The organism is Terriglobus sp. RCC_193, assembly GCF_041355105.1.
In the GTDB taxonomy this organism is placed as follows: domain Bacteria; phylum Acidobacteriota; class Terriglobia; order Terriglobales; family Acidobacteriaceae; genus Terriglobus.
Genome location: NZ_JBFUPK010000002.1, coordinates 228,896 through 459,581, shown reverse-complemented (window position 1 = coordinate 459,581; position 230,686 = coordinate 228,896). Strand labels below are relative to the sequence as shown.

At 58.1% G+C, this 230,686-nt stretch carries 214 protein-coding genes (2 of these 214 cut by a window edge); 116 read left to right on the top strand and 98 right to left on the bottom strand.

What is annotated here, in order from left to right; translation table 11 throughout:
• From AB6729_RS10740 to AB6729_RS10730, 3 genes are all read left to right on the top strand, one after another.
• Nucleotides 1–1,418, top strand: the 3' end of a protein-coding gene (locus tag AB6729_RS10740; protein ID WP_371081612.1) for a TonB-dependent receptor domain-containing protein. Its footprint begins 2,086 nt before the window's first position; 1,418 of the gene's 3,504 nt are visible here — the last part of the coding sequence; its start codon lies beyond the left edge, outside the window; the stop codon is at nt 1,416–1,418.
• Nucleotides 1,419–1,708: 290 nt separating this feature from the next.
• Nucleotides 1,709–2,575, top strand: coding sequence for a DUF1080 domain-containing protein (locus tag AB6729_RS10735; protein ID WP_371081611.1), 867 nt, complete (start codon nt 1,709–1,711; stop codon nt 2,573–2,575).
• 54 nt (nt 2,576–2,629) lie between these two features.
• Entirely contained in the window at nt 2,630–3,082 is a 453-nt protein-coding gene (locus AB6729_RS10730) for a cupin domain-containing protein (protein WP_371081610.1), read from the top strand.
• Between the two features lie 30 nt (nt 3,083–3,112).
• On the opposite strand, the gene AB6729_RS10725 is transcribed toward AB6729_RS10730, so the two are convergent.
• Both AB6729_RS10725 and AB6729_RS10720 read right to left on the bottom strand, forming a co-directional pair.
• Nucleotides 3,113–3,748, bottom strand: coding sequence for a DUF2306 domain-containing protein (locus tag AB6729_RS10725; RefSeq protein WP_371081609.1), 636 nt, complete (start codon nt 3,746–3,748; stop codon nt 3,113–3,115).
• Between the two features lie 98 nt (nt 3,749–3,846).
• Nucleotides 3,847–4,923 carry a YeiH family protein gene (locus tag AB6729_RS10720; protein WP_371081608.1) on the bottom strand — a complete coding sequence of 359 codons (1,077 nt, stop codon included), beginning with the start codon at nt 4,921–4,923 and terminating at the stop codon, nt 3,847–3,849.
• Nucleotides 4,924–5,179: 256 nt separating this feature from the next.
• On the opposite strand from AB6729_RS10720, the gene AB6729_RS10715 reads away from it, so the two are divergent.
• Nucleotides 5,180–6,898 (top strand): beta-xylosidase, encoded by a 1,719-nt coding sequence (locus AB6729_RS10715; protein WP_371081607.1) that lies wholly within the window; start codon nt 5,180–5,182, stop codon nt 6,896–6,898.
• Here the strand turns inward: AB6729_RS10715 and AB6729_RS10710 are convergent, their stop codons facing one another.
• From AB6729_RS10710 to AB6729_RS10695, 4 genes are read right to left on the bottom strand one after another with little or no spacing between them, the layout of a single operon-like run.
• Entirely contained in the window at nt 6,899–7,726 is an 828-nt protein-coding gene (locus tag AB6729_RS10710) for a TIGR03435 family protein (RefSeq protein ID WP_371081606.1), read from the bottom strand.
• 10 nt (nt 7,727–7,736) lie between these two features.
• The gene (locus AB6729_RS10705) at nt 7,737–8,393 is read right to left on the bottom strand and encodes a lactate utilization protein C (protein ID WP_371081605.1); all 657 of its coding nucleotides are present in this window, start codon (nt 8,391–8,393) and stop codon (nt 7,737–7,739) included.
• Nucleotides 8,386–9,873 carry a LutB/LldF family L-lactate oxidation iron-sulfur protein gene (locus tag AB6729_RS10700; protein ID WP_371081604.1) on the bottom strand — a complete coding sequence of 496 codons (1,488 nt, stop codon included), beginning with the start codon at nt 9,871–9,873 and terminating at the stop codon, nt 8,386–8,388. Before AB6729_RS10700 ends, AB6729_RS10705 begins: the two co-directional genes overlap by 8 nt.
• Nucleotides 9,870–10,655: a (Fe-S)-binding protein gene (locus tag AB6729_RS10695; RefSeq protein WP_371081603.1), complete on the bottom strand. Its 786-nt coding sequence runs from the start codon at nt 10,653–10,655 to the stop codon at nt 9,870–9,872. Before AB6729_RS10695 ends, AB6729_RS10700 begins: the two co-directional genes overlap by 4 nt.
• 187 nt (nt 10,656–10,842) lie before the next feature.
• Here AB6729_RS10695 and AB6729_RS10690 point away from each other — a divergent pair, with 187 nt between their 5' ends.
• The 4 genes from AB6729_RS10690 (at nt 10,843) to AB6729_RS10675 (ending at nt 17,368) form a co-directional block, all read left to right on the top strand.
• A complete protein-coding gene (locus tag AB6729_RS10690) occupies nt 10,843–12,336 on the top strand; it encodes a glycosyl hydrolase family 39 (RefSeq protein WP_371081602.1) in 1,494 nt (497 codons plus the stop codon).
• 29 nt (nt 12,337–12,365) lie between these two features.
• Entirely contained in the window at nt 12,366–13,139 is a 774-nt protein-coding gene (locus tag AB6729_RS10685) for an SDR family NAD(P)-dependent oxidoreductase (protein WP_371081601.1), read from the top strand.
• Nucleotides 13,140–13,144: 5 nt separating this feature from the next.
• Complete coding sequence (locus AB6729_RS10680; protein WP_371081600.1) at nt 13,145–13,585, top strand: VanZ family protein; 441 nt, start codon at nt 13,145–13,147, stop codon at nt 13,583–13,585.
• 321 nt (nt 13,586–13,906) lie between these two features.
• Nucleotides 13,907–17,368 carry a beta strand repeat-containing protein gene (locus AB6729_RS10675; RefSeq protein ID WP_371081599.1) on the top strand — a complete coding sequence of 1,154 codons (3,462 nt, stop codon included), beginning with the start codon at nt 13,907–13,909 and terminating at the stop codon, nt 17,366–17,368.
• A 66-nt stretch (nt 17,369–17,434) separates the two neighbouring features.
• On the opposite strand, the gene AB6729_RS10670 is transcribed toward AB6729_RS10675, so the two are convergent.
• A complete protein-coding gene (locus tag AB6729_RS10670; protein WP_371081598.1) occupies nt 17,435–18,283 on the bottom strand; it encodes a fumarylacetoacetate hydrolase family protein in 849 nt (282 codons plus the stop codon).
• 269 nt (nt 18,284–18,552) lie between these two features.
• Here AB6729_RS10670 and AB6729_RS10665 point away from each other — a divergent pair, with 269 nt between their 5' ends.
• The 4 genes from AB6729_RS10665 to AB6729_RS10650 all read left to right on the top strand — a co-directional run bounded on the left by AB6729_RS10665 (nt 18,553) and on the right by AB6729_RS10650 (nt 24,414).
• On the top strand, nt 18,553–20,766 hold the full coding sequence (locus AB6729_RS10665; protein ID WP_371081597.1) for a bifunctional rhamnulose-1-phosphate aldolase/short-chain dehydrogenase: 2,214 nt from the start codon (nt 18,553–18,555) through the stop codon (nt 20,764–20,766).
• A 208-nt stretch (nt 20,767–20,974) separates the two neighbouring features.
• Nucleotides 20,975–22,408 (top strand): rhamnulokinase family protein, encoded by a 1,434-nt coding sequence (locus AB6729_RS10660; protein ID WP_371081596.1) that lies wholly within the window; start codon nt 20,975–20,977, stop codon nt 22,406–22,408.
• Nucleotides 22,409–22,641: 233 nt separating this feature from the next.
• A complete protein-coding gene (locus AB6729_RS10655; RefSeq protein WP_371081595.1) occupies nt 22,642–23,706 on the top strand; it encodes a LacI family DNA-binding transcriptional regulator in 1,065 nt (354 codons plus the stop codon).
• A gap of 174 nt (nt 23,707–23,880) precedes the next feature.
• A complete protein-coding gene (locus AB6729_RS10650; protein ID WP_371081594.1) occupies nt 23,881–24,414 on the top strand; it encodes a helix-hairpin-helix domain-containing protein in 534 nt (177 codons plus the stop codon).
• A 284-nt stretch (nt 24,415–24,698) separates the two neighbouring features.
• Here the strand turns inward: AB6729_RS10650 and AB6729_RS10645 are convergent, their stop codons facing one another.
• A complete protein-coding gene (locus AB6729_RS10645; RefSeq protein WP_371081593.1) occupies nt 24,699–25,775 on the bottom strand; it encodes a SurA N-terminal domain-containing protein in 1,077 nt (358 codons plus the stop codon).
• A gap of 71 nt (nt 25,776–25,846) precedes the next feature.
• Nucleotides 25,847–26,854, bottom strand: coding sequence for a DsbA family protein (locus AB6729_RS10640; protein ID WP_371081592.1), 1,008 nt, complete (start codon nt 26,852–26,854; stop codon nt 25,847–25,849).
• 533 nt (nt 26,855–27,387) lie between these two features.
• On the opposite strand from AB6729_RS10640, the gene AB6729_RS10635 reads away from it, so the two are divergent.
• Both AB6729_RS10635 and AB6729_RS10630 read left to right on the top strand, forming a co-directional pair.
• Nucleotides 27,388–28,428 (top strand): UbiA prenyltransferase family protein, encoded by a 1,041-nt coding sequence (locus tag AB6729_RS10635; protein ID WP_371081591.1) that lies wholly within the window; start codon nt 27,388–27,390, stop codon nt 28,426–28,428.
• Nucleotides 28,425–29,954, top strand: a complete 1,530-nt coding sequence (locus tag AB6729_RS10630; protein ID WP_371081590.1) for a glycosyltransferase family 39 protein — start codon at nt 28,425–28,427, stop codon at nt 29,952–29,954. The genes AB6729_RS10635 and AB6729_RS10630 overlap by 4 nt, the downstream gene beginning before the upstream one ends.
• A gap of 80 nt (nt 29,955–30,034) precedes the next feature.
• Here AB6729_RS10630 and clpB read toward each other — a convergent pair whose 3' ends face one another.
• Complete coding sequence (gene clpB, locus AB6729_RS10625) at nt 30,035–32,668, bottom strand: ATP-dependent chaperone ClpB (protein ID WP_371081589.1); 2,634 nt, start codon at nt 32,666–32,668, stop codon at nt 30,035–30,037.
• Between clpB and AB6729_RS10620 the strand changes: the two genes are divergently transcribed.
• Nucleotides 32,619–33,506, top strand: coding sequence for a YoaK family protein (locus AB6729_RS10620; protein WP_371081588.1), 888 nt, complete (start codon nt 32,619–32,621; stop codon nt 33,504–33,506). The two genes, clpB and AB6729_RS10620, sit on opposite strands and share 50 nt — an antisense overlap.
• Before the next feature lie 62 nt (nt 33,507–33,568).
• On the opposite strand, the gene AB6729_RS10615 is transcribed toward AB6729_RS10620, so the two are convergent.
• The 8 genes from AB6729_RS10615 to AB6729_RS10580 all read right to left on the bottom strand — a co-directional run bounded on the left by AB6729_RS10615 (nt 33,569) and on the right by AB6729_RS10580 (nt 41,473).
• On the bottom strand, nt 33,569–34,075 hold the full coding sequence (locus tag AB6729_RS10615; RefSeq protein ID WP_371081587.1) for an Hsp20/alpha crystallin family protein: 507 nt from the start codon (nt 34,073–34,075) through the stop codon (nt 33,569–33,571).
• A gap of 194 nt (nt 34,076–34,269) precedes the next feature.
• Nucleotides 34,270–34,476: a hypothetical protein gene (locus tag AB6729_RS10610; RefSeq protein WP_371081586.1), complete on the bottom strand. Its 207-nt coding sequence runs from the start codon at nt 34,474–34,476 to the stop codon at nt 34,270–34,272.
• A 210-nt stretch (nt 34,477–34,686) separates the two neighbouring features.
• Entirely contained in the window at nt 34,687–36,255 is a 1,569-nt protein-coding gene (locus tag AB6729_RS10605) for a sialidase family protein (protein WP_371081585.1), read from the bottom strand.
• 170 nt (nt 36,256–36,425) lie between these two features.
• Nucleotides 36,426–38,015: an ATP-dependent protease ATPase subunit HslU gene (hslU, locus tag AB6729_RS10600; RefSeq protein WP_371081584.1), complete on the bottom strand. Its 1,590-nt coding sequence runs from the start codon at nt 38,013–38,015 to the stop codon at nt 36,426–36,428.
• The gene (gene hslV, locus AB6729_RS10595) at nt 38,016–38,585 is read right to left on the bottom strand and encodes an ATP-dependent protease subunit HslV (RefSeq protein WP_371082613.1); all 570 of its coding nucleotides are present in this window, start codon (nt 38,583–38,585) and stop codon (nt 38,016–38,018) included.
• A 707-nt stretch (nt 38,586–39,292) separates the two neighbouring features.
• A complete protein-coding gene (locus AB6729_RS10590) occupies nt 39,293–40,333 on the bottom strand; it encodes an aldo/keto reductase (protein WP_371081583.1) in 1,041 nt (346 codons plus the stop codon).
• Nucleotides 40,334–40,433: 100 nt separating this feature from the next.
• Nucleotides 40,434–41,354 carry a tRNA (adenosine(37)-N6)-dimethylallyltransferase MiaA gene (gene miaA / locus AB6729_RS10585; RefSeq protein WP_371081582.1) on the bottom strand — a complete coding sequence of 307 codons (921 nt, stop codon included), beginning with the start codon at nt 41,352–41,354 and terminating at the stop codon, nt 40,434–40,436.
• Nucleotides 41,351–41,473, bottom strand: coding sequence for a hypothetical protein (locus AB6729_RS10580; RefSeq protein WP_371081581.1), 123 nt, complete (start codon nt 41,471–41,473; stop codon nt 41,351–41,353). Before AB6729_RS10580 ends, miaA begins: the two co-directional genes overlap by 4 nt.
• Nucleotides 41,474–41,800: 327 nt before the next feature.
• Between AB6729_RS10580 and AB6729_RS10575 the strand changes: the two genes are divergently transcribed.
• On the top strand, nt 41,801–42,187 hold the full coding sequence (locus AB6729_RS10575; RefSeq protein ID WP_371081580.1) for a nucleotidyltransferase domain-containing protein: 387 nt from the start codon (nt 41,801–41,803) through the stop codon (nt 42,185–42,187).
• 52 nt (nt 42,188–42,239) lie between these two features.
• Nucleotides 42,240–42,614 carry a hypothetical protein gene (locus AB6729_RS10570; RefSeq protein WP_371081579.1) on the top strand — a complete coding sequence of 125 codons (375 nt, stop codon included), beginning with the start codon at nt 42,240–42,242 and terminating at the stop codon, nt 42,612–42,614.
• 13 nt (nt 42,615–42,627) lie between these two features.
• Here AB6729_RS10570 and AB6729_RS10565 read toward each other — a convergent pair whose 3' ends face one another.
• Nucleotides 42,628–44,331: a glycoside hydrolase family 28 protein gene (locus AB6729_RS10565; protein ID WP_371081578.1), complete on the bottom strand. Its 1,704-nt coding sequence runs from the start codon at nt 44,329–44,331 to the stop codon at nt 42,628–42,630.
• A gap of 286 nt (nt 44,332–44,617) precedes the next feature.
• Here AB6729_RS10565 and sthA point away from each other — a divergent pair, with 286 nt between their 5' ends.
• Nucleotides 44,618–46,030: a Si-specific NAD(P)(+) transhydrogenase gene (sthA, locus tag AB6729_RS10560; protein ID WP_371081577.1), complete on the top strand. Its 1,413-nt coding sequence runs from the start codon at nt 44,618–44,620 to the stop codon at nt 46,028–46,030.
• Nucleotides 46,031–46,099: 69 nt separating this feature from the next.
• Here sthA and AB6729_RS10555 read toward each other — a convergent pair whose 3' ends face one another.
• The 3 genes from AB6729_RS10555 to AB6729_RS10545 all read right to left on the bottom strand — a co-directional run bounded on the left by AB6729_RS10555 (nt 46,100) and on the right by AB6729_RS10545 (nt 51,635).
• Nucleotides 46,100–47,581: a hypothetical protein gene (locus AB6729_RS10555; protein ID WP_371081576.1), complete on the bottom strand. Its 1,482-nt coding sequence runs from the start codon at nt 47,579–47,581 to the stop codon at nt 46,100–46,102.
• On the bottom strand, nt 47,582–48,790 hold the full coding sequence (locus AB6729_RS10550; RefSeq protein ID WP_371081575.1) for a hypothetical protein: 1,209 nt from the start codon (nt 48,788–48,790) through the stop codon (nt 47,582–47,584).
• Between the two features lie 121 nt (nt 48,791–48,911).
• Nucleotides 48,912–51,635 (bottom strand): M16 family metallopeptidase, encoded by a 2,724-nt coding sequence (locus AB6729_RS10545; RefSeq protein WP_371081574.1) that lies wholly within the window; start codon nt 51,633–51,635, stop codon nt 48,912–48,914.
• A 77-nt stretch (nt 51,636–51,712) separates the two neighbouring features.
• Between AB6729_RS10545 and rlmN the strand changes: the two genes are divergently transcribed.
• On the top strand, nt 51,713–52,882 hold the full coding sequence (gene rlmN, locus AB6729_RS10540) for a 23S rRNA (adenine(2503)-C(2))-methyltransferase RlmN (RefSeq protein WP_371081573.1): 1,170 nt from the start codon (nt 51,713–51,715) through the stop codon (nt 52,880–52,882).
• A gap of 11 nt (nt 52,883–52,893) precedes the next feature.
• Here the strand turns inward: rlmN and AB6729_RS10535 are convergent, their stop codons facing one another.
• Nucleotides 52,894–55,845 carry an FAD-binding and (Fe-S)-binding domain-containing protein gene (locus AB6729_RS10535; RefSeq protein ID WP_371081572.1) on the bottom strand — a complete coding sequence of 984 codons (2,952 nt, stop codon included), beginning with the start codon at nt 55,843–55,845 and terminating at the stop codon, nt 52,894–52,896.
• A 90-nt stretch (nt 55,846–55,935) separates the two neighbouring features.
• Here AB6729_RS10535 and AB6729_RS10530 point away from each other — a divergent pair, with 90 nt between their 5' ends.
• From AB6729_RS10530 to garD, 5 genes are read left to right on the top strand one after another with little or no spacing between them, the layout of a single operon-like run.
• Entirely contained in the window at nt 55,936–57,270 is a 1,335-nt protein-coding gene (locus AB6729_RS10530; RefSeq protein ID WP_371081571.1) for an MFS transporter, read from the top strand.
• On the top strand, nt 57,267–58,604 hold the full coding sequence (locus AB6729_RS10525) for an enolase C-terminal domain-like protein (protein WP_371081570.1): 1,338 nt from the start codon (nt 57,267–57,269) through the stop codon (nt 58,602–58,604). The genes AB6729_RS10530 and AB6729_RS10525 overlap by 4 nt, the downstream gene beginning before the upstream one ends.
• A gap of 27 nt (nt 58,605–58,631) precedes the next feature.
• The gene (gene kdgD, locus AB6729_RS10520) at nt 58,632–59,543 is read left to right on the top strand and encodes a 5-dehydro-4-deoxyglucarate dehydratase (RefSeq protein WP_371081569.1); all 912 of its coding nucleotides are present in this window, start codon (nt 58,632–58,634) and stop codon (nt 59,541–59,543) included.
• 23 nt (nt 59,544–59,566) lie between these two features.
• Nucleotides 59,567–61,147 carry an aldehyde dehydrogenase (NADP(+)) gene (locus AB6729_RS10515; protein WP_371081568.1) on the top strand — a complete coding sequence of 527 codons (1,581 nt, stop codon included), beginning with the start codon at nt 59,567–59,569 and terminating at the stop codon, nt 61,145–61,147.
• Nucleotides 61,144–62,679: a galactarate dehydratase gene (gene garD / locus AB6729_RS10510; protein WP_371081567.1), complete on the top strand. Its 1,536-nt coding sequence runs from the start codon at nt 61,144–61,146 to the stop codon at nt 62,677–62,679. Before AB6729_RS10515 ends, garD begins: the two co-directional genes overlap by 4 nt.
• Nucleotides 62,680–62,754: 75 nt before the next feature.
• Here the strand turns inward: garD and AB6729_RS10505 are convergent, their stop codons facing one another.
• Nucleotides 62,755–63,447, bottom strand: a complete 693-nt coding sequence (locus AB6729_RS10505) for a hypothetical protein (RefSeq protein WP_371081566.1) — start codon at nt 63,445–63,447, stop codon at nt 62,755–62,757.
• A gap of 129 nt (nt 63,448–63,576) precedes the next feature.
• Here AB6729_RS10505 and AB6729_RS10500 point away from each other — a divergent pair, with 129 nt between their 5' ends.
• The 3 genes from AB6729_RS10500 to mnmG all read left to right on the top strand — a co-directional run bounded on the left by AB6729_RS10500 (nt 63,577) and on the right by mnmG (nt 69,560).
• Nucleotides 63,577–65,745 carry a prolyl oligopeptidase family serine peptidase gene (locus tag AB6729_RS10500; protein ID WP_371081565.1) on the top strand — a complete coding sequence of 723 codons (2,169 nt, stop codon included), beginning with the start codon at nt 63,577–63,579 and terminating at the stop codon, nt 65,743–65,745.
• A gap of 362 nt (nt 65,746–66,107) precedes the next feature.
• Nucleotides 66,108–67,352: a hypothetical protein gene (locus AB6729_RS10495; protein ID WP_371081564.1), complete on the top strand. Its 1,245-nt coding sequence runs from the start codon at nt 66,108–66,110 to the stop codon at nt 67,350–67,352.
• A 27-nt stretch (nt 67,353–67,379) separates the two neighbouring features.
• Nucleotides 67,380–69,560: a tRNA uridine-5-carboxymethylaminomethyl(34) synthesis enzyme MnmG gene (mnmG, locus tag AB6729_RS10490; protein ID WP_371081563.1), complete on the top strand. Its 2,181-nt coding sequence runs from the start codon at nt 67,380–67,382 to the stop codon at nt 69,558–69,560.
• Nucleotides 69,561–70,025: 465 nt separating this feature from the next.
• Here the strand turns inward: mnmG and AB6729_RS10485 are convergent, their stop codons facing one another.
• The 27 genes from AB6729_RS10485 to AB6729_RS10355 form a co-directional block, all read right to left on the bottom strand.
• On the bottom strand, nt 70,026–73,385 hold the full coding sequence (locus AB6729_RS10485) for a hypothetical protein (protein ID WP_371081562.1): 3,360 nt from the start codon (nt 73,383–73,385) through the stop codon (nt 70,026–70,028).
• Nucleotides 73,385–74,056, bottom strand: coding sequence for a hypothetical protein (locus AB6729_RS10480; protein WP_371081561.1), 672 nt, complete (start codon nt 74,054–74,056; stop codon nt 73,385–73,387). The genes AB6729_RS10485 and AB6729_RS10480 overlap by 1 nt, the downstream gene beginning before the upstream one ends.
• The gene (locus AB6729_RS10475) at nt 74,053–74,895 is read right to left on the bottom strand and encodes a hypothetical protein (protein WP_371081560.1); all 843 of its coding nucleotides are present in this window, start codon (nt 74,893–74,895) and stop codon (nt 74,053–74,055) included. Before AB6729_RS10475 ends, AB6729_RS10480 begins: the two co-directional genes overlap by 4 nt.
• Nucleotides 74,895–78,644 carry a hypothetical protein gene (locus tag AB6729_RS10470; protein WP_371081559.1) on the bottom strand — a complete coding sequence of 1,250 codons (3,750 nt, stop codon included), beginning with the start codon at nt 78,642–78,644 and terminating at the stop codon, nt 74,895–74,897. The genes AB6729_RS10475 and AB6729_RS10470 overlap by 1 nt, the downstream gene beginning before the upstream one ends.
• A 2-nt stretch (nt 78,645–78,646) precedes the next feature.
• Nucleotides 78,647–79,024 (bottom strand): hypothetical protein, encoded by a 378-nt coding sequence (locus AB6729_RS10465; RefSeq protein WP_371081558.1) that lies wholly within the window; start codon nt 79,022–79,024, stop codon nt 78,647–78,649.
• The gene (locus AB6729_RS10460) at nt 79,021–79,734 is read right to left on the bottom strand and encodes a hypothetical protein (protein WP_371081557.1); all 714 of its coding nucleotides are present in this window, start codon (nt 79,732–79,734) and stop codon (nt 79,021–79,023) included. The genes AB6729_RS10465 and AB6729_RS10460 overlap by 4 nt, the downstream gene beginning before the upstream one ends.
• Nucleotides 79,735–79,791: 57 nt before the next feature.
• Complete coding sequence (locus AB6729_RS10455) at nt 79,792–80,817, bottom strand: phage tail tube protein (RefSeq protein WP_371081556.1); 1,026 nt, start codon at nt 80,815–80,817, stop codon at nt 79,792–79,794.
• Between the two features lie 4 nt (nt 80,818–80,821).
• Entirely contained in the window at nt 80,822–81,271 is a 450-nt protein-coding gene (locus AB6729_RS10450) for a hypothetical protein (protein WP_371081555.1), read from the bottom strand.
• Nucleotides 81,268–81,804: a hypothetical protein gene (locus AB6729_RS10445; protein WP_371081554.1), complete on the bottom strand. Its 537-nt coding sequence runs from the start codon at nt 81,802–81,804 to the stop codon at nt 81,268–81,270. The genes AB6729_RS10450 and AB6729_RS10445 overlap by 4 nt, the downstream gene beginning before the upstream one ends.
• A complete protein-coding gene (locus AB6729_RS10440; protein ID WP_371081553.1) occupies nt 81,804–82,490 on the bottom strand; it encodes a hypothetical protein in 687 nt (228 codons plus the stop codon). The genes AB6729_RS10445 and AB6729_RS10440 overlap by 1 nt, the downstream gene beginning before the upstream one ends.
• Nucleotides 82,491–82,493: 3 nt before the next feature.
• Nucleotides 82,494–82,874, bottom strand: coding sequence for a hypothetical protein (locus AB6729_RS10435; RefSeq protein ID WP_371081552.1), 381 nt, complete (start codon nt 82,872–82,874; stop codon nt 82,494–82,496).
• 69 nt (nt 82,875–82,943) lie between these two features.
• On the bottom strand, nt 82,944–85,340 hold the full coding sequence (locus AB6729_RS10430) for a hypothetical protein (protein WP_371081551.1): 2,397 nt from the start codon (nt 85,338–85,340) through the stop codon (nt 82,944–82,946).
• Between the two features lies 1 nt (nt 85,341).
• Entirely contained in the window at nt 85,342–85,665 is a 324-nt protein-coding gene (locus AB6729_RS10425) for a hypothetical protein (protein ID WP_371081550.1), read from the bottom strand.
• A 5-nt stretch (nt 85,666–85,670) separates the two neighbouring features.
• On the bottom strand, nt 85,671–86,573 hold the full coding sequence (locus AB6729_RS10420; protein WP_371081549.1) for a hypothetical protein: 903 nt from the start codon (nt 86,571–86,573) through the stop codon (nt 85,671–85,673).
• A gap of 2 nt (nt 86,574–86,575) precedes the next feature.
• Complete coding sequence (locus tag AB6729_RS10415) at nt 86,576–88,117, bottom strand: hypothetical protein (RefSeq protein WP_371081548.1); 1,542 nt, start codon at nt 88,115–88,117, stop codon at nt 86,576–86,578.
• The gene (locus AB6729_RS10410) at nt 88,105–89,769 is read right to left on the bottom strand and encodes a hypothetical protein (RefSeq protein ID WP_371081547.1); all 1,665 of its coding nucleotides are present in this window, start codon (nt 89,767–89,769) and stop codon (nt 88,105–88,107) included. The genes AB6729_RS10415 and AB6729_RS10410 overlap by 13 nt, the downstream gene beginning before the upstream one ends.
• Nucleotides 89,723–90,451 (bottom strand): phage protein Gp27 family protein, encoded by a 729-nt coding sequence (locus tag AB6729_RS10405; RefSeq protein ID WP_371081546.1) that lies wholly within the window; start codon nt 90,449–90,451, stop codon nt 89,723–89,725. Before AB6729_RS10405 ends, AB6729_RS10410 begins: the two co-directional genes overlap by 47 nt.
• The gene (locus AB6729_RS10400; RefSeq protein ID WP_371081545.1) at nt 90,441–90,761 is read right to left on the bottom strand and encodes a hypothetical protein; all 321 of its coding nucleotides are present in this window, start codon (nt 90,759–90,761) and stop codon (nt 90,441–90,443) included. The genes AB6729_RS10405 and AB6729_RS10400 overlap by 11 nt, the downstream gene beginning before the upstream one ends.
• Nucleotides 90,762–90,764: 3 nt before the next feature.
• Nucleotides 90,765–91,283 carry a hypothetical protein gene (locus tag AB6729_RS10395; protein ID WP_371081544.1) on the bottom strand — a complete coding sequence of 173 codons (519 nt, stop codon included), beginning with the start codon at nt 91,281–91,283 and terminating at the stop codon, nt 90,765–90,767.
• A complete protein-coding gene (locus AB6729_RS10390; RefSeq protein ID WP_371081543.1) occupies nt 91,276–91,596 on the bottom strand; it encodes a hypothetical protein in 321 nt (106 codons plus the stop codon). The genes AB6729_RS10395 and AB6729_RS10390 overlap by 8 nt, the downstream gene beginning before the upstream one ends.
• Nucleotides 91,597–91,656: 60 nt before the next feature.
• Nucleotides 91,657–91,950 (bottom strand): hypothetical protein, encoded by a 294-nt coding sequence (locus AB6729_RS10385; RefSeq protein ID WP_371081542.1) that lies wholly within the window; start codon nt 91,948–91,950, stop codon nt 91,657–91,659.
• A 12-nt stretch (nt 91,951–91,962) separates the two neighbouring features.
• On the bottom strand, nt 91,963–92,094 hold the full coding sequence (locus AB6729_RS10380) for a hypothetical protein (RefSeq protein ID WP_371081541.1): 132 nt from the start codon (nt 92,092–92,094) through the stop codon (nt 91,963–91,965).
• A gap of 145 nt (nt 92,095–92,239) precedes the next feature.
• Nucleotides 92,240–92,965, bottom strand: a complete 726-nt coding sequence (locus tag AB6729_RS10375; RefSeq protein ID WP_371081540.1) for a hypothetical protein — start codon at nt 92,963–92,965, stop codon at nt 92,240–92,242.
• Nucleotides 92,966–92,976: 11 nt separating this feature from the next.
• A complete protein-coding gene (locus AB6729_RS10370; protein ID WP_371081539.1) occupies nt 92,977–93,504 on the bottom strand; it encodes a TIGR02594 family protein in 528 nt (175 codons plus the stop codon).
• Between the two features lie 276 nt (nt 93,505–93,780).
• Complete coding sequence (locus AB6729_RS10365) at nt 93,781–94,560, bottom strand: DNA adenine methylase (RefSeq protein WP_371081538.1); 780 nt, start codon at nt 94,558–94,560, stop codon at nt 93,781–93,783.
• 43 nt (nt 94,561–94,603) lie between these two features.
• Entirely contained in the window at nt 94,604–95,188 is a 585-nt protein-coding gene (locus AB6729_RS10360) for a hypothetical protein (RefSeq protein ID WP_371081537.1), read from the bottom strand.
• A 13-nt stretch (nt 95,189–95,201) separates the two neighbouring features.
• Nucleotides 95,202–96,170 carry a S24 family peptidase gene (locus AB6729_RS10355; protein WP_371081536.1) on the bottom strand — a complete coding sequence of 323 codons (969 nt, stop codon included), beginning with the start codon at nt 96,168–96,170 and terminating at the stop codon, nt 95,202–95,204.
• Between AB6729_RS10355 and AB6729_RS10350 the strand changes: the two genes are divergently transcribed.
• The 23 genes from AB6729_RS10350 to AB6729_RS10240 all read left to right on the top strand — a co-directional run bounded on the left by AB6729_RS10350 (nt 96,158) and on the right by AB6729_RS10240 (nt 111,374).
• Nucleotides 96,158–96,655, top strand: coding sequence for a hypothetical protein (locus tag AB6729_RS10350; RefSeq protein ID WP_371081535.1), 498 nt, complete (start codon nt 96,158–96,160; stop codon nt 96,653–96,655). The genes AB6729_RS10355 and AB6729_RS10350 overlap by 13 nt on opposite strands.
• A gap of 106 nt (nt 96,656–96,761) precedes the next feature.
• Complete coding sequence (locus tag AB6729_RS10345) at nt 96,762–98,771, top strand: hypothetical protein (RefSeq protein ID WP_371081534.1); 2,010 nt, start codon at nt 96,762–96,764, stop codon at nt 98,769–98,771.
• A complete protein-coding gene (locus tag AB6729_RS10340; protein WP_371081533.1) occupies nt 98,772–99,749 on the top strand; it encodes an AAA family ATPase in 978 nt (325 codons plus the stop codon).
• A complete protein-coding gene (locus AB6729_RS10335) occupies nt 99,746–99,922 on the top strand; it encodes a hypothetical protein (protein WP_371081532.1) in 177 nt (58 codons plus the stop codon). Before AB6729_RS10340 ends, AB6729_RS10335 begins: the two co-directional genes overlap by 4 nt.
• Entirely contained in the window at nt 99,919–100,491 is a 573-nt protein-coding gene (locus tag AB6729_RS10330) for a hypothetical protein (protein ID WP_371081531.1), read from the top strand. Before AB6729_RS10335 ends, AB6729_RS10330 begins: the two co-directional genes overlap by 4 nt.
• The gene (locus tag AB6729_RS10325; RefSeq protein ID WP_371081530.1) at nt 100,488–100,703 is read left to right on the top strand and encodes a hypothetical protein; all 216 of its coding nucleotides are present in this window, start codon (nt 100,488–100,490) and stop codon (nt 100,701–100,703) included. The genes AB6729_RS10330 and AB6729_RS10325 overlap by 4 nt, the downstream gene beginning before the upstream one ends.
• Nucleotides 100,700–100,933: a hypothetical protein gene (locus AB6729_RS10320; protein WP_371081529.1), complete on the top strand. Its 234-nt coding sequence runs from the start codon at nt 100,700–100,702 to the stop codon at nt 100,931–100,933. The genes AB6729_RS10325 and AB6729_RS10320 overlap by 4 nt, the downstream gene beginning before the upstream one ends.
• Entirely contained in the window at nt 100,930–101,136 is a 207-nt protein-coding gene (locus tag AB6729_RS10315) for a hypothetical protein (protein ID WP_371081528.1), read from the top strand. Before AB6729_RS10320 ends, AB6729_RS10315 begins: the two co-directional genes overlap by 4 nt.
• Nucleotides 101,133–101,525 (top strand): hypothetical protein, encoded by a 393-nt coding sequence (locus AB6729_RS10310; protein ID WP_371081527.1) that lies wholly within the window; start codon nt 101,133–101,135, stop codon nt 101,523–101,525. Before AB6729_RS10315 ends, AB6729_RS10310 begins: the two co-directional genes overlap by 4 nt.
• A complete protein-coding gene (locus AB6729_RS10305) occupies nt 101,526–101,735 on the top strand; it encodes a hypothetical protein (protein ID WP_371081526.1) in 210 nt (69 codons plus the stop codon). It abuts the gene before it with no gap.
• 125 nt (nt 101,736–101,860) lie between these two features.
• Nucleotides 101,861–102,109 (top strand): hypothetical protein, encoded by a 249-nt coding sequence (locus tag AB6729_RS10300; RefSeq protein WP_371081525.1) that lies wholly within the window; start codon nt 101,861–101,863, stop codon nt 102,107–102,109.
• Between the two features lie 29 nt (nt 102,110–102,138).
• Nucleotides 102,139–102,573: a hypothetical protein gene (locus AB6729_RS10295; protein ID WP_371081524.1), complete on the top strand. Its 435-nt coding sequence runs from the start codon at nt 102,139–102,141 to the stop codon at nt 102,571–102,573.
• A complete protein-coding gene (locus tag AB6729_RS10290) occupies nt 102,570–102,986 on the top strand; it encodes a hypothetical protein (RefSeq protein WP_371081523.1) in 417 nt (138 codons plus the stop codon). The genes AB6729_RS10295 and AB6729_RS10290 overlap by 4 nt, the downstream gene beginning before the upstream one ends.
• A gap of 145 nt (nt 102,987–103,131) precedes the next feature.
• Nucleotides 103,132–103,818, top strand: coding sequence for a DNA cytosine methyltransferase (locus AB6729_RS10285; RefSeq protein WP_371081522.1), 687 nt, complete (start codon nt 103,132–103,134; stop codon nt 103,816–103,818).
• Nucleotides 103,815–104,210: a hypothetical protein gene (locus AB6729_RS10280; protein ID WP_371081521.1), complete on the top strand. Its 396-nt coding sequence runs from the start codon at nt 103,815–103,817 to the stop codon at nt 104,208–104,210. Before AB6729_RS10285 ends, AB6729_RS10280 begins: the two co-directional genes overlap by 4 nt.
• On the top strand, nt 104,207–104,539 hold the full coding sequence (locus AB6729_RS10275) for a hypothetical protein (RefSeq protein ID WP_371081520.1): 333 nt from the start codon (nt 104,207–104,209) through the stop codon (nt 104,537–104,539). The genes AB6729_RS10280 and AB6729_RS10275 overlap by 4 nt, the downstream gene beginning before the upstream one ends.
• Nucleotides 104,536–104,892, top strand: coding sequence for a hypothetical protein (locus AB6729_RS10270; RefSeq protein ID WP_371082636.1), 357 nt, complete (start codon nt 104,536–104,538; stop codon nt 104,890–104,892). Before AB6729_RS10275 ends, AB6729_RS10270 begins: the two co-directional genes overlap by 4 nt.
• The gene (locus tag AB6729_RS10265; protein ID WP_371081519.1) at nt 104,889–105,116 is read left to right on the top strand and encodes a hypothetical protein; all 228 of its coding nucleotides are present in this window, start codon (nt 104,889–104,891) and stop codon (nt 105,114–105,116) included. The genes AB6729_RS10270 and AB6729_RS10265 overlap by 4 nt, the downstream gene beginning before the upstream one ends.
• Entirely contained in the window at nt 105,103–105,723 is a 621-nt protein-coding gene (locus AB6729_RS10260) for a hypothetical protein (protein WP_371081518.1), read from the top strand. The genes AB6729_RS10265 and AB6729_RS10260 overlap by 14 nt, the downstream gene beginning before the upstream one ends.
• A 39-nt stretch (nt 105,724–105,762) precedes the next feature.
• Nucleotides 105,763–106,287 carry a hypothetical protein gene (locus AB6729_RS10255; protein ID WP_371081517.1) on the top strand — a complete coding sequence of 175 codons (525 nt, stop codon included), beginning with the start codon at nt 105,763–105,765 and terminating at the stop codon, nt 106,285–106,287.
• The gene (locus tag AB6729_RS10250) at nt 106,284–106,871 is read left to right on the top strand and encodes a hypothetical protein (RefSeq protein WP_371081516.1); all 588 of its coding nucleotides are present in this window, start codon (nt 106,284–106,286) and stop codon (nt 106,869–106,871) included. Before AB6729_RS10255 ends, AB6729_RS10250 begins: the two co-directional genes overlap by 4 nt.
• Nucleotides 106,872–106,881: 10 nt before the next feature.
• Nucleotides 106,882–110,811, top strand: coding sequence for a hypothetical protein (locus AB6729_RS10245; RefSeq protein WP_371081515.1), 3,930 nt, complete (start codon nt 106,882–106,884; stop codon nt 110,809–110,811).
• Entirely contained in the window at nt 110,808–111,374 is a 567-nt protein-coding gene (locus AB6729_RS10240; RefSeq protein ID WP_371081514.1) for a hypothetical protein, read from the top strand. The genes AB6729_RS10245 and AB6729_RS10240 overlap by 4 nt, the downstream gene beginning before the upstream one ends.
• Nucleotides 111,375–111,960: 586 nt before the next feature.
• Here AB6729_RS10240 and mltG read toward each other — a convergent pair.
• Nucleotides 111,961–112,956, bottom strand: a complete 996-nt coding sequence (mltG, locus tag AB6729_RS10235; protein ID WP_371081513.1) for an endolytic transglycosylase MltG — start codon at nt 112,954–112,956, stop codon at nt 111,961–111,963.
• A 775-nt stretch (nt 112,957–113,731) separates the two neighbouring features.
• On the opposite strand from mltG, the gene AB6729_RS10230 reads away from it, so the two are divergent.
• From AB6729_RS10230 to AB6729_RS10125, 22 genes are all read left to right on the top strand, one after another.
• Nucleotides 113,732–114,370: a sigma factor-like helix-turn-helix DNA-binding protein gene (locus AB6729_RS10230; protein ID WP_371081512.1), complete on the top strand. Its 639-nt coding sequence runs from the start codon at nt 113,732–113,734 to the stop codon at nt 114,368–114,370.
• A gap of 350 nt (nt 114,371–114,720) precedes the next feature.
• The gene (locus AB6729_RS10225) at nt 114,721–114,906 is read left to right on the top strand and encodes a hypothetical protein (protein ID WP_371081511.1); all 186 of its coding nucleotides are present in this window, start codon (nt 114,721–114,723) and stop codon (nt 114,904–114,906) included.
• Between the two features lie 17 nt (nt 114,907–114,923).
• Nucleotides 114,924–118,190, top strand: a complete 3,267-nt coding sequence (locus tag AB6729_RS10220) for a hypothetical protein (protein ID WP_371081510.1) — start codon at nt 114,924–114,926, stop codon at nt 118,188–118,190.
• Nucleotides 118,183–119,280 carry a hypothetical protein gene (locus AB6729_RS10215; protein WP_371081509.1) on the top strand — a complete coding sequence of 366 codons (1,098 nt, stop codon included), beginning with the start codon at nt 118,183–118,185 and terminating at the stop codon, nt 119,278–119,280. Before AB6729_RS10220 ends, AB6729_RS10215 begins: the two co-directional genes overlap by 8 nt.
• A 22-nt stretch (nt 119,281–119,302) precedes the next feature.
• Nucleotides 119,303–120,739 (top strand): terminase, encoded by a 1,437-nt coding sequence (locus AB6729_RS10210; protein ID WP_371081508.1) that lies wholly within the window; start codon nt 119,303–119,305, stop codon nt 120,737–120,739.
• 42 nt (nt 120,740–120,781) lie between these two features.
• Nucleotides 120,782–121,639, top strand: coding sequence for a HipA family kinase (locus AB6729_RS10205; RefSeq protein WP_371082612.1), 858 nt, complete (start codon nt 120,782–120,784; stop codon nt 121,637–121,639).
• A 94-nt stretch (nt 121,640–121,733) separates the two neighbouring features.
• On the top strand, nt 121,734–122,561 hold the full coding sequence (locus AB6729_RS10200; protein WP_371081507.1) for a DUF3037 domain-containing protein: 828 nt from the start codon (nt 121,734–121,736) through the stop codon (nt 122,559–122,561).
• 110 nt (nt 122,562–122,671) lie between these two features.
• Nucleotides 122,672–123,883: a phage portal protein gene (locus tag AB6729_RS10195; protein ID WP_371081506.1), complete on the top strand. Its 1,212-nt coding sequence runs from the start codon at nt 122,672–122,674 to the stop codon at nt 123,881–123,883.
• Nucleotides 123,884–124,213: 330 nt separating this feature from the next.
• Nucleotides 124,214–124,825, top strand: a complete 612-nt coding sequence (locus tag AB6729_RS10190; protein ID WP_371081505.1) for a hypothetical protein — start codon at nt 124,214–124,216, stop codon at nt 124,823–124,825.
• A gap of 11 nt (nt 124,826–124,836) precedes the next feature.
• On the top strand, nt 124,837–125,136 hold the full coding sequence (locus AB6729_RS10185; RefSeq protein ID WP_371081504.1) for a hypothetical protein: 300 nt from the start codon (nt 124,837–124,839) through the stop codon (nt 125,134–125,136).
• Nucleotides 125,137–125,312: 176 nt separating this feature from the next.
• Entirely contained in the window at nt 125,313–126,284 is a 972-nt protein-coding gene (locus AB6729_RS10180) for a hypothetical protein (RefSeq protein ID WP_371081503.1), read from the top strand.
• Between the two features lie 123 nt (nt 126,285–126,407).
• Entirely contained in the window at nt 126,408–127,013 is a 606-nt protein-coding gene (locus AB6729_RS10175) for a hypothetical protein (protein WP_371081502.1), read from the top strand.
• Nucleotides 127,014–127,033: 20 nt separating this feature from the next.
• Entirely contained in the window at nt 127,034–127,417 is a 384-nt protein-coding gene (locus AB6729_RS10170) for a hypothetical protein (protein WP_371081501.1), read from the top strand.
• 2 nt (nt 127,418–127,419) lie between these two features.
• The gene (locus AB6729_RS10165) at nt 127,420–127,908 is read left to right on the top strand and encodes a hypothetical protein (RefSeq protein ID WP_371081500.1); all 489 of its coding nucleotides are present in this window, start codon (nt 127,420–127,422) and stop codon (nt 127,906–127,908) included.
• Complete coding sequence (locus AB6729_RS10160; RefSeq protein ID WP_371081499.1) at nt 127,905–128,873, top strand: hypothetical protein; 969 nt, start codon at nt 127,905–127,907, stop codon at nt 128,871–128,873. The genes AB6729_RS10165 and AB6729_RS10160 overlap by 4 nt, the downstream gene beginning before the upstream one ends.
• Nucleotides 128,874–128,881: 8 nt before the next feature.
• Nucleotides 128,882–130,984, top strand: coding sequence for a hypothetical protein (locus tag AB6729_RS10155; protein WP_371081498.1), 2,103 nt, complete (start codon nt 128,882–128,884; stop codon nt 130,982–130,984).
• Between the two features lie 41 nt (nt 130,985–131,025).
• Nucleotides 131,026–131,241 (top strand): hypothetical protein, encoded by a 216-nt coding sequence (locus AB6729_RS10150; protein ID WP_371081497.1) that lies wholly within the window; start codon nt 131,026–131,028, stop codon nt 131,239–131,241.
• A 74-nt stretch (nt 131,242–131,315) separates the two neighbouring features.
• Entirely contained in the window at nt 131,316–131,570 is a 255-nt protein-coding gene (locus tag AB6729_RS10145; RefSeq protein WP_371081496.1) for a hypothetical protein, read from the top strand.
• A 245-nt stretch (nt 131,571–131,815) separates the two neighbouring features.
• Nucleotides 131,816–132,319 (top strand): 5-(carboxyamino)imidazole ribonucleotide mutase, encoded by a 504-nt coding sequence (gene purE, locus AB6729_RS10140; RefSeq protein WP_371081495.1) that lies wholly within the window; start codon nt 131,816–131,818, stop codon nt 132,317–132,319.
• Nucleotides 132,316–133,512, top strand: a complete 1,197-nt coding sequence (purK, locus tag AB6729_RS10135) for a 5-(carboxyamino)imidazole ribonucleotide synthase (protein ID WP_371081494.1) — start codon at nt 132,316–132,318, stop codon at nt 133,510–133,512. The genes purE and purK overlap by 4 nt, the downstream gene beginning before the upstream one ends.
• A 6-nt stretch (nt 133,513–133,518) precedes the next feature.
• Nucleotides 133,519–134,808 carry an Hsp70 family protein gene (locus AB6729_RS10130; protein WP_371081493.1) on the top strand — a complete coding sequence of 430 codons (1,290 nt, stop codon included), beginning with the start codon at nt 133,519–133,521 and terminating at the stop codon, nt 134,806–134,808.
• 69 nt (nt 134,809–134,877) lie between these two features.
• Nucleotides 134,878–135,627: a hypothetical protein gene (locus AB6729_RS10125; RefSeq protein ID WP_371081492.1), complete on the top strand. Its 750-nt coding sequence runs from the start codon at nt 134,878–134,880 to the stop codon at nt 135,625–135,627.
• Nucleotides 135,628–135,715: 88 nt separating this feature from the next.
• Here AB6729_RS10125 and AB6729_RS10120 read toward each other — a convergent pair whose 3' ends face one another.
• Both AB6729_RS10120 and lipB read right to left on the bottom strand, forming a co-directional pair.
• Nucleotides 135,716–137,611, bottom strand: coding sequence for a 2-oxo acid dehydrogenase subunit E2 (locus tag AB6729_RS10120; RefSeq protein WP_371081491.1), 1,896 nt, complete (start codon nt 137,609–137,611; stop codon nt 135,716–135,718).
• A gap of 102 nt (nt 137,612–137,713) precedes the next feature.
• On the bottom strand, nt 137,714–138,463 hold the full coding sequence (gene lipB, locus AB6729_RS10115) for a lipoyl(octanoyl) transferase LipB (protein ID WP_371081490.1): 750 nt from the start codon (nt 138,461–138,463) through the stop codon (nt 137,714–137,716).
• A 46-nt stretch (nt 138,464–138,509) separates the two neighbouring features.
• Here lipB and AB6729_RS10110 point away from each other — a divergent pair, with 46 nt between their 5' ends.
• Nucleotides 138,510–139,445, top strand: coding sequence for a DUF1684 domain-containing protein (locus AB6729_RS10110; RefSeq protein ID WP_371081489.1), 936 nt, complete (start codon nt 138,510–138,512; stop codon nt 139,443–139,445).
• Between the two features lie 30 nt (nt 139,446–139,475).
• On the opposite strand, the gene AB6729_RS10105 is transcribed toward AB6729_RS10110, so the two are convergent.
• Genes AB6729_RS10105 through lpdA form a run of 3 tightly spaced genes read right to left on the bottom strand, consistent with a single transcriptional unit; the run spans nt 139,476 to nt 141,605 of the window.
• A complete protein-coding gene (locus AB6729_RS10105) occupies nt 139,476–139,910 on the bottom strand; it encodes a TA system VapC family ribonuclease toxin (RefSeq protein ID WP_371081488.1) in 435 nt (144 codons plus the stop codon).
• The gene (locus AB6729_RS10100) at nt 139,901–140,149 is read right to left on the bottom strand and encodes a hypothetical protein (RefSeq protein WP_371081487.1); all 249 of its coding nucleotides are present in this window, start codon (nt 140,147–140,149) and stop codon (nt 139,901–139,903) included. Before AB6729_RS10100 ends, AB6729_RS10105 begins: the two co-directional genes overlap by 10 nt.
• Before the next feature lie 37 nt (nt 140,150–140,186).
• The gene (gene lpdA / locus AB6729_RS10095) at nt 140,187–141,605 is read right to left on the bottom strand and encodes a dihydrolipoyl dehydrogenase (protein ID WP_371081486.1); all 1,419 of its coding nucleotides are present in this window, start codon (nt 141,603–141,605) and stop codon (nt 140,187–140,189) included.
• 396 nt (nt 141,606–142,001) lie between these two features.
• Here lpdA and AB6729_RS10090 point away from each other — a divergent pair, with 396 nt between their 5' ends.
• Nucleotides 142,002–143,063, top strand: coding sequence for a carboxypeptidase-like regulatory domain-containing protein (locus AB6729_RS10090; RefSeq protein ID WP_371081485.1), 1,062 nt, complete (start codon nt 142,002–142,004; stop codon nt 143,061–143,063).
• A gap of 27 nt (nt 143,064–143,090) precedes the next feature.
• On the opposite strand, the gene AB6729_RS10085 is transcribed toward AB6729_RS10090, so the two are convergent.
• The 3 genes from AB6729_RS10085 to AB6729_RS10075 all read right to left on the bottom strand — a co-directional run bounded on the left by AB6729_RS10085 (nt 143,091) and on the right by AB6729_RS10075 (nt 147,572).
• Nucleotides 143,091–144,875 carry a transglycosylase SLT domain-containing protein gene (locus AB6729_RS10085; protein ID WP_371081484.1) on the bottom strand — a complete coding sequence of 595 codons (1,785 nt, stop codon included), beginning with the start codon at nt 144,873–144,875 and terminating at the stop codon, nt 143,091–143,093.
• 274 nt (nt 144,876–145,149) lie between these two features.
• A complete protein-coding gene (locus AB6729_RS10080; protein WP_371081483.1) occupies nt 145,150–145,560 on the bottom strand; it encodes a hypothetical protein in 411 nt (136 codons plus the stop codon).
• Nucleotides 145,561–145,601: 41 nt separating this feature from the next.
• Nucleotides 145,602–147,572, bottom strand: coding sequence for a glycoside hydrolase family 97 protein (locus AB6729_RS10075; RefSeq protein ID WP_371081482.1), 1,971 nt, complete (start codon nt 147,570–147,572; stop codon nt 145,602–145,604).
• A gap of 93 nt (nt 147,573–147,665) precedes the next feature.
• Here AB6729_RS10075 and AB6729_RS10070 point away from each other — a divergent pair, with 93 nt between their 5' ends.
• Together AB6729_RS10070 and AB6729_RS10065 are read left to right on the top strand one after the other, a co-directional pair.
• A complete protein-coding gene (locus tag AB6729_RS10070; RefSeq protein ID WP_371081481.1) occupies nt 147,666–149,015 on the top strand; it encodes a DNA polymerase domain-containing protein in 1,350 nt (449 codons plus the stop codon).
• Complete coding sequence (locus AB6729_RS10065) at nt 149,012–149,179, top strand: hypothetical protein (RefSeq protein ID WP_371081480.1); 168 nt, start codon at nt 149,012–149,014, stop codon at nt 149,177–149,179. Before AB6729_RS10070 ends, AB6729_RS10065 begins: the two co-directional genes overlap by 4 nt.
• Here the strand turns inward: AB6729_RS10065 and AB6729_RS10060 are convergent, their stop codons facing one another.
• The 11 genes from AB6729_RS10060 to AB6729_RS10010 form a co-directional block, all read right to left on the bottom strand.
• Nucleotides 149,180–150,262 (bottom strand): ATP-dependent DNA ligase, encoded by a 1,083-nt coding sequence (locus tag AB6729_RS10060; protein ID WP_371081479.1) that lies wholly within the window; start codon nt 150,260–150,262, stop codon nt 149,180–149,182.
• A complete protein-coding gene (locus tag AB6729_RS10055; protein ID WP_371081478.1) occupies nt 150,259–150,873 on the bottom strand; it encodes an HD domain-containing protein in 615 nt (204 codons plus the stop codon). Before AB6729_RS10055 ends, AB6729_RS10060 begins: the two co-directional genes overlap by 4 nt.
• A 27-nt stretch (nt 150,874–150,900) precedes the next feature.
• Complete coding sequence (locus AB6729_RS10050; RefSeq protein WP_371081477.1) at nt 150,901–151,527, bottom strand: NTP transferase domain-containing protein; 627 nt, start codon at nt 151,525–151,527, stop codon at nt 150,901–150,903.
• Complete coding sequence (locus AB6729_RS10045) at nt 151,524–152,114, bottom strand: XdhC family protein (protein ID WP_371081476.1); 591 nt, start codon at nt 152,112–152,114, stop codon at nt 151,524–151,526. Before AB6729_RS10045 ends, AB6729_RS10050 begins: the two co-directional genes overlap by 4 nt.
• A 50-nt stretch (nt 152,115–152,164) precedes the next feature.
• The gene (locus tag AB6729_RS10040) at nt 152,165–153,616 is read right to left on the bottom strand and encodes a glycoside hydrolase family 125 protein (protein WP_371081475.1); all 1,452 of its coding nucleotides are present in this window, start codon (nt 153,614–153,616) and stop codon (nt 152,165–152,167) included.
• Between the two features lie 35 nt (nt 153,617–153,651).
• The gene (locus tag AB6729_RS10035; protein ID WP_371081474.1) at nt 153,652–155,196 is read right to left on the bottom strand and encodes a hypothetical protein; all 1,545 of its coding nucleotides are present in this window, start codon (nt 155,194–155,196) and stop codon (nt 153,652–153,654) included.
• 47 nt (nt 155,197–155,243) lie between these two features.
• Entirely contained in the window at nt 155,244–155,621 is a 378-nt protein-coding gene (locus tag AB6729_RS10030; protein WP_371081473.1) for a hypothetical protein, read from the bottom strand.
• Between the two features lie 114 nt (nt 155,622–155,735).
• On the bottom strand, nt 155,736–156,857 hold the full coding sequence (locus tag AB6729_RS10025; RefSeq protein ID WP_371081472.1) for a tetratricopeptide repeat protein: 1,122 nt from the start codon (nt 156,855–156,857) through the stop codon (nt 155,736–155,738).
• A gap of 89 nt (nt 156,858–156,946) precedes the next feature.
• Complete coding sequence (gene queC, locus AB6729_RS10020) at nt 156,947–157,651, bottom strand: 7-cyano-7-deazaguanine synthase QueC (protein WP_371081471.1); 705 nt, start codon at nt 157,649–157,651, stop codon at nt 156,947–156,949.
• Between the two features lie 650 nt (nt 157,652–158,301).
• The gene (locus AB6729_RS10015) at nt 158,302–158,589 is read right to left on the bottom strand and encodes a putative signal transducing protein (RefSeq protein ID WP_371081470.1); all 288 of its coding nucleotides are present in this window, start codon (nt 158,587–158,589) and stop codon (nt 158,302–158,304) included.
• Nucleotides 158,590–159,454: 865 nt separating this feature from the next.
• On the bottom strand, nt 159,455–161,053 hold the full coding sequence (locus AB6729_RS10010; RefSeq protein WP_371081469.1) for a carboxylesterase/lipase family protein: 1,599 nt from the start codon (nt 161,051–161,053) through the stop codon (nt 159,455–159,457).
• A gap of 4 nt (nt 161,054–161,057) precedes the next feature.
• Here AB6729_RS10010 and AB6729_RS10005 point away from each other — a divergent pair, with 4 nt between their 5' ends.
• On the top strand, nt 161,058–161,768 hold the full coding sequence (locus AB6729_RS10005; protein ID WP_371081468.1) for an epimerase: 711 nt from the start codon (nt 161,058–161,060) through the stop codon (nt 161,766–161,768).
• Between the two features lie 437 nt (nt 161,769–162,205).
• Here AB6729_RS10005 and AB6729_RS10000 read toward each other — a convergent pair whose 3' ends face one another.
• The 6 genes from AB6729_RS10000 to AB6729_RS09975 all read right to left on the bottom strand — a co-directional run bounded on the left by AB6729_RS10000 (nt 162,206) and on the right by AB6729_RS09975 (nt 166,387).
• A complete protein-coding gene (locus tag AB6729_RS10000) occupies nt 162,206–163,237 on the bottom strand; it encodes a purine nucleoside permease (protein ID WP_371081467.1) in 1,032 nt (343 codons plus the stop codon).
• 19 nt (nt 163,238–163,256) lie between these two features.
• Nucleotides 163,257–163,958 carry a 7-carboxy-7-deazaguanine synthase QueE gene (locus AB6729_RS09995; RefSeq protein ID WP_371081466.1) on the bottom strand — a complete coding sequence of 234 codons (702 nt, stop codon included), beginning with the start codon at nt 163,956–163,958 and terminating at the stop codon, nt 163,257–163,259.
• 6 nt (nt 163,959–163,964) lie between these two features.
• The gene (gene queD, locus AB6729_RS09990; protein WP_371081465.1) at nt 163,965–164,342 is read right to left on the bottom strand and encodes a 6-carboxytetrahydropterin synthase QueD; all 378 of its coding nucleotides are present in this window, start codon (nt 164,340–164,342) and stop codon (nt 163,965–163,967) included.
• Nucleotides 164,343–164,411: 69 nt separating this feature from the next.
• Nucleotides 164,412–164,708 carry a hypothetical protein gene (locus tag AB6729_RS09985; RefSeq protein ID WP_371081464.1) on the bottom strand — a complete coding sequence of 99 codons (297 nt, stop codon included), beginning with the start codon at nt 164,706–164,708 and terminating at the stop codon, nt 164,412–164,414.
• A gap of 15 nt (nt 164,709–164,723) precedes the next feature.
• Nucleotides 164,724–165,275, bottom strand: a complete 552-nt coding sequence (locus AB6729_RS09980) for a DUF6580 family putative transport protein (RefSeq protein WP_371081463.1) — start codon at nt 165,273–165,275, stop codon at nt 164,724–164,726.
• A 32-nt stretch (nt 165,276–165,307) separates the two neighbouring features.
• Complete coding sequence (locus AB6729_RS09975; protein ID WP_371081462.1) at nt 165,308–166,387, bottom strand: metal-dependent hydrolase; 1,080 nt, start codon at nt 166,385–166,387, stop codon at nt 165,308–165,310.
• 41 nt (nt 166,388–166,428) lie between these two features.
• Between AB6729_RS09975 and AB6729_RS09970 the strand changes: the two genes are divergently transcribed.
• From AB6729_RS09970 to AB6729_RS09960, 3 genes are all read left to right on the top strand, one after another.
• The gene (locus AB6729_RS09970) at nt 166,429–166,893 is read left to right on the top strand and encodes a hypothetical protein (RefSeq protein ID WP_371081461.1); all 465 of its coding nucleotides are present in this window, start codon (nt 166,429–166,431) and stop codon (nt 166,891–166,893) included.
• A 21-nt stretch (nt 166,894–166,914) separates the two neighbouring features.
• Nucleotides 166,915–169,032: an NAD-dependent DNA ligase LigA gene (gene ligA / locus AB6729_RS09965; RefSeq protein ID WP_371081460.1), complete on the top strand. Its 2,118-nt coding sequence runs from the start codon at nt 166,915–166,917 to the stop codon at nt 169,030–169,032.
• Nucleotides 169,033–169,148: 116 nt separating this feature from the next.
• Nucleotides 169,149–169,307, top strand: a complete 159-nt coding sequence (locus tag AB6729_RS09960; protein ID WP_371081459.1) for a hypothetical protein — start codon at nt 169,149–169,151, stop codon at nt 169,305–169,307.
• 73 nt (nt 169,308–169,380) lie between these two features.
• Here AB6729_RS09960 and AB6729_RS09955 read toward each other — a convergent pair whose 3' ends face one another.
• Nucleotides 169,381–170,001: a TetR/AcrR family transcriptional regulator gene (locus tag AB6729_RS09955; protein ID WP_371081458.1), complete on the bottom strand. Its 621-nt coding sequence runs from the start codon at nt 169,999–170,001 to the stop codon at nt 169,381–169,383.
• Between the two features lie 414 nt (nt 170,002–170,415).
• Here AB6729_RS09955 and AB6729_RS09950 point away from each other — a divergent pair, with 414 nt between their 5' ends.
• Both AB6729_RS09950 and AB6729_RS09945 read left to right on the top strand, forming a co-directional pair.
• Complete coding sequence (locus tag AB6729_RS09950) at nt 170,416–172,143, top strand: DHA2 family efflux MFS transporter permease subunit (protein WP_371081457.1); 1,728 nt, start codon at nt 170,416–170,418, stop codon at nt 172,141–172,143.
• A 70-nt stretch (nt 172,144–172,213) separates the two neighbouring features.
• Complete coding sequence (locus AB6729_RS09945) at nt 172,214–172,648, top strand: VOC family protein (RefSeq protein WP_371081456.1); 435 nt, start codon at nt 172,214–172,216, stop codon at nt 172,646–172,648.
• Between the two features lie 567 nt (nt 172,649–173,215).
• Here the strand turns inward: AB6729_RS09945 and AB6729_RS09940 are convergent.
• Nucleotides 173,216–174,520, bottom strand: a complete 1,305-nt coding sequence (locus AB6729_RS09940) for an acetamidase/formamidase family protein (RefSeq protein ID WP_371081455.1) — start codon at nt 174,518–174,520, stop codon at nt 173,216–173,218.
• Here AB6729_RS09940 and AB6729_RS09935 point away from each other — a divergent pair.
• Nucleotides 174,519–175,616 carry an aldo/keto reductase gene (locus AB6729_RS09935; protein ID WP_371081454.1) on the top strand — a complete coding sequence of 366 codons (1,098 nt, stop codon included), beginning with the start codon at nt 174,519–174,521 and terminating at the stop codon, nt 175,614–175,616. The two genes, AB6729_RS09940 and AB6729_RS09935, sit on opposite strands and share 2 nt — an antisense overlap.
• A 797-nt stretch (nt 175,617–176,413) precedes the next feature.
• Here AB6729_RS09935 and AB6729_RS09930 read toward each other — a convergent pair.
• A complete protein-coding gene (locus tag AB6729_RS09930; protein ID WP_371081453.1) occupies nt 176,414–178,090 on the bottom strand; it encodes a M28 family peptidase in 1,677 nt (558 codons plus the stop codon).
• 257 nt (nt 178,091–178,347) lie between these two features.
• Here AB6729_RS09930 and AB6729_RS09925 point away from each other — a divergent pair, with 257 nt between their 5' ends.
• From AB6729_RS09925 to AB6729_RS09900, 6 genes are all read left to right on the top strand, one after another.
• The gene (locus tag AB6729_RS09925) at nt 178,348–178,704 is read left to right on the top strand and encodes a TfoX/Sxy family protein (RefSeq protein WP_371081452.1); all 357 of its coding nucleotides are present in this window, start codon (nt 178,348–178,350) and stop codon (nt 178,702–178,704) included.
• A 679-nt stretch (nt 178,705–179,383) separates the two neighbouring features.
• Complete coding sequence (xth, locus tag AB6729_RS09920; protein WP_371081451.1) at nt 179,384–180,163, top strand: exodeoxyribonuclease III; 780 nt, start codon at nt 179,384–179,386, stop codon at nt 180,161–180,163.
• Nucleotides 180,164–180,843: 680 nt separating this feature from the next.
• On the top strand, nt 180,844–182,205 hold the full coding sequence (locus AB6729_RS09915) for a Gfo/Idh/MocA family protein (protein WP_371081450.1): 1,362 nt from the start codon (nt 180,844–180,846) through the stop codon (nt 182,203–182,205).
• On the top strand, nt 182,198–183,232 hold the full coding sequence (locus tag AB6729_RS09910; RefSeq protein ID WP_371081449.1) for a PmoA family protein: 1,035 nt from the start codon (nt 182,198–182,200) through the stop codon (nt 183,230–183,232). Before AB6729_RS09915 ends, AB6729_RS09910 begins: the two co-directional genes overlap by 8 nt.
• Nucleotides 183,233–183,612: 380 nt before the next feature.
• The gene (locus AB6729_RS09905; protein ID WP_371081448.1) at nt 183,613–184,413 is read left to right on the top strand and encodes an SGNH/GDSL hydrolase family protein; all 801 of its coding nucleotides are present in this window, start codon (nt 183,613–183,615) and stop codon (nt 184,411–184,413) included.
• Nucleotides 184,414–184,485: 72 nt separating this feature from the next.
• Nucleotides 184,486–185,331, top strand: coding sequence for a sugar phosphate isomerase/epimerase family protein (locus tag AB6729_RS09900; RefSeq protein ID WP_371081447.1), 846 nt, complete (start codon nt 184,486–184,488; stop codon nt 185,329–185,331).
• Nucleotides 185,332–185,573: 242 nt separating this feature from the next.
• Here AB6729_RS09900 and AB6729_RS09895 read toward each other — a convergent pair whose 3' ends face one another.
• A complete protein-coding gene (locus AB6729_RS09895) occupies nt 185,574–186,428 on the bottom strand; it encodes an SDR family oxidoreductase (protein ID WP_371081446.1) in 855 nt (284 codons plus the stop codon).
• A 96-nt stretch (nt 186,429–186,524) separates the two neighbouring features.
• On the opposite strand from AB6729_RS09895, the gene AB6729_RS09890 reads away from it, so the two are divergent.
• From AB6729_RS09890 to AB6729_RS09865, 6 genes are all read left to right on the top strand, one after another.
• Nucleotides 186,525–186,923 carry a winged helix-turn-helix transcriptional regulator gene (locus tag AB6729_RS09890; protein WP_371081445.1) on the top strand — a complete coding sequence of 133 codons (399 nt, stop codon included), beginning with the start codon at nt 186,525–186,527 and terminating at the stop codon, nt 186,921–186,923.
• Between the two features lie 88 nt (nt 186,924–187,011).
• Nucleotides 187,012–188,361, top strand: coding sequence for an asparagine--tRNA ligase (asnS, locus tag AB6729_RS09885; protein WP_371081444.1), 1,350 nt, complete (start codon nt 187,012–187,014; stop codon nt 188,359–188,361).
• Between the two features lie 133 nt (nt 188,362–188,494).
• Nucleotides 188,495–189,121 (top strand): hypothetical protein, encoded by a 627-nt coding sequence (locus tag AB6729_RS09880; RefSeq protein ID WP_371081443.1) that lies wholly within the window; start codon nt 188,495–188,497, stop codon nt 189,119–189,121.
• A 115-nt stretch (nt 189,122–189,236) separates the two neighbouring features.
• Entirely contained in the window at nt 189,237–190,031 is a 795-nt protein-coding gene (locus AB6729_RS09875; protein ID WP_371081442.1) for a hypothetical protein, read from the top strand.
• Nucleotides 190,032–190,118: 87 nt separating this feature from the next.
• Nucleotides 190,119–191,270 carry a D-alanine--D-alanine ligase family protein gene (locus AB6729_RS09870; protein ID WP_371081441.1) on the top strand — a complete coding sequence of 384 codons (1,152 nt, stop codon included), beginning with the start codon at nt 190,119–190,121 and terminating at the stop codon, nt 191,268–191,270.
• Between the two features lie 5 nt (nt 191,271–191,275).
• Nucleotides 191,276–191,602 carry a cupin domain-containing protein gene (locus AB6729_RS09865; RefSeq protein WP_371081440.1) on the top strand — a complete coding sequence of 109 codons (327 nt, stop codon included), beginning with the start codon at nt 191,276–191,278 and terminating at the stop codon, nt 191,600–191,602.
• A gap of 715 nt (nt 191,603–192,317) precedes the next feature.
• On the opposite strand, the gene trmFO is transcribed toward AB6729_RS09865, so the two are convergent.
• Nucleotides 192,318–193,655 carry a methylenetetrahydrofolate--tRNA-(uracil(54)-C(5))-methyltransferase (FADH(2)-oxidizing) TrmFO gene (gene trmFO, locus AB6729_RS09860; protein ID WP_371081439.1) on the bottom strand — a complete coding sequence of 446 codons (1,338 nt, stop codon included), beginning with the start codon at nt 193,653–193,655 and terminating at the stop codon, nt 192,318–192,320.
• Nucleotides 193,656–193,752: 97 nt separating this feature from the next.
• Between trmFO and AB6729_RS09855 the strand changes: the two genes are divergently transcribed.
• Complete coding sequence (locus AB6729_RS09855; protein WP_371081438.1) at nt 193,753–193,953, top strand: hypothetical protein; 201 nt, start codon at nt 193,753–193,755, stop codon at nt 193,951–193,953.
• On the opposite strand, the gene AB6729_RS09850 is transcribed toward AB6729_RS09855, so the two are convergent.
• Nucleotides 193,947–194,441, bottom strand: a complete 495-nt coding sequence (locus tag AB6729_RS09850) for an N-acetyltransferase family protein (RefSeq protein ID WP_371081437.1) — start codon at nt 194,439–194,441, stop codon at nt 193,947–193,949. The genes AB6729_RS09855 and AB6729_RS09850 overlap by 7 nt on opposite strands.
• A 277-nt stretch (nt 194,442–194,718) precedes the next feature.
• Nucleotides 194,719–195,531, bottom strand: a complete 813-nt coding sequence (locus AB6729_RS09845; protein ID WP_371081436.1) for a hypothetical protein — start codon at nt 195,529–195,531, stop codon at nt 194,719–194,721.
• 238 nt (nt 195,532–195,769) lie between these two features.
• On the opposite strand from AB6729_RS09845, the gene AB6729_RS09840 reads away from it, so the two are divergent.
• From AB6729_RS09840 to AB6729_RS09820, 5 genes are all read left to right on the top strand, one after another.
• Nucleotides 195,770–197,044: a 3-deoxy-D-manno-octulosonic acid transferase gene (locus tag AB6729_RS09840; RefSeq protein WP_371081435.1), complete on the top strand. Its 1,275-nt coding sequence runs from the start codon at nt 195,770–195,772 to the stop codon at nt 197,042–197,044.
• 11 nt (nt 197,045–197,055) lie between these two features.
• Complete coding sequence (lpxK, locus tag AB6729_RS09835; RefSeq protein ID WP_371081434.1) at nt 197,056–198,072, top strand: tetraacyldisaccharide 4'-kinase; 1,017 nt, start codon at nt 197,056–197,058, stop codon at nt 198,070–198,072.
• Nucleotides 198,073–198,135: 63 nt separating this feature from the next.
• Nucleotides 198,136–199,200 (top strand): glycosyltransferase family 9 protein, encoded by a 1,065-nt coding sequence (locus tag AB6729_RS09830; protein WP_371081433.1) that lies wholly within the window; start codon nt 198,136–198,138, stop codon nt 199,198–199,200.
• A gap of 25 nt (nt 199,201–199,225) precedes the next feature.
• On the top strand, nt 199,226–199,807 hold the full coding sequence (locus tag AB6729_RS09825) for an isoprenylcysteine carboxylmethyltransferase family protein (protein WP_371081432.1): 582 nt from the start codon (nt 199,226–199,228) through the stop codon (nt 199,805–199,807).
• 61 nt (nt 199,808–199,868) lie between these two features.
• Nucleotides 199,869–200,696 carry a DUF3108 domain-containing protein gene (locus AB6729_RS09820; protein WP_371081431.1) on the top strand — a complete coding sequence of 276 codons (828 nt, stop codon included), beginning with the start codon at nt 199,869–199,871 and terminating at the stop codon, nt 200,694–200,696.
• Nucleotides 200,697–200,859: 163 nt separating this feature from the next.
• Here AB6729_RS09820 and AB6729_RS09815 read toward each other — a convergent pair whose 3' ends face one another.
• Both AB6729_RS09815 and AB6729_RS09810 read right to left on the bottom strand, forming a co-directional pair.
• A complete protein-coding gene (locus AB6729_RS09815) occupies nt 200,860–201,177 on the bottom strand; it encodes a GIY-YIG nuclease family protein (RefSeq protein WP_371081430.1) in 318 nt (105 codons plus the stop codon).
• Nucleotides 201,178–201,313: 136 nt separating this feature from the next.
• A complete protein-coding gene (locus tag AB6729_RS09810) occupies nt 201,314–201,658 on the bottom strand; it encodes a histidine triad nucleotide-binding protein (protein WP_371081429.1) in 345 nt (114 codons plus the stop codon).
• Nucleotides 201,659–201,746: 88 nt separating this feature from the next.
• Here AB6729_RS09810 and AB6729_RS09805 point away from each other — a divergent pair, with 88 nt between their 5' ends.
• Both AB6729_RS09805 and AB6729_RS09800 read left to right on the top strand, forming a co-directional pair.
• Entirely contained in the window at nt 201,747–204,125 is a 2,379-nt protein-coding gene (locus AB6729_RS09805) for an OPT family oligopeptide transporter (protein ID WP_371081428.1), read from the top strand.
• Nucleotides 204,126–204,133: 8 nt separating this feature from the next.
• Nucleotides 204,134–204,652, top strand: coding sequence for a DUF2059 domain-containing protein (locus AB6729_RS09800; RefSeq protein WP_371081427.1), 519 nt, complete (start codon nt 204,134–204,136; stop codon nt 204,650–204,652).
• A gap of 141 nt (nt 204,653–204,793) precedes the next feature.
• Here the strand turns inward: AB6729_RS09800 and AB6729_RS09795 are convergent, their stop codons facing one another.
• The gene (locus AB6729_RS09795) at nt 204,794–204,961 is read right to left on the bottom strand and encodes a hypothetical protein (protein ID WP_371081426.1); all 168 of its coding nucleotides are present in this window, start codon (nt 204,959–204,961) and stop codon (nt 204,794–204,796) included.
• A gap of 64 nt (nt 204,962–205,025) precedes the next feature.
• The gene (locus tag AB6729_RS09790) at nt 205,026–205,742 is read right to left on the bottom strand and encodes a DNA-3-methyladenine glycosylase (RefSeq protein WP_371081425.1); all 717 of its coding nucleotides are present in this window, start codon (nt 205,740–205,742) and stop codon (nt 205,026–205,028) included.
• An 87-nt stretch (nt 205,743–205,829) separates the two neighbouring features.
• Here AB6729_RS09790 and AB6729_RS09785 point away from each other — a divergent pair, with 87 nt between their 5' ends.
• Together AB6729_RS09785 and AB6729_RS09780 are read left to right on the top strand one after the other, a co-directional pair.
• Complete coding sequence (locus AB6729_RS09785; RefSeq protein ID WP_371081424.1) at nt 205,830–206,072, top strand: hypothetical protein; 243 nt, start codon at nt 205,830–205,832, stop codon at nt 206,070–206,072.
• Nucleotides 206,069–206,461, top strand: a complete 393-nt coding sequence (locus AB6729_RS09780; RefSeq protein WP_371081423.1) for a type II toxin-antitoxin system death-on-curing family toxin — start codon at nt 206,069–206,071, stop codon at nt 206,459–206,461. Before AB6729_RS09785 ends, AB6729_RS09780 begins: the two co-directional genes overlap by 4 nt.
• Before the next feature lie 95 nt (nt 206,462–206,556).
• Here AB6729_RS09780 and AB6729_RS09775 read toward each other — a convergent pair whose 3' ends face one another.
• The 4 genes from AB6729_RS09775 to AB6729_RS09760 all read right to left on the bottom strand — a co-directional run bounded on the left by AB6729_RS09775 (nt 206,557) and on the right by AB6729_RS09760 (nt 209,047).
• Nucleotides 206,557–206,802 (bottom strand): hypothetical protein, encoded by a 246-nt coding sequence (locus tag AB6729_RS09775; protein ID WP_371081422.1) that lies wholly within the window; start codon nt 206,800–206,802, stop codon nt 206,557–206,559.
• 159 nt (nt 206,803–206,961) lie between these two features.
• Nucleotides 206,962–207,417 (bottom strand): TSUP family transporter, encoded by a 456-nt coding sequence (locus AB6729_RS09770; protein ID WP_371081421.1) that lies wholly within the window; start codon nt 207,415–207,417, stop codon nt 206,962–206,964.
• Nucleotides 207,335–207,625 carry a hypothetical protein gene (locus tag AB6729_RS09765; protein ID WP_371082611.1) on the bottom strand — a complete coding sequence of 97 codons (291 nt, stop codon included), beginning with the start codon at nt 207,623–207,625 and terminating at the stop codon, nt 207,335–207,337. Before AB6729_RS09765 ends, AB6729_RS09770 begins: the two co-directional genes overlap by 83 nt.
• A 168-nt stretch (nt 207,626–207,793) precedes the next feature.
• Nucleotides 207,794–209,047: a glycoside hydrolase family 28 protein gene (locus AB6729_RS09760; protein WP_371081420.1), complete on the bottom strand. Its 1,254-nt coding sequence runs from the start codon at nt 209,045–209,047 to the stop codon at nt 207,794–207,796.
• A 409-nt stretch (nt 209,048–209,456) separates the two neighbouring features.
• On the opposite strand from AB6729_RS09760, the gene AB6729_RS09755 reads away from it, so the two are divergent.
• Nucleotides 209,457–211,175: a DUF885 family protein gene (locus tag AB6729_RS09755; protein ID WP_371081419.1), complete on the top strand. Its 1,719-nt coding sequence runs from the start codon at nt 209,457–209,459 to the stop codon at nt 211,173–211,175.
• A gap of 301 nt (nt 211,176–211,476) precedes the next feature.
• Here AB6729_RS09755 and AB6729_RS09750 read toward each other — a convergent pair whose 3' ends face one another.
• Nucleotides 211,477–212,247 (bottom strand): TIGR03435 family protein, encoded by a 771-nt coding sequence (locus AB6729_RS09750; RefSeq protein ID WP_371081418.1) that lies wholly within the window; start codon nt 212,245–212,247, stop codon nt 211,477–211,479.
• A gap of 159 nt (nt 212,248–212,406) precedes the next feature.
• Nucleotides 212,407–212,856 carry a DUF2251 domain-containing protein gene (locus tag AB6729_RS09745; RefSeq protein WP_371081417.1) on the bottom strand — a complete coding sequence of 150 codons (450 nt, stop codon included), beginning with the start codon at nt 212,854–212,856 and terminating at the stop codon, nt 212,407–212,409.
• Between the two features lie 256 nt (nt 212,857–213,112).
• Between AB6729_RS09745 and AB6729_RS09740 the strand changes: the two genes are divergently transcribed.
• Both AB6729_RS09740 and AB6729_RS09735 read left to right on the top strand, forming a co-directional pair.
• On the top strand, nt 213,113–214,312 hold the full coding sequence (locus tag AB6729_RS09740) for a hypothetical protein (protein ID WP_371081416.1): 1,200 nt from the start codon (nt 213,113–213,115) through the stop codon (nt 214,310–214,312).
• Between the two features lie 353 nt (nt 214,313–214,665).
• Nucleotides 214,666–215,760 (top strand): hypothetical protein, encoded by a 1,095-nt coding sequence (locus tag AB6729_RS09735; RefSeq protein WP_371081415.1) that lies wholly within the window; start codon nt 214,666–214,668, stop codon nt 215,758–215,760.
• 177 nt (nt 215,761–215,937) lie between these two features.
• Here AB6729_RS09735 and fabF read toward each other — a convergent pair whose 3' ends face one another.
• Both fabF and AB6729_RS09725 read right to left on the bottom strand, forming a co-directional pair.
• A complete protein-coding gene (fabF, locus tag AB6729_RS09730; RefSeq protein ID WP_371081414.1) occupies nt 215,938–217,203 on the bottom strand; it encodes a beta-ketoacyl-ACP synthase II in 1,266 nt (421 codons plus the stop codon).
• 2 nt (nt 217,204–217,205) lie between these two features.
• A complete protein-coding gene (locus AB6729_RS09725) occupies nt 217,206–217,448 on the bottom strand; it encodes an acyl carrier protein (RefSeq protein WP_047490765.1) in 243 nt (80 codons plus the stop codon).
• 322 nt (nt 217,449–217,770) lie between these two features.
• Here AB6729_RS09725 and AB6729_RS09720 point away from each other — a divergent pair, with 322 nt between their 5' ends.
• The gene (locus AB6729_RS09720) at nt 217,771–219,072 is read left to right on the top strand and encodes a diguanylate cyclase domain-containing protein (protein ID WP_371081413.1); all 1,302 of its coding nucleotides are present in this window, start codon (nt 217,771–217,773) and stop codon (nt 219,070–219,072) included.
• On the opposite strand, the gene rmuC is transcribed toward AB6729_RS09720, so the two are convergent.
• Both rmuC and AB6729_RS09710 read right to left on the bottom strand, forming a co-directional pair.
• Nucleotides 219,069–220,667, bottom strand: coding sequence for a DNA recombination protein RmuC (gene rmuC / locus AB6729_RS09715; RefSeq protein WP_371081412.1), 1,599 nt, complete (start codon nt 220,665–220,667; stop codon nt 219,069–219,071). The genes AB6729_RS09720 and rmuC overlap by 4 nt on opposite strands.
• A 190-nt stretch (nt 220,668–220,857) precedes the next feature.
• Nucleotides 220,858–222,276, bottom strand: coding sequence for a multicopper oxidase family protein (locus AB6729_RS09710; RefSeq protein ID WP_371081411.1), 1,419 nt, complete (start codon nt 222,274–222,276; stop codon nt 220,858–220,860).
• A gap of 204 nt (nt 222,277–222,480) precedes the next feature.
• Here AB6729_RS09710 and AB6729_RS09705 point away from each other — a divergent pair, with 204 nt between their 5' ends.
• The 7 genes in view from AB6729_RS09705 to AB6729_RS09675 are tightly spaced (at most 38 nt apart) and all read left to right on the top strand, a layout consistent with a single transcriptional unit that may run on beyond the window.
• Nucleotides 222,481–223,284, top strand: coding sequence for a DUF4159 domain-containing protein (locus AB6729_RS09705; RefSeq protein ID WP_371081410.1), 804 nt, complete (start codon nt 222,481–222,483; stop codon nt 223,282–223,284).
• Between the two features lie 15 nt (nt 223,285–223,299).
• Nucleotides 223,300–225,594 carry a glutamine amidotransferase gene (locus AB6729_RS09700; RefSeq protein WP_371081409.1) on the top strand — a complete coding sequence of 765 codons (2,295 nt, stop codon included), beginning with the start codon at nt 223,300–223,302 and terminating at the stop codon, nt 225,592–225,594.
• The gene (locus AB6729_RS09695; RefSeq protein ID WP_371081408.1) at nt 225,591–226,514 is read left to right on the top strand and encodes a hypothetical protein; all 924 of its coding nucleotides are present in this window, start codon (nt 225,591–225,593) and stop codon (nt 226,512–226,514) included. Before AB6729_RS09700 ends, AB6729_RS09695 begins: the two co-directional genes overlap by 4 nt.
• Nucleotides 226,511–228,685, top strand: a complete 2,175-nt coding sequence (locus tag AB6729_RS09690) for a peptidase MA family metallohydrolase (RefSeq protein ID WP_371081407.1) — start codon at nt 226,511–226,513, stop codon at nt 228,683–228,685. The genes AB6729_RS09695 and AB6729_RS09690 overlap by 4 nt, the downstream gene beginning before the upstream one ends.
• 17 nt (nt 228,686–228,702) lie before the next feature.
• On the top strand, nt 228,703–229,725 hold the full coding sequence (locus tag AB6729_RS09685; protein ID WP_371081406.1) for an AAA family ATPase: 1,023 nt from the start codon (nt 228,703–228,705) through the stop codon (nt 229,723–229,725).
• A gap of 3 nt (nt 229,726–229,728) precedes the next feature.
• Nucleotides 229,729–230,619 carry a DUF58 domain-containing protein gene (locus AB6729_RS09680; RefSeq protein ID WP_371081405.1) on the top strand — a complete coding sequence of 297 codons (891 nt, stop codon included), beginning with the start codon at nt 229,729–229,731 and terminating at the stop codon, nt 230,617–230,619.
• Between the two features lie 38 nt (nt 230,620–230,657).
• On the top strand, nt 230,658–230,686 hold the start of the coding sequence (locus tag AB6729_RS09675; RefSeq protein WP_371081404.1) for a VWA domain-containing protein. The gene runs 2,005 nt beyond the window's last position; only the first 29 of its 2,034 coding nucleotides appear in the window; the start codon lies at nt 230,658–230,660; its stop codon lies beyond the right edge, outside the window.

Genomic DNA, 230,686 nt, shown 5'->3' with positions numbered 1-230,686 from the left:
ACCTGGGTCTCCGCTGGGAATACAACCAGCCCTTCCATGAGCAGAACCAGTTGGAAGGTTCACTGGATCCCGGAACTGGCAAGATCACCTTCACCAAGATCCCGTCGGTGATCCCGGCAGCGTATCTGCCGTACATTGACACCACCCGTACCTACCAGCCGGGCATCATTAACCCATTCAAGAAGGGCTTCATGCCTCGCGTCGGTCTGGCATATGAAGCACGCCCCGGAACTGTGGTGCGCGCTGGCTACGGTATTTACTTCGACAACCTGAACACGAACGAACTGCAGTTCACTCGGTATGCCGCTCCGCTGTATTACCAGCAGTCCTTCAACAACGTCTTCACCAATCAGCTTTATCCGGATCCCACAACGTCGACCGTTCTTCCGGCGCCGTTCTCCATCTTCCCGACCAACAAGCAGCCGCTCACACAGGAGTGGAATGTCAGCCTGCAGCAGGATCTGGGCCACGGCGTAATGCTGGAAATGGCATACACCGGCAGCAACTCCCACCACATGTGGAAGCGCTACGACCAGAACATGTACATCCAGTATCCGTACGCGATTCCCACCAACCTCACGGTACGTCCGTTCCCGCAGTTTGGCGCCGGTATCCTTACCAGCTCCACTCTTGGTTCGGCCAACTTCAACGGCGGCTCCATCAAGATTGAGCAGCGCACCAAGCACGGTCTCTATTACCTGGGCAGCTACCAGTGGTCGAAGAACCTGGATAACATCTCCGGTGAAGCGGGTGCAAACGATTCGTCGTACGCAACCACCACCTCCTTCGATCACTCCTACTCGAACTTTGACACGCGTAACCGCGCGGTCATCTCGGGTGGATATGAACTGCCCTTCGGCAAGGGCAAGGCCTTCCTGCAGGGTAAGGTCGGCAATGCCATCCTGGGTGGATGGAGTCTCCAGCCTGCGGTGCAGCTCCGCACGGGCTATCCTTTCAACGTCTCCGGTTCAGGTTGCTCGTTTGCCAACTACATTGGCTGCCGCGTCTTCCTGGCACCGGGCCGTTCGGTGGCAAGCTCCTACAAGGGAAGCGATCGTGGCATCAGCAATTGGTTTGATCCCACGGCGTTCTCGCAATCGCCCACAGCGGCAACGTTCACTGGTACGCCCGGCAACTACGTATCTCTTGCTCGCCCCATCCCGAACCTTCAGGGCTGGGTAACCCGTAACGTGGGCCGCGGTCCAGGAACTGCCGCGTTCGACTTTTCTGGCATCAAGAACTTCGCCATTACTCAGCGATTCAGGATGCAGATTCGCGCCGAAGCCTACAACATCCTGAACCACCCCATCTTCTCCAACCCGTCAGGTGCCCTCGGCAGCCCAACGGCAGTGGGCAAGATCACGGGCACCTCTGCTGACCAGCGCAGCCTGCAGTTCGCGGCCAAGCTGTTGTTCTAAACATCCACGTCATAAACACTCCCCGGGGCTTGGCAGAAAATCTGTCAAGCCCCTTTTCTTATAACTCTTTCCAAATCAATAGAATGCGGGTGGCATGTTTCCTGTTCCGGATGCTTACAATGAAGGAGTAGCCCCTTTGCGAACGCATGAACCGGCCCACTTTTACATGTAAATCCAATGGAATGACGATTTTGCCCGTAACCCCAATGGGAAGACGATTTTACGCCCACCCTCCGGTGTAAGCCGTTTCGAATGACGATTTTAGAAAACAAGGGGGGAGGGGGTTATCCATGCGCAAGTACGTCGCACTTCTGTTTCTCGCAACCGCCGTTTCCGTCTCCGCACAGTCCGTGCCAAGGGAGTTGGAATCACAACCAGTCCGTCCACCGGTCACCGGCCCAAACGGCGAAACCCTCATCGGCATGCCGAAGTTCCATGAGCCGCTGCCCTACGACATCGACGCGCACACCGGTTACACGCAGATATTCGATGGCGCCTCACTCAAAGGATGGGACGGCGATCCCACCATCTGGCGGGTGGAAGACGGCCTCATGGTCGGCGAAACCCTGCAGGACAAGCCACGCGGCAACAGCTACATCGTCTACACGGACAAGAAGACCCGCGACTTCGACCTGAAGCTCCAGATGAAGATCGAGAAGGGTGGCGGTGGCGGCATCCAGTACCGCTCCCACGCCGGAACACCCTGGACGCGGCCGCAGCCCGCTGGCGCAGGCCCCAACGGCACACCGGCGAAGTGGCTGCTCACCGGCCCACAGGCAGACTTCTGGTTCCCCGTGAACAAGGCCGCGCAGCAACATACCGGCCAGTGGTACTCCGAGAACACCATGCAGGGCATCTTGGCCTACCGGGGGCAGGTAACCCAGGCCCTCCCCGGCGACGGCAACCGCCTCGTAGCCAACATCGGCGACCGCCAGGGCCTGGGTGGGTACGTCCGCACCAACGAGTGGAACGATTACGAAATCATTGCGCGCGGCGGTGTGATGATGCACATCATGAACGGCCAGTTGATGGCCATCTTCGTCGACGACAACCCGAACGACGCTAACAACCAGAGCGGCAATATCGGCTTCGAGATCGAGTCACAGCCGTGCAGGATCAGCGTGCGCAATATCTGGCTGCGCACCTTTGATCAATAGGCATCGTATGCTGGTGCTCTCAGTGCCGAACGCAATCAGTCGTCAGGAGAGGGAATGAACAGGAGAGACTTTCTCGGAGCGGCGGGCGTGTTGCCCTCTGCGCTCGTCCAGCATTCACAGGGGACTACGCATGTGGACACCGTGCGCAACGGGCCACCGCTCAAGAGCTCCGTGGTGAAGTCCTCCAGCCTCCAAGCCACCGGCGACAGCCCCGGAGCGAAGGCGAAGACCCACTTCAACGGCCCCACACGGCAACTCGCGGCGCTGGCATCGGGATTGGTGACGCTGGAGCCCGGCGCGCGCCCCCACCCACCGCACCGTCACCCGGAAGAGGAACTCGTCATCATCGCGGAAGGCACCGGCGAGATTGTGGTGGATGGCATCACCACCCACGTGGGCCCCGGCGACATGATGTACGCAGAGGCCAACGTGCTGCACGGCATCATCAACACCGGCACAACACAGATGACGTTCTACTTCACCAAGATGCTGGCAAAGAGCGCCTGAACGATCTCAAGTTAGAACTGTCGTTGCTCATTACGCCGCGGCTTTGCGGCTGGTCGTAAGTTCACGCCAGTTGAAGTAGATGTCCGGGAAGAACAGGTAAGCCGCGAAGAGGCCCATGAGGATCAGGAAGAATCGCTCATCGCTGAGGTGGACCCACGCAGGCACCGGATTGGCAACACGCGTAAAGATAAAGTTCAGTGTGAACAGGTAAGAGCGCACCATCCATTGCCGGTGCGCCTGTATCTGGCGATTGCGAGCGGTCTGGTAAGCAGCAAACGTGCATGCGGCCCACAACAGTCCGCCGACGCCATTCGCGATGTTCGGCTCCAGAAGATATGCCGTGGGAGCAGCGACTGCAATGCAGATCACATACACGCGGCCCATCACGCGATGCCGCAACAGGTGGCGCTGCCGAAAGCGCGTGGAGAACAGGAATGGCCCCAGGACCATCGCAGTTACGCCACAGACAGCATGCGGTATCAGGATTACCAGTTCTCGCAGAAAGCGCGCTCGTGCATGGAGCGGGTCGGAGCCGAGAAAGGTTGGATAGTCTGTGTAGGCCAGAACACTAAGTCCCATGATGCCCAGCACTATCCAGAGATAGTGACGTGGACGCAGACGGTGTGCCGGTGTTCCGGGTGCAGCGGATGCAGGAAGCGTTGCCATAGGAGGCAACCTCGGTTTGAGATGGCGGGGGCTGCGCGAAGTGTAGCGCAGGATGGCTTGGTTCTTACCTGTTTATTTCTGATGACTGCGATGGCCAATCAGAGATGAAAGGCGCGATCTACACCCCACACCAGCGCAAGTGTCATCACCGCAATGACCACTTCGCCAATGACACCCACCATCAGCGGACGCACACCCTGCCGGCTCAGGTCGCGGAAGCTGGTGCGCAGGCCAACACCGGCGAACGTCAGCAGAAACGCCCATCGCGAAAGATTTCCCAGCGCCAGCAGGTTTGTCCTGGAGAAGAAGCCCACGCTGGCCAGCGTAGAAATCAGCAGAAAACCCAGGACGAACTTCGGAAACTTCTTCCACAAAAACGCTGCCTTGTTTTCCACGCCTGCAGCTTGTCCTTTTGACGCCCAGTAGATGGCGTAGCCCAGCACAACAAAGCCGATCATGGCATTGCGGCATGTCTTCACCAGAACGGCGACCTTACCCGCCGCATCGGAATACAGCGCGCCTGCCGCGGCTGTCTCCGCAGTGTTGTCTACGGCCAATCCCGTCCATACACCGTAAGCCTGATCGCTGAGGTGCAGTGCATGACCAATCAGCGGAAACAGAAACAGCGACACCGCACCCAAAGCAAGGATGGCCGCAATCGCGTAGGACGAATCTTCTTCATCCGCATCAATCGCGCCCTGCGTGGCAATGATGGCGGAGACACCACACACCGAAGCGCCAACAGACAGCAGCGAAACCAGCTTTGGAGCCAGCCGGAAACGCTTGCCCAGCCAGGTCATAAAAGCAAGCGCAAGGATGATCTCAACAAACACCAGAGCCAGCGCCAGGCCGCCCAGCTTCAGAATGTCGCCCATCAGGAATCGAGCGCCCAATAGCACGATGCCGAGTTTCAGCCAGAACTCATACGTGGCCACGCCGCTGCGGAAGACCTTCGGCACGCCAACGGTATTGGAGATGAGTAACCCAATAAGAATGGCCCACAGCACATACTCGATGTTCGGCAACACAAGATGATGTGTCTTGCCGTAACGAGCGATGAACTGCTCAAGAAACTTGCCTGCATAACCAACAACAAATAACAACAAAACGCCCGGCAGTGTGCGCAGCAGATTCAGGGCAGCATTAGATGAAGTGTCAGGACGAGTATCTATCATCAGTGGTCTCCCGAACCTTTACCAGGGCACAACGTTGAACACGCCAAAGCGCACCAGTAAAGCCAGCGCCAGTGCAAGCAGCACGGCCCAGGTATCAGCAGAAACACGTCGTGAAGGTATTGTCATGGGTTCTATGAAGATAAGGCTGTCAGCTACTGTTATGCAAACCTGTCTTTCAGTGGAAGCACGTTCAGCCGTGGACCGATTCAGGCAGTAGTAGGCTTGCAGTCTGAGCCTTAGTTCGGGGAGTGCTGCTGTGAACCGAAAATGTGTGAAGTGGACGTCATGCGTACTATCCGGATTATTTGCGATTGCAAGTTCTGCCGTTGCGCAGCACACGCCATCTGGAGAAACAGCCCATCCGGTAACCATCAAGGTTGATCTCGATCAACGTATAGGCGCGTACAAACCAATTTACGCATGGTTCGGTTACGACGAAGCGAACTTCACCACGATGCGCGACGGTCGCACGTTGATGAAGGAACTGCATGATCTCAGCCCTGTACCCATTACCATTCGTGCTCATCACATGCTGACCAGCGGCAACGGTGTACCGGAACTGAAGTGGAGTTCCACCGGCGTCTACAGCGAAGATGAGCATGGGAAGCCCATGTACAACTTCACGCTGCTTGACGGTATCTTTGATGCGTATCGCGATGCCGGTGTGCGACCGATGGTGGAGCTTGGCTTTATGCCGAAAGACCTGGCAGCAGATGTACCAGGACGCCCCGAACCGTACCAGGTGCACTATCCGGCAAGCACCGTCAGCGGTCGCAGCAACAATCCTCCAAAGGATTATGCGAAGTGGGGTGAACTGTGCCGCATGGTTACGCAGCATCTTGTGCAGCGTTATGGCCACGATGCCGTGCGGCGATGGTATTTCGAAGTATGGAATGAGCCGGACATCGACTACTGGCACGGCTCACCGCAGGATTACTTCAAGCTGTACGACTACGCCGTAGCTGGAGTACGTGCTGCTCTTCCCAATGCGATTGTTGGTGGTCCCGCGACAACCAGTCCGCGCTCTGACAAGGCATATGCATTTCTTAAGGCCTTTCTCGATCACGTACGCGATGATCGTAGCGCAGCCGATGGCAACGCCATTCCTCTCAACTTCATCAGCTTTCACGCGAAGGGCCAGCCGATTATCCAGAATGGCGAAGTCGCCATGGGTATCCGCAGCGAACTGCGCGATGTAGATCGGGGCTTTTCGCTTATCGCAAGTTATCCGCAGTTCAAGCCACTGCCCATCATTCTCTCCGAGGCTGATCCGGAGGGTTGTGCAGCTTGTTCCAGCAAGGTCAATCCTGCGAACAACTACCGTAACGGCACGCTGTATCCGGCCTACACAGCAGCGGCATATAAGCGGCTCTTCGAACTTGCGGATAAGCATGGTGTCAACCTCATCAGCATGTTGAGCTGGTCGTTTGAGTTTGAGGATCGCGACTCATTTGAAGGCTTTCGCGATCTTTCTACCAATGGTGTCGACAAGCCGATTCTGAACTTCTTCCGCATGGCAGCAAAGATGAGCGGCACACGTGTGTCAGTAACCAGCAGCGCCGAAGTTCCGCTCGACAAGGCGCTCGCCGAGGGGATTCGTGGCGAGCCCGACGTTGCAGGCATGGCTACCCGCGATTCTCACAGCGTCGCTTCCATGTTGTGGAATTACAACGACGCCGCGGCATCCACAACAGCGGCGTCAGTCCAACTCACGATGACGCAACTTCCCAACACCGTACATACCGTACGCGTGACGGAATACCGCATTGACAGCACACACAGCAATGCCTACACGGTGTGGCAGCAACTCGGCTCTCCTGCTCATCCCACGCCGGATCAACTCCGTAGACTGAAGTCCGTCGATGGTCTGCAGTCGACAGGCCCAGCACATCGTGTCGCAGTGAAGAACGCAAACGTGACCATCTCGGTTGCTCTACCCGCGCAAAGTGTGGCGTTGTTTCTCTTCGATTGGTAGCTAGTTATCGGTGGGCTTTTCGATGTGGTCAATGACTACTACCGGCACCTGTGCCTTGCCGCGTGTCAGTTTCAACCCAAGCTGTTCCTGGATAGCGATGAAGAAATCCGGATCGTTGCTTGACCCGGCTTCGGACGGGCTCATATCCTCCGGAGCGTAGTGCAATTCAAAATCGTATTGCCCGTCTGCGCCTGATCTATCCACCACGATGCCGCCCGCAGGCATGCCCAGGATGCTGCCAATGAAGGAAACGGGAACTCCCCTGCCCGACAACTTCCCGCGCGAGAAATTTAGAGAGCCGTGCGCCGGGTCCGCGGCCGGCTTCATCTTCAGGCCACCCTTGGCAAGGGTGAGTAGGAACACATTGCGTTCGCGCATCTCGGTGTGAACCTTCAGGTGAAAACGTTCCACTAGCAGCGCTTGAGCCATTAGCATCTCGCCGGTGTACTGCTGCGCGGAAAAAGCCTTTACTGTATCTGGAATGGAAAGACTCGTCAGTTTCTTATAGGCAGCCACATCTTCCGGCGCCACGCGCGCTTCCACGTCATAGTGGGTTTCTTTAGTCCAATCCGGCAAACCTTCAAGCAGGTCATTCGACGGAAAGATGGTGAAGGTATAAGCCGCCGCAATGAAGAAATTTATGGTCATGGCATGTTGAGACAGTCCATTCGCCACGTTGTGTTCGAAGCCATTGTCAGCACGTGCTGGATCTGTGACATGAATCGAGATGGTATCCCACGGCACCGGCGCGCCGCCCGGCGGTGTTGCCGGTTGTTGCGCAGGAAGCGCGACGGCGAACAGCAGCGGCAGCAGGCGGAGGAATCTCATGGCATCTGTTTTACAGGATGATGGCAGTCAGCCGCCTTGGCCCATGTACGCCGCGAATGCGAGTCATCTCAATGTCGCTGGTGGCGGATGGCCCTGCGATGGTGGTGATGGGAGAAGTGCGATGCGTGATGCGTTGCAGCGCTTCTGCAATCGTCTCCACCACCTGGTTGCGCCAGAGCACGCAGATGTGGTGGTCGGGTAGCAAGGTTGCTGCACGGCGGCCCTGATCGTCGCTATGTTCCAGGATGATGGTGCCGCTCATCGCAATGGCCACGGTGCACGGCGTAAGCACCACGCGAGGTTCTTCCAGCGTTTGCAAGGGCAGATCAAAATCGCGGCGTACTTGCACGTCGTTCCGTGGCAGCCACTCCTGTGGAATCCCGGCGGGAACAAGTAGAAGCGTTTCGTTTGCTTCACGCATGGCATGGGCAACAGCCTCTGCAACACCCGCTTCATCCGTGAAGATAAGTTCGGAATCGTAATCGCGCAGCCGGTCGTAGAAGAGTTCCAAAGTCTCTTCACGGTTCAGATTTGCGGTGCGCTGATAAGCGCGCGGGATGCGGGCATACGCGGCTTCGGGCGATTCGCCAATCAGCATCTCCACGTCAGGATCTGCTTCCAGCTGGCGACGGATGGTGTCCAGTACGGTGAAACGCGCGTCAGTCATTGCCTACTCCGGTGCTGCCGTCGCCGCGGTTTGCATGGCTGCGCTTCCACCACTCGCGGAAGCTCTGTTTTGGAAGCACACGCAGATCGCGGAACTGCGTCCATCCCGCGGCCATGCCAGGCAGGTTCACCAGTTGGCCATCCTTCTCAAACAGGCCTTGTCCGGTGCGTGCCAGGCGCTGCGCGGCTTCGTATTGCTTCGGATGTTCGAAGAGATGCGCTGCCATCTTCATGCCCATGCTCTCCTGCGAGAGTTTTCCGGCAAGCGTGTTCTGGTCCTGCGCAACAATCTTGCCGCGGAGATGAATCAGCGTCTCCGGGATATTGATCTTCACAGGGCACACTTCATAGCACGCGCCACACAGCGATGAAGCATATGGCAACGAGCGAGAATGCTTCATGTCATTCAACTGCGGCGAAAGAATCGCGCCGATGGGGCCAGAGTAAATCGATCCATAGGCATGACCGCCTGTTTCGCGATACACAGGGCACTGATTCAAACATGCGCCGCAACGGATGCAGTTCAACGTCTCGCGCTCGCGGACATTGGCCATCATGCGTGTGCGGCCGTTGTCCAGCAGGATCACGTGAAACTCCTGCGGTCCATCGCCCGGCGTGACGCCTGTCCAGATGCTGTTGTACGGGTTCATGCGTTCGCCCGTTGCGGAGCGCGGCAACAGTTGCAGGAACACTTCCAGATCATCGAACTTCGGAATGACTTTCTCAATACCGATGAGTGTGATCAGCGTCTTCGGCATGGTGACGCACATGCGTCCGTTGCCTTCGCTTTCGACAACACAAACGCTGCCTGTTTCTGCAATGGCAAAATTCGCGCCGCTGATGCCGATGCCCACTTCGAGAAATTTCTTGCGCAGATAATGTCGAGCGGCCCCGGTTAAATCTTCGGCTTCGGTGCCAAGTTCCGTAAGCCCCATGTTCTGCAGGAATAGTTCACGCACCTGGTGGCGATTCTTATGCAGCGCGGGAACGACGATGTGCGATGGCTCGTCCTTCGCCATCTGCACGATCATGTCAGCCAGATCGGTCTCCCACGGAGTAATGCCCTGCTGCTCCAGCGCGCGGTTCATACCGATCTCGTCCGAGGTCATGGTCTTCACCTTGATGACCTCAGGATGTTCCACCGCCTGTCGTTCTGCTGCTTTGCGAATCAGGCGAATCGCGATGGTGTTGGCTTCATCCGCATCTTGCGCCCAATGCACCTGTCCGCCAGCGCGGATGCAGTTGCGCTCAAACTCTTCCAGATAATGCGGCAGATGCAGCAGCGTATGCGTCTTGATGGCGTGCGCCGTGGTGCGCAGGTCCTGCCAATCCGGCATCTCTTCCACGCGCAACGCACGCTTATTGCGAATGACATCGGTGGCATGGCGCACATTGCGCCGTGTCTGGTCGTCCTGCAACAACTCATGCGCAAGAATCGGGAATGCAGGCTTCTCCGCGGTGTGGCCCACGCGAACGCTCATGCGGTGGCTCCTTCCCATGCCAGCGCTTCCGCGGTCAGCGGATTTTCGCGGGTGCTGTTCAATATCTCTGCCAGATGTACTGTCCGAATGCGATCCCGTGAACCCAATTCGCGATGCAGTCCACCATCAATCTGCATGAGGCAGGAGTTATCCAGTGCTGCTACAAACTCTGCATTCGATTTCTTCACGCAGCCGATCTTGTCCGCCAGCATGGCAGACGACACCTCTGCATTCTTCACGGCAAACGTGCCGCCGAATCCGCAGCACTGGTCACTGCCTTCCATCGGCGTGTACTCCAGGCCTTCCACACCCTGCAACAAACGGATGGGCCGATCGCCCACGTGCAACAGCCGCAGCGAATGGCAGCTTGGGTGATACGTCACACGATGCGGAAAATACGCGCCCACGTCAGTCAGCCCCAGCTTGTCAGTGAGGAGCTCGCTGAACTCGAACACACGCGGCAGAAAACTCTTCACGTCGCCCATCATGTGCAGGTCGTTCGCGTTGTGCGCCATCAGTTCGTAATGGTCGCGCATCATGGCCACGCAGCTTGCGCTGGGGACAACGATGGTCTCCGCATCCAGAAACTCATGCAGCAACTTCTGCACAATGGGCAACGCTTCCGCGTGATAGCCGGTGTTGTAATGCATCTGGCCGCAGCAGGTCTGGCTGGTGGGAAAAACCACCTCGTGCCCCAGGCGCTCCAGCAGGTTGACCACGGCCATGCCCGTGCGTGGGAACAGCGTGTCGTTGTAGCAGGCGATGAACAGATGAATGCGCAAGGCAGTTTTTCCCTGATATGAAACGATTCAGTCCAAACAGAATCTTTCACCAGCCATGCTACTACCGGAGTGCATCGGGAGGCTATGGCCTTCCCATTAGCAACTTGCGCACACCCCATAGGCGCGTTAGGCTCATGGCGTTTCACTGGCAGGCCATTTGCGTGCAGCGAAGGAGAAACGGATGCGTATGCCTCACTGGATTTCTGTTCTTGCAGTCGGACTTGCGGGTATCCCTCTGCTTGCAACCGCGCAACTGCCTCCTGCTCCAGCCGTGCGTGTGGACTGGACAAAGACCGTTACCGTGTCGCGCACCACACCGACGCTGCAGGTGGTTGTGAACCCGCAACTGCTTCGCGGCGCAAAACTGCACGATGGTTCCTTTGCTGCATTGAAGCTGCTCGGCGCGGATTATGTGCGTTATGTGCCTTGGCTCCCCTACCCCAGGCAGGCGGTGGCCGAGCTGGAGCCGCCCACAAAAGAACGGACAAGCTGGGATTTCCAATACATTGATCCCACCCTGGATGACTTCATGCAGGCCACCGCGGGCCACAGCGTGATGCTGAACTTCAGCACCATACCCGCATGGATGTGGAAGACGGACAAGCCTGTGACCTACCCGTCTGATCCCAACCAGGTTTTCTGGGGGTACACGCAGGGAACGGAGATCGTCGATCCCACCTACAAACAGGCCGCTGATTATTACGCGCGTCTGCTGAGCTGGTACACCAAGGGCGGCCTTACCGATGAAAACGGCAAATGGCACGCCAGCGGTCACCACTACAAGATTGCGTATTGGGAAGTGTTGAACGAAATCGACTTTGAGCACCACTGGACACCCGAGGGCTATACGAAATTTTTCGACACCGTGGTGGAAGCCATGCGCAAGGTGCAGCCCGATCTGAAATTTGTGGCGATTGCCGCGGCAGCTCCGCGCGACGACGGCGCCATGTGGGAATACTTCCTGAACCCGAAGAACCATAAGCCCGGCGTGGATGTGGACTGCATTAGTTACCACTTTTATGCGACTCCGCCTCGTGGCGAACCCATTGCGGCCATGCAGTACACCTTCTTCGATCAGGCGGACGGCTTTCTTACCGGCACCAAGTTCATTGAGCAGATCAAGCAGCGCATGATGCCCGCAACGAAGACTGACCTGAACGAACTCGGCGTCATTCTCCCCACGGACAGCGACAGCAACAATGGCAAAGGCACTGTAGCGGAACCCGAAGGTTACTGGAACCTTGCATCCGCGCTGTACGCGTATCTCTACGTGAAGTCTGCGCAGATGGGGATTGACGTGGTGGGTGAATCGCAGCTCGTCGGCTATCCCACGCAGTATCCATCCGTCAGCATGATGGACTACAACACGGCCCAGCCCAATGCGCGTTTCTGGACGCTGAAGCTGCTGCATGACAATTTGGGTCCCGGCGACAAACTCGTTGCCACCACCAGCGCGGGTAGCGATATAACTGTGCAGGCTTTCGCTACGGCGCGTGGCAAGAAGATCCTTGTGCTGAATAAGCGTGCTGTACCGCAGACACTGAAGCTTGGTGCCGACACGGCGAAATCTATCACATACGTTGCACCCAGCACAGGCGACAATCCTCCAGCGAAGAAAGCTATCAGCGGTAGCGAAGTTGCGCTGGAACCATTTGAAGTTGCTGTTATTGATGTGCCGTAGCAACATCCGCTTCCATACAATGGACGGCAATGGAAACCTTTACCTTTGCCGTTTACCCAAGCCTTCGCAATCGCTCCGTCATTGTGTCTGGCGGTGCCAGCGGTATCGGTGAAGCGATTGTGGAGGCCTTCGCCGCACAAGGCGCACGTGTGGCGTTCCTGGATATTCAGGATGAAGCAGCGCAGGCACTCATCGAACGCGTTGCTTCTGCGGGTCATACAGAGCCCGCGTACTATCACTGCGATCTAACAAACATTGCAGCACTACGCAGCGTTGCCGCGCAGATTGAACAGGTGCACGGCACAGTGGATGCGCTGGTGAATAACGCAGGAAACGACACGCGACATCGTATCGAAGACGTCACACCGGAGATGTGGGACGCGGCCATGCAGGTAAATCTGCGGCACCAGTTCTTCCTGTCACAAGCAGTATTGCCGGCCATGCAGCGTCAGCAACGCGGGTCCATCATCAACCTCAGCTCCATCTCGTGGATCATCCCGTCCACCGGCCTTCCCGCTTACGTCACAGCAAAAGCCGCCATCGTTGGCCTCACACGAACGCTGGCGCACGAAGTGGGCAAGGACAATATCCGTGTGAATGCAGTGCTTCCCGGGGCCATCCTCACGGAGCGGCAGAAACGTCTGTGGATGACAGCGGAATATACCGCAGAAGTTATGTCGCGGCAGGCAATCAAACGCCATCTTTATGCGGACGACGTGGCACGCACCGTGCTGTTCCTGGCAGCGGATGATAGCTCAGCCATCACCAATCAAAGCTTCATCGTTGATGGCGGCTGGGTGTAGACGTTATGAAGAAGCGTCTATTCCCGTCAGTGGCACTGGTTCTGTGGAGCGCGCTGCTCATCCGCTTCATCGTCTTCAAGGCAATCCCAACCATCCAAATCGGCCGCATGCGCTACCGCTTCGGCGGCCGTACGCAGACCGGCCCCGCGAATCTTGTCCCATTCAAAACGATCCTGCCGCAGCTTCGCGGTCACGGCCACGGACTCATAGCCAAGGTGAACCTCCTCGGCAACATCCTTCCGTTTATCCCGGTAGGTTTTCTCGTCCCGCTGATCTATCGGAAGATGACGTGGCCAAAGACAGTCGCACTCGCTGTAGGAACTGGCCTGTTGATGGAAGTTCTGGAAGTAATCTTCCGCGTCGGCATCTTCGATGTAGACGACATCCTGCTGAACGCTCTAGGTGTGTGTATCGGCTTCGGATGTTTCAGGATTTTCCGCAAGTAGAAAACCATCCCCTCATCCGAATGTGAAAGAGTACGCCTGCACGCGGATCAAGAAACTCAATTGCAAATGTGTGATCGGACGGCGATCCGCTTTGACGAATCAATTGATACAAGCGGTGTTCCGTCACCATGCCGCTTTTCCTTGAGCATCCGTATCCACGCCATTCTTTCAAAGATATTGTCTTGAAGCATTCGAGGGGGTATATTCGGCGAATCCTACAGATACAACTTACGGGACTCTTGAATGCCTTTGCGTCGCCTTCTGCCTCTATATTCCTTCTCATCCTTGGTTCGGTTCACTGGGCTCCTGTTGATGGGAACAATGTGTGTTGCCGCCTCTTCAGCCCAAGCCATTTTTACCGTCACCACGTTAACCGACCCCACTTCAGGCATCGCGGCAAACTGTACTAACCAAACATCAGGTGTTTCGCTTGATGCAAGCTGCAGTCTGCGCGATGCTCTTGCCGCCGCTGCTGCGTTCAACGGGTCGTCGGGCACAGTCCCGGTTACTGTTAATTTCGCTTCCTCGCTTGCAGCCGTCGGGAACCCAGGGACCATCCAGCTTGGTGCGACCGCACTTTCATTACCTAGCTACACCACAGTACAGGGGCTAACCGCAGGCAGTGGTCCCATGCTGACGAATCTCATCAGCATTCACGGTGGCGGACATACTGCATTCACGGTCGCCGGGACGGTCACAAATTCAGGGTTGAATAACCTCACCGTTACGCATGGCGCACCAGCCGTAGACGCTGCTGGTGTTATTGCGGTTTCGCAATGCACCTTCTCAAGCAATTCCACTATCAGTGGTGGCGCTATCCGTAATTCCGGCACTCTAGTCGTTCAAAATTCAACATTTAATGGAAACTCTGCTTCGTCATACGGCGGTGCCATTTATAGCACTGGACCCAATTCGACAGGGCCTGTCGTTACCGCTAGAAATCTCACAGTCTCTGGTTCGACCTTCCAGGGCAACATCTCATCGACAGATGGTGGTGCCATCTACATTGGAATAGCCAGTGTGGGGTCGATTGACAACAGCACATTTACCGGCAACAGCGCTTCGCGTTCGGGAGCCGCAGTTTACATCAACAACGGCAGCGGCCTCTCCCGCGTGACAAACAGCATCCTCAGCGGCGATACCGGCGGTAATGAGTGTGATGGTGTTGGTTGCAGCAATACCGGACAAGCTTTCGTTTTTGCTGGCAGTGAGCCTAACGGGGCCAATGAGAGTGGCACGATCACAATGATCGTCACACTCTCCAATGGCCAGGTTATAACGGTCAACGGCGGATATGGACAATATTCAACCGCCGACAGTCTGGCTTCTTATTTTGGTGGGTATATCTCGAATAATTATTACTCTGCACTCTCCGCGCAGGGTTTCGGATCCACCTTGGTAATCGCACCACAAAGCGGCTCGATCACTTCAGTTCAATTCCAAAATCCATCCTCATACTTCACTGTTACTCCAGTGCCTAACTCGGTGATCTCAGGTACTGGCAACACTGTCGCAGTTGGCACGACGGCTGCCAATCTCTCCTTGCTGGCTAACTATGGTGGTCCTACGCAGACAATTCTGCCGCTGCCCGGGAGCGTGGCACTATGCACTATTACTCCAACGAACGCTACCGGGAAGGATCAGCGTGGCTTGCCACGCGCCACAACTTATGGGACGGATCTCTGCCAGGATTCCGGTTCCGTGCAAACGAACTACGGATTGAATTTTTCCCAGCAGCCTGTCTCAGCAGTTGCCAATGTAGCTATCGCACCCGCCCCATCGGTACGCATTCAGGAGAGCGGTCAGAATCTCGCACAAGCTAACAGTCTGGTGACTGCCACTGTCCAGACTGGCGCTTTAGGCGGACAAACCTCTGCAAGGACAGACTCCACTGGTGTTGCGGCATTCTCAAATCTTTATGTCACGAGCGTTCAGACAGCAGATAAGCTCACTGCTTCGCTTACCGTGGGGCCTTATAAGGTATCAACCACCAGCAATCCCTTTGATGTATCGCAACAACCCACAGCCAGTCTCACGGGCAATGCTACATTTCCGCTAACGGCGGTCCAATCCACGGCTTCGCAGACCTTCGTCTTTACCAATACAAGTTCAATCTCGTTGAACATTACCTCGCTCGCGGTATATACCGCGCCGGAGTTCATGCAGACAAATACATGCGGTCTCACGCTCGCCGCAGGTGATAGCTGCAACATCACAATAACCTTCCGCCCGCTCACCATAGGAACGCGCTTAGGCACCTTCACCCTGGCGTCCACCGCATCGGGATATACGCAGACCATTACACTTGTGGGGACCTCTGCTCCAACTGTCGCAAGGCTCGTTGGTACAGGTGCGTTTCCGAGCACAGACGTAAACGTTACTTCAACACCGCAGAACATCATGTTGACGAACGTGAGCGGTAGCGTTGTTGGAATTAGCAGCATCGCTACGACGGGCGACTTTAGTCAGACAAATCAATGTGACACGTCGCTTGCAGTTGGTGCACAATGCGCCATCGCAGTTACGTTTAAACCCACCGCAGGCGGTGTACGGACTGGCACTCTCTCAGTCTCAACTACCAGCCTAACTGGCGCAGTACCGTCCTTGCTTCTTAGTGGGAAAGGTATTTCGTATACAGGAACGCTTGTGGGAAGAGGTGATTTTCCATCCACATCAGTGGGTAGCCCTTCTGCAGTCCAATCGTTCACCTTTACAAACACAGGCACTGGCACTCTCTCTATTTCAGGCATTGCCACAACCGGGGATTTCAGCCAGACAAATCAATGCGGCGCATCGTTGGCCCCAGGCGAAACCTGCAACATCTCCGTAACATTCAACCCCACGGCTATGGGCTCACGTGCTGGTACCCTCACGGTCACAACCAACGCCACTACAACTATTCCGCCCGTCTCGCTCAGCGGCACGGGCACGCTCGTACAGGCTTCACTTACCAGCGGAACTGACTTCGGATTGGTTGCCCTTACCACATCCTCTCAACCGCAAACATTTGTACTCACCAACACCGGGAATGACACGCTCGTCATTAGCGGCATTACGACGACAGGCGATTTCAGCAAGACCACCACATGCGGAACATCGCTTGCCGGAGGCGCAGCGTGCGATATCGTCGTCGTCTTTACACCCACACTCGTGGGCTCCCGTACCGGAACTCTTGTTGTCACGTCGAACGCTAAGGTTGCAATCCCGGCGGCAATACTAAGTGGTACAGGTATCCCCGCTCCTAGCTTTACTCTTGGCGATAACACGTCTGGTAGTACGTCAACAACACTTCTGGTAACTGCAGGCAGCACAGCGACAGGCACATTGAAGTTCACTTCGACAAACGGCTTTGCGGGTAGCATTGCGCTCACTTGTACAACACAGGGCGCTCCCCCAACGGAGGCGGCTTGCACCGTTACGTCTCCTGTGACGCTCACTGCGGGCGGCACAGCGACAGCGACCGTTACCATCACCACTACATCGCGAACGCAGACGGCGGGCGTGGCTGCATTGCCTCACCATGGCAGACTGGCGTACATGGTGCTACTGGGAATGCTGTCGGTAGCCCTTTTCGCAGTGCGACGCGCAGGCAGCGCAGTGCGTGCCGCTAGCCTGCTAACCCTGCTGCTCTTTGTGAGCCTCGGTTTGACCGGCTGTGCTGGTGGAGGTTCCGGCACAACGTCGAATCCCAATGGGACGGCCGCAGGCACCTACACCTACATCGTCTCCGCCACGAGCGGCAGTGTCACTGCTACTCAATCCATTACCGTTACTGTCCAATAATTTCCGCCCGAAAAGAATGGGGGCAGGCTATGCGGCCTGCCCCCATTTGTCGGCTCATAGTTTCAACTACGCGCTGTACGCTGTCACGTTCTGCGTCTGCGTTCCAAGTCCTTCAATGCCTAGCTTCACCACTTGTCCCGGCTTCAGGTACACCGGCGGCTTCTGTCCCAGGCCCACGCCCGGCGGCGTGCCCGTGGAGATGATGTCGCCCGGTTGCAGGCTCATAAACTTGCTCAAGTAGCTGACGAGATGCGCCACGCCGTACACCATCGTCTTTGTTGATCCGTCCTGGTAGCGGTGGCCGTCTACTTCCAGCCACATCTTCAGGTTCTGCGGATCGGGCACTTCGTCCTTCGTTACCAGCCACGGGCCGATGGGCCCAAAGGTGTCGGCACTCTTGCCCTTCACCCACTGGCCTGTGCCTTCGAGTTGAAACGCACGCTCGGAGAGATCGTTGATCACGCAGTATCCAGCGACGTAATCCAGCGCGTCCGCTTTGGAGACGTAGCGGGCTTCGCGGCCAATGACTATGCCCAGTTCTACTTCCCAGTCCGTCTTCTCGGAGTCCTTCGGAATCACAATGCCGTCATTGGGGCCGCAGATGGATGAGGTGGCCTTCATAAATACAACAGGTTCCTTCGGCACTTCCATGCCGGATTCCGCGGCGTGGTCGGCGTAGTTCAGGCCGATGCACAGGAACTTGCCCACGTGGCCCACGCAGGCGCCGATACGCGTTCCCGCCGCGACAGTGGGCAGGCGATTCAGATCCAGCGCGGCCAGTTCTGCTAGCGCCTCGGGGCGCAGGGCGTCGCCGGCAATATCCGGCACAATACCGGTCAGATCACGCACGGTTCCATCCGGAGCCACAATGCCGGGATGCTCGTGTCCCGGACGGCCATAACGAACAAGTTTCATGGTCGGTTAGGTTTCCTCTGCCAACCACTGTACTTTGCGGCGGCATGGTCCTGCTCGCCCGGGCGATGAAAGGGCGGGGAATTTGTCCAGCCACACGGACGCGAGTAAAAATTTGCGCGTAGAATTGAGACGATTCAAAATTCTCTCAGCGAGCGTGGCCAACTCCACTTTCGCTGTGCGATGATGCGGGCGTCCGCGGACTTTAGGGCAAAGACGGCTTGGCCTTCTTCGCCCGTCTGGCGGCGCTTGGAATGTTCAGAAGGGACCTCATGGAAAGCACTGCAAAGCTGAAGTTTCTGGAAGACCGCTGGGACGACGCCATCGCGTCAAAGCTTGATCCTGCGGAACTGCTCCGTTATCGCTCGAACCTGCTGGGATCAGACCTGCGCCTGACCAACTTTGGTGGCGGCAACACCTCGTCGAAGCTCGATGAGATCGATCCGCTGACCGGCGAGACCGTAAAGGTCCTCTGGGTGAAGGGCTCCGGCGGCGACCTGGGTTCCATCAAGCGTTCGGGCTTTGCCACGCTCTATCTCGACAAGCTGCTGGCGCTGGTCAAACGCTACCGCGGTGTGGACCTTGAGGACGAGATGGTGGCCATGTACCCCCTCTGCACCTTCAACAACAACCCCACGCCCGCATCCATTGATACGCCGCTGCACGGCTATCTTCCCTTCCCGCACGTCGATCACCTGCATCCTGACTGGGGTATTGCGCTGGCTGCATCGGCCAACGGCAAAGAGAAGATGGAGCAGTTCAACGCGGAGTTTGGCCACAAGATCGTCTGGGTTCCCTGGCAACGTCCGGGCTTTGAACTGGGCATGATGCTGACGAAGGCAGTTGCGGACAATCCCGGCTGCGATGGCATCGTTCTGGGCGGACACGGCCTGTTCACATGGGGCGAAACGCAGCGGGAAAGCTATCTGAACACGGTGACGATCATTGACCAGATCGGCCAGTTCATTGAAGCGCACAATCTGAAGAAGGGCGCGCCTGCCTTTGGTGGGGCTAAGCACGCGAACCACGCCGAGCGCGAAGTTCTTGCAGCGCAGTTGATGCCGATTATCCGCGGCGGCGTCTCGCAAAGGCAGCGCCTCATCGGCACCTTCAGCGACAAGGAAGATGTGCTGGAGTTTGTGAACTCTGCGTTCGCAAAGAAGCTGGCGCACCTGGGCACCTCCTGCCCGGACCACTTCATCCGCACCAAGATTCGCCCCATGTACGTGGAGTGGAACGTGAAGGGTGGCGATGTCGAATCGCTGAAGAAGGCCATCGCCTCCACGCTGGAAACGTATCGCAAGGAGTATGCGCAGTACTATTCCAACCACGCGTTGCCCGAATCGCCGAAGATGCGCGATCCCAATCCGACGGTCGTTCTGATCCCGGGTGTGGGCATGTTCAGCTTCGGCAAGAACAAGGCCGAAAGCCGCATCACCGGCGAGTTCTACACCAACGCCATCCACGTGATGGGCGGCGCTGGTCAGCTTGGCGAAGGCAAATGCCCGCCGGTGCTGCCACAGTCCGGCCCTGCGGCGGATACGTCGGCCTTCGCTACGGAAGAGAACTACGTTGCACTGCCGCCCAGCGAGGCTTTTCGCATTGAATACTGGGCGCTGGAAGAGGCCAAGATTCAGCGTCAGCCACCTGAGAAGGAGCTAAGCCGCCGCATCGTCATGGTCGTCGGTGGAGCCTCCGGCATCGGCCGGGAGACGGTATTGCTCGCAGCGCAGCGTGGCGCACACATTGTCGTTGCCGACCTGACGCAGGAAGGTGCGGATAGGGTTGCGGCAGAGGCGCAGGCCATTGCGGGCAAGGAAGCGGCTATCGGTGTCACCATCGACATCCGCAATCGTGAGAAGATCCGCGAAGCACTCAACAAAGCTGTCGCGGCCTTCGGCGGTCTCGACATTCTGGTCAACACCGCGGCTATCTTCCCATCGTCGCCCTCGGGCGTCATCAGCGACGCGCAGTGGGCCACCACGCTGGAGATCAACGTGACCGCCAACTGGCTGCTGGGCGATGAAGCGAACAAGGTCTTCAAGGCGCAGGGTCTGAAGGGTTCGTCGATCGTGCTCACCAGCTCGGCCAACGCTGTGGTGCCGAAGAAGGGAAGCGAAGTCTACGACATCTCCAAGGCGGCGCTTAGCCACCTGGTGCGTGAACTCGCCATCACCTTCTCGCCCGATGTACGTGTGAATGGCATCAGTCCGGCCACTGTCGTAAAGGGATCGACCATGTTCCCGCGCGATCGCGTGAAGGCTTCGCTTGCGAAGTACAACATCGCGTTCGAAGAGAACGACAGCGATGATGACCTGCGCGACAAGCTGGCGGAGTTCTACGCACGCCGCACGCTCACGCATGTTCCCATTGATCCGAAGGACAACGCAGAGGCAATCCTCTTTATCGGTGGCCCCAAGGCTCCGGTGACCAGCGGCCACCTCATTCCCGTGGATGGTGGTCTGCCGGAAGCCTTCCTCCGTTAAGAACGCAGATGACCGGAAGCACCTCTGCTTCCGGTCATCCGTTGCAGAACAAAGAGCTGTCATTCTGAGCAACGCGAAGAATCCCTGGGCATCTTTAATCACTGATATAGCTTCGAGCTTTCTCACAAGAAACTCTCAAGTGCATTGCCACTGCCAGCACCGTGGGGATTCTTCGCTTCGCTCAGTAATGACAGCCAGAAACGATCCTATGGAGAAGCACACAGTGACACCCGCCGACACACGTGCACTCATCGCCATCGACCTTGGAGCGGAAAGCTGCCGCGTCTCATTGCTGCGCTGGACCGCAAATGGTCCGCAGAGCACGCTGGTGCATCGTTTTCCGAATAACGCGGTGGAAACACCCGAAGGACTCCGCTGGAACCTGGCAAAGATTGAAGCGGGCCTTAACGAAGGCCTGAAAAAGTCCGCGGAGATTGCCACGGAAGGCATCCGTTCCATCGCGGTGGATGGATGGGCCGTGGACTATGCGCGCCTCGACGAAAATGGCGCGGCCATTGGCGATCCTTATTGCTATCGCGATGTGCGCAACATTGCCAGCGAAGAGGCTGTGCATCAGATTCTTCCCGCGTCGCAGATGCGCGTGCTTACTGCCATCGGCATCATGCGCATCAACACGCTTTATCAGCTCTACGCGGACAAGATGGCGGGCATGCCGCAGACGCGATGGCTGCATCTGCCGGAGTACATCCTCCATCGGCTGGGCGGCCAGGCAGTCAGCGAGTACACCAACGCCACGCATACGCAACTTATCGATCTGCATCGCGGCGAATGGGCCACCGGCATCTTTGAGAAGCTGGATCTGGATCCCGAGATGGCTTCTCCCATCGTGCCGCCGGGAACTATCGTGGGCAAACTCAGCGGGCCGCTCGCATCGTTGCCTGCATTCCGCGATACGCAATTGATTGCGCCCTGCTGCCACGACACGGCATCGGCCATCGCTGGCATTCCTGATGCTGCAGAGGATTGGGCGTACATCTCCAGCGGCACGTGGTCTCTGGTGGGAACGCTGCTGAAAGAACCGAACAACTCGCAGCCCGCACGTGACGAGAACCTGACTAATTTTGGCGCTGCAGGCGGACGCATCCTCTTCCACAAGAATGTGAATGGCATGTGGCTTCTGCGCAACTGCCTGGACACCTGGCGCGCAGCGGGGCGTGACTGGACATACGAAGAACTGCTACCGCTGGCCGAAGCATTGGGGAAGCCGCAATACCTCATCGACGTGGACGCTCCCGATCTGCTGTTGCCCGGCGATATGCCCGCCCGCATCAATCGGCAGCTTGCGGAGAACGGTCATCCCACACTCTCGCCTTATCCCGAAGATGCACCGGGAATCACCGCGCTCATCCTGCATAGCCTCGCCTTCCGTTATGCAGAAGTGCTTGATGCGATCGCATCCATCACCGGCAAGAAGCTGAAGAAGGTCTACATCGTAGGCGGAGGCAGTCGCAACGAAGTGCTGAACCGCCTCACAGCACTGGCAACGGGGTTAGAAGTGGTCCGTGGTGCGATGGAATCCTCCACGCTGGGCAACTTCGCGGTGCAGATGGCAGCGCTGGAAAACTCTGCAGATGCACAAAGCATTGCGGAATGGGCTGCAACACTACGAACTGCATTCTGAGAGGGGTCTCATTCGTTTTCTGAATCGGCCCACGGTAGCATCCGCAGGCTTTGCAGCAGATCAGATCATGGGTGCTGGATTCCACAACAGCCTGCACCAGCGTGGTTTCTGTTTTGGACGCGGTCGGATGCAGGAACATACTCCATGACTACCACGGCTGGGGTACGAAATGTGTTGTTGCATTGCACTGGAATGCTCGCTACAGCCTTATTTCCCGCTACAATTCCAGTGCAATGGCACCCACGCAAAAAGAGCTGGCCAAGCTGGCAGGCGTCTCGGCCGGAACGGTTTCGAATGTTGTCAATGGCGTCGCCGGCGTCAGTGAAGCGGCGCGTCAGCGTGTGCTGGCGGCCATCCGTGAACTGAACTACCAGCCGAATCTGATCGCCCGCAGCCTGCGCACCAATCGCACGCATACGCTGGGCATTGTGGTGCCGGACATCACGGTACCGTTCTATCCACACATCATTCGCGGTGCGGAGTCTGCCGCGCGCGAAGCGGGCTACTTCCTGATGGTGCTCGACAGCGAAAACGATCACGATCGTGAAAGCGCCATGCTGGAACTGCTGCGGTCGCAGCGCAGTGAAGGCACGCTGCTGGTTGCCGCCGGTGGTCACGGATGGACGAAAGAACAGGCGACATCTGTTACCGCGCAAGCACCGCTGGTCTGCCTCGATCGTCTGCCCGAAGGGCTTGCCGTTGATTCCGTCTGCGTGGACGATGCACGAGCCGCCGCGATGGCCGTCTCGCATCTGGTGGAGCGCGGTCATCGCGAAATCGCCGTCATCACCGGGCCGCCCACGCTGCGCAATGAGCAGGCGCGCCTTCGTGGCTATCGCACGGCGATGCAACACCACGGTCTGCAAGTACGTGAACGACTTGTTTGGCAGGCCGGTTTCCAGCAGGGAGAGATTGCTCGCGTCTGCCAGGAGGGGCTGCTCGGAGCACGGGAACGCCCTTCAGCCATCTTCGCCACCAATGGCGTCACCGGGCTGGGAATGTTGAAGGCGCTCTACGCGCTCGGCCTGGAAACGCCGCGTGATGTGGCAGTGGTTTGTTTTGATGAGCTCAACGGCGAGGACTTCTTCCGTCCCGGCATCACCACCATTGTTCAGCCGGCGGCAGATATCGGCGCGCGGGCCGTACAGGTCCTTTTACGCCGCATCCGCAGTAGCGGCGAAACCCCGCTGCCATTGGAGACCGTTCGCCTGCCGGCAACGCTTGTGGTGCGAGAATCCAGCAGTGAACCGCACGGCGCGCGCGGAACGGCGCGTCCCCGCAGCAAAAAACGCGGATGAAACGCGATACACTGGACGCGTCGGAATAACCGCTGCAATCCTACTGCAAAGTTCGCCGCCTGCCGTCAGGCGGGTGCAAAGGTGTATTGCATCGCTTGGCCCGCTGACCGCAACGCACGTCCGCGCCCCGGGTCTTCATTGTTTGTAATTCTTTTTATGGGTGACAGAGAACACATGAAGCATGCAAAACCGGTCCTTCTTAGCTTAACGTTTGGCCTTCCGCTGCTGGTCTGGGGTGTTTCCCTGGGCAGCGCTGTCTCCGCCCAGTCCGCTGCGGACCAGATGCCCGCAGGCCCCGGCAAGGACATTACCGTGGCCACCTGCACCAAGTGCCACTCCATCACCAACATCACCGGCCAGCACAAGGACCGCGATGGATGGACAGCGACCATCACCAAGATGGTGGGCTATGGCGCCACGGGATCTGATGAGGACTTTCAGGCCATCCTGGACTACGTGACGAAGAACTACGGTCTGGACAGCGCAGGTGCGACCGCTCCCGCTCCCGCCGCGGCACACAAGATTGCCGTCAATACGGAATCTGCCACCGAACTCGCCACAGATTTGGGCCTTACGGACGACGAATCGAAGGCACTCGTGGCCTACCGCGATAAGAACGGCACCTTCAAGACCATTGACGACCTGAAGAAAGTGCCGGGCATTGACGCCGCGAAATTCGATTCGCACGCAGCGGATCTGCAGTTCTAAATCAGAGTAAGTCAGCCATAGAAAAGAGCGGCCTTCAAGGCCGCTCTTTGACTTTCTGTTAGTGCACAAAGGCCGTCATTCTGAGCGCAGCGAAGAATCCGATAGGTTTGGCAGTGGCACAGCGGTTAAAGGTTCCTGGCGAGAAAGACAGAGGCCGCATCGCACAGGAAGCATCGCGGGGATTCTTCGTCGCTACGCTCCTCAGAATGATAGGCGGGATTACACATGCCAACAGAAAGGCCCGGCAATCGCCAGGCCTCTCTCATTCGTAAGTTGCGAATCCGTTACGCGCCTGAGCCAGCCTTGAAGATGTTTTCCGCGTAGTAGTTCTCTACCTTTGCCTGGTCACGCAGCATTTCGATGTACGCGCTGCGCAGTAGCTGGCTGCGGGTGTTGCGAATCTGATCGCGAATGCTCTGCTGCACCGCAGGATTGGTCAGATCGCGTTGTCCTGCGGCTTCGCGGCTCACCAGATGGATGATCGAATAACCAACGGGCTGCTTCGATCCCGGAGGCGTAATCGTGATGATGGCCGTGTTTTCGCCTGCCTTCAGCTTGCTTACCGCATCCCACACCTGCGCATCCTGCCGCAGTTGCGATTCCGAGATGAAGCCCATATCGCCGCCGTTGGACGCAGTTTGTGGGTCTTCGGAATAATTTGCAGCCAGTGCGCTGAAGTCCGCGCCACTGTCCAACTGTGCTTTCAGCGTGGCAATCTTCTTGCGCGCATCGGCATCGTTGCCAGCCTTGCTGCCCTGTAGATTCGTGCCGCCCGCCTGTTGCGATGGCTGATTCGTCACCACAATCTGGGCAAGGTGAATCTTGTTTTCAATCAGGTTGAAATCGGCCTTGTGCGCGTTGTAGAAGTTTGAGACTTCGCCATCGGTCACATTGATTTTGCTGTTGATCTCTTTATTAAACAGCTTTTCCAGTGTCAGTTGCTTGCGCAAGTCACGACGAACCTCATCCAGCGAACGGCCACTTTCCTTGAGCATCTGGTTGAACTGCTCTTCGGTGTAGTGGCTCTTCATCTCCGTCAGCTTGGCGTCCACCTCTTCATTGGTGGCTGTCAGGTTCATCTTGGCGGCGCGCTGTTCAGTAATCTCCGTGTCAATCAGTGTGCGGAGAAGCGTCAGCTTGTCGCTTTTGGCCTGTTCTTCCGTGATCGGCTGCTGGTCCTGCTTGCCGCGTTCCTGATCGTTGTAGGTGCGGTCCAGCTCAGAGCGCATGATGGCATGGCCATTCACGCTGGCTACCACGTCCGCTCCGTGTTCCTTCTTGCATCCCACGGTGGCGGCAACGGTGAAAAGACTAACGGCGGAAAGTAGCCAGGTGGCGCGATGTGCGGTCTTTAGAAGCATCCGGTGCAATGGTAACGCCTTCGTGCCCTGAGCGCACGGTTGCGACAGAAGCTGTGCAGATTTACCCATCATTATTTTGCCGCCGGAGCCGGGGTGGAAGCCTCAGGAGCGTCCAGCGAGGGCAGTGGAACCGCCGGTGGGGAGGTGACTCCCTGTGCCAGCAGGGCGTCATCCACGGCGCGATAGACATATTCGATCGGCACTGCGCCGGTAATCATTTCGCCGTTGATGAACAGAGCCGGAACGCCGCCGACACTCAGGCCCTCGCCCTCCTTCATATAGGCCTTGACGGCTGTTTCATCCTGCTTGTCCACGCAGGCGTTCAGGCGCTTCATGTCCAGCTTCTGTTTCGTACCTTCGTCCAGCGCAGCGCGGTCCAGTTGTTTCAGCGCTACAGGCAGGGTCTTTTCCTTGTCCTTCGCATCCGGGTCGATGCCCACGGTATCAAGGTGGCTGTGCATGTAATCCACAAAGTTCCAGTAGGCCGGGGCGCTCTGGTCTGCCAGGCAGTCGGCGTTCACCGCAGCGTGCATGCCCCACGGATGAATCTGCGTCAGCGGAAAGTCCTTGTACACGATACGAACCTTGTCACCGTACCGATTCGTGAGCGCGGGGAACATCTGCGCATGCATCCGGGCGCAGAAGGGGCATTCCAGGTCGTCATAGACCACGATCTTAACGGGCGCCTTCTCGTTGCCGCCGCGTGAAGGACGGCCTGCATCGCTGGTCAGGGTCAGAGGGTCTTTCGACAGATCGAAGGAGTTCATCTGTGCCAGCGACTGGTTGTCTTTGCTGATGAGGAAGGCCATCGGCTTTAGCGCCTTGCCATATTCGCCAATGGAGACGGTGATCTGGTCATAACCCGAAACAGGGCTGGGGCGGCGGTCGTTCACTTTGACTTCATAGTTAAAAGGTAACTGCGCCTTGGTGCGGATCAGCAGCGCCACGCGCCGCGTCAGTTCCGGCGACATCTTCATGGCTTCCGCGCCCGCCTGGGCACGGCAACCGCTGCTAAGGATGGTGCTGGCAGCCAGCAGAAGAAGTGCAGAAAGGCGCGTGAGGCGAGGGAACATCGACATCCTTTGATTATCTCAGGCCTGTTGGACGCACCCGATTCGAAATGGTTTGTGAGCAGGAAAGCCGCCGGCAGTTTGGAACAAATATTTTCCTTACGGTGTCTACCGCACAGATGACATATCTGCCACTCTGGCCACGTCACACGGCGGTCTGCTTTGAGGGTTCTCGCCAACCCAACAGAAACGAATCGTATCCTTGCCGATCAGGAGCGCCTGCGTAAAAATCCGGAGGCCCTCAAAGGTTCTGCGGAGGAACGCGCTCTTGCACGCCGTTACACGGCCGAACTCAACTCGCAGGAAGATTCATCTTGTCGTGTTGCATCAGGAGGCGATGCGCCTTGCAACCGAACATGAAGCAGCACGCATCGAAACTTCTGCAAAAGTTGAAGCATTTGAAATCACCGCAAACTTATAAATAAATTCTGCGCCGATACGTGGCCTGAACATGGATGGAAGCCCTTCGTGTGGATCGTATTCACCTCGCGCCAACCGCAGGATGGTAGCCTAAGGCGAAAGATCGGAGTCCTTACGCCATCATGAATGACGCCTTGAAACCGACCGTTTCCCTGGGAGAGCGCGTGCGCGCTCACATCGCCATTGCGCGGTTGGATCACTCCATCAAAAACCTTTTCGTCCTTCCGGGCGTTATCGTTCCACTCAGTGCATACCCCGCGCTGCTGGATCGCGATCTTGTTGTTCGGCTGGTGCTGGCTTTTTTTTCCATCACCCTGGTGGCATGCAGCAACTACGTGATCAATGAGGTGCTGGACGCGCCTTTCGATCGCCTGCACCCCATTAAGAAGAATCGTCCGGCGGCGCGCGGCGTAGTCAACATTCCTGCTGCCTATATTCAGTGGCTCTGCATGATGCTGGCGGGCGTGGCCATTGGCTGGTTCTTTATCGGTAAGATGTTTACGCTGGTGGCGCTGATTCTGTGGATCATGGGTTGCCTGTACAACTTCCCGCCAGTCCGTACCAAGGACAAGCCATATGTAGACGTACTGACCGAGTCAGTCAATAATCCGCTGCGTATGTTGTTGGGCTGGTATGCGGTGACGGCAGTGCTGGTGCCGCCGGTTTCGCTGCTCATCGCGTACTGGATGATCGGCTGCTACTTCATGGCACTGAAGCGCTTCAGCGAACTCAACGAGATTGGTGATCGCACCGTTGCCGGCTCTTATCGCAAAAGCTTCCGGCACTACACACCGGAACGGCTGCTGGTGTCGGTTCTGTTCTACGCTTCCACGGCTATGCTCTTTCTGGGCGCGTTCATTATTCGTTATCGCATGGAGTTGATCCTCGGCTTCCCGCTGGTGGCCTTCACTATGGCCATCTATCTGCAGATTGCGTTCAAGCCGCAGTCCGCTGTGCAGAACCCGGAAAAGCTTTACCGTGAGCCTCTGCTGATGGCTTCGTTCGTCGCAACGTCATTGGTGATGGCAATCCTCCTTTTCATCCGTATGCCACGGCTGGAGGAATTCTTCAACCCCACGCTTCCCTCCTCGCCCGCGGTGACCGCACCCGTGTCACAGGCGCAGTTGCGGAACAGCGCACACCTTACCGGTGAGGTGGCATGACAGCAGCGTCTGAGACCAGATTCAGCCGCACTCTGCTTGTTCTTCTTCTCATCCTTACGGCGGCCAGCGCGCTTGCCTGGGGCCACTATCGTCTGCTTGATCAGGACGAATGGTTCGTCTTCCAAACGGACACGGTGTCTTCCATCAGCAAGCTGATCGAGGTCCAGCTGCATTACCCCATCTCGCTGGACCCGCTCTTTTATCACTTGCTGGGCCACGCCTCTACATCGCTTTTCGGTGCAACGGCGTTTGCTATCCGTCTGCCATCGTTGCTGGGCTTTCTGCTGATGCAGGTCTGCCTGTATAACGTGGCGAAACGCATTGCGGGCAATTTTGCGGGCTTTGTTGCTGCCGCAGTTCCTGCTCTTACCGCAACCCTCTTTTACGCACAGCAAGCGCGGCCTTACGGTGTTCTTCTTGGGCTTGGGGCCCTGTTATTGCTTGCTTATCAGCACGGCACGCGTGATACGCAACGCACTGGTTGGCTGATCTCGCTTGCCGTTACGTTGGCGCTTGCGTTGAATACGCACTACTTCGCAATCCTTCTACTGCTACCGTTGTATACGGCTGAGCTGGTACGTATCGTGCAGCGTCGTCGCATTGACTGGCCCATGATCTTTGCCATCGCGCTTGGCTCCGCAGGAGCGCTTCTCACGTTGCCTTTCCAGAAGGGCGCAGGCGAATTCCGCAAGCATTACTACAACGTGGGTCGGGTGGGGCTTCATGCCATCACGCAGTCGTACCGCGCTCTCTTCCTCAATTACACGCAGTATTCCTTACGAACACAGCAGATCCTCATCGTGCTTCTCGTGCTGGCCGCGCTGATTTTCGCCGGTGCGCTCTTTGCTCGTTTTCGTAAAAACGATCCAGACGTGCCGCTGGCGGAGAAGGTTTTCCTTTTGGTGCTTGCGATACTTCCCTTCTTCGGCTTTTTGCTGGCGCGCTTCGTCACCCATTCCATCGAGGTGCGTTATATCCTGCCGGCAATTCTGGGATTGTCTGTTCTCATCGCAGTTGCAGTCGCACCGCTTGAACGCAGCCCGTTCCGTGCACGTGCTCTGGTTGGAGTTGTGTTGGTACTGCTTGTCGGTCTGGGTTTTTCACGCGCGGCGAACGCCAACCTGCAAAGGCCATCGCCCCGGATGTTGACGGTATCGCATGTCCCTGCGCTACCCGATCCCATCTACATCCAGAACATGGGCAACTTCAATGAGCTTGGAAATGTTGTGTCAGATCCTGCCGTTCGCAGCCGCATTGCGCTCGTCTATTCTGCGCCGCTGGAGATTGCGTTGGCTCATCACGACACGCAATCGCTCACCGCAGAACACATGCGGCATTTCACGGGTTATCGCATTGATCGATACGAAGATCTGCGCAACCAGCCCGGGCCGCACCTGATGATCCTGTATCGCGTTGACGGATGGAACTGGCTGCAGAATGCGCTGCAGCAGGATCACGCCACGATCGCGCCGCTGGGCCCCGCGCTTGGGGGGAAACTTGTTTCTGTCACCTTCTCAGGAGAATAAGCAACCATAGCAAAGTAAAAAGTGAAACGCAGCGAGAATGAAGATTCGCTGCGTTTCACCTTTTACTTCAGTGCTAATCGTTATGCTTCTACTGGTTCCGCTTCGTGCCCAGTTACGTGGAAGGCAAGATGTTCTCCCTGCGCTTCCACACGTACATGATCGCCGTGGCGAACCTCTCCGTTCAGGATCTTGATGGCCAGCGGGTCCTGCACCAGTCGCTGAATCGCACGCTTCAACGGCCGCGCACCATAGGCTCGGTCGTATCCCGTTGCGAAGACCAGATGCCTTGCTTCCGGTGTCAGTTCCAGCGTGATCTTGCGATCCTTCAGCAGATTTTCCAGTTCATGCAGACGCAGATCCACAATGTGCGTCAACTGGTCCTCGCCCAGCGCATGGAACACAACGATATCGTCCACACGGTTCAGGAACTCCGGACGGAAGTGCTTCTTCAGCTCATCCAGAACACGGGCCTTCGCATCGTCAAAGCCCTGCGGACCCTCTGCCCATGCGGTTGTCAGGGCACTCGCGCCGATGTTCGACGTCAGAATCAACACAGTATTTTTGAAGTCAACGGTGCGTCCTTTGCTATCCGTTAAGCGACCATCATCCAGCACCTGCAGCAACACATTGAACACATCCGGATGCGCCTTTTCGATCTCATCGAAGAGCACAACAGAGTAAGGCCGGCGACGCACTGCTTCTGTGAGTTGACCGCCCTCATCGAAACCAACATATCCCGGAGGCGCGCCAATCAGGCGTGCCACGGCGTGCTTCTCCATGTACTCGCTCATGTCGATGCGGACCATCGCCTGTTCGTCATCAAACAGGAACTCTGCCAGAGCACGCGCCGTCTCCGTCTTACCCACGCCCGTAGGCCCGAGGAAGATGAACGAACCAATCGGTCGCTTCGGATCGCTCAGGCCCGCACGCGAACGCCGAATCGCATTCGCAACCACGACCAGTGCCTCGTCCTGGCCAATGACGCGCTCCTGCAGACGCTTCTCCATCTGCACCAGCTTCTGCACTTCGCCTTCAAGCATCTTCGAGACAGGGATGCCGGTCCATCGCGAAACAATCTCCGCAATGTCCTCTTCATCCACTTCCTCTTTCAACATGCGATTATTGCTGCCGTTCTTGATCGCGTCCTGCTCGCCTTCCAGCGACTTCAGTTCCGCCTCGGCCTTCGGCAGATCGCCATACTGAATCGCAGCGGCACGCTCATAGTTGCCACGGCGCGTCTGATCTTCTGCTTCAAAGCGCAGATTCTCCACCAGCTTTTTCAGTTCGGTGATACGGCCAATGGCCTCGCGTTCATGCTGCCACTTCGCACGCAGGCCGCTTGCCTTCTCGTTTAGTTCAGCGAGCTCGCGTTCCACGTCTTCCAGGCGATCCTTGCTGTTCTCATCTGTCTCGCGTGAGAGTGCGGTCTTCTCGATCTGAAGACTCATCACACGACGATCAATCGCATCAATCTCTTCCGGCACACTGCCGATCTGTATCGCCAGTGAAGCCGCGGCTTCGTCGACAAGATCAATCGCCTTGTCCGGCAGGAAACGATCACTGATGTAACGATGCGACAGCTCTGCCGCCGCAATGATGGCGCTGTCCTTGATACGCACGTTGTGATGCGCTTCATACTTTTCTTTCAGTCCGCGCAGGATAGCGATGGTATCCTCAACGTTCGGCTCACCCACATACACCTGCTGGAAGCGGCGTTCCAGAGCCGCATCCTTTTCGATGTATTTACGGAATTCGTTCAGTGTGGTCGCGCCAATCGCACGCAGCTCACCACGCGCCAATGCAGGCTTCAGCATGTTGCTGGCATCGACAGCGCCTTCGGAAGCACCCGCGCCAACGAGAGTATGCAACTCGTCAATGAACAGAATGATCTGTCCATGCGAATCCTCAATCTCCTTTAGCATCGCCTTCAGGCGCTCTTCAAATTCGCCGCGATACTTTGCACCCGCAAGCATGGAGGCAAGATCGAGCGATACCACGCGCTTGTCCTTCAACGATTCAGGAACATCACCGCTCACAATGCGGCGGGCAAGCCCTTCCACAATCGCGGTCTTACCCACGCCCGGTTCACCAATAAGGACGGGGTTGTTCTTCGTGCGGCGGGAAAGAACCTGTACCACGCGCCGAATCTCTTCATCGCGGCCGATCACTGGATCGAGACGGCCTTCGCGCGCCTGCTTCGTCACATCCTTGCCGTACTTTTCCAGCGCCTGGAACTTCCCCTCAGGGTTCTGATCCGTCACACGCTGCGTTCCACGCACGCTGGTCAGCGCCTTCAGAATCGCATCATGTGTCGCGCCCAGTGCCGTCAGTGCGTCACGCGTTGGTTCGTTCTTCTGCTGCGCCAACGCCAGCAGAAGATGTTCCGTTGAAACAAACTCGTCCTTAAAGTTGTCGGCTTCCTTAAACGCCTGCTCCAACACCTTCGTCAGCGCCGCACCGGCACTCGGGTTCTGCTGCGCGCCCTGAATTTTCGGCAACCGCTGAATCGCGGCATTTACGCTCGTCAGCAACTGCTGCGCTGGCACGCCAATCTTCTCCAACACCGGCAGCACGATACCTTCACGGTCCTCCAGCAGAGCCGCCAACAGGTGCAGCGGCATCACTTCCGGATTGCCATATTCAGCGGCCATCTGACCGGCGGCATTGATCGCCTCCTGGCTCTTGACCGTCATCTTGTCCCACTTGATTGCCATAATTTCGTTCCACTCCCTCAGAAGCTTTGCGTTACTTCACTGTTCCGGCGTCGCCACACCTGTTCCTGCCGATCGTTACAATCATCCTGTCACGGCCTGTTATCTGCTGTATCGCAAATCACACGCCAGATCTTTCAAAAGGAAACGCCGCACCTTGCCTGATCCGCTTCCCCGCAAGCCAGGCATCATCCTGGCCGTTATGCTCCTCGCCATGTCATCCGGCCTGGTGGATGCCGTGGTCTACATGCGCCATGGTCATGTCTTTGCCTATGCCATGACTGGAAATCTTGTTCTGCTCGGCGTTGCCTTTGCCTCTTACAACCTGCATTCCATCCTGAGTCACCTTGCGCCTGTTCTCGGTTTTGCCTGCGGTGTGTTTGTTGGCAAATTTCTCCTCCGAAAATTTCGTCCCTTTGCGCTGCATCTCACGCTGCTGCTTCAAATTGTGGTTCTGACACTTGCAGGTACTTTTGCCTCGCATATCCCGGCAGATCTGCTCGTCATTTGTCTCGCCGTTTCCGGTGCCATAATCATCACGGTGATTCGTCGTGCCGGGGAAGCCGCCTTCAACGTCACCTTTATGACCGGCAACCTCCGGGCTGTCTTTGAAGGTGCCTTTGACGCACTCTGGCCTTCCCATCCCGCCGCTCATCGCACACCAGGCGAGCAGCAGTTCCTCATCGTTGGGCTTACCGTCATCGGCTTTCTCGGCGGCGCTGCCATTGGTTCACTTTCGCTACAACGCCTCAGTGACCATACCTTTTGGATTGCTGACCTGCTCCTCATCGTTGCCGGATGGCTTATCCGTCGGGTCCAGGCGTCTGAAGAAACCGAGTAAGCCTGATCTGAGCCAGGGGCTGCCGAAATTCCGGCAGCCCCTGGCTCATCTGAGAATCCGCCTTAAGCAGCCTTCTGTTCGGTGGCGGGAACCTGGTTTTCCTTCGCCTCAATCTGCGGTGCGGCTGCCGTCACTTTGATCTGTTTCGGTTGTGCAGCCGCCTTCTTCGGCAGCTCAATTACCAATACGCCGTTGTCGCTCTGCGCTGTCACCTGCTCCGTGTCCACCGACTGGGGCAGGGTAAAGCTGCGGACGAACGATCCATACCGGCGCTCGATACGGCGGAAGTTTTCTTCCTTCTGCTCACCAGCCCAGGTGCGTTCGCCCTTCACGGTCAGCACGTTGTTTTCCACGCGCACATCCACACCCTCGGGCTTGATGCCGGGGATCTCAAAGGTCAGCGCCAGCTTCTGCGCGTCCTCATAGATGTCGACCGCCGGAACGAACGATCCGGCCTGCAGGCTCTCGCCCTCTGTAGTCTGGGGGCGGGAGAAGTCATGAAAGATGGAGTTCAGCCGGTTCTGCAGCACGGCTACATCAGAAAACGGTGTGAAACGGGTGATCGTCATCGTGTATCTCCTTGAATCTCCATAGCTTGTATGGCCGAACTCCTCTTGGAGGCGTTCCGGCCCCTGTACTGTCTGATGCAGATAGTAGCATATGGTTGCAGATTACATGAGTGTATTGCGCTCATATTTTAGCGAAATAAAACGGCTGGCAGTCCTGAATAAACTGCCAGCCGCCACATCCCCGGGGAAGGCTTTTACAGCTTGAAGATGGAGTTGGAAAACGGGGTTTGGGGTGGGGGAGCGTCCTTGTCGTACTGAATCGGCGCAAACGGTCGCGGCTGATCGGCATTTGCATGTTCTTCGTGCTTGGCGCCGGTCACTGTATGCAGCGCGTTGTGTTTCTTGCCAATCTTGCGCGACAAATGGCTGTGGTTGGATGAGTTGTGCGAGAGAAAACTCATGGGGATACCTCCTAACGTCCTCGATCTACGTCAGAGGTGCTCGTCTGGAGCGGGTCCAAGAGGGTGCGGTCGAGAGCGGCAAGAGCAACCGGGGTCGGCCAGGCCCAGAGGGGCGGGCTGAAGGCGAATGACACCTCCCTGCCGCGCAGCATACGCCTGCCGGGCGATAATCGGCAAGTCGCTACCGCTATTTCCGACTTTTCAAAGGAGCTACTTATCGTTATTTCTGGCTGGGAGAAGGGGCCTTTTCACCTTCACCACGAAATATGTGAAAGAACCGCCCTCGGGCACGATCAACTGGTGGGCAATCTCTGGATCAATGTGGGCTACCGCGCCTGCCTTCAGAACCCTGGAAACCCCGCCAGCCACGCCACTGCCCTTTTGTTCGCCGGGGCTAGTCATTCTTGCGTTTTCCAGGTGACCGCCGCTCACCAGCGTTGCCTCACCCGCAACCGCGTAGAAGATATCTACCCAGTCCCGGTGCTGTTCCGATTCGCCTGTCTTCACGCGTGTCGTGATTCCCATGCTGTGGTTTCCGTATCCACCTAGAGGTTGCGGATACACACCCGATTCCGCTTTGGCAGCGTCTGTTGTCGTGGCTTTGGTCCAGTTCTGCATCTGCTGGTCGGTGAATACCTCCGCAGACGAGAAGGCTTCGCCCATCAGCTTTACCGTGCCCTTCTTGCGGAAGCTCACCACGCGATGAAACGTGAGGTAATTCGCATCGTGAAAGTTGTGTGCTGTCCCCTGCTCATCGTCGAAAGCGGTGCGCGAGGCGACAATGATGTCGTTTCCATCGAACTGCCAATCGACATACTGGAAGCCATGCACACGTGATTCCGGATGGTGCAGCACAATCTCGCGCGGCGTCCAGTGCGTCAGGTCGGGCGAACTCATCAGCACCAGCGTATTTCGCACGCTCGCGGGCGAACTCACGGCCATGGCTTCGCCCGGCAGCGCGGGATTTGACAGCGTCCAGTACAGCTTCGACGCAGGATCAAAGCGGATGGAAAACTTCGTCGCGCCTCCGGGAAAGTTCACAAAGCGATCCAGCTTCATGCTGTGGTCCGCCAGCTTCAGCACAGCGGCACGCGATGCGTTGTTCACGCGCAGAATGTCCAGCATCGATCCATCGCGGCCAACAACGGCATTACCTTCCAGCCACGTATCACCCATGTCGCCTACCGGAAACGACAGCCGTTCCGCCATCGTCCAGTTCGCTGGCTTGGTAAGGTCGCTGTCGATAGACGCCCACATCAGGAACGCCTGGAATGAGCCCCACGGTCCTTTGGGGTGGAATTCAAATGCGCGGTAAATCTTGCCATCGTGAATCACCATCGGTACCGGCGCCGTATGGTATCCCGTGTCTTCTGTAAGAAAGTGGGCATCACTCCACGTTTTGCCGTTGTCGTCCGACCCGCGGATCACAATGCGACCGTATTCGTAGCTGGTGCCCATCAGGTAGATGTGGTTCTTCAGCACAAACAGGTTCGACCAGAACTGGTCGTTCACCTCGGCGACCTTTGTCCAACTCACGCCTCGATCATGCGACAGGAAGATTTTCGACACGGCAGACACGGTGCTGGTGGACCCGGGGCCAAACAGATCGTGGGAAGCGATGTAATCACCATTCGGCGCAATCACAATCGAAGGCGAGCCAATGTATGCGCGGCTTGCAGGCGGTTGGTGGTCAATCACCACGCCCGGCACCTTCTGGCCTGTCGCATTTCCACTCAGGCCAAGTGCAAGTGCCAGCAAACACACACTGAATCGCATCACGATCTCCTCCGGAAACTCAAAGGAAACCATTCTCCGGGATTTTCCTGGTTTATGTGCGCCCAGCTCAAACTGCGCAGATATGACAGCTTTTTGCCGCCTGCTGCTTTGGAGCAGAAGGCACAAAACGGCCCAAAGTTGAGCCGTCTGTGCATTTCATTCGATCTGTTTGGTTAGAGGATGTAGCGGCTCAGGTCCTGGTTCTTCACGATGCCCGCCACCTGCTGCCGAACGTATTCGCGGTCGATCAGGACCACGCGTTCCACGCCGCCTTCCACCTGCCGTTCCAGCACTGGCAGAGGATGCGCGTTTTCCGGCTGGGCCGCACCACGCGGCTGCTGCACGGTGCTCGGTTCCACCTGTGCAATGACGCCGTTGACGGCGGGTTGCGCATTCTTGATCAGGTCCGGTGCCTGGAAGCTGATCTCGTCCAGCACGCGCTCCATAATGGTGTGCAGACGACGGGCGCCGATGTTTTCGGTGGTCTCGTTCACGTTGAAGGCAAACGAAGCCATTTCTTCCAAAGCATCGGGCTGGAACTCCAGCTTCAGGCCTTCGGTCTCCAGCAGCGCAATGGATTGCTTCACCAGCGACGACTTTGGCTCCGTCAGAATGCGGATGAAGTCTTCCACGGTGAGCGATTGCAACTCCACACGAATGGGAAAGCGGCCCTGCAATTCCGGGATCAGGTCGCTGGGTTTGGAAACGTGGAATGCACCGGCGGCGATGAACAGGATGTGGTCTGTTGAAACGAAACCGTATTTCGTGTTCACGGTGGTGCCTTCCACAATGGGCAGAATGTCGCGCTGCACACCTTCGCGGCTAATGTCCGGGCCATGACCGCCCTCGCGCCCGGCGATCTTGTCGATCTCATCCAGGAAGACGATGCCTGAATCTTCCACGCGTTCAATGGCAGTGCGAGTCACCAGATCCATGTCGATCAGGCGGCCTTCTTCCTCGCTGATGAGGTATTCGAAGGCTTCACTCACCTTCATCTTCTTCTTACTCTTGCGCGGTCCAAAGAGTCCGGGAAGGATGTCCTTCAGGTTCACATCGGCATCTTCTGCACCGCCCACACCTACAATCTCAAACTGTGGCTGATTGCGGTCACGCGCATCCAGTTCCACGGTGCGGTCGTCCAGCTTGCCTTCACGAAACTGCTGACGAAGTTTTTCACGCGTGCGTTCCTGTGTATGGGGCTCTTCCGGCTTCGCTTCGGCTGAAGCATCGAAATCAATCGCAACAGCAGGCGTTCCCGCAACGTCAATGGGCTTTTCCTGTGCGGCTTTCAAAGTCTCAGGAGTCGGCGGCAGAAGCAGGTCCAGCAAGCGCTCTTCGGCGTTGCGTTCTGCCTTGTCTTCCACCTCTTCCAGCTTCTCTTCGCGCACCATCTCAATGGCGGTTTCCACCAGGTCGCGCACGATGGATTCCACATCGCGGCCCACGTAACCAACTTCAGTAAACTTGCTGGCTTCCACTTTCAGGAACGGCGAATTGGTTAACTTGGCTAACCGTCGGGCAATCTCTGTTTTGCCCACGCCCGTCGCGCCGATCATGATGATGTTCTTCGGCATGATCTCGTCGGCAAGCTCGGGCGGCAGCTTCTGCCGACGCTGGCGATTGCGCAGCGCAATGGCCACAGCACGCTTCGCTGCGTACTGGCCAACAACGTACTTATCCAGCTCCGCAACAATCTCGCGCGGCGTCATCTCTTCCAGCGCAACGGCCTGGTCTTCTGCAACTCCGGGAAGGTAAATGGCCATTTAGAGCTCCTCCACGGCGATGTTGCTGTTCGTGTAGATGCAAATCTCTGCGGCTATCTTCATGCTCTTTTCGACGATCTCGCGGGCGGAAAGGTCTGTATTCTCAAGCAACGCCTGCGCTGCGGCCTGCGCGAACGATCCGCCGCTGCCGATGGTCATGATGGCGCCATCGCCGGTCATGTCCGGCTCAATCACATCGCCGTTACCGCCCAGCAGGTACATGTGTTCCTTGTCGGCGATCAGCAGCAGGGCCTCAAGCTGACGCAGCATCTTGTCCGTGCGCCAATCCTTGGCCAGTTCCACGGCGGCGCGCGGCATATTTCCGGCAAACTGCTCCAGCTTGCCTTCAAAGCGTGAGAACAGCGAGAACGCATCTGCCGTCGATCCGGCGAATCCTGCCAGCACCTTGTCCTGGTAAAGCCGACGCAGCTTCTTCGCGCCGGACTTCATCACGGCCGAACCAAGCGTCACCTGTCCATCGGCAGCCATGACGACCTTGCCGTTGCGACGCACGCAAAGCACGGTCGTGGAACGTATGCGCCGGCCATCCGCCGTGTCATACGGGTGCATCGCGGGCTTTGCGGAATGCGTGGAGTCGGCCATGGAATCGCTGCGAAAAGACAGCTCAGAACGAGTGCCAGAGGAAGTGTGCATCACGCACCAGTATACGCCCGCAGCCACACTAAATCACTGGCTCGCCTCGCTCAGGCAGGACTCTCTGCACTACCAGAAGCAGCGCATGGAAACACCGGTAGCTTTGGATGGAATTCGGCGATGCGGTACGGCGTTACGGACGACCAGGAGGCTGTACAGCACGGACGTCGGCTTTGCCGCGTCCGTGCTGCAGGGTTTTGGGGGAGGGGAAAGAAAGGGGAGGGTTAACTACGAGAATCGATGATATGGCGATCAGGACCGCGATCAGACAACCTCACGCGTGCTTTGCAGAACTTGCAGCGCCACGGATAGAGTCCCACTAGCGGGAGGAAGTACTTCTCCCATAAACCGCGCCGTTCGCTGCGCCGCAGCATGCCGTGCAGGCATACCGTGCACTCGTGTTCTTTCATGCGTCCACCTGGAACAGGAACTTCTCCGGGCATGGAACAGGCAGAAAGCGAACAAGATACTGCAAGGTGGTCTGACAGGGATGATTCTAATGACCTTTGATGCGACCCAAACATGAGAAGGAGGTACGGAAGGATGAGGACTTTTTACCCGGTGATGAATCAAAGCCCCCGGTTTGTATCTCCGGGGGCTTGTGTCGGCGTTTGGATGTTGGCTTATGCGCGATAAGCGGGCGGCTGCGGGTTGCGATGGTAGAACTGCACCTGGTGCCAGTAGGGATAAGGCTTCGGTAGTTCGCTGGCCTTATCCAGCTTTGCCACTTGCTCTTCTGTCAGTACGAAGCTGGCTGCTTCCAGATTGCCTTTGAGCTGTTCTGCGTTGCGCGCACCGATGATCAGGCTGCTTACGGTTGGTTTGCGCAGAAGCCAGTTCAGAGCTACCTGCGGCACAGTCTTGCCGGTTTCCGCGGCGACTGCATCCAGGGCATCCACCACTTTGTAGAGGTACTCGTCACCCACCACCGGACCACCCGTGGCGCCTTCCCTGGCGCGCGTGCCAGCGGCAGGCGGCTGTCCACGGCGAATCTTACCGGTCAGGCGTCCCCATCCCAGCGGGCTCCACACCAGCGCGCCCACACTTTCCTTGTCGCCCACCTGCATCAACTCATGCTCATAGTCGCGGCCAATCAGCGAGTAATACACCTGGTGCGCGGCATACTTTGCCCAGCCATATTTTTCGCTGATGTCCACAGACTTCTGCAGCGCCCAGCCGGAGAAGTTGGAGCAGGCAATGTAGCGGATCTTGCCCTCGCGCACAAACTTATCCAGCGTGTTCAGGGTCTCTTCAATGGGCGTCAGGCCATCGAATGCATGCATGTGGTAGACGTCAATGTAGTCCGTCTGCAGGCGCTTCAGGCTGCCGTGCAACTGCTTCGTGATGTTGTAGCGTGACGAGCCGCAATTGTTTGGCCCCGGCTCAAAGCTGAAGGTGGACTTCGTGCTGATCAGCACGCTCTCACGCGGCAGATGCTTGATGGCTGCACCCAGAATCTCTTCCGATCGGCCTTCGGAATACACATCGGCTGTGTCGAAGAAGTTCACACCGGCATCCATACACTGGTCGATCAGTTGCCGCGCTTCTTCGACGTCGGTCGAACCCCACGCTTTGAAGAACTCGTTCGAACCACCAAAGGTTCCAGTGCCATAGCAAAGCACTGGAACCATCAGACCGCTGTTGCCAAGCTGTCGAAATTCCATATTTCCCTCAGATGCCTCACCGATCTCGAAGTCGCAGAAGACGCCTCTCAATGTATCGCCATGCCGCGCCAGTGTTGATAAAAACTGCCCAGAAGGAAGTTTAGATCGCGAGCAAATGCAATGCCTCGTCCACCACATCGCCGCCAAAGCCGTACAGCCACTGCACGCGTATATCGCGACGGAACCATGTACCTTGCCGCTTACTGTAGTTGCGATGCCCGGTCTGCGCCTTTGCGATGGCTTCGGCCTCGGTTATTTCACCGCGTAACACTGCCTGCGCTTCTGCGTATCCCAGCGAACCTAACGCGCGACAGTCGGCTCCGTATTTCGCTACAAGTCCGCGCGTTTCTTCCACCAGGCCATCGTTAAACATGGCTGCACAGCGCGCGTTGATGCGTTCGTATAACGCAGCGCGTTCCGGCGCCAGACCCATTTGCACAACGCGAAACCCTTCCAGCGGCGAAGGGGATCGAGCTTGCCATGCATCGCTCATCGGCCTGCCTTCCAGTACGGAAACCTCAATGGCGCGAATCAGCTTGGGGTAATCATTCTCATGAATTCGAGAGGCCGCAGCAGCGTCCAGTCTTCGCAGCACACGCATCAGCACTGAGGGGCCGCGACGTTCCATCGCCGCACGCAGCTTGTCGCGCAGAGCTTCATCTCGTTGCGGCACAGGGCTAAAACCATCCAGCAGTGCTCGCAGATACAGGCCGGTTCCACCGGCCACGATGGGGACTTTGCCACGACTGGCAATGTCCTGCACGGCCGCGCGCGCGGCTCGGCCATATTCGCCTGCAGTGTATTCCACGTTGGGCGATACCACGTCGATCATGTGGTGCCGCACCTGCGCGCGTTCTTCCCGCGATGGCTTCGCTGTTCCCAGCTCCATCTCCTGGTACACCGCCACGGAATCGCAGGAGACAATCTCGCCACCAAGCTGTTCCGCGAGTGCGAGGGAGAGCGCTGTCTTGCCGCTGGCCGTTGGCCCAACGATGACAGGCAGCAGGGGAAGTGCGCTCACGGCAGCATCCCCCCACGCCATGCGCGCAACACAATGACGATCAGCATGACCGCACCCACCGCGATGGCTGCTGCCAGTTGCAGTCGTTGCAGCCGGGAGAATTCGTCGTTCGTTCTCATCCTTACCACCATAAGCGGAACCGATGCCGAATCCCATATCGTGCGAGTCATCCGATCGAATGTGAAAACAATTGCTGCCTGTACTCTTTTTGAGTACGATTGTTCTCATTATGAGAACGGGTTTGGACGCGGTCGGCGATTTGCTTTTTGGTCGAACAAGGGGGCGCATTCTTGCCACGCTCTATGACAAACCCGAGTCCTCGTTCTTTGTGCGGCAACTTGCCCGGCAGATGAATGGAAGCGCCGGAACCATTCAACGTGAGTTAACGACATTGACCGCGACGGGACTCATTCTTCGTGAAGAGCGTGAAAAGCAAGTGTTCTATCGTGCGAATCGCGCCCACCCGGTTTTCCCAGGAACTCCGTTCGCTGCTGGCCAAGACAGCCGGGGTCTTTTCTCTCCTCGGCAAGGCGCTCGCCGTGGTTGCAGAGAATGTTGAATTTGCTTTTGTCTATGGTTCTTTTGCCAAAGGAGAAGAAAGGCCTGAAAGTGATATCGATCTCATGGTCATCGGAGAGATCACGCTCGATCAGCTATTGGAGCACCTCGTGCCTGTCGAGCGTGAATTGAAGAGACCTATCAACCCAACTGTCTATGCTCGAGCAGAGGTCCGAAAGAAGCTTCGTTCCAACAATCATTTCCTGAAGGCAATTCAGAACGCGCCACTCCATTTCCTGATTGGGGACGAGAATGAGTTTAGAGAAATACGCTGAAAACGCGTGGCTGCGTCGTGAGCCCACCAGCGCTTAGGAAATCGCGGATCAGTTGGGAATCATTGACCGTTCGATGAAGGATGCAGCCGTTGAAGCCATATCGGACGATCTACGCTTCTACACCACGTTTAACGCAATACTTGCGTTAGCCAATACGGAATTACGTGCAAGCGGCTATCGAACCACCCATCAACAGGGGCACCATACCCGAACACTTGAAACATTGGAGTACACGCTCAGCGCCAATCCGAAGTTGATCCGCAAGCTGCTGGCCTTTCAAAGAAACGCAACACTGCCAGTTATGACTCTGCGGGCTTTTATCTCCAGGCAGGAATTAGAAGACATTCTTGAGACTGCATCAGAGCTGCGCTATAGCGTTGAAAGCTGGCTTCGTGAGCGACATCCAAATTTGATCGCAAGGAATTAGGGATTCCTCCGGGTTACACGGTCTGGTCTGTCACGTGGTCCACTTTCTTGTCGTTATAGAACTGGCAGCCGAACAGCCGGAAATCCTGCACGTTATGCAGGCGGAACTGCTTTTCCTGCAGACGCCGCGGCAGACGTAGCCGGAACAGGTCTACACCCTCCGCATCAGCCAGCAGCATGGCCGGTCGCGTGTCGCTGGTGGATGCGTTGGCAAACTCCACGTTCGTCAGCTCCAGGTTGCGGATGTGGCGCGCATATAGGCCGCTTGCCGGGACATCACCGAACATATTCGGTTCGGGGTAGCCGGTGGGTAGCTCCTGCGGAATGCCATCCGGCCCCAGCGGCGCGGGGCCAGCCTGCCCGTAGCCGGATGATGCATGACCCTTATCGACGGCGCTCATCTGCACGTTCGAGGCTGGGGAGACGCTCTCGACAGGGGCGTGATGGAAGTAGCTGTCGGAGAGCTTCACGTCTTCAATTGCATGATCGGGAATACCCGCGAAGATGCTCGGCATGGGATCGGCGTCGTGACTGGTGATGTTGCTCATCAACACGCGCTTCAGCGTGCCGATGGGAATCTCCTTCGGACCGCGCATACGCGACTGCAGCCGCAGGAACAGCGGCGCGCCACGCACACCGCGCATAGTGATGCCGGTGAAGGTAATGTCTTCCAGGTTCGCGCCATCGGCTGTTTCCAGCGCAAAGCCGCGACAGGTATCGAAGGTGCAGTCGGAGATGGTGATGTTGCGGAAGCCGCCGTTGGATTCCGTACCGCACTTGATGCGGCCATGTCCAAAGAAGCGCACGGGGTTCACGTGCGGCTTCCATGTACCGTCCAGCACCGTGCCCACCTGGTAGCCGCCGGTGACGTAGCAGCCGGTGATGGTCACGTTGATGGTGTCGCGACGGTAACCCAGCGCGTAGCTGCTCTTGGGGCAGATGCCGTCATCCTGCGGCGAGTTCACGGTGCAGTTGCTGATGCGCACATTGCGGCAGCAATCCACGTCAATGCCGTCGCGGGCGGTGTCGATCTTCAGGTTGTCGATGGTCAGGTTGTCCACGCCGGTGGCCAGAATGGCGAACCATCCGCCGCGCAGTACGGAGAAGTCGCTCAGGATGACGTTGCGGCAGTTCTTCAGGGCGATGGCTTTATTCCCCACACCGGGCGACGTGCTGGCGGGCAGATCGACTTCTGCCCTTTCGCCGCGCGCCAGCCCTTTGCCCCAGATCAATCCGGGCCCAAAGATGCCGACGTCATGCAGGTCCTCGCCCCAGATCAGCGAGTTGTGCCAGTGGTTATGCCCATAGTCCTGAAACTTCTCAATGGCCGGGTTCTGTGGTTCCGCAGCATCGTAGCCGCCGGTTTTCAGGCCATCCATCGGCACGGTGGCGGCAAGAATGGTCGCGCCCTGCGACAGGTAGAGCGCGACGTTGCTCTTCAGACGGATGGAATAGCTGGCGTAGACGCCTGCAGGGAACACCACCGTCCCACCGCCCGCGTTGGCCGCCGCTTCAATGGCCCGGTTGATGGCGGGCGAGTCGATGGTCTGGCCGTCGCCTGTGGCGCCATAACGGCGCACGTCGTAATAGACCTCGCGAGTGGCCGTGGCGGCGCCTCCCCGACGGGGCTGTGCCTCCATCGATCCTGCCAGTGTGACCGCGCCGCCGGCGATGCCCAGGCCGGCCATCTTCAAAAATTCGCGACGAAACTCCTGCACGTTTTCATCCCCATAACTCGTCTGTGTGGAAAGCAGCACCAGTTTAGGCGAGAGCGATGAACTGGATGTGATGGAAACTCTGAAATCGTAAACGGTAACCTTTCGGCTGCTGCTGGCCGATAGTCGAGATGGAAGGACGGACGCTGCGCCCGTGCTGTGGTAGCCTGAAACCGAAAACAGGGGTGAGCGGAGTCGCACAACGGCGGCACATTTCCGCCCGCTACAAAGCGTTAACGAACCGCCAGAGCGCGCAGCGTCCTGCCAACCAGAGGAAAGCGCCATCGCAATGAGCAGTGCATCGTCGGCCAGTGTGTATGACCTGATCGTGATCGGCTCCGGCCCCGCCGGACAACGCGCTGCCATTTATGGCGCAAAGCTCGGCAAGAGGGTCGCCCTCGTCGAGATGCGCGAAGTGGTGGGCGGAGCCTGTATCAATACCGGAACCATCCCCAGCAAAACCATGCGCGAGGCGGTGCTGCACCTCTCGGGCTATAACTACCGCTCTATCTACGGTATGAACTACCGGGTGAAAGAGCGCATCACGATGGCCGACCTTGCCTTCCGTGTGCAGCACGTCATCAAAACCGAAATCGACGTTACCGAGGCGCAGCTCTCCCGCAACAACATCGAGATGTTTACCGGTGTCGCTTCCTTTGAAGATCCGACCCATCTCCGCGTGACCAATAGCCGCGGATCGAACGTCTACGAGGCGAAGAACATCATCATCGCCACGGGCACGAAGCCGGCAAGCAGCGCCAAGGTGCCCATCAACGGCAACACCATCATCAACAGTGACCTGGTGCTGGACCTGAAGCAGTTGCCCAAGACCATGATCGTGGTGGGTGGTGGCGTTATCGGCGTGGAATACACCTGCATGTTCGCCGCATTGGGTGTGCGCGTCACGCTGATTGAGCGTCGTCCGCGCCTGCTTGAGTTTGCCGATCAGGAGATCGTTGAAGCGCTCAGCTACCACCTGCGTGACAGCCGCGTGACCATGCGCCTGAACGAAGAGGTGGAGTCCGTCGAAGAGAACGAAGACGGCACCGTTACGGCGAACCTGGAATCGCGCAAGAAGGTACAGGGCGATGCGCTGCTGTACGCTGTGGGCCGCCAGGGCAACGTGGATGAACTGGAGCTGAAGAACATTGGTGTGGAGTCCGATGAACGCGGACGTATCCCCGTCGACAAGGATTACCGGACGAAGTGTCCCACCGTATTCGCCGTGGGTGACGTCATTGGGTTCCCGTCTTTGGCATCAGTATCCATGGAGCAGGGCCGCATTGCAGGTGCTCGTGCCTTTGGCGACGAGACGATCCTCTCCAACCCCAGCTTCTACCCGTACGGCATCTGGACCATTCCGGAGATCAGCTTCCTGGGCAAGACCGAGGAGCAGTTGACGGAAGAGGATGTGCCCTACGAAGTGGGTGTGGCGTACTACCGGGAGATTGCGCGCGGCCAGATTCGCGGCGATACGACCGGTCGTCTGAAACTCATCTTCCATCGCGAAAACAAGTCGATCCTCGGTGTGCACATCATTGGCGAAGGCGCCAGCGAACTGTTGCACATCGGACAGGCTGTGATGGCGCTGGGCGGCAACGTGGATTATTTTGTGGATACGGTCTTCAACTATCCCACGCTGGCTGAGTGCTACAAGGTGGCGGCTTTCAATGGCCTGAACCGCCTGCGTCGCAACGACTAGTTTCGCTTCGTAAGAGACTGAGAAGGGCATGGCTTGCGCCATGCCCTTTCTGCTTGCTGGATTCTCTAGTTACTGAACGTCTGCGTCGAAAACACCGGTTTCCACCGTGTTGCCGTGCTTCATCTGCACGAAGATGCGATAGCGTCCCGGCTTCGGGAAGCCGTAGGGAAATTCGACGGTCGAGGCAAGGTGCGCTTCCGGCATATTCATGCCTGGCATGCCGGACATGGAATCCATGTTTTGCATGGCCATGTCACTTTCCCCGTTGGCAATCTCCATGGACTGCATCGGCGCGGAACCTTCAGGGTGCGTATGCGCGAAAGTGGAGAAGTCGTCGCGAACGAAGGCTGCGTGACCAGCCATGCCGAGATAAGGAACCACATCGGTGGCAGGTTTGCCGTTGGCGTCCTGCAGATGGAAACGGAAAGTAGCGGCCTCGCCCGACTTCAGCGATACAGGTTTGTCCCAGACCATGATGTAGCCGTCGGGCAGGTGAAACCGCGGTCCTAGTCCGCCTGCGGAAAGAGGAGCGGGTGCGGCAGAGGCGTCTTCCGTGGCGAGTGCGCCTCCGTGGAAGTCAGCAGGAATATCCAGTGTGGAGGTCAGCGTTTCCGGCAGTCCACTGCGATGGACAATGTCCGCAAACAGGCGATAGTGGCCCGCAGGCATGGCCGGAAGAGCCATCTTCAACTCGCCGTTTCCGGCAGGGGTGGGATGCAGATGGTAGACGGCATCCATGCCGGGTTCGCGGATGGCGTACAGATGCATCAGGTGGCCGTGGTCGGGCAGCAGATCGGTGTTCCTGCGCCGCCAGTGCGGATTGTCCGCGGCATCCTCGCCAATGGCCAGGTCAAGATGGTTGCCCTGAAGCGTTGGCGTCAGCGAGAGGGGATGGTAAACACCCTCGGCATAGCCCGCGGCCTCCACGTTCCACCACTTCGCCCCCAGCCAGACGGCGAGGATTGCAATCGCAAGCGTTGCGCCGCCTGCGATCCAGGCACGGCGATTGTTGTTAGCAGACGGCTCTTGTCCAGGCGCAAGCCGTGATTCACGAGCAGCCGCTGCGACGATCGCGGCCACGCCCCCCACCAGCAGAAAGCCCAGAACGCCGAGCAGAATCCCAATGGAGCGATTCATGCGCAGCATCTGCAGGGCCACGGCGGGAACCGGAACACTGGCGTTGCCGGAACCGGCATGGCCATCGGCTTGAAGCGACACCTTCCACGAACCGGGAGCCATCAGCCATACAGAGCCGCTGAAGAACTTTGCGTCAGCGCTGGAGACCTGCAACGTATCGGGTGTCGGCGGATGTTTGCTGGCGTCGCCGGTCATGGGAATGGGCGTCACGCGGAGTGTGTCGGGTACGGCATCGCCGGAGATGCGCACTTCCACGACGGCCACGCCGGGGATGACGTCGGGTGGGCGCACCGTTACGTACAGCTTGTATGGTCCGGCCTGCACCTGCTCAAAAACATCCTTGGAACCAACGTGCGCGTGGGCAGGCAGAACGAAGCCCAGGCAAAGGAAAAGAAGCAGAATGATACGACGCATTTAACGGCGCACTCCACGCATCCACTTGCCGAAAGCAAGACCACACCATGCTGAAAGCGACGCATAGACCGAGGCGTTGAACAGCCCCATCCAGAGCGTGACGCCGCTGTCAGGCGAGAAGAACTGGCGCCGAACGTCAAAGCTGTTAGGGCTCTGGAAGAAGCTGAAATAGATGGTGCCGAAGAAGCGGTTGGCAGCGGCGGGCGTCATCAGGAAGCGCGTGAAAGGCCACTCCACCGCGACCAGCACGGCGGTGAAGAGGAAGCCGGAAGCGAGTGCCACCTGCCACCGTTTCCACGACTGTGTTCGTTGCCATAGCAGATCCAGTGCAATCGCTGGAATCAGGATCAGTACAGGAAACTTTGTGGGAACCAGGTGCGTGACGGGGAAGTAGACGGGGCCCAGTTTGGGTTCGGCCTTCACCAGCGGGAAGATCAGAATTTCCGCAATCAGCAGTACGGTGTAGATGCTCGCGGCGGTCGTTGCAGCCCACTTGAAGCGCGATGCCTGTGAAACCGTGGCCAGCGCAACTGGCACGGCAATGGCCAGAGCAACGTATGCCACCACGCGATGCATCGCCACTTCCGTTGTGTATTCCTGCAGGAAGAACATCTGCCCGCAGACCGTGAGTCCACCCATGTAGAGCAGGAGTCGCTGCAATGGCGCGAAGTTTTCCGAGCCCTCGTCCGCGGCGCGATTCATGGTGGCCAGGATCAGGAAGAAGACTCCCAGCGATACGGCACGCATGCCCAGGATCAGCAGTGTGTGCGGCGGCGAAATGATCTTCACATCCAGGCCGTAGGCGTCGTGCCACCAGTTATCGAAGGGCGCAGAGGTGATCATGGCCACGCCGCCCCAAGCTGCCACAAAGATGCCCAGCGGCGCGCGCAGTCCAAAGACGCTGACGGAAGACGCCGCAAGTTCCGATTCGCGGCGGAAGGTGCACTGATAGACCAGATATAGTCCCACCACCGCAGCAATCACACCGCAGAGTTGAATCAGCAGGTGGGCGGGTGTCCAGAAGGTGTCGCGGCCAATGGAGCGGTGCCACGAGACATCCCACTGGCCGCCGATGACGGCGGAGGTCACTCCGGCAACGCATGTCCAGATGTACCAGGGGACAGTGGCGGATTCCACTGCGCGCACCGTGGTATGAATCTCCGTTTCCGGCAGACCGATGAGAGAAGAGGAATGTGCGGCTGAGGACATAGTCGATTGCCTTCGGAGGAAGTTGATTCAGCCTATAGCGGAACAATCGAACATGGGAAGCTGAAAAGCAAAGAAGGAAGCGGCAATTGCACGGGGTACGGTGCAATTGCCGCCTTTCGTCTTATTGCGGTGCTGGTCCGCGGACTACCTGCACCATGTCTTCCACGCGCAGGTTTCTGGCGAAGGAGGCCTGCACCTGTTCGGCGGTCAGGCCCAGGTAGGTCTTTGCGGCGTTATCGCTTTCATTCAGCGGCAGACCCATCTGTGCACGTGCCAGCAGAGCACTTGCCACCGCGGCTTGACTGGATTCGCCAAGCTGAAGCTGGCGCAGGATCAGGCTCTTTGCCAGCGTCAGTTCGCCGGAGGTCACGGGTGTGGTCTTCATCGACTGCAGATCGCGTTCCACCAGCGCACGCGCCTTGGAGACGTTCGCCGGTTCGCTGCCATAGTCCACCGTGTACGTGGCGCGCGTTCTGGTGGCACGGAGGTTCACGTCCACCGTGTAGACATACCCCGCCACCTGCCGGAGATCGTGATACAGGCGGCTGGCGTAGAAGCCTCCACCCAGCACGTAGGTACCAAGCTGCATGGGATAGTAATCCGGGCTGAAGCGGTTCATCTGCAGTGTGTGCGACAGCGTGACGGAATCCTGCACAGCCTCTGGATCACCTACGACGGCGGCGGTTGGTTTGTTCGGTGGTACGGGCGGCAGGTCTACCTGCGGCTTGGGGCCGGTTGCCGTCCATGTGCCAAAGGCCTTCTCCACCTGGGCACGAGCTTCCGCAGGAGTGATGTCTCCTACGATGACGATGGTCGTCAGATCGGGACGCATGGTGGATTTCATGTAACTCTTCACATCGTCCAGCTTCAGTGCCGTGATGGTTTGCGGCGTCTGTTCGCGTAGAGACGGATCGTTCTTCGGTAGCAATGCTTCACTCAGTGCCCGGTGTGTGCGATAGCCGGGCGATGTGAGATTGCCCGCAGTCAGATCTGCTGTCTGCTTTTGCACCACAGGGAAGGCTTCCGCGGGCAATGCGGGATGTAGCTGGTTGTCCGCCAGCAGCTCTACACCGCGCGCGAAGTTTTCCTTCAACACCTTCAGCCCAAAGCTGAATCCCGCATCTTCCGTGGCGCCAATGTCGTCGAGCTCTTTCTGGAAGGCAATGCGGTCCAGCGATGTGCTGCCGTAGCCGTAGAGTTCTTCCAGAACGTCGGCGACGCCCTCTTTACCCTTTGGCGTGTCCAGATCTTCGTTGTGTCGCACGGAGCCGGTCAGCGTTACGGTGGGGCTGGTGAGATCCGTGCGGACGATCAGGCGCAGCCCGTTCGGCAACGTCTCATCGCTGGGCAACGTCATGGGATGCGGCAGGCGAAGTTCTGCCAACGGTTTTGCGGCCCAGTCGGGCAGTGCGACTTCTTTCGTTGGAGTGGAAGTCAGCTTCTCTCCACCGCCAAAGCCTTTACCTGCTGTGGGGGCGCCGCTTGCCACGGGTTTCAGCGTTGCCGTCATGGTGTTCACATGCAGCAGATACTGCCGTGCCACGCGGTTCACGTCAGCCACGGTCACACGCTTGATGGCTTCCGTCGCTTCTGCGGGAGAGTTCTTGCGATCCGCGCCCAAAGCCTGTGACCACTGCTGCGCCAGCCCCGGAATGGAGTTTGCGCCAAAGGCGTCTTCTGTAATTTCGCTGCGCTTCGCAGCTTCCACCAGATCAGCGGGTACGCCGTTCTGTGCGTACCGGTTCAGGATCGTGCGCATCTCGTCCAGAGCGGGCTTGGCGTCGGCTTCGCTGGCTACCGCCACCATGCCAAAGCCAAGGCTGGCCTTGGGGTAGCTGCCTGCCATGCCGAACTGTGTTCCCAGGGCTTTGCCCGCGGGCACCATAGCGTACAGATCACCGCGCTGGCTGCTGAGAACATCGGCCAATACCTGCGCAGCGGCGTAATCTTTGCTGTCCGTACCAGGAAGGCGATAGCCAATTACGGCCAATGTGTACGGCAGGTTGCTGTCCAGCGTGAACGTTTCGTTCTTTATCGGGCTCAGCGTGAAGGCAGCTTCCTTCGGTACCTCGCGACGTTTCACCGGACCGAAGAATTCGCGCACCTGCGTCAATGTCTGCGCAGGATCGACATCGCCCACAATGACCAGCACTGCATTGGACGGCGAATACCACTTGTCATAAAACGCGCGGAGGTCGGCGCCGGTGGTCTTTTCAAAACTTTCCTTGGTTCCAAGGGCATCGTGCGCGTAGGGCGTTCCGGCGAACATGCCTTCATTCAGCCGCGAGATGAGCTTGTATGTGGGCGAGGAAAGATCGCGCTGCACCTCCTGCGTAATGGCGCCGCGCTCCTGCTCCCACTCTTTGTCCGCATTGTCGATACCCACCATGCAGGCGGCTTCCGCACGCAACGCCACTTCCACATCTGTGGATGGAACGGTGGCGTAGAACTGCGTCACGTTGCCCTGCGTGTCGGCGTTATTGTCGCCACCCAGACGCGCGTAGATGGCGGCGGTCTGGTCTGCTGTCATGCCGGTGCATCCACGAAATGCCATGTGTTCCAGCGCATGCGCCGTACCGGGGAAGCCCGTCGGCGTCTGGTTGCCACCGGCAAGGATGTTCAGTTCCACGGTGGCCACGGGGGCCAGCCGATTCTTCACAATCACCACGCGCAGGCCGTTAGGCAGCGTTTCACGCGTCACATTGGGGCCGTCCGCCAATGCTTTGACGGTGGCGTGCTTGGCGGCGACGGGCTTCTTCTGCGCGCTGGTAAACAGCGGAGAAGAAATGGCAACGGACAGAACGGCGGCTAAAACGAGTGGCGTGCGTGCTTTCAAAACGAACATGTACCTCGCTGCTTTAGACTCTACCGCTCCGGGCGGGTCAACCGCTGATGCACTGTGAGGATTTATCCTAGAAGACGATGTCTGCGCTGTTTGGTAAATCGCTTCCGGAACTGACTGAACTGGCCGCCACGCTGGGCCAGAAGCCCTACCGTGCGCGGCAGATATTCGACGCTCTCTACAAACAGCGCGTGACGGACTTTGACGCCATCACGCCGCTTTCGCAGGAGTTGCGCGCTGCGCTGGCTGCTGGGCACACAATTGGCATGCCTGAAATTGTGCAAACCGCGATTTCCGTGGACGGCACCGAGCGCTACCTGATGCGCATGGAAGACGGCGAGACGGTGGAAACCGTCTGGATGCCCGATGGCGACGGTGTGGAGAATACCGACGATGCCGAAGAAGCGGCCGACGCCCGTGCCGACGCAAAATTCGTAGACAGGCGGAATTGGGGCGCACTGGCACCGCTGGGCTATCGGCGTGCGACCATCTGCATTTCTTCGCAGGTGGGCTGCGCGGTGAACTGCCAGTTCTGCCTGACGGCGAAACTCGGGATCAAGCGCGATCTGACCGCGGGCGAAATCGCCGGGCAGGTGGCTGCTGTGCTCAATCGCCACAAGGTGCAGATGGGCAAGGACCGCATCAACCTTGTCTTCATGGGCATGGGCGAACCGTTTCTGAACTACGACAACTTCATGAAGTCGGTGCTGCTGCTGGTGGAAGGCATCGGTATTCCCGCATCGCGCATGACGGTGAGCACCAGCGGCATTGAACCTGCGATTCGCCGCTTTGCCACCGAGACTGTTCGGCCCAACCTGGCACTGTCGTTAAACGGATCGAACGACACGGTGCGCGAACAGGTAATGCCCATCACCCGCAAATGGAACATTGCAGCACTGCTGGATGCGGTGAATACCATCCCGCTGAACAAGCGCGACTGGGTCACGTTTGAGTACGTCATGCTGGGCGGCATCAACGACCAGCTTGAGAACGCGCATGAGGTACTTGCGCTGCTGAAGGGAATGCATGCGAAGGTCAACCTGATCGTGTGGAACCCGGGTCCGGATATGCCTTACACGCAACCCACGTCAGAAGACGTGGATGTATTCCAGCAGACGCTGATCCAGAATGGCTTGCCCTGCTACATCCGCCGCCCGCGCGGCCGCGACATCTATGCAGCCTGCGGCCAGTTGAAGCGCACCGTGGAACCGGAAAAGCCTGCGGATACGCTGGTGCAGCTAAGCGCTTAGTTCTGCGTTCCTCAGTAGCGGCCAGCAAGAACTTCTGAAAGATGTACGGCGCGGCGTGGGCCGTTTTGTGCAACCTGTTCGCGGCAACTGAAGCCATTGCTGACGATAATGTCGTTTGCGCCCGCCTTGCGCACGGCAGGCATCAGGACGCGCTCGGCGAGTGTCTGCGAGACTTCATACTTGTCCTTTTCAAAGCCGAATGGACCGGCCATGCCGCAGCAGCCGGAGTCGAGGAGTTCTACCTGTGCTCCCGTTGCCTGGAGTAAGGCCATGTCGTCCTTCATGGTGAGCTGTGTCTTCTGATGGCAGTGGCCGTGCACCACAATGCGGCGATCCGGCATCTGGGGTGGCTGCCATTGTTTGCGTGCAAGCGCCTCGCTCAACATGATGGTTTGTTTTGCTAACTTCTTCGCGCGTTCGTCATTGGGGTAAAAATTCAGTAGCTCATCGCGGAAGACGGTGGCGCAGCTTGGTTCCAGCATGATGACAGGGATTCCCGCATCAATCTCATGGGCGAAGGTGTCCAGCACACCGCGGAGGTATTTCTTCGCTTCATCCAGGAAGCCGAAGTCATAGAGCGGGCGTCCGCAGCAGATGTGCCGCTTCTGCGTGGCGATGGTGTAACCGGCATCTTGCAGCAGATCGGCAGCGGCGTGCAGTGCTGACGGATGGAAGTAGTTGTTCCACGTATCGGCCCACAGGATGGCGTCGGTCTGCTGCGGCTTCCATGCATGTGTGCGATTGAAGGCGTCGCGAAAGTTGCTTTTTGCAAACTGCGGCAATTCGCGTTGCGGTGCAATGTGCAGCACTCGTTTTGCAAGCGAGGCCAGTGGTGCAATCTTCATCGGCAGATTGGCCAGCGTGGGCGTAATGGATGCGAGCGATGCCCATTTATCCATATAGCCGAAGCCATAGTGCGACAGCGGATGGTGTTTGCCTTCGTAGTAATGCGCCAGGAACTCTGATTTCCACGTGGCCATATCCACATTCACTGGGCACTCTGTTTTGCAGGCTTTGCAGGACAGGCAGAGGTCCAGTGCATCGTGAATCTCTTCGTTCTTCCAACCTTCGCTGATGGTGTTGCCGTGCAGCATCTCCCACAGCAGGTGTGCGCGTCCTCGTGTGGAATGCTTCTCTTCGTGTGTGGCCATGTAGCTGGGGCACATGGTGCCGTGATCGTGGCGTCGGCATGCGCCAACGCCAACGCAGCGTTCCGTTGCTCCGGCGAAGCCTTCATCATTGGGATAGTTGAACCATGTCTTTGTTGCAGCCGCTTTGTAGCCGGGGCCAATGCGCAGATTGTCGATGGCGTCATACACCGCAACGGGATCGATAAGTTTGCCCGGATTCATGTGATTGGTGGGGTCCCATAGCCGCTTGAATTCGCGGAAGGCTCCCATCAATTCATCGCCAAACATCTTCGGCAGCAGGCATGCGCGCGATTGCCCATCACCATGTTCGCCGGAGAAGGAACCGCCATACTTCAACACGATGTCTGCGGCGCGATCAATGAAGGAACGATACTTCTCCGCGCCCTCGTGCGTGCGCAGATCGAAAGAGATGCGCAGGTGCACGCATCCCTGTCCGAAGTGGCCATACATGGGCGTGCGGTAATCGTATTCGTGTAGCAGATGGAAGAGATCGCGCAGGTAGTTGCCAAGGTGTTCGGGCGGAACCGCGGAGTCTTCCCAACCTTCCCAGCCGCTCTTTTCGCCGGGAACAAACACGCTGGCGCCAAGCCCTGATTCGCGCACCTTCCACACGCGCGCGGCTTCGGTTTCGGTGTAGCGGCCAACAGTCGGCTTTACAGGAAACGTCAGTACATCTTGAAGGAAGCGCTCCACAATGGCATCGACTTCTGCGTCGTCGTTCGTGCCGAATTCACAGAGCAGGAAGCCGCGTCCTTCCGGCAACAACTTCACATCATCCACTGCGAGATTCTTACGCAGCATGAAGTCAACCAGCAGACCATCAAAGCCTTCCAGGCCGATGGGATTGTGCTTCAACACATTTGGTACGTGGTCGGCTGCAATGTATGGATCAGGGAATCCAAGCGCGACGAGACGGCGCTTCTGTGGACTTTGTTTTAATTCGCATTTCGCTTCCAGAATCGTGACGCAGGTCCCTTCCGTGCCGACGAGAGCACGCGCCACATTGAAACCATTTTCCGGAAGAAGCTGATCCAGGTTGTAACCGGAGACACGACGCGGGATGTCTGGGAAACGTTCGCGCACCAGTGTGCTGTAGGTGTCGCGAAGGCGCTTCAATCCTGCGTAAATCTCACCTTTGCGGCCACCTGTTGCAATGATCTGTTCCAGTTCTTCTCCGCTGGTGCGGCCCACGGTCATACGCGTGCCGTCGTAAAGCAGAATGTCCAATTCTTCGATGTTGTCGACGGTCTTACCGCCCATCAGCGCATGCACACCGCAGGAATTGTTGCCGATCATGCCACCCAGCGTGCAGCGCGAATGCGTCGCAGGATCGGGCGCGAAGGTCAGTTCATGCTTCTCGGCTTCGTCACGCAGTGCATCCAGCACAATGCCCGGTTGCACATGTGCCATGCGGCCATCTGGATCGAGCGAGACGATGTGATTCAGATATTTGGAAAAATCCATCACCACGGCCACATTGCAGCACTGGCCCGCAAGGCTGGTACCGCCGCCGCGTGACAGCACCGGCGCACCGAAGGCACGGCAGGCTGCAACGGTTGCAATCACATCATCGATCGTCTTTGGAATGACGAGGCCGATGGGCACCTGGCGATAGTTCGAGGCATCCGTGGCGTAAAGAGCACGCGAGGCATCGTCGAATCGCACCTCACCCTGAACGGTGGCGCGCAGGCGTTTTTCCAGACGCGACGCATCGGAGAAACGCTCGTGAGGATGCAGGTCAGACGGCGTTTGTTGAAGGATGGGAAATGGTGAGGTGCTCATGACGTCGGCAGCGGAACTCCCTGCTGCCATCCTACCGCTCCCACCGCGCATGGCCAATTGTCAGTGCCAGCCGCTATAGTTCTGTTGTCCACGCAGTTCCCCGGAGGAATTCCAGCCAACATGAGCACGTCACGACAGACGCGGATCCGTTACCTGATTGTGTTGATGCTCTTCCTTGCCAGTTCCTTCAGCTATGGCGACCGCGTGGTGCTGTCGATTGTTGGCGTGGCCTTGAGTAAGGACCTGCATCTGAATGCGCTGAAGCTGGGCTATCTGTTATCTGCATTCAGTTGGGCGTATGTGGTGATGCAGTTGCCCGCGGGCAGTCTGTTGGATCGTTACGGGTCGAAGCGAGTGTATGGCTACAGCATTGTGGGATGGTCCATCTGCGCTATCGCTGCGGGTTTTGTAGGATATCTGCCGATTGCGGTCGCGTTTGGTGCATTGTTCTTTTTGCGGCTGCTGTCGGGTGCGGTGCAGTCGCCCATCTTTCCGGGCAATGGTCGCATTGTGGCCGCATGGTTTCCTGCTGCGGAGCGTGGCCGTGCATCGGCCATCTTTAATTCATCGCAATACTTTGCGCTGGTGTTCTTCGGGCCGCTGATGGGATGGCTGGTAACCCGGCGCAACTGGGAGGCGTGCTTCTGGCTGGGCGGTGTGATGAGCCTGCTGCTGAGCCTTGTGTGGTTTCGCGCGATCTACAGCGTAAAGGAACATCCGCGCATTAGCCAGGCTGAGATAGAACACATTGAAGTTGGCGGCGGACTCGCTTCCATGGATTCCGGCACAGCGAAGCGTGCGTCTACATTAACGTGGGCTGGCGTTAAGCTCCTGCTGAGTAATCGTATGCTCGTAGGCATTTACATCGGTCAATACTGCATCACCGCCCTCACGTGGTTCTTCCTTACATGGTTTCCTATCTACCTGAGTCAGGCGCGGCATATGTCTATGCAGAAGGTGGGTTTTCTTTCAGCGCTGCCGGCGCTGTGCGGCGTAATCGGTGGCATTCTTGGTGGTGTAGTGAGTGACATCTTGTTGCGCAAAACGAAGAGCGCAACCATTGCACGTAAGACGCCGATCGTGGCGGGGATGCTGTGTTCGCTGACGATGATCGGTTGCAACTACACGAATAGCAGCACTGTGGTGGTGGCGCTGATGGCGCTGGCATTCTTTGGCAAGGGCTTCGGCGCGTTGGGCTGGACCGTGATCTCTGACGTTTCACCAAAGAACATGATTGGATTGAATGGCGGGCTGTTTAATTTGATTGGCAATACTGCAGGCATTACGACACCCATCATCATTGGTTATATCCGCGAAAAAACAGGATCGTTTGAGATGGCGCTGGTCTATGTGGGTTTCATGGCACTGACGGCCATCGTGAGTTATCTGCTGATTGTGGGTGAGATTCGCCGTGTGGAATTTACGCCGGAACAGTTGCAGGGGAGAGCGGGATGAGCGAGATGAAAGGCGCGCCAGTCATTACGGAGATGCGCGTGGTCCCTGTTGCGGGGCAGGACAGCATGTTGCTGAATCTAAGCGGCGCACACGCTCCGTTCTTCACGCGTAACCTGGTGCTGCTGACGGATAGCACGGGCAATGTTGGTGTGGGTGAAGTCCCCGGTGGCGAGGCGATTCGTGAAGTGCTGGAGCAATCGCGCGCAATTGTGATTGGCAGCAATATCGCAGCCTATCGAACAACACTGCAACGTGTGCATGAAGCCTTTGCGGATCGTGATGCGGGAGGACGTGGGTTGCAGACGTTTGATCTGCGCGTGGCGATTCATGCTGTTACCGCTGTAGAAGCGGCGCTGCTGGACCTGATGGGTAAGTTTGTGAACCTTCCCGTTGCGGACCTGTTGGGTGAAGGCAGACAGCGTTCGCAGGTGGAAGTGTTGGGATATTTGTTCTATATCGGTGATCGCACGAAAACGGACCTTTGCTACCGCAACGAAGCCGAAGATGGGAATGAATGGTTTCGTCTGCGCAATGAAGAAGCGCTGACACCGGAAAGTATTGTGCGTTTGGCAGAGGCCACGTATGCACGCTACGGCTTTCGCGACTTCAAACTGAAAGGCGGTGTGCTTTCGGGTGATGAGGAAATGGAAGCTGTTACCGCGCTCGCAGAGCGTTTTCCGGAAGCGCGCATCACGCTGGATCCCAACGGCGCGTGGCCGTTAAAAGAAGCGGTGCGGCTGTGCAGCGGTAAGCATGATGTGCTTGCGTATGCCGAAGACCCGTGCGGTGCAGAGGAAGGTTTCAGCGGACGCGAAATCATGGCGGAGTTCCGTAAGGAAACGGGTTTGCCCACAGCCACCAACATGATTGCAACGGATTGGCGGCAGCTTCAACATGCCTTGCAGTTGCATTCCGTGGATATTCCGCTCGCCGATCCGCATTTCTGGACGATGGAAGGTTCAGTGCGGGTGGCGCAGACATGCCAGATGCATGGGCTTACATGGGGATCGCATTCGAACAACCACTTTGATGTTTCGCTGGCGATGTTTACGCATGTGGCAGCGGCTGCGCCGGGAGATACTACGGCGATTGATACGCACTGGATCTGGCAGGACGGGCAGCGGCTGACGAAGGAGCCGCTGCGTATTCAGGATGGTCTGCTGATTGTTCCAGAGAAACCGGGCCTGGGCGTGGAAGTGGATATGGAGCAGGTGGAGCAGGCACATGCTGCGTACAACCGTTTGCCTGCTGGTGCGCGCAACGATGCGGCAGCGATGCAATACCTGATTCCAGACTGGAAGTTTGACCCGAAGAAGGCGTGCCTTGTTCGTTAATGTTTCAACGTTATAGTGAGAATCGAAATGACCATGGATCCCAAAGCACTTGCGCAGACGGTTGGCTCCGGCCTTCTCTCTTTTCCTGTGACGCACTTCACCGCCGATGGCGACTTCAACGAAGGCTCGTATCGCAAACACCTTGCGTGGCTGGGTGAAACACCGTTGGCTGCACTGTTTGCTGCAGGTGGAACGGGCGAGTATTTCTCGTTGACGTTGGATGAATACAGCCGCGTTGTGCGTGCGGCTGTTGATGAAGTCGCAGGTCACATGCCCATCCTGAGCGGATGTGGTTATGGCACGCGTACGGCGATTGAGTATGCGAAAGCTGCAGAGAAAGCGGGTGCGCAGGGATTGTTGCTGTTCCCTCCATATCTCGTGAATGCAGATCAGGATGGATTGTTTCGCCATGTGAAGGCAGTGTGTGATTCCACGTCGTTGGGCGTGATTGTTTACAACCGCGACAACGCAGTTGCTACCGATGTGACGCTGGCGCGGATGTGTGATGCGTGCCCGAACCTGGTTGGGTTTAAGGATGGCGTGGGCGATCTTGAGTTGATGATGAAGATCTATCTGCGTCTGGGCGATCGGCTTACTTACATCGGCGGTTTGCCTACTGCAGAGACGTTCGCGCTGAGCTACCTGGAGATGGGCGTCACCACCTATTCATCCGCCATCTTTAACTTTCTACCCAAGTGGGCCACAGCATTCTATGCTGCCGTGCGGCGGCGTGACCATGCTTACGTCGCGAAGGAGATGCGCGAATTTGTTGTGCCGTATCTTGCCATTCGTGATCGCCGCAAGGGGTACGCGGTATCCATCGTGAAGGCGGGTGTGCGTCTAAAAGGGCATGATTGTGGCCCGGTGCGCACACCACTGAGCGACCTGACCGAAGAAGAAATGGCTATGCTGGCGAAGCTGCTGGACGGCCGTTCGTAACGTTGTTGCGGGAGAGAAAAAAGATGGCGATCACAGGATCCATACTGATTGGCGGCGAAGAAATTATCGGCACGGCGGGAACGCAGCGTGCGGTGAATCCTGCAACAAACGCGGAGATGGAGCCTGTGTTTGGTGGTGGAACGCTGGAAGATGTTCATCGCGCCTGCACGCTGGCCGCACAGGATTTCGATGCGCTTCGCAATGCGCCGCTGGAAGTGCGCGCTCAATTGCTGGAGACGATTGCGGACAACCTGATGGCGCTTGGCGATGAGTTGATCGAGCGCGCCATGGCAGAGAGCGGGTTGCCTCGGCCACGTCTTGAAGGGGAACGCGGACGCACCTGTGGCCAGCTTCGTCTGTTCGCTTCGCTGGTACGCGAAGGACGTTTCCTGAATGTCACGGTGGATACCGCGCTGCCGGATCGCAAGCCGTTACCTCGGTCTGATCTGCGTTCGCGCAAGATTCCTGTTGGTCCGGTTGCCGTTTTTGGTGCGAGCAATTTTCCACTGGCATTTTCCGTTGCGGGTGGAGATACGGCTGCTGCGCTGGCTGCGGGATGTCCTGTGATTGCGAAATCACATCCATCCCACCTTGGCACGTCGGAGCTTGCGGGCCGCGCGATTCAGCAGGCTGTGGCTTCGCTGGGATTGCCTGCGGGTGTGTTTTCGCTGCTGGTGGGCGTGGGCAATGAAGTGGGTGCGGCGTTGGTACAGCATCCTGCGGTGCAGTCAGTTGCATTCACTGGGTCGCGCAGAGGCGGGCAGGCGTTGATGGCACTTGCGGCGGCGCGTCCGCAACCCATTCCGGTGTTTGCGGAGATGAGCAGCATCAACCCCCTGTTCCTGTTGCCTGCTGCTCTGGAGACGCGTGCTGCAGCGATTGCCGCGGGATTGGTTGCATCGGCAACATTGGGCGTGGGACAGTTCTGCACCAAGCCGGGATTGATCTTCGGTATTGCAGGGCCTGAGTTCGATGCGTTCAAAGCGTCGGCGACAGAGGCGATTTCTGCTGCTGCTTCTGCGACCATGTTGAACAGCGGGATACAGCAGGCATTTGTGCATGGTGTGGGTGCGTTGTGTGCGGCGGATGGAGTGAAGAAGCTGGGCGAAGGTACTGCGGCTGCTCATGCTACGGCTGCGCAGCCGGTACTATTCGCCACAACGGCTGCGGAGTTTGCTGCAAATCCCAAGTTGTCGGAAGAGGTCTTTGGGCCCGCTGCTCTGGTGATTGAATGCAGCACGGCAGATGAGATGGTTAACCTAGCGAACCAGTTGGAAGGACAGCTAACGGCGACGATGCATCTCGAAGTCCCAGACCATGCGCTGGCTGCGCGATTGCTGCCAGTGCTGGAACGCAAGGCAGGACGCATTGTCATCAATGGCTTTCCGACAGGTGTTGAGGTGAGTTACGCCATGGTGCATGGCGGCCCGTTCCCGTCAACGTCAGACGCGCGTGCAACCAGCGTTGGAGCGATGGCGATTGAGCGTTTTCTGCGGCCTGTCTGCTATCAGGATTTTCCTGCGGAGTTATTGCCTGCAGAGTTGCAGGATAATCATCTTTCGCAATACGCAAGACTCGTCGACGGAAAGCTGTACACCGCATGAAACCCTTACGCATACAGCTCCAACCGGAAGACAACGTTGCCATCGTGGTAAACGAAGGCGGCTTACCTGCGGGCACTGTCTTTGATGATGGATTGACGCTGGTGGAGCATGTTCCTGAAGCGCACAAGGTAGCGCTTGTCGATCTGCCAAAAGGCACTGCGGTGACTCGCTATGGCGTGACCATCGGCACCACGAATGCGGACGTGCCGCGCGGTGCGTGGGTGCATGAGGGGTTGATGGAGGAGCCTGCTGCGCCCTCGCTGCAAAATGCTCCGTTTGGTGGCGCGCCTGTGCCGGAGATGTCGCCGTTGGATGGCATCACGTTTCAGGGTTATCGCAACGCGGATGGCACGGTTGGCACGCGCAACATTCTCGGCATCAGCACTACGGTGCAATGTGTTTCCGCCACGGTGGACTATGCGGTGAAACGCATCAAGCAAGACCTGCTGTCGAAGTATCCCAATGTGGATGATGTCATCGCCATTACGCATAACTACGGCTGTGGCATTGCTTTCCATGCGCCCGGGTCAGAGATACCCATTCGTACGCTGCGCAATCTTGCACTGAATCCGAATCTTGGCGGCGCGCCGATGGTGGTGAGCCTGGGCTGCGAAAAGATGCAGCCTGTGTCCATGCTGCCTGCGTCGGCATTGCCTGTGCTGCAGCAAGCGCCCTATGTGGTGCGGCTGCAGGACGAAGAACATCATGGCTTCATGGAGATGGTTGCGGCCATTCTGGAGATGGCGGAGAAGCGGCTTGAGGAACTGAATCGGCGCATACGCGTGACATGCCCCGCAAGCGATCTTGTGGTGGGTATGCAGTGTGGTGGCAGCGATGCCTTTAGCGGCGTCACCGCGAATCCCGCAGTGGGCTATGCGAGCGATCTGCTGGTACGCGCAGGCGCTACGGTGATGTTCAGTGAAGTCACAGAGGTGCGCGATGGCATTCATCTGCTGACGGCGCGCGCTGCGAATGACGATGTAGCACGCTCGCTGGTGCGCGAGATGCAGTGGTATGACGATTATCTTGCGCATGGCGGCATGGATCGCAGCGCCAATCCAACGCCGGGCAATAAAGCCGGCGGACTGAACAACATTGTGGAGAAGGCGATGGGTTCCATTGCCAAGAGCGGACGCTCGCAGATTCACGGAGTGCTGGGGCCGGGTGAGCGCGTGACCACAAAGGGATTGCTTTTTGCCGCAACGCCTGCGAGTGACTTTGTGTGTGGCACGCTGCAGCTTGCGGCGGGCATGAACATGCATGTGTTCACCACGGGACGTGGCACGCCGTATGGTTTGGCGATGGCGCCGGTGATCAAGTTGAGTACGCGGTCACCGCTGGCGCGGCGATGGCATGACCTGATTGATATTGATGCGGGAACGATTGCCACAGGCGAAGAGACGATTGCGCAGGTGGGCGAACGCATCTTCCAGATGATCCTGGATACGGCGAGCGGAAAGCACACAACATGCGCGGATCATTACGGTCTGCATAATGAGTTTGCGCTGTTCAACCCCGCGCCAATCACTTAAAACCTAAAAGAACGAACGCAGCGTTCGCGACGTTTCCGCTGCGAGCGCTGCGTTCTGTTTTGCTTCGTCGTCGATCTACTTCGTTATCTTGAAGTCCTTCACCATCACGTCGGTGTTGTGTGCCATGCGGATGCCGGCGAAGCCGTCGGTGGACTTCAGTTTGCCATCGGCTACCACGTCGGTCTTGTTGTAGCTGGCGACGGTGGTGCCGTTGACCATGCAGGAGACCTTGTCACCCTTTACCTGCATGGCGATGGTCTGCGTCACCGGTTGGCCGGGGCCTGCGGCCTTGTGGATTGCGTCGTTTGCTTCAGGACGGCGACCACCCATCTGGAAGGCGTCGGGGGAGAAGCCGCGCACGATGAAGGTACCGTTGCCGTATGCGGCGCAATAGAGGCCATTACCGCTCTCGCCTGCGATGGCGATGCCGTAGGGATGCGGATGGTCATTGCGGTTCATGTACTGCGCTTCCGTGAACGTGGCGGAAACGGTGTAGTCACCCTTAAGGGATTTCTTCGTGTCCCAGTAGGTGAGCGCGGGGCCGGTCATGATGTGGAAGCCGCCAGCTTCGGCCTTGAAGCTGGAATCCTTTTCGCTTTGGCCCTGCTTGATGGCGCCAGCGTCCACGGTTGCCTTCCATCCGGGAACGAAGATGCCACCGTTCTGGATGGGAGTCGCTTTTTCTTCGTGCGGTGCGCTGCCGCCCTGCTGAGCGTAGAGCATCACGGGGGCGAGTGCGAGGAGGGTGCTACAAAGTATCTTATGCATGACTGTGTGTGTCCTGTGCCGCTTAGATGTTGGCGGCCGGGCCGCCGTCGTTCGGCACTCATTCTACTGCGGTTCGCATACATACTGCGCAAAATCCGCGAGAAATCGCGTTATGCTCACAGCACCGTCATGCGAATCCTCCTGGCCGTAGTTGCGTTGTCCGCCTCCGTCTCCTCTGCTGTAGCGCAGAAGCCGTTCAGCGTAGCGGATGCGCTTTCTGCACCCTTTATGAATCAATTGACCGCAGCCCCGGCAAAAAGCCGTGTGGCGTGGTTTGTGGATGACGAGGGGAAACGCAATGTGTGGGCCGCGTCGCCCACGGAGAAGGCGCGTTCGCTGACGCACTACACGGAGGATGACGGGCAGGACATTGACGACATCATCTGGTCGCCGGAGGGCGAGCGTGTGGCGTACACGCATGGCACCGGATCGGAGGGAAGCGAGCATCCGGTGGCGGCGAATCCTGCGCATCTGCAGGAGGATGTGCAGCAGCGTGTTGAGATTGCCACCTGGGACGGTGGGGTGCGTGTTGTCGGCGTGGGGCATAAGCCGGTGTTTTCTGTGGATGGCAGGCAGGTGTTTTATCTGCACGACGGAAAGGTTTATGCCGCTGACGTTGCGGATGCCTCGAAGCAACCCCAACAACTTGTCGTTGCGGAGGGTCATGCGTCGCAGCTTCGGCCTTCGCCGGATGGAACGAGGCTGGCGTTTGTTTCCAATCGTGGAGATCACAGCTTCCTTGGCGTGTTTACGTTCGCCACCAGGACGCTGACGTATGTCGATCCAGGAACAGGGCTGGACCATGATGCAGTCTGGTCGGCGGATTCAAAGCGGATTGCGTTTGTTCGAGAATCGCCCGTATTGACGGAGCTTGATCTGCGCTGGATGCGGAGTGTGCCGGTGCCGTGGGCGATTCGCATTGCCGATGTGGCAACGGGTACAGGCAAGCAGGTTTGGCAGGCGAATAAGGGAACGGGGTCACTGTTCCATGAGATGGTGGCTAGCAACCAGTTGCTGTGGATGAAGGATGGGCGGCTGGTTTTTCCTTGGGAGAAGACTGGCTGGCTGCATCTGTATTCGCTGATGCCGGGAGAGAAAGACGCCAAGCCGCTGACGCCGGGGGATTTTGAGATAGATAACGTTGTTACAGATGGCGAGCGGATTGTTTACAGCAGCAATCAGGTGACGAACGATCCGAATGACTCAGACCGCAAACATTTGTGGCTGATTCAAAGCAGGTCAAACAAGTCGGACCAGCTTTCGGCTGGCAGAAGTATCGAGACCAATCCCTCGTTGCTTTCTGGAGATGGGTTCGCATTCATGAGAGCCTCTGCAGAGCAGCCGTTCCTTCCGTACGTCAGTACGACCGCGACTCCAGGTCAGGGAATGAAAAGGTGTGACATGGTTACTGAACCAGTAACTGGAACCCAATGCAGCAGCGGGTCATTCTGGATTGATACCGGAATCGGTGGGCGGAACGCGGGTGTGGGGGAGCGACAATTCGTAACTCCGAAGCAAGTTCTTTTTCCAGCAAGTGATGGGCTCTCGATTCATGGGCAATGGTTTGTACCAAAGAACGTGAAGCCGGGAGAGAAGCTACCGACGATTGTTTTCTTTCATGGTGGATCGCGGCGGCAGATGCTGTTGGGCTATAACCCCATGCAGTATTACGCGCAAGCTTATGAACTGAATCAATACTTCGTTTCGCGTGGGTATGCGGTGCTGAGCGTGAACTATCGCAGTGGCACCGGCTATGGCATGGAGTTCAGGCAGGCGAAGGATTACGGCGTTTTTGGTGGCAGCGAATATCACGATATTGAAGGTGCGGTGAAGTGGTTGAAGGCGCAGCCGAATGTCGATGCGAAACGCATCGGCGCGTGGGGCGGTAGTTATGGCGGATACATGACGGCACTGGCACTGGCGCGTGACTCTGCGGATTTTGCTGCGGGTGTTGATCTGCATGGGGTGCATGACTGGTCGTTTGAGATGGATTCGTGGAAGCCGACCAGCGACCCGAAGTATGACGCGGCAGCTCGTGCAAAGATTGCGTTTGCTGCCTCGCCGATGGTGGATGTGGCGAAGTGGAAGTCGCCAGTGCTGCTAATGCAGGGCGATGATGATCGCAATGTGTTGTTTGGTCAGACGGTGCGGCTGGCGGCTGCGCTTCGTGCGGAAGGCGTCGATGTGGAAGAGAAGATATTTCCAGACGAAGTGCATGATTTTCTGCTGCACCGAAACTGGGTTGCGGCGTATGAGGCTGCGGCGGAGTTCTTTGATCGGAAGTTGAAGGGTAAGTAGCGGCGTTTTCTCTAGCCTTCCTTCGAAATTGTAGTGATGAGAAAGGAAAGCAGGTCCTTCGACTTCGCTGCGCTCCGCTCAGGATGACGTGTTGATGGGGATATATCTCCTGAGAAAAGCCCAAATTCTTCTGGCTGATTTTCTGACTGAGACACTGCATCCGAGGAAAGACCATTACAGGATTTTCTGGATGCAGGGCGAGATGAGTCTGGCGGCATGGATGTCGGCGCATGGATACGCGAAAGCGGCCTGCGTGCGTGGCTGACGGAGCCGGTGCTTGCGGGTGCGTTGCGGCATCTACCGCGTTTTGATTGAATCGCGTGCATGAAGACTGGCGGTCGTGCTAGGGTGACTCCACGGTCATGCTTCGACGGATTACCAGAACGGCGGTGCTTTGTGTTGCCGCATTGGTGTTAGCCCGGTCCTGCTTTGCACAGACAAATGCGGCATCAGCCGAGGACGATAAATCCACGTTGCATGTTTATGTGAACCTGGTTCAGATTCCTGTGCTGGTGTTAAACAGGTCACTGCGCCCGATACCGCATATTCCGGACAACAATTTCAAGGTCACCATTGACGGGCTGGGGCAGATACATCCCGCGCGGATTCGCATGGAGGGGGAAGATCCCATCAACGTGACATTGCTCGTGGACCGCAGTGTGAAGGATGACACGTTGTGGAACGATCTTCCGAAATCGCTGGAGCCACTGATAGAGTCGTTGCGTTCGCGTGATCATATCTCCTTCCTCGGTATGGATGGATGCACGGCACGGAGGTTTGGGCCGGAGATGGCTCCGTTTGATGCGGAGTGGTTGAAGCAGACTGCGAAGGCGGTCACGGACATGGTGCCGTTTAAGTCCCTCGGAAAGAAACAAGCTTGCCCTAAGCCAATTAGCTACTGGGAACTGGTGGTGTATGCGGCCAGTAAGCTTTCTCAATTTCCGGGAAGAAAGATTCTGGTGACTCTTGGACCGGGAGACACGCTGAATCCGCAGTTCGCCAAGCAGGTGCATGGGCTGCTCACGGGGAACAGCATTACGCTGTTTCCCATCGTTCACGGCTCAACGCTGATCGGCGCTGGACTACCGTTTGGCTCCAATTTTGATATGGGTGCGTTGCAGGTGATGGCGAACCAGGCGGAGTTGAGTGGCGGCATGCTGTTGGGAACTTCGTACCGAGATTTTGGCAAAACGCTGGCGCAGCCCGTGGAGTTGGCGCGCGCGCGGTACATCATCGAATTCCCGCGGCCGGATAAATTGCCGCCGGGGACACATTACATCCAGGTAGCGGATGGGCATCCGCACGATTTCATCCGGCCAGCGGGGATTTCCGTGCCTATCGCAGGATCGAATGAGAAGCAGGATCCGACAGTGGAACATGGGCCTCTGATGACAACGGAAGCGCCTGCTGTCGATAGCGGCGGAACGTCGAATACATCCTCGCAAGGTGACATCAAAGGGAATCCGGCGGTAGTTGTTGCGCCGCAAACGCCTGCGCCGCCCGTATCTTCTCCAGCATCAGCAGTTTCGAATGCAGTACAGTCGGCTCCAAAATCTCCACAGCCAGACCCGACCGATATCACGGATGACCTGCAGCATCCGCGGTGATGCACGAAACCCTCGTAGAATAAGGGTGTGGGCGTTACGGAACAGTTCGATGTGCTGGTGGTGGGTGCGGGGCATGCCGGTTGTGAGGCTGCCGCGGCTGCTGCGCGCATGGGGCTGCGCACTGCGCTATTCACGCTGAGCGTGGAGATGGTTGCGCAGATGAGCTGCAACCCCGCGATCGGCGGCATTGCCAAAGGACATCTTGTTCGTGAAGTGGATGCGCTGGGCGGCGTGATGGGCGAAGTGGCCGATGCCTGCGGCATTCAGTTTCGTTTGTTGAACACCTCGCGCGGGCCTGCGGTGTGGTCGCCGCGTGCTCAATGTGACAAGGCGCTGTATCGCGTGAAGATGCGCGAGGTGCTGGCACGCATTCCCAATCTGTCTGTGGTTGAGGCGGAAGTTGTGGATGTGGTGCTGGAAAGCGGCGGTGAGGCAGATTTGGCTTTGTCGCTTCCGGATACATTGCAGGCTGAGGAAAGGAATGCAGGTCCCCTTCGCTTCGCTCAGGATGACGGATTTGTCGCTAAGGACAATGCTTCCATGCAGCGGCGTTGTGTTGGTTTGAAGTTGCGGGATGGATCTGAGGTTCGGGCGAAGGCTGTTGTCATTACGACCGGAACCTTCCTGAATGGGTTGATTCATTGCGGTGAAGAACGCACGAGTGCTGGACGTACTCCTACAGAAGCGGCGAGCGTGTTTCTTGGCGAGAACCTGAAGAAGCTGGGGTTGCGCGGTTGCCGCTTGAAGACGGGAACGCCGCCTCGGCTGGATGGCCGGACGATTGACTGGTCGAAGTTTGAAGAGCAACCCGGCGATGAAGACCCGACGCCGTTTTCGTTCCGCTCGAAGCAGGTGCCGCAGTTGCGGCAGGTGTCGTGCCATATTGCTTACACCACGCCTGCGTTGTTGCAGTTGATTCGCGATAACGTGCATCGGTCGGCGATGTACTCGGGCCGGATTGAAGGCATTGGCCCGCGGTATTGCCCTTCGATTGAAGACAAGATCGTTCGTTTTCCCGATAAGGAGCAGCACCAGTTTTTCCTGGAACCGGAAGGGTTGAACACCGACGAGGTGTACATCAACGGCATGAGCACGTCACTGCCGCGCGATGTGCAGTTGCAGATGGTGCGTTCGATTCCGGGGCTGGAGAATGTGACCATGCTGCGGCCGGGTTATGCGATTGAGTATGACTCGATTGATCCTACGGAGCTGGATCGTGCGCTGAAGGTGAAGTCGATTGACGGGCTGTATCTTGCCGGGCAGATCAATGGCACCAGCGGTTATGAAGAGGCAGCGTGCCAGGGCTTGATGGCGGGCATTAATGCGGCGCTGGTGGTGAAGGGTGAGGCTGCCTTCACGCTGGATCGCACGGAGGGTTATACCGGCATCCTGGTGGATGACCTGATCAGCAAGGGAACGAATGAGCCATATCGCATGTTCACATCGCGTGCGGAGTTTCGTTTGCATCTGCGGATTGATAACGCGGATCGCAGGTTGACACCGCACGGGCGACGGCTTGGACTGATTGATGATGACGCGTGGGCTGATTATGAAGCGCGGCAGGCGCGGATGGCTGCGATGACGGTTTTGCTGGAGACGCAGCGGGTTAGCGAGTCAGCGAGCCAGCAGGTTGGTTTGATGCTGGCTGGTTTGAAGTCGGGTGAGTTGGCGGATGCATCTTTGGATGACGAGAAGAATGCAGGTCCCCTTCGCTTCGCTCGAGGGCATGCTTCGACTTCGCTGCGCTCCGCTCAGGATGACGGTTTCATGGGCATTGCTTCAACGATCAAGGGGCAGACGTATGCGCAGTTGTTGAAGCGCCCTGAAGTTCGTGTGGAGATGCTGATTCCGTTTTTGCGCGAGGAGATTGGAAAGATTTCCGACTTGCGCGAGTATGCGGATGAGTCGATGACTTCGCGTGTGCGCAATGAGCTTCGTGCGGTGGAGACGGAGATTAAGTTTGCGGGATATCTGGAGCAGCAGCGACGGTCGATTGAGAAGTTGAAGAAGGCGGAAGGGCATGTGATCCCTGCTTCGTTTGTGTATCGCGGCATCAGTGGACTTTCGCGCGAGATGCAGGAGAAGCTGGAGCGTGTGCGTCCGCAGACGATTGGGCAGGCGAGCCGGATTCCCGGAGTTACACCTGCGGCGGTAACGCTGATTCATCTGTTGATTGAGGTTGAGGGACGGAAGGCTGCGAAGGTTTAGGGCGTCTTCCAGTCGCATCGTAGCGGTGTGAGAAGACAGCAGGCCCCCTTCGCTTCGCTCGAGGGCATGTTTCGATTTCACTTCGTTTCGCTCAGGACGACGGTCTTCGACCGTTTGAGCTTCGCTTTGCGAAGCTGGTGTGGGTTTTGTGGCCGGAAGGCGTTTAACGTGTCGGTGTAGGAAGACGCGTTGGGATTCTTCGCTGCGCTCAGAATGACGGACTTTGGCCGTAGGAGCTTCGCTTTCGCGAAGCTGGTTTTGGTTCTGTGGCTGGAAGCGATGGGCGGCATAGGTGCTGTGTGGCCGCGCACGAACGGTGACCCTGAAAACGCACGAACAGTGACCTTGAGGGTCAAAAAGCGTGCGTATCCCATTTTTGGAAGGTTTCAGGTCCGCAGAAGGGAGAGCATCTCCTGCGGCCCTCCCACTCGGTTGTCAAAGAGCTTCACGGCGAGCCTCTGGAGGCTATCGATTCAGGACCAGGTCTGGTGGGCCATACCACCGGACGCCCATGCCACCCTGAATGTCGGTGATGCTACCGTTGGCGTCGATAGTCAGGAAGCAGGCCACGACTTTGGGACCGTAGGGATCGTCCGCATCCAAGCCCTCGATCTGAGCGCTAGAGGAGGGCGTGTACCCGGTGCCTCCGTTGATGATCCTGAAGCCGTTTGTTGTGAAGCGCGTTCCAGCTTGCTCAAGCTGCAATTCGATGAAGGCCTCGGTGACTCCGGGCTGAACAGTGAGAGCAATGTTGACGGTCGCCGTGTGCCCCTGAAGGTCTGTCGCCGTGGCTGCCAAAGTATAGGAGCCGATGGCGGTGCTGGACGGCACATTAATGTTGCCGCTGAACGGCGTGTACAGGGGCTGCGCCAGGCCCTGCTGCAGCGTATTGGACGGGGGTGCGCCGATGGCGCTGGCATCCACCGTAACCGCAATCCCGGAACTGGTTGCGTCCGGGTGCACGTTCACTTGCACGGTGGTTTGTCCACCCGGTGTTGCGTAGGAAGCGGCTGAGCCGGGGATAGCGAAGGTCGATGGCGTACCACCACCATCATCTGAGCCGGTATCGGTGCCGCTGGAGTCCTCGCAGACTAGGCTGAACGCTCCCATGCTTCCGCGCCAAGTATTGCCCTCTCCATCCTCGAACTTCGCGAGCGCGTTGAGGTCGCCATCCACATAGCATTCCTTGATTCCATGCGTGGGGTGATCAACGATCTCGAAGCCATTTGGAGTGCAGTAGACCTGGAGAGACTTTTGTGTCTGTCCCACCGGCAGTGGAAGCACACCGGAGGTGATCGTACGAAGCAGCGTTGCCGGAAAGTTTGACGGCTGCCCACCGTTGAACGTCGGATCGGAAATGCTGAAGCCTCCAATGGAGAGACGCTTCGCCGTCGCACCCAACGGACAGCTCCAATAGCCGTGGCTATCGCGGCTCCAAGTGTCTTTGTTGTTCTTGAAGGCGAAGATGAGCAGGTCAACATACTGAGCACACCATTGGTTGCCTTCTCCGTCCTGATACAGGCTATGTACGAGGCCGGATGCGTCCACCCACGCTGAGAAGCCATGTGCGTCGTTGTCGCCGCGCTCGATGCCGTCTCTGCAATTGCCGAGACACACGGCTTTGTCGAACGTGTAGCCAGCCGGTGGCGCCACATAGAACGGAGCGAGGAGCGGTGGCGAATACGAAGAAGGCGAGAAGCTGAGATTTCCGGTGCCGCTGACTTTGCCATAGCCGAAAACGACTTGCTCGCCGCCGAGCAGCGTCAACTCAATCCAGTTGATGCCATTCGCTCCGAACACCAACACAGAGTTACGCGTGCGCCAGCCTAGGAATGCATAGCCCACGTCGCCCGACCAAATGTTGCTGTCGTACTTATTGCCGTCCGACCACACGAGGTTCAGCTTGCGCGTGGCGCTCACGCTTAGATCGCGAATAACGTGAAGCTGGTGGTTGGCCTCAACAGTGCCTTGTGGTGAAACCCATCCCTGCACATTGCCTGGATTGATGCCGACGCTGGGGATGCTCACCGTCGCGCCGGATGCATCGCCACCAGTCCAGAAATAAGCTGAACCATCCTGCAGCGGAATCTCTGTGTAATCGCCATCGTTGCCCGGATCGGAACCGGGAACATTCACATAGCCACCGGGATTACTGGTGTCGTACATAATGCTCTCGTCGTAAGGCTTGAGCGATAAGTTCACCAGTCCCGCATCACTGCCGGGCTGGCCAGAAGTATCTCCACCAAACGTCTTGAAGCTCTGCTTATCAACGAAGTAATCGCCAGCGAACGTGTAGCTTGCGGTGTCATCCACGGTGAAGCGTGCGCGTGGCCGCACACCGGCAAGAACGGTGCCATTCACGTCGCGACAGAACATACCAGCTGATACAGCGATGGAAGGGCGTGGAGCGTAGGGCTGGACGTCCGGCCCAAGCGCGAGATCGCGTTCATAGCGCGAGAGGCGATCCACCTGGTCATACGTGTTGTTCGCAAAGTCGTAGTCCACACGCACGCGATTGCGGATACGCTCAAGGCCCACGCCAGCAACGCCCTTCGCGAGTTGGTGAGCCTTGTGTGGAAACTCCGGCGTGCGCTCCATGTAGCGGCAGCGCAGAAAGCCAGCTTTGCCACCCGGACCGACGTGCGAGGGGTAGTTCAGACCACGCGTTTTCAGTGTTGTGATTGCACCGTCCGATGACGCCACCTGCCAGCGCTTGTCATAGGCAGAACCATTGCCACCGTTCGTACCGCCCAGCACAATCCAGTCGTCTGCGTCGAATGGAACATCCGCGTCGAATGTAACAACCGGGTTCTGATGGTCGGCCATGTCGATGGACACGATGTTTGCATCTACGGCAGGAATGAGGATGTCGCGGAAGGTGGAGACGACATGGTTAGCTGCCGCGCCGATATCGCTACCGGATGGCTTGATCGTCTGAGGCTGAATGTGAGTCCTGTCGAGAGTGAAGTAGCTCGGACGCGGCTTGTCGCAGAGGAGGTAATACTTGCCTGCGTCGAAGCGAATTGTGCTGCGGCAGCAAAGGCTCATCTGATCAAGGATGGCTCGCAAGGTGGTGCGCTGATTGAATACGTAGCTACCAGAGAAGCGCGGACGTCCGTTTGCCAGCAACTCGGCGAAATACTGACCTGCCTCGTAAAACGAATCCCAGCTAAAGCAAGCCTTCTGCGCTGCGCTCATCTCCGATGGACCATTTGCAAGGTCAAGCGTGTAATGGCGCTGCACCTTGCGACGCAGGATCACGTCCGCGATATGCCACGCCGGATTCACAGTGAAGGCAAAGGCTTCGACGTTGCCACTTGCATCAAAGATGCGAGTCCGCAACGCTCGCCATTCGCCGATAGGATTCCAGTCAGACCAGGAAGCCGCATCGTTCTTCGTGTCGTCCGTATAGCTGCTGCTCTTGTGTTTGTGACGGATGGCATAGTAGGCCAGCCGCGAGTACGCGAGCCGGTTGATGCCAGAAGGAAAGTCACTCCAGAAGCTATCCACAAGCTGGTCGCCACCCTGAGAGGATGCATCGCTCAGGCTCGTACCAAGTGGTGTGTCATAGCCGTTGTGGAAGTGAAATTGGGCGGGATCGTCGTTCTCTGAGAGCCACTGAAGATCGTCGTCGATCCACATGCCGGTGTTGGAATCCCATGGGCCATCACCAAGGAAAAAGAACTTGGTGCGCGTGTAGTTAAGATCGTCGTTGCCGGTGTTCTGCAACATGAACTTCGGCCCCGCAACACCCGTGACCTGAACATAGCCATATGCCAGAGCGATTGAGTTTCCAACTGCCGAAGACGATGCGGATGCAGCCATTAGAACTTCCTCCGGCGATCCACGTACCGCGTGCTGACATCCGCAATGGTTTCGCTGTAATCCTTCTCAAAGTCAGTGAGAACAACAAGGGCACGTTCAGGAACCCTGCAGGTTGGAAATGTATTCTGGCATGGAGTTACATCTGTTGCGCCACAGCGCAGCTCGCCATATTCCAACGGGCAAATCTCACCATAGTTAAACTCCGGCGTATCTGCGGAACTCGCATCCACAATATCTTTGCCATCCAGCTCTGCGGTAATGCCAACGCTGCCAAGGTCGAACGTGCCATGCACCTCCAGCCATGCTGACTCCGCGCCAGCCTGCCACAGGCGATAGACGAACAACGCACCATTGATCACGTTTCGTTGCATGATGCGCTCAAAGTCACGTTGCATGCTATTGCCGGTGACGTTCTGCACTTCGAACTGAGCCGTATCGGCGTCCATGTTACCGACTAGGCTGAACTCAGGGACGCCAACGAGCCACGGCAAGTATTCATTCTCTGCGGTGCCACCGTCTGCAACGATCACACTGGGAGCTGTGATCCTGCGATTGGCCCAATAAAGAACCTCTCCACTCGGAAGCTGCACGTCGAGCAGATCGGCGGGAGCCACGCCGGTCCGTGTTGCAATGAGGCGTGCGGGGTAGTCCATTCCACCGGCAGCGTTCACTGCATCACCTCAAGTTTGAAGAACGGAACACGAGCCGCTGTAGCAGCGCCATTCTTCGTGGCCAGCACAATGATCTTCACGCGGTGAAAGTCGAGTGGCACATCCGCCTTTTCGAACACGGGCGAAGGCGGCAGAGCATCTGCGAAGTAGAGATCGACCGTACCAACTGCCATACCGTCCAGGGCAACGGCAAACTGGCCGCAATCAGTTCCACTCTCTGCGAAGATGCGAAAGCCATAGCCCTTGTATTCATACTGTGCCCACTCGTTTGCTGTGGTGCCATCGTTGACGAGGGTGAGGTAGGAGACTCCGTCCTCGGCCCGAACATGTTCCGCCTCGGTCCAGTGAGAGCCTTCTGTGACCACTTGCAAATCGTCGTAGTCGTCACGCACAAACAGCGAGATCGCCTCATCGGCCCAATTAGCCGGATAGCTCAACATCGCGACCGTAGGAACCTCTTCAAACTGAAGGCCGGAAATGCTCCACTTTCCAAAGCTATCGGGCTGAATCTCCGGCTCTGTCACGAAGCGGCCAACGTATTGACGAGGCGTGCCGTCTGGCTGGATATCCTCCCAATCGAGGACGGTGAAGAAGCCACGCCTGAACTGTTTGCAGAAGCGCTTCACGCGCCGCACACAGGCGAGAGAGCGGCCCGTGTAGGACATCGTGAAGATCGTTCCGCCATTCGTCGTCTCGATGTCCATCGGACGGCCACCAGCGGCCTTAATTCCGACCACCGTATTCGACCCTTTGAGTGAGCCTTTGTAGTCCCAGGTCATGGAATCGGCCACGGCCTTGTCGAAGCCGCGAATCGGGTTAAGGATGTCCTCTTTGGCCATTACGATCCAAACCCCGCGGAGTCTCCGATGCTGTCGTTGATCACTGCCCGCAGCGTTCCCGCATTGCGTCGTGCGGCACGATGGAAACTGTCCGAATCAAGCGCCTGCACAGTAATATGCGTGTTGCGAGTTACTGTCTGCATCATGCGCTGGCGACGGTCTGTGTCGATAGAAGACTGATAGCTCTTTGCAAGCTCTTCAGGAGAGACGCCGCTGTTGATCGCGCGAAGCGTCGAAAGGTGCGCTTTCGCCGGATTCGAGCGAACCATGAACTCGCCGATCTCCGCGTTTACCATGCCTTCGGTTGGAGAGGTGCTGAAGTCACCGAAGCTGCTGATCAGATCGCCTGTGTGATATTGAGCCGCCGTGAACTGGAACTGGCTACGCCCGGCCTTCTGCAGCTTCGTCAGCTTCGCCTGTGCCGCAGTAATCTCCGGCTTGATTGTGTCGCTGTAGTAGGACTGAGCGCCCGTTCCCCACTGGTCTGTCTGCGCCTTCGAGCTCGCAGAGAATGCGTCCATATCGGAGTAGATCGAAAGATAGTCTCCACCGCTTTGCTCGAAGCTCTTAAACTCATCCGCAATCCATGGCTGCACGGTCTTTTCGTCATACTGCTTTGCTTGCGAACGTCCGTGATCACCAAACAGGCCGACGAGCGCGCCTGCTGCAGCGCCCACGAGCGCGCCGCCCGGTCCCGCAATCATGCCGCCGAGTTTAGCGCCAGACATCGCGCCGCCGAGCATGCCGCCAAGAACACTCTTGCTCTGGTATGCGCCCCACAAACCAAGACCGGCCTGACCGGCTCCGAGAAGGCCGCCACCCTTCTGCCAATCGGACGGCTTCGATGTGCTGTCATCTTCATTGGCCATGTCGATGATGCTGCCGCCCGACGAATGCCCGGTGATAACTCCGCCCTTGTCGTCAGAATTGAAGCTCTTCGCAAAGTCGATTGCGCTCTTGGCCTGCGTCGCATAACCGAGGGTGGAGTTAGCCAGCGCGAGGCCGCTTCCCGAAGAAGAGCCGAGTCCTTGCACCGACGAAGGAATGGCCGAAACCATGGGCATGCCGCCTGTAGAGAACGGCGTGAAGGCGCTCGCACCAGTGCGCAGGTTTGTCGTGTAACCGCCCGCAGACGACATCAAAGGAGCAAGACCAGCAGGCAGACCCGATGCCATGGATGCGCCCGGTGCGCCACCGCCAATAATCGTCGCCGTGCCAACCTGTATGGTTGCGGTGCCGACCTGGAGTGCGCTGGCGGCCGCACCCATCGGTGCCTGCATGCCACCAACAGGAACGGTCATGCTGCCGCCGCCAATGCCATGAATCCAGGGCAGCTTATCCATGCCGGAGAACATGCCACCGCTGCCGCCCTGCGCGCCAGTGAACTTGCTGCCATAGCGCAGGAAGATGTCAGCAGCGCTCTTCGCCATGGAGCTTTCCGCTTGTTGACGAAGCGCCTGCATGGGATCGGTGATAAAGCCTTGCAGAGTGCTGGCAATCCTGTCGCGCGTGTCGCGTGCGTTCTGCTGCAGCTCCGCGTTCTTCTCGCGGTCCATGGCGATCACTCGGCGCTGATAGTCAGCCTCGCCGATCTCCGCATCGTTGAGCATCTCATCGAGCTTGCGGCGGCGATCCGCGTAGTTGTCCAGAATCTCCTGCTGTGCCTGCTGCCAAACCGGCAGGCTGCGGCGGCGAGCCTCTTCCTCCATCGTGACTGTTTCGTCAGCATTGTCACGCATGAGACGCGCCTGCTTCCGTGCGGACTCCTGCCGTGCAGCATCTTCCGCAGCAAGCTCCTTCTGCAGCGCGGCAGCATATTCAGCGGTTCCACGCTGCGCATCAGTCCACAAATCATCAAAGTGCTGGCGCATACGCTTCGTCGTCGCTGCTGACTCGGCGTCGATCTGTGCAAAGCCGGACAGCGTGGACGTGACGCTCTGCGTGTAGCTGTCATCGATGTCGCGATTAAACTGCTTCACCTGTTGTGCGATATCGGCAGCAGCACGAATCCGAGCGGACTCGCGATCCTTCTCAGCGTTATCGGCGCTTACGTAGTGGCCAGCCTTTTCATCATCGTTGATTTTTGCGAGGTCCACGTTGAGCTGCGCCTGCGTACGTCCAACACCCTGCATGCCTGCAATTTCTGCGGCGCGCGACGTCTGATTCGACGTCATGTTCTCTGTATCCAGGCGCTGCTGGCGCTCTGCCTGATACTTGCGATCAATGGCTGCGCGGGCTTCCGCACTCGCTCCATATTGGCGCGTGTAATCTTCGTATTGCTGCTCTGCCTGCTTTTGAAAGGCTGCTTCGCCACGAAGACTTGTTACCTGCGCTGCATGATCAATCGTGATCACTTCTTCGTGAGCCTGAAGCGCCATTGCACGACGGCGCACCTCGCCTTGACGCTGCGCGTCCGAGAGGTCCTGTTGACGCTGAGCTTCCCCGGATTTTTCATCTAGCGTCAGGGACGGCGGCAAGTTGTCCTCGTGGACGCCGGGAATCTTTCGTATCTTGGCGATGGTTTCGTTCCGCGCATCAAACCGCGCCCTATTCTCGCCCTGGGCCTGTTGTGCTCGAAAATTGGCAAGCTCTTTGTCAGCTCGTTCTTGAGCTGCCAGCAAAGCCGGGCCTTGTAGTCCCGCGACACTCACGCCCAAATCGCTCTGTTTGTTCTGTAGAGCGATTTCTTGTTGAAGTTGACGAATACGCTGCTGTGCCTTTTCTGCTGCCGCTATACGCTGAACCTGAGCGTCGACCTGACGTTGCATAATTGGGCTGGCGGCTTCCGGTTGGCCTTTACCTGAAGTATTTAACCCTTCGGCATTGACCTGTGCCTGCGCAGAGTATCCAAGCCACTGCAAAACAGAACCGCGATCACTATCTACGTCGTATCCTGCTGCTTTAGCTGACCTATCGAACTCCTGCATCTCCTGCGTGAGTTCAGCCAAGTTTCGTTTTGCCTGCTCAAGCGAGGCATTGTTGATAATGTCTTCTCTTTGCGATTTTTCGGCTTCGGTGCGATAGTCCTTCAGCCCTCCGTTCAATTCGCTAACGGCTTTGTAGCCTTCGTACATGCCTTTCGCGATACTGATTCCGATCATGGCATAGCCGCCGACCACAGCGACCTTGCCGAGCGCCATGATGCCATTCATCAGCGCAGGCGATGCGGCAATGACCTTCTCCATCGCGCCGGTGATCTCAATGCCGAAGATGTCGCGTACCTGACGCAGCGAGTCAATCGGCTTCAGCGAATGCTCATGCACATCGTCCAATGCCTTCGTGCCGGTCTGCCGGAACTTCGTTGCGGCTGCATTGGCATTGTTAAGCTGCTTCTCAATGTTCGCAGTCTCGCCGAGACCACTATCGCTGGAATTGCTCACGAAGCGACCACTGGCACCGCGCGAGGTGGACATGGAGCCGCTGACGAAGCTGGCCTGCGCCTTCGCAACGCGCTGCTGATTCTTCTCCAGATTGGCGATTTGCGTGTCCTGCGCGGTTGAGGCGGCCTTTACGGAGGCGGCATAGGCATCCACAGCCTTCTTCGCATCGGTGGCCGCAGCAGTAGCCTTTTTCTGGCCTGCTTCCGACTTCTCACCAGCCCGATCCGCAGCCTCGGCCTGCTTGCCGAGGGACACGGTAACGGAGTCAACCGACTGCTTTCCTTTGTCGGCCTGGTCAGAGAACTCCTTCCAGCCACGGATGGCACCGTTCTGGTCAAGCAGGATTTCGAGTTGGGCTGTGCTACCCACGTTTACTTAATCTCCGCACCGCAGTGACGACACCGGACCACTGTGGCTTCTTCAGGCCTTCCGCAGGCGTGGCAGGAAGGGTGTGTTCTCAGGAAGTGGTTCCGGGCGGTTCGTAGTACCCGCAATCCTTCCAGCTCCGCGACGCTCAGGCTTTGGGGCTGCATCTCTACCACGGCATCCAGCCAGACCAGGTAGTTGAGCCAGACGTAATAACCATCTGCGTATTGCCTGCGCGGAAGCATCTTTTCTTCCGCCTCGGCCCTCTCTTCCGGCTCCGTCTCCGCGATCACTTTCAGCGCAAACGGAAGCTGGAAGCCTTCCTCAAAGAAATCGTCCGCAGCCGCAGCCAGTGTGACCAGGTCACGGGCTACAGCGATCAATCCAGTGAAAACAAGGCACGAGCAGCAACGGCCTTGTGATGGCCGTCCATCTCTCGGACGATGGCTTCCTTGCCCTCCAGCTCCGCGCCATTGGCCATGTAGCCGCTGCAGCACACAATGAGATCGTCATAGATCGCCATGGACGCCAGCTCCGGCGCGACGAAGGAATTGATTGTCATCCCATCGCGCTTACCCACGCGGATGTTGGCACTGCCAGCGCGAAACTTGCGCACATGCTCAATGCCGGGCTGCACGAAGGTATGAGCTGTCTCGAACAGGTGCATCGTGCCATCCGGGGCGGACCATAACGACGAGAGCTTGACCTCAACTTCATCGCCATAGGCGTCCACCATGCTGAGCGATGTGGCCGATGCCAACAACTTGCTCATGCCGATCCGCTGGCGCAACGGAATCTTCGCGGCGTCCAGGTCGCGATCAGCGAAATGCTCTTCGCCGTTCGGACGAACCGCCATGACCAGCAGCACATCATTGACAAGCTGCAGACCGGCAACATCTTCGTCATAGATACGCTCGACTGTGCTGGGCGCTACCTGGACTGTTTCGGAGAGGATGCCAGCGTAGTATGCCTTCCATTCCTTCGCAGTCACGCGGCGGATGTGGTAGCGGTAGATCGCGTCCTTAGCCTTCATGGAGAGAAAGCGAGGTGCGTCAAGTGCGATGTGGGTGGGTGCTGTGATGACTTCCTGCATACCGTTCCTCGAAATGAATTAGGTGGGTGCGCCGAAACGCACCCACATCGTTTGCGTTTAGTCCTCTTCAGGCGGGGCGATCACGGTGCCGTAGGCGGCGATGCCATTCACCAATGTGGCGGTAGCGACTTCCTGCCCAACTGCGCGGAGAATCGTGTTCTCGTCAAGCTGGACGGAGTAAGCCGAAGACCCATTCTGGTCGGTGAAGTCGTCGGCAGGCAGGATCACCTTCGGGAATTTGAAGTTGATCTGCGATGGTCCGCTGGTCGTATTGATCTGCAACTCAAGCGGGGTGCCAGCACGCTGCCATGCACGCACGTCGTCGGTGGAGTCAGCGGCGATGACCAGCTTCACCTTGGGCTTCGGATTACCCCACTGCAGGAAAGCCGCTGTGGTGCCGTTGCCGGGTACACGCATCTCTGTCGTGCCACGGTCAAGCTCGATCTCCCACGACAGAACGCGAGGATAGAAGTCCAGCGGCGCACCCACGGGACCGAGCTTCACCTTGGTATCGGAGCCATAGAAGCGCTGGCGTGCAACAATGGCCGGGACAGCGCCCATGGCACCATCCACCGTGCGGCCAGTGCCCATCAGCGACAGCTTCAGGTCCATTGCTCCCTTGGCCGTGCTGGTCAGCGTGAGCGTCGATCCAGCAACGTCCAGCAACTTGTACTTGATGGCGTTGGTGTCTTCGATGTACATGTTCGAGACCTTCGCCACGTTGTTCTGCGAGTCCTCAAACTTGAAGGTATGGGTGTAAACGCCAACCGCGTTCGTCGCGGAGTGGTTGCCCATCACCAACATCAAGGCCCATCCGGTGTTCCAGTCATTCGCACGCGTCGTCAGGTCCAGAGCGGCGCTGATAGCGATAAGGTCAGACTCGGTCGCAGAACTATGGCCCTTGCCTGCCTGGTCCACGTCGGACTGCATCTCCGGGTTGAATTTCACGTAGGAGGTGGGGTCGATCTTCAGATGCTCGGTCAGATCGGCGTCGTCGAAAGTTTGGGCGAAGTCAGTCTGGATACCCGCGCTGACCACTACGTTGCGCAGTAGATTCCGCTGCGTATTGAAACCGATTGACATGGTGTTACTCCTCGTTGATGACTGTTACCGGCCAGACGCACCGGACAATGTGGCAAAGCCTGTTTGCGAAATTGACCAGGTAGATGCTGGGCATCTGCATCGGACCTGACCACTCGATGCCGGGAGCAAAGCGGCGCGCGGACATGCTGTTAAAAAGTGGGCGTATCGCGTCCGCCATGCCCTGGATGATCGGTTCGCTTACGCCATCCTCAAAGCCGTAGTAGCCGATGATCACGATGTTGTGCGTGTCCGTGGATGTGCGGATCAGTTGACCATCCTGAGAGGCGACACCGTCACGCGTGATCAGCCACGCGTTGATCTTGGCGTCCTTCGTAAACAGCTCACGAAAGCTCTTATCGCTATTGCTGTTGCGGATGGTGTCATACACCTGCCCCATGCCGGAAACGGATTCCAGGCGCTGCTGTGCAACGTGCGTGATGTCAGCAAGCGTCATGCTGCAACTCCGAATCCGGCGCGAAGAAACGCCTGCGCAATCTGCTTCTCAAGGACCGGAACTGCATTTTTCTCAACCTCCGGCAGTGCACGCTCAAACATGTGGTGAGGCTTGGTGCCGTGGTAATAAATCTTTCGCAGGACACCGTTCGCAATCTCACGCGCCTGCTCTTCCGTATCGGGGTGGAACTTCAGAAGCACCCATGCATCCAGTGCATCGTAGGGCGGCATGTGCGGCCTGCTGCCGTCTTCAACCGCATCGGCATACTGATCAGCACCAAGACGCGGAGAGACGCCCACCAGCAAGCGCAGCATGCCCTGATCAATGTCCGTCTCATGCATGATCGACGAAGCGAGATTGCCGGATGCAACGGCAGGAGGCTTATCGCCGAAGGGTGTGCGGATGAGGTCCTGCACCGTTGCCTCAGCCAAACTGCCAAGCACATCAAGGCCGCTCTTTGCGCCTTCCAGCAGAGCATCATGGCCCTTGGCGTCGAGCGTCTCCCATCCGTTGATCCGCGTGGTCCATTCCATCAGCGGCCACCTCCGCGATGGATCAGGCGTGGAGAGCCGTCGCCCATCATCTGATCCTGATTCAAGCGACCGAACGCAGGCGCAGGCTGCGTGTCGCCATCTGCGCCTGTCGTGCCAATGGCGTCCTGGTACCGCTTGCGCAGAGCTTTCGCCATGGTGAGGGCTTCCTGCCCCTTGGTGCGGTAGCTGACGGAGTCAGCGCTCACAGAGGCATCGCCGAGGTCGATGTAATCGGCGGCGAGCTTCTCCATGTAGAGAGCGCCAGCAAGATCGGCGACGGTGTACAGGTCCGCGTCAGCAACCGTGGTGCCGTCATCGGCATGCCGCTGCGTCCACTGCAGACGCACGGGGCTGCCAGCAGGCACGGAGATACCTACCATCTGCAGACGGATGCCGGATGGCAGGCGACGCATCCGGTAGCCCATGTCATCCACGGGCTGCGGGTTCTCGTCGTCCACCGGGTACTCAACACCACTGACCTCGGAGAAGCCGTCTTCAAATCCATCCGGCAGCTCAAGCAGCGATGTACCGCTGCCGTTGATGTCCGTGCAGACTTCAAGCGGTCGATCCAGCGAGTAACGCTGCGTGATCGCCTGGATCACGAAGCGGCTCGGCGTCGGGATGCGGGAATTGTCCTGCATCACAACGTCGAGCATTGCATTCGTGATCTGTTCCAGGGTGGCCATTGCTTAGACTTCCACCTGTGCAATGTGGAGGATGACGTAGCCATCCGTGGGAGCCGTGGTCGCGGGAATGGCGGTGATATCGACGGTGATGACATCGCCTTCATTCACGTCATAGCCACTCGGCACGCCGCCGCCCTTTGCAGACTGCTTGACGTACTTCGTGGCTGCCGCGCCTGCAATGGTCAGGTCTGCCTTCAGGATGTTATTGGCACCCACCTTGATCTGAGCCGTGGTGTTGCCAGCGCCGGTGCCGGTGGCTTTAAGGACAAGCTGCGCGCCGCTGATGCGCATGGGGCGCGGTGCCACAAAGGCAACGACACCAGCGCCAACGGCGAGCGCTCCCATGAGAGGCAGCGTGACGTAGCTGCGACCGATCTTTTCCATATGCTTCTCCTACACAGAGGGCGCGGCCTGGACCGCGCCCTCTCGGTTGACTTGTGAACGGGGAGGGTCTTAGTTGCCGAACTTACCGATACCGCGATAGTCCGTGAAGGTGCCGCCGAACTCGAAGCGCACCTTGAACTGTGCCTGGTCGTTCGAGAACGCCTTGCCCTGCGTGGGATCGTTGGAAGTGAACAGCTCCGGCTCCTGCTGACCATTCAGGAAGCCAACCTCAATGAACGGGAACGATGCCGCAGAAGCGCCATAGAACCAGTCATCCACGTCGGCGAGCCGAGCGTTGACGATGATCCGTTCATTGTTGGCACCGAACCGCTGATAGAAGCCATTGCCAGCGGCCTGTGTGTTGTTGATCTCAATCGCAGTGCCTTCCAGTTCAGGAGGCACCATGATCCAGTTCAAGTCCATGTCGAGCGGCGCGCCAGAGTTCGGCTCCGTCTTGCGACGCAGCGAGGTCTGCGCGATCTTCAGGTTGGCGGTGCTGAGTGCGCCGCTGTAGAGGTTCGCATGGTTCGCATGGAACATGGCAACAGCATCGCCACCATAGTTTGGATTCGTGACAAAACGCTGCGTGAGGAAGGTGCGCAACGTGTTACGTGCTGCACGCGCCTGCATACCAGGGAAGCGCTGCACAACACTCGAATCGTCGTTGATGATGGTTCGCCGGCTGATCGTCAGAACGCCGCCACGCGTGGACACTGCGTAGCTGACACCCTCGTCTGTGGGATACGCCATCTCAACATACGCGTCGTTTTCATTCACGACAGGCAGTTCAGATAGGCCACCCAGGCGCTCGCGATACTGATTGCGGAAGTCGCTTGCGCTGCCGAAGGTGACGAGCTGGTTGAGCTTGTCTGTGGAGGTCTCCTCCGCGTATTGCTCCAACAGCTTCTTATGCATCGCATCCTGCATAATCAGCGGGAAGGTGTCAGACGCGATTGCTTCTGCGGAGAGCGCGAACATACCACCCTGAAACTTCAACTCAGAGTCGCCAGTAATCGTGACGTAGGCATCACGGATACCTTTGAAGGGAGTCACACCCTGCCCCTTAGCAGACTTCACATCGAGTAGGCATTCAGCGGCAAGGCGCACCTTGTCGATGGTTTCCAGGCCGATACGGGCGCTGTGACGAACCGGCGACTGCATCATCGCAGCGAAGGCTTCCCGCGTAGTGCTGATCTCCGTGTCAATCGTGGTATCGGCAAGATCAGCCTCAGCAGTCAAGCGTGCTTCAAGGTGACTACGCGCAAGAGTCTTCGCGGGTTCCGGCAGCTTGCTGATTGAGAGCTTCGTCTCGATACGGTTGCGGCTGCGTTCGCGGTGAATGTCATCCAATACGGCCTGCGCTTCAGCGGTGATGGCAGTCGTTCCGGTAGAGGCAAGCGCATTGCCGATTTCAATGCCGAGCGCGTCATAATCCGCTTCGGCAGCAAGCTGCAGCTTCGTGGTGAGAGCGGCAGCCGTGGAGGCGTCCTTCTCCTTCAGTTGATTCAGAAGGCGAAGCAAAAAATCCTTCATTTTGGCTCCTACGGCGACCTTCTCCGGCGCGCCTGGGTTGCCGGTCGATGTCCGCTTGGGCGAGATACCGGGCTGTTGATGTTTCACTGCGCTTTCCTGCGCGGTGGTGACGTCGTCGCCATACGCGGCTTGAGCGGCCAGAAAACGGCCACCCGCCCCGCCGCGACCGACGAGGTCAACGGAATAGAGCTTGATGAGCTTGTCGGCGATCTGGCACTTACGCCCTTCAACGACGCCCGACTTATACGAAGAGAGATGGAGTGCCGACACTGCGAAAACGTCGGCCTTACCTGCCTGCCTTGCTTCATGGAGCTTGCTGCGCAGATCGGCCTCCGCACCGAACAACTGCACCGAGCCACGCGCCTCATTTCCGTGAAACAGGCCGCCCTGGACGAAGCCAGCGATCCGCTCTGGATCGTTAGCGCCTGTGGGATCAGGGCCGCGCTGATCGGGATGACGACGCCCGAAAGGTACCGTGTGCGCCTCTGCGGCAAGCGCCAACTCTTTTACGAACTCAGGTGGATAGTAGTGATCGACAGCCTTACCGTTGAGAGCGCCCTTACCCCATCCGGCCTTCATGATCACGATAGGAAACGCGTCAGTCTCAGCAGCAGCTTCTGCCGCCGTGAAGTCAAACTCCGCAGCCGTAGCAACCGGGACATACGCGCGCTCGACTTCCTGTGCATCCGCATACGTGACCGTGTTGTCATCGCTCATCGTGTAGCCGATCTTGAAGAGCTTCTCTTCAGGGCCGCGAGCGATGATGTACGTCGGGAAGGTTTCGATGAGATAAAACTGCGGCTCACCGTAAGCGCCCTTTCCAAACTGTTCGGTCAACGCCTCGCTGAGGCGGCACTGCTGCTCATCGAGCGACAGGTCCGCCTCTGCGGTAAGCGCGATCATCCTGGTTGCGTTGGCTGCAAGAGTGATCATGCTACTTCTTCGTCTCCTTCGGGAAAGCGATCTTGTCGCCATCCGCTGTCAGCACCCAAAGATGGGGAACGCCGTCGATCTCGCGCTCTTCGCGCTTGACGAACTCATGTGGCTCCATCTTCTCGATGTCGGCAGCCGATGTTGGCTTCTTCACGCGCAGTAGCTTATTCGCGGCATGGAGCGCCTTCACGCGAGCGGCGTTGGGGTTATCCGGGTCTGCACGCAGCACAGCGTCCTTTTCTTCCTTGTAGGTCTTCTTCCATTCCGCCTGCAGCTTGCCTGGAAGATGCTTGGGTGCCGAGTGATCGGCAAGAGTTGATGCCATGGCTCTTAGCTCCTTGTGGTTGTGACTGACAGGCCGAGACTCTTCAACAAGTCGCGTTCTCTGTCAGTGGGTTGAAGTAAATCCACTGCGACATGTGGACGCATGGTGCAGTGGCAGAAGATCGTGTTAGCCGCAGAGCCAGCCGGATCGCGCGGATACATCAGCGCTTCTCCGCCGACTTCGAAACTCTCATCGGCCTTACGTACCTGTAGATCGGCAAGGATGTGCGACACACGCGGCACGCGTGCGATAGGCAGATGCACCCACTGCTTGCCGATGCCATCAATGTTTGTGGACAGATCAGAGATACGTGCCTGCTTCGCCATCGAGTCAACGCGCATCACTTCGTTCATGGCCGTGTCTGCGGCCTTGGCTCCCAGCGTTCCAAACAGGCCGCTGAATTGGCCATTGCCTTGCGCCTGACCAACAACGTTGAAGAGATCAGAGAGAGTGGTCTTGCCAAGGTAGGAGCGCTGAATCGCGGCGTTAATCTTCGCCGTAGCGTCTGAGGTCACGCCACCAATCAGATCCGCTGAGAAGCCCTGCACAATACTCAAGGCGCGTGTATCCAGCACCGGCTGGATGAGTTGCTTGCCGGTGCCAGCGAAGACGACGGAGTCAACGCTATTGGCCGCCGCGCGATACGTCACCGTCTGCAGGCTGTTCACCGTGTTCTGTGCCACGTTGCGAAGCTGCGTAAGGGTCTGCTCAATTCCTTGTTTCACCAGGCGCAGGCGCGATTCGCTGTAGCTGTCCGGTGTCACCTGCGCAAGGTCCTTCATGATCTGGCGATGGGCATCTTCCAGCAGTGGAACCATCGCCGCACGAGCTTCCGGCGCAAGCAGCTTTGCAGCCTCTGTAAGGCTGTCCATCTGCTGCGTGTATGCGCCGCTGCGGGAGAGTGCCATGGTTACGCATCAACTCCCGTCTGGCTGGGCAATGCGTTCTGCTTCTGCAGCGCGGTCAGTGCCTCCTGCAGCTTGCCCTGGTCAAGGATGAGGTTCTGGTTTTCACGAGCCTTATCCTGCAACTCCGCCTGTGCGAGCTGGTACTCCTTCAGCGGATCGTCGATCTCAACGCCGACCTCGGCAAGCACCACGCAGAACGAACGCGCCGCAGTCTCGCTGCGAATCCAGCCGCGGTCCTCCGCAACCGTAAGCGATGTGGTCACGCTGCTGAGTGTGGTCGCGCCATTGGTGAGATCGCGCACTGCAACGTTGGGAACTTCTATCGTGAAGGACCGATCTACCGCGTCACCCAGGACGCCTGCGATCACCGCGCAGTCGATCACGAAGGCAATCACCTGCGTGAGCGAGTGGACAAGGTTCTCCTGCCGTTGCCCAACCTTCTTTCCGGTGGGGCCATTCATCTCATCAGCAGTCGAGCGATTGCCGGAACCGGAATCACCGAAGAACCAATCCGGCAGGCCAGCGCCACCTTGGCCATACTTCTTCACCACCTCAGAGCTATCGGCCATATCCGCACCCTGCAGATCGGGCGTCTTCGCTTCGACCGTAACGCGGTCGTTGGTGAAGAGAGCCTCGCCCTGCCGTGGCGGGTTATTCAGGACAGATTCACGCAGTGCTGCAACCTGCTTATCCGTACCGCCTTCGACGGTGTAATGCCAGATGTATTGGTTAAGGAAACGAACCTTGTCCGCGAAGTCAAAGATCATCTGGTCGAACACGTCGATCCAGTCCGCGAGAGAAAACAACTCGGAGATGCCACGGCTTCCGCCAGATGCCTTGTTAATCGGAAAATAGAAGCAGTTTCCCTTCAGATGGCCAAAGGTCTCCGAGTAGGGATCATCATCCGTGCGGACAAGGTTCAGCACGCGCGGCTGCGCTTCGCCCATCAGGCGCTTGAGCTGGACGCCAGTAGGAATAGCGATTGCTTCGCCGCCATCGACAGTGTCCAGAACACCGAACTGGATACGCTCGATACCCTGCGGGTCGATATAGCCAAGGCGCACGGTGCCGTTGACCGGATTCACGCTGGCGACATTGCAGACCTCACCAAGCCTCGTCTGCTCGTCGCACCACTCACCGATGCGCTTATCCATGGCGTTGACCGGATCGTCCCAGAAGCGGTCGATCACGGCCTGCACATCGGGGTCAGTGGCAACGACGCGGAAACCCTTGCCGACCGTGTAGCCGGTGATGATCTCAACGATGCGCTTGCCCCACGGTGTTGCAACCGAGAGGTAGTAGCAGACCTGCTGCATCCGGTCCTGCATCATCGGCGTCAGGTCGCGTTTGCTCTGGCGGCTGGTGATGCGGCGGAAACCTGAACCCGGGACACCGTCAGTGTTTCCCTGCATCAGTATTTCCGGCGACACTGCCTCCGCCGTAACCTTCGGCTTCATTGCGGCAGCAGCTTCACTGAGGTCCATCAGAACCATGCCAGCGCGTTCATGCGGTTTGTGACCGCTGAAAAGTGTTAAGAGGGCCATATACTCCTCCGGCTCCTTTGAATCAGTTCGCGTGGTTTATTGGGGCGGCCCACACCAGACACAGCGGCAAGCAAGCGGCTCAACATGCCGCGCTCTCCACCGCGCTCACCCGTCTGTGTGCGGCCCGTGGCTGCAATCGCCTTAAAGTTCATCTCGCGTGCAAGGCGCACGGCGCTTTCCAGCGCGTCCGCAAGATCGTCCTTGATCTTGCCGAGGTAGATGAGCTGCTGAATCAGAGCCGACATGCTGCCATCAAGGCAGAAGCGAATGGTGCCGTTCTGAATAAGGCCACTCATTGTGGCAATGCGCATGAATTTGTCAGTGAGGTGCTGGACGCCGACGAAGTTGTAATAGCGTCCCGTTGCAACCGACTCCGCTTCCAGCGTCTGCCGCAAGGCAACCTGATACGCCTGATCTTCAAGACCGATGACTTCCGGCTGCTCGTTATCCGCCAGCTCAAGGATGAACTTCACCTGCTTGAGAAACGGCATGCGGGACTGCTCGGCACGCAGCACGTAGATTCCACCTTTGTCCTGATCAAGTCCAATGGTTACGCTGCCGAAGTAATCGGCCTTACGAGACTCGCTGATCGCCGGATCGTGATAACTGATCTTGATGAGCTGGAGGCCCGGCAACTCGGAACGGAAATACTGGTGGTTATTGATCCAGGCTTCTTCAAAAACCTGAGTCTCTTCGGAGATCGGAAGGTTTCGATATTCCTGGTTGAAAAAGACAATCCCGACGTCATGCAGCTTCTGCTGCAGCGCTTCCAGCGGCCACTTCGCAGGCCACAGGATGGAGGACGCGACGATGGCAATCGTTCCGCCTATCGTGACCAGGTCGCAGGCCTGATAGCGCAGCTTCTTAAAGCTGGGGAACTTATCTGCGCTCAAGAGGTCAGACAGGAATGAGTCGAAGTGGAGGATCGTACCCACAACGAAAATCTGGCACTGGCGTCCAAGGTTCATGACCGTGCCCTTGAACCAGCGCACCAGCTTCGCCCGGCTCTCCGGGTTCGCGACGCCCTCTTCGTTCTCCATGTCATCGCAGATGACAAGGTCTGGACGCCACTGGCGGTAGCGCAGGCCACGCAGGCTTTGGCCAGCGCCGCGTGCAACGATGGTGATGCCTGTCTTCGTGCGGCAATCGTTGACGTCCCATTTCTTATCGCCAATCAGATCGCCGAATGCCTCACGTAGCTCTACATTCGTTTCCAGCTCTTCCTTCACAGCGGCGAGCTGTAGCGCCGCCTGCGGCTGCGTGTCAGAAATGAGAACAATGAAACGACGGAGCTTGTAGCAGATGCAGTACAGCGGAAAGATCACGCTGACGACTGTGGACTTCGCATGTTCACGCGGCGCGGCGATGGCGCAGTGCCGCTCGGTCAACAGGAGCTGATAGATTTCCTTGTGGAACTCGGCTGGCTCAACCCATTCACCCGTGACCGGGTCACGCATGAAGTGGCCAAGATACTTCTTCGCAAATTCAGTGATGTCCGTTGCAAGGTCCCATGCCTCACGCAGTACATCCTCACTCTTTTGGGCAACGAGTAGCGGACTCTCCGGCGCGATTCCAAACACCGCGCGGAGAGAGCCTTTCGTCTCCTCAAGAATGCTGCGTTTCGACTTGTTGCTTGAACGACTCGGCGGCATGTGCAATCTCGGTGATCAGTTCATCGCTGATGGTGTCAATGACGACGCGGACTTTCTCTCGCGTGCGTAGCTTCTGGATTACGTCCTTCGCGGCCTTTAGGTAGATTTCCTTCGGGTCGCCAGCTTCTGCGGCATACTGTGCGCGTTGTGCCTCGCTCCTCGCGATGTCCGCGTCAACCTTGCGCTGGGCGAGTTGGATACGCTGCACGCGCGACATGCTTAAGGTGACTTCTTGCAGCCACCCCATGTACTGTGCGCGTTCCTTCGGGTCATTCGTCTTGACCAGGTTGAAGACTTCGCGAGTCAGCGCATTGACGACGGCGTCATTCACGCCTTCAATAGGCTTGCCTGCGAGAACTTCAGCGAGCCGCGCTGCAGCGTCACCTTCTTCAATGACCTGATCCTGAATGCGCTGGCGGTCGATGTAGTACCAGCGATGCAGAGATGTCTTCGGCAGCTTGAACTCAGGAGCGAAGAGGGCAGCAACTTCGGGGTCGAGGTCTTGCCACTTCACGAAGTCGCAAGACAGCTCTTCGATCTGTGTCCAGGTCTTGCCCTTGCCGTTGTAGAGTTCGCGAATTTCTTGGTGGACAGTCTCCGGCAACCGGTCAATCTGCAACGGTTGCCGGTACTTCCGTTCATCGCGCACGCCGGGGCGCTTCTTTGCAGGCTTATCGGCCAAAACCCACCGCCTCGTCTTTGGCAAAGCCTTCGACCAGGTTGCGGCCAACCGGAGTGATCTCGATGCTCTTCAGCAGGAGGTCGCCGGACCAGTCATCATGCTCTGTTTCGCATGTCAGATACTTACGGTCGCAAAGGTCCTGCAACACGGTGATGATGTCGCGCTCACCAAGCGTGCTGTAGCCACGGCGGCGAAGGATATCGAGCAAGGTCAGATGCTGCAGCCGATGCATCTGCGCAGCATGGTTGTTGTACACATGCTGCAGCACCTCTCGGCGCAGGCGAACCAGATGATCGGGGGACAGCTTCATGGCTTACTTGTTCTCCTTGGCAGGTTCAGTGGCGGAAAGTTTCAGGTTGTCGATCCATGGACCGAGTTTCAGGTGGAACTGTTCAATGCGGTCCAGGGCGGTCTGCTGTCTCTCGAATGCATCCACCAGGCGAGCTGAGTCGGCGGCAGCCTGCGCAATCAACAGTTCGTTGCGCTGCTCTTTCACGTCATCTTTATTGGCCAGCTTGTGTGTCGCCTCAGCCAACATCTCCTGCGCTGCGATACCGCGTTCCTGCTGGTCAAGCTGCTTCTGCTGCAGATCAAATTGCCGGTCCTGCGAGCGCGACCACATATAGATCAGGAGAAAGATCACGGCGAAGGCTGGCCCCCACGCTTTGGCGAGTGCGAAGGTCTCGGCTGGATGGTCGCGAAAGACATCGACCATCTGATTGCCGAGGTAAAGTGACCCACCGCCGACGAGGAGCTTGCCTGCAAAGCCACGCAAGTCCGTCGTCAGCCACGGTGAGCGCTTTCCCGGCGGAATGATCTGCGGATCAGCCATTGAGGTGCGAATCCTCCAAGCTCTCTATCGGCTTGAGTGGTACAGCCACCTCTCCAATCAAGGCGACGGCTTTCGCGTCACGCTGCTCATGCCACTGCTTCTGCGCGTCCAGGGCATCAATGACCTGAGCCTTATGCGAAGAAAGCGACTGGCTGAATCCGCCCAGCGCAGCGCCCGACATTGCCATACCAAAGGCTTCTTCAGCGGAAACCACTCCGAGGGTGAAGAGGAGCCACGCAAGGGCCACCACCACGCCTCCAACGATCACCCGCCATTTCGACTTGAGCCAAACCACAACGTTCATATGGGTCATACCTCGCTCTTCTAGCCGGGAATCCCGGCGTTCCTGATATGCGCGCCAGCTTGGCGCGATTTATTGGGCTACCGTCGTACCTTCCAGCACCCCGGCCTCGCTGTGCGCCCGAATCGGCGAGGGCAGGTTCTCCACCACCAGGCCGGGCATTTTGGGGCATCTCCGCTTCCGCGTGTCACGCTTCTTCCGGCTGCGGAGAAAGGACGGCACAATGTGTGCGTGATGCCACTCTCCGCAGCGGTCGCAGTGATAGCTGTGCATGTCTGCGTAGCCATCAATGCCCCGCTGGTAGAAGCGCTCGGCTGCAAGGGCCGCAGATTCGCTGGGGTACGAGTCTTTTCCCTCGCATCTCAAGCTCTGCCTCCCCTACGAACACGCCGCTGTTAGTGCAAGCCCCAAAAGGAAGCCGAACATCAGGCCGCCCATAATGCCGATGGAAAGCCATTCGTAGGCATCCTCACGCTCACGAAATGGGCCACCCGTAATCGGTCTCCCCATGCAGGACCTCCTCTTCCGGTTCGCCTCCGGCTGATCGACGGCCCAGCCGAAGGGCTTTACTACCCTGGCAGCCTGTACTCCGAATGAGGGTTGGCGTCCGTCGCCGCTCCCCGCCCACTGCCCCTCGTTAGTTGTATGAATGTCTCTATTTGCCCCAGTTAAGCTGTACGCCGGGGATGAGCTGGAAGGCGTTCGCGCCTGAGACGGTGGACTTGGAGAACCGGACATTGGCCGACAGGAACCAGTTAGGCTGCGGCAGTTTGAAGAAGATCGCGCCGCCTCCGGTGTAGTTCCAGCCGGTGTGAGCACCAGTCACGGCGATACCTGTTGACCCGGTGGCAAAGATGTCATGACCTTTAACCGTCGCGACCTTCTGAGCCACGAACGCTCCCACATTGGTACTCACCACGATGGGCTTAATGGTTTCTGGCAGGAAGTCCACGATGGTACCCGCATAGGTCCCGGAGCCGTTGAGCGAGTGCGCCCACAGGGCGGTGCCGGAGACGGAGGGCGTCTGACCAGGATTCGCGGATACGCCGAAGCCGTAGATGTCGGTGGGCAGCGAGGCATCTACCGTCAACATGGGAGCACTACCATCCGCAAGGCCACCTTCGCTAGAAGCATCGCCCCTCGCCCAAATCACAGAGGTTGCATCAGGCTGTGTACATCCCGCTCCAACCTCTGCATAGCATTTCGTGGCCGATTGCATGCTTGCAGGTAGACCGATCACCACCAGTCGGCCCATAAGATCATCGCCATCTCGGCGGATCGGAGTGAAGGTGTTATCCGGCTTCAGTGCCTGTGCGTGAGTGGAAAGGACCGCTGCTGCCAAGAGCGCGGTACCGAGGGCCGCGCGAAGAACATTCTTCATCGTTTTCTCCTTCATGCTTCTGTTACCGAGGCCGGTGCAGCGGAGGCCGCCATCATCACCGGGTTGCCATACGGAAAAACTTCAGAGGGCCAGCGGATCGCCACGCACTGGAACCGTGGAACCCGCGCGATGCGGACCATGTCGCCCTGATTGCCGCCAAGGACGTGGTAATGCGTTTCGTCCTCGCCAACGTAAAGGCCGACATGCCCACCACCGGAACGCGTGAACACCAGAACTGCACCCGGAACAGCGCGGTGCAGAGGAGTGCCCCACAGCCGCCAGTTCAGCGCGCCCAGCACATCCTTCTGCGGAGGAATAGCCTTGCCGTCGTCATGCATGATGTGAGCCATCCACAATGCACACCAAGGAATTGAGTCGTGTGCGTAGAACTTAGCGACCCATGCATAGCCAAGCGACCGCGCCCATCCGACGATCACAGCGTTATCTGCAATCCCCGGTGCTTCCTTGATGCCGATATCCACACGAGCGCGTACCAGCCATGAAGGCTCCGGCATAACACTTTCGGTTGTGATCGGCATCTCCACGCGCACCTTCCTCCGGTTACACCGTGCCGGGCAGCCTTATGGCTGCACCGGCCCTAGTGGCTCTGGCGATTTTCCGCAGCCTCCTTTCCTTACGAAGGGATCGTGCGGGCGCTTCGGCCTGCGATGTATGAACTGAGTGTGTGGGGAGAGACGCGCCTTGACGGCTGCTTCAGGGCGCTCCGGGAATTCGGGCGCAGAAGCGCATTCACGGCTTGATGCAAAGAGAAGAGCCGCCCTAATGGGCGGCTCTTGTGTGGAGAACTTGTTACTTCATGCGGCGATAGCGTAGTTCGCTACCAACAACTCAGCAGCCTTCTTTCTTGCATCCGCATTCGCAGACAACGAGTAAGGCACCTGCTCTTCACGGATGCGGAAGCCATACTGCTTCGCGCGGCGGCGTATCTCAGGGTGATCGTCAAAGCTCAACAGGAACTTACCCTTCAACTTCGCCAGCAGCGCAAACATCTCTTCGCGGCGCAACTCATCCAGTGGCTCGTACCGGCCATTGGCTCCGTACTCGACATACGGCGGATCGAGATAGAAGAACGTTCCTGCACTGTCATAGCGTTTGAGGATGAAGGCGAAGTCCTGTTGCTCAATGCGTACCGTCGCCAGTCGCGCGGCGGTCGCGGCGAGCAGCTCGCGTACCTGGTCGAGCGGCCTGCACTTCGGCGACGTCGCGTTGCCCATGGCAAAGTGTTCGCCCTTCGCGCCGAAGCTGTAGCGCGTCAGATAGTAAAAGCGCAGGGCGCGTTCCAGCTCACACTCAGGTTTCTCAGTGCGCAGGTCGCGGAAGCGGCCAGCGTGGATGCACTCCACTGCCAGCGCTTCCGCTAGCTCAGCGGTGCGGTGCTTACAGACCCGGAAGAAGTTGGTCACGTCACCACTGAGATCGTTCAGGACTTCGGCCTTCGATGGCTCTTTTGCAAAAAGCAGCTTGGCCGAGCCTGCAAACAACTCCGCATAAATGGTGTGCTTCGGAATAAGGGTTAGCAGCGTCTTCGTGAGAGCGCGTTTGCCGCCCGGCCAAGCGAAAGGTGCAAGGGACATGTAGGGAGCGTAGCTCCAACTAGAGGCGAAGTAAAGGCGAAAACTAGTTTCGGGGCCAATCACCAAGTTTAGTGAGCTTCTCGAAGCTGAACGGAGGAATCGTGCTGATCGTAATCTCGCCTGCTGTGTCATCGAGAGAGCGTACTGCTGGCTCTTCTCCCGTGCCGAACTGAGTCATAGCACTAACCTCGATAAAAAACTTCTCTTTGCCATTCGATCTCAGCAAAAGTCCCCTATCGCCACGAGAGAGAATTTCGCAGCCGCGTGCACATATTCGCCCTGCTTCAATTGAGGCAGTTAGGAGCTGAGACGCCGGCATTAATTTGTCTGATACAAATCGCAGCTCTGACACCACCAATGGTGGGTTCAACCTGGACTTAGACTCGTCAGGCTGATAACCAATGCGAAGCTCGTACTTCCTTCCTTGTACGCGTCGGTCATAAATTTCTGTGACATATCCAACCGTCACACGCGGAAACGCCTTCGTTCTTATTCCATCAGCGAAGTACCCATTAGGTGCGCCGGTCATCTTCAGCACATGACCGCGTGTCATGCCGATTTCTACGGCGCGGTTCTGAGCAGACCCGATCAACGGAAGAACTATCAACAACATTGCAATTCGTCTCATGCCCAACATCTCCTCACTTCCTCGATAGCGGCGGTTTTCCGATCCACATCACAACTTCGCCAACTATCGATACTTGGTCACCTTCTCGCACGATATAGACCGGATGACGCTGGGAAGTGTTTTGAGGAACCAGTAAGTACATCGGGTCTTGGTAGCGCAGCCATTTAATCGTTACACCACCATCCTCATCGCGTGCGGCGACCATGCGATTTTGCAGCTTCTTTGGATCGCGGCGGTTGATGTCTACGATGGCAATATAGCCCGTCTCAAGAACTGGAGACATGGAGTCACCTTCGATAGGTACGCCAAAAAGCTTGCCTCCTACAGGCAGAAGATGTGCCGGTAACGAGAGTCGAAAATCGATTTCTTTTTCATTGACCATTCTCGGCGTACCTGCTGCGGCGGCGTCACGAAGCACGGCAATATCTCTAGGCTCTCGCGGTGACGGTGGCTGAGGCTTGATTCCAGCCCACTCTTGCCACTGGCCTTTTTCTGAATCAGGAACCAAATCAGCCATGACCAGGAGCGCGGTGTGCGGGGGCTTGTCTTTCCCCTTCTCCCACTTCGACACATTCGTCTGTCCGGTTCCAAGTGTTTGAGCTAGTTCACTTTGATTGAGCTTGAGCCTCTTTCGGGCATGCAGGAGCGCCTCCCCAATCTTGAGGCGCAGTTCGGCGGCAGCGCGCGTGCGCATATTTTCATTGACGTCCATATGCGCGTGCGCATAATCTCCATATTTAGAGAGTGGATTCCACCCGTGGATTTTATCGCCCCAATGATCGTACTGCCCAATAAAAGACCGCACGGCCTCCTGGCCGCTGTTGCTCGGAGGCTCGGCCTCTCGCACGAGCATGTCCGTCAGGTATCCCTTGGCGCTCGCACTAGTAAGCGCGTAAGCAAAGCCCTCACCTCCGCAGAGAAGGCTTGGCAGCGCAAGCAAGAGCGCAGAGATCAGATGGAGCGTGCGGCGTGAATCGTTCACACACTCATCATGCTGGCCGCTCCAGCCGCGTGTCTCCGGCAAAAGGCGCACGACGTTTTGCCGCTGGATCACAACAAAAACTCTTCGGTCGCCATGCCGAGGTCATGCCTGGATGCATGAGCGATGGCGCGATGGTCCGCGCCGTGATTACCGAAGCTATCCGCAATTGCACGTTAAGCCGCGAAGAGATTGCGGAAGAGATGTCCCGGCTGTCGGGTACTACGGTAACGGCAAATCAGCTTTATAAGTATTCCGCTGATTCGCGCGGCGACTATCGCTTTCCCGCCGAGCTGGACCGCGCCTTCTGCTTCGTCACGGGCGATGATCGCCTGTTGACCTGCCGCGCAGAAGCCCACGGCCTCCACGTCATCGATGACGCCGGTTGGCAGCTCCTTGAGCTTGGCCGCGAATACCTTCGCCAGAAACGTGCCGGACAGAACATCGCCTCGCTTGAACGTGAGCTGCAGGAGGTGGAGATTGGCTAGTCTCCCATCCCTGCAACCCCACCTTCTACCAACGCCCGAACGCTGGATATCCCGGGAAGACTTCCTCCGGCTTTCCGAGTGGGACCGTCGCTGGCTTTCAGAACAAGTGCGTAGAGGCAATGTCCGCACACGCGAGACCGGCGAACGGAATGGCCGCTGGACGCAGTTGGAGTTTGCGGTTGCCTCGTTGCCACCCAAGGCACGCGAACGCTATGAGGTCGAGCAGCGCAAGCTGCAGGTCGAGGAACCGGCACAGCTCGCACTGGCGACATTCATGCAGCCACGCCCACTGCCTGTGGCTCCGCGCGTTGTCCTGAATGACACCGCCGCGCGCGAAGCTGCAGAGCGCCGCGAGGTTCTGGCTCCGCTGCTCGACTGGATCAACTATCCAGACAAGCGGCTTGGCCTGCGTCTGCTGAGTGGTGCTGCGGTACGCACACAGACCGACATGATCCAGTGGCTGGCCGAGCAGCGTGGCATGAGCGACAGCACCGTTAAGCGCATGCTCAAGCGCTACCGCGAAGGTGGAGAAGCCAACCTCGCGAAGAAGCCGCGCAAGGATGCCGGTCAGAGCCGCTTTTTCAGCGAACACCCGGACGCTGCCGCCCTGGTCGCGTTCACTGGCTACGCGGATGGCACACACGTCAGCGCTCGTGCAGCGGAACGCGCACTGCGCCAGCAGGGATGGCGTCTTGGACTTGGGCTGGCCGATCTGCCCAGCTATGACACCATCCGGCGCTTCCTTGATGCCGCTGACAAAGACCTGAAGGAACTCGCACGCAAGGGAGAGAAGAAGTATGGCGACATCGTCATGCCGTACCTCCAGCGCGCCTACACGGAATACGCGAATCAGGTTTGGATCGCAGACACAATGAAGGCCGACGTCTTCACGCAGAACGATGTCTTCGACTGGATTCCGAAAAATCAGAAGATTCGCCTGCAGCTCTCTGCCATCGTGGACTACCGCAGCCGCTACTTCGTGGGATGGTGCTGGGGCGTGGAAGAGTCCAGCGTTCCCATCGGCGCGGCGCTCCGCAACGCTGTCCTCGCGCACGGTCCTGCAGAGCAGTTCTATTGCGACAACGGCAAGGCGTATCGGAAGGTAGCACGCGGCGCACTGCGCGGCCACATGGTGCAGCCCGGTGCCGACCTCACCACCATCTTTGATGACATCTCCGAGATGGAGATGCGTCTCGGCATCCTTGCGCGCCTTGGCATGAGCGTCACGCACTGCATTCCGAATCATCCGCAATCGAAGCATGTCGAGCGTCAGTTCCGCACCGTGCATGAGCAGTACGACACGATGTGGACGAAGGCGTACACGGGCGGCGCTCCGCACCTTCGCCCGGAGATTTCCGGCCACACCATGGCGCACCATGACAAGGCGGTGAAGGATGGCGAGCCAGAGCGCTCCCATCTTCCACTCGCCAGCGACTACATCAAGGGCTTCTCTGCATGGGTGGACTGGCACCATCAGCAGCCGATGGATGCGGAAGGCATGGATCGCCGCTCGCCTGCAGAAGTCTTCAAAGCAGAACGCAACCCTCGCCAGCGTCCGAGGCCGCTTGCCGTGGAGCTTGCCGGCACGTTCGAAGAACGCGCCATCCGCTCGGTAATTCGTGGCGGCATCGACATGCATGGCGAACGCTACATCGCCGCGTATGACGATGCACATGCAACCTCGGTGATGTTGGCGCTCTCCGGCGGTAGCGATGACCGCAGCAAGGTCCAGGTGTTGTACGACTCACTGGACCGCAGCTCCGTCGCCATCGCGGACGAACGCGGTCGCGTCCTGTGTGTCCTGGTCAAACAGGAGAAGCTTAACTTCGCTCCGCACGACCAAGAGACGCAGGCAAAGATCGCGCAGGGCATGCAGCGCGCCCGTGGCTCGCTCCGCGCCAGCAAGGACAAGCTCGCCTCCATCCAGCGCACCGGACGCATCCTTGGCGCGAAGACACGCCTTGAGCTGCTCGCTGAAAACGTTCCCACCACGCCGGGGCCGGATATCGCTGGCCTCATCACTCAACCCAAACAGCCACGCAAGATCGCCCCGCAGGCGGCAGCGCCGATGTGTGCGCATGACGTGGCAGCCATGATCGCTGCGATGGAGGACTAAGTGCGCATCACTGAAGAGTTGAAACAAAGCCTTGAATCATCTCTGCCAAAGAGCATGACCACGCGTCAGAAGCTGGTTGCCTATAAGGAACACGGCAACCTGACGTGGGATCAGGTCGCCATGCTTTGCGGACGTGGCCGCGTCAGTGTCGAGCGGTTTTCCAAGGACAAGTATGAGCAGACAGCCGATTCCGATCTGCTCATCCGCCGCGACCTCGAAACCATGTTTGAGCGTTATCCGCTGGCGATCACACAGGCCACACGCGGAGAGCTATATCAGACAGAGAACGTAGCCACGTTACGCAAGTGGTTCTCGTTCTGCCACGCGAACAGCGCAATGGCTCTTATCTATGGGCCTCCGGGGTCGCAGAAGACGTTTGTTACCCGGCGCATGGTGGAAGACTTCAACGCTGCCCATCTGCAACTGGATGACAACGAACGCGCCTTCTACATCCGCTCATCCGCAAGGATGGGGCCGCGTGAGCTGCTACGCCGCATCTGCTTCACCACAGGCGCACCCGGCGGCATGACGACGGCAAGTTGCCTCAACGGCCTGCGTCTCGCGCTCCGTCCGCACCGGGTTCTACTCGCGGTAGACGAAGCACAGTTGCTCTCCCTGGACGCACTGGAGGCTCTCCGCGAGCTACACGATCCAGAGACTGGCCTCCGCGTCGGCGTGTTGCTGATGGGAAGCCATCGCCTCGCAACGATCCTCAACCAGCAGGCACCCATCCTCGAACAGCTCAACTCTCGCATTGAAGCCAATGTCGAGCTTTCCGGTGTCAGCGCCGCCAGCGCCATGAGCATCGTCCAGGCCGAGATGCCGAACCTGTCTCAGCGCCAGCGTCAGGCGCTCGTCGATCACTCCTCGGTGCCGGATATCTATCGCCACGGCACGCCCTACATCAATGTCCGTCGCCTCTTCAAGGCCATGAACTCCACACGCGCGGAGCTTGCGCAGAAAGGTTCCGTGCAATGAAACCAGTTCCTGCAAAAAAGACGCTCTGTGATCTCGCGATCAACTTCGTCTGGATGTGTCTCATCGCCCTCGTCATGGCTTCCGTGATTCAGGGCTTTGTCCAGGCTTTCGATTACGACTGCACCCATCCATACCAGACACCAACGCAGCACCACTACCCGGAGGAACGATGAACAGCACCATGCACACAATCAACGCAGAGACGATGGCCGCACCGGAGCCAGTCATTATCGATGTCGCCAAAGGCCCAACGCCGGAACAGACGGACATTATCCTGCGGTCCTATCAGTTCGCAGCGGAAGCAAAGACATCGGCAACGAAGGAAGAGAAGGACGCGAAGGACCGCGTCATCATCCTGGTCAAAGGTTGGGGGCAGTTTGCTGCTGGATCGGAGCACTCGCGCATTATCGAAGGCGCGTTGAATACGGCGATGGTCACGGACGTTACCACCACCAGCTTGGACGAAGAGAAGATCAACAACCTGCGTTTCTTGTTACTTGAACATGACCGTGCCGATCTGTTCTCACGCATCTTCAGCGAGCGCATCAAGCACGAGCTGGTCGCAGGTGCAGAGGAAGTATTTCGGACGGCTGATCTACCGAAGCATCTTCGCACGAAGCTGAAGGCTGCATTCGCCGAATGCATCAAGGTCAGCAGCTCCGCGCCGCGCGTGAAGGTGTCCTTGCGTGAAAAAGAGGCGAAGCAACGGAAGCCCCGCGCCAAGAAAGCGGTGGCGGCATGACCATTCCCGAGTTCCACGCCAAAGAGGCGGGTGCCATCGGCGGCGATGCAGGCGACCACATCTTCATGTCGAAGCTGCGCATGGACGATGGCAACCTCGCCGGAGCAGAAGAGTACCTAGATCAGGCCCGTGCCTATGCACGGCTCGCCGCCACCCACGCCTTCATCAGCCGTCCCGAACTCCGGGACAAGGAACTGCAGGCAGCAGCATGAGGAGCCTTCGCCACCACGCCGAAGACGCATTGAGCGAGGCCGCTGCAATGACGGAGTCGCTGACTCTCGTGAACGCAGCGGTATGCAACCGCCACTCCGATCCAGAGGACGTCCTGCGCTGCTGTAAGACCGCCATCGCGTCCATGCGAAGCGTTGAACTGCAGCTCGCGGTACTCCGCGAACACTACACCACCAAGGCCGCCGACCAGGCGCACCGGAGGACAGCATGATGTCACAACAGGAACGACTGCAAACGATCATCGAATCCGCAGATCGGGCAAAGAGTCTCGCAACTCTCTCGAAGATGCTGATGGATGCGAATCGTCACGACGAAGCCCACTCCCACCTGCAGGCACTCTCGCAGACCGGCAGCTACATCGAGCAGCTCGCCGACGTTGCCATCACGCAGCTTCCAGAGGAGGTGGCAGCTTGAACACCATCGCCTCAGCCCTGACCCAATCCATGCGCCTGCCCGATGGCACTGACAAACGCGACGGCAATCCCAACGCGGTCTACACCGTGCTTGAAGACGGCCCGATCACGCACCGCATGACCATCGGCATGATCGACGCCTGGTGGGAGAGCCTTGCGCCCTCGGAACGCGCGGAGGTCTGCGAGCGTTCGATTAACCGTTATGCCGAGGCGGAAGAAGCCGAGGTCATGCTTGCTGCGATCCGCAATCCACTGGAACGCATCGTCGCCGGTGCGGAGCTGCTGATCCAGCGCAACACCGCGCGTATGGATGCGCCACTCCGTCACCACCCACAGCGCAAGTGCATCGAGCGCGCCTACTTCAACGGAGCACAAACAGCGGAGGCATAGATGTCCAAACTTACGAACGCAATCGAAGAGGTCAAGACGCTGCTGGACAGAAAGAAAGAGGAGCTTGTCCGCCTCGACTATGAATCCCTGCTGATCGAGATCGAAGAGGCCTGTGACATCCGCTGGCGCGAACTAAACCCGGCAGGCGGCAAGTTCATAGATCGCATGATTGCCACCGGCCAATGCGAAGCAAACCCGTTGAAGCGATGATCGGCGGTCTCGCTTACGAAGACTTCGCTCGGATGTGGCTCTTGTACGAAAACGCCAACACCACGCAAGCCGAGATCGACAAGGAATGGCGGACATGGTGCCGCGAACACAGGAAAGGAAAGTAGATGTCACAGCCTCTCACCTACACCGTAACCCCAGAAGAGTTCGCCGAACGCTGCAGCGACGTCGCGCAGGAGATCGGCCATCCAGTCGTTGGCAACGAAGGCACCATCCAGCACTTCGGCGCTGCCGTGGGCTACGCCTACAACCCGGAGACGTCACAGCTCACCCTCACCATCCTCAAGCATCCGTTCGGCTTCAGTGACGGATACGTCGCTCGCAAGATCACCGCGTGGTTCCAACCGCACGTTTAACAGATCACCTCTTTAGGGAGAACGCAGCAATGAATGATCTGCTTTTCCAATCCGACCGCACCCGCGAACGAGTGAACCTCGTCTCGCGCACCGATTTCGAGCAGCCGCTATCGCCAGACCAGCGGCGGCTGCTCGAACTCCTGCAACGCCACTATGGCGCGGAACACACCGTCACCCTGCGCGAATTGGCCCAGCGCCTCGGCACGACACCGCGTGGCGTGAAGCAACTCGTTTCAGAGCTGCGAAACACGCCCTACTGTATTCCCGTCTGCGCATCGCGTAGCGCGGAGCATGGTGGCTACTTCCTCGCGCAGACACACGAAGAGCGCCGCCATGCCGCAGAAGTTCTCATCCGTCAGGCACAGGCCATGGTGCGTTCTGCCAGTACGCTGCTGGACCAGCAGGAACTCGTCGATTCATTGACGCGCATGTTGAGTGTCGTTCAGGAAGGAGTCTCGCGATGAGCGGCTTTCCCACCACGTTGCTTGAGATCAGGCGCGCTGGCTACAAGCTGATGGAACGCCGTCAGTGCAAGCTGTGCAAACAGCCTATCGAGCACTGGAAGACGACGTATCAGAAGGACATCTACTTCGATCCAATGAACGCCGACAACGAAGAGACGACGCCACACAACTCCTCATGCCCGGTGCTTGAGGGCCGCCGCAAAGAGAAGACGCGCATGTCGCAGCCGATTCATCAGTTTGCTGCCGCGCAGAATGCAGCCGTCGTCATCGTTCTGGATCGCAATCTTCACGCCGACTGGTCACTTGCGAACGATTGCTACGACGAGCCGTTGGACATCCACAACGCCATCACCACAGCAGCGGACAGCATCGTGAAGCACATCGAAAGCCGCTTTAACAAGGAGCCTCAGTGAAGCTATTGATCGTCCTTCCTCTGATTATGATCGCGATCCTCCTCATACTTGTCGCGTCCCTTCCAGGTGGCGTCCTCTTCGAATGTGGGCTAGGAGCTGGCGTGTTGATTTTCGCTGCTGGATACCTCACGGAAAGGGGATGGAAATGAAGCTACGTGCACTCGACCTCTTCTGCTGTGCTGGTGGCGCGACGCGTGGCCTGCAGGCCGCTGGCTTCCATGTCACGGGCGTCGATATCAAGGACCAGCCGAACTACTGCGGTGATGAGTTTCACGTTGCCAATGCAATGGAGTTTCCGCTCACCGGCTATGACTTCGTCTGGGCAAGCCCACCATGCCAGACGTACATGCGCATGAATCGCGGACTTCTCAAAGCGCAGGGACGTCAAAAGAATCATCCAGACCTTGTCGATGCAGTGCGTCGCAGGCTTCAGCAGACGAATGCTCTGTATGTCATTGAGAACGTCGTCGGAAGTCCGCTGCGGAACCCGGTGATGCTCTGCGGTTCTTCATTCGGATTACTGGTGGAGCGGCACCGTCTGTTTGAAGCCAATTTCCTCTTACTTGGACTTGCATGCCGTCACGAAACGCAGAAGGTCGAGTTTCCACCACTCGCACGTCTTCAAGGCAACAGGTCTCGCGTGGTCGGTTGCTACGGCAACGGTCGCGGCAAGGGTGACAACGTCGATCTGTGGCGCAAGGCCATGGGCATTTCGTGGATGTCCCGCAAGGAACTTGCACAGGCAATCCCCCCCGCCTATGCCGAGTACATCGGCCAGCAGGCCATCGCAGCAATGAGCCATCGAGGACAGATGCCGGAGGTTGCAGCATGAGCGACATAATCCTTGGACGTCCCGACTTCCGTGATCCGGCCTTCGGCTGGACAAACGCAAAGTCGTTTCCTCCGTACGTCCACGGAACTGGTGGAAACGCACACCTCATGCATCGCACGGCTGGCGTGAAGATGTATTGGTATCGGGCTACTTATGATTCGCTGATCCGGCTGGATTCGCCGGAACGCATGATCGCGGAGACGGTCTGCGGAATGAGTTTCTTTCTGCATTCAAAGCGTGGCCGCACCTGCACTCTTCCGCAGCGGGACGCAGTGCTGTGCGGTCGCTGCCATGGTTCTACTCCCACCTTCAGCCGTAAGTATCCGCAGCCTGTAACACCAGAGGAAGCACGCTTACGTCTCGGCTGTGCCATGGAAGGAAGTGCTGCATGAGCCGCCTCGAAGTCACACGCTGGCACATCGGCAAACCGGCACGCGTGAACATTGAGCCGCGCGACAAACGGCGCTTGGGCCTGCTATGGCTACGCATCGCGTCACAGCATGGCGGACGCCGCATGGGCGAGATCGGCGAGTTGATGGCCGAAGCATTAGGCATAGACGCACCCCTTGGCCACGCCGTGGCCTGGACGGTCTACCTGTCTCTGAACAGCCATCACCTCGCCGACAGCACCGCCCTCATCGCGCAGACGGAGCAGCTCAGGTACTTTGCCACGGAGCTGGGCCGCGCCCTCATCGCAGAAGCAGATCAGGAGGCCGCATGAAGATGCTGCATTTGGTGATGGCCACAAACGGATGCTATGAGGACCGGAGCGAATGGTTCGTTGCGGCCTTCGAAGATGAAGACGATGCAAAGGTCGCAGTCGCCGTCATCGTCGCATGGTATGAGTCGCATCCGCGCCTGAAGTGGGATGTGGATGACGAGAAAGATGACAACGCTCCAGACGGGCCGTGGGGCTTCTGGAAACCTAAGTCCTACATCCGCGCGATATGCCCGTATGACCCGGAAGCGGTAGAGCACAACGGCCTTGTAGATGAACCAACGTATTCCGTCCAGTCCATAGAAGTGTGGCAGCTTGGACGTTTTCTAAAGCGGAAGAGGCCGCACATCGTATGAAGAAGCTACTGGAAATCACCGTGCGCGGACACAGCAAAGAGTGGGGCTTTGAGTTCTTTGCAGATCACAAATATCTCGCGGAGTGGCGCGAGGACGGCCTTGAGGTCGATGAGATATGCAACACCATCCCGCAATGGCTGCCCACTGGCCTCACAGGCGCGTGGTGCATCGCGCAGGACATCCTGCACTTCAACTGGAGGCGCAAACAGCATGACACCGCGTGAATTTGCAAACCTCATGGAGCGCGAGCTTGTTGCCAATGAGCACAAGGGCGACTTCTATAGGTGGAATCCGACAATCGCCGAAGCGATGCGCGAGTTGGCCGACCACGTCGCAAAGCTCTGCTTTGTCCTTGGTGGCTGTGAAGGGACGAAGATCACAGAACACGCGGCAGACATAGGCAACATTGCGATGCGAATCGCCGACCTTTTCGGACTTCCAATAGTGATTCCGGCGCCTGATTCAAGCTGGGCGAATGGACGTTCCGTCGAAACGGAGATACTCGCACGCGCCATGATGTCCGCGATCCGCTTCGGCCACCAAAACGACACACGGTTCCAAACCGAGATGCGCCGCCTCTGCAATCTCATCGACACAGCCAACCAGACAGCAAAGGACGAAGCATGCCAGACCTCGCCGACCAGCACCGCCGCAAACCACTTGAACGATGCTGCCAGTGGTGCGGCGAGCGGGGCTACATTTACAAGCTCAATCAGAAATTCTGCACGGGGCGTCCAGACCGCCACAAATGCCAACGCGAAGACTACAACTCGCGCAAACGCCAAGGGCGGAAGTGCCACGAAACATGCGAGACGTGCGGCCAAGCGATAAAGCGGCCACGCGGTAGACCACGCACCGGAGGAGTAAGCCATGAAGGCAACAAAAGGACAAGTCGCAAGGGTTCAAGTCGTCTATAGCCAGATGGCCGCGCGAGAGATCGGCGTGGATAACACGCGCGACGGTCGCCTGCAGTGGGCATCGGAGCTGTGCCAGCGGAAGATCACGAGCTTCAGCGATCTATCGCGTGGTGAGGCCATACATCTCATCGACCAGGCGCAGGCCATCCTTGGCGTTGACTACAAGCCATATGCATGGCCCAACTCGCGCGAGCAGGCACGCCGCGCTGGCCTGGATGGCCGCAAGGATGTGGATCACGAGTTCGCCAATGCGCCGCAGATTGTCAGCGACGAGGACATGATCCCGGTCTACAGCTTCATGCAGCGTCTCGGTTGGGACGAGACTCGTCTTAAAGCGTGGCTTGCGTCGCCACGCTCTCCTTTCGCAAAGCGCGAGAGCAAAGACATCAAGACGAAAGCTGACGCCAACCAGGTGCGCTGGGCGTTGAAGCGCATGCTGCAGCGCCAAGGCAAGTGGGACAAGGAGGAAGCTGCATGAAGCGTAACCGCCGCCCATTCCACGGACTCACACCGGAAGATCGTCTCCGGCAGGGCATGCTGCCATTCGAAGAGTCGGATACTATCGACGTCCGCCGCGTCGCCACCATCCTGCATTGCGAAAAGCAGGTGGTACTGCGTTTGCTGCAGATCAAGGAAGGTCTGAAGGCGTTCCAGACCATGCCGCACGCGCCTTATCGCATCTACTACGAATCGCTTGTGGACTACATCAGCGATATCCGTACAAAGCACGGCATTCCAGATCGGCGGCCACCCATCGTGCTTGGCCGGTACCGCGATGAGGACCTGCTGCCGTTTCCGTGGCCTGACACCATCACAACGCTGGAAGCCGCAGACCTGATCGGCATCCACGAGAGCAAAGTTTGCCTGCGCATTGAAGCGGGATACTTCGAGGCGTATCGCTTGCTCGACCCGAAGATGGAAGGCAAGCGTGGATCGCCGTGGCGCATCTCACGCAAATCGCTGCAATGCCATATCTCATCGTTCAAGGTCTCTGCAGCAATGTCATGGTCGCGAATCACCCCCGAACGGGAAATGAGCCTCTCTTGCGTCTCTGAACTGTGACTATCGCAGCATGCGCGTATTCCGCCATGCTCTTCCGCTTTTGCTTCTCGCCGTAGCGTCTTCCGTAGGCGCGCAGATCACGAAGTTTGTTGCCTACAACGTGGTGGCTCCCGATGGCCAGACCAAGTTGAAATCCGGCACTGTGACGATCACTCCTGAAGACATTAACCAGCAGCCAGCAAACTACAAGCTCGGCGTGGCAGGCGGTGGAGTTGTGACACGACAGCCAGTTACTGGCGTCGTCGTGAATGGTCAGGTGTTCGCGCGTGTTGGAAGCACTCTCACGGATGGCATGAATGTGGCCGATGGGTGCCTCGCTACACCAACGATCATCAAGTATCACGTCGTTATCAAAGATGTGACTGCGACAGCTTCTCAGCCGTATGCCGTGGACGCTCACAAGGTGCCAATCTGCGGCACAAGCTGGTCGCTCGACGCGTGGAGCTTTGACGACACGGATACAGGATCGGGAGCGACCAGTGTGACGCACGCAGATACGGCCTCGCATGCTGACTCCGCAGACTACGCTACCGATACAACGGCGCGGAATTTAGCTTCCACTGCCCAAACTGCCGCAGATGGCAAGGTCGCCAGGACTGGCGATTCCATGACCGGCGCGCTCAACCTCTACGGCAATCCCACCGCAAACCTGCAGGCCGCGCCGAAGCAATATGTCGATCAGGCTGCTGCCAATGCGACAGATTCAACCGCACGATCCGCAGCGTCCACGGCACAGACTGCAGCGGACGGTAAGGTCGCCAGGACTGGCGATTCCATGACCGGCGCGCTTAATCTTTACGGCAATCCCACCGCAAACCTGCAAGCCGCGCCGAAGCAGTATGTCGATCAGGCTGTCGCCAACGCTGGCGGTAATCCTGGTGGTAGCACCTGCAATATGCAATTCAAAGGTGCTGACGGCAAGTTCGGCGGTGACACGGGAACCTGTACCGATGGCGCAGGCAATGTCACACTTTCGAGCCTGACGGGAAAGTTTGTAAGCAGCCTCGGCATGGCGAAGCAGTGGCGCTCAACGTCAACCTCTACGGATGGTTGCCAGCGTGCCTTCGCGGGAGGAGCGCTCAATTGTGTTATCGAACCCGGCTATACCAATGACGCTGGAATCGTAGCAACCTCCGCGAACCCCGTCGTACATACGATTGACAACAGCTATGCTGGTACGGCTGAAGTCATTCAGAATGCGCAGCTATATGGGATTTCCACTCAACCACAGTGGGCCAAGCGTTATCTGTACTATTCGAACGATAAGATGACGCAGGTTAATGCTGGTGCTTACAATCAGCGCCCCCTAGGACAGCAGGAGTTTTTCTACTTTTCCAATCGCGGACGGGATGAAAATAGCGGGTCGGGGATAAGTCAATGGCAGGTAGGTGTCGGCAAGAACACTTACATGCAGAGTAATGGTGCAGGTATTCGCCAGCACGAAACGACAAACACCAACTGCTACGGTATCGGCGATTGCATGTGGCATTACGGATATATGGTCTACTCGGGTGGCAACCCTGATGGATCGGCAGAAGGTTATCGCGCTTGGGCACATCATGTTACCGAACAGAGCTTTGCTGTGTTAGGCACCACCTCCTCCGTCATTAACCAGACCAGCGTAAGGGCGAATCTAACACAGGGCGGCGGCACCCAAGGGGTGGGCCGAATGCTCGTGGACAAGAAGACGGCGCTATACACCGGCAACATCACGGCAGCGGTATATGACGCTACCTATGGCCTGACAAAGGTGACGGTAGACACCACTCTGACCCCTAGTCCTTGGATTGGACAGGGTGCCACTTCTGTTAACCCGCCCGTAAGTCTCGACTCTCCTGCAACAGTAGCGATCACTCTGACGACCGCGTTTAGCAGTGACTCCTCGGGCCTCGCGAATGGCGACCACATGTGTGTGGCATCTACGAACTCTTCGGGTGGTGAAGAAGTAATCATTTCCGGCCTATCAGTCGCGGGAACTTCTGTTACTTTCAGCGCTCCTTTTCGCCGGGGCCATCTTGGCAACACTACAGCGGCCAAGGGTGCTTGCACAGCGCTCGACGCCAGTCAATTGCGGTTAGGGAATAGCACGGGGCCGATGAATGCTCAGATGGTAGTGGGTATTTCAGACTCCCATACCCTGCTTACCGGCAACTGGTTCTTAGGGGCAGCTCAAGGCCTGTATGCATCTTTTCTCAACGGCCCCAATCACGCGTGCGCTGCCAATATCTCACAGTCCGGAACGACTGTAACCGCTCTCACCTCCATCGCATCTTGTGCCGTTTATCTCGCCAACAACCCTGCGGTGGTGGTGTCAGGTACGACCGACTTCAACGGTGTACCTCCGAATGCGCCTGTTTATAACGGAAACATTGGTTCCAATGCTGTAACGTGGACTGCTGCGGGTTCGGCCACTATTGGATCGGAAGCCGGAACGATCACGACGACGAACACATCCTCCGCCTATAACATCTGGCCGATGGCTCTCATCTACAATGTGTGCGATCCCGGAGTAACTACCGCTCCCTCTATCGGCTCTACTTCCAGTCAAAATCCTTGCGTCAATGGATACATGGATTTGGAAACTAACAATGTGGCATGGGCCGCTTCAGACCCGCTGGAAATCCCCCATTTCAATGCACAGCGAGCCAACGGCGGTCTCTTCAACCTTCAGCAGTACACACAGGGGTCTGGTCAGATTATGTCCGGTCTTACGATAAACATGGCCGGTGAAGGCTGGGGCTTCGCACCCGCACTCGATATCACGACGGGAGACGCGAACTATCTTGGAACTGGCGGACGTATGTCGACCCCGCCAATCGGTATTCAGTTTCGTGGCCCGAATGTGAACACCATCCGTACCAACGCTCCAACCATTCCAGCAGTTGGATCGACTGCCGCCGTAATGCTCGTTAACTGCATGACGGTTGGGACTTATGCGTCTAACTATAACTGCGCCAAAACTCCCGAATACAATTTTGCGTATATGGCTGGCGTGTCAGGAAATGGAGCCATCACCTTCGATCCTCAAACGAATACTGTCGGACTTGGGGGAGGTGCTATCAAAATAAGAAGGGGGCCTCTTAACCTTTGGGCTGTAAATACAGGAACCGGCATAGTTCAACAGCCACTTGTCGGCAACCTCTTCTTCGACATCAGCACCAACCACATCAAGGCTGCGAACAACTCGGCTACATTCGCCGACCTCGCCTTCTTAAACGAAGTCTGCCTGCCCAGCGCCACATGCACTGGATATCAAGCATCGTTGGGGTACACCCCGGTGAACAGAGCCGGTGACACCATGACCGGGGCGCTCGTCCTTCCCGCTGACCCGACTGCAGCATTGCAGGCCGCAACGAAGCAGTATGTGGATAGTCATACAGCTTCTTCCATCCCTGCAGGTACTGGCCTCGTGAGGCAGTCCGGCACGACCACCAGCGTCTCGGCCCTATCGACGTCTGATGTGAACGCAGTTGGCACTATCTCCAACTCCACATCGGGTAATGCCGCAACGGCGACAGCACTCGCCGCGATACCTTCGCAGTGCGGGACGAACCAGTACAGCAAAGGCATCACGGCAAATGGCAATGCAAGCTGCTCAAACTTCTCTTCGGGACCTGCCGCGACCTCCACCGGAGACGTGTCCTCCAGCCGCGCCTTTGGAACGGTTTACCAAAACACAAACTCGTATCCGATCTTTGTTTCTGGCTGGGCTCAAACCACTGGATCAGCATGGATCGCTTTCTTCTGTAACGCTGGCCCCACATCCACTCCGGCGTACCCCATTTGGGCGAATCAGGTGGGTGCTACAACCGAGGCACAACCGGCTGGATTTAGCTGCATGATCCAGCCGGGGTGGTACTACACGATCAGCGCAAACACCTCGACTCCTGGCACGGCTGCGCTTTCAAACCTCCACTGGTACGAGACCTCAATGCAATGATGCAGACGGCCCAGCACATCTTCGATCAGCGCAGCGGTGACGTCACGAAGGCGTATTACACCGCCCTTGCCACTTGCGGCGTTGAGGGCCAACTGGCAGTCGCATTGTTCCGTGCTCAGAAGCGCTCCGAAGCCGCAAAGTCCTACCGTCGCGGAAGCTCTCGACGCGCCTCTTATGAGGTCAAAAACTGGTCGCTATCAGAGGTTTGCCGCGTCCTCTCCGCACCAGGAGCACCGGCCTTTCGCTGGGGCTGGAAACACGATCCAAAGACGGCTGGATATGAGTGGGTTCTCTACGTCGATCTGCCTTCTGGACAGGTCTCTTTCCACTCCGCAGACCGCCTCACACCGGCCCCGGATTACCCCGGTAAATACGACGGCCACAAGCTCTCCCGCCAGCGGATTCTGGCCTATTGCGATGCCATCATGTTCGACCGCCAATGCCCCATAATTGAAGGCCCACAACAGCCCCCGGAGGCCCCTATCAAGTCACTCCGGCGACGCCTCCAATGGGCCGAGTTCGGAGCCATCGCGACCCTGTTTTCCGACGCCGAAACAACCTAAGCCTTCCAAAAACCGTATTTCCGCCCAGGCGGCCAAAACGCTCTTTGAAAACCTGACTTCCCATGGATAATCCCCGCTATTTACGCGGGCGGGATGCTCATCAGCGGCTTTCAGATGGTGGCATGGGAACAGTTCCCATCGTTTTGCTTGCGACGATTTCGTATTTTTGGGGGATTCCGAGGTATCCAATGATGGGAAGTTCCCATGCTAAGGTCAACTATCGTGCGGAAACCCTTTCGAGCCTACCAGTCATCAAACCGATGCAAAACCCGCACCAATCGCGCCTTATCCCGCGAAATCCCGCTGCCGCCCGCCATATCCCGCAGGTTCACTCTTCTTGCTTACACACATGCTGTGAAGTGCGCTGGGATTCTTCGCTGCGCTCAGAATGACGAACTTCGTTCGTTTGAGCTTCGCTGGTTCGTGCTTCGCACGAATACCCAGGTTAGCTTTGCGAACCTGGGGCACCCACTCCTTATTCGTTGATGGTTATGTAACCTAGGGCACCTACTCCTTATTCGTTGGTGGTTATGTAACCTAGGCCTGGGCTAATATCGCGTCGCGCCTTTGGCGCTTGTATCCGTTCTTAGTGTTGTCCCTTGCGGTAGTCGGCTACGTTGGCGTTGTGCTCGCTGATGCTGGCGGCGAAGCGTGTGTGGCCTGTGTTGTCGGCTACGAAGTAGAGGGCTTCTGTGTCGGCGGGATGCAGGGCGGCTTTGAGGGCTGCGGCTCCGGGTGAGCAGATGGGGGCGGGTGGCAGGCCTGTGTTTTTGTAAGTGTTGTATGGGGAGTCGCGGTCGAGGTCGCTGCGATGAATGACCCCTGTCCAATGGCCTGCGAGCATTGCTGCGTAGATGACGGTCGGGTCTGTTTGCAGCGGCATGTTGCGGTTCAGGCGATTGATGAAGACGCCAGCGGCCTGGGTGCGTTCATCGTCGAAGTGAACTTCTTTTTCTACAAGTGATGCAAGCGTTACGGTCTGTGCCAGTGAGGTGCAGAGACCGGCGCAGGCCTGTGGCTGTTGAAGATCCAGCAACGCTGTTTCTTTACGGAAGCGGCGAACCATGGTGTCGAGCATGGTGCGCATGGTGGTGTGGTGGCTGAAGCGATAGGTGTCGGGGTAGAGAAAGCCTTCGAGCGTCTGTGCGTTGGGTGAGAGATCGGCGATGAGGTCCGTGTTTTTTTGCGCGGCATCCAGGAAGGCGGCGCGGGTGCCGAGACCAGTGGCTTCGATCGCGGTGGCGATGTCGTAAAGGTTGAAGCCTTCGGGGATGGTGACGGCGCGCGTGTAGACGTCGCCGCGTGCGATGCGCTGATAGACCGTGAGTGCGGAGGCAGGATCGGCGAAACGGTACTCGCCTGCTTTGAGATTGCCGCCCTTCCACACACGAAGAATCAGGAAGGCATAACGCGTACGGATGACATGCGCGTTCTGCAGCTTTTGTGCCATGGCCTGCGTGCCGGTGCCGATGGGAAGGTCGACAAAGGTTTCCTGCGGCGGCGTAACCGGGGCATAGACAAGATAAGCGGCACCGCCTAGGGCGATGAGGACGAGCAGGAGAAGGAAGCCAAGGAACTTCACGTGTTTAGGGTCGCAGTTTGGAGATGGCGGGGCAAGTGGGAAGGATTGACTTTCACTACGCTTCATTTTTTCGCGTCTCATTGTTCAACTGGCTTGATCTGTTCCTTGCGTTTCAAACGGTTGCGGGTTGTAGGCCTTTCGGGTGGATTCCAGATTGGGAAATCCACTGATTTTGAGAAGAAAAAGCTTGCCAAGTTCCGAGGTCAGGGCGAATATAAGGCGAAGAAAAGGTGGTTAGGATAGTGGGTATACCTCCGCAATCTCTTTCGTTGCAGGCTTAGGACTTTCGATTTTTCTCCTTTTGAATTCGCGTTGACTTGGTTTTTTACGAGAACTAAGGTCTCAAAACCAACATGACGCCATGAGATGCCGTACATGATGTGCGGAGAACCTGCGGGTTTCGCGTGGGCATAGCCCCCTTATGCCTTCTCCCAGGGAGAAGCGAGACCTCGTATGACATCAACCCGTTGCCATGTGGTTCGTTGGCCAGAGAGCCAGCCACAGGAGCAGCACAACAGACCGGAGATCGACCTCGGGGAAAGAACGAAGCGGGTACCGGATGAAGGTGAGAAAGAAGCATGAATTACTTGCGCAGGGACTTGAAGGTGTGTGAGGGGTGCGGAGGACTTTGGGTCCGCACTGGAGTGGCTGCGGGTATTTACTGTCGGCACTGCAGCCCTCGGATGGCCGAACTTCCAGCGCGGCGAAAGCTGCGTCCGGGACGTCCATGCCGGGCCTCGCGAATGGTAGTAACCAACGAACAAGGGGGTGCAGCATGAAGCTTCTGCAGATGCCATGCAAGAGGCAGTCGATGAGTGTGGTCGACGCGGACGAACAGGGTGTTCTAACGCATGTTTGGGCGACCGATGGGGCTCTTGCACACGCGGTGGCTCCGGTTCCAGCGGCGCAGCAGGCAGATGAGGAACGTGCAACTCCTGTGTTCCGCAAACTGCTGGTACCTGGGACGGCGTTTTACCGGTCGTACACGGAGGCGATGCTTCGACGGTACGGTGTGCTGTCGATGGAGAGCGGACGTGTGCCTTCGTTGCTGGGCCGCGAGATGTTTCGCGGCAAGGTGACGAGCTATCGGGTGCATGCGTTTGACGATGTGGTGATCTTTGTCCACGACGTGGATCGCTGTATCGCGGAGTTGGATCCGGAACAGCAACGGCTGATTGTTCGCATCGGCGTGCAGGAATACACATTTGAAGAAGCGGGGTCGATGTTCCATTTGAGTCTTCGTTCTGTTCAGCGGCGTTACTTCCAGGCGCTGGATGAACTGACGTCGATCTTCCTGCGGAAAAAGCTGTTGGAAAGAATTGCCTCTGATCCGTGTCAAGAGGGGGAAGCCACGGTAAAGCTGGTAAGTAACTCTCCTGACGAGAGTTGCGGGCCAAAATTTGTTGGCATGTAATTTCCGCTGCAATTGTTATTCTGAATAGGCGAGAAAGAAAGCGGGGGCTGAAGCCACTGCGAGACACTCGCCAAAAATCTGGCGTACATGGACACGGAGAATGCGAAAGCGTTCTCCGTGTTTTGTTTTGTGGTGACTCCCCGATGTTGGTGGAGAGCGTGATGAAGGTGAAGAAAGCGATCAGTAAGAGTGTTCGACCGGTGTGCGGCCGTGCACGCAGAACAGCGGAGACACCTGATGCCGTGATGTTGGCGAAGGAAAGCATCGCAGTGCGTCGAGCCCCAAGACCGAGTGGTTGTCAAAAGTTTGTCCGACGTGAGATTGCGGATGCGCTTCCGCAGATTTGCGCGATGTTGCTGACACGGACGATTCGCGATGGCGACCTGGCGGCGCTGAAGCTGCTGATGCAGATGGCGCTGGAGACAGGCGGGATGGAAGCGTCCGGAAGCAAACGGACGACAGGGTTTGCACGAAAGATGTTGGCGGGTTTCCGAGAGTGGGAGGCGCGCGAGACGGAATTGAAGCGGGATTGTTGAGGAGACGAGGAGTGAGAATGCGCGAGAGATCAAGCGGAAGCCTGTGGCGGGCTGGATGGCCCCCTGTGTGGGGACTGCTGTGGCTGGTGTTGGCGCTGGGAATGGAGCATCGCGCGGTGGCGCAAGTGGCTACAATGACAGTGAGTGACACGGTGTACCAGGCAGATGGGACACCGGCTTCGGGAACAGTGCTGGTGAGCTGGCCTGCATTCACGACTGCTGCGGGCCAGAGTGTACCGAAGGGCAGCACATCGGTGATGTTGAATGCGGGCGGTGTGTTGACGGTGTCATTGGCGCCGAATGCGTCGGCGACACCTGCAGGCACGTACTACACCGTGGTGTATCACCTGAACGATGGCTCAACGAGTCGTGAGTATTGGGTGGTGCCGGTGAACAGTGCGCCGGTGACGCTGACTGCGGTGCGGAATACGGTGTTGCCCACAAGCGTGGCGATGCAAACGGTGTCAAAACAATATGTGGATCAGGCGATTGCACGTGCGGCATTGACAGGCGCTGTACCGGAAGATGCTTCGCCCTATGTGCAGAAGACCGGCGACACGATGACTGGCGCTTTGGTGCTGCCGGGCGATCCCACATCGAGCCTGCAGGCTGCGACGAAGAACTATGTGGACGTAACGACAACCGGTGTGCAAGCGGGACTGGCGCAGAAGGTGTCGACAGTACCGCAGGGAACACAGACGGTGACGCAGCCTGCGGGAACTCAACTGCAGGTGAATCTGCTGAATGGCCAGGTATATGCGAAGCCGTATCAAACGCAGGGTGGATCCGACGGCATTGCCAATGCATTTGCCAGCAGCGATTGCACCACGTCCTGTACGGTGGTGGCAGATTCTTCCTATAGCGGTATTGAACCCGTCGCGGTGCCACGAGATGGTGGCCGGGTTATCGATCAACGGTTGAATAACTATAACGAGTACACGTTGAATGCACGCGGTGGTTCTGGGCATAGTCTGAACACCACGTGGACAATGGCGACGCCCGCGCGAAAGACAAACGGGTTCAACCCTGCGAATCAGTTTGCACTTTCGATCCAGACGAATGCGCTTGCAGGTGGCAACAACGTTTATATGCAGGCCGCTTCGGTCATTCCGTATTTCAAGACGACGTACGGAGCGGTGAGCATTCAGTCGCTGAACAACACGCAGGGGCAGCATGTTCTGGAAAGTCGCATGCAACGTTGCTATGGCGTGGGCGACTGCCTGATGGGTTCTCAGTATCTCTTGAATTCAGGTGGCGTTCGTGATGATGGCGATGAAGGCTCGCATCCGTATGACATCCAGATCACGGAAGATCCCAGTGTGTTTACAGGCACGTGTGCTACAGGCTGTACGACTGGTTCGACGCAACTGACGACAACCATTACTGCAGGTGGAGGGACACAGGGTGATGGTCGTTATCTGATCGATACGGCTGCATCGAAAACCATATCCACTGGTCAGATCATCGGCCTGGGTAGTCATCCTCTTCATTCTGCTGTCATGTTCACGGGGACGTCGTTTCCGGTGAGTACGTTCTTTACGATTGCGTCGGCAGCCGTTTCGCAGAGCAGCAATATCGCGCCGGGGACTGTGACACTTCCCATTGTGACGAGCGGTGTGAGTTCAGGGTATTCGACCAATACGGCGAGTGCTCCTGCGGGTTCAGGTATTGCCTGCGTTGTCAATCAGTTTGGGGCCAGCGGCGCCGATGTTTTTGAGATGGCCCCTTACACGATTGTGGACGGCAGCCACATTCAGTTGACGCTGAATAAGCCGAAGCTTGCCGGCGCGACGATTGCGATGGGTGGTCTTTGCGGTTATGGGATCGAGCAGAAGGCGGATACCGTTGGTGCGATACGACAACTGTTTCCTGTGATTGGTTCCGCATCGCCGACCATGCTTTTGTATGCATCACTCGTGACTCAGAACCTGGGTGCGCAGCAGGGGGCAAGTGCTTTTGCGAATATTTCTTCTACGATCACATCGCTGCAAAGGAGCGGCAATGTTGTCACGGCTACTATGGCTTCCGGTTTTCCCGCTGATTTGAATGGGTTGACGCTGACGATTTCCGGCGCAGCCGATGCAAGTTTCAACGGCACGTTCCTAATTACGTCGACAGCTGCAAACCAGTTTACGTATGCACAGACGGGACCGAATGCAACGAGTTCCGGAGGTGCGGCGAGTTATCAGAACGGTGGTTATGTTCTTTATCCAATGGCGGAAGTACTGAGCGTGATGAACGCGACGACGCGCTCGGTGGACGGTACGTTTGTTCTGGCACCGAACATGGTGTCGTGGGCAGCTGGAGATCCGGTGGAAGAGCCGCATTTTTTCCAGATGCGCGAGAACAGCGACATTTCTTATGTAACGCAGTACATGCCTCGTGGTTCGGTGGAACAGCAGGCGGGTATTCAGTTCAACGGCACCGTTGGCGCCTATCTTTCAGGCTGGATGGTGTCGAACAATGGAAACGTCAATCAGTACTACGGCAACGGTGGAACACATATTGCTCCGAAGGCAGCGCTGCTGGTGAGAGGTGTGTGGGATGCCGGGCTGGATATGCAGGCGGGTGAGACATCGGCCATTCGCGTGCGTTGCAATTCGCATGGCTGCGGGAACTGGAACTCCACGTACAGCCTGCTGAATCTGCAGAGCAATGCGGGCGTGGATACGGTGAATTATGCGCCTTCCACATCTTCACTGACGTTCTCCATGCGCGGTACGCCCTATGTGATCTCTCCGACAGGATTGACCGCAGGAACGATTAACGCGACGACGCTAAATGTAAATCGGATCAACGGTCTGCAGACGGCGACGGCCTCCGCTGTGGGTGGCGTGACGCTGGGACCTACGGCAACAAGCTCTGTGCTGGCGAATGTGGCGACGAGCGGTAGTGCAAGCGATCTAACGACTGGAACGCTGGATCCGGCACGTTTGCCAGCGAGTGCGCTGGGTGGGGTGTGTGCGAGCAATGTGTCGTATAGCGCGAACCCGACATTTGCGGTGACGTGTGCGAACACGACGTTTCACATGCCGCTGACAGGAAACGTGACGAGCGAAACGTTCACGGGACTGACGGCGGGACAACACATTACGCTGATCTTCCAGGTGGGTAGTACGTCGGGATACACGGTGGCGTGGTCTTCGCAGGTACATGGAGGATTTGTAACCAGCAGTACAAGCGGCGCGGCGGGCTATACGCTGGCAGGAAAGTATCTGGTGCAACAACTGGTGGTGGATACGGACGGCGTCACGCTTTTGAATCCGGGAGCGATCAATGAGTAAACGATACATGCGCGAATACAGCGCGATTCATGGGGCAGCCAGATGGCTGCCCCTTTTGATTGTGGGGATGTTTGCCGCAGGGATGCATGGACAAACATCTGGTGTGCCGCCACTGGTGAGCGGCGATTGTAACGTTGCAAGCAATAGCGTGATGACTTGCAGCAGGACAAACGGAGTTGCATTTGCTGCATCGGCTACGACGGATACAACGAATGCCGCGAACATTGCAAGTGGAACATTGCCAGCAGCGCAGACAGCAGCAATCTCCGGCGATGTAACCAAGGCGGCCGGTTCTGCTGTTGCAACGGTCACGCGTGTAAATGGAGCGAGCATTCCGACGGTTTCCGGAATCGCAGCGACGAATACATCTGGTCAGTTAGTAGCGGCGACTGCCATCCAGGCACGTGCTCTGGTTTGTACCGGATCGCAGTCGCAGTATTACTACTGTGATCCGTCCACCGGTGCGTGGGGGGCGATTGCCTCTGTGCCAGCTGTGAGTTCCGCTGTCGCCATAAGCGGTGGCACCATCAATGGAACACCGATTGGCGCTACAACTCCCAACTCGGGTGCGTTTACCACGCTTTCCAGCAGCGGACAGACGACCAGTACGGGTGCATCTGCGGCAAGTACTCCGGCACGTCTGGATACAGGCACTCTTTATACCGCAGGTACAGGAACGACAGGAACGCCTCATTGGTACATCAATCAGGGGGCAGCGGTATCCAGTTGGACCAGTGGAGGAATTGAGTTCGGCATCAACGCTCCCAGCGGTTTCGGCGGTGTCTTTTTCTCCACGCATGTTAATGGAGGCAATCCTCTGTTTGAGGTTTGGGGAGACGGCTCGCTTCGATGGGGAGCTTCTGGTGCGACCTGGCTGAATGCCGTATCAGGCGTATTGGTTTCCAACAAATCTCTTTCATTGCCAAGCTATACGGCAACTGCAACGACGGGAGGGTTTGTTGCGCCACTGTATACACCTGCTTCGTCCACGGCCACATGTACGGTTGGCACCGTTGCATGGGACGCGAGCTACTTGTATGTATGTCGCGCGGCGAATACGTGGTCGCGTGCGGCTTTGAGCACGTTCTGATCGAGTGCCGGAGAGATGAAGCGTGGATGACTGGAGTGAATTTGCTTCGCTGTTGAAACAGCCAAAGGGGACGCTCTTCCTTGCAGAGCACATGTTGTGTGTGCGGGATCGTTCCGGCAAGTTGCAACCACTGCGTGCGAATGTGGCGCAGCGCAGGTATGAAGCTCGGCGTGGCACGGAAAACATCGTGCTGAAGGCGCGGCAGATGGGGATGAGCACGTGGATTGCGGGGCGGTTTCTGCTGAAGACGCTGCTGATTCCGGGAACAATGACGCTGATGGTGGCGCATACGCAGGAGAGTGCGGAAGCTCTTTTTGCAACGGTGCAGCGGATGTGGGAGAACCTGCCCACACCGCTGCAATCGAGCATTGGAAAACGTGGGCGTGCAAATGCGCGACAGATGACGTTTCCCACGATGGATTCAGAGTTTCGTGTGGCGAGTGCGGGAGAGCCGAATGCGGGGCGTGGATTGAGCGTGACGAATCTGCACTGCAGTGAGGTGGCGCGATGGCCTGGCGATGCAGCGGAGACGTTGGCGGGATTGCGTGCGGCTCTGGCTCCGGGTGGCGAACTGGTGCTGGAGAGTACGCCGAATGGGGCGTATGGCTGCTTTTATGAACAGTGGCAGCTGGCGGAGATGAATGGGATGATGCGGCACTTCTTTCCGTGGTGGTGCGAACCGGCGTATGTGGGTGCGCCGGTTGCGGAGTTCACGGAGGAGGAAGAGGTGCTGGTGCAGCGCGAGGGACTCACGGCGGAACAGGTGGGGTTTCGCCGTGAGCTTGCGCGGAGGTTTGGTGCGATGCGTGTGCAGGAGTTTGCGGAGGATGCTGTTAATTGCTTTCGCGAGAGTGGCGATTGTTTCTTTGATCGGGATGCGTTGGCTGCATGTTTGAAGGATGTTGTTGTACCGATGGATGTGCGGCGCAGCGGTGCATTGCAGGTGTGGCTGCCTGCGGTTCCTGGTCGTAGTTATATTGCTGCTGTGGATGTTGCGGGTGGTGGTAGTGAAGGCGACTATAGCGCGGTGCAGGTGGTGGATATTGCCACGGGGATGCAGTGTGCGGAGTTGCAGATGAAGATGTCACCCCGTGATCTGACGAAGGTGGCAGCAGAGATTGCGCAGGAATATAACAGCGCGATGCTGGTGGTGGAGCGGAACAATCATGGGGCTGCGGTGCTGGCTTATCTGGAGCAGGAACGCGGCGTGAATGTATTTGTGGATCGCGATGGGTTGCCGGGATGGTTGACGGATGCTGCTTCGCGACCGCGGATGTTAAGTGGGTTGGCGGTGCTGCTGCCTGCTTCGCGTTCGTTGTTTCGCAGTGGACGGTTGCTGGCGGAGATGCGGAGCTTTGTTGTGGATGAACGCGGACGGGCTGCGGCTGCGGTGGGATGTCATGACGACCTGGTGATGAGCATGGCAATTGCACAGGGTGTGCGCGCGAGGATGACTTAGCGGTGGCTCTAGTATGCTTCCGGTTGAGGTGATTCGTTGGCGGTGCAGGCGGTACAGGCGATTCGCAGAATGCGCGGCGGTGCGCAGAGCCAGTTGATGCTGGGGGCGGACGGCAACCTGTGGGTGGTGAAGTTTCGAAATAATCCGCAAGGCGAGCGCGTGCTGGCCAATGAGTTGATTGCCACGCGTATGGCGGAGGCGGTCGGATTGACAGTACCTTTGTCCGATGCGGTGGACGTGAGCGGATGGCTGATTCGTAACTCGCCGGAGATGTGGGTGGATGCTGGACGTGGTGAGCGTGTGGCGTGTTCGGAAGGGCTGGCGTTCGGTTCGCAGTTTGTGGGTGGATTAATGCCGGGGCAGGTGGTGGACTATCTGCCGGAAGAGCTGTTGCCGGAGCTTCGGAATCTTTCTGAGTTCGCGGGAATGCTGTGCATTGATAAGTGGACAGGCAACAGCAATGGGCGGCAGGCAGTATTTACAAGGAAGCCGAGAGAGCGGAAGTATCGCGCGGTGTTTATTGACCAGGGATACTGCTTTCAGGCGACGGAGTGGAAGTTTTCGGACTCGCCGCTGCGCGGTGTGTATATGCGCAACTGTGTGTATGAGTGGGTGACGGGCTGGGATTGTTTTGAGCCTTGGATCACACACGTGGAAGAGATGCAGGTGGAGACGTTGTGGGGTATTGCAGAGGTGGTTCCACCGGAATGGTATGGCGATCCTTCGGAATTGGAAGCACTGATGGAAACGATGCTGAAACGGCGGTCGCGTGTGCGAGAGTTGATTACTTCGTTCCGTGAGAGTTCGCGGAACCCTTTCCCGAATTGGGGAAGGGTAGGGAAAATTGTGGTGCCGGGGGCCTTTGCGGGTGTTGAAGCAGCGTCTAAATTTGTGATGTAGCGTTTGTGGCGGATGGTTTGAACCTGTGGCACTGTGAGGATTCGTTGGGATCCTTCGCTTTGCTCAGGATGCCGGAGTGTTCTAAGGAGATCGGTTGCCGGAACGGATACAGTGCGAGTTTTTTCTGCTGCGGTATGTGCCGGATGCAGTGAAGAACGAGTTTGTGAACATTGGTGTGATGCTGCGTGAGGCAGGCCGCACCGAGACAACACAGGTGCGCTTTACGCGCGACTGGAATCGTGTTCGTTGTATGGATCCGGATGCCGATACTGCTTTGCTGGAGGCGATGGAAGGCGAGATTGCCGCACGCGTTCGCGATGGTGGTTATGCTTCGAAGCCTGCAATGCAATTGTTGGAGGAGTCGCTTTCCAACTCCGTGCAGATCACGGAAGTGCGCGGTGCGCTGGCGGAGAGTATGCCGGCGGAGATGGAACAGTTGATGCGGCTGTATGTGGAGCCGATGCGCGAGAAGGTTTCGCGGAAGAAGAGTGGACGTGCTTCGATTGCTGCTTCTATCCGTAGCGAGTTTGAACGCGCGGGTGTTTGGGACTTGATGCGGAAGCGGATTCCCGCTTCGCAATATACGCGCCCGGGCGATCCGTTAAAGTTGGATTGCGGGTATCGCTCGCCTTCGCTGGTGCGGATGTTCCAGGCGGTTTCGCTGGAGGGGGATCTGGAAGCGGCGAAGGTGCTGGCGTTTTCCGTGGATCGTTTGCGGGCTGGTGTGCGCAAGGTTGAGGCTGCGGAGCTTGATCTTGCGGCGATTGTGGAACCTTTGAAGGTTGTCGCGGGTGATGGCGGCGAGGCGGAGGACCGGTATCGCTTCGGCGTGGAGACGATGGAGGAACAGGGGCTTCGCGTGTTGACGGTGAATGATCTTTCGCGTGTGGCAGAGACGGCACGCAGGGAGTTGCTGATTTAGAAGTTGCAAGTGGGACATGCTCTTGCATTCGTAAGTGTGCAATCAATTTGTTGTAGAGGCGTAGCCATTGGCTGCGCCTTTTGCTTTTGGGGTTGAGAAAAGGAGGGCGTGTGAGTTTGGTGGAGCGGGTGCGTGGGGCGATGCGCGGTTGGAAGGGTGATGTGGAAGCGGCAGGTGAGGGACAGCGTAAGACGCAGATGTTGCCTGCGGTGCTGAGTCCGTGGCGGCCAGGTGGAAATGTGAATGCGTTACCGAAGGCGACGCCTGCGAATCTGCGGAGGTTTGCTGAACTGCCGATGGCGCGACGGGCGATCAATGTGGTGAAGGATCGTATTGCGAGTATGGACTGGCAGGTGCGAGCGAAGGCGGATGCTGTTGCAAGTGAGGAACTGCAGCAGCGGTTGCAGGCACTTCGTAATGTGTTTGCTGCGCCGAATCCGCAGGACAGTTTTCGTACGTTGCTGGAGCCGTTGCTGGAAGACGTGATTGTTGGCGGCTTTGGCGCAGCAGAGATTGAGACGACGGGTGATGCGGCCGCCCCGGTGCGGTTGTGGCCAGTGGATGGCGCGACGATTGCGATGGATGCGGCGTGGAATGGGGATGCGGAACAACCGCGTTATCTGCAGACCATGATTGGTGCGGCGAAGAGTGTGCCGTTGCTGGATCGCGAATTGATGTATGTGCGGTTGAATGCGCGGTCGTATACGCCGTTTGGTTTGGGAAGACTTGAAGTGGCGTTCGAGACGATTAGCCACTTCCTTTCTGCGCATCGTTATGCAGCGAAGCTGGCGAGCAACGGTGTTGCGCAGTACGCGTTGTGGCTGGATGAGGTGACACCGCAGCAGCAGGAGCGGCTGACGCGTTGGTGGCAGGACGAGGTAGAGGGATCGGCGCAGGTGCCGATTCTTTCCACGAAGACGAAACCTGAGGTGCTGCGGTTTGCGGGTGGCACGGATGCGGATCTGCGATTGCAGTGGCAGGAGTTTCTGCTGCGTGTGATGGCGAATGCGTTTGATCTGCCGCCGATGTTGCTGGGGTTGGAGCACGATGTGAATCGCTCGACCGCGGATGAGATGGCGGAGCAGGCGTTTCAAAGCGCGATAGTGCCGGTGGCGAAGTTGATTGCAGAGCATCTGACGCGTGATGTGATTGCGAAGACACTGGGGTGGACGGATGTTGAGTTTGTCTTCAACGATTTGCTTTCGCGAGATTCGTCGGATGAGGCAGATCTGCAGATCAAGCTGTTGAATGCTGGTGTGCTTTCTGTGGATGAGGTGCGGGTGATGCGTGGGTTGCCGGTGTTCGAAGCAACGGTCAGTTAGTTAGCGAGTCAGCTTGGTTGGTGAGGGCTGTGGCTCCTTGATGCATTGCAGGCTTCTGGCGGCGTTGTAGTAGGCACAGAGGAATGCAGGCCCCCTTCGCTTCGCTCGAGGGCATGCTTCAGCTACGCTTTGCTGCGTTCAGGATGACGCGCGTTGCGCGTATGAGCTTCGCTTACGCGAAGCTGGCGTTGCTTGTGTGGCTGGAGAGATCGGAACGTTGTGGTGCAGTGAAGTGCGTTGAGATTCTTCGCTTTGCTCAGAATGACGGCTTTGGCCGTGTGAGCTTCGCTGATGTTTGTGTGGATGAGTGTTTCGTGAAAGGAGGGAAAGGTGCAGCTTCAGGGGATGGCTGTGGAGTTTCCAGCGGTGATGGGGCATCCGAACCGTGTGCCGTTTGAAGGCGTGCTGACGCGGGTGGATGCGCCGAGCGATAAAGCTCCGAGCGGTGCGCGCGGGCATCGTGTGGTGCTGACGCGCGAGGCTGCGGAGTCGGCGTTGCCAAGTCTGCTGGGAATGGCGGTGGATTTCAAAGCGGGTTGGGACGGACATGATGCGAAGCAGAAGTGCGGCATTATCACGTCGGCTGTGATTGAAGGTGATGCCGTGCGTGTGAGCGGATATCTGTTTGCGCGCGACTTTACCGAGATGATGCAGGAGATGCAGGCGCATGGCGATGATGCATTGGGTATGAGTTATGAGTTGGCCGATGCGCATGTGGAAGATATGCGTGCGGAGATGTGGCGATTGACGAAGGCTACGTTTACCGGTGCTGCGATTCTGCTGCGTACGAAGGCGGCATATCGGAATACCAGCTTTCGCGTGGTGCGAGAGAAAGTGTCGGCATGTTCGGTGAGGACGGGGGCGCGCAAGAGCGTACGGCGTGCTCCTGCGATGGAGCCGATGCCAGTGCGGCGTTGTGCTGTGAAGGAAGGAACGCGATGAGGGAGAGTGAGATGGAGATAGCGAGTCAGGAAACCAACGAGTCAGTAAGTCTGTCTGATGTGATTGAAGCGACCGCGGAAGAAACGCAGCAGGATGCGATCGCGGAGCTGGATCGACGGATTCGTGAGTTGGAGGCTGCGATGGGGGACATGCGCAGTGTGAAAGCTTCGGCTGCGGTTGGGCGAAAGACTTCAGCTTCGATGATGGCGAAGGGAGCAGAGGCATCGGATATGGATGCGGCATTTCGCTCGCTGAGTGTGGAACAGCGCATTGCCGTGAAGAGCGGATTGATGCGGGCTGGCTTGCTTTAACGTTTGCGCTACAGAGAGGCTGCGGCTACCCAGGTTCGTTTCGCGAATCGGGTCGCCGACTTAAGTGGAAGAAGAGTTGCATCGTGCTGTCGCTTCGGGTGACGGTGTTCGATGTATCGAGATGAGAGATGCGTGTGGCGATCAAGCTGCGCGCTTTTGTTTTTGAAAGGGAAAAGATGATCGCACAGTTTAAGGACATTCATGCAGCAGCGGACTTTATCGGACCTGGTGCAATTGAAGTGCCGCAGTATCAGCAGGAGATTACCGACATTGTTCGCCGCCGCGGTGTGTTCGGTCAGCGTATTAAGCAGGTGCCTGCAACAGGGCATCCATCGCGCTTCTTTGAGGAGACAGGGATTCCTTCTCCTTCGGCTGCAGCGGGGTTTGTCGATCCGCGAAACATTGTGGCTCCTGTGGTTTCGCCCACTCGTGTGGAGCGCAGTGTGCCGTTGAAGGCGCTGGTCGCGCAGTTAAATTACAACTTGTTTGATATGGAGATTGGCCAGCAGCAGAGCCAGTTTGCGTATCTGCAGGCAAAGGATCTGACGGACACCGTTGAAGGCGTGATGCGGACGCATGACGTTGCGCTGTGGAATGGCGCAGACACCAGCCTGAGCACGCCGACCAGCACGCAATATTACGGTACAGCTTCGCAGATTATTGCAGGCGGTAACACGACGACGATTGGCACGAATGCTTCGATTGTGGATGGCCTGAAGTCGACCGTGGCGCAGATGGTGGCGAATAGCAACTATGCAGTGCGTCCGACGGCGATCTATGCCAACCCTGTGTTGCTGGACCTGATTGATCGCGAGATGAAGAGCGAGTTCAACGTGGTGCTGAACACGAAGGAGATTGCGGGTGGCGTGACGGTGAAGACCCTGTCGACGCAGGCTGGCGAGATTCCTCTGATTCCGGAGTGGACGCTGGGTTATACCGGGACGCCGGGTTCTGGTTCGGCAGTGCTGCCAGCGTACATCGTGACGGAAGACCTGATTGAGTATCACTGGCTGACTGATCCGAATCCGCGTGTGTTCCAGCTTGGTACGCCGGGATCGCTTGCTTCGCAGTATGTGGTTGTGAAGTTTGGTGGCGTGGTGGTGAAGGGTGCGAGCTACGCGCACTACCAGGTGCTGGTGGATCGCTAGGACGAGGTTGAGCTTGGCTCAGCATGACTGCGATGGATTTGAAGGGCGGGGTGGCTCATTGCCATCCTGCCCTTTGTCTTGCGGTGTTTTGACGGGTTGTTTGTGTGGAAAGGATAAAGGCGAATGCAGTATCTGAGCGCGGCGGAGTATGTGAGGTTCGGGCTGGGAGAGGATACCGCGGATGAGCTGGTTGTGGCCGCGTCGGCGATGATCGATGCGTTCTGCCGCCGGGCCTCGCTTGCGGTGATGCAGTATGTGGAGCGCGTTCGGCTTCGGCGTGGCTGCGAGGCACAGTTGAGCTTCCTGCCGATGGCAACAGTGAGCGGTGGCGCGAGTGCGCTGTTGAGTGTGCGTGCACGTATGGGGCGTGCGATTGCAGATGTCCCGATGGCTGAGGCGCTGTGTGTCTTTGGTTTAGCAGGTCAGTGGACAGATGTGGATGTGAGTACGGTTTCTGTGAGTACGGATGGGGTGTTCACGTTGATGCCGCATCTGCTGGGCGTGCCTTACGTGGAAGCGGAAGTGACTTATACCGCTGGCTATGAGGATGTTCCCGTACCAGTGAAGATCGCATGCGCGCAGATTGTGAAGAATGCCCAGGCAATGCCGGCGCTGAATGTGAGGCGACAGGTAATGGATGGCATGCAGATGGAGTACTTCCAGGGGGCGCTGCTGGATGCCGAAGTGCAGCGACTGTTGCAGCCCTATGTGGCGGAGAGAGTGGGGTAGCTGCGATGCAGGGAATGAATGTGGCAGAGCGCAGAGCTGCGTGCGCGATGGTGCGGTTCGTTGGTGGTGATACAGCGCGATTAGAGATGCCGGCACCTCCCATTGCAGGCGATGATGAAGAGCAGCTTGGCTTGCGTACGCCGGAGTTCTTCGCGAAATTGTTGGCACCTGTTGCGATTCGCAGTGCGAAGGACTCCACCGAAGTTCTGGTGGCTGCGGATGTGCTGGAGGAGCTGCTGGGCGTAAGTGGATGTGGCGCTGTCGCAGCTGCGATGATGGCGGTCTACGCCGTGGTGATTGGTGATGTGCGTTATCGCATGACAACGACGGAATGCGTGAAGGCGAAGGGCGATGCTTGCCTTTACCGATTGCTGTTGACTGCCAACGGCGTGGAGGTGGTGTAGCGATGCAGAGTGCGAAGGATACGTTTCTGTTGACGTTGCGTGACCGGCTTGCTGTTGTGAATGCAGCCAGGACTGTGGCGATTCGTGGTGCGTTGCGTCCCGCGGTGATTGCCGATGATGTGGAGCTTCCGTTGGCGCAGGGTGAGCCGATGGATTGCTTTGTTTTGCAGTGGTTGGATGAGGTGATTGATTCCAGTGAGCCATTGCGACTCCATGCTTTGCAGTGTGAAGTTCGTTATGCAACGCGCGGCACCCAGGAGTTTGTGGGAATGGACCGTGGGCGTGTGCTGGCTTCTCTGGATGCTGAACTGGCGCAGATGTTGCAGCCGCGATTTGCACCGTTGCAGGATTTTTCCGGAAGCGCTGTCGTGATGCGCACGACGCATGTGTGGTGGTCGGAGATGGAGCCTTCTCCGGTAGTGGTGGATGGTGATGTGTTGCGACGTGCGGTGAAGTTGACGGTCTATGCGCTGGAGGAGACAGAGCAATGAGTTCGACAAATGTGCTTGATGCGGGCTCTCTGTTTGCCGGAGAGGTCCGCGCATATTTTGCGCCGGTGGATCGAGTGAATGGCACGCCGATGGCGTTTGATGCGGCTTCGATTGGGCGATTCAACCTGGATACGCCTCCTGCCGGATGGATAGATGCCGGCATTGTCTCCACTGTGAAGCGCGACACGGGTGAGAGCTGGAAAGCTGTGTGGAGTGGTGCGCCTGCGATGGTGAAGTCGCAGGGACGATCGAAGGTGGAAGAGATTGTTGAGGTGTTGTTACCTGGATGGACGCGGATGGCTGTGGCGTTGTCGGCAGGTACGCAGACGATGAACCTGTTGAAGACGGCTGCTGGCGTGAATGCGAACCCCTCGGGTGGGACGGCAGTCGCGGCCGAGGTCGTTGGCAGTGGTTCGACAGCAACCATGTTGCAGCTTGGTTCGGCGACGGCAGTGCGGGCTGGGGACGTTGTTGTGGTGGATGTTGACTATGACGGTGCGACGGGATACGTGGGAAGCGGCATTACAGGCGCTTATGTTGCGACGGTTCCAGAGATGCCCGACGTGGACTTTGTTCGCCGGGTGAGCTTCAACATTGCACGTGTGTTGAGTGTGGATGGTAGTGCGGTCACATTGGCTTCCCCATTGCCTGCTGGAGTACCGGATCCGGGCACAAGGGTCTCTGTTGTTGAGGGTTTTGTGGATCGCAATGGAGGGAGTTTCGCGCAGGAGTGGTCGGCCCTGTTTGTTGTGGATGGATTTCAAGGGGACCGTTTGATTTTGCATTATCCACGACTGCAACCCGCTGGCGGAGGGGCTGCGGAGAATGCGCTGGAGATGACGAAGGGTGTTACGCGATGGCGGCCGATGGCACGCATGGTTGCGTTGCCTGTTATCGACGCCGTGGATGGCGTTGGTGTGGTTAGTTTTCGAAGTTATCTACCTGCGGCGATGCGGCGCGTGTAAGGAGAGTTATGATTCTGCGGATTGATAACAACGATGGCGTGGGCGAGGTGGATTACACGCTGGCTGTGCGCACAGATATGCCGCTGGAAATTATGCGAGGCCGCGGGAAGTGGACAACGTGTTTCGCCGGGCTGGACCTGGTGGGGAGCGGCCTGGTGATGCCGCAGAGCCGTTCGCAGGTGCGAGTTCTCGATTCTCTCGGAGCCGTGTTATTTCATGGAATCCTAGAGGCCGCATCAAGAGCGTCGCGTGCGATGGCAGGAACGAGTGGTTCTGATGACTGCGTGGTTCTTCGCGCAGTAGAGATGGCGTGGCTCACGCAAGCCTCTGCTACGGATGTGTTGCAACCTGCGACGGCGATGCAACACTCAATGGCCCTGCATGATGTGACGCTGAAGATGGACGCTGCGACTTCACTCTTCTCTGATCTGGCACAGGATGTAACGGTGAGCGGTGAGTATGAGCCGACGCAGTATGTTACAGAGCTGTTTCGAGGGGATGGCGCGACGGCGAGTTTTGCGCTGCAGCATGCACCATTTCGCGAGAGCGGAAACGACACGTTGCTGGACGATGCATTCGATGGCAGCGCGTTTGATTCAGATGTATGGTCGCGGATGGATGCGGGTAGCTATCTGTCTCTGGGCAGTGGCGGTCTTCGCATGAGTGGCGGTACGGGATTCGACGGAGCCACGCTGCTAAGCGCGAAGTCTCTGGTGGAGATGGGTGGCGGGTTGGTTGCAGAGGCGACCGATGTCATGTTGAGCACCGGAAGCGATGGCGTCTTGCTGGGCTTTTATAACGGCATGACAACGCGTGCTCAGTGTGTGGCCGGTGTGCGTGTGCGCGGGGCGGCAGGAGCGCATTCACTGGTTGCAATTGTGAATGGTGTGGAACAGACGACGAGTTATGACTTTGCGGATGGTCATCGTTATGTGCTGCGCGTGCGTTTGTATTGTGCGGAGATGCAGAGGATTCGCAATCGCTATGGCGTGCTGGTAGATGGTGTGCTGCAGCAGTTTGGCGGCGATGCCGTGGATGCACCGTTGCAGGTGGTGATTGAGGTTGCGGACCGGGGATTGGCATCGAGCACGCTGCCGACGGTTTTGTACGACGGAGCGATGGCTGTCTCGCCGCTACAGTGTGTCTTTGCGCCGGTGAACAGTGTTGCACTGAACGGCAGTGTGGGACGTGTGACGCTGACGCGTACGGGATCATGCCTTGTGGTGTCGACGGCGGCGGATGGGACGCAGCGGACACGGCGGCCGGGCGTTTCCACGAGCGGAGCAGACTATGGTGTGAGTTCCGCGGGGGTGGTGACTTTCGCCGCGGGACTTTTGCTACAGCCAGGCGAGTTGGTAACGGTGCGTTATCGTCGGCGGGGTCGCGCGGTGGCGCGGGTGATCGATGACACGGCGGAGTTTGTGAAAGAGTCACTTGGCCTGCCGGGTATGCCTGCATGGGCGGGCACGGTTCGATCATCACTGGCGCGTAGTTCGGTGGATTGCGAGTCTGCAGCGAAGGCGCTTCTGGCTCTTTCGGCGGGATCCGCAACCGGTATTTCAGGATCGGTGACCTGGTTGCGCGAGGCTGCATTGACTGCGGATGTGGCACCAGGCGATACGTTGCTGATTGCGAGCGAGGAAGGCACGCAGGTATTGCCTGTGCAGAGTGTGCGCATGGTGGATGGCAACTGTGAGCCGGAGCAGGTGATGTATACGGCTGCGTTTCGACAGGGCCGTGATGTAAGTCTGAACTTTCATGTGGGAGATGTGCTGGCCGCGGATGTTCCGGGGAATGTGGCTGTGGCGACTGATGTTGCGCTGCCAGTGAGTCTCTCCGGCCTGCAGGTGACGGTAGCGACGACTGCTTCGTTGGAGGTGGATAGCGGTGTGGATGCTCCGGATGGTTGTGGCTTTGAGGTGCGGCGGACGGATGCGAACTTTGGCGCGTCGTCGACGACGGATCTGGTGCTGCGTAGTCCGGTGCGTAGTTTTTCGATTCCGCGCACGGATTTTGCGGAGCGGTTTTTTGTGCGGATGTATGACAACTCGGTGCCTGCGAAGTATTCCGCGGTGTCGAGTGTCGTGTTAACGAGTCTGCCGGTGAGTTAGGCCATGTGCCGGATGTGCCGTGCGGGCGGAGGAGGATTGCGATGACGGACTTTGAAGCGCAGGTGCTGGGCGATCTGAGTGCGCTGAAGAGCCAGATGCATGCGCTGCTGGGTGTGGGGCAGCCGGGACGGCTCAGCTTGCTTGAGGAGCGTGTGGATCGGCATGAACGAACGGTGCAGCGCATGAAGGGTGTGGGCGGCGCATTGAGTGTGTTGATGACGCTGTTTCATGTGGCATTGGATGTGTTGCGACGTTAGTTGGCGACAACGGGAAGTTGTAAAGACGGGGCTACTCCAGATGGAGCAGCCTCTGATTTTTTTAGGAGAAGAGGATGAATTTCTTGAGACTGTTTTTGCGTGGAATTGCTCTGCTGCCAAGCCTGATTCAGGGCATTGAGTCGGTTTATGGAGCGAAGACCGGTGATCAGAAGAAGAGTGCGGCACTGGAGATTGTGAGCGCCGCGGTAAAGATGGCGGATGCCGTTGCGAACAAGACGATTGTGAATGCGGATGGATTCTCCAGCGGCCTGGGGTTGGTGATTGATGGTGTTGTGGCCTGTTTGAATGCGAGTGTGTGGGCGAAGTAGTTGGAGTGACGTGGAGAGGGCTCTCCAGCGGGAGAAGAATGCAGGTCCGTCGACTACGCTGCGCTCCGCTCAGGATGACGGCCTTTGACCGTACGAGCTTCGCTGAGATATAGCGATGATGCGCTTTGCGCATTTGACTTTGCCTGGAAGACGCGTTCTGTATTTACGACGTTCCGATACCAGCGAGGTGAACGATCCAGTAAACTCATCCCCGCCCTGGCAGGGTCGCCAATATAATCAATGGTATGGCTGACAATCCGCTGATTGGCGTGGTGATGGGATCGAAGAGCGACTACGCGTGCATGGGCGCGGCGGTCCACATTTTGAAGGAGTTTGGTGTGGCGTACGAGGCGCGTGTGGTTTCCGCGCATCGTACGCCGGACCTGCTGTTTGAGTATGCGGAGCAGGCGCGTCCGCGTGGATTGCGGGCCATCATTGCTGGTGCAGGCGGCGCTGCGCATCTGCCGGGCATGTTGGCGGCGAAGACGATTGTGCCGGTATTTGGCGTGCCGGTGAATGCGACTTCGTTGAACGGCATGGATTCGCTGCTGTCGATTGTGCAGATGCCGAAGGGCATTCCAGTGGGGACGCTGGCGATTGGTGAAGCAGGTGCTGTGAATGCGGCGCTGCTGGCGATTGCAGTGCTGGCTACGACCGATGCAGCGCTGGGCGATCAGCTGGAGAAGTGGCGCAAGGAGCGTGAGGTGGTTGTGCGCGCGGAGACGCTGGAAGATGGAGCAACTGCATGAACACCACTCCTGCTGACCTGATGGAAAAGCTGCGCGGGCCGGTGCTGCCGGGCGCGACCATCGGCATCTTTGGCGGCGGCCAGCTTGGCCGCATGATGGGCATTGCAGCGCGTTCGATGGGCTATAAAGTTCATGTTCTCGATCCTGATCCGGCTTGTCCTGCGGGTTACATTGCGGACAAGGTGATTGAGGCTTCGTGGAACGATCGCTGGGCTGCTGCGAATCTCGCTCGTGAATCTTCGACGGTGACGCTGGAGATTGAGCAGGTTTCGGTTACGAGTCTGGATGAGGCTTCGCGATGGGCGCCGATGCGGCCCGGAGCGGCGATGCTGGCAGTGATTCAGGATCGCGTGGAGCAGAAGGATTGGCTGCAAAAGCATGGCTTTCCTGTGGGGCCGTACCGTTCCGTGCGTTCACCTGAGCAACTGGCGGAAGCGGTGAAGGCGCTGAATGGACCTGTGTTCATAAAGTCTGCTCGTGGCGGTTATGACGGTCGCGGACAGGCGAAGCTGGGATTTGGCGGCGCTGTTGTGGATGATGCCGCGCTGCGTCAGGCGTGGGAGGATGTGGGCGCTACGGATTGCGTTGCGGAGCGTGCGCTTGACCTTGCGAAAGAGATCAGCGTGATGGTCGCTCGCGCTCCGAATGGTGAGGTGAAGGTCTACCCGCCCGCGGAGAATTTTCACGAGAACCAGATTCTTAGCTGGAGCGTGATTCCGGCGAGCATCTCCGATGAGCTGATGAAGAAGGCTCAGAAGGTGGCGAGCGAGATTGCCGACACGTTTGGATTGGAAGGCCTGCTTGCCGTGGAGATGTTTCTGACCACCGATGGTCAACTGTTGGTGAATGAGCTTGCACCGCGTCCGCACAATAGCTATCACGGCAGCGAACGTGCGTGCACGACGGGACAGTTTGAACAGGCCATCCGCACAGCATGTAACTTGCCGCTGGGTGATGTGTCGCTGGTGCAGCCTACGGCGATTGCGAATCTGCTGGGTGATGTGTGGCTGGATGATGAGGGTAAGGAGAAGCAGCCTGCGTTTGATAAAGCGCTGGCTGTTCCTGGTGTCCGACTGACGCTGTATGAGAAGTTGAAGCCACGTAAGGGACGCAAGATGGGGCATCTGAGCGCGGTGGGCGCGACGGCAGACGAGGCTCGCGAGCGTGTGCTGGCAGCGAAGGCTGCGCTGTAACGAATCGTGGCTTCGCTGGATACATCGCCTGTTGTTGGCATTGACTTTGGCACGACGAACAGTTCGGTGGCGCTGGCGCTGCCGGGTGGTTCGGTGCAGTTTGTCGACTTCCCTTTTGCCGATGCTCTGACGCGGTCTTCGCGGTCGGTGCTGTATCTGCAGAAGAAGATCGGTGTAAGTAAAGCAGCCTCTGTGTGGAGTGGGCCGGAGGCGATTAAGCGCTATCTTGCTGCGGACAACTTCGAGGATGAAGTACAGGGGCGGCTGATCCAATCGTTGAAGAGCTACCTGGCTGCGCGGTCATTCAACGGCACGGAGATTTTCGGGCGCCATTATCGCGTGGAAGACCTGGTTGCAAAGATGGTGGGTGATCTGCGCCATCGCGCCAGTGCTGCTCTTGGGTTCGAGGTGAAACGAGCGGTTGTCGGGCGGCCAGTTTCGTTTGTTAGTGCAGATAACGATAGCGACAATGACTTTGCGGAAGAGCGCTTGCGCGCTTCGCTGCTGCAGGCGGGATTTACCGATGTGCGATTTGCCATGGAGCCGATTGCCGCAGCGCATACCTACGCTGAAGGTATCGAGCGGGAAGAAACTGTCCTGATTGGTGACTTCGGCGGCGGCACTACGGACTTTTCTTTGTTACGTGTTTCGCCAACAGAACGCGCTGTGCTTGGAACGACGGGTGTGGGACTGGCGGGCGATGCGTTCGATGCTAAGATCGTGCATTACCTGGTTTCGCCTGCGCTGGGTTCGGATTCAATGGCGCGATCGTTGAACAAGGTGTTGCCTGCGCTGCCAGCGTGGGTCTATGCGAATCTGGAACGCTGGCATACGCTGTCGTTTCTGCGGACGCGACAGGTGATGGAGATGCTGCGCACAACGCAGAAGCGCGCGCTGGAGCCGGAGAAAATTGCTGCACTGATTGCCGTGGTGGAACATGATCTTGGCTATCGACTTCATCAGGCGGTGCAGCGCGTGAAGATCGATCTTTCCACGCAGGATGAGACGGAGTTTGTCCTGGAGACGGATGCGGTCTCTTTGCGCGAGCCGGTGACGCGGGCGCAGTTCGAGGGATGGATTGCTCCAGAGCTGAAGCGCATGGAACATTCACTGAACGATGTTTTGCAGAAGACTGGTGTTGCGGTTGCGCAGGTGGATCGCGTCTTTCTTACAGGTGGAACTTCGCTGGTGCCTGCGGTGCGGCGGGTGTTTACTTCGCGGTTTGGGGAAGAGCGCGTGATCAGCGGCGAAGCATTTACCAGCGTTGCACACGGCCTGGCACTGATGGCGAACTAAGTCCAGAAAAATGGCACGACTTACAGTGAGCGTGGCTGCTTTGCTGTGTTGCCCCTTATGATAATCAGCATGATTCCCGGAAGTTTCTTCATCATCGCTATTGCGACTTTTGCTCTTGCGACTGCTTGCGGTTCCTGGGTGCGAAAGAAGTTTTCAGCCACCGTGCAGCGTGAAGGTGAATCGCTGAAGACATTGGAATCAGCCATTCTTGCACTGCTTGGCTTGCTCTTAGGTTTTACATTCGCCATGGCAGTTTCGCGCTTTGACGCGCGAAGAGGGCTGGCGATTGATGAGGCAAACGACATCGGTACCTTGTGGCTGCGCACCTCACTTCTAAGCGATGGCGCCAGAAACGCAGAGCGCGCATTGATTGTTCGCTACGTCCATACGCGCATCGAATTTCTTGCGGCTGGACGATCCAGAGAACGACTTGCACAGACCGCAAGAAATACGGCGCAATTGCAGAATGAGATTTGGGGCATTGCGGCACAAGAGGCCAACCAGCGCCGCGATGCAACTTCAGGACTCTTCGTTTCGGTTCTGAATGATTGCATTGATGTGACAGAGAAGCGCACAGCGGCTCTGGAGAACACGATCCCGACGGCTGCATGGGCAATGCTGCTGATTATTGGCGGCATCGGTTGTGGTTTAGTCGCAGTGACCTTTCAAGGGAAAGTCTTCGGTCTACGCTTGCTGCTGCCGTTGGTGCTGGCATGCACCCTGGCCATGATCTATGACATTGACAGTCCCCGCTCCGGACTCATTCGGGTGCATCAGCAGAGTATGGAACGCCTGCTGCAGACAGTGCAAACACCTTAGCTTAGGGATTTTCAGGCCACCTAGGCATGCGTAAAGCGGCAGACTCTTCTGAGTCTGCCGCCTTTTTTAGTTGCTCTTCGATGTCGGATTAGCCGATGTCTTCGGACCAGTTCTCCAGGTAGTTCTTGAAATCTGTCATGAACTTGCCTGCGTCTGAGCCATCTACGATGCGGTGATCGAAACCGAGTGTGAAGCGCTGCACGCTGCGGATGGCGATGACGTCGCCGCCGTCTTTGTCCTGCACCACGAGCGCTTCCTTGTTCAAGCCACCGATGCCGAGGATGGCCACCTGCGGCTGGTTGATGATCGGTGTTCCGAACTGCTCGCCGAAGATGCCGGAGTTGGTCAGCGTGAAGGTGCCGCCGGAGACTTCGTCCGGCGCCAGCTTCTTGTTGCGTGCGCGATCTGCCACATCCACAATGCCGCGTGCGATGCCGAGGAAGTTCTTCTCCTCAAGCTGTTTGATGACGGGAACGATCAGGCCCCAGTCCAGCGCGACAGCAATGCCGATGTTGATGTTCTTGTTGTACTTGATGGCATCGCCCTGCACGGCTGCGTTCAGGATAGGGTGCTTGCGCAGAGCTTCTGTGACAGCACGGGTGATGAAGGGCATGAAGGTGAGTTTCACCCCGTTGCGCTGCTCGTACTTGTTCTTTTCCTTCTCGCGCAGCTTCACGATACGCGTCATGTCCACCTTGAAGACGGTATGGACGTGCGGCGAGGTGGCCTTTGATTCCACCATCCGCTTGGCGATGATGGAGCGCATCTTCGACATGGGGACCAGATCGCCTGGCATGGGAGCGGGCGGTGCAGCGGGAGCTGCGGCCTTCGCCGGTGCTGCGGCAGCTACCGGTGCAGGTGCTGCTGCGGGCCTGGCTCCGCCCTGGATGTAGCCGACGATGTCGTTTTTGGTGATGCGACCTGCGGAACCGGAACCGGCGATGCCCGTTGCGGCAAGGTCAATGTTGTTGTCCTTCGCGATTTTGCGGACCAGCGGCGAGGAGCGTGGTGTTTCGCCTGTGGATGCCACCGCTGTAGGAGCAGCAGGAGCCGGAGCGACGACAGGTGTAGCCGCCGCAGCAGCAGCCGCAGGGGCCGATGCGCCAGCCGCGCCGCCGATGAGGGCGACGACGGTGTTAATGGCAACGGTAGTGCCTTCCGCGGCCTTGATCTCGGTGAGAACGCCAGCAACAGGCGACGGGATTTCGGCGTCGACCTTGTCGGTGGAGATTTCAAAGATCGGCTCATCGCGCTCGATCTTATCGCCGACCTTCTTCAACCACTTGGTGATGGTGCCTTCGGTGATGGACTCGCCCATCTGCGGCATCAGGATTTCTGTCGCAGCGCTGGCCGGTGTAGAAGTTGCAGCAGGTGCGGAGGCAGACGGAGCTGCTGCGGGTGCGGCTGAACCGCCGCCGATGACAGCAACGACTGTGTTAATGCCGACGGTGGTGCCCTCTGCGGACTTGATCTCGGTCAGGACGCCGTCTACGGGCGACGGGATTTCCGCATCGACCTTGTCAGTGGAGATTTCAAAGATGGGCTCGTCGCGCTTGACGGTGTCGCCGACCTTCTTCAGCCACTTGGTGATGGTGCCTTCGGTAATGGATTCGCCCATCTGCGGCATCAGAACGTCAGTGCTTGCACCGGTCGTTGCGGCGGGCGCAGTAGCGGCTGCGGGCTTGGGCGTTTCGGCTGCCGGAGCCGGTGTTGCCACTGGTGCTGGTGCCGGAGCAGCGGCGGAGCCAGCCACGTCCAGAATGGCCACGATGGTGTTGATGGCGACGGTGTCGCCTTCCTTCACCTTGATTTCCTTCAGCACACCGGCTGCGGGCGAAGGAATTTCCGCGTCCACCTTGTCGGTTGAAATCTCAAAGAGAGGTTCGTCGCGCGCGACCGTGTCTCCCGGCTGCTTCAGCCATTTGGTAAGGGTGCCTTCGGTGATGGATTCGCCCATCTGGGGCATGACGACTTCGGTTGCCATGAGATTCCTTCGCAAAAGTGATCGTTATGGCCGCTGATGGGCCTTTATTTCCAGTCCAGAAGATTATAGAGCGGCAGCTACAGGCCGCGCATGTTTGAACGGTTATCGCACGTTTGGTTCGAGTATCGGTTTCCGTAGCAATGACTCGAGTGATTCCACCGCGAGCATTTGCCGTTCGAAGACGGTGCCAAAGTTGCGGGAGACCATGTTGCATGCGTTCTCCATCGTGGGTGGGAGTGGTGCTGGATTGTCCGCTTCGTTTTCCAACGAGGTCGGCGTGCGATCCGTGATGCCGCAGGGGACGATCCATTGGAAGTCGCGCAGATCGGTGGTGACGTTGAGCGCGAAGCCGTGTGAGGTGATTCCCTGCGAGACGTGAACGCCGATGGCTGCAAGTTTGCCTTCGAGAACAGAGCCTCCGCCGACCGTCCACACGCCGGTGCGTCCCTTGATGCGTTGTGCCTGCACGCCAAAGTTGCGGCAGGTGCGGATGAGCACTTCTTCGAGTAGACGAACGAAGTCGACCGGGCCAAGGTGTGGCCCTTTCTTGCCTGGCAAATCGCCGCGGAGATCGACGATGGGATAGCCGACGAGCTGACCGGGACCGTGATACGTCACGTCGCCACCACGATTGATCTCGTGGATTTCGACGCCCTTTGCCTTCAGAACTTCGTCGGAGGCGAGGATGTTTTCGCGATGTGCGTTGCGGCCAAGTGTCAGGACGGGTGGATGTTCCAGCAGGACCAACGTGTCCGCAATCTGGCCGGCTTTGCGCGCTGCCACCAGTTCCGCCTGGACACGAAGTCCTTCGGCATAACTGGTGCGGCCAAGTTGGAGAAGATTGACGATCATGAGCCTTTGTTCAGCATACTTGCTATCCCATGATTACTCTTGAGGCATGTCTCTTCGCCGCATCGCTGTTGCAGTGATTTTTCTGTTGAGCACGATTGCTATTTCGGGCTGCCATCGCAACCAGGTGCCGCCCTATAGCGAGACGGAAGAGATGCAGTTTCGCGCAGACGAAGCCAGGGAGCTAGCCGGTCCGCGCGGCGATCTTGCCCTGATCCGCAGCGGCCTGATGGAGACCTCCGTCAGCCTGGGGAAGGACGAGGGTAGCAGCATCCGATTGCCAAACTGGTCCGGACCGCCGCTCTCGCTGACGCTGCACGGTATGGATGTTGTCGTTGAGCACTCGGAAGGAAATGCGCTTCTGGATGGCAAGCCACTTGTGCAGAGGCAGGTCCTGCTGCTGACTGAACTGTCGCAACAGTGGATTACAAATGGCGGCATCAGCCTACGTATTCATAAAGAGGGACAGGGCGCGTGGCTGCAGGTCTTTGATGCAAAATCGGAGCCGCTCCAGTCGCTGCATCCGTTGCATTACTACGCGCCATCCCCGGAGTACCGTGTTACAGCCGAGTGGATACCGCTGCCAAAGGGCTACCACCTGACGTATCACCGCACGAATGGTGGCAACGATCTTGCGCAGAATGCGCCTGGTTATGTGCGGTTCTCTTTGCATGGACAGGAGTATCGGCTTTACGCCACCACTTATCCCGATATGCTGTTTGTCGTCTTCCGTGACCTGACCTCGAAGACGGAAACCTATCCAGCCGCGCGCTACCTGGAAATCCCATACAACTCACATGCGTTTGATCCGAAGCATCCTTTCGATCCGGCGAAACGCACGAAGATGGCATTGGATTTCAATCAGGCGGTGAATCCAGCCTGTGCCTATAACCCGAATACGCACTGCCCCATCGCGCCGCCGGAGAATCGCCTGCCAGTTGCAATTCCTGCTGGCGAAAAACGCTACACCCCGGAAAGCGAGTAATCGCTACAGAGCCCCGGCTTTGGTTCCATTTCATCGCAGAGGGTTTGTCCAGCGAAGACGAGGAAAGCGATGGAAGTCGTTGTCCGTCGAGTAAAGTGTTCCATCGTGTTGCAGTGCCAAAGCTGCAAACTGCGCATCGGTCACCCTGGCACCGGAAACGCCACTCTCTCTGAGTACCAGTTTTAAGTGGCGCCAATGCTCCTGGTCTGTGTGTAATGTGCGAACGTTTGGCAATGCGGTCAACTCATCTATAAATCGCTCAGCGTCCTTCATTCGCTCAGGAACTCGCTCCAGACTTGGATGTGTGGATACGCGCAGTAAGGCTGAGATGGCGAGCATTGGAATCGCGACAACATCTTCCCCCGAAAGCATGTCTTCCAACCATCGCAGCGCAGCGAGATGGATTTTGTCTGATGGGTTGAATGCATAGATGAGAAGGTTTGCGTCCAGAATCGCTAAGGCCAATTGGGATCCTCTAGCTTTTCCAGCAATTCAGATGTTGAGTCGATGTGAAAGTGTGTCGGCAACCCGAAACGTGACGGCTTTAACTTGAAAGGCTTCTTACTCACCGCCTGCTTTTCCTCAGCCAGAATCCCCAGGCGCAGGTACTTATTCACCGCCTGCTTCAACGGCTCGCCGGAAGCACGAAGGCGCTGCCGCAGCAGCGCCTCCACATCGTCGTCAATGGTTAATGTCGTCCGCACATCATGATGCTTTCACTGGAGGCATCATGATGTCAAGCTATGCATTCAGCGACATGCCGTACACCGCTGAGTAGCCATCAAGCAGGCTTTCGCTCAGCGTGGGATGCGCGTGGACGGTGTACATCAGCTCTTCGACAGTCATCTCGGCGTCCATGGCAACGACTGCTTCTGCGATGAGCTCCGTGGCAAGCGGGCCGATGATGTGTACGCCGAGGATCTCGCCATACTTGGCGTCTGCGACGACCTTCACGAAACCGTCGTGGGCGTTGAGGATCGTCGCCTTGGAGTTGCCGGCGAGCGGGAATTTGCCCACCTTCACTTCGTGTCCAGCAGCCTTTGCAGCCGCTTCGCTCAGGCCTACGCTTCCGATCTGCGGTTCGCAGTAGGTGCAGCCGGGGATGCGCAGGCGATTGATGGGACGCGCGTATTTGCCAGCGATATGCGCCGCGGCAACTGCGCCGGACATGGCGCCGGAGTGGGCCAGCAACGGCAGACCGGAGACGATATCGCCAATGGCGTAGATGCCTGGCTCGGCGGTCTGCTGATACTGGTCGACCTTGATGGCGGTGCGATCCAGCTCGACCTTCGTCGACTCCAAATTCAGACCGGCGGTGCGCGGTGCGCGGCCAATGGCGACAAGAACCTTATCGGCTTCCTTGATGTTGTCCTTGCCGTCGCTGGTGGTGAAGTGAACTTTCACGCCCGTCTTGGTCTCTTCAATCTTGTTGACCTTCGCGGATACGTGGCTATCAATGCCGCGCTTCTTGTACTGGCGCAGGAACTCCTTGGAAATATCAGCGTCTTCGACGGGGACCAGGCGGTCTGCCATTTCGATGATGGTCACTTCCGCGTTGAAGCTCTTGAAGACAGATGCGAACTCCACACCCACAGCGCCAGAACCGATCACGACGAGCGACTTCGGCAGCTTGTCCAGCGAGAGGATTTCAATGTTCGTCAGGATCTTGTCGTTGGGCTTGTAGCCCGGGATCATGCGGGCGTCGCTGCCGGTGGCCAGAACGACCTTCTTTGCCTGCACCTGCTGCTTCTTGCCTTCGAACTCCACGTCTACCGTGTGCACGCCGTTCTTCGCGGGGCCTGTCAGTTTGCCTGTGCCGCGGACGAGCGTGACCTTGTTCTTCTTGACCAGGTACTGCAGACCGGCGGTGTGCTTGTTGATGATGTCCTGCTTGCGCTTCAGCACCTGCGGCCAGTTCACGGTGCCGTTGCCGATACCGTCGATGCCGTACATGGTGGCTTCATTGGCGTGATCGAAGATTTCTGCGGAATGCAGCATCGCCTTCGTCGGGACGCAGCCCACATGGAGGCATGTGCCGCCAAGTTTGTCGCTCAATTCAATCAGGGCAACCTTCAGTCCGTACTGCGCCGCGCGAAATGCGCACGAATAACCTGCAGGGCCGCCGCCGATCACGGCCACATCAAAGAGGGTCTCTGCCACGAATCTTTCTCCAGATCGCAGACCGGATGCCACGGAGTTCTCCCGACTGATCCGGCTGCCGCATGGACCTTGGTCCACGCCCTGATATTAGAGTACGCCTTCCGCTTTTTCTGGCAGTCTGTGGCCTGTGCCTTCTTCGATTCGACCGTTGACCACCGGCTAAAAACAAAGATCTGAATAAAATCCAAAATCCATAAACGCCATAAAGCGACTTGTAGCGCCTGATTACGTCAAAATAGAAACGAGCGTATCGGTCTGTCTGAGCAGGCCCAGCGGAGAAGAAGTTTGCAGACAAAGATCCGACACATGGGCGCAAAAAAGAACCCGTCAAGGGAGGTTGTGCTCCATACGCTTCGAGCGCTGACTTTGTCGGCTTTGGCTCTTCCTGGAATGCCTGTGTTTCAAGCACACGCGCAGGCGCAGATCGCCGAAGTGGCCTCCAAAGAACTACCTGATGCGCCCGCCCCCCAGAATTCCTCACAGGCCGATCAAAGCCACCGATCCCCTGCCGCGCATCTTTCCGAAGGAAGTGCGACCCTGGCCGGAACGGTCACGGATAGCGATGGGGCCGGCATTCCTAATGCTACTGTCGACCTCCTGGGAGAAGCCGGCGAGTTCTACAAGAGCCAGACGACGGACGAGGGTGGTGTCTTCCAGTTTCACGCCATTCCGGCAGGAAACTATCGGCTGCGCGTGGAGCGGAAAGGCTTTTCCCAAGTCACTTCCAATCGCCTTACCGTGGCGGCGGAGGAGTCTATGGAGGCGCCCCCGATACGGCTGCCGGTAGCATCCGATGCAACCGAGATTACCGTGCGACCGACAGAAGTCATCGCTGAAGAACAGATTCGTGCGCAGGAGAAGCAGCGTGTCTTCGGCGTTTTTCCTAACTTTTACGTCAGTTATATCTGGGACGCAGCACCCATGAACGCAAAGCAGAAGTACAAGCTGGCGTTGCATAAAATGTTCGATCCCATGACCTTTGTTGAAGTCAGCATCACCGCCGGGATTCAGCAGGCTGCAGATATCCACTCCGACTTTGGTGATGGCCCGGAGGGATACGGCAAACGCTGGGGAGCCCAGTTTGCAAACGGGCGCACCAGCGAGCTGTTGAGCCGCGCAGTCTTCGCCTCCATCTTCCATCAGGATCCGCGGTATTTCTATCAGGGTTCCGGATCGACCCGGTCGCGTGCTTTTCATGCGATCGGCTCTGCGTTCGTAGCGCGAAGTGACAAAGGCACGACTATGCCGAACTATGCCTATCTTCTAGGCAATCTCAGTTCCGGCGCTCTATCGAACCTGTACTATCCTTCGGCTGACCGGGGAGCGGGGCTGATCTTCCAGAATGCTGCTATCGGAATTGGCGGACGTGCGATGCAGAACCTGATCCGGGAATTTGTCAGCAAACAACTTACAACGAAGGTGCCGGGCAACGGCAAACCTGCTTCAGGGACTCCATAATTCATTCCGGATTCCCTGGCGGTGGCTTTATTTTGTTTTCTTCGTACTCTTTGTCTTCTTTACTGTCGCATGAGAGGCCGTAGCTTTTCTCTTTGAAGGCGCGCCTTTTGTCTTGCGCCCTCGAGCACCGGGTGCCAGACGCACCGGTTCCGCCACGTAAATCCTGCGTCCCACGGGCAGCGTGCTGGAGCCTAGGTGGTTCCATTGCCGGAGGTTTTCCGTGGTCACATTGAAGCGGTCGGCCACGGTTACCAGCGTGTCTCCACGGCGCGTGGTGTACTGCAGCGGATGCAGGCTGGCGGAGGCGGCGGAGACCACGGGGATCACCAGGTCGTCGCCCTCTTCCACGGCAGAGTTTGCCGGGAGGTCGTTTGCCGCCAGAATGTCCGCCGCGCTCACTTTGTAAAGCTGCGCCACCTGATCCAGCGATTCTCCTGCGGCCACTTCGTGGAAGCGCCAGGAAGAGCGCTTCTCCACCGGAATGGCGGCGATACGCTTGTTGAAGCTATCCTTTGTACCCTTCGGAATGTGCAGGTCAAACGGAGTGCCGTCCGGCGTGCTCAATCGCAGGAGGGCGGGATTCAGGCCGACCAGGTCGGTCATGCTGGCACCGGTGATATCAGCGGCCAGATGCAGATCCATCGCATAATCCACGGTCACCGTGTCATACACAACAGGGGTGGCCGGATGCAGATCGGTCAGGCCATACTTTTCGGGATTCTTCGCCATCAGGATAGCGGCAAGAATCTGCGGGACGTAGTTCTTCGTCTCGCGCGGCATGGCGTTGCGGCGATACAGTTCCCAGTAATCGGCGTATCCGGTGCGCTGTACGGCCCGCTGCATGTTGCCTGGACCCCAGTCGTATCCGCCCATTGCCAGGTACCAGTCGCCAAACTGGTCATACAGCCCCTTCATGTACCTGGCGTATGCGCGGGTGCTCTTTTCCGGGTCAAAACGTTCGTCGAAATAGCCGTTGCGCTCCAGGCCATAGGCGCCCTTGAAGGGCATGAACTGCCACATGCCGCCCGCGCCGCTGGAGGCATTCAGGGCTTGCGGCTGGAAGCCGGATTCCGCCACGGCCAGATAGATCATGTCCTGCGGCACGCCCTGTTCGCGCAGCACGCCCTGCATCATGTCCTTGTACTTGCCCAGACGTTCCAGCGAGGCACGCATGTGGGCCGTGAAGGAACGGGAATTGGCAAAGGCGTTGATGTAACCCGCAACTTCGGGGTTAATGACCAGGGGTAGGTCCGATGTTGTATTCAGCGTGCTCTTCAGGCTTGCGGTTTGTTCCGGCGTGGCGTCTGAGAAGGTCAGGTCGGTGACGGCTTCCAGTGGCGTCTCTTCCTGCTTGGGAGAGAAGCCGTTGCCCTGCTTCAGCGCGTCCATCTCCAGCGCGTTGACCGCGTCCACGGTGCGCTCAAACTCATCGCTGAGCGTGGGGTCTGACTTAATGTCCAGGCCGCTGGTCAGCATCAGGTCCACGGCATAGTCAAAATCGTTGCGTGCCGCATCCAGTTTGCCCGTGCGATAGTTCTGCACGCCGCTACGGTAGGAGCGGTCCACCTGCTGGATCAGGCTGGCGATCCGTGGGTTGGTTTGCTCTGCAGTCTGCGCGTTATTGCCGCCTACGGTCTTCGGCAGCGCCGGTGCAGTGGTGTTCGCCGGAGGTTTTGTCGCTGTCTGCTGCGGACATCCCAGCAGAAATACGGTGCATGCCGAAGCCGCGATGGCCACAAGGGGTCGGATTCGGGACGGAAGCTGGATCATCGGCACTCCCGCCATTGTATCGGCGGCTACAGAATTGGGCATCTCTGGCCCTCCAGCCAGGAGGGTCACCCAAACGTGTTAGCCGTGGTTGATTACCAATGGTGCTTCGGGGTAGGCTTTTGTGTCATTCCGCATCGTATGCGCGTAACGCGATGCTGTTGGCTGCTTGGTGGACTACCAGGCAGGCGGTTTAGAAGGTGACGATTTCTATGGATTCTTTGCTTCTGCTTTTCTCAGGTGTTGCGATTACGGTGATCCTGCCCTGTCTCATCGCCAGCTTGCTGCATGATGTGGCCAGACGCGGTGCCCACTCCGTTTAATCGGCGCCATAGTGGGACCCATTGACGCGTACAGCTTTCCATTTCCCCCAGAGCATCCAGATCGTTCCAAAGGGATGCAGTAGAAGCCAGAGCCAGTGCCACCGTTTGCGTAACGCATAGACGGTCGCTGGGAGATAGCTGAAGAACAGTGCACACGTTGCCCACCCTACGGCTGCCATGCCCACCCGGATGGGCGGCCCCAGAAACGGGATGATGTAGTAGGTCCTCTTCCACGCAAGCCAAAACAGAAGAGGCGGAAGCACCTGCCCCGGCACCACCAGGAGCGTAAGCAGCCACCATTGCGCGACAGGCAGGTTCCTATCGTTCCGCCATACAGACGGATGCAACAGGACCGCAGCCGTTGCCGCCGCACAAACCGTCGCTGCGATGCACCACGCAAGTATCATCGGTCGCTCCGTTCGGCCCTGTTACTTCCCAACGCTTTGTTTTATTCCGTCTGCAAGACCAGCAATGCGCCGCCGCCCGCAGCCAGATGCAGTGCTCCATACTTGCTGTCGCCGACCTGCAGATCCTTTGGTGTGTTGCCGTCGGTGTATGTCTGCAGTTCTTTCGCGTGCAGAACGGAGAGGTCCAGTGTCACGTCGCGTGCGGTGCCATCGTTCATTACGCCCACGTACCAGGTCTTCCCGGAACGTCGCGCGACAGCGATCCATTTTGCGAAATCGCCGCCAATCGCGCGTGTTTCGTCCCATGTCGTAGGCATCTTCGCAAATACTTCCAGTCCGGGAAGCAGCTTGCCACCAGCATCGGTATAGGCGCTTGGAGAATCAGACACACACGCAAACGGGCTGGTATAGACCACGTACATGGCGAGTTGTTGCGCACGCGTGGTCATCACTTCAGGCGCGGTGTTTTGCGGGTGAAACTCTGCAGCGGTGACGTTGTTCCATCCGCCGGGTGTGTAATCCATGGGGCCCGTCAGCGCGCGTGTGTAGGCAAGCCGCACATTGTGCTCGGCGGTTTCGCGACGGCTCCACTTGTTGTATTCCGCGCCCATCACACCTTCCTGTGTGAGGAAGTTTGGATACGTACGCACCAATCCGCGTGGTGGATAGGCTCCGTGCAGATCCACCATCAGGTGATGATCTGCGGCTTTGGTCAGCAGGCGGTGGTAGAAATCCACGATCTCCTGATCCTGCCGATCCATGAAATCCACCTTGATTCCGCGGATGCCGACTTGCTGATACCACGCCATGGCAGGTTCCATCTGGCGGTCAATCGACTTCCAGTGCAGCCACAGCCACAGTCCGACGCCGCGTTCCTTCGCATATGCCACCAACTCCGGCAGATGCACATCCGGATTGGTCTGCGTGACATCCACGTTGGGCAGCATGTAGCCATCGCCCTTGCCGTTCTTCGCCCAACCTTCATCAATCAGCATGTAGGGAAGGTGCATCTTCTGCGCAAGATCAATGAACTGCTTGTACGTGGCATCATTCAAACCGACACCGGCAAAACCTGGCAGATTTGGCCCACTCCACCAGTCCCAGCTTGAAAAGCCCGGCTGAATCCATGACGTATCCTGCACACGCGATGGCGCGGCGAGTTCTTCAACCAGGTTAGCCTCCAGCAGTCTCTCCGGTCGATCCGCCATCATCACCACGCGCCACGGAGTCTTTACGCCTTCTGCGGTCATCGGTGTTTTCACAACACCGTCGCCATCCAATCGACCCGGTAGATGCACCTGTACGCCCAGCCGGCCATCGTTTAAGCCAGAGAGATACATGGCGGGGTAGTTGTCCACATCGCTTTCGACAATCGCAAATGCTGTGCCTTTGCCAGTGCGGCAAACCAGCGGATCGTCATACAGATTGTGCGGACGAATGTGGTCAGCGTCCACATCATCAAACTCGCCTTCGTGGCTGTTGCCCACGGTGCCGGGATTGTAGCCCGTGCATTTGTAATTACCCGCGAAGAGGAACTGCGTGCCTTCCCCGGCAAGATGCACGGTTGTCATATTCTCCTGTTGCGGCAGGACCATACGCAGTGCAACGCCCGCGTTGTAGGCGCGAATGATCAGATCCACCTTGCGCCGCAGGCCATCTCTCTCCTGGGCATGAATGGTCACTTCGCGATAGGCATCGTTCACATGCGAGGTCTTTCCGGCAACCGGACGGTAGTCATCCACACCATCGCGATGGTCCGTCTTCAGTACGGCAAGGTGCTGCAGGGAAAGCGAACGAGGCAGCGCAAGCGGATCTTCCTGCACAAAGCTCAGGCCAACAGAAGAAGGCGCAATCACCGTCTCACCATGGCGCGTAATGGAGTATCCCAGGCCGCTTCCTGTCGTCAACGCGACCGCAATGTTGCCATCGGGCGAGTGCAGCGTCTCCTGCGCAGCAAGGGGCAGAGCAAAACCACAGGCAAGCAACAGCATCGACGTGAAAACTGGGCGCATCAGAATCCTCCGATTCAGGTGTGTCAGAAATCTTATGCCAACCAAACCTTACTGTGCTTGCTACGCATCCCATGAATCGCGAGAGGCATCCACATGGCCAAGCCGGAAGAGGAGTGGATTGAAGTCGCGGGCCGCAGTGTACGCATCTCCAATCCGCACAAGCACTATTTCACGAGCGGCGTACAGCTTTCAAAGATCGATATCGTGCGCTATTACCTGAGCGTTGCAGACGGTGCGCTGAATGGAATCCGCAATCGGCCTGTTGTGCTGAAACGATTTGTGGATGGAGCGGAAAAGGAACCCTTCTATCAGAAGCGCGCGCCCTCCGATACACCGGATTGGCTGCGCACGGTTACGCTTAGTTTCCCGTCCGGTCGCACAGCGGAAGAAGTGGTGGTGGATAACCCGGCGGGGTTGGCATGGATTGTCAACCTCGGCTGCATTGAGCTGCATCCACATGCCGTGATCGCAGACGATCTGGATCATCCCAATGAGCTTCGCATCGATCTTGATCCGCAACCCGGGGTCGTATGGGGCGATGTGTGTTCCGTTGCAATGCAGGTGAAGTCGCTTTTGGATGAAGCTGGCCTGGTGGGATGGCCCAAGACCAGTGGCTCGCGCGGCATTCATATCAACGTGCGCATTCATCCGCGTTGGAGCTTTACGGATGTTCGTCGTGCTGCGCTTGCACTGGCACGCGAAGTGGAACGACGACATCCTATGGCCAGCAGCAAATGGTGGAAGGAAGAACGCCACGGCGTCTTCCTGGACTACAACCAGAATGCAAAGGACCGCACCACCTGCAGTGCGTACAGCGTGCGTCCGCTGCCTGATGCGCGTGTGAGCACACCGCTTGCATGGGATGAGGTTATGCACTGCGACCCGGCAGAGTTTACCGTGCTCACAGTGCCAGAGCGCTTCGCTAAGATTGGCGATCCCCACGCTGCGATGAATCAACATGCAGGTTCCCTGGACGCCTTGCTGGAGATGGCCTCGCGCGATGAAGCGAACGGTATTGGCGATGCCCCGTGGCCTCCGCATTTTAAGAAGCAGTGGAACGAAGGCAAACGGGTTCAGCCCTCCAAAGCAAGGAAGCCTGACACGAAAGAAGGCGAAGACACTGATCCAGCCGCGTCTACAAAGAAGCCTCGCGCCGCCGGACGACGAAAGTCGACCATGCCGTTGCAGGTGGTTGCGCAATCCCCTGATAAATCAGCAGCGCAGGCCGGGCTGGATCGTTGGAAACAAAAACATCCGGAGGCCGCAAAACATCTGGCAGCAGATGACATTCTTGTGGACCGCATGCGTGGTTCATCTTATGTCTGGTACCGCATTCGGGTGAATCTGCGGCATGTTCCAGAGGAGATACGACCAGCCCAGGAAGCGCCTGATCCGGATGACGATCCAACGCGTGCTTGGCGCTCTGAGGGGGCAAAGGAATGAAGCCAATCGCAGTCTTGCCGGCATTGTTTCTTGCCTGTACATCCCTAACAGGCTGCATTGTTGTGGGCTACTCCACACGCACGGGCTTCTTTTTCTGGCAGCGGGGTGCCCTTATTACGCTGGTGGTTGTAGTGGTGCTGTGGATTCTCTTTCGCAATCGTTAATCACTTGCGTTCGGGAAAGATTTGCATCAACTCTGCCGCCGGCACGACTTCCAGTTGTGCATAGGTGCAGTCCTTTGGTTCCTTGTCAGGTCGCCACCTGCGAAAGTGGGCCAGATGGCGAAAGCGATCGCCCTGCATGTGTTCATATGCGACTTCGACAACCAGTTCTGGACGCAGTGGTACCCACGACAGATCCTTGCCGCCGCTCCATCGCGATTGGCCACCGGGCATGCGACCGCCTGCTTGTGCTGCGGCATCAGCCCAGTTCTTCCACGGATGATGAGTTAACGCATCTTTGCGATACGGCGCGAGAAATTCTGTTAACTCTTTGCGTTTTGCCGCAGTGAAACTTGCACACACACCCACGTGTTGCAGTGCACCTGCATCGTCATACAGTCCCAGCAGGAGAGACCCAACGGCTGCATCCTCTCCATTCTTGTGCCATCGAAAACCCGCCACGACGCAATCGCAATCGCGCTCATGCTTCACCTTCAACATGGTGCGCTTGTCCGGCGTATACGGGCCTTCCAATGGTTTTGCCATTACGCCGTCAAGGCCGGCTCCCTCAAAGCGTGTGAACCAGTCTTGTGCCACGGATCGATCCTGTGTTGCAGGCGTCAGGTGGATCGGCGGATTTGCATGCGCAAGCACCCGTTCCAGCGCGCTGCGCCGCTCACGAAACGGAACATCGCGAAGATCCAGATCGTCATTCTGCAGCAGGTCAAAAAATACGACAGAGGCAGGTGTCTGCTGGGCGAGCATCTTCACCCGCGATGCTGCCGGGTGAATGCGCAGAGATAACAGATCGAAGTCCAGGCCGTGCCTGGTAGCGATTACGATTTCGCCATCCAGAATGCATCGTTGCGGCAAATGCTGTAATAGCGGCGCTCGAAGCTCAGGGAAATAGCGATCCAGCGGTTTGCCATCGCGGCTCTGAATCAGAAAATCGTCGCCATCGCGAAAAATCAGCGTACGAAATCCATCCCACTTCGGTTCAAAACTCCAGTGCTGAGTATCCTCAGGAATAGTTTCCACACGCTTTGCCAGCATGGGCAGGATTGGCGCTTGTGCAAGCAGGCTCATGCCTGGTTGGATGCAGTTACACCTTCCAGGGCAAGCTCGGCGGCATTCGCCTGCATGGCGCGCAGACAGTTTTCAATATGTTCTTCCATGGGAATGCCCAGCAATTCCGCGCCTTCCGTGATGTCCTCACGATTTACGCCACGCGCAAAAGCCTTGTCCTTCATCTTCTTCTTCACGCCAGCCACTTCCACATCGTGGATGCTCTTTGTGGGTTTCACCAGCGCACAGGCGGTAAGAAATCCGGCGAGTTCATCGCACGCAAACAGTGCCCGATCCAGGTGGCTTTCGCGTGCCGCACCGGTGTAGGAAGCGTGCGCCAGAATGGCATGGCGAATCTCCTCCGGCCATCCCTGTTCGGTCAATACTCGATTGCCAACGAAAGGATGTTCATCCAAGGATGGATGCCGGTCGTAATCGAAGTCATGCAAGAGTGCAGCGATGCTGTATTTCGCGACAAATTCTGCAGCAGATGCATCGTTCAGACCCAGCCGTTCTGCCTCACGTTCTCCATAGCTGCGTGTGCAGGTTTCCACTGCCAGAGCATGTTTGATCAGGCTGGGTGAGGTCGTCCATTCATTCAGCAATTCCCAGGCGCGTTCCCGTGTATGCATGCGGCTGAGTCTAACGCACGCGCCATTTCACTGTGTGGGTGGTGTTACGCAAGATGCGTATTCGTCTTTTGTTTCCATCGCTCGCAGACGTTCAAGATCCGCAGGTGTATCCACGTCGAATTCCCCACCCTGCAATGGCACGGTTAATACGGCATCGTCCTGCAATAACTCGCGCGCACCCGTATCGCCCGTTAATTCCTGCAGCGCGTGAAAGCTGAATTCAGGAAAGAGAGCAGGAATACCGCGGCGTTCGTAATAATGCGATGCCACCACGTGTTCACGATGGGAAGCTTCCATCAGTCGTCGAAGATGTTCTGCGGTGACCGTCACCTGGTCGCAGGTCAGCACCAGCAGATCGTCCGCATCCACGCGTTCCGCTGCAGCGGCGCCCAGCGCAATGGAAGTGGACATACCGTGCTTCCACGCCTTGTTAATTAGAATGCGTGGCTGGAAGGGGTTGCTCTGCAAACCTTCCAGAAGATCCTCGTAGCCCGCGCCCAGCACAACGAAGACAGGTGAAGCGCCGGCTTCATGCGCCATCCGAATCGCGCGATCCATCAGTCGCTCGCCCTGATACTGCACCAGTTGTTTCGGCTGTCCTAACCGTTCTGACGCGCCTGCTGCCAGCACCAGCGCTGCAACTCTCCGGCTCATCGGGCCTCCGTATGCAGTGTGTTGTTCATCGTGTCCTGTTCCGAAACCGTTGGTTCTATGTGTTCCACAAATATGCGTCCCTGTGCGAGCATGTGCAGCGCGCCATGAGCAGAACTCCGCGCCGTACGCCGCATGGGTACGATCTCTTCCGTTTCCAGCAGATCACTGGCAAACAGAACATCTCCTTGTGCATCCATAACAAATCGCAACAGAGCGGTGCCTGCTTTGGGTAGCACTGTAACCACGGAGCGCGACTCACCCCGCAGTGTCGCCTCAAAGGTTTCCATTAAAGCGGCAGCCTCGGGCGTGTCGGAAAACTCTATCAGTAGATGTGCCTCGACATCAGGGGCTGTGCAAACAATCTGCATCTGCGCATCTGCACCTGCAAGCAGCTCAGCACGTTGAAGTAGTTCTGTTTCTATCCAGCCACTGGAAACTGAGCCCGCGCTGCGGCCATCCGCTGCGGCGTAAAAGCGCGCTCCCGCAGCGTGAGACGAACTGCCGCGCATCTCCACCAGCGTGAAGAGAACGCCACGCGGTGTGTGTCCATACAGATGGGCAATGTCGCGGCGCTCTTTCAGACTCATACTCCACAAGTGTATGCTGCGTCTTTCCCTCTGCCTCAATGTTTGAGGTGTCAGGCTATCGTCTGCCGCAAAAGCGCAGGCCGTTCTGTGTGAATCTTCAAAATCAGTTCACCAAACAGTGTGTTTGCCCATGCAAACCACGGTCGCGTGAACTTCGTGGGATCGTCCTTGTGAAATGCCTCGTGCATGAAGTTGGTACCGGCGGTGGTGTTGCGCAGCATCTTCAGGCAGGAAAGGATTTCCGCGTCGTCGGTGCTCGTCAATGCGCGCATGGTGATGCTCATGGGCCAGATGTAGTCCATGCCAACATGCGGTCCGCCAACACCTTCCGCTGCCGATCCCTTGAAGAAGTAAGGATTGCTATCGCTCAGCGAAAAGGCGCGTGTGTTGCGATACACCGGCTGCTTCAACGGTATGCCAGTCAGGTAGGCAATGCTCAACAGGCCCGGCGCATTTGCATCATCCATCCAGTTCACATTGCCAAAGCCGTCCACCTCGTAGGCATACATCTCACCAAAGCGAGTATGTTTCAACTGCCCATACGTCTTCGTTGCGCCTGCAACTTCTGTCGCCAGCGAGGAAGCATCGTTTGCAAGCTGTGCATTGCTCAGCGCCTTTGCAATCTCTGTCAGCATGTTCAGCGCAGCCACAGCAAACAGGTTTGCCGGAACAAACAGCGGATACGTGCATGCATCATCCGATGGCCGGAAGATGGAGTGCAGCATCCCATTCGGCTTCGTCGGCGCGCCATAACCACTCAGAATCACAGAGTCTGTAGGATTCTCTGCGCGACGTTGAAAGTGATACGGCCCGCGATCCTTCAGGCGTTGCTGTTCATGGAAGGTCTTTATTACGAGTTGCATCGCGGCAACCCATTCGCTATCGAATGCGGCTGTGCTGCCCGTCGTCTTCCAGTAGCCATGCGCAAGGCGGATGGGATAGCAGAGTGAATCCACTTCCCACTTGCGCTCACCCACGCCGGGCTTGTGATCCGTGGCGTCCTGCACAGCCCAGTCCAGCGGTTTGTCTGTGGGGTTGCGACGAAACGCATTGGCATACGAATCCAGCAGAATGCACATCGCATGACGATGAATCAGCCCTTCAATCACCGTGGCCAGTTTCGCATCGCTCTTTGCAAACGGCAGGTAAGGATGCATCTGCGCGGACGAATCACGCAGCCACAGTGCGTCAATGTCGCCTGTGATGACGAAGGTATCCGGCTTGCCATCGCGCGTTCCCGGAAACACCGTGGTGTCCAGCGTGTTCGGCAGGCAGTTCGCGAAGATGGTGCGCAACTGCGGATCGGCAATGTCACGGCTGATAGATGCAATGGCATCTTCTACGGTCTGCGAACGAAACAGCCGCTCACTCTCCGCGGGGCGCTGTGTCAGATCGCGCTTCGTGTACTGCGCAAGAAGGTTTGTCTTTGCAAAGAGTGCTGCTCCTGCGGCAAGCGTGGCGGAGTTACGGACAAAGCTACGGCGATCCACATGCGAAACCATGCAGCCAGCTTACCTGCTTCCCGCAATACTTCGCATCAATGCAGCACGATCAGCGTTGCCATGTGCGCAGGCAGTGTGAACACCTGGCCCTCTGTTGTCCTGCGGCTGCTTGTCTCGCTCACCACGGTATTCACATGTGCTTCGTGCGCATCCAGCGCGGGCGCAATGAGTATCTGAATGGTGTCGAAGTAGGGCGCGGTAATGCGAACCGGTGTCGCAGCTTCTTTGTTCAGGATGGCCACAATCGTTTTGCCATCTGCGCGTTTCCCGGCGTATGCAGTGATGTTTGTGTTGCCTGCATCCAGCGTGACCGGCAGCATGGTCGCACCCTGAAACGCGGCGGCAAACTTCATGCCGTATCCCACGGGTTCCAGAAGGTATTTGTTGTTCAACTTGCCGTCCACACCGGCACCGGCCAGCGTGCCTTCATTGGCGATGGGCGTATAGAACGGCTTGGGATGCGGCACCGTGGGGTCTTTCATCAGTGCCTCGCCATGAAACACCCCGCCCACAGATACCGCCTGCGCATGGCCAGAACCGCCGTGCAGATTCACACCGCAGTAGCCAGCCTGCATCAGCCGGAAGAGATACTCCGCACCCCACAGCGCCGCGGCAAACACATCGCTCACGCCCGGCTTGCCACCGCGATAGACTGTGTTGCCTTCGGTCATGCGATACGTCACGGACGCGCCTATCTTTGCTGCCGCTGCCTTGGTTGTCGCGGCATGTTCTGCAACCTTCGCATCTGGTTTCAGCAGGTTCTCAATGGTTGCATCCGGATTCGATGGCGGCCCGCTCCAGTAGTAATGATGACTTAGCGTCACCACGTTGGGCTTGTCTTCGATAGCGGCCCAACGGTCGGCAATCTGCGTCAGCCATGTCACATCCGCAGCCACATCCGGCATACCGAACTTCGCTTCCGGCAGAGCCTTCTGCGCGGCGCGGGCAATCTTCAACCACTCTTCCAGGTATGTATCCACATTCCACGTTTGCGGATCACGCAGATGTCCCTTGAACTGATCCACCTCATTGCCAAGCTGGAAGTATTGCAGCCGCGGCCCAAGGCGCTTCATCACGTAAGTGGCTTCGGCTACATCCACTTCAGGCGTCCCGTATCCAAGGTTCAGACCGTAGATGCAGTTCCAGCCCGTGGCCTTCAGAAAGCCGTCCAGGTTGTCCACGGCTTTCGGCGTAATCGCAAACGTGGTTGCGGCTGTCGGCTCGCCCTCTGCCTTCCAGGGCGCCTCTGTGCGTGTGGGGGCAGTCACGTCATCCGTTGCTTTCCACCAGCCAAACTCGCTGGTGTTGCCGCCAAGTCGAAGCACGCCCTTGCTGGCAATGTTGCGGAACTGCTGCACCAGGCTGATGTTTTCCGGCGAGAAGAAGGCTGGATCCTCCAACTGCATACTTTCGTACGAGAGTCCGATGAAGTCCGCGGGAACCTTCGCTCCCGCTTCCGTGCCCACCTCCAACGTTGCGGTTGGGATTGCATCCGGGGTTTGTGCACGCAGAAGTGTCGGCAGGGAAGCAGCAGTCGCGGAGCCAGTGAGAACAAAGTCACGCCGGGAAAACAAACGCATGCCGACAGCCTACCAAGTCGGTTACGCAATGAGGAATGTCGGTGATGTCAGCTTCTAGCCGCAGCGCGCTGCTCGCAGAGACGGCCGAAGAAAAACGCTACGGGTGCCATCACCAGCAGGGCGACCATCTGGGCGTAGTGGTGCTGGCCGGGTGTGTGGGTTTCGGCGAACAGGGCGGCCAGCGCCATGAATCCCGCTGCGCCCTCCGCTGATCCGCGCTGCGTCTCCGGAGAGAGGCGTGCTGCTACCCATCCGCCTAACAACCCGAAGACTGCGGCCACAACACACGTCAACGCGATGAAGCTGGTTGGTGCGCCGTCCCACGGCGTGTCGTGATGTGTGATCTGGAAGAACCACGCAAGGTAAAGCGCAAGCGCCAGAAAGGCACCTGCAAAGGCGGCGAAGGTGGCGCGGAACAAGCGCATCGTAGTGGGTTAGATTATCGCAGCCTTGGGAGCGATGCCGCGATAACTATCCTTATCCCGAGAAAAGAAAACGGCCCCGGAGGTACCGGGGCCGCTTCCTGTTTGTTCTGGCAGTTACTTTTTCTTGCCCTTGTTGGCCTTGAAGTCCGAGACCTGCTTCTGATCGAAGGCGGAGACAATGCCCTGCACATCGGCGGCGTGGGGGCCGCTGGGAGCCAGTTCCAGGTACTTCAGGTAGGCTTCCAGGCAGCCATCCGGGGCAGACATCTTCTGCGTCTTCGGGTCCAGTGTCGCCTTGTCGATCAGGCTCTGTCCCTTGATGTAGTACGACTCGGCCTTGGTCGGGTCAGCAGCGATTGCCTTGTCCGCAGCCTGAGCAGACTGCTCGTGGTTACCGCTGTTGTAAAGGACGGCGGCTTCGTTGTAGTAGTACACACCAGCCTTTGCGGGTTCGGCGGCGGCAGCCTTGTCATAGGCGGCCAGCGCATCGTTCGGCTTCTTGGCGCCAACCAGCGCCTGACCCAGATTGTTGTATGCGCTACCGGAGATGGACGGATTCGGCTTCTTGGAGGCGGCGTTCGTGTCGGCTGCCTTCTGCAGGCTGGTGGCCGCATCGTCGAACTTCTTGGCGCCAAGCTGCGCATTCCCCAGCTCCAGCCACAGGATGGCTTCGTCCGGCTTCTGCTGTGTGGCCTGGGTCATCTTGGCGATGGCGTCGTCATACTTGCCCGCCTTCTCGTCTTCACGAGCACCGGTCAGCAGACCGTTCAGGTTCGCCACCGTCTTGTTCGCGGCCACGGCCGCAGCGTTCTGCTTCTTGAACTCCTCAAGCTGCTTCTTCTGCTCCGGCGTCATGGCCTTCAGGAACTCTTCGCGGGTCATGTCGTCGTTCTGCGCGGTGTCCTGGCCGGGCTTGATCTCCACGTCGTTGATGTAGTCCACCGTGGCGCCTTTCACGATGTAGAACATGACATACTTGCCGGGCTTGATGTCCGCGCCCTTGAAGTCGCCGTTGGCGTCGACCGGGAAGCTGTACTCGTACTTGCGGGTCTTATCGTCGGTGCTGCTGCGGTCGGTGGTCAGCTTGATATCGCCGACGCCCTGCGCAGTGCCTGCGGCGTTCTGCACGTGGCCGTGGATACTGCCGGGCTGGTCCTGGGGCTGTTGCGCGAACGCCAGGCTTGCCGGCGAAAGAACCGCCAACATCGCGGCTACGGAAAGAATGCGAGACTTCATGGTCGTCCTGCTCCTTGCTTGTCACCGGCAATTACGCCGGTGTCTCTGAATGCAAACATAAATGGGATGCCGAAGTTGCGAATTGCCGCCTAACGCCTGGATGCGTAGGGAATCGGGTCTGTGCTGCCGGCCTCCTGAAAAGCCCTCAGCCGTAGAACGCAGCTTTCACACACTCCGCAGGCAAACTCCTCGCCTGAGTAGCACGACCAACTTACATGTAACGGAGCACCCAATTCAACACCCAGACGCACGATCTCGCGTTTACGGAGGTGAATGAGCGGCGTTTCCACACGAATATCGCCCACAGCAGTGCCTTGGCGTATTAATTCGTTGAAGGCGTCATAATATGCCGGGCGGCAATCGGGGTACCCGGAGCTGTCCTGTTCCACCGCTCCGATGAAGATGGTCTTCGCTCCGATGACCTCTGCCCAGCTCACCGCGGCGGATAGGAAGTGGGCGTTGCGGAAGGGCACGTAGGTGACGGGAACGGCGTCGCCGATCTGGCCTTCGTCCTCTGGCGCGTCCGGGACGGCGATGGAAGTATCCGTCAGCGCCGATCCGCCGATCTGGCGAAAGAGATCCATGCGCAACTGGAGAAACTGTTTGAACCCAAGCGCTTCCGCTACGCCACTGGCGCTTTTCAGTTCGCGGGATTCGGTCCGCTGGCCGTAGGAGAAGTGGAGGGCATAGGCGTCGTAGTCGCGTGCCGCCAGCGCCGCACATACGGTGGAATCCATGCCGCCGCTGAGGCAGACCACTGCTTTCTGGCGCGTTTCGTTACTCATGGTTTTCATTCTAAGTTGCGGGTGGGAATGACTGGACTGGAGGGTACCCCTCCCCCTGTTTTCTAAATTCGTCTTTCTATTGGGTTTATGGCTTTGGTATCGCTAAAATCGTCTGCCCATTGAGTTTAGGGGCAAAATCGTCTTTTTAAAGCCTTTAGCTGTTAGCCCTTGGCTTTTAGCTTGCCCCTGATTTCTATTTTAGTGGTTTGGTGGAAATAACCTGCCAAGTTTATTTCTTTTGGTTTGTTGGAGTTGGATGGTTTGGGGGCTTGACAGCACTTCGTGCCGTTCTCGACGCCTTCGGCGGTACTTCGTACCGTTCTCGAAGAGCGGCCAGCCATGATCTTCTGTGAGCGCGCGGGGTTTGCTTCATGCTCCTGTTTGTCTTTTGGGCCGCGCGGTTTTCTTGGTTGCGATTGTTTACGGCAGGGCTGAAGCCCTGCCCCTTCAAAGAAGACGCGCTTTTGCGCGTTGGAGCTTCGCTTTCGCGAAGCTGGTTTTGAGTTCGTTCGTGAAGCTGGTTCGGGTTCGTTCGTGAAGCTGTTTTGAGTTCGTCGTGAAGCTGGTTTGGGTTCGTTCGCGACGCCGGTTTGGGTTCGTTTGCGACGCGGGTTCGTAGCAGGAAGTATTTGCGACGCGGGGGTTCGTAGCAGGAAGTATTAGAGTTCGTCGCCGTTGTCGGCGAGGGAGGCGCCTTTTGCGGTTTCGCCTACGGCTACCCCGTCTTCTACGAAGAGTGGGACGCTGTTCAGAAGTTCGCGTGCCGCTTCGACGTCTTCCGCGCGTACCTGGAGGCGGGCACCGCTTACGGGGAGCAGGATGTTCGCTTCTTCGCCGCTGAGGAAGGAGTCGATGCCGGCTCCGTCGAGTACGCTTTGTGCGACGGACGCCTCGCCCACTTCGGAGTAGCTTGCCACGGTGACAAATTCTTCGTTCTTCTCAGCCATTGGGTCCTGGACCTTTCTTCTATACGGGATAGGACGCTGCTCGGGTTTGCGGAGATGGTCGGGCTTCGAATCGTACGAACAAAGTTCGTCATTCTGAGCGAAGCGAAGAATCCCAACACACTCTCCCGCAACGAAACCTTCAAACCCTTTCCAGCCACAAAACCCAAACCAGCTTCGCATTCGCGAAGCTCCAACGCACGAACGCGCGTCATCCTGAGCGAAGCCGAAGGACCTGCTTTCTTCTCGCATCACTTCCATGCCTAGGTTAGCTTTCGCGAATCTGGGGCACCCGCTTTGTGAGGGAAGAGATAGAGCGGGCCTTTGGCCCTTGCTACTTGCGAGGCAATCTTACCTAGGCCTTCGGCCTAGGCTAATATTTCGTCGGGCCTTTGGCCCTTATCGCATATCTTCGCGCCTTCGGCCCAGGTGATATTTTTTCATCTTGTCGCGCCTCTGGTCCTTGATTGCCTCTGGTCCTTGATTGCCTTTGGTGCTTGATTGCTTTTGGTACTTGATTGCTTTTGGCGCTTGATTGCTTTTGGCGCTTGATTGTCTTCGGTGCTTGATTGTCTTCGGTGCCGGTTGTCTTCGGTACCTGGTTGTCTTCGGTGCTTGGTTATCTTTGGTGCTTGGTCGCAGCCTTTGGCCGTAGGATCGCCCGTTGCGCGATGCCCAGGTTAGCTTCGCGAACCTGGGGCACCCGGTTTTGCGGCTGCTGGTTTGTTGGGCTTCCTAATGCGTTGTAGAGGTGTGGGCACCCGCAGAGAATGCTTCAGCGAACAAGTCCCACATACGCATCCTTGAAGTTGGCGATTCCCCACAACGCATCCTTGAAGTCAGTGAACCCTCTTAACGCTTAAGTAGATTAGTGCTTCAGCAGAGTGGCTTTCCAGAAGGCTGCGCGGGCTGCGTCGAGTTGCGATTGGGTTTTGGGTGTGACGTCGATGACGTAGAAGGGGCCGCCGCCGTGTTGCGCTGAGACCCATGTGGACGAGGGTTTGCCGGTGGCGGCGAACTTGAGCCACTCGCCGCCTGCGATTTTGCTCACGACGTAGTCGGCGTCTTCGTAGTCGCGGTCTTTTACCTGATCGAGTGTTTCGAAGAAGTAGGGCACTTCCGCGGTGTGGTGTGCGCCGAACTCGGGGTGCGCCTTCCACGGTGGCGTTCGCGCGAACCAGTAGAGGTAGACGGAGGATTGGCGGCGGCGCTGGTAGGCGTCGGCATAGAGGGTGGAGATGGCGATGTTGCGGTCGCGGCCTGCCTGGATCTGGCTGGTTGCTGCCTGCTCGTCATCCTGTGCGGGATAGAGCTTCAGGAAGCGTTCGGCGTTGTCGCCATACTTCTTTACGACGTCGGCGCGGAAGGCTTCTGCGGAGAGCTTCTGTGTGGGGAAGCCTTCGTCTTTGACCCAGCCGAGCATGACAGGAACGTCACTGCCAACAGGGTGTACGAGATCGTCACCGGGCTGTTCGGTGAGCCAGTAGCCATCCACAACAGGGCGTTTCGGTGGTGCGTCCGGTGCGTTGAGCAGAGTTTCGGCAGGAACTGCGCGGAGAGCATCCAGTGTGCCGCCGTACTTGGCGGTGAAGGCGTCGCCGAGCTTCGCCGCTTCGTCGAGCGAGGCAACCGTTGTGGCGGGCCACAGCAGCGGATCGCTGTTGAGGATGGCGCGTTGGAACAGGCCTTTTGCCTTGGGCGATGCGAGTAGTTCTGCAACGGATTCTGCGCCTGCGCTTTGGCCTGCGACGGTGATGCGCTGCGGGTCGCCACCGAAGGCTGCGATGTTTTTCTTCACCCAGTCAAGCGCGGCGATCTGGTCGGCGAGAGCGTAGTTGCCTGCACTGTCGTGGCCGCTGTCCGCGCGCAGGGCAGAACTGGCGAAGTAGCCGAAGATGCCGAGGCGGAAGTTCACCGTGACGACGATGAGGCCGCTCTTCGAGAGTTGTGTGCCGTCATAGCTGGCGACGCCCCCGCTGCCCTCGACGAAGCCGCCACCGTGCAGATAGACGAGCACGGGGCGATGTCCGCTGAGTGAACCGGCGGTCCACACGTTGAGCGTGAGGCAGTCTTCGCTGATGTCGTTCTGCACCATGAAGGCTTCGGTCCAGGGCAGATGGCTGCGCGAGAGTTTCTGCATACAGGCCGGGCCGATCTTGTCTGCGGCCAGTGGTGCGGTGCTGCGCTTGACCGGTTCCGGAGCCTTCCATCGCAGAGAGCCGAGCGGCGGCGCGGCATAGGGAATGCCGAGGAAACTACGCACGTTGCCATCGGTTTTGCCGATGAGGGCACCGCTGTCTGTGGTGACGGCTTTCTGCGCGAAGAGGCCGGGACTGAGTGAGAGAGCGAGGGCCGCGGCCGCAATCTTCCGAGTTGAACTGCAGGTTAGCCAACGCATAGGCGCGATGATAGAACGGCGTGGAAGTCTGCGCCAATAGCTATATTGCTGAATTTGGGGAATCTTCATTGGATTGCGCGGCATCGCATTTCGTATGCGAGTGATTGTGCTTGGCGGCAGCGGCATGGTGGGGCAGGGCGTGTTGCGCGAATGCCTTCTGGATACGGGTGTTTCTGAAGTGCTGTCGGTGGGGCGGCGTGCGCTGGATGCATCGGTGGATAGCGCCGTGGATCGCAGGAGCCCGAAGCTGCGCGAGCTGGTTTGTCCGGAGGAGTTTGCTTCGCTTGATTTCACTTCGGTGGCCGATGCGCTTACGGGTTGCGATGCGTGCTTCTTTCCGCTGGGCGTTTCTTCCGTGGGCATGAAGGAGGCGGAGTACACGCGGATTACTCGCGACCTGACGCTGGCGGTGGCGCGTGTGCTGGCGGAACGGAATTCTTCGATGGTGTTCGTGTATGTTTCCGGCGAAGGCACGGACGCGAACAGCAAGACGATGTGGTCGCGTGTGAAGGGCGGCGTGGAGAATGCGCTGATGGCAATGCCGTTTCGTGCGGCGTATGCGTTTCGTCCGGGGTTGATTCTTGCGAAGCATGGCATTCGATCGAAGGTGGCGATTTACAACTTCTTTTATCGCGCGCTGTTTCCGTTGGTTTGGGTATTAGGTAAGTTTCCTAAGTTGGCGACGGATACGGAGACGGTGGGGCGTGCGATGTTGCGTGTGGCAAAGGAAACGCCGCAGCAACGGGTTTGGAATACTGCGGCGATTAATTCTCTTGGTCGTTGAGGGATAGGGCGGGCCTTTGGCCCTTTTCTTTTGTTGGCGCTTGTACCTAGGGCTTCGCCCCTAGGCTAATATCTGGTCGCGCCTTTGGCGCTTGGTGTGGTGGTAGCTGCGGTTACAACGATTCATCGAGCTCTGTGGATCAATCCTGCCGATGGTGGCTGGGATGTTGTTTGTTCTTCCTGTTGCATCGGAGTGGTGGACAGGAATGCAGGTCCTTCAGCTTCGCTTCGCTTCGTTCAGGATGACGCGCTTTGCGCGTATGAGCTTCGCTGGATGACGGTCTTCCGACCGTATGAGCTTCGCTTTGCGAAGCTGGTTTTGGGTTCGTGGTTGAAAGCTCCACGCCGCTTTGGCAGGATGAGAGTTCGTCGGGATTCTTCGCTTCGCTCAGAATGACGGCCTCTGGGCGTTTGACTAGGCTGTATCGACATATTCACTTAGGGCATTCGGTCGCGGAGTGTGCTCCAGTTGGTGACGAGGTTGCGCACGACGACATCGCCTACGCGGTATGCGGAGTCGAGCGATGGCAGGAAGGCCGAATACTTGGTGATCTTGGTTTCCGCCAGTGATTCCGCGGCGGTGATGCCTTCGCGCTGCTGGTCGTAGTTGCTGGCGGTGCGGAGGATGAGGACGCGCTTTGCATCGACTTTGCCTGCGCGATCAAGCCATGTGAGTGATTGCAGTGTGCCGGTGTCTTCCATGCCGCAGATGGCGTAGGTGCCGCGGCCGTCGGTCTGGTAGCTGACCCAGTCGCGTGCCCATTGGTTCAGTAATTTGCCGTGCCAGAAGGTGCTGGCGCTGAGGTTGTCGCCGCGGAGGACGTAGGGCGGCTTCTTGGCGGCAGGTTCTGCGAAGCTCTGGCGGCGTTCGCGGATCTCTGCGTTGTCAGGCAGTTTGATGTCGCGGGTGAGGTTGTATGCCCAGTCGACGAGGCCGGTGTTCAGGTGGAAGACGATGCCGTTGTCGTCGGTGCGCGGCTTCTCGTACGGTGTGGACTTGCGCAGAGGGACGTAGCCGGTGGGCCAGTCTTTGGGGACTTCGCGGATGTCGATTTCGTGGGCGATGTCGCCGTCGACGATCCAGTCAGACCACACTGCGGAGGCAAGCGAACCCTGCTTCGGGTCGATGCCGCCGATGCCTGCGATGACCCAGTAAGCATGCGTGAGATCGAAGCGCGGATCGGTGCCGAGCGCCATGATGGTGGCGGATGCGCGTGCGGTGCCTACGCCGGTGACGATGCCGAGTACGCCATCGTCGTTCATGAGCGCGTCGTGATACGCGGCGGGCATGGCGAAGCGATGGGTGAGGTGTTCGCCTTCGACCCAGTGCTGAAATTCGCCGGGGGTGTCGCCGGTGTCGTTGCCGATCTCAAACATGGTTACGACGACGACTTTGACGGGAATCTTAGCCTGTGCGGCTGCAACGCCGCAGAAGAGCGATGCTGCGAGAAGGGCATGAATGACGCGCATGGTTCATGGTAGCGCGTTGCTAGACGCCCTTCTTTTGCGGCTCCCAGATGAACTTGTGCACCTGCAGGGAGAGGCGCGCTGGCAGGAGGTCGTCCAGCATCCACTGCACCAGGTCGCGTGCGTCCAGCTCCATGTTGTCTGCGGTGCGCAGCGGCGATGGCTGCTGGATAAATGCGGGCGAAAGCAGGATGTGGCCCAGCGTTCCTGCGGCGATCTTCGCGGCGAGATGTTTGCGGATGAAGTCCCGTGCAAATTCGTAGTCGCTGCGGTCGCGTAGAACGAACTTCACTTCATCGCGTGCGGTGAGTGTGTCGAGGTTGCTCATGCGGAACGAACCGAAGGCGCTGCCGCTGCCGGGGCATTTCACATCGACGATCTTGTGGACGGCTGTGGGGACTTCTTCCAACGGGCGTTCGCCGCTGGTTTCGATCATCAGTGTATATTTCGTTTTTTCGTCGTTGAGCAGCCGCTGCATCAGCGGCAGCAGATCTTTCGCGTGCAGCATGGGTTCACCGCCGGTGAACTCGATCAGCGGGCACGCAAGTGCTTCGATCTGCGCGATGACTTCGTCTTCCGTGAACGGCTGGCCGCCGGTGAAGGTGTATTCGCTATCGCACCAGGAGCAGCGCAGGTTGCAGCCTGCAAAACGCACGAAGATGCATGGCACGCCGGTAAACGACGATTCGCCCTGAACGGATTTGTAAAGCTCGATGAGGCGCACTGGTGGTTACTCCGAGTAGGTCGCCTGCGATGTGTTGGTTTCGAAGATGGTGCTGCTCTTCACGCGCACGCGGCCTTTGGTTACGTCTGCGAGGCGGGTGTTCGTTTCATCGAAGAAGTACTTCGCGAGATTTTCCGCGGAGGGATTCACGCGGGTGAACGGCTCAAGGTCGTTGATCATCTGGTGGTCCAGATAGTTCACCACGGGCTTCAGGATGTCTTTCAGGATCTTGAAGTCCAACAGCAATCCGTTCGGCTCCAGCTCTTTACCGGAAAGCGTTACCAGCACGCGATAGTTGTGGCCGTGCGGGTTCTCGCATTTGCCGTGATAGTCGCGCAGGTAGTGCCCGGAGGAGAAATGAGATTCGACGGTTACTTCAAACATGGCAGTTCCTTAGAGATGCACCGCAATGGTATGCCGGTGCAGGATTCAGTTTAGTTTGTTGCAGCGGTCTTAGCCGCGGCGCTTCCGCTGGTTCTTTCCGGCTTCGCGCTGGTTCCGGTGTGCACGATGGATGTTTGCCTGTCCGCCGGGAGTACGTCGTTCCGCCTGCTCAAACATGCCCTGTAAAACTCCCAGCAATGCCACGAAAAGGCCAAGCAGCAACAGCACGATGCCGATGGTGCGCCACAGACTGCCGTCTGACGGGGCACCCGGTTCATGGGTGATTCCCGTGAAGCCAATGACGTAAGCCAACAGGGAAAAGAAGACGAGTGTTGCCGCCAGGATGTACAGATTGCGGCTCAGCATGACAACGACCCCTGTTTACGCCGCATTCCTGCGGAAGGACGTACCGACCAGTCCCGGAATGCTTTCGGTGGTGGGCAGGAGGAAGAACAGGCCAGAGAACAGCAGCGTGGAGATCAGGTCGTTCTGATAGAACGGTACGGCTGCTGCGTAGCAGGCGATGAGGCCGTCCACAGTGTGCGGATACATGCCGCTGCGCAGGAAGACCACAACATTGCTCAGCAGGAAGAAGCTGGTGGCAGAGGCCAGCGCGCTCATGCCCACGCCGAGCCATGTGTGTTTGCGATGCAGCGCGACAGAAGCCGCGAGAATTACCGCGGCATACCAGAGCCACGTGACGAGATAGCCGCTGAGGTGGAAGCTGTAGCCATAACCGAAGACGGTAAGCCACCAGTCCGTGGCTGCAAGGGCTACCACGGCGAAAGCTGCATGCCAGCGCTTTCCGCTGGCCAGGCATGCGCCAAAGAACAAGAGGGACGCGCCCACGGTGGTCACATTGCCGCCGGTGATGTGCAGCAACCGCGGCAACACACGACTCAGGATAGCGATAAGGAGCACCAGGTAGGCCATGTTTCTATTCTCCCACAGTGCGTTGCGGTGATCTATGGGAGTTTTTGTTCTGATTGGCCCAGAAACACGCGCTGGATATGCTGTGTGGCGTCGACCCACGCTTCCGCACTCAGCGGAACGCGATTGCCGCTGATGCCCAGCACTGGGTAGCCGAAGCGGAGGTCGGTGAACCGTACCACTCGCCAGATGCGCTCCTGCGGCTCCAGATCCATGTCGGGATGCAACTGTTCCACCGTGCCGCGGTCTTCCACCAGGGGGGATCGCGCCCAGTCGAGATACACGCGCCCCAGCCAGCTTTGCTTTGCGGCTGTTACGGCGGGTGTTATTGGCGGTTTGGATAGCGTTCGCAGGGTGTCGTCGTCGTAGGTGCCGGTGCGATTGTCAAAGCTGCCCAGCTCCAAGGCCGATGCGGTTTCCGCCACCACAAACCAGCGAAAGGGATTGATGGGATATGGGTTCAGCCCCATACGCAGCACAGGACCGCTGCGGTAATCCTGATGGCGTGCCTGTGTTTTGGCGTTGTTGTGCTGCATGAAACGGAAGCCCCACAGCGCGGTCATGAGCACAAGCGCTGTCGCAGCCAGTCCTCGGCCTGCGGAGCGCGGTTTGCGTGCGCCGATCTCACCGTTGATCAATGAGAACAATGGTGGCAGGAGCAATGCTCCGCCGAGGAACAGGAGCAGTAGCGGCTCCACGATGAAGACCAGGTCGGCGGAATACCAGCGCGGGTTCCACGGGGCGAAGGGGCGGAGGCCGTAGTTGTTGGTCCAGTCCAGCAGCAGATGGCTGAGTAAAGCCAGAAGGCATAGCCCGAAGAGTAACGGCCAATAGGGTGGAACGTCGGTGGAGCGGTGGCGTTGGCGTTGTGCGCGATGGACAAGGTAAAACGTGGCTGTGACGATGGCAGCTTGTAGTGGCAAAGACCAGAGCGCGTGCGTCCATCCGCGGTGATGCTGGAAGTAAACGAGCGGGCCGCCGAGGCGATAGACGTAATCCGCGTCGGGTATTTCTGCGGCGATGACGCAGGCGGCGGTGGCGTACCGTACCCTTGCGGGAAAACCCAGCGCACGCGAGAGGCATGCGCCCGTCAACATGTGGGTTACGGGATCCATTCAGCGCAAGCATACACTCTTTACCGCGAGATAATGGCTGCATGGCCAGCAGCTTGCCAACATCCACGCCGGCGATCGATACGCAGAATGATTTGGATTCGCTGGTGCAGGCATTTGAACAGGGAAGCCTGCCGAAATCTGCGTGGACGCATGCCGCGCATATTGTTGTGGGTGCCAACTACGTTTCTCTACACGGTGAGCAGGTGGCGCTGGAGAGGATGCGTCAGCGTGTTCGCGCCTATAACGAGTCTGTGGGTACCGTGAACTCTGCCACGAGCGGCTATCACGAGACGCTGACGCGTTTCTGGATTGCAGTGCTGGCGCGATTGCGCGACGAGGAGAGGACAACGGTGCACCTGGCGTTTGTACAGCGAGCCGTGATTCTTTATGGCGACAGGCGAGATCTGCATCGGCAGTTTTATAAGTTTGACGTGGTGAAACACACCGAAGCGCGGCAGGCATGGGTGGAACCTGATCATTGGCCCTCCTGCGGCATCATTTCTTAGGTCAGCATTTTTAAGGCATCCATGAGCGAACAAGCAACAGGGAAAGAAATCGAATCGCTGCGACGCGAGATTGAACACCACGAACATCTGTACTACGTGATGGACGCGCCGGAGATTACGGACGCGCAGTACGACCGGTTAGTGAATCGGCTGAAGGCGTTGGAGGCAGAGCATCCGGAACTGGTTACGCCGGACAGTCCCACGCAGCGCGTTGGCGGTAAGCCGAAGGAAGGCTTTGTGAAGGTGGCGCATTCGCGGCCCATGTTGTCGCTGGACAATGCGTACAACGAAGCAGAGCTGCGTGCGTGGGCGGAGCGTGTGGCGGCTTCGATTCATCCCAACGAGAAGCTGGAATACGTTTGCGAATACAAGCTGGATGGCTTGTCGCTGGCCATGCATTACGAAGATGCGGAGCAGGGTGCGGCGCGTCTTGCACGTGGGCTTACGCGCGGCGATGGAACGGTTGGAGAAGATGTCACCAGCAATGTAAGAACGATTCGCAGTGTGCCTTTGTTAGTAAGCGCGGACAAGTTGAAGAAGACGCATGTGCCGCAGACATTTGAAGTGCGTGGCGAAGTAGTGATGCCGCAGGCTGCGTTCGTGAAGATGAATGAGGAGCGCGAACGTGCGGGGCAGGCGCCCGCCGCGAATCCGCGCAATGCGGCTGCCGGCACCATACGCACTGTGGAGCCGAGTATCGTGGCGCAGCGGCGGCTGGATTACTACGCGTACTTCCTGCTGGTGAATGGTGAGTTTTTTCTGCCAACGCAGAGCGAGACGCTGGAGGCGTTGCGCATTGCCGGATTCAAGACGAATCCACATGCTCGCACGGTCAGCAACATTGACGATGTTCTCGCGTTCATTGCAGAGGCAGAGACGAAGCGCGACAACCTTGGTTATGAGATTGATGGCATTGTGATCAAGGTGAACTCGGTTGCGCAACAGAAGCGGTTGGGCTTCACAGGAAAAGCACCGCGCTGGGCTATCGCGTATAAGTTCCCCGCGCGGGGTGCAGTGACGAAGCTTCTGGGCGTGAAGTTTCAGGTGGGACGCACAGGTAAGCTGACGCCGGTGGCGGTGCTTGCTCCTGTGGGGATCGGTGGCATTACGGTTGCGCGCGCTACTCTGCACAACCCGGATGAGATTGCGCGATTGGGCGTGAAGATTGGCGATTCTGTTGCCGTGGAGCGTGGCGGCGATGTGATTCCGAAGATCACCGAGGTGGTGCACGATGCGCAGCATCCGCGTGGCGATGTGGAGATTGTGTTTCCTTCGCGTTGTCCGAAGTGTGATCAACCTGTGCTGCGTGAAGAAGGCGAGGTGGACTATCGCTGCGTGAATGCGAGTTGTCCCGCGCGTTTGCATGAGGAGCTGGTCCACTTTGCGTCGCGCGGCGTGATGAACATTGAAGGCCTGGGCGATGTGATGGTGGGACAGTTGCTGGGTCACTCGCTGGTTGAAGCTGCGGATACAGAGACGACGGCATCGTTGGAAGAAGGCGATGTTGCGAATGAAGAGGAGCCGACGCGCGCTGCGTTGGTGCACACGGTTGCGGATTTGTATCGCTTGAACGCAGAAGATTTGTTGACGCTGGAACGTGTGGGACAGAAGACTGCGGATGCGTTGGTTGAACAGATTGATCGTTCGCGCAAAGCGCCGCTTTATCGCGTGTTGCTTGGGCTTGGCATACGTCATGTGGGAGAACGCACCGCACAGGATCTGGCGAATACGTTTGGCAGTATGGATGCCATCATGGAGGCGTCAGTGGATGAGTTGAAGGCTGCTGAGGGGATTGGGCCGATTGTTGCGCAGACCATCTATGACTTCTTCCAGGTGAAGAAAAACCGCGATCTGGTTGAGGATTTGCGTGGCCGGGGATTGCAGTTCACTGCTGAAAAGAAAGTGGTTGGCACAGCGCTGGCGGGGATGACGTTTGTGTTGACGGGCACTTTGCCTACGCTGACGCGTGATGAAGCGAAGCAACGGATTGAAGCCGCGGGCGGCAAGGTTTCTGGAAGTGTCTCGAAGAAAACGAGTTACGTGGTGGCTGGAGAAGAGGCTGGAAGCAAGCTGGAAAAGGCGCGTGAGTTGGGACTGTCGGTACTGGATGAGGCGGGATTGCTGCAACTTTTGGGCTAAAGCGCGCAGTTTTGGGGTTGTAAATGGCACTTTTTGCGCGGTTTGGGAAGATTTTGGGAATGGTTTCAGCGGCATCTTACTTCTAGTCTGCTTATGAAGCGGAAGGAGGAAGACGGATGAAGCTTTTCAAATGGATGCTGGCCACGGTTCTTGTTCTGGATGCGGCGCTGGTGATGACAGCGCGCGTGGTTCCGACGACTTCTCCGGTGCAGAGTGTTGGCATGGCCGCGGACCAGGAGTCGAACCTTGCCGTGAGTAGCGCTTCGCTTCGTTAAGTTTCTTCATTCACCATTGAATGCAAACGGCCCGCTGTGTGCGGGCCGTTTGCTTTTGCGGATGTGTTCGGAGCTATTCGAAGTAGCGCATGACGGTGTCGACGATGATGGCGGTGTCGCGTGTGATGTCGCGTTCGCAGAGGTGCAGAATGCGGCGCTCGTTGGAGCCGCGAATGGCGTCCATGACGAGCCAGCCGATGGCGCCAAGATCGCGCGGTGGTAGATCGCCCGCGTCGACGGCCTGCTGCAGGATCGCAATGAAATCGGATTTTGCGGAACGAAGGAGCGTTGCCGTTTGTTTGCGGTGTTTGGTTTCGCGGCCGACGGTGAGGATCATGTGATACATGTCGCCGCGGGAACACCAGAAGTCGAGGCGTGTGTGGATCCATGCTTCAACGCGGCTGCGTGTGTCTTTCGCCGCGGCAACACGTTCGTCGGAAAGCTCCGAGAGGCTGTCCACCGCGTGTTGCAATGCGGCGTCGTAGATGGCGTCTTTGGAATCGAAGTAGAGGTAGAGGGTACCTTTGGCGATGTTGGCCTGGGTGGCGACGTCTTCCGTGCGCGAGTGATGGAAGCCTTTGCGGGCAAAAACTTTGAGCGCGGCCTCAATGATTTCGCTGCGTCGCAGGTCAGTGAGGACCTGTTTGCGCGAGGCGAGGCGGGCGTTCTTTTGTGTCAATTCTGAGACGGCCATTCCTGCCCCAAACTAACACGGTTGCCGGGGGATGGAGCCGCTTTGTTTGTCTGATTTTCAGAGGGGGTGGTCGCGCTTTCGCGCGATAGAGAGCGGCTTTGCTGCTCGGCCCAGGTTAGCTTCGTGAACCTGGGGCACCCGGGTTTGTGGCTGCTGGTTTGTTGGGGGTTCCTGGTGCGTTGTAGAAGGTTGAGAGGAATGCAGGTCCTTCAGCTCCGCTTCGCTTCGTTCAGGATGACGGTCTGCGACCGTTTGAGCTTCGCTGGATGACGAACGTCGTTCGTATGAGCTTCGCTGGGTGGCGTCCTCTGATCGTAAGAGATTAGCTTGTAAGGCCTTGCCCGTTTTGACAGGTTCGTTGCATCCGATGAGCCTGCTGGGCGCTCTAATGACCGGAGAGTCATTGCGCTGACTATGCAGTCATTACAGGACGAAGAAAACGACGTGCCGCCTGCGGGGGAATCTGATGTGGCGGCATCGTTGCATCATGCGGAAGAGGTGATGGATCGCGCCGAGACGGCGTTGGCTCCCTCTGCGGCGGAATTTGAGCCGGGTGTGCCGCTGGCTCGTGTGCGGGAACCGCGTGTGTTCAATCCGTGGATTATTGCGCTGGTGGTGACGATGGGCACGTTCATGGAGGTGCTGGATACCTCGATTGCGAACGTGGCGTTGCCGCATATTGCGGGCAGCCTTTCCGCTTCGCAGGATGAGAGCACGTGGGTGCTGACGAGTTATCTCGTGGCGAACGCGATCATTCTGCCGATCAGTGGATGGATTTCAAGCATTCTTGGACGGCGGAATTTTTATCTTGGATCGGTCATTCTCTTCACGATCTTTTCTGCGCTTTGCGGCGTTGCGCCGACGCTGGCTGCCCTGGTGGTGTTCCGCGTGTTGCAGGGGTTGTCCGGTGGCGGTTTGCAGCCGAGTGTGCAGGCGATTCTGGCCGATGCGTTTCCGGGTGAGAAGCGTGGCATGGCGATGGCCGTGTATACCGTGGCGATTCTGTGCGCGCCGGTGCTGGGGCCGACGCTGGGCGGATGGATTACGGATAACTATTCGTGGCGCTGGATCTTCTACATCAACATTCCAGTGGGCGTTCTGTGTGCCATCTTCACGCGCATGGTGCTGCATGATCCGCCGCACCTGACGAAGGCGCGCGAGGCACGCAAGGGCAAGCCGATACAGATTGATGGCACGGGTTTGGCGCTGGTCAGTATTGGTCTTGCGGCGACGGAGATTGTGCTGGACCGTGGGCAGGAGCTGGACTGGTTCGGTAATTCGTTCATCCTGTGGAGCACGATCATCGCCGTGGTGGCGGTGGTGGGCGCGATCTTCTGGGAACTGCATGTGAAGAACCCAGTGGTGAATCTGCGGCTGTTGAAGGAACGCAACTTTCTGTTCTGCTGCGTGATTGTGCTGGGTATGTACACGGCGCTGTATGCGACGACGTTCCTGTTGCCGCAGTTCATGCAGGAGTTGATGGGCTATGACGCTACGACTGCGGGTATCGCGGTGTCGCCTGCGGGTTTGGTGACGATGCTGGAAGTGCCGCTGATTGGTTGGTTGCTGAGCAAGGGCACCGATGCGCGGCGATTGATTGCGTGCGGCATTATCACCATGACGGCGGGTACTTATTGGTTGTCGCTGGGCAATCTCAGCGTGGCAGAGACGAACCTGATCTGGCCGCGTGTGTTGCAGGTGATGGGGCTTGGCATGACGACGGTGCCGCTGTCGACGATCATGTTCCGCTTTCTGCCTGCGGACCAGAGCAGCAATGCCGCGGGTATTTATGCGCTGGTGCGCAATGAGGGCGGATCGATTGGCATTGCGCTTTCGAGTACGTTTCTGCAACGCATGACGCAGGCGCACCAGACGTATCTGAGTGCGGACATTACTTCGTCTTCGCCGGGTGTGATGCAACAGATCAAGTCGGCGGGTGCTGCGATGGGTGGCGCTGCCATCGACAAGACGTATGACGGAATGGCATTGCTGTATCACCAGGTGCAGCAGCAGGCGTTGCTACTGGCGTACATGGATCAGTACCGTCTGTTTGCTTATATCCTGGCGTGTTTGTTGCCGATGGTGCTGTTCCTGAAGCGGCCTCCGAAGGTGGTGGGAAAGATTACGCTGGACGCACACTGATGCTTCATTGAAATGGCTTGTGGGATACTGCGATCAAAGGCTGTCTTTCGTGTTGGAAAGGACATGACCGATGACAGAGTGGTTTGCGCGGCCGGTTCTGCAGGTGACGGATGTTGCGGCTGCGCTGCGCTTTTATGTGGAGCGGCTGGGCTTCACGAATCCCTGGCGATATGACGAAGACGGCAGACTGCGTGTGGCGCAGGTGGAGCGGCAGCGGTGCGCGCTGATCCTGACGAATAACCTGCCAGAGAAGATTGGTAACGGGCTGATCTTCGTATCACTGAATGTCGAACCGGAGACATATGAGGCGTCTGTCGCCGCGCTGGATGGGTTGCGTGCGGAACTGGAATCCCGAGGCGTTATGGTGCGGGATGCTTCGTGGGGCTACCGGGTATTGGTGGTGAACGATCCGGACGGCAACCAGCTGTTTTTCAACTATCCAAACAAAGACGAATTTGCGGCGACAACAGGCGATGGAGCTTCGCTGGCGCACTTGGTGCGTTGATCGTTTCTTTGCCGCTCTGCCCAGGTTAGCTTCGCGAACCTGGGGCACCCGGTTTTTGCTGCTGGTCTGTTGGGGTTTCCTTGTGCGTTGTAGAGGGTGTGGAGGAATGCGGGTCCCCTTCGCTTCGTTCGAGGGCATGCTTCAGCTTCGCTTCGTTCAGGATGACGATCTTCGATCGTATGAGCTTCGCTTTGCGAAGCTGGTTTGGGTGGTGGCTGGAAGTTGGTGGGGTCTTTGGCAGGATGAGAGTTCGTCGGGATTCTTCGCTGCGCTCAGAATGACGGCCTTTGGCCGTTGGATCGCGCTTTGCGCGATAACCCAGGTTAGCTTCGCGAACCTGGGGCACCCGGTTTTGGCTGCTGGTTTGTTTTGGGTTTCCTGGTGCGTTGTAGAGGGTGTGTAGGAATGCAGGTCCTTCAGCTCCGCTTCGCTTCGTTCAGGATGACGGTCTGCAACGGTATGAGCTTCAGGATGACGGTTCTTGACCGTAGGAGCTTCGCTGGTGATGACGGTCTTTGACTGTTTGAGCTTCGCTGGTGTGGTGAGACGGTGTTTGGCCGTGCGAGCTTATTGCGTTGGCGGGATGTGCAGGTTGTTGAGTAAGGACTTGTCGATTTTTAGCGCGATGCCGGAGTTGCGGTCGGCCACTTCTGTGACGCGGTATTGTGCGGCGGCGCCCAGGAACTGGCCGAGTTCACTGGGGTTGAGTTTGTAAATGTTGGCGAGCCAGCCTGCCATGTTGGCGGTGGCGTCTTTGAGGGCGTCGTCGAGATAGCCGGAGTAGCCCAGTGCGATGAACTGCGTTGGGGTTTCGATGCGGGGGAAGCCGGTTTTGCGGTCTTGTATGAGGTCGACGGTGACGGTGACATCCATCGATGTTTCGAGCGCGTTGCCGTTGAGTTCGCCGTCGCCCTGCAGCGCGTGCGCGTCGCCGAAGTAGAGCAGGGCACCGGGATTGATGACGGGAAGATAGACGGTGGCTCCTTCGCCGATTTCATTGAAATCCATGTTGCCGCCGTAGTAGCCGGAGTCGCCGGTGGGTGGTGGTGCGTCGCTGGGAGCGACCGCTACCGCGACGCAGCCGAGCATGGGACGCAACGGGATATTCAGGTCTTTTAATGCGGCGCTGCCGGAGTCCGGCGATGCGGTCATGTGTACGCGGTCGAGCTTCCATGTGATGCTGCTGTGGTTGTCGCGCGTGCGAACGGCGAGCGAGGGAGACGACGCGGACTGTACGAAATCGTCGTTGGAGCCGGCGGTGTCGCGATTGAGGCGGAGCTTCTGGATGTGGATGGCGATGGTGTCGCCGGGCTGTGCGCCTGCGATGTAGAACGGGCCCGTTTGCGGATTGCCGCCGGCGATGCGCTTGATGTTGTTTTCGTCGTTGCCGCCCGCGTCTACGGTGGTGGTGTGGATCGTGTCGCCGGGGTTGATGTGCAGCACGGGCTTGTTGAGCGCTGAGTACTGGCGGTAGTAGGTGGTGGGTTTGAACTCGTGCGTTTGCGGCGTGGTTTTGGGCAGAGGTTTCACGAGCGTGGCCGTGAAAGGGCAGATGAGAGGCGATGCGATTTCGCCGAAGGTGACTGTGCCGGTGAGGGCATCGTGATCCTGATGCGCGTCGACGATGACGTGGTTGCCGTTTTCTGTGCCTTCGATTTTGAGGTGGCCGCCCGTGTTGGTGCCGGCGAGGTGTGTGCCATTGTATGTGCCGGACACGTGGGTGGTGTCGTGCTGGTCCAGATCGAGCCGGTAGTAGCGCGTTGCTCCGTAGAAGTCAGCGGTGAGTTGCCAGCGTTCGTTGGTGGCTGTGGGTTGTTGCTGGGCAGGCAGGAGCGTGGCGGTGAACAGGAGCAGCGGCAGCAGACGCTTCATGGCAGGAATTCCTCTGGACCCATTTCAGATTGGCACAGATGGTTACGCAGAGAAAAGAGTCGTGGGACGCAAATTTGCCGGGCAATCGCAGGTGGATACGAAAAGCGTGTGCGGTCTGGCCGGGAGCTGCATCCAACAGAGCATCATGACCAAACGCGCCCTTGGAAGCACCGCAATCGAAGTCTCGCCCATCATGCTGGGCGGCAATGTTTTTGGCTGGACCATCGACGAGAAGCAATCGTTTGCCGTGCTGGATCGCTTTGTGGATCGCGGATACAACTTCATTGATACGGCGGATGTGTACTCGTCGTGGATTCCCGGGAACAAGGGCGGCGAGAGCGAGACGATTCTTGGGAACTGGTTCAAGAAGACGGGCAAGCGCGAGAGCGTGGTGCTGGCGACGAAGCTGGGTAATCCCATGGGCGAGGGCAAGAAGGGCCTGAGCGCGGCGTATATGAAGGAAGCCGTGGAGGCTTCGTTACAGCGGTTGCAGACGGATTACATCGACCTGTACCAGGCACACATTGATGATGCGGAGACGTCGCTGCAGGAGACGCTGCGTGCGTTTGACGACCTGGTGAAGGAAGGCAAGGTCCGAGCGATTGGCGCGTCGAACTATTCTGGCGATCGTCTGCGTGCTGCGGAGGAGATTTCGCGGCGCGAGGGCATTGCGCGCTACCAGACGCTGCAGCCGCACTACAACCTGTATCACCGTGCGGAGTATGAGCATGATCTTGCGCCGGTGGTTGCGGAGTTCAGCCTGGGGGTGGTGCCTTACTTCGCGCTGGCTTCGGGCTTCCTGAGTGGCAAATACAAGACGGCAGGCGATGCGGAGAAGGCAAAGCGTGCGGGCATGCTGGGTAAGTATTTTGATGAGCGCGGCATGAAGATCCTGGCGGCGCTGGAGAAGGTGAGCCAGGAGACAGGAGCGAAGCAGGCTTCGATTGCGCTGGCCTGGTTGTTGTCGCGACCGAATATCCTGGCGCCGATTGCGAGTGCTACGTCGACGGAGCAGTTGGAGGATTTGTTTGCTGCTACGGAGTTGGAGCTGACGCTGGAGCAGTTGAAGGGTCTGAGCGAAGCTTCTGCGTATTGACGGGCAGGGTTTAGTTGCTTTGGCTTCCTATTGGCGTTGTAGAGGGTTGCGAGGAATGCAGGTCCCCTTCGCTTCGCTCGGGATGACGGTCTTTGACTGTATGAGCTTGGCTGGACGCACTTGGTGCGTTGGATCGCGTACTTCGTACCGTTCTCGAAAAGCTGCGCGATACCCAGGTTAGCTTCGCGAACCTGGGGCACCCTGTTTCTGCGTATTCGGTTTTTGTGGCTGGGCATAGGGCGCGCCTTCAGCGCTTTTGCGGTGTATGGCCATCTACCTAGGCCTTCGGCCTAGGCTAATATCTTGGCGGGCCTTTGGCCCTTGATTCATCGACCCGATGATGTTTGTTTGCGTCATCAGGCTCTTTCTGTACGAACAATAGAAACAGATTGAGGCTTTGGCGTGCTAAGGCGGTTGCAATAAAAAGCAGATGAGGCTTTGAGCGGGGTTTCGGCTACTAAGGCAGCTGCAATAAAAAACGGATGAGGCTTTGGGCGAGGCTTCGGGGTATGAAGGCGGTTGCAATAAAAAAGGATGAGGCTTCGGATGAGGCTTTGGCGTGCCAAGGCGGCTGCAACAACAAGAACGAATGAGGCTTCGGGGCGGGGCTTCGAGGTGCCAAGGCGGCTGCAATAAAAACGATTGAGGCTTTGGGCGAGGCTTCAGCGTGCTAAGGCGGTTGCAATAAAAAACGGATGAGGCTTTGGGCCTCACCCGTTCTTGTTTCTGTAGCCGTTCCTGTTGCTTGCCGTTCTGTTGTTGCAGCTGTTCGTGTTTCTTTGCTGCGGCTTCGTTGGTTATTCGTGGCCCTTGGCGTTGGGGTCCGGGGCAGGGGTTGGGATGCGGGGCAGCATGTCGGGGCGGGTGGCTGCGTTGTAGGCAAACCACGCTTCGATCATGGAACCCTGCTGCACGTCCGGTACCTGCACGCGGTCGTAGGTGTCTGCGTTGGAGTGGTGGGTGCGGGTGCCGTACTCCAGTGGGTCCTGCATGAAGCTGATGCCATTCAGGCCGATCCAGGAGAACGGGGTGGAGTCTGTGCCGCCGGGCGCGGCGGTGGGGCGGAACTCTGTCCCGGAGACGGCGACGATGTGCTGGTCCTTGATGGGTTCAATCCACGACTTGAAGATTTCGCCCATCTCCTTGCTGCCGCCAGCGGAGACGCCACGGAAGCGACCGGAGCCGCCGTCATCGTTGAAGTAGACGTTGAACTTGTCGTATTCCGGTTTCTTCACCATGGTGGTGCGTTCCGCGAAGTGCTGCTGGACGTATGCGGTGGAGCCGTAGACGCCTTCTTCTTCACCACCCCAGAGGGCGACGCGAACGGTGCGAGCCATGGGCTTGTGCAGGGTGGCGAGGATGCGTACGGCTTCCATTGCAACGGATGAGCCGGTGCCGTTGTCCGTGGCGCCGGTGCCGCCCTGCCAGCTATCGAAGTGACCGCCGACCATGACGACTTCGTCCTTCTTAGTGGTGCCGGGGATTTCGCCGATCACGTTGAAGGCGTTCTGGTTTTTCTTCTGGTATTCCACCTGCACGTCAAACGTGAGCTTTGGTGCGATGTTGTGCTGGGTGAGGCGCACGAGACGGTTGTACTGCTCCGCCCCAATGGCGACCATTGGCGGCGGGACGGGATCGTTCGGGTTTTCAGAGCCGCCGTAGGTACCGAAGATGGTGCCGCCGTCGCCGTTGTAGCCGGGCGTGAGGACGATGGCCGGCTGCTCGTCGTGCAGGAATTTATTCATCTTGTTGCGGAGGTCGTGGTTCCTGGCGTTGGCCAGCGCCAGCGATGTGGGTGAGAACTCCTGAGTGCCTTCGCCGGGACGTCCGCGACCACTGGGATCACGATCCGCTGCGCCGCCGGGACCACCGGGGCCACCCGGTCCGCGACCGCCGCGGGGCTGGCCTGCGCGGGCGAGGATTTCTTCATCGGTGGGCGAGGGCTGTGCGTCGGCGCGGGTGTGCAAGGTGAGCTTTGCGGGATCAAAGATCAACACGGCTTTGCCCTTCAGCTTGCCGTGCCACTTGGCGAAGTCTTCCTCTGAGTGGATGGGGGCGAAGATGGGTTCGACCGAAATCTGGCCCGGGGTGCCGGGTGTCCATGCGAGCGGGAAGCCGGTGAATGCGGCGTAAGCCGGGGTTTCCATGGCGCCGTAGAACTTCTTGATCTGCCAGCCGTAGCCGAAGGGCCAATACTCCAGGTGGACGTTCTGTAGTCCCCACTCCTTCATCTGCTTCATGGCCCATTCGGCGGCGGCCATGTGGTTGGGGCTGTTGTTCACACGTGGACCGTAGACCTCAGACATCCAGAAGAGGTTTTCCATGACGTGCGAGTTGTCAAAGGCTTCGTGCTTGATCTGCGCCAGCGCGTCCAGATCCACTTTGTCGCCAGCCTGCTGCTGCGCAAAGGCAGGGGAGAGGAGCAGCACGGCGGCAGTTGCAACGGCCGCCTGCTTGAAACGGTGCAGATTCATCGGAGAAGTCTCGCTTTCAACGGAAATGCAGGGTAACGGGTGCCAGAGAATGAATCTGGCACACAGACGCTGGAAGAAGAGCCGCACGCAGACAGCCGGGCGCTGATGCGGTGGCATTAAGAAATGTTGTGATGGCACAAAGCTAATCGAACGGGTGGGCAGGGCGCAATCGAAAGTGCAGAGATTTGTGAAATGGTTTCGCAGAAATGCGCCATGAAGCGGGGAACGGGCTGAGAAGTTAGAAAACGTTCTTAATCATGATCGCGCGCCATGCCATGATGGGTGGCATGGCGCGCGATGCGGGTTTGGAAGCGATGGTGGAAGAGGCGCTGGAGGGCATGCGCGTAACGCGCAAGGCCATGTTCGGCGGAATGGCGTGGATGTATCGCGGCAACCTGGTGTGCGGTGCTCGTGTGGGACATCTGCTGGTGCGGCTGGGTAAGGGGAATGATGCGTGGGCGCTGGCGCTGGACGGCGTGACACAGATGATGTCGGGCAAGCCAATGAACGGATGGGTGCGTGTGCCTGTGGAAGTGTATGCGGATGATGTGGTGCGGAAGCGGTTGCTGGATGCAGCGAAGGCGTTTGTGATGACGCTGCCGGTGAAGGAATAACGGCAGCGTGGAGAGCCGTTACTCCCTGCCGGTTGGGACGAGTTTCTAACTGGCGAAGATGAGGCCGTCGACAACCCCCGGGTCAACACCGGCCTTGGCGTCTTGCATGGGAACAACGGTGAGTGTAGGCGCCGCCCAGTTTTTGGGCGAGGAAACGGTAGAGTTGATTTTCATAATGGGCCCAATGTTATGGGAATGAGGCCTCGCCATCGGTAGATACCTTTCAATCAAAAAATCGATCCGAACCGATTCGGGAAAACGGGCAGGCGTTGGTGTTGCGTCTGCTTTGCGAGAATCATCAGGACGAAGGTGTTTGTGATGACGCTGCCTGCGAAGGAATAACGGTCTGGTGGAGAGCCATTATTCCCTGCCGGGGTGGATGGGTTTCTAACTGGAAAAGGCGAGGGAGTCGAGACCATCCGGGCTAACACCGGTCTTGGCGTCTTGCATTGGAACAACGGTGAGTGTGGGCGACGTCCATTTTTTGGACGAGGGAACGATAGAGTTGGTTCTCATAGTGGCACCATGTTATGGGAACGAGACCTCGCCATAGAAACAGATATCTCTTCTACCTCTTCCTCAAAAAATCCATTCGAACCGATTGGGAAAACGGGCGGACGTTGGTGTTGCGTCTGCCTTTTGCGAGAATCGTTAGGGACGAAGGCGGGGATACGAGACGGTGCGGATTGCAAGCTGGAATGTGAATTCGATTCGTGCGCGGATGACGCATGCGCATGACTTTCTGCAGGCGCAGCAGCCGGATGTGCTGCTGATGCAGGAGCTGAAGACGCTGGAGTTTCCAGCGATGGACTTCAAGGCGCTGGGCTATGAGTCGGTGGCCGTGGGGCAGAAAAGTTATAACGGTGTCGCGATCCTGTCGAAGCTGCCGATTGAGACCGTGAGCACGAAGCTGGATGGCGATGAGGAGGATACGCATGCGCGCTTCATTGAAGCCATCCTGGATGAGCCGGATGGCAAGCGGCTGCGCGTGGTGTGCATCTATCTGCCGAATGGGAATCCGGTGGGTACGGAGAAGTTTCTGTACAAGCTGGGATGGATGGACCGGCTGATCCACCAGATGATGCGTTGGAAGGACGATCCGATTCCGACGATCATTGGCGGCGATTTCAATGTGATTCCGGAAGACATGGATTGCGACAAGCCTGCGAACTGGGTGCGCGATGCGTTGTTTCAGCCGGAGCCGCGTGATCGATATCGCGCGATGCAGACGATGGGTTGGGTGGATGCGTTTCGCGCGCTGCATCCGGAGGAAGCCGGAGCGTATACGTACTGGGATTACTTCCGGCAGGCGTTTGAGCGGAACCGCGGGATTCGGATTGATCACTTTTTGTTGTCGCCTTCGTTGCGGCCGAGGTTGGAGGCTTGTGTGATTGATAAGACTCCGCGGGGGCACGAGAAGGCGAGCGACCATACGCCGATCCTAGTGACTTTGAGGTAGATCCCCTCAGCGGCTAAGGCCGCTTGTTGATTGTGGCTGTTACGGCAGGGCTGAAGCCCTGCCCTTCCGAAAGCGACGCACTGCGTGCGTATGAGCTTCGCTTTGCGAAGCTGGTTTGGGTTCCTTGACTGGAAGCTTGTGGGGTCTTGGCAGGAGGAGAGTTCGTGGGGATTCTTCGCTTTGCTCAGAATGACGGTCTTTGACCGTTGGGGCTTTGCTGGACGCACTTTGTGCGTTGGATCGCTCCTTTGGAGCGATGCCCAGGTCAGCTTCGCGAACCCGGGGCACCCGGTTCTTTGGCTGGTGGTTCGTTTTGGGGTTTCCTGATGCGTTGTAGAGGGTTGAGAGGAATGCTGGTTCCCTTCGCTTCGCTCGAGGGCATGCTTCAACTTCGCTTCGCTTCGTTCAGGATGACGCGCCTTACGCGTACAAGCTTTGCTGACACTTCTTGTGCTTTGGGGTGCGCGCGTTTTCCTGTGATGACAGACTTAGGACTTCTGATCTTGACTCTTGGGCGGTGGCGTCCTTATAGTCCTCTCGCCTGAAGAGAGTCTTGTTTTGTGTTTGCGAAACGTTTCGATGCCGCTCTGGAAGCGACCGAGTGGGACGCACGTGCAAGCAGGAATGGCAATGACAGGCGCAGGTTTTGCAATTGATTCTGCATGCATGGAGACGTTTCGATGAGCCACACGGAAACCAAGAAGAGTGCGCCGACCCGCCGGGATTTTATCGCCGGTAGCGCGGCTGCGGCTGCGGTTGCAGCCTGGAGCGCGAAGAGCTATGCCGCTATTCCGGGCGCGAATGACCGTGTTCGCACGGCGATCGTCGGCGCGGGCGACCGTATGAAGGGCGCCCTGATTCCTGCGTTTGCCGCGAATCAGAAAGCGATGAATTTCGAGTTTGTTGCTGTGGCCGACCTGTGGAGCCGTCGTCGGGAAGAAGCCGTGGCGTATGTGGAGAAGAAGGCAGGGGCGAAGATCGAAACGTGCCGCAACACGGACGAACTGTATGCGCGCAAGGATGTGGATGCCGTTCTGATTGCGACTGCGGATTTTCAGCACGCGATTATGGGTGCGGCGGCTGTGAACGCTGGTCGTGATGCTTATGTGGAGAAACCGACGGCAGACCGCATGGAAGATGCGCGCCTGTTTCGCGATGCCGTGCATAAGACGGGCAAGATTGTGCAGGTGGGAACGCAGCGCCGCTCCACGCCGAGCTACATGCGTGCGTATGACTACATTCGCAGTGGCAAGTTTGGCGAGATCAACATGGTGGAGATGACCTGGAATGTGAACCAGCCCGGGCGCTGGCGCAGGCCGGATGTGGTGCCGCTGTTGAAGGAAGAGGACACGGACTGGAAGCGCTACCTGCTGAATCGTCCGTATGAGCCGTTCAATGCGCGCAAGTACCTGGAGTTCCGCTTGTTCTATCCGTTCTCGTCGGGCATTCCTGACCAGTGGCTGGTGCACCAGATTGATACGGTGCACTGGTTCACGGGCTATCCGCATCCGCGTTCCGTGGTGGCGAATGGTGGCATTTACCAGTGGCAGGACGGACGCACGAACTGGGATACGTTGACGGCAGTGTTTGATTACGGCCCGCTGGATGATCCGAAGAAGGGCTTCCAGGTGCTGTATTCGTCGCGTCAGACGAACTCGGCTGGCGGCGTGAAGGAGATTTACTACTCCAACGGCGGTTCGCTGAACATGGACACGCAGAAGGTGACGGCTGAGGGTGGCCTGACGGCGAAGGCTGCTGCTGAGATGAAGATGAAGCCGAATCTGCTGGAGGACTTTTCGCTGGGCGCAACGGAGGCGGTTTCGAACGAAGCCAACACCGGCAGCGATCCGATGACGGTGGCGAACATGCGCAACTGGATGGAGTGTGTCCGCAGCCGTAAGACGCCGAATGCCAGCATTGAAGCGGGTTACTCGCACTCGATTGCGCTGTGCATGTGCATTGCGGCCATGCGCACGGGCAAGAAGGTGACGTTTGATACTGCGAAGCAGCAGGTGCTGGCAGGTGGACAGCCGTATGTATAAGTTCGTTGCATTGGCTATGCTCTCGACTATGTTCTTGTCCGGGGTTGCAGCGGCAGAGGTTAAGGTGGACGTTCACGAGGCTCAGCGCCGCGTGGACGTCACTGTGGATGGCAAACCGTTCACTTCGTATCTGTGGCCTACGTCGCTGAAGAAACCAGTGCTGTATCCGCTGGTGTTGAGCGACGGCGTGACGGTGACGCGCGGGTTTCCGCTGGAGCCGCGTGCTGGTGAGCGGCAGGATCATCCGCACCATGCGGGCCTGTGGTTCAACTACGGCAACGTGAATGGCTTCGACTTCTGGAATAACTCCGACGCCATTACGGGCGATCGTGTGCAACATATGGGGTCGATCCGTCAGGACAAGATTGTCTCTTCGCATTCCGGTAAGGACTCGGGCGATCTGACGACGGAGTCGACGTGGGTTGCGGCGAATGGCTCACCGTTGCTGCGCGAAACGACGACCTATGTTTTCCGGCAGAACGGCGATGTGCGATCGATTGATCGCATCACGAAGCTGACGGCGTTGGAGAAGGTTGTGTTCACCGATGACAAGGAAGGCGTGCTGGGGATTCGCGTGGCGCGCTGGCTTGAGTCGGCCAATGAAAAGGGCGGCGTCTTCGTCGATGCTTCCGGTAAAGAGACGAAGGTGGAGGGCGCTACTGGCGCTGGTGCTACCGGTGTCTACCTGACCAGCGAAGGCAAGCAGGGCGATGATGTGTGGAGTACGCGTGGTCGCTGGTGTGTGTTGAACGGGCATGATCCGGAAGGGCACCAGGCTGCGATTGCGATTCTGGATCATCCGGGGAATCCGGGCTATCCCACGTATTGGCATGCTCGCGGGTATGGGTTGTTTGCCGCGAATCCGCTGGGTGCGCATGTCTTCGATACGAAGGCTGCGCCGATGAATTACACCGTGGAGAAGGGGCAGGCGACGACGTTCCGATATCGTGTGTTGCTTTCTCCGCATACGATGACGGCTGCGCAGGTGAATGCGGCCGCGGATACGTTTGCGAAGGTGAGCCGGTAAGGTTCGGTCATCACTTTTTAGAGGCTTCGCCCTGGTCCGGGCGAGGCCTTTTCTTTTTGTTCAGGATTCCCTCCGCGGCTAAAGCCACTTGTTGGTTGTGGGTTTTACGGCAGGGCTGAAGCCCTGCCCCTCCGAAAGAAGGACGCACTTTGTGCGTATGAGCTTCGCTTTGCGAAGCTGGTTTGAGGTTTGTGGCTGGAAGGGTTTGAGCGTGTCGTTGCGGGAGAATGCGTTGGGATTCTTCGCTTTGCTCAGAATGACGGTCTTTGATCGTAGGAGCTTCGCTGCGCTCAGAATGACGCAGGTATACGCGTTGCAGGATTGCGTGGGGGCGCCTTCGGTTCGTACACTTGGCTGCACACAGGAGAAGCACGCAAATCATGTCGTTCATGCGCAACATTGCTCTCGTTTCCGCGACCACGCTGCTGGTCAGTACGGCTTTGCTGGCCCAGGTTGCGGCTGCACCTGCCGAGGCACCCAAACCGATTGATGCGGTGCTGGTGAAGGATCCTTCGACGCTGACGCCGAATGAGATTTCGGGCCTTCAGAAGAAGCTGGCGGATTATGCCAACCTGGCGCGTTATGCGAGTGCGAATGCTGCACTGCCGCCTGCGCCGAAGGATCGCGTGGTGTTTTATGGCGACAGCATCACGGATGCGTGGGGCAATGGCGCGACGAATAAGTCGACGTTCTTTGCGGGAAAGCCGTATCTGGACCGCGGCATCAGCGGGCAGACGACGCCGCAGATGCTGGTGCGTTTTCAGCAGGATGTGGTGGCTCTGAAGCCTGCTGCAGTGTTGATCCTGGCGGGAACGAATGACATTGCGGGCAATACAGGCATCGAGTCGCTGGAGCACATTCAGGACAACTTCCGTTCGATGGCGGCGATTGCGGATGCGAACCACATCAAGGTGATCCTGGCGAGCGTGCTGCCGGTGGACGACTATCCGTGGCGTCGCGGTTTGCAGCCTGCGGACAAAATCCGCGCAATGAATACGTGGATGCAGCAGTTCTGCAAGGAACATGGGTATACGTATCTGGATTATTATTCTGCGCTGACGTCGCCGACGGGTGGCATGAAGCAGGACCTGGCGAAGGATGGTGTGCACCCCACCCCCGCGGGGTATGCCATTATGCAGCCGCTGGCGCAGGCGGCGATCGACAAGACGATTGGCAAGTAATCGAACGAGGTGAAACGGGGGAACCATGCATGGTTCCCCCGTGCGCTTTGCGGCCTGCTATGGTCAGGGGTGATGAAGCGGTCCATTAGTACGCATGTTTTTCTGCAACAACGGCTGCACGCGGGTCTGCTGGATGCAATGGTGGCGGCGGGTGCGCAGTCGATTGAGTTGTTTGCGGCTCGGCACCACTTTGATTACACCGATCGCAATGAAGTGAAGGAACTGGCGAAGTGGTTCCGCAGCCATGATTGTCGCGCAACTCTGCACCAGCCAATTTTCGAATCGCGGGCTTCTGACTGGAGCCGCCATGTTCCGGCGACCATCAATCTGATTGATGTGGAGAAGTCGCGCCGCATTGATGCGATGGATGAGGTGAAGCGCGCGCTGGAAGCAGCAGAGCAGATCGACATTGACAGCATTGTGCTGCACCTGGGCACGGCGAATGACACATGGAGCGAACGCTCGCTGGACCTGTCGATGACGGCAGTGGAACACATTAAGGCATTTGCGCATCCGCTGGGCGTGAAGACGCTGGTGGAGACGCTGCACAATGATGTGACCACGCCGGAACACCTGAAGGACATGCTGCGCATTGCGCATCTGGATACGGTGCAGGTGTGCCTGGATATTGGGCATGTGAATCTGCATGACATGGGCGGTGTGGAGAACGCATTTGCCGTGTTGGGCGATCGAATTCGTGAGTTGCACCTGCATGACAATCATGGCGAGAAGGATGAACACCTGTGGCCGGGTGAAGGCACGGTGGATTGGAATGCTGTGCGTCGCGGGATTGCTGCGCTGAAGCATGAGCCAGTGGGGACGCTGGAGATTGCGTACGAGCCGGAGATCGATGCGAAGTCGATGAGTGCGAAGGCGGCGAAGGTGTTTGCGATGCTGGAAGAGCCTGTGCGGGGTTGAGTTTCTTTCTTGACGCGTTGTAGAGGCTGAGAGGAATGCAGGTCCTTCGACTTCGCTCAGGATGACGAACTTCGTTCGTTTGAGCTTCGCTGATTGGTGCAAGTAAAGTTTGTTTCGGGACAGGCTGATTGATGCAAGTAAAGTTCGTTTGAGCTTCACTGATTGGTGCAAGTAAAGTTTGTTAACAGCAAAGGCCGACATGAGCGATCATGCCGGCCTTTTTTGGTTTCGGAGCGTTGCGATCAGGATGCTTTCAGTGCCTCGGCGATTGCGTCCGCGAAGGGTGCTGTGGGGTGGCCGATGAGGCGGCTTAGCGTGTGCGAGTGGTCGTCCAAGGCTCCGTTTGCGGCTTTTGCTTCGGCGTCTGCCAGGATCGTTGCGAGAGCGGGCGGTACGAAGGTGGCGAGGATCTTTTCATACTCCTGCTGCGGCAGGTCGTGATAGCCGACAGGCTTGCCGGTTTGTTTGCTGACCTCTGCGGCGAACTCGGCACGGGTAAATGCTGTGTCGCCTGCAAGTTCATACACCTTGTTCTCATGGCCTTCGCCGGTAAGTACGGCCACGGCTGCTGCGGCGTATTCTGCACGGGTGGCGGCGGCGATGCGGCCATTTTTTGTGGCTCCGATGAATGCTCCCTGCTGGAGGGCGGGGCCGATGCCGGGGGTAAGGTTTTCCGTGTACCAGCCGTTGCGCAGGAGCGCGAAGGGGACGCCGCTGGCCTGAAGATACTTCTCCGTGGCCAGATGTTCCGCGGCGAGCAGAAGGCCACCAGTGTCAGCATGCAGAAGGCTTGTGTACGCCACCAGACCCACTCCGGCGCGCTTTGCTGCGTCGATCACCGCTTGATGCTGGGGCACGCGCTGGCCGAGTTCACTGCCGGAGATGAGCAGAAGTTTTGTCACGCCAGCAAAGGCTGCGGCGAGGGTTTCCGGGCGGGAGTAGTCGGCTTCGCGGACCTGCACGCCCTTGTCCGCGAATGTTTTGGCTTTGGATGTCGAGCGGACGGCAGCGACGATCTGGTTTGCGGGGACTTTCTGAAGTAGAGCTTCAACAACAAGTGTTCCAAGCTGGCCGGTAGCTCCGGTAATCGCGATCATGGATGTCTCTCCTTCGGCCCTTGCGGGGCGGATAAGAGAAGCGTACGCCTGAGAGCTTACTTGTAGTAAGTACATACCTATAGGTAAGCTGTATGCATGGCGTGGCCGAAGAGTACCAAGACAATTCGCATCCGGCGCGGGAACCTGTTTACAGCCGACTGCCCTACGCGCAGCATCCTGGATGACGTGACATCGCGTTGGGGGTCGCTGGTGCTGGTGTTGCTGCTACAGGAAGACAGCTATCGTTTCAGCGAGTTGGCTTACCTGATCGGCGGCGTGAGCGAGAAGATGCTGGCGCAGACACTGCGCGCTCTGGAGCAGGATGGGTTTGTGCTGCGCACAGTGCATGCGACGAAGCCGCCGAAAGTGGAATACAGTTTGACAGAACTGGGCAAAGATATTGCGGAACGCATGCAGGCGTTGACCACTTACATTGAGGCAAATATCGCTCGCGTGATGGCCCATCGGGCGAGGGCTGAAAAGAAGACCGCATAACGTATCAGCAGCCATGTTTTCATGTGTCTTTCCGAAAACAGGGCGGAATCTCCGCGCGTTTTTGAAGGCGCATACACTGGAAGATGTCATGGCAACAGAAATTTCCGCACCCCTTACCTCCATTGCGAACATTGGCCAGCACGAAGGCGCAACAGTAACGCTGCGCGGCTGGCTGTATAACCTGCGTTCCAGCGGCAAGCTGCTGTTTCCCACCTTTCGTGATGGCACCGGGACGATCCAGGGCATTGTGCCCAAGGCCGCTGTGCCGGAAGAGTTATTCAACACGCTGAAGGAACTACAACTGGAGAGCAGCGTGGTGGTGACGGGCAAGGTGCGCGCCGATTCGCGTGCTCCTTCTGGCTATGAGCTGGACGTGGAAGACGTGAAGGTGCAGCAGGCGGTGAGCGCCGATGAGCCTTTCCCCATCACGCTGAAAGAGCATGGGCCGGACTTCCTGATGGAACGTCGGCACCTGTGGATGCGGACGCCGCGGCAGTCGGCAATCCTTCGTGTGCGCGCAACGATTATGCGTGCGGCGCAGGAGTTTTTTGATACGCAGGACTTCACGCGGACTGATCCGCCCATTCTGACGCCTGCTGCGTGCGAAGGCACCAGCGAACTCTTCGAGATGAAGTACTTCGACGAGGGAAATGCGTACCTGACGCAGAGCGGCCAGCTCTACATTGAGGCGACGGCGTTGGCGCTGGGCAAGGTGTACAGTTTTGGGCCCACGTTCCGCGCGGAGAAGAGCAAGACGCGTCGTCACCTGACTGAGTTCTGGATGATTGAACCGGAAGTGGCTTACGCGGATCTGGACGATCTGATGAAGCTGGCGGAGGACTTTCTTTCGCACATTGTGATGCGTGTGCTGGAGAAGCATCGCATTGACCTGAAGACGATTACAGGCGGCGATGAGAAGGCGGCGAAGCTGGAGAAGATTCAGGCGCCGTTCCCGAAGATCAGCTATGACGAAGCACACGCCATGCTGGAGAAGGCGTTTGCCGAGGGTGCGATTGAGAAGCCGCATGAGTATGGCGACGACTTTGGCGCGCCGGACGAAACGTACATCAGCAACCAGTTTGACCGGCCGGTGATGGTGCATCGTTACCCGGCTGCGGTGAAGGCGTTTTACATGCAGCCTGATCCTGCTGATCCGACGAAGGCGCTTTGTGTCGACGTGTTGGCACCGGAGGGTTATGGCGAGATCATTGGCGGGTCGCAACGCATTGACAGCTATGACTTGTTGAAGGAACGTATCGTTTCGCACGACCTGCCGCTGGAAGCTTTCGAGTGGTACCTGGATCTGCGCAAGTATGGCTCGGTGCCACACTCGGGATTCGGGATGGGCATTGAGCGGTGTGTGGCGTGGGTGTGCGGGCTGGAGCATGTGCGCGAGACGATTCCGTTTGCGCGTACGCTGAACCGGATTTATCCGTAAGAGCATGAGGTATGCTGTGCATCGCGGACTTGCATTTGCTGTGGTGTCCATCGTGGCGTTGCAAGCCAGCGCACAGCGACGCTCTTCAACCCTTGCTCTGCCAGAGTCGAATAGCCGGATAACCGTTAGCTGTATGGCATCCGCAAAAACGGGCAACTTCCGTAACCTACAGATAAGTGTTGACGGCCAACTGAAAGTGGTTCGCTCGCGCTACGATCTGACGTTCATCCCGCGCGGAACAGAAGAGCGCAGGGAGGTCTTATGGCCTGTGCGCGGTCTGGAGCGAGATAAATCAGGATGCTTTATGTCGAGCCGTCTCTCTATAAGCGGGCATGAACGTCTGTTCTTGTTTTTATTTGGGATGCCGATGGCGAGTGATCCAGGATCGGTTCTCGTAATCGGTGTGAACGAGGTCGGTGAACCTTATAAAGTAATTGAGAGCGAAATGCTCTCGCTTGTTTCGTTCACGTCGTCCGTTGATGGCCAGATTCAACTCTTGGCGAAGCCCTCGTTTTCGCAGGTCATGCGCGGCGATGGTCGAGCAACGCCGTATGCCACGACATACGACCCATTCTGGGTCTATCTTATTTCGCCTTCAGGCGAAGCCTCGCTCTCGACTTCGAAAAGCGAAGCCTACAATCGCTCTCACTACGTTTGGGCTGGTATGAAGACGCGCGAGGATATTGCGGTGGTCTTCCGCAAGGGATCGCGACCGTTGGCCGTTCCTTTTTCTCAATTGGACAAATACCTCGGAAAGTAAGAGCGATTTGTCGCGATGAAACTTCGTTGCGGCCTTCGTGCCTGCCTATGCAACGCACGGATCTGCATTAGAATCCGTCTCACTACTGGTGTGACGCGTGCCGCCAAGGGGGAAGATGACGGCACTTCGAAATGCAGCGTTGATATACTTCGCTGCTTTAGCAACGGTCGCATGGGCGCAGAACTCGCCTGTTGCGCGGATGGCAGAGAATGAACGCCAGGCGCGTATTGATCTGAAGGAACATTTTTCGTTCTTGCTGCAGGAGCGCTCTCCGCGCACGGGTGGCCACCTGTGGCTGGAACGAGTTGTGGAAGTGGATGAGGGCAAAGTTGCCCGTCTTCTGAAGGTGGATGGCGTTCCGCTGTCAGCCGAAGCTACCGCTGCGGAGCAAAGGCGGCTTACTAATCTTGCAAATGACCCCGAGGCGTACCGAAGATTAAATGCATCGGCGCAGGGCGACGAAAAGCACCTGATCAGCCTGCTTGGCGCACTGCCGTCGCAGTTTCTATTGACGCCCGCAGGCACCGTGAACGGTTGCTCGCAGTACTCGTTCAAGCCGAACCCGGACTATCAGCCCGGGAGCATGGAGGAGAAGGTCCTGCATGCGATGGAGGGAACCGTCTCCATCAAGCAGCCCGAGGATCGTCTGTGTGAACTGCGGAGCCGTATCGTAAGTCCGGTTTCATTCGGCTTCGGCCTGCTGGGCAAGGTGAACCAGGGGGGCAACTTCCAACTGGAGCGTCGCCCGGTGTCACCGGACACGTGGAAGAGTGTTCGCATGGTTGTCCATATGGATGGAAAGATTCTGATGATGAAGAGTCTTACGCGCGACCAGGACTCCATCCGGAGTGAGATCAAGCTTATCCCGCAACACATCTCCCTGCAGCAGGCCGTGGAAATGACTCGCTGACGAATCGCAGGTATCTGCGGAGATGCATGATTGTCCTCCACGGGGGATCGGCCCGTACCATCAATAGAGATAGGTAGCGAGGGAACAATGGGGAAGAAGCTGCGTGTGGGTGTGTTGTTTGGTGGGAGGTCGGGCGAGCATGAGGTGTCGCTGCGCTCGGGCGCTTCCATTCTGAATGCCATTGATCGCAGCAAGTACGAAGTGGTGCCGATTGGCATTGCCAAGACGGGGCAGTGGCTGGGCGTGGGGGATTCGAAGGCGCTGCTGGATGGTGTGACCGTGCCTGCGCTGGCGGGGAAGAAGTCCGCTACCTCGAAGAAGAAGGTGGAGACTACGGGGCTTACGTTGCAGGCGTCTGCTGCGAGCTCGACTGCTGCGCTGGATGTGATTTTTCCTGTGCTGCATGGCACGTTTGGCGAGGACGGTACGATCCAGGGGATGCTGGAACTGGCAGACGTCGCCTATGTTGGTTCGGGTGTGCTGGGTTCTTCGGTGGGCATGGACAAGGATGCCATGAAGAAGATGTTTGCCGCGGCGGGCCTGCCCATTGTGAAGCATGTGACGCTGCTGCGAGGCGAGTGGAAGGCGAGTCCGCGCAAGTGTACGAAGCTGATTGAAGAGAAGCTGAAGTACCCGGTGTTTGTGAAGCCTGCGAACCTGGGTTCGTCGGTCGGCATCAGCAAGGTGCGCGAACGCAAGGAGCTGGCGAAGGCGATGGATGAGGCTGCGCAGTTCGATCGCAAGATTGTGATTGAAGAGGGCGTGAGCGGTAATGGCAAATTGAGGGGCAAGGGCAAGGCGCGCGAGCTGGAGATTGCGGTGCTGGGTAATGACGATCCTATTGCGAGTGTGGTGGGCGAGATTGTGCCGGATCGTGAGTTTTATGACTACGAAAGCAAGTACGACAGCACCAGCACGAGTGAGCCGGTGATCCCCGCGAAGATCACGAAGGCTCAGGCGAAGCAGTTGCGGCAGATGGCGATTGATGCTTTCAAGTCGTGCGATTGCAGTGGGCTGGCGCGTGTGGATTTTCTGTTGGAAGCGGCTGATCCTGCCAGCAAGAACCCGCCGAAGATTTATCTCAACGAAGTGAACACGATGCCCGGGTTTACGTCGATCAGCATGTATCCCAAACTGTGGGAGGCTACGGGTGTTTCGTATGTCGAGTTGATTGATCGGCTGATTGCGCTGGGTGTGGAGCGGCACGACGAACGCAAGGCTACGAGCTTTACGAAGTGAGCGCCATGTTGAAAGTGATTGCTGCGGACGATGCGAAGATGACCGCGCCTGAGCCGGGTTTGCGACGGCAGGTGATGGCTTCGACCGACCCGATGATGTTGGTGCGGCATCGCATGGAGGCTGGTTGGGTGGGCGCTGCTCATTCGCATCCGCATGAGCAGTTGATCTATGTGTTGAGCGGTGAGATTGCGCTGGTCGTCGATGGCTCGACGTATACGCTGCGGGCAGGGGATAGCGTGATGGTGCCCGGGGACGTGGTGCATCAGGCTTCGGCTGCGGTGGAGAGCGAGGTGCTGGATGTGTTCACGCCTGCTCGTGAGGAGTATCGGTAGCGGTTTCCTGGTGTATCGTAGTGCGGGAGAAGAATGCAGGTCCCCTTCTCTTCGCTCGAGGGCATGCTTCAGCTCCGCTTCGCTTCGTTCAGGATGACGGTCTTTCGACCGTATGATCGCGCTTTGCGCGATGGCCCAGCAAAATTGGCTTTCTTGGGTGTGGGATAGAGCGGGCCGTTGGCCCTTGGGCTTCGTGGGTGTGTTCTACCTGGGCCTTCGGCCCAGGCTAATATGTCGGCGCGCCTTTGGCGCTTGTTGCTGTGCTGGCCTACATCTTTGGTGCTTCAGAATAATTCGTAGGATCACGCTGATGCGTGATGCCCCAGGTTAGTTTCGCGAACCTTGGGGCACCCGTTTTTGTGACGGAATTCTTTGGACAGTTGTGGTGCATGGAGTTCCGTCGGGATTCTTCGCTTCGCTCAGAATGACGGTCTGCTGACCGTAGGATCGCGCTGAAGCGCGATGAAGCACAGAACATTCTTGTCGGGGATAGACCTTGGCCGTACGAGCTTCGCTTTTGCGAAGCTTTGGCTTTCGTGCCTGGAAGCGTTCGACAGTTTTGGCGCGTGAGATGTCATCGGGATTCTTCGCTTTGCTCAGAATGACGGTCTGTTGACCGTATGATCGCGCTGAAGCGCGATGGCCCAGGTTAGCTTCGCGAACCTGGGGCACCCGCTTTTGTGGCTTCGTGAACCTGGGGCACCCGGTTCTTGGCTCATGCTGACAGGGATGAGGTATCGAGCCACTCGCGCCATGCGTTCAGGCCTCGTTCGCACTGGAGGCGGTGGCGTTCTTTCTTGTCGCGGATCTTCTTGCGCAGTTCTTCTTCGAGCGGCATGAGCAGGTCAAAGGTGATGTTGGCGGGTTGGAAGCGCTTCGCCTCGGTATGGGTAATGTAGTGAACTAACGATCCGTGGGCGCTGAGGCGTGGTGCGGATGCGGGTGTTTCGCCGCGTGCGATGGCTGCGGCGAAGCGGCCTGCGAGCATGCCTCCTGCGATGGACTCCGTGTAGCCTTCGACACCGCTGAGCTGGCCTGCGATGAAGATGTTGGGGTGCTGGCGCAGTTGCAGCGACTCTGTGAGCAGCGTGGGCGAGTTGATGTAGGTGTTGCGGTGGATCTGGCCGTAGCGCAGGAAGGTGGCGTTTTCCAAGCCGGGGATGAGGCGCAGGATGCGTTGCTGGTCGCCGAACTTGATGTGGTTCTGGAAGCCCACGAGGTTGTAGCTGTCGGCACGCAGGTTTTCCTGGCGCAGTTGTACGACGGCGTACGGCGTGATTTCTGTACCGGGATAGCGCAGGCCTACGGGCTTCATGCAGCCGAAGCGGAGCGTGTCCTTGCCACGGCGGGCGATCTCTTCAATGGGCAGGCAGCCTTCGAAGTAATCGAGCTTCTCCCACTCCTTGGCTTCCACTTCGTTGGCGGCGATGAGCGCGTCGTAGAAGACGTCGTACTCTTCTTTGGTGAAGGGACAGTTGATGTAGTCTGCGGAACCCTTGTCCCAGCGGGCTTTGAAGTAGACGCGGTCCATGTTGATGGTGGTGGCGTCGACGACGGGCGCGATGCTGTCGTAGAAGGACAGGTATTCGGTGCCGGTAAGGCGCTGAAGATCGGCCGTAAGCGCGGGCGAGGTGAGCGGGCCGGTGGCGAGGATGGTCAGTGTGTCTTCGCTGGTTTCATCGAGCGAGGTGACTTCTTCGCGGACGACGGCGATGCGTGGTTCAGCGGCGATGCGTTCGGCGACACGGCGGGAGAATTCCACGCGGTCGACGGCGAGTGCGTGTCCGGCGGGGACGGCGCAGGCGTCCGCTTCCTTCAGGAGCACCGATCCGGCGAGGCGCATCTCCTGTTTGAGAAGCCAGGGCGCGGTGTTTTCGCTCTCACTTTTCAGCGAGTTGGAGCAGACGAGTTCCGCAAAGTCGCTGGTCTGGTGCGCTTCTGTGGAGCGATGCGGGCGCATCTCGTAGAGGGTGACTTCGCAGCCGAAACGTGCGGCCTGCAGGGCGGCTTCCGGGCCGGCGAGGCCTCCGCCGATAACTTTGATTTTCTTCACAACTTCTATTTTCTCGCGAACGGAACTTTTCCGGAGTAGGCTGCGTAGCATAACCCGTGCGGACGTAGGCTTCTGGAAACCCGCACCGAGGCCTTTCATGCTTTGCCTGATCCTGTTGATCCTATTCTTCAGCCGTCGCTGCTGGTATTGGTCGGGATATTCACCCTATGGTTATGGGTACCACTACGGCCCCTATCGCGGCTATGCCTATGGAGCGTATCCGTACGGGGCTTACAGCTATTACAACCCGTATTGGCGCGGGTATTACCCGTATTACCGGCCTTACGGCTGCTACTGAGCGGATGAACCGGCGAGGCTTTTGAGTTCCTCGCCGGTGACGCGCAGGTTCAGCCATTCGCGCAGGATCTTGGCTCCGCTGGCTTCGTAGAAGTCGAGTGCGGGCTGGTTCCAGTCGAGACATTCCCATTGGAAGCGGGTGCAGTTCCGCTCCAGCGCGATCTGTGCGAGGCGCTGAAACAGTGCTGCGCCGATGCCGCGTTTGCGGAAGGGCTCGCGGACGAAGAGGTCTTCCAGGTAGAGCGCCGGACGGCCTTCCCATGTGGAGTATTGGAAGAAATACAGCGCAAAGCCAGCGGTCTGGCCCTGCCATTCGGCCATGAGGCAGCGGAAGTACGGCTGCGGGCCGAAGCCGTCGCGGAGGATGTCCTCTTCTGTGGCGATGACGGCGTCTGGTTCTTTTTCGTAGATGGCGAGGTCGCGGATCAGGGCGAGGATGGCGGGTGCGTCGGCGGGGACAGCGTCGCGGAGGGTCAGGTTGTTCGTCATGGCGTAAAGGCCAAGCTTACCTCAGGCCTCTTTGCGATGGAGTTTATGCCGCCGGGAGTTGTCGTTTGTGGTTGGGGTAATGACTTTTCTTCCCGCGGAATCGCAGTGCGGGATAGGAATGCAGGTCCCCTTCGACTTCACTCGAGGGCATGCTTCGACTTCACTTTGTTTCGCTCAGGGTGACGCACGATAGGGCGCGCCTTCAGCGCTTGTGATGATGGGCTTCCTACCTAGGCCTTCGGCCTAGGCTAAGATTTGTCGGGCCTTTGGCCCTTAGCTACTGCGGTTTGCTGTTGCTTGTGGTGTCGACTTTGAAGTCCTTGTCGTCTTTGTCTTTGGAATCCTTCGAGTCCTTGTCGTCTTTGTCTTTGGAATCCTTCGAGTCTTTTGAGTCCTTTGGGTCTGCGGACTTGGCAGCGGCGGCTTTTGCGGCGTCGCGTTTGGCTTTTTCCTGTTCGAGGTATTTTTCGAAGTTGACGGAGAAGGCGAAGAGTTCCGTGTCCTTGCCGTCCTGTTTCGTGTGCATCATCTTCACGTAGAGTTCGGCGCCGCGGAGTGGCGGGTCGTCGAGGTCGCGGATGTCATAGAAGAGGAAGCCGTTGGCGCTGCTGTGCGCGGGGATGGTGGTTTGGGTGAAGGAGAAGTCCTTGTCGTCGTCGAGGATTTTCTTGTCGACGGGCGTGGGCTTGTAGGTGATGGGCGTGCCGGGGATGCGCTTCTGCTTGATGTCGTTGAAGCGGAAGAGGCGGCGATTTAGCTCTTCGGGGGTGGCGGCGGGCAGCTTGGTGCCGTCAGAGGCGATGAGTTGGATGCGCACCTGATTCAGGTCCAGCGGAGCGTCGCTGTCGTTGGCGATGATGAGACGGATGGGGAGGATGCTGTGGCCACTGTAGTCGAGCCGGAAGAAGTTGCCCTTGTCACGGGTGTCGAATGGTTCGGCGGCTACCGTGACGTGCTCTTTTTCATGCGTTTCGTGTGAGACGTAGGCCGTGGCGGCGAGCACCGGCGGCGCTTCTTTTTTTGCGGCGAAAACGGGTGTGGCCAGCGATAGGACGAGCGCGAGGATGGATAGCTGGGGCCGGGTGAGCATACACAGGTAAGACGTTTGAAAGCGGTTGGAGTTGCGGGATTGTTGGCCGGGGATTGCCTTGGGCGTTGGAGTGGGTTGAGAGGAAATGCAGGTCCTTCGACTTCACTTCGTTTCGCTCAGGATGACGCACTTCGTTCGTAGGAGCTTCGCTGGTTATGTATACCCAGAGGCTTCAGCCATCCGCACTTAGTATCATTCGACAGCGGCCTGCGATGGCCACGTGGGTTGGCTATTGCTGATGATGCTGCTTTACAGTCTGGGATTGTTGCTGGCGCTGGTGCTTACGGCGCCGGTGTGGGGCTGGCGCATGGTGCGGCAGGGGCGGTATCGCGAGGGATTGCGTGCACGGCTGGGCGCTGTCCCCGCGCGGTTGCAGGCGTTTGTAGCGGGCAGACCTGTGGTGTGGGTGCATTGCGTTTCCGTGGGTGAGACGCTGGCGGCGGTGCGGCTGATTGCGGAGCTGGAGGCGGCGCTGCCGGGGTATGCCGTGGTGGTTTCCACAACGACGCCGACGGGGCAGCGGGTGGCTCGAGAGCGGTTTGGTGTGGACCGCGTGTTCTTCTTTCCGTTGGACCTTGCGTTTGCGGTGCGGTCGTATCTGCGGGTGTTGCAGCCGAAGCTGCTGGTGTTGATGGAGAGTGAGTTGTGGCCGCGCGTGCTGGTGGAGTGTGAGCGCGCGCAGGTGCCGGTGGCGGTGGTGAATGCGCGGGTCAGTGATCGTTCGTTGCCGCGTTATATGCGTCTACGTGCGCTGTGGAAGCCGTTGCTGGGGAAGGTTTCGTTGCTGCTGGCGCAGAGTGAGGAAGATGCGCGGCGTTGGCGGCAGATTGGTGCGCCTGCGGAGTGCGTGGTGGCTGCGGGGAATTTGAAGTTTGATATTCGTGCGGCGGAAGAGACTCCACTGACGCGGCTGGTGCGGCAGCATCTGCCTGCTGGAGCGAAGGTGCTGGTGTGCGGGTCGACGCATGAGGGTGAGGAGTCGTTGCTGCTGGATTGCTGGAAGACGTTGCCGATGGCAGAACGTGTGATGGTTCTTGCTCCGCGTCATCCGGAACGTGCGGGGGCTGTGGAGCAGTTGGTCCTGGAGCGCGGATTGCAGGCGGTTCGTCTCACCGCATGGCGGATGGAACCCTCATCCATCCTGGGCGGTGCCGTATTGCTGGTGGATACGGTGGGGGAACTTTCTTCGTTGTATGCGCTGGCTTCTGTGGCGTTTGTGGGCGGGTCTTTGATTCCGCATGGTGGGCAGAATCCGCTGGAGCCTGCGCGGCTGGGTGTGCCGGTGGTAATGGGCGGCAGCTATCAGAACTTTCGCGGCATGGTGGATGCGATGCAACGTGAGCAGGCGATTCGCATGGTGACGCGTGAGGCGTTGTGCGATGTGTTGGATGAGTTGATGACGCGCGGTGACGGCATGGGGGAACGCGGACGTTTGTTTGCGGCTTCGATGATTGGCGCTACGGAGCGGACGGTGGCGGCGTTGTTGTCGCTGTTGCCGGGGCGTGTGCAGTGAAGCGGCCGTGGTTGTTGCCTCTTGTGCCGCTGTGGGCTGCGGGTGCGGCGTGGAAGAATCGCGCGTTTGATCGTGGTTCTGCGAAGGTGGAGCGACTTGAGTTGCCGGTGATCAGCGTGGGTAGTCTGTCCGCTGGTGGCGCGGGTAAAACGCCTTTTGTGATGGCGCTGGGGGAGGCGCTGCGGCGCGCGGGTGTTGGGTTTGATGTGTTGTCGCGCGGCTATGGGCGCACGGCGGATGCGCAGTCGGCGAAGCGTGTTGTGGGAACTGGTTCTGCGGAAGAGTTTGGTGATGAGCCGCTGATGATGGCTCGCAGGCTGGGGCGGCGTGTGTATGTGGCTGCGGAGCGTGCTGCGGCTGGGCGCATGGCGGAACGTGAGCATCGTGCACAGCGGGAGACGGGGCCGTGGGTGCATCTTCTGGATGATGGATTTCAACATCGTCGGCTGGTGCGTGCGGTGGACATTGTTCTGCTGACGCAGGCGGATGTGCGGGATGTGTTGTTACCTGCGGGGGATTTGCGCGAGTCTTTGGGATCGTTGCGGCGGGCGGATGTGATTGTGTTGCGCAAGGATGAGTCGGCGGAGTTGCGGCCTTTGGTGGAACGTGTTGTGGCTTCTGGAAAGAAGAAACCGCTGGTGTGGGAGATGGAGCGCGTGTTTCATTTTGTGGAGGGCAAGCCTGTGTCTTCGCCGCTGGCCTTCTGCGGAATTGCTCGACCGGATGCGTTTCTGGAATCGCTGCGGCTGAGTGGCGTGGAACCCGCGTCGTTTGTGACTTTGCGCGATCATCAGCGCTATGACGATGGCGTGGTGCAGAGGTTGGTGCAGGCTGCGGAGCGTGTGAAGGCGAATGGGTTTGTGACGACGGCGAAGGATGCGGTGAAGTTGTCGCCGGCGATGCGTGCGTTGCTGGAACGTGTGGGGCCGGTTGCGGTGGGGGATATCAACGTGACGATCTGCGATGAGGCGGGTTTCATTTCGGCACTGATGCGGCTGTTGCCGGAGGGTTCCTCTTTTCCTTCGTAGTGCCTTTCGCCGTATGCTCTTCGATGACTGCAGGGAAGCACTCTGCTGTGAATTGGAAACAGATTGAACGATGCTCCAAACATTCTGATTGTGCGCGTGGGCGCGATGGGCGATGTGCTGCACGCTTTGCCTGCGGTTGCGGCGCTGCGTGCGGCAATGCCGGAAGCTCGGATTGGATGGGCGATTGAGCCGCACTGGTCGCCGTTGTTGCGCACGCATCCCGGTGTGGCGACGCGCGGGCCGGAGATGCCGCTGGTGGATCGCGTTCATGCTGTCCCGGCGAAGGAGTGGTTGCGCCATCCGTTTTCATTCGCTACGTTGCGAAGCATTCGCGGTCTGCGGCGTGAGTTGCGATGGCAGCGATATGACATTGCCATTGATCTGCAGGGTTCGATCCGGTCGTCAGTGATTGCGCGGATGAGCGGCGCGCGGCAGATTGTGGGCAGTGCCGATCCGCGTGAGAAGCAGGCGGGCTGGCTCTATCAGCAGCGTGTAAAGACGCGGAAGACGAATGTGGTGGAGCAGGCTGCGGAGATGGTTGCGGCGGCGATGAAGTTGCCGTTGCAGCCGGTGAAGGCACCGTTGCCGGTGTCGAAACCCGCAGAGCAATGGTGCGATGCGCTGTTTCGCGAATTGCCGGAGCGTCCTGTGGTGCTGTTAGCGCCTACTGCGGGATGGGGCGCGAAGGAGTGGCCCGCGGTTCGCTTTGGTTACCTGGCGCGTGCGCTGGAGGAGCGCGGGTATACGGTTCTGGTGAATGCGTCGCCGTTTGGGCCGGATGGGGCGGCGGGTACGGTGGTGGCGGCTTCGCAGGGGCATTGCCGAGCGGTGCCCTGTACTATTCCGCAGTTGATGGCGCTGGTGCAGCGTGTGGCGTTGCTGATTGCAGGCGACACGGGGCCGCTGCATCTGGCGGCGGCGTGCGGCGTGCCGGTGCTGGGTCTGTTTGGGCCCACGGACCCGCTGCGTACCGGGCCGTGGGGGATGCGGACGAAGACGCTGCGGCATCGGTTGAGTCAGACAGATCATCGTCGCCACGCAATGGTGGAGCGCGGGTTGGCGGAGATTACGGTGGACGAAGTGTTGGAAGCTGCGCTGGAACAACTGTCGTCGTCTGCCCGTGGATGACTCGGCAGGGCATAATGACAGAGGCATGGCAGTGGAAATGGGCAAAGGCGAACGGTTGGTGCGGAGGATTCGTGTTCCTCTGGGATTTGTCTTTGCGGCGTTGTTTTTGTGGCTGGCGCGGCCTTCGTTTTTGTCGCTGGCGCTGAGTTTATTGCTGGTGGTTCCGGGGCTTTGGCTGCGCGGTTATGCCGCTGGTTACGTCAAGAAAAATGCAGAGCTGACGCAGACCGGGCCGTATGCATACACGCGCAATCCGCTGTACCTGGGTTCTGTAATGGCGGCGTTCGGGTTTGCGTTTGCATCGCGGCGGTGGGAGCTGGTGGTGCTGCTGGCGCTGTTGTTCCTGGTGATCTACGGGCCGGTGATTTTGTCAGAGGAACGATTCCTGCGCGCGCACTTTGCGGATTTTGATGACTACGCCGCACGCGTGCCGAGATTGTTACCGCGACTGACGGCCGCGACTGCACCCGCGGGACAAACTTCGGCGGGTTTCGACGTGGAGCGTTACCGGAAACATCGCGAGTACAATTCGGTGATGGGCGCGGCGGGTATCTACGCCACGCTATTGGTGCTGATGTGGGTTCGCGCGCATTGGGGCGTGCAGTAAGGTCTGAGTTCACGAGAGGGGCTACTTCGGGTTGAATCGGTTTCGGAATGCCCTTCTGGCGATGACGTGTTTGCCAGCCTTGATATCACTTCCTGCGGCGGCGCAGAAGTTTTCGTTGCCATTCACTGCGGACAAGGAGGGTGTGCCACCTGCGCAGGCTCCGCTGATGACGCCTCCCATGCAGGGCTACGTGTTTCCGCAGCACCAGACGCTGACGTTTACGGTGGATTGGCGCGTGTTTACCGCCGGTCGCGCCGTGTTTCAACTGGACCAGGCGGGGCCGTTGATGAAGGTGCAGGCCAGCGCAGACACCGTTGGCGCGACCAACATGATCTACCAGGTGATGGACCGGTTCCAGTCGAGTTTCAACATGGCCACGGGCTGCTCTGCGGGGTTCAGCAAGCAGACACAGGAAGGCCGCCGCAAGGTGAACAGTGACCTGGTGTTCACACCGGGTGCAACGGCGCCTGCGCCCGTTGAGGGTGCGCAGCCGGTGCTGGGAACGCAGGTGCTGACCGAGCGCAACCTGGCGAAGAACACCACGAAGACGCAGCAGGGACAGATTCCCGCGTGCGTGACGGATGCGCTTTCCGGCATTTTTTATGTGGGTTCGCAGAAGCTGACCGTGGGGCAGGATTTCAAGCTGCCGCTGGCGGATGCGCTGCGTACCGTGGCCGTGACCATGAAGGTGGAGGCACGCGAGGATGTGAAGACACCCGCGGGTACGTTCACCACGATTCGTGTGCAGCCAACGGCGGATGCCGGTGTGGTGAAGAATCGCGGAACGATTACGATCTGGTATTCCGATGATGCGCGGCATCTGCCGGTGCAAATGCGTGCGAAGCTGCTTTGGGGAACGATCACGTTCCATCTGCAGTCCGTGCAGTAAACGGCTTCCCCTATTTAAATGCCGTCATCCCGAGCGTAGCGCGGGACTGTTTTCTTCACCCATTATTCTTCCTCGCCCCAGACACCGTCATCCTGAGCGGAGCGAAGCGGAGTCGAAGGACCTGCTTTCTTCTCTGCCCTCTGCATCCTCTCATGGAGAGCAATCATCTCTTCCCGCGATAAGACTGAACAGGCTTTCCAAGATCCTCCGCAAGATCTTCCCATGTGGGATTCACCTTCTCGATCAGCGCAATCTTCTTTTCACGTCGCCAGCCCTTAAGTTGTTTCTCTCGCGAAATTGCGGCAAGCGGGCCACCGCAGACCTCGTAGTACACGAGGCGAGTGCAGTTGTAATCCTTGCTGAAGCCTTCCAGCGTCCCAGCTTTGTGTTCGAGGATGCGTCCATCCAGATTCGTCGTCATGCCGATGTACAGCGTGCGGCTTTTGCTGGCTAGGATGTAGACGTAGGCTTCTCTTGGCATCCTGCGTTTCCTTCGAAGTTGTAGTGGCGCGAAAAGAAAGCAGGTCCTTCGACTCCGCTGCGCTCCGCTCAGGATGACGAACTTTGTTCGTAAGAGATTCGCTTTGCGAAGCTGGATAATCCTCTGCTGAAAGTCCTTATCCCGGAGGCCAGGTCATGGAACGGCCGCCGAGGATGTGTAAGTGCAGATGGTCGACGGTTTGGCCGCCGTCTGCGCCCGTGTTGGCGACGATGCGGAAGCCTTTGGCCAGACCTTCTTTCTCTGCAACTTTTGCGGCGGTCAGCATCAGGTGGCCCAGTAGAGCCTCATGCGTCTCCACGGCGTGAGCTGTGGAGGCGATGTGTTCCTTCGGGATGACCAGAACGTGTGTGGGCGCGACAGGGTGGAGGTCGCGGAAGGCGAGGCACTGGTCGTCTTCAAAGACCCTGGTGGACGGGATGGTTCCCGCGGCGATGCGGCAGAAAATGCAGTCGGCAGCCATGAAGAACAGTGTAGGCGAGAGAGGCGCGGAGGCGCACGGTTCCTTGCTACACTCGCAGCACTCCGTCCGGTGACGGAGAGGGAGATTCATGGCCACTACCAGCACGCCCCCGCCTGCCTTCAAACCGTTTGTTCCTGCTGAAGAGTCGCGACCGGAGTTGACCGTTCGCGCCATCCTGATTGGCGCGTTGTTTGGGATTCTGTTTGGCGCGGTGACGGTCTATGTGGGGTTGAAGGCGGGGCTGACGGTTGCGGCGTCGATCCCGATTTCGGTGTTGTCGATTTCGATTCTGCGCGTGTTGGGTAAGTCGTCCATTCTGGAAAACAACATTGTTCAGACGACGGGCAATGCGGGGCAGTCGATTGCTTCAGGTGTGATCTACACGCTGCCTGCGTTGATCTTCCTGGGGTTTGACCTGGAGTATGCGCGCATCTTTGCGCTGGCGCTGTTTGGCGGATGGATTGGCGTGCTGTTCATGATTCCTCTGCGACGACAGTTGATTGTGGAAGAGCATGGATCGCTGCTGTATCCGGAAGGCACGGCGTGTGCGGATGTGTTGATTGCGGGTGAGCGCGGCGGGTCGTTTGCGTCGCGCATTTTTCTGGGCATGGGGCTGGGTTCGCTCTACACGCTGTTTCAGAACGAGAATCTTTTTGGTCTGTGGCCTTCTACCCCGACGAAGGATTTTGACATTGGGCCGCAGCATCTGTTGAAGGGTGGTTCCATTCGCGCGGATGCTACGCCGGAGTACCTGGGCGTGGGCTACATCATTGGCATTCGCGTGGCGGGTGTGATGCTGGCGGGCGGTGTGTTCAGTTGGCTGGTGCTGATGCCCGCGATTTACTTCTTCGGGTCGCACCTGCAGCATCCGCTGTATCCGGGAACGGTGCCGATTGCGCAGATGAGTCCAAGCGATCTGTGGCGGACATATGTGCGGCCCATGGGCGCAGGTGCTGTGGCAGCGGCGGGATGCCTGACGCTGCTGCGCACGGTGCCCACGATTGTTGGCGCGCTGGTGGGTTCGCTGAAGGCGAAGAAAGCTGCGGGAGAAGCGCAGAGATTGCGGACGTCGCACGATCTGCCCAATAGCTTTGTGTATGGCGGATCGGTGTTGCTGGTGGCCATCATGTGGGCCTTCCTGTACTTCAAGCCGGTGCCTGGAGCGCAGGTAGGCGCATGGGCAAACCTGGCGGCTTCGCTGCTGATTGTGGTGTTTGGATTTTTGTTTGTCACGGTGAGCGCGCGCATTGTGGGCATTGTGGGTTCGTCGGCGAGTCCGGTGAGCGGCATGACGATTGCCACGTTGATGGCCACTGCGGCGATCTTCCTGGTGCAGGGATGGACTGCTCCTGCGTTTGGCGCGCTGGCGATTACGGTGGGTGGTGTGGTGTGTATCGCTGCGAGTAATGCGGGCGATACGGCGCAGGATCTGAAGACGGGATTCCTGATTGGTGCAACACCGTGGAAGACGCAGCTTGCCGTGATGATCGGCGTGGTGGTTTCGATGTTTGTGATCGGGCTGACGCTGAACGGTATGAACAAGGCGCTGGAGAGTTTTCATCGCATGCCTGCAGCGATGACGTTGAACCTGCAGTCGTTGCCGGAAGGATTTCAGGACAAGGGTGTGTTTCCGCGTCCGCATGTTGCGATTACGGATACGGGCAGGCCGCGCGAAGAAGTGAACGATGCCACACGCTATGAGTTGGTGAATGCGATTGGGTCGCCCACGCTGGAAGACGGCAAGTACCTTGTCGATCGCACGACGGGCAAGGTTGAGATTCAGTGGGTGCAGGGCATTGGCAGCGAAAAAGCTGCTGCACCGCAGGGCCGTTTGATGGCGACGGTGATCAACGGCATCCTGTCGCGGAAATTGCCGTGGTCGCTGGTGCTGCTGGGGGTGGCGCTGGTGCTGGCGGTGGAGCTTGCGGGTGTGCGTTCACTGACGTTGGCGGTGGGTGCGTACCTGTCGATTGCGACGACGCTGGCGATCTTCTGCGGCGGATTGATTCGATGGATGGCCGATGCGGCGATTGCAAAGGCGCGTGCGATGGATCGTGCGAAACGCTCAGCGGAAGCGATGGCGTTGCGCGTTGCTGCTGCGCATCCCGGTGCCGATGTGGTGGTGACGTATGACGCGGCGGGTGTGCCGCTGACACCGCAGCTTACGAATGATGAGTTGCAGGCGGCAGTGACGAACAACGAGCCGCTGACCGATCTGGAGAATGAGGAGATCAGTCCGGGTTCGTTGTTTGCATCGGGATTGATTGCTGCTGGCGGCATCACGGGTTTGATGGGCGTGGTGGTGCGCTTGATTGAAGGCGTGAGCGAAAGCAACGGTGGTAATTGGTTGTTGCCACGCTTCAGCGAGACGAATCCGCTGCACCATGATCCGGTGGCGATTGTGATGTTCGCGCTGCTGGCGTTTTCGCTTTACTACTTTGCACGTAAGCCGCTGGATACAAAGTGAGGTTAAGGATGAAGAAGTTTGTTTGTGTTGCAGCGTTGCTGCTGTGCGTGTGCCGTGTGTCGTTTGCGGATGATGCTTCGAAGCGCGCCAAGATTGATGAGATGTTCACGCTGATGAAGATGCAGCAGACGCTGGATCAGCTTGCCGATCAGCAGGCAGGGCAGATGAAGAAGATCATGCCGCAGCTTCTGGCGGGGCAGACGATTGGCCCCGATGACCAGAAACAGATTGATGCGTTTATGGATCAGCTCTCGGCGATGGTGCGGGATGCGATTCAGTGGGACAAGCTGAAGCCGCAGTATGAAGAACTGTATACGGCAACCTATGACGAAACCACGATCGACGGCATGCTGGCGTTTTATCGCACCGATGCTGGGCGCGCGATGGTGGCGAAACAGCCGGAACTGATTGCAAAGTCGCAGGGCATTGCGCAGGCGCAACTGACGGCTGTGCAGCCGAAGATGCGAGCTGCGTTTGAAGACTTTGCCGCGAAAATGGCGAAGAGCGCTGCGGCAAAACAGAAGTAACGCGTGGTGGTGCGGAAGATTTTAAGGTGGAAAAGATCGATCAGACGGAACCGGATGCGGCGTTGTTCAACCTGCCGCGCGCGTGTACCAGGTGATTGATATTCCTGCGCCGCAGGTGATGGCGCAGCACGGAGGCGAGCGTTAGCCGCGCAGCTTCAGGAAGCCAGCCAGCGCAATGATCATGCCCAGCACGATGAACGCGAGCAGCGCGCCGATGAAATAGGCGGCTCGGCGTTCGCCCTCGGGACCGGGCTGGGTGATACCGAAAGTGTTGATGAACGAGCGTGCGATCAGCTGAAGGAATCCCATGGCGTGTGCTCTTAGTGTGCGCCTTTGGGTGTGGTTGCGTCGAGTGGGTTGATTCGCCGCGCGCCTATTCCGGCTGTTTTGCGGCGGCGTCGGGCTTGGCGAGATCGCAGGCGCGCCACATGTACCAGCTCGCCAGGGAGCGCCACGGACGCCAGCGTTCAGCCCGCTTGATCATCTCGGCAGGCTTGGGCAGGTCTGCGTTGGTCACTTTGTCGGTGGGCTTGAGTTTGCCGAAGGTAAGCGCGAAGCCTTTGCGCACGCCGTAGTCGTCCACGGGCAGAATGTCCGGTCGGCCAAGACGGAAGATGAGCATCATCTCCACGGTCCATTTGCCGATACCGCGCACCTGTGTGAGGTGTTCGATGATGTCGTCGTCGGACATGCGACGGATTTTAGCCAGCGTTGGGACGGTGCCGTCGAGCGTCTTGGCCGCGAGGTCGCGCAGAGCAAGCGTCTTGTTTGCGGAGAGGCCAGCGGAACGAAGCTGGATCGTTGGGCATTCGAGCAGGTGCTCCGGCGAAGGATGCACGCCGAGGCCGCAGACTTCTTCAAAGCTGGCGATCATGCGCGCGTGAATGGTGGCTGCGGCCTTGCCGTGGAGCTGCTGGTAGATGATGGCTTCCGTCAGCGCCTCAAAAGGGCTTTGCGAACCCGCGATGCGCAGGCGTGGTGGTCCGGCCTTCGCGATGATCTTTGCCAGCTTTGGATCGGCTGCCGAGAGGGCTGTGGCGGCTTCGTCGGCGTTGTAGGGCGGCTTGCGAGTGCGGGCAGGATGAGCCATGGCCAACAGTGTCCCACAAAGAGACGGAAGCGACAGAATGCATGCAATTGCCTAAGAGCCTGATGGCCGCAGGCGTATCATTTTCGTATGACTCTTCGCGTGGAACGCATTGGAGACCGCCTCGCCATTCTGCTGACGCAGGAGCAGATGGAAGCATTGTCGCTGCGTGAGGATGCAGAGCTGGAGCTTGAGATCGTCGAGGGGAAGCTGGAGATCACTCCTGTGCCGACTACCGATTCGATCCTACGTGTTTCTGCGGATGAGGCGTTTGCTGCATACAAACGTACGGAGCCTCGTTACGCAGAGGTCTATCGGGAACTGGCAAAATGACTCCTCGCTTCCTATCGGTGGAAGCGGTCTGCAGGATTCAGAAGGACTCGATCGAAGTGTATGGCGGTGCCCATGGACTTCGTGACGAGGGACTTCTGAGGTCCGCGCTGGATCGCGCTGAAAATCGTTATCACTATGATCCGAATGCTTCCCTCGCAGTGCTCGCTGCGGCATTGAGTTGGGGCCTGATCAAGAACCATGTCTACATCGACGGCAACAAGCGAGTGGGACTGGGATCGCTTGTTGCATTTCTTGCGCTGAACGGGCACAGGTTGGCCTGTCCCGAATCGGAAGTTCTCACCATGACGCTGCGTGCGGCGGCGAGTGAGATTGCGGAAGAGGAATGGACGGCCTGGCTGGAGCGCACGGTCCGTCCTTCTGCCGGATAAGCGAGCATCCTCATAGAGATGATTGGAAGAAGGCGCGAACCGTTTCTGGTCGCGCCTTCTTTCTTGCAATGGGCTCGGCGTATTTCTGTGGCGAATCAGCCGAAGAGATTTCTGACACCACGCTCTTCGTGGAGAATCCACATGAGCGCCAGGCCTGCCTGTGCGATGGCGAACATGCGGGTGGCGTTGGGGTGGCGCTGGCACCAGCGCATGCCGCGTCGCCAGCCAGCGGGGCCTTTCTTCCAGAACTGTGCATCGTGCGTGGGATGCACCGCGCCGACGATGCCGTCGCCGATGAGAGCAATGGCGGTTGCATGTTTGAGGCGGTCTGTTGCGGTCATAATTCCCCTCCATCCTTCACAACAGATGCGGAGGGGCGGGGATGTGCCGCCCGTATTGGGTCATGCGGATGTGCGCCATTCCATGCATGCTCCGAAAGATATGCCTTTAGGAAGCTGCAACATGCTTTGGATGATGCCATGTTGGATTGTGAGCCGCCGTTATATGCGGTGAGTCATTGTTCCCACGAACAGGATGGCTCCGATCAGGATCAATCCGATGTAGACATACTTCAGGAATCCTGCGCCGGAGAAGCGGCGATTGAGCGCACGTCCCGCGAAGACTGCGGGGAGCATCGCTGGCAGCGAGTATAGAAACTCGTTTGTGACAGTGCGAGTCCACAGGCCGGCGCTCCAGTAGCCGATCATTCCCAGGATGCTGGCGGGCAGGAAATACGCATGGATGGTTGCACGGAAATGCTGCGGCGACCATCTGCGGAGTGAGCCGTAAACCACTAATGGTGGCCCGTTCATGCCGTAGGCACCGCCCAGAATGCCTGCCAGAAATCCTGACAGCAGAAGCAGTGGCCGATTCTCATGCTTGAGATGAAACGAGCCAGACGTCCACAACGAATAGGCCGAGAACAGCATGATCAGAATGCCGAGACATGCTTTCACTATTTATTTGCTGGTGAGGATTGGTCAGCAGAAGCAGGCCGATGGGAATACCGAAGACAGTTGCCGCGAGCAACCCTGCGGCACTTTTCAGGTGAATATGTTTCCAATCCTGAACGACAACTACGGCTGCGGCTGCGATGGAGAGAAGTACCGCCAGTGGTGCAGCTACCTGCAGCGGCATCACAAACGCCAACAGGGGCACTGCGATCAGAGCTTCGCCAAATCCAAAGGTCGACCGGACAAGCGTGGCAACAAAAACGATTGCCAGAACGAATACAAGTGAAGCGTGAATAACAGTCTCCAGATCAGCGTTTTCATGCTGGCACGCACCATGAAAAGCACTGATTTAAGGATACCGGGGCTATGCGTGAAGCGATCAGCGAAGGGTTATATTGGCGCCTTCTTCTTTGGTGATGGGCTCGCCTGATTTCGGTGTGATGGTGACGTTGTGCATCGTCACATCTGCGTTGCGGATCTGGAGGCCCTTTTCGCTTTCAATCTTCACGTTGGTCAGGGTGAGATTGCGGATGGGCATTTCCGGGATACCGATGATGATGGCGTCCTTTGCACCTGTGGCGGTGATGCCTTCGAGCGAGATGTCGTGGAAGCGCGGGGTGTGTGCGTCCACGGGCTGCGCCTTGTCCGTGCCTGCGGCGGGCCACTTGGGGTAGTACTCGGTGATCTGGATGGGCTGGCCGACGCCGGTCATGGTGATGTTCTTGTAGTGCAGGTCGTGGATGTCGTTACCGCGGGTGCGATTGCTCTTGATGCGGACGCCTGCGTCAGTGTGTTCCATGGTGACGTTTTCCACGCGCACGTCGCTGATGCCGCCTGCGAGTTCGCTGCCCACGCTGAGGCCGTGGCCGTGGCGGAAGATGCTGTCGTGGATGTAGACGTGTTCGACGGGGCCGATCTTGGGGTCGCGCTCGACGAGTCCGCTCTTGAGTGCGATGTCGTCGTCGCCGGTGTCGATGTCGACGTTGCTGATCTCAATGTTTTTTGAGCTGAAGGGGTCGATGCCGTCGGTGTTGGGCGCGCCGGTGGCGGGGTTGCGGATGATGGCGTGGTCGATCTTGATGCCGTCGCAGAAGAAGAAGGTGAAGTTGTACATGGGTGAGTTTTGCAGCGTGATGTGATCGAAGGTCAGGTGCTGCGACTCTGTGATGTCGAGCAGCATGGGGCGCGGAAAGCCGCCGCTGCCGCTGGTGTCGCCTGCGACGCGGTGAGTGTGGGCCATCTCCCAGAAGACGTCGCCGCTGCCGTCGATGATGCCGCCGCCGGTGATGCGGAGGTTGCTGACGTGGTCGGCGTGCAGGAGGGCGACGCGGCGCCATTTGGCATCTTCGCGGATGGGGTAGTCGTCCAGGTTGCGCGAGCCGAGGAGCTTGCTGCCTTCGGCGATGGAGAGTGTCAGGTTGCTCCTCAGCGTCAGCGGCGCGGAGACGAAGGTGCCGCCCTTCAGGACGACGGTGCCGTGCTTCGGCGCGCAGGTGTCAATGGCCTTCTGGATGGCGGCGGTGTCGTTGGTTTTGCCGTCGCCCTTTGCGCCGTAGGTGTGCGCGTCGCAGATGGTCTGTGCTGCGGCGGTGGTGGTGGCAAGGGCGATGAGGACGGCGGGGAGGCAGCGCATGGTGGGTCTCCTGTGACGGAAGTACAGTGTCGCTGAAACGTTTTTATTTTGTCGAGGGGTGCGTGGAAGATTCGTGATCAGATTTCTTGAAGCGTTGTAGTCACTCGAGAGGAATGCAGGTCCCCTTCGCTTCGCTCGAGGGCATGCTTCAGCTCCGCTTCGCTTCGTTCAGGATGACGGTCTTCGACCGTACGAGCTTCGCGAAGCGAAGCTGGTGTGGTTTTGTGGCTGGAAGGGATTTGGCGGCTGTGGTGCGGTGAAGTGTGTCGGGATTCTTCGCTGCGCTCAGAATGACGGTCTTCGACCGTACGAGCTTCGCAGGCTGGCCGCTCGATGTTGAGGCTTGGCACAATTTGGTTAGGCAGATGAACGGCTTTCCACTTGGGCGGGGATGCGGTAGTGTTTGTGCATGCCTACATCCAAGCTGCTTTGCCGCGTTGCTGCCGCGTCCTTTGCTGTTGTTTCCTGCGTGTTTGCGCACGCCTCCACACAGACAGATGTGGAACGTCTGAGCGCGAAGTTCTGGGAGTGGCGCGCGACGGAGCAGCCTTTTACGAATGACGACATTCCGCGTATCGACCGCGCGCATGGGTTTGTGGCGCACTGGTCGGCGGCGGATGTGGCGGGGTATCGCAAGCAGATTGCAGCGTTTGAGAAGGAGTGGCGAGCGCTGGATGTGACTCAACAGCCGGTGAGTACGCGGGTGGATTATCGGCTGGTGGGTTCGGCGATTGCGCGCGTGTACTGGGAACTGGATGTGCTGCCGGTGTGGCAGCGGAACCCGTTCTTCTACGTCGATCAGGGGCTGACTGCCACGTACACATTGCTGTTGCAGCACAGGAAGTTCACGCCGCAGATGCAGCACGACGTGGTGCTGCGGCTGGCGAGTTTGCCGCGTCTGCTGGATGAGGGCAAGTCGAACCTGACGGATATGCGGCAGCCGTATGCCGTGATCTGCATGGAGAATCTGGCGAAGATTGAGGATCGCATGGGCCGCTTCAAAGACGGTGTTCATGCGGAGGCAGGCTTTGATACGAAGGAGCTTGCGGAGTTCGACAAGGCCGAAGATGCTGCCGTGAAGGCGATGGTGGCATATCGCGAATGGCTGCGCCCGCAGGTGGCGGGCATGAAGCAACAGACAGCGGTGGGGCGCGATGGTTATGTGTGGTTTCTGAAGAATGTTGCGTTGATGAGCTACACGCCAGAGCAGATTCTGCAGACGGGCAAGCTGGAGTTTGATCGTGCCGTGACCTTTGAGGCGCTGGCGCAGGCGGCGAACAAGGGCGTGCCGGATGTGCCGGTGTATCCGTCGCTGGGTGCGCAGATTGCAGATGAGAAGAAGCAGGAAGCGGCGATGCGCTCGTACATGACGGAGCACGGTGTGCTGAACGGCGATCCGACAGGTGTGAAGCACTACTACTATGTGCCGACGCCGAAATACATTGGGGCGCTTGGCTTTCTCGGTGTCGAGGATGACCTGACCAGCGTGAACCGCCTGGATGAAGACGGTTCGAGCTACAAGAGCACGCCGCGGCTGGGCGGCTTCTGGGCGAACATTACCTCGCGCGATGTGCGTCCGCTAACGAACCATGAGGGCACGCCGGGCCACTACTTCCAGATGGCGTGGGCCATGCATCATCCTGATCCGGTGCGGCGGATGTACTACGACTCGGAGTCGCAGGAGGGCATTGGCTTCTACGCGGAAGAGATGATGATGATTGCCGGGCTGTATGAGACACAGCCAAAGATGAAGGAAGCCATCTATGCGCTGAACCGTTTACGTGCGTTGCGTGTGGAGGTGGATGTGAAGCTGGCTACCGGACAGTTCACGCTACAGCAGGCGGCGGATTACCTGAAGAACACGGTGCCTATGGATGAGGGAACGGCACGGAGTGAAGCGGCGATGTTTTCGACGACGCCGGGACAGGCGATCACCTACCAGATTGGCAAGAGCGACATCATGAAGGGGCTGGCGGCTGCGAAGTTGAAGCAGGGTGCGGCGTTCTCGTTGCAGAAGTATCAGGACTATGTGTGGAGCAATGGCAGTGTGCCGTTCAGCCTGCAGCGGTGGGAGTTGCTGGGGGATGTGAGCGATGTGCCGCCGGTTCCGGCTAGCTTTGTGCAGTAGGGATCCCCTCAGGGGCTAAAGCCCCTTGTTGTTGCGGTTTTCACGGCAGGGCTGAAGCCCTGCCCTTCCCGAAAGCAGACGCACTTCGTGCGTTGGAGCTTCGCGTCGCGAAGCTGGTTTTGGCTTCCCTGGCTGAAAGGGACGGACGGTATTGGAGCAGTGAAGTTCGTCGGGATTCTTCGCTTTGCTCAGAATGACGGTCTTCGACCGTAGGATCGCGCCGTAGCCGCGATACCCAGGTTAGCTTCGCGAACCTGGGGCACCCGGTTCCCATTTTGGACCTGTGTCTTCCAGTTTCCATTCAGTCTGATTCCGGTTTGTCGGCCTTGTCGATGACGAGTGTGTCGATGGGGCCGCGGGTGGCTTTCATTTCCAGGCCGAGTTGTTCGCGCATGGCGACGAGGAGCGGCGGGCTCTTGGAATCCTGTGGAGTGGGGATGGCGCCGCCGAACTGGGTTTCATCGGGCGCCCAATCCAGAGCGAAATCGTAATGGCCGGTGAGGCCGGTCTTGTTGACGACGGGACGATCGAGGATGGCGCGCTGCATCACGCGTGCCAGGTCGTCCATGCTTGCGTTGCGTGCAGGCATTTCGAGATGGTCGGGGTAGACGACGCTGGTGACCATGGGGTCGCGATTGGGAGCGCCGGTGGTGTCGAACTGGATGCCGCCTTTGGCCACGGTGATCTCATAGATGGAGAAGACCTTTGACACGCGGTGGAAGGCGAGATGGAAGCGGTCGTGCAGCAGCGTGCGCAGCATGAGCATCTGCTGGTCATGGTCAGGACGCTTATCGCCGGGGGTAAGAGCTTCAATGGTGAACTTGTCGGCGTCGACCCAGCCGGGGCCACCGGAGATGGTGCGCGGGTTCAGATCATAGGCTGCGGCGATGAGCAGCTTCAGTGTGAAGTTGGTGGCAACGAAGCGGTGGTCGTTTTCCATGCGGAGGAACCGGCCCGCCTTGGGGCCTGGATCCACCGGCTTAATGGTGGCGACCTCAAAGCTGGTCGCGGGGGATTGTGCCGCGGCGACGCCTGCCGCCATGACGATACCCAATGCCACAGCCCTGATCATGATGCCTCCATCTCCGGCCGCTTCTACAGAGAGGGACGCCTGCTGGGGCGTTTGGGCTTTCAGAAATCTCTGTGATGGCTGAGAAAGACAGCATAGCTGCGGAGGCAGTGCGCTTTCGATGACCGGAAGGCCCAAGCCCCGTGTATGGCGCGATACAGCTTACTGCGTGGCGAGGGCGGCCTCTTCAAAACGGGTCATGGCGGCGTCGTCCCAGGCGTGGGTGGTGGTGCGCCAGCGGTGGCTGCCGTCGTCCATGAAGTTGGGGAAGTCACTGCGGCAGAAGCTTTCGCGGCGCTCGAAGTCGATGAGCACCTGCGGGACACCGTCGAGACGGAGGGCGGCCTGCTGGCCGTCGCGGCTCCATTCCACGGTGAGCAGGCGTTCGCGGTCGCCTTCGGGTTCGCGGCGCATGGCGGCGACGTTGTAAACCAGCATGGAGTCGAGGACGGTGACGTCGAAGGCGTCTTCCACGGTGGCCAGACGACCGTCGCAGGCATAGCTGTAGGCGGCGACGCCCTCATCCTCAAAGACCACGCGCCAGGGGAGTTCGCGGGTGGGGGAATAGCTGACGAGACGGCCGGAGCCTACGCGGAAGGTGAGGGAATCCATGTCTTTCAGGGTACGAGGATTTTAGGGAACAGGGAACAGGGAACAGGGAACAGGGAACAGGGAACAGCGGCGGTGGTTGGATTCGTGCGCGAACTGGATGAGGTATGGGCATCTTGTGAGGGGGGCGGGATTCTTCCCCTTCGACAAGCTCAGGGTCAGAATGACGGGTTCGGTGGTGGTAAAAGGAATGGCCGCGGAGACTTACTGACTTGCTGACTTGCGCTCAAGCTGCAACACTCGAAGATGCGTATCGACCATGAATTTTCATTTCCACTTCGGCAGGCCGCAACGGGTTGCGGCGCTGATCCTTCTGTTCTTTTTTGCGGAATGTCTCTACCTGATCGGGCGGACGGAGCTTAGCGACCGCGACTATCGGTACGCCCTGTGCGGACGCGAGATGTGGGAGAAGCCGGTGCCCACTGCCGGGTATTTCACCACCTGCGGGAATATGCAGGGCGATGGAACGCTGGCGTATCGCGCCGCCGGACTGCCGCTGACGGTCTACGTGAAGGCCCTGCAGGTTGCTGACTGGGTAGATGCCAAGCGGCATGGCGCTGATACTCAGGAGCCCACGGGTGGCTCGATCTATGATCTGCGGCACCAGATTGTAGGGACACGGTTCCTGCTGCGTGTGCCGTTTGCGCTGGCGGCAGTGCTGCTGGGAGCAGGGCTGTGGTGGGTGAGCCGCAGACTGTTTGGGAATATCCCCGGAGCATTTGCGCTGGGCTTGTATTGCCTGTCGCCTGTGGTGCTGCGCTACGCGACGACGCCGAATAACGAAATTCTCGCTGCGTGGGGCTTGTTTGCCGTGGTGTATACGGCCATCGGCATTGCCCATGCCATGTACGGGCCGCTGCGGAAGTGGCGTCCGCGCATTGTGCTGTTCACCGTTGCGCTGGGGCTTACGGCGTGCTCGCATATTCTGGCGGCTTTGGTTGGCGTGATCGCTTCCGCCGTGTTCATGCTGTGGATTGCGGAGCGACGCAGGACGCTGGTGTTTCCGTTGCTGCTGGTGTCATCGTTCGGCGCCATGCTGATGGTGCTGGCGTCGTACGTGTTTCACGTGAGCCTGTTTTTGTATGTGTTCACCGCGGGTGCGGCGCGGTTCACGCTGGACTACCATCCGGCGCTGGAGCTGCTGCGTGACCCCATGCAGGTGGCCGTAACGGGCATCCTGGCGATTGCAGTGGTGCTGTTTGTGCTGATGCGGCGGTCGCGCTACTTCGGCAACGTGGTGCCGCTGCTGGTGGCGTTGGCGATGTTGCCGCTGGTGACCACGCAGGTAACGACGGTGCCGGCGCTGTGGGCGTATCCGTTTCTGCTGACGTTTGCTGCGGGTGTGTTTGCAGACGCGAGCGAGACGCCGCAGCGAAAGCTGTTCCTGGCTACGATGCTGACGGCGCTGGTGTCGCAGGGGATTTGCTGCGGGACGTGGATGTTTCTGGTGAAGGTGTAGCTGGAATTGCGCTGCGACGTTAACGGGGTTCTCGGGATTAATGATGATCCCAACGCGCACAGGCCCGGTCAATGAGTGCATTGGCTGAAGGCGAGAGTTGAGCCAAGCTGGCCGCAACCCACGGTCGCTGGCGGCCAGTGATCGCGGCTCGAACGAAAAGCCTGATCTTGATTTTAAAGCCACTTCGTCTCTGTTCCATTCTGAACAGTTTTGTGCGTGATCGCACATCGGCACGTGTTCCCGCCATATTCTGGATCCGACAAAGTTTTTCTAATCTGTGACTTATCTTTACGTTCCAATGGCACTGTGCCTGCATCCGTTTAGGTTTTAATTGCTTTCGATTCCGAGGCGAAATGAAAACTCATCGTATGGTGTTCTTTGGTTCTGTTTTCTCCGGTCAGCTTGAGAGCAGGTTCGCTCTCACTCTTTCTCTTTTGTTTCTTCTGTTCGCAGCGCGTCCCTGCTGTTCCCAGAATCCCTCTGGTGTTGCTCCACCTGCCCAGCAGAATTTTGCACTAGCTGACACCGCCTCCCTTTCTGTTATCGGTGGCAAAGCAGAACCTGTTGAATATCTGGGTCGAAAAGCCGTTCGCCTTACGACACAGGCCAACAGCGACATCTTCGCCTACGTGAATGGCTCTTCCATCCAGGACGGCACAATCGAGGTCGATATTGCAGTGAAGATCACCACGCCTCCCGGCGTTCGCATGCCAGGTTTCACTGGCCTCGCCTTCCGTACACGCCGGGATGGCTCGCAATATGACATGTTTTATTTCCGTCCCAGGAACGCCCAATCCGACGACCAGGCGATGCGCAATCACTCTGTGCAGTATGTGGCCAAGCCCGACTACGACTGGTATCCGCTTCGTCGCCAGTGGCCGTGGGTTTACGAATCCTGGGCCGACCTCAAACCTGAAACATGGACACATGTGAAGGTTGAAATCCATGGACGGACCGCACAGTTATTCCTGAACCGGTCGAATTCTCCCAGCCTTGTCGTCAATGGACTCAAAGGCGAGGCGCTACAGGGCGGTGTTGCGCTTTGGGGCTATCCCGGCGAGGAGTCCTACTTCTCGAATCTCCACATCTCTCCCTCGAATCCGCTCCCGATTAAAAACGGTGGCGAAGCTGACGGGATATGGAACGCCGTGTTCGCGAGCGACTACGGGCGCTTCGAAGGCGTGATGAACCTGCATCGCGACGGCACGAAGATCACTGGCACATGGAGCGGAGCGTTTGGAAAAGAACTGGCAGTCACCGGGACCTGGCGCGACGGTTATGTCGAACTTCGCTTCATGGGAGGCTGGCAGGAAGATCCAAAGTCCACGCCGGTTCCTGCCGTGGCTACGCTGGCCGGATGGATCGACGACGATAAGGCTGCAGGCCGCATGAAGGTGGAAGGCCGTGCTGATGGCCAATGGTCTGCCGTCCGGCAGAAGACTAGATAGGCGGAAAATCAGGTGGTTGCCTAGTCACTAGGTAGCCCAGCCCAGATGCGTAACGATGAGCGGCTTGTCGACAGCGACGTTGCAGTCATCGTAAAAGACAAATAAAGAAGCCCGGCTTGCACCGGGCTTTCTCGTGTTTGCTTCACGCCGAAGGGCGTCGAGAACGGTACGAAGTACCTATTCCGTCCAGCGCTTGAAGATGAGTGAACCGTTGGTGCCGCCGAAGCCGAAGGAGTTGGAGAGGGCGTAGGTCATCTCTTTTTCCACGGGCTTGTTGGGCACGTAGTTCAGGCGGCATTCGGGGTCCACTTCGTCCAGGTTGATGGTCGGTGGAGCGATGCCCTTCTGCAGCGCCATGAGCGTGATGCCTGCTTCCAATCCGCCTGCGCCGCCAAGGAGGTGGCCGGTCATGGACTTGGTGGAACTGACAAGCAGTTTGTGGCTCAGGGCGTGTTCGCCGAAGATCGTCTCCATGCCCTTGCTCTCCATTGCGTCGCCGAGCGGCGTGGAGGTGGCGTGGGCGTTCACGTAGTCGATCTGTTCCGGTTGCAGGTCCGCGGACTTCAGCGCGTTCCGCATGGCGCGTGCGCAGCCCTCGCCTTCGGGGGCCATGCCGGTCATGTGGAATGCGTCGGAGCTCATGCCGTAGCCGACGACTTCACCCAGGATCTTTGCGCCGCGTGCCTTGGCGAACTCCAACTCTTCCAGAATGAGGATGCCCGCGCCTTCGCCAATGACGAAGCCGTCGCGATCCTTATCCCAGGGGCGGGAGGCCTTTTCCGGGGCGTCGTTGCGGGTGGAGAGCGCCTTCATGTTCGCGAAGCCGCTAACGCCCAGGGGCGTGATGGCAGCTTCTGATCCGCCCGCGATCATGGCATCGGCATCGCCGCGCTGGATGGTGCGGTAGGCGTTGCCGATGGCGTGCGCCGAGGTGGTGCAGGCGGTCGCCGTGGCCTCGTTAGGGCCCTTCGCTCCGTACTTGATGGAGACGTGGCCTGCGGCGAGGTTCACGATGGACGCCGGGATGAAGAAGGGCGACACCTTGCGGGGGCCACCGTTCATCAGGTTGGTGTGCTCGCGCTCAATGATGTCGAACCCGCCGATGCCGGAGCCGATATGAACTCCAACCATCTCTGCATTTTCCGGTGTGACCTGCAGGCCGGCGTGGGCCATGGCTTCAGCAGCCGCAGCCATTGCGAAGTGGATGAAGCGGCCCATCTTGCGGGCCTCTTTCTTATCCACAAACACATGCGGGTCAAAGTCTTTGACTTCCGCGGCAAACAGCACGGAATGGCCTTCGAGGTCGAAGGCCGTGATCCCTGCCATGCCGCTTTTGCCAGCCATCAGCGATTCCCACACAGCCGGAGCCGTGTTGCCGATGCCGCAGATCAGTCCGATGCCCGTTACGACGACTCGCCGCGCGGGAATTGTTGCTTGTGCCACGATTACTTCGCCTTTGCGTGCGCTTCGATGTAGTCTGTTGCGTCCTTGACGGTCTTGATCTTCTCAGCGTCTTCGTCAGGGATCTGAATGTCGAAGGCTTCTTCAAACTGCATCACGAGCTCCACCACGTCGAGCGAGTCCGCGCCCAGGTCTTCCTGGAAGCTGGCGCCGGGGGTCACCTCGGCCTCGTCCACCTGGAGCTGCTCCACGATGATGCTTTTCACCTTCTCGTCAACCGATGCCATTGCTTTCTCCTAAACAGAACCTATTAAAAATGATTGTTGCAAACCCTTTGGATGCGGAATCCGGACACCAAATGTGCCGGACCTCCGGATGCCCTTTTCGGCATGCTGAACCGCTAACCAGTGTACAGAGCGCGGAGCCGCGTTACCAGAGAGGAGCCATTTTCCCGACGGCTTTTTGCCGCGCGGGTACTGTAAATACATTTTCACAAAGCGTCATCTTACGGCATCTAAAGTAACCTGCAAGTGGTTTTTCGAGGCATTCGAGGGCGAATTTCCTGATTCGCCGTTGGTGGATGAACGAAGAAAAGCCAAAAGAGATGGAATGAATTACCTCTTGCTGCCGGATTTTTTCGCGATGTCGCTGCTGGTGGGGGTGCTGTTGGCGGTGCGCCAGCGGCATCGCGACCGTGAGGGTCTGCGTTTGTGGATTGGCGGACTGATGCTGATCCTGGCGGAATGCGCTGCCCACATCATTTACATGCTGCGTGACGCGCCATTGCCGGTACATCGTGCGGCACACGCCATCGCACTGGACGCGTACCTGCTGGCGGGGATACTGTTCGTGTTTTCAGCGGTGCCATCGCTGCGCGGGGTCCCGCGCCGGATGCTGGTGGTCTGTACGAACTCTCTTCCTCTGCTGGTGATGCTGGCCTACTACGGGGTAGACGGAAGGAAGCCGGCTGTCTATTGGGGATGCATCGTCATCGGCGCGGGGGTGAAGATGATCTCCTGCCTGCGCATGAGAAGCTGGCTTCATTTTGCCGTGCTTACCATCCTGTGGGGCTCGATCGCCTATTTCGTGTTTGAGGCGCAGTACCGGAACGCCGTTTATGTCAGCTTGGCGCTGGTCTACCTGTTGTGCGCCATTGCTTTTTACCAATCGCTGCCCAGGAGCAGCCGCGGAAGCGTGGCTGTGATCGGCGGGTTTGCCATGTGGGCACTCTGTTTCGCCCTGCATCCCTGGATCTCGCAGAAGCACCCGCAGTGGAATGATTTTGCCCGCGAAGTGTGGGATATGCAGAAGTTCATCATTACGGTGGGGCTGCTGGTGGTGATGCTGGAGGACCAGTTGTCCAGCAGCGAGTGGCTGGCGCGGCATGATGAACTGACCGGGCTGCCGAATCGCAGGCACTTCGATGATCGGCTGCATTCGCTGCTGGTACGTGCGGGACTGGAGCACTACAGCGTAAGCGTATTCACGCTGGACCTGAATGGGTTCAAGCAGGTGAATGACACGCTGGGGCATGATGCTGGCGACATTCTGCTGAAGGCCGTCGCCATGAGCCTGGCCACGACGGCGAAGCCGCTCGGTTTGGTGGCGCGGCAGGGTGGCGACGAGTTTTCTGTCGTTGTGGCTGGTGCGGATGAGATGGAGAACCAGCACATCCGCAGGCTTCTGCTGGAGGCTGTGGAAGAGCCGGTAAACCTGGGGCCGCGCTATGCGGATCGCACGGTGAGAGTTTCGGCAAGTATTGGAGTGGCGATGTTCCCGCTGGATGCTGAAGAGCAGGGTGCGCTGATGCGCCTGGCGGACCAGCGCATGTATCAACAGAAGTCGCTGCGTGATTCTCTGCGGCGCAACCGCGGATCGTCAGAACGTGTGGCGCAGTTGCAATCGGTTTAGGATTCGTCTTCTTCGGCAGCGAGAAGGGTTGGCGCAACGCTGGCGGTTTCAAACGAGAGCAGGCCACTCTTTGGGGCTTCTTCGAGCGAGGGCAGTTCGCTTACGTCGTGCAGTTTCTTGTTGATGACGCGTGTGCGCGTGCCGATCTCGCTCAGGGTGTTCTGTACGGTGGTGACATTGCGCTCCACCCTGTTCATCAGTAGCTCAAAGTTGCTGAACTCTTTCTTGACGTTGCCAAGGACGTTCCAGACTTCATTGCCCTTTTTCTGGATGGCGAGCGTGCGGAAGCCCATCTGCAGACTGGTGAGGATGGCCATGAAGCTGGATGGGCCTGCGACGGTGACAAGGTGCTGGCTTTGCAGTTCGGCCTGAAGGCTGGGGCGGCGCATCACCTCTGCATATAGAGCCTCGGTGGGCAGGAACATGATGGCGTAGGGCTGCGTTCTGGGCGGGTCAATGTACTTGTCGCGGATGCGCTTGCCTTCGCGGCGGATGGCGCGCTCGAAGTCGGCCCCGGCCTTGTCCTGCTCTTCCTTGGTGCCGTGTTCGTAGGCGTGTTCGAGGCGTTCCCAATCTTCGCGGGGGAACTTCGCGTCAATGGGCAGCAGGGTGTGGCTGTTGTCGCCGTCGGGGATTTTAAGGGCGTATTCCACACGCTCGGTGGAACCCTCTTTGATGGCGACGTTTTCCAGGTATTGCGCGCGGCTGAACATCTGTTCAAGCTGCATGCCGAGTTGGAATTCACCGACGACGCCGCGCGACTTCACGTTGGAGAAAACTTTTTTGAGGTCGCTAACGCCGGTGGCGAGTTCTTTCATCTCACCCAGGCCGGAGTGGACTTTGGTGAGTTGATCGCTGACGGTGCTGAAGCTGGCGGTGAGGCGCTCGTTCAATGTGGATTGCAGCTTTTCGTCGACGATGACGCGCATCTCGTCGAGCTTGGCGGCGTTGTCTGTGTTCAGGGTGCGGAGACCGGATTCGACGGTGGTACGGAGCTTTTCGCCCGCCTCGCGTTGTTCTGCGCCGATGAGCGCAAGCGAGCGCTGCAGCGTTTCACGCAGGGCATCGTTGTTGGCCGTGTTCTTTGTCGCGAGCTCCGTGAGCGAGTTATTCAGCGCCACACGTGCTTCGCGTTCCTGCTTCGCCGTTTCCGCAAAGTTCATTTGGAGCTGCTGTGCGATGCGAGTAAGTTCGCTGGCAACGGCTTCGCGTAGCTTGTTCGCGGCTTCGGTGTTGTCGGTACGGAAGCTGCCGAAGGCGGTGGCATTTTCCGTGCGCGATGCGGAGATGCCTTCGTTGATGGCCTTCGATAACGTTGCGATGGAGCTGCTGACTTCTTCGCGGAGGTTGCGGCTGGTCTGTTCGGCGGCTTGGCGTGCCTGCGTGGCATTTTCAGCCTGCTCGCGGCGCAGTTCGACGACATGGTTGCGCATCGCAGTATCGTTTGCGTCGAGCTTGGCGGTGAGCTGAATTATGGCATCCGGCAACGCGGCAAGGCGCGGATCGGTGCCAGCGTTCGCGCCGAATTTACGCGTCAGCAGAACGACCAGAAGAACCAGAAGGATGAGTTGAAGCGCCAGGACGGCCAGCAGCATGTTTTCGCTTTCCATTCACCTTCAGCATACGCTGTGGCCAGATTTTTCTGCTGCGGAAAACTTGTTGGGCTATGGCATTTTGCGCAGCTTGATGTTGCGAAACTGAACCGGAAAGTCGTGGTCCTGTGCTGTCGTACAGAAGCTTCCAGCCAGTTGCTTTCTCCGCATAGGAGGAACGATACGCCTGCGTCTATGTGGTACGGAAGAGGGCCTTGAAGCCGTAGTCCATGTGCTGCTGGATGTGGCAGTGAAAGAGCGAAAGGCCGGGCTGGTCTGCGGTGAAGTCAACGACGGCGCGACCGTAGTAGGGGACGACGACGGTGTCCTTCATCAATCCGCCCATCTTCTTACCGTTCATTTCGACGACCTCCCAAAGATGGCGGTGCAGGTGCATGGGGTGGGCATCGTCGCTCCAATTGCGCATGATGAGGCGATAGCGCTCGCCCCGTTGCAGCGCGTATTCGTTTTCGTGCGGGTAGGGTTTGCCGTTGATGGTCCACACGTTGAATTTGCCCATGCCGCGCGGCAGTTTCTCAAAGTGCATGTCGAGGATGTTCTTCGGTGCAGGCTGCGTGGATTGCGGCAGCGCGAAGTTGCTGTAGTCCCACGGTTCTTTTTTCGGATCGATCCACGTGGGCTGTTTCTTTTGTCCGGCGTATTCCACGATGCAGCCGAGGCCGCCTTCGCGCACCATCTTTTCTGTACCGCCCAGAATCCAGACGCCGGGGTTGTTCATGGTGACTTCCACATCGATGCGTTCGCCTGCGCCGAGAAAGACGCTGCTGCGTTCTGTGGGCCTGGGAACGGGATTACCGTCCATGCCGATGACCCGCATGGTGTGGCCCGCAAGAGCGACGCGCCGATTTTCAATGGGACTGGCGTTGCAGAAATGAATGAGCAGCTTCTGCCCCTGTTTCACGCGGATGGGATCACCTGCGCCTAGCGCTTTGTCATTGATGCTGTACGTGACGGAGACGACTTCGAGACCGTTGGGATCGTTGTTGATTTTTGGCGGTTGTTCCAGCATGGGGGCGTCATGCGTGTCGTCGTCATCGTCTTCCATGCTGCCGGAGAAGAACGGCTCCCAGTCGCGCAGGGTCAGGAAGAGTTCCTGATCGTAACTGCCTTTATCGTTGCCGTCTTCCACGTAAACCAGGCCGAACTGGCCCGTGTAGCCGCCTTTGTGCAGGTCGTCCATGGCCATGGCGTGCGAGTGGTACCAGCGCAGCCCGGAAGGGCCGGGCGTGAAGGTGACGCGTCGATGTCCGTGCGGAGGAACGAACGGCGATTGCTCTTCTTCGGTACCGTCGGCCTCGGCGGGTATGGTCATGCCGTGCCAGTGGACGAGTTCTGGGGTGTCGGTGTCGTTGAAGATATCCACGGTGACGGGCTTGCCTGCCTTCATGCGCAATAGCGGGCCGGGGGCCGAGCCGTTATAGCCAATGGTGGAGAGCGAGCGCTGCTGATCCAGGTCAACCTGCACGGGAGCGATACGGAGTTCAAAGTCGGCTTTGGTTTGTTGCTGTTGCGCAAAGAGGGGGACGCACGGCTGGGCAAGGTGGCCGAGCGCGGCGAGAGATCCCATCTTCAGAAGGTGTCGCCGGTCCAAGGCTTCCTCACATTTCTTTGGAAATGCCGCTCACGTGCCGGGTGGGTGCATCGTCTCATGCGCCAGATAGGCGCTGCAACTGTTTCGATAACACTGCAACAACTGCGCGTTGTCGTTCGTCTGTATCGGTAAGACGCAGGCGATATCTGATAGTCTCAGCCGCACACGCACGCATACCGCTTTCTGTTTGGAGGACGCCTCCCGATGAAGCTTTCGCGCATTGCATTGCTCGCCGCCCTGTGCGGAATCGTGTGTGCTGTTGGTGTTCGTGCGTGGCAGCGCGTGGGCAATTTCGGCTTTGGCAGTGACGATTCGCCTTCCAATGTGAAGTCAGAGTTTTACTGGTCGCGGCTGGCGTTTGCGTCTTCTCTTGCAAGCTATGGCGGATATGGCGGTGGGTACTTCGGACGCTCTTCCTGGGCGCGCGATTATCCCAAGGCCGATCGGCAGTTCCTGATTGCCATGCATCGGCTTACGCGCATTGATGGGCGGCCTTATGAGCAGGTGGTGAACCTGGATTCCGATGACATCTTCAACTATCCATGGATTTATGCGGTGCAGGTGCAGACGTGGACCTTTACGGATGCTGAAGCGAAGCGGCTGCACGACTATCTGTTGAAGGGCGGTTTCCTGATGGTGGATGACTTCCATGGCACGGAAGACTGGGACAACTTCATGCGCGGCATGAGACAGGTGTTGCCAGACAGCCCGGTGGAAGATCTGCAATCGAACGATGAGATATTTCACACGCTGTATGACGTGGACGACAAGATGCAGATTCCCGGCGAGCATTACATCCGCACGCATCGCACCTATGAGAAGGATGGCTATCAGCCGAAGTGGCGCGCCATCCGCGATAAGGATGGCCGCATCATGGTGGCGATCTGTCACAACATGCACCTGGGCGACGCGTGGGAGTGGGCCGATGATCCTTACTACCCGGAACCGTTTGCCTCCATGGCGTTTCGTGTGGGGCTGGACTACATCCTGTATGGCATGACGCACTGAGGCGCTTTCCTGAACATGTTTCCGCTGCTCTTCAAGTATCCGAGTACGGTGTTTGCGAAGGGGCATCTTGTGTTCCTGTCGCGGTGGCCTGTGTGGCTGCTGCCGTTGCTTGTGGTGCTTGCGCTGGTGGGGCTTGGAGTTTTGATTCGGTATCGTTTGCGGCAGATCAAGCCGTACCGGAAAGAAACACCGGCAATGACGCATCGACGCGCGTGGAGTGTGTGGGCGTTGCAGTCAGCGCTGGTGGCGCTGATTCTGCTGCTGCTGTGGCAGCCTGCGCTGTCGGTTGCGGAACTGAGTTCGCAGCAGAACATCATTGCGGTGGTGGTGGATGATTCGCGTTCCATGGCGACAGCGGATGTGAATGGTAAACCGCGCGTGGATGCTGCGCTGAATGCGTTGCATGGCGGCGTTCTGGATGGTTTAAACAAGCGATTTCACACGCGGCTATACACACTGGACAGCAAGCTGACGAAAATCGATTCGCTGCATGGTGTTGCAGCCACGGGAAGTGCAACGCACCTGGGCGATGGGTTGCAACAGCTTGCTACGGAGACTGCGGACCTGCCTGTGGGCGCTGTTGTTCTGCTCACGGACGGCAGCGAGAACGCTGCGGGGCTTGGCGGCAGCGGTATTTCATTGGCAGCAATGCAGGCGTTGCGGAATCGCCGACTGCCGGTGCATACCGTTGTGTTTGGTTCAGACAAGCCGTTGCGTGATCTCGAAATGGAAGACGTTAGCGTAGCGCCAAACACAGTGGTGAATGCGCGCACCACTGCGTCGCTGACGTTCGTGCAGCATGGCTATGCGAATCGGCAGGCGACGTTGACGATTCGTGACGGTGATCGAACGCTTGCGGCGAAAAGCGTCACGTTGCAACGCGATGGTGTGATGCAGACAGAGCCGCTGTTCTTCTCTGCTGGCGATGCGGACGCGCGGACGCTGGTGTTTTCTGTGGAGCCGTTCGCAGATGAGAGCAACGCGAAGAACAATGCGTTGACGCGGCCTGTGCTGGTGCGTGATGCGAAGCGCCGCATCCTGTATGTGGAAGGCGAACCGCGATGGCAGTTCCGTTTTCTGCGTCGCGCAGAGGAAGATGATCCCTCCGTGCAGATTGTGTCCATGCTGCGCACCAGCGAGAACAAAATTTACCGGCAGGGCATCAGCGGGCCGGATGAACTTGCCGACGGATTCCCCACGAAGGCTGAAGACTTGTTTGCGTATAGCGGCATCATCATTGGCTCCGTTGCGGCGGATTACTTCACGCCGGCACAACAGGAGTTGATACGCGAGTATGTGGATCGGCGCGGCGGCGGCGTCCTGTTTCTTGGGGGAAGGCAGTCATTGAGTGATGGTGGATGGACTGCGTCATCACTCAATGAATTGATGCCCACGTTTCTTCCTGGAGGGACGAATCACTTCAAACGCAATGCGGCCGTGGTGAATCTGACGGACGCTGGGGTGGCATCGCCTATGACACGGTTGCTGGAAGACCCGCAGAAGAATGCGGAGCGTTGGAGAAAACTAACGTATCTTGCGGACTTCGAAGATCCCGGCAGCGCGAAACCGGGTGCGACGGTGCTTGCGGAGATGAGCAGCGGCGGCAAGCGTATGCCGTTTCTTATTACGCAGAACTATGGCAATGGGCGCACCGCAATCCTGGCGAGCGGCGGCACATGGCGATGGCAGATGAGTGAGGCGTTGGGTGATCCTTCGCACAATTTGTTCTTTCAGCAGTTGCTGCGCTGGCTGGTGGCGGATACACCGGGCGCTGTGAGCGTGAACACATCGGCGCGCACGCTGTCGGATACGGGACACATCGACATTACGGCGAATGTGTATGACAAGCAGTTTCAACCGGCGCGCGATGCGCATGTGATGGCGCATGTGACCGGGCCTGCTGGCGTGGATGCGGCGCTGGAGATGAAGCCATCACAAGAGACTCCGGGGTTGTACACCGCGAGTTATACAGCGGAGAAAGCGGGGCCGTATCTTGCAGAGGTTACGGCTACCTCTGAGAAGGATGAGCTTGGTCGCGATACCGCCACGTTTCAGCGCGAGGACGGTGTGGCAGAGGCATTTCACACGGAGGCAAATCCGAAGCTGCTGGAGCAGCTTGCACGCGATACGGGCGGCAGTGCCTGGGCCGGGAACAACCTAAAAAATCTGCCGCAGGATATCTCGTATTCCGAGGCAGGTATCTCCGTTCGTTCCATCAAAGAGCTTTGGAACATGCCGATTGTGTTTGTGCTGCTGCTGGCGCTGCCATTGGCAGAATGGCTGATGCGACGGAAATGGGGTGTCGTATGAAGCGACTTCTGTTGTCCCTTGCGAGCTTCGTCTTCACGATGCATGCCGCGGCTGCGACGTACTATGTCACCGTTGCGGGGTTGGGAGGTGAGCCGGATTATGAGCAGCGCTTCAACGCGAATGCCAAGGACCTGGACAAGGTTTTTCGTAGTGTGGCAGCGGCGCATGTTGTCACTCTGACCGGAGCGCAGGCTACCGCGGCACAGTTACGTACGGCATTGTCGAACGTAGCGCAGCAGGCCACGGCGACCGATGACTTTGTGCTGGTGTTGATTGGTCACGGATCGTTTGATGGAACGGAATACAAGTTCAATCTGGTTGGTCCGGATCTGACCGCGACAGAGATTGCTGCGATGTGCGATCGCATTGCGGCGAAACGCCAACTGGTGGTGGACACGACGAGTTCGAGCGGCGGCGCTGTGGCGGCATTGGAACGCAGCGGACGCATTGTGATTGCTGCGACGAAGTCCGGCACGGAGAAGAACGCAACCGTCTTCGCGCGCTACTTTGTCGAGGCGTTGCAGGATACTTCCGCGGATGTGGACAAGAATGAATCGCTGACGGCGGCAGAGGCTTACACATATGCGTCGCGTAAGACGGCTGCGTTTTATGAGTCGCAGAAGCGGCTGGCAACAGAACATGCAGTGTTCAACGACACCGGCCGCGGGGATGCAGTGCGCGATGCAGGGAATGGTCAAGGGCAGTTGATGGCCAGTTTTACGCTGCTGCGTTATGGTGCGGCGCAGAAGGCAGCGGCTGATCCTGGGAAGCAGTCGCTGCTGGCAAAGAAGGAAGAGCTGGAACAGAAGATTGATGTGCTGAAGTACAACAAGGCCGCGATGGATGCCGCCGACTACAAGAAACAGTTGACGGCAGCGTTGCTGGAACTGGCGCGGGTGCAGGGGGAGTTGGATCAATGAAATCCCTTCTCGCCTTCGTGATGTTTGCTTCATCTGCGCACGCCGTGACTCCTGCGGACTGCTGGAAACTGGTGCATCATGGCCAGTCCGCGCGCGCCTGTTTTACGCAGTTGACGCAGAGCGGCAGTACGTACGAACGTGCGGAAGGTGCCTGGGGGTTAGAGGATTGGCAAAGCGCGAATGAGAATTTCCGCGATGCTACGACGGCTGCGAATAGTCCTGCGATCTACAAGGTGCGCTGGGGCATGTTGCTGCATGAGCGTTTCAACAATGCCGAGGCGGCGGACCTGTTTCGCGAGGCATTGCAGGAAGATCCGAATAATGCACAGGCGTATCTGGGGCTGGCCATTGTGGAGGCGGAGGATTACAGCGGCAATCCCAATGCCTCGATTGCAAAGGCGCTGGAGCATGATCCGAAGCTGGCTGCGGCGCATGAGCTTGCAGCGAAGATTGCGTTGGATAACGACAATCGCGAATTGGCAGTAAAGGAAGCGGATGCCGCACTCGCACTGGATGCGGAAGCGACCAGCGCTATGGCGACACATGGCGCGCTGGAGTTGATCGCAGATCGTTCTGCAGATGTATGGACGGCGAAGATTGCTGCGGTGAATCCGCAGGATGGTGCGGCGTACATGCAGATGGCGCATCACCTGGAGCTGCATTACCGGTTTAACGATGCGGCCGAATGTTACCGCAAGGCAACAGAAAAGCAGCCGGAGTTATGGGCAGCGCATTCAGCGTTGGGTATCGAGGAGATGCGGTTGGGACGCGCGGATGAACCGCAAAAAGAATTGGAGCTTGCCTATAACAATGGCTACCGCGATCCAGCAACAGTGAACAGTCTGCGGTTGCTGGATTCGCTGGCGAAGTTTAAGACGGTGAAGGATGCGGACACAGTTCTTATCCTTGATCCGAAGGAGAGCGATCTGCTGGCGCCCTATGTGCAGGCTGAACTGCATACCATTCTTGCGACGTACTCGAAGAAGTATGCGATGGAACTGCATGGCCCAGTGCAGGTGGAGATGTATCCCAACCATGAAGACTTTGCTGTGCGCACTATGGGCATGCCGGGGCTGGGTGCGCTGGGCGTGACGTTCGGGCAGGTGATCGCGATGGATTCGCCGTCAGGACGCAAGCCGGGCGAGTTCAATTGGGGCGCGACGCTGTGGCACGAGATGAGTCATGCGTACATCATTACGGCGACGAATCAACGCGTGCCACGATGGTTTACGGAAGGGCTTGCGGTGCATGAGGAAGGGCAGCGCTCGGCGGAGTGGAGAGACCGTGTGACACCGGATATTCTGCTGGCCATCCGCGATAAGAAGTTGATGCCAGTGGAGAAGTTGGACCGCGGATTTGTACACCAGGAGTATCCGGGGCAGGTGCTGGTGAGTTACTTTCAGGCCGGTGCCATTTGCGATTACATCAGCAACACGGCAGGTGAGGCGAAGCTGCTGGAGATGGTGCGCGCGTATGCAGCGGGGCAGGATACGAAGCAGGCGTTGCAGTCGGTACTGCATCTTTCGCCGGAGGAATTTGATACCCAGTTCCTTGCTTCGATCGATAAGCAGTACGGCAAGGAAGCACAGGGCTTTGATGCGTGGCGCGCGAAGCTGAAAGCGCTGGTGGCTGCTGCTGAAGCGAAGCAGTATGACGATGTGATTGCGAATACGCCTGCGGTGATTGCTCTGTATCCCGAGTACACGGGCGATGCGAATGCGTATGAGTTGCTTGCGGATGCGCAGCATGTGAAGGGCAATGCTGCGGAAGAAGTGAAGGCGTTGAACGCCTACATGCATGCGGGTGGACAGCAGCCGCAATTGTTGAAAAGGCTTGCAGCATTGCAGGAGAAGGCCGGAGACGCGCCTGCTGCTATCGCAACGTTGACGCACATCCTTTATGTCTATCCCGTGCGGGACACGGAGCTGCATAAGCATCTTGGCTCGCTGTTAATTGCCGCGAAGCAGTATGACGGCGCAGTGCGTGAATATGCGGCGGCAGTGGCAACGCATCCGCTGGATATGGCGGGCGCGCAGTATGACCTGGCATCTGCATACATGGCAGCGGGACAACGCGATAAGGCGCAGGAGACGGTGTTGCTGGCGCTTGAGGCAGCTCCGAATTTTCGTCCTGCGCAGAAGCTCTTACTTGAATTGCAACAAACGAAGTGAAAGGAACGCGAGACCAGATGGCTTTCACCGATCTTCCTCCGAATGCAGCACAACTTCAGCAGCGCATTGAACGATTCCATGCGGTGCGCGAGAGCATTGTCCAGCAGGTTCGCCAGGTCATTGTTGGGCAGGATGATGTGATTGAGCAGGTGCTCATCGCATTGTTTGTCGGTGGTCATTGTTTGCTGACCGGTATGCCTGGGACGGCGAAGACGCTGATGGTGCGCACGGTTGCAGAGGCGCTGGGGCTGGAGTTTCGGCGCATTCAATTCACGCCTGACCTGATGCCTTCGGACATTACCGGCACGGACATTATTGAAGAAGACGCTTCGACCGGGCATCGTCGATGGACGTTTGTGCAGGGGCCAATCTTTGGCAATGTGATTCTTGCCGATGAGATCAATCGCACACCGCCAAAGACGCAGGCTGCGCTACTGGAGGCGATGCAGGAGCGGTCATGCACGGTGCGTGGGCATATTTACAAACTGCCGTCGCCCTTCTTTGTGCTGGCTACGCAGAACCCGATTGAACTGGAAGGGACCTATCCGCTGCCGGAGGCGCAGTTGGATCGCTTCCTATTCAATGCGGTGTTGGATTACCTGAGTTCTGAGGATGAGTTGAAGGTTGTTGATTTAACCACGACAACACGCGTGCCCATCATTACTCCTGTTACTTCTGCGGAAGAGCTGCTTGATTTTCAAAGCCTGGTGCGTGAGGTGCCCATCTCGGAGACGCTGGCGCGTTACGTGGTGGACATTGTCCGTGCGACGCGACATAAGAGTGACAATGCGCCGGAGTTTGTAAAGAAGTATGTGAGCTATGGCGGCAGTATCCGTGCGGCGCAGTTTATTGTGTTGGCTGCGAAGGCGCGTGCGTTGTCGCGGAAGCGATATCACGTGGCGCAGGAGGACATTACTGCCGTAGTGATTCCTGTGCTGCGGCATCGCATCCTGTTGAATTTCCATGCGGAGTCAGAGCGTGTGGATGCGGACAACATTCTTACGCGGTTGATTGCCACTGTGCCACGGCCGAAGGAGTAACGGTTGCAGCGATTTTTACAACCTGCGGTGTTGTCGGCCATCTCTTCGCTGGACTTGCTGGCGAAGACGGTGGTGGATGGTTTTGTGGGCGGGCTGCACCGGTCACCAGACTTCGGCTTCTCGCAGGAGTTTGCGGAGTACCGCGCGTATACGCCGGGTGATGATCTGCGGCATGTGGACTGGAACCTGTTTGGACGCACCGATCGCACTTACATCAAGCGATATCGCGGCGAGACGAATTCGCAGTTGACGGTGCTGCTGGATGCCAGCAACAGCATGCAGTTGGCGAGCGCGAATGTTTCCAAGATGGATTATGCGCGATATCTTGCGGCTTCGTTGTTTTACATGGCGATCAAGAAGCAGCGTGATGCCGCGGGGCTGATCGTGTTTGATGACGAGGTGCGCGAGTATGTGCGGCCTTCCGCGCGGTCAGGGCAGATGGCGCGATTACTGGGCGGGCTCGAACACGCAGAGCCGCGAGCGCGGACGGATTTTGGTAAGCCGCTGCATCACTTTCAGCAGTTGTTACACCGGCGCGGGATTGCCGTGGTGATCTCGGATTTTTATGAAGAGCCGGAGTTGATTGTGAAGACGATTGAGCCGTTGCGCTTTCACGGGAATGAAGTGGTGCTGTTTCATGTGCTGGACCCGCAGGAAGTGCAGATGGAGTTGAGATCAGCCTCAGTGCTTGTTGATCTTGAAACGGACCAACGCATTGAAGTGATTCCGGAGTATGCGAAGACGACGTATCGACAAAAAATGCAGGCGCACATCGAAGCGCTGCGCTCGAAGGCGCGTGCTGCCGGACTGGATTATCGGCTGTTGCTAACGGATCAGCCATTGGATCAAGCGTTGCGTGAGTATTTGACGCTGCGCCAGCGAGGGAATGCGTGACGACGAACGATCAGCGTGGAAAGGAGATGCGTTAAGCCGTGGGATTTCTTGCGCCGTGGTTTCTTGG

Bases quoted from the DNA above. Each gene is read 5' to 3' on its own strand.
- AB6729_RS09880 (WP_371081443.1), top strand. From the start codon at position 188,495: ATGGCATCCGCAAAAACGGGCAACTTCCGTAACCTACAGATAAGTGTT.
- AB6729_RS10690 (WP_371081602.1), top strand. From the start codon at position 10,843: ATGCCTCACTGGATTTCTGTTCTTGCAGTCGGACTTGCGGGTATCCCT.
- AB6729_RS10515 (WP_371081568.1), top strand. From the start codon at position 59,567: ATGGCGATCACAGGATCCATACTGATTGGCGGCGAAGAAATTATCGGC.
- AB6729_RS09780 (WP_371081423.1), top strand. From the start codon at position 206,069: ATGACTCCTCGCTTCCTATCGGTGGAAGCGGTCTGCAGGATTCAGAAG.
- kdgD (WP_371081569.1), top strand. From the start codon at position 58,632: ATGACCATGGATCCCAAAGCACTTGCGCAGACGGTTGGCTCCGGCCTT.
- AB6729_RS09950 (WP_371081457.1), top strand. From the start codon at position 170,416: ATGCAGTCATTACAGGACGAAGAAAACGACGTGCCGCCTGCGGGGGAA.
- AB6729_RS09705 (WP_371081410.1), top strand. From the start codon at position 222,481: ATGAAGCTTTCGCGCATTGCATTGCTCGCCGCCCTGTGCGGAATCGTG.
- AB6729_RS09935 (WP_371081454.1), top strand. From the start codon at position 174,519: ATGGCAGGAATTCCTCTGGACCCATTTCAGATTGGCACAGATGGTTAC.
- AB6729_RS10610 (WP_371081586.1), bottom strand. From the start codon at position 34,476: ATGAGTTTTCTCTCGCACAACTCATCCAACCACAGCCATTTGTCGCGC.
- AB6729_RS09740 (WP_371081416.1), top strand. From the start codon at position 213,113: ATGAATTTTCATTTCCACTTCGGCAGGCCGCAACGGGTTGCGGCGCTG.
- AB6729_RS10160 (WP_371081499.1), top strand. From the start codon at position 127,905: ATGAGTTCGACAAATGTGCTTGATGCGGGCTCTCTGTTTGCCGGAGAG.
- AB6729_RS10245 (WP_371081515.1), top strand. From the start codon at position 106,882: ATGCGCGTATTCCGCCATGCTCTTCCGCTTTTGCTTCTCGCCGTAGCG.
- AB6729_RS10675 (WP_371081599.1), top strand. From the start codon at position 13,907: ATGTGTGTTGCCGCCTCTTCAGCCCAAGCCATTTTTACCGTCACCACG.
- AB6729_RS10420 (WP_371081549.1), bottom strand. From the start codon at position 86,573: ATGGCACTCTCCCGCAGCGGCGCATACACGCAGCAGATGGACAGCCTT.
- AB6729_RS10725 (WP_371081609.1), bottom strand. From the start codon at position 3,748: ATGGCAACGCTTCCTGCATCCGCTGCACCCGGAACACCGGCACACCGT.
- AB6729_RS10175 (WP_371081502.1), top strand. From the start codon at position 126,408: ATGCAGTATCTGAGCGCGGCGGAGTATGTGAGGTTCGGGCTGGGAGAG.
- AB6729_RS10525 (WP_371081570.1), top strand. From the start codon at position 57,267: ATGAGCGAGATGAAAGGCGCGCCAGTCATTACGGAGATGCGCGTGGTC.
- AB6729_RS09940 (WP_371081455.1), bottom strand. From the start codon at position 174,520: ATGAAGCGTCTGCTGCCGCTGCTCCTGTTCACCGCCACGCTCCTGCCT.
- AB6729_RS10215 (WP_371081509.1), top strand. From the start codon at position 118,183: ATGAGTAAACGATACATGCGCGAATACAGCGCGATTCATGGGGCAGCC.
- AB6729_RS10265 (WP_371081519.1), top strand. From the start codon at position 104,889: ATGAAGAAGCTACTGGAAATCACCGTGCGCGGACACAGCAAAGAGTGG.
- AB6729_RS10040 (WP_371081475.1), bottom strand. From the start codon at position 153,616: ATGGTTTCGCATGTGGATCGCCGTAGCTTTGTCCGTAACTCCGCCACG.
- AB6729_RS10260 (WP_371081518.1), top strand. From the start codon at position 105,103: ATGACACCGCGTGAATTTGCAAACCTCATGGAGCGCGAGCTTGTTGCC.
- AB6729_RS09845 (WP_371081436.1), bottom strand. From the start codon at position 195,531: ATGCTCACCCGGCCCCAGCTATCCATCCTCGCGCTCGTCCTATCGCTG.
- AB6729_RS10475 (WP_371081560.1), bottom strand. From the start codon at position 74,895: ATGGCCAAAGAGGACATCCTTAACCCGATTCGCGGCTTCGACAAGGCC.
- AB6729_RS09825 (WP_371081432.1), top strand. From the start codon at position 199,226: ATGGCAGTGGAAATGGGCAAAGGCGAACGGTTGGTGCGGAGGATTCGT.
- AB6729_RS09750 (WP_371081418.1), bottom strand. From the start codon at position 212,247: ATGATCAGGGCTGTGGCATTGGGTATCGTCATGGCGGCAGGCGTCGCC.
- AB6729_RS10370 (WP_371081539.1), bottom strand. From the start codon at position 93,504: ATGCCGATCACAACCGAAAGTGTTATGCCGGAGCCTTCATGGCTGGTA.
- AB6729_RS10300 (WP_371081525.1), top strand. From the start codon at position 101,861: ATGTCACAGCCTCTCACCTACACCGTAACCCCAGAAGAGTTCGCCGAA.
- AB6729_RS10320 (WP_371081529.1), top strand. From the start codon at position 100,700: ATGAGGAGCCTTCGCCACCACGCCGAAGACGCATTGAGCGAGGCCGCT.
- AB6729_RS10220 (WP_371081510.1), top strand. From the start codon at position 114,924: ATGCGCGAGAGATCAAGCGGAAGCCTGTGGCGGGCTGGATGGCCCCCT.
- AB6729_RS09755 (WP_371081419.1), top strand. From the start codon at position 209,457: ATGCCTACATCCAAGCTGCTTTGCCGCGTTGCTGCCGCGTCCTTTGCT.
- queC (WP_371081471.1), bottom strand. From the start codon at position 157,651: ATGAAAACCATGAGTAACGAAACGCGCCAGAAAGCAGTGGTCTGCCTC.
- AB6729_RS10535 (WP_371081572.1), bottom strand. From the start codon at position 55,845: ATGGCAGCAGGGAGTTCCGCTGCCGACGTCATGAGCACCTCACCATTT.
- purK (WP_371081494.1), top strand. From the start codon at position 132,316: ATGAACACCACTCCTGCTGACCTGATGGAAAAGCTGCGCGGGCCGGTG.
- AB6729_RS10280 (WP_371081521.1), top strand. From the start codon at position 103,815: ATGAGCGACATAATCCTTGGACGTCCCGACTTCCGTGATCCGGCCTTC.
- AB6729_RS09960 (WP_371081459.1), top strand. From the start codon at position 169,149: ATGAAGCTTTTCAAATGGATGCTGGCCACGGTTCTTGTTCTGGATGCG.
- AB6729_RS09955 (WP_371081458.1), bottom strand. From the start codon at position 170,001: ATGGCCGTCTCAGAATTGACACAAAAGAACGCCCGCCTCGCCTCGCGC.
- ligA (WP_371081460.1), top strand. From the start codon at position 166,915: ATGAGCGAACAAGCAACAGGGAAAGAAATCGAATCGCTGCGACGCGAG.
- hslV (WP_371082613.1), bottom strand. From the start codon at position 38,585: ATGCACCCGTATGACACGGCGGATGGCCGGCGCATACGTTCCACGACC.
- AB6729_RS10440 (WP_371081553.1), bottom strand. From the start codon at position 82,490: ATGGCCACCCTGGAACAGATCACGAATGCAATGCTCGACGTTGTGATG.
- AB6729_RS09850 (WP_371081437.1), bottom strand. From the start codon at position 194,441: ATGACGAACAACCTGACCCTCCGCGACGCTGTCCCCGCCGACGCACCC.
- AB6729_RS10000 (WP_371081467.1), bottom strand. From the start codon at position 163,237: ATGCGCGTCATTCATGCCCTTCTCGCAGCATCGCTCTTCTGCGGCGTT.
- AB6729_RS10730 (WP_371081610.1), top strand. From the start codon at position 2,630: ATGAACAGGAGAGACTTTCTCGGAGCGGCGGGCGTGTTGCCCTCTGCG.
- AB6729_RS09760 (WP_371081420.1), bottom strand. From the start codon at position 209,047: ATGCGCTGCCTCCCCGCCGTCCTCATCGCCCTTGCCACCACCACCGCC.
- AB6729_RS09890 (WP_371081445.1), top strand. From the start codon at position 186,525: ATGGCGTGGCCGAAGAGTACCAAGACAATTCGCATCCGGCGCGGGAAC.
- AB6729_RS10240 (WP_371081514.1), top strand. From the start codon at position 110,808: ATGATGCAGACGGCCCAGCACATCTTCGATCAGCGCAGCGGTGACGTC.
- AB6729_RS10045 (WP_371081476.1), bottom strand. From the start codon at position 152,114: ATGAGTCTGAAAGAGCGCCGCGACATTGCCCATCTGTATGGACACACA.
- AB6729_RS10120 (WP_371081491.1), bottom strand. From the start codon at position 137,611: ATGGCAACCGAAGTCGTCATGCCCCAGATGGGCGAATCCATCACCGAA.
- AB6729_RS10025 (WP_371081472.1), bottom strand. From the start codon at position 156,857: ATGAAGTCTCGCATTCTTTCCGTAGCCGCGATGTTGGCGGTTCTTTCG.
- AB6729_RS09915 (WP_371081450.1), top strand. From the start codon at position 180,844: ATGAGCCACACGGAAACCAAGAAGAGTGCGCCGACCCGCCGGGATTTT.
- AB6729_RS10375 (WP_371081540.1), bottom strand. From the start codon at position 92,965: ATGAAGAATGTTCTTCGCGCGGCCCTCGGTACCGCGCTCTTGGCAGCA.
- AB6729_RS10030 (WP_371081473.1), bottom strand. From the start codon at position 155,621: ATGCGCTTGTTCCGCGCCACCTTCGCCGCCTTTGCAGGTGCCTTTCTG.
- AB6729_RS10295 (WP_371081524.1), top strand. From the start codon at position 102,139: ATGAATGATCTGCTTTTCCAATCCGACCGCACCCGCGAACGAGTGAAC.
- AB6729_RS10550 (WP_371081575.1), bottom strand. From the start codon at position 48,790: ATGTCCTCAGCCGCACATTCCTCTTCTCTCATCGGTCTGCCGGAAACG.
- AB6729_RS10305 (WP_371081526.1), top strand. From the start codon at position 101,526: ATGTCCAAACTTACGAACGCAATCGAAGAGGTCAAGACGCTGCTGGAC.
- AB6729_RS10365 (WP_371081538.1), bottom strand. From the start codon at position 94,560: ATGTCCCTTGCACCTTTCGCTTGGCCGGGCGGCAAACGCGCTCTCACG.
- AB6729_RS09980 (WP_371081463.1), bottom strand. From the start codon at position 165,275: ATGGCCTACCTGGTGCTCCTTATCGCTATCCTGAGTCGTGTGTTGCCG.
- AB6729_RS09855 (WP_371081438.1), top strand. From the start codon at position 193,753: ATGCTTTGCCTGATCCTGTTGATCCTATTCTTCAGCCGTCGCTGCTGG.
- AB6729_RS10055 (WP_371081478.1), bottom strand. From the start codon at position 150,873: ATGCATACACGGGAACGCGCCTGGGAATTGCTGAATGAATGGACGACC.
- AB6729_RS10275 (WP_371081520.1), top strand. From the start codon at position 104,207: ATGAGCCGCCTCGAAGTCACACGCTGGCACATCGGCAAACCGGCACGC.
- AB6729_RS10450 (WP_371081555.1), bottom strand. From the start codon at position 81,271: ATGACGCTTGCTGACATCACGCACGTTGCACAGCAGCGCCTGGAATCC.
- AB6729_RS10655 (WP_371081595.1), top strand. From the start codon at position 22,642: ATGGCACCCACGCAAAAAGAGCTGGCCAAGCTGGCAGGCGTCTCGGCC.
- AB6729_RS10640 (WP_371081592.1), bottom strand. From the start codon at position 26,854: ATGTCGATGTTCCCTCGCCTCACGCGCCTTTCTGCACTTCTTCTGCTG.
- AB6729_RS10415 (WP_371081548.1), bottom strand. From the start codon at position 88,117: ATGGCCCTCTTAACACTTTTCAGCGGTCACAAACCGCATGAACGCGCT.
- AB6729_RS10255 (WP_371081517.1), top strand. From the start codon at position 105,763: ATGAAGGCAACAAAAGGACAAGTCGCAAGGGTTCAAGTCGTCTATAGC.
- AB6729_RS10075 (WP_371081482.1), bottom strand. From the start codon at position 147,572: ATGCGCCCAGTTTTCACGTCGATGCTGTTGCTTGCCTGTGGTTTTGCT.
- rmuC (WP_371081412.1), bottom strand. From the start codon at position 220,667: ATGCTGCTGGCCGTCCTGGCGCTTCAACTCATCCTTCTGGTTCTTCTG.
- AB6729_RS10635 (WP_371081591.1), top strand. From the start codon at position 27,388: ATGAATGACGCCTTGAAACCGACCGTTTCCCTGGGAGAGCGCGTGCGC.
- AB6729_RS10250 (WP_371081516.1), top strand. From the start codon at position 106,284: ATGAAGCGTAACCGCCGCCCATTCCACGGACTCACACCGGAAGATCGT.
- AB6729_RS10410 (WP_371081547.1), bottom strand. From the start codon at position 89,769: ATGCCGCCGAGTCGTTCAAGCAACAAGTCGAAACGCAGCATTCTTGAG.
- AB6729_RS09690 (WP_371081407.1), top strand. From the start codon at position 226,511: ATGAAATCCCTTCTCGCCTTCGTGATGTTTGCTTCATCTGCGCACGCC.
- AB6729_RS10390 (WP_371081543.1), bottom strand. From the start codon at position 91,596: ATGACCCATATGAACGTTGTGGTTTGGCTCAAGTCGAAATGGCGGGTG.
- AB6729_RS10495 (WP_371081564.1), top strand. From the start codon at position 66,108: ATGCTTCGACGGATTACCAGAACGGCGGTGCTTTGTGTTGCCGCATTG.
- AB6729_RS10660 (WP_371081596.1), top strand. From the start codon at position 20,975: ATGGAGAAGCACACAGTGACACCCGCCGACACACGTGCACTCATCGCC.
- AB6729_RS09805 (WP_371081428.1), top strand. From the start codon at position 201,747: ATGGCCACTACCAGCACGCCCCCGCCTGCCTTCAAACCGTTTGTTCCT.
- AB6729_RS10085 (WP_371081484.1), bottom strand. From the start codon at position 144,875: ATGCCCAATTCTGTAGCCGCCGATACAATGGCGGGAGTGCCGATGATC.
- AB6729_RS10185 (WP_371081504.1), top strand. From the start codon at position 124,837: ATGGAGATAGCGAGTCAGGAAACCAACGAGTCAGTAAGTCTGTCTGAT.
- AB6729_RS10155 (WP_371081498.1), top strand. From the start codon at position 128,882: ATGATTCTGCGGATTGATAACAACGATGGCGTGGGCGAGGTGGATTAC.
- AB6729_RS09775 (WP_371081422.1), bottom strand. From the start codon at position 206,802: ATGACCGCAACAGACCGCCTCAAACATGCAACCGCCATTGCTCTCATC.
- AB6729_RS10735 (WP_371081611.1), top strand. From the start codon at position 1,709: ATGCGCAAGTACGTCGCACTTCTGTTTCTCGCAACCGCCGTTTCCGTC.
- AB6729_RS09985 (WP_371081464.1), bottom strand. From the start codon at position 164,708: ATGCTGAGCCGCAATCTGTACATCCTGGCGGCAACACTCGTCTTCTTT.
- AB6729_RS09970 (WP_371081461.1), top strand. From the start codon at position 166,429: ATGGCCAGCAGCTTGCCAACATCCACGCCGGCGATCGATACGCAGAAT.
- AB6729_RS09840 (WP_371081435.1), top strand. From the start codon at position 195,770: ATGATGCTGCTTTACAGTCTGGGATTGTTGCTGGCGCTGGTGCTTACG.
- AB6729_RS09910 (WP_371081449.1), top strand. From the start codon at position 182,198: ATGTATAAGTTCGTTGCATTGGCTATGCTCTCGACTATGTTCTTGTCC.
- AB6729_RS09725 (WP_047490765.1), bottom strand. From the start codon at position 217,448: ATGGCATCGGTTGACGAGAAGGTGAAAAGCATCATCGTGGAGCAGCTC.
- rlmN (WP_371081573.1), top strand. From the start codon at position 51,713: ATGTCTGCGCTGTTTGGTAAATCGCTTCCGGAACTGACTGAACTGGCC.
- AB6729_RS10380 (WP_371081541.1), bottom strand. From the start codon at position 92,094: ATGGGGAGACCGATTACGGGTGGCCCATTTCGTGAGCGTGAGGATGCC.
- AB6729_RS09720 (WP_371081413.1), top strand. From the start codon at position 217,771: ATGAATTACCTCTTGCTGCCGGATTTTTTCGCGATGTCGCTGCTGGTG.
- AB6729_RS09975 (WP_371081462.1), bottom strand. From the start codon at position 166,387: ATGGATCCCGTAACCCACATGTTGACGGGCGCATGCCTCTCGCGTGCG.
- AB6729_RS10530 (WP_371081571.1), top strand. From the start codon at position 55,936: ATGAGCACGTCACGACAGACGCGGATCCGTTACCTGATTGTGTTGATG.
- AB6729_RS09745 (WP_371081417.1), bottom strand. From the start codon at position 212,856: ATGGATTCCCTCACCTTCCGCGTAGGCTCCGGCCGTCTCGTCAGCTAT.
- AB6729_RS10270 (WP_371082636.1), top strand. From the start codon at position 104,536: ATGAAGATGCTGCATTTGGTGATGGCCACAAACGGATGCTATGAGGAC.
- AB6729_RS10065 (WP_371081480.1), top strand. From the start codon at position 149,012: ATGAAGCCAATCGCAGTCTTGCCGGCATTGTTTCTTGCCTGTACATCC.
- AB6729_RS10165 (WP_371081500.1), top strand. From the start codon at position 127,420: ATGCAGAGTGCGAAGGATACGTTTCTGTTGACGTTGCGTGACCGGCTT.
- AB6729_RS09925 (WP_371081452.1), top strand. From the start codon at position 178,348: ATGATCGCGCGCCATGCCATGATGGGTGGCATGGCGCGCGATGCGGGT.
- AB6729_RS10425 (WP_371081550.1), bottom strand. From the start codon at position 85,665: ATGGCATCAACTCTTGCCGATCACTCGGCACCCAAGCATCTTCCAGGC.
- AB6729_RS10435 (WP_371081552.1), bottom strand. From the start codon at position 82,874: ATGGAAAAGATCGGTCGCAGCTACGTCACGCTGCCTCTCATGGGAGCG.
- AB6729_RS10710 (WP_371081606.1), bottom strand. From the start codon at position 7,726: ATGAGATTCCTCCGCCTGCTGCCGCTGCTGTTCGCCGTCGCGCTTCCT.
- AB6729_RS10665 (WP_371081597.1), top strand. From the start codon at position 18,553: ATGGAAAGCACTGCAAAGCTGAAGTTTCTGGAAGACCGCTGGGACGAC.
- AB6729_RS10455 (WP_371081556.1), bottom strand. From the start codon at position 80,817: ATGTCAATCGGTTTCAATACGCAGCGGAATCTACTGCGCAACGTAGTG.
- AB6729_RS09900 (WP_371081447.1), top strand. From the start codon at position 184,486: ATGAAGCGGTCCATTAGTACGCATGTTTTTCTGCAACAACGGCTGCAC.
- AB6729_RS10500 (WP_371081565.1), top strand. From the start codon at position 63,577: ATGCGAATCCTCCTGGCCGTAGTTGCGTTGTCCGCCTCCGTCTCCTCT.
- AB6729_RS09875 (WP_371081442.1), top strand. From the start codon at position 189,237: ATGACGGCACTTCGAAATGCAGCGTTGATATACTTCGCTGCTTTAGCA.
- queD (WP_371081465.1), bottom strand. From the start codon at position 164,342: ATGTTTGAAGTAACCGTCGAATCTCATTTCTCCTCCGGGCACTACCTG.
- AB6729_RS10180 (WP_371081503.1), top strand. From the start codon at position 125,313: ATGATCGCACAGTTTAAGGACATTCATGCAGCAGCGGACTTTATCGGA.
- AB6729_RS09795 (WP_371081426.1), bottom strand. From the start codon at position 204,961: ATGGGATTCCTTCAGCTGATCGCACGCTCGTTCATCAACACTTTCGGT.
- AB6729_RS10700 (WP_371081604.1), bottom strand. From the start codon at position 9,873: ATGAGCGTTCGCGTGGGCCACACCGCGGAGAAGCCTGCATTCCCGATT.
- AB6729_RS09865 (WP_371081440.1), top strand. From the start codon at position 191,276: ATGTTGAAAGTGATTGCTGCGGACGATGCGAAGATGACCGCGCCTGAG.
- AB6729_RS09815 (WP_371081430.1), bottom strand. From the start codon at position 201,177: ATGCCAAGAGAAGCCTACGTCTACATCCTAGCCAGCAAAAGCCGCACG.
- AB6729_RS10590 (WP_371081583.1), bottom strand. From the start codon at position 40,333: ATGGAATTTCGACAGCTTGGCAACAGCGGTCTGATGGTTCCAGTGCTT.
- AB6729_RS09945 (WP_371081456.1), top strand. From the start codon at position 172,214: ATGACAGAGTGGTTTGCGCGGCCGGTTCTGCAGGTGACGGATGTTGCG.
- purE (WP_371081495.1), top strand. From the start codon at position 131,816: ATGGCTGACAATCCGCTGATTGGCGTGGTGATGGGATCGAAGAGCGAC.
- AB6729_RS10720 (WP_371081608.1), bottom strand. From the start codon at position 4,923: ATGATAGATACTCGTCCTGACACTTCATCTAATGCTGCCCTGAATCTG.
- AB6729_RS09700 (WP_371081409.1), top strand. From the start codon at position 223,300: ATGTTTCCGCTGCTCTTCAAGTATCCGAGTACGGTGTTTGCGAAGGGG.
- AB6729_RS09810 (WP_371081429.1), bottom strand. From the start codon at position 201,658: ATGGCTGCCGACTGCATTTTCTGCCGCATCGCCGCGGGAACCATCCCG.
- AB6729_RS10485 (WP_371081562.1), bottom strand. From the start codon at position 73,385: ATGGCTGCATCCGCATCGTCTTCGGCAGTTGGAAACTCAATCGCTCTG.
- AB6729_RS10060 (WP_371081479.1), bottom strand. From the start codon at position 150,262: ATGAGCCTGCTTGCACAAGCGCCAATCCTGCCCATGCTGGCAAAGCGT.
- AB6729_RS10015 (WP_371081470.1), bottom strand. From the start codon at position 158,589: ATGGCTGAGAAGAACGAAGAATTTGTCACCGTGGCAAGCTACTCCGAA.
- AB6729_RS10400 (WP_371081545.1), bottom strand. From the start codon at position 90,761: ATGAAGCTGTCCCCCGATCATCTGGTTCGCCTGCGCCGAGAGGTGCTG.
- AB6729_RS10705 (WP_371081605.1), bottom strand. From the start codon at position 8,393: ATGACTGACGCGCGTTTCACCGTACTGGACACCATCCGTCGCCAGCTG.
- AB6729_RS10545 (WP_371081574.1), bottom strand. From the start codon at position 51,635: ATGTTCGTTTTGAAAGCACGCACGCCACTCGTTTTAGCCGCCGTTCTG.
- AB6729_RS09790 (WP_371081425.1), bottom strand. From the start codon at position 205,742: ATGGCTCATCCTGCCCGCACTCGCAAGCCGCCCTACAACGCCGACGAA.
- AB6729_RS09895 (WP_371081446.1), bottom strand. From the start codon at position 186,428: ATGATCGCGATTACCGGAGCTACCGGCCAGCTTGGAACACTTGTTGTT.
- AB6729_RS10395 (WP_371081544.1), bottom strand. From the start codon at position 91,283: ATGGCTGATCCGCAGATCATTCCGCCGGGAAAGCGCTCACCGTGGCTG.
- asnS (WP_371081444.1), top strand. From the start codon at position 187,012: ATGGCAACAGAAATTTCCGCACCCCTTACCTCCATTGCGAACATTGGC.
- AB6729_RS10445 (WP_371081554.1), bottom strand. From the start codon at position 81,804: ATGGAATGGACCACGCGGATCAACGGATGGGAGACGCTCGACGCCAAG.
- AB6729_RS09930 (WP_371081453.1), bottom strand. From the start codon at position 178,090: ATGAATCTGCACCGTTTCAAGCAGGCGGCCGTTGCAACTGCCGCCGTG.
- AB6729_RS10010 (WP_371081469.1), bottom strand. From the start codon at position 161,053: ATGAAGATTCCCCAAATTCAGCAATATAGCTATTGGCGCAGACTTCCA.
- AB6729_RS10330 (WP_371081531.1), top strand. From the start codon at position 99,919: ATGAACAGCACCATGCACACAATCAACGCAGAGACGATGGCCGCACCG.
- AB6729_RS10335 (WP_371081532.1), top strand. From the start codon at position 99,746: ATGAAACCAGTTCCTGCAAAAAAGACGCTCTGTGATCTCGCGATCAAC.
- hslU (WP_371081584.1), bottom strand. From the start codon at position 38,015: ATGGCCATTTACCTTCCCGGAGTTGCAGAAGACCAGGCCGTTGCGCTG.
- AB6729_RS10050 (WP_371081477.1), bottom strand. From the start codon at position 151,527: ATGAGCCGGAGAGTTGCAGCGCTGGTGCTGGCAGCAGGCGCGTCAGAA.
- AB6729_RS10615 (WP_371081587.1), bottom strand. From the start codon at position 34,075: ATGACGATCACCCGTTTCACACCGTTTTCTGATGTAGCCGTGCTGCAG.
- AB6729_RS10325 (WP_371081530.1), top strand. From the start codon at position 100,488: ATGACCATTCCCGAGTTCCACGCCAAAGAGGCGGGTGCCATCGGCGGC.
- sthA (WP_371081577.1), top strand. From the start codon at position 44,618: ATGAGCAGTGCATCGTCGGCCAGTGTGTATGACCTGATCGTGATCGGC.
- garD (WP_371081567.1), top strand. From the start codon at position 61,144: ATGAAACCCTTACGCATACAGCTCCAACCGGAAGACAACGTTGCCATC.
- AB6729_RS10080 (WP_371081483.1), bottom strand. From the start codon at position 145,560: ATGATACTTGCGTGGTGCATCGCAGCGACGGTTTGTGCGGCGGCAACG.
- AB6729_RS10555 (WP_371081576.1), bottom strand. From the start codon at position 47,581: ATGCGTCGTATCATTCTGCTTCTTTTCCTTTGCCTGGGCTTCGTTCTG.
- AB6729_RS10685 (WP_371081601.1), top strand. From the start codon at position 12,366: ATGGAAACCTTTACCTTTGCCGTTTACCCAAGCCTTCGCAATCGCTCC.
- AB6729_RS09735 (WP_371081415.1), top strand. From the start codon at position 214,666: ATGAAAACTCATCGTATGGTGTTCTTTGGTTCTGTTTTCTCCGGTCAG.
- AB6729_RS09785 (WP_371081424.1), top strand. From the start codon at position 205,830: ATGACTCTTCGCGTGGAACGCATTGGAGACCGCCTCGCCATTCTGCTG.
- AB6729_RS09695 (WP_371081408.1), top strand. From the start codon at position 225,591: ATGAAGCGACTTCTGTTGTCCCTTGCGAGCTTCGTCTTCACGATGCAT.
- AB6729_RS10125 (WP_371081492.1), top strand. From the start codon at position 134,878: ATGATTCCCGGAAGTTTCTTCATCATCGCTATTGCGACTTTTGCTCTT.
- AB6729_RS10230 (WP_371081512.1), top strand. From the start codon at position 113,732: ATGAAGCTTCTGCAGATGCCATGCAAGAGGCAGTCGATGAGTGTGGTC.
- AB6729_RS10290 (WP_371081523.1), top strand. From the start codon at position 102,570: ATGAGCGGCTTTCCCACCACGTTGCTTGAGATCAGGCGCGCTGGCTAC.
- AB6729_RS09820 (WP_371081431.1), top strand. From the start codon at position 199,869: ATGACGTGTTTGCCAGCCTTGATATCACTTCCTGCGGCGGCGCAGAAG.
- AB6729_RS10645 (WP_371081593.1), bottom strand. From the start codon at position 25,775: ATGCTTCTAAAGACCGCACATCGCGCCACCTGGCTACTTTCCGCCGTT.
- AB6729_RS10460 (WP_371081557.1), bottom strand. From the start codon at position 79,734: ATGCAGGAAGTCATCACAGCACCCACCCACATCGCACTTGACGCACCT.
- AB6729_RS10650 (WP_371081594.1), top strand. From the start codon at position 23,881: ATGAAGCATGCAAAACCGGTCCTTCTTAGCTTAACGTTTGGCCTTCCG.
- AB6729_RS10360 (WP_371081537.1), bottom strand. From the start codon at position 95,188: ATGAGACGAATTGCAATGTTGTTGATAGTTCTTCCGTTGATCGGGTCT.
- AB6729_RS09800 (WP_371081427.1), top strand. From the start codon at position 204,134: ATGAAGAAGTTTGTTTGTGTTGCAGCGTTGCTGCTGTGCGTGTGCCGT.
- AB6729_RS10225 (WP_371081511.1), top strand. From the start codon at position 114,721: ATGTTGCTGACACGGACGATTCGCGATGGCGACCTGGCGGCGCTGAAG.
- AB6729_RS10150 (WP_371081497.1), top strand. From the start codon at position 131,026: ATGACGGACTTTGAAGCGCAGGTGCTGGGCGATCTGAGTGCGCTGAAG.
- AB6729_RS10505 (WP_371081566.1), bottom strand. From the start codon at position 63,447: ATGCATAAGATACTTTGTAGCACCCTCCTCGCACTCGCCCCCGTGATG.
- AB6729_RS10630 (WP_371081590.1), top strand. From the start codon at position 28,425: ATGACAGCAGCGTCTGAGACCAGATTCAGCCGCACTCTGCTTGTTCTT.
- AB6729_RS10285 (WP_371081522.1), top strand. From the start codon at position 103,132: ATGAAGCTACGTGCACTCGACCTCTTCTGCTGTGCTGGTGGCGCGACG.
- lipB (WP_371081490.1), bottom strand. From the start codon at position 138,463: ATGATCGTCAATCTTCTCCAACTTGGCCGCACCAGTTATGCCGAAGGA.
- AB6729_RS09870 (WP_371081441.1), top strand. From the start codon at position 190,119: ATGGGGAAGAAGCTGCGTGTGGGTGTGTTGTTTGGTGGGAGGTCGGGC.
- AB6729_RS10680 (WP_371081600.1), top strand. From the start codon at position 13,145: ATGAAGAAGCGTCTATTCCCGTCAGTGGCACTGGTTCTGTGGAGCGCG.
- AB6729_RS09905 (WP_371081448.1), top strand. From the start codon at position 183,613: ATGTCGTTCATGCGCAACATTGCTCTCGTTTCCGCGACCACGCTGCTG.
- AB6729_RS10035 (WP_371081474.1), bottom strand. From the start codon at position 155,196: ATGCGTTTGTTTTCCCGGCGTGACTTTGTTCTCACTGGCTCCGCGACT.
- AB6729_RS10145 (WP_371081496.1), top strand. From the start codon at position 131,316: ATGAATTTCTTGAGACTGTTTTTGCGTGGAATTGCTCTGCTGCCAAGC.
- clpB (WP_371081589.1), bottom strand. From the start codon at position 32,668: ATGGCAATCAAGTGGGACAAGATGACGGTCAAGAGCCAGGAGGCGATC.
- AB6729_RS10070 (WP_371081481.1), top strand. From the start codon at position 147,666: ATGGCCAAGCCGGAAGAGGAGTGGATTGAAGTCGCGGGCCGCAGTGTA.
- AB6729_RS10110 (WP_371081489.1), top strand. From the start codon at position 138,510: ATGTCTCTTCGCCGCATCGCTGTTGCAGTGATTTTTCTGTTGAGCACG.
- AB6729_RS10580 (WP_371081581.1), bottom strand. From the start codon at position 41,473: ATGAGAACGAACGACGAATTCTCCCGGCTGCAACGACTGCAACTGGCA.
- AB6729_RS10315 (WP_371081528.1), top strand. From the start codon at position 100,930: ATGATGTCACAACAGGAACGACTGCAAACGATCATCGAATCCGCAGAT.
- AB6729_RS10670 (WP_371081598.1), bottom strand. From the start codon at position 18,283: ATGAAACTTGTTCGTTATGGCCGTCCGGGACACGAGCATCCCGGCATT.
- AB6729_RS09685 (WP_371081406.1), top strand. From the start codon at position 228,703: ATGGCTTTCACCGATCTTCCTCCGAATGCAGCACAACTTCAGCAGCGC.
- AB6729_RS10430 (WP_371081551.1), bottom strand. From the start codon at position 85,340: ATGATCACTCTTGCAGCCAACGCAACCAGGATGATCGCGCTTACCGCA.